This is a genomic window from Streptococcus infantis, from assembly GCF_047463315.1.
GTDB classification, from domain to species: domain Bacteria; phylum Bacillota; class Bacilli; order Lactobacillales; family Streptococcaceae; genus Streptococcus; species Streptococcus infantis_AB.
In genome coordinates, this window is record NZ_JASHEB010000001.1 from 173,015 (window position 1) to 401,396 (window position 228,382).

The following is a 228,382-nucleotide window of genomic DNA, read 5'->3' on the forward strand; positions in this document are numbered from 1 at the left end:
GACATTTTGGACAAAAGTGAGTTCCACGACCACCAAGCTGAATCTTTTCGATGATGGTTCCACAACGCGAACAAGATTGACCTGCCTTGTCATATACTTGATGCGATTCCTGCATGGTCCCATCTTCTCCAAATGCATTGGTATAAGTGCGAATGGTTGAACCACCCTTTTCAACAGCCTGCCCTAAAACATTGATCGTTTCATCATGGACTTTTCTGGCCTCTTGCGGTGTTAAACTATTAGAGGTTCTAGAAGGATGAACTTTCGCTCTCCAAAGAACTTCATCAACATAGATATTTCCCAATCCTGCAACAAGAGTCTGGTCCAGCAAATGAGATTTGATGGGCTTTTTAGATTTTTTCAAGGCTAGTTTAAAACTCCCTAAATCAAAATCCTGCTCAGTGGGTTCCGGACCAAGTTTTTTTGAAATAAAGTAAGTTTCTAAAAGCTCAGGAGCAAGCAACTCCATAGTTCCGAACTTACGGACATCCTCATAGACTAAAGTCCCGCCATCCTCAAAATGAATCAATACATGGGCGTGTTTACGTTCTGGAACTTGGTCTGGATAATAAAAATACTTGCCTTCCATTCTCAAATGAGAGATTAAAACCTTGTCGTCTAAATAGAAAAGTAGATACTTGCCACGACGTCCCATTGATTGAATGACTTGACCAGGCATTTCCTTCTGAAATTCCTGCAAATCAGTTTTAATCATCTTGGGGTAACGAATATCAATGTTTGAAATCTTCTTCCCCAGAATCAATTTTTCCAGACCTCGCCGAACTGTTTCTACCTCAGGTAACTCAGGCATAGCTCCTCCTTCTCTAAAAACAAGAAGCAGGCTACTGCCCACCTCTTCTTAATATTCTTTTTCGTTGTAACCAAAATCGGCAAGATCTAATTTCTTATCGCGCCAATTTTTCTTAACCTTGACCCATGTTTCTAGGAAGACCTTGTCTCCTAGCATGAGTTCGATATCTTTACGAGCCATGGTTCCAATTTTCTTGAGCATGGCACCGCCTTTACCGATGATAATCCCTTTTTGGCTGTCACGCTCGACCATAATGGTTGCTCGGATATGAACCTTGTCAGTCTCTTCATCTCGTTTCATAGAATCAACCACTACTGCAACTGAGTGTGGAATTTCCTCACGCGTTAAGTGTAACACTTTTTCACGAATCATCTCTGATACTAGGAAACGTTCTGGGTGATCGGTGATTTGATCTGACGGGAAATATTGGAAACCTTCTTCTAAGTTTTCGCTCAAAATATCAATCAAACGCGAAACATTATTTCCTTGTAGAGCTGAAATCGGTACAATTTCTTTGAAGTCCATCTGATTACGGAAATCATCGATTTGAGCCAAAAGTTGGTCTGGGTGCACCTTGTCAATCTTGTTTACCACGAGAATGACTGGTACGTTAGCAGCCTTAAGACGTTCGATGATCATATCGTCACCCTTCCCTCGTGGCTCATCAGCAGGAACCATAAAGAGAACGGTATCGACTTCACGAAGAGTGCTATAGGCTGACTCTACCATGAAATCTCCAAGAGCTGTCTTAGGTTTGTGAATTCCCGGCGTATCGATAAAGACAATCTGTTCCTTATCGGTCGTGTAGATTCCCATAATCTTGTTGCGCGTTGTCTGCGCCTTGTCACTCATGATGGCAATTTTTTGCCCCATGACATGATTCAAAAAAGTTGACTTCCCAACATTGGGACGTCCTAAAATGGCTACAAAGCCTGATTTAAATGTCATAGTTACCTCTATAATGTTTAAAATAGCAAATCCCAAATCCTAGGGATGAAAATGATAAGTCCAGTCACTGCAGCAAATAAAGACACAACAAGAACTGCACCTGCAGCCATGTCTTTAGCCTTCTTTGCAAGCATATCGAAGTGATAATGGCTAGCCAAATCCACTACATTTTCAATAGCAGAATTTAAAATCTCAAAAGCAATTACTAAAAAAATGCTTAATAGGAGAAAGAGCCATTCAATTCTGGAAACTTGAAAAACAATGCCTGCAAGTAGAACTAAGAGAGAAGTCACTGCATGCTTTCTCATATTACGCTCTTCTTTTATGGCAGTAAAAATACCTGTCAGGGCAAAATCTAAACTTGAGAGCAAGTCGCGATTCTTCCATTTTCGTTTATTGTCTTGTGAGTCCATAGGCTGTTAAAATTTCTTCTTGTAAACCGAACATCTCCGCTTCTTCTTCCGGAGTGTAGTGATCATAACCGTTTATGTGTAAAAAACCGTGCACAGCTAAAAAGCCCATTTCACGTTCGAAACTATGACCGTACTCTTCAGCTTGCTCATGCGCTTTATCAATTGAAATGAATAACTCGCCGATATAAGAATCAAATTCTGACATCATTTCTGCTAAGTCAGGTTCTTCTGCCAAATCCTCTTCATCAAAGGTAATCTCTAATTCAGGTTTGTACTCAAGGCTAATAACATCTGTTGGACGGTCAGTAGCACGAAACTCTAAATTGAGTTCATGACTGCGTTCATTGGTCACAAAAGTGACTGCCATCTCCTTGTCTTCTTTTCCAATTTTTTTAGCAGCAAATTCTAAAATTTCTTGAGTTTGTTGTAGAATTTCTTTAGAAACCTGACCAGTTTCATCCACCATTTCAATATACATGTGCTTCTCGATTCTCTTTACTTGGCTTTATTATACCATATTTCTATGATTTTATTCTACCTTTTTGATATAATACTATGGAATACATTCATAAGGAGAGAACCATGTCATTTGATGGATTTTTTTTACACCACATGGTTGAAGAATTGCGAGCTGAACTACTAAACGGTCGCATTCAAAAAATTAATCAACCCTTTGATCAAGAATTGGTCTTACAAATCCGTAGCAATCGCCAAAGTCATCGTCTGCTCCTTTCTGCTCATCCTGTTTTTGGGCGCATCCAGTTGACAGAAACGACCTTTGAAAACCCAGCTCAACCTTCTACCTTTATCATGGTTTTAAGGAAATATTTACAGGGTGCTGTTATCGAGTCAATCGAGCAGATTGAAAACGATCGAATCGTTGAAATCACTGTTTCTAACAAGAATGAGATTGGGGACGATATTCAAGCCACCCTCATCATTGAGATTATGGGTAAACATAGTAATATCCTCCTCGTAGATAAGTCTAGCAACAAAGTTCTTGAGGTTATCAAACACATTGGTTTCTCTCAAAATAGTTACCGTACACTCCTACCTGGTGCAACTTACATAGCCCCACCAAGTACAGAGGCCCTCAATCCTTTTACCATTAAGGATGAAAAACTTTTTGAAATCCTACAAACACAGGAATTGACAGCTAAAAACCTTCAAAGCCTCTTTCAAGGTTTAGGCCGTGATACAGCAATTGAATTAGAGAATTTATTAACTGATGATAGACTTTCCAATTTTCGTAACTTTTTTAAGCAAGAAACCAACCCATGCTTAACTGATAAGTCTTTCTCTTGTGTCCCTTTTTCAACTAAAATTGAAGGACATTTTTCAAGCTTATCTCAACTTCTTGATGTTTTTTACAAAGATAAGGCAGAACGTGATCGTGTCAAACAACAGGCTAGTGAACTCATTCGTCGTGTTGAAAATGAACTACAAAAAAATCGTCAAAAGCTTAAGAAGCAAGAAAAAGAACTTCAGGCTACTGAAAACGCTGAGGAATTCCGACAAAAAGGTGAATTACTAACGACTTTCCTTCATCAAGTTCCAAATGACCAAGACCAAGTCGTCTTAGATAACTACTACACCAATCAGCCAATTATAATCGCACTTGATAAGGCTTTAACACCAAATCAAAATGCTCAAAAATACTTCAAACGTTATCAAAAGTTAAAAGAGGCTGTTAAATATCTGACTGAATTAATCGAAGAAACAAAATCTACTATTCTTTATCTGGAAAGTGTAGAGACCGTTCTTAGCCAAGCTGGTTTAGATGAAATTGCTGAAATTCGTGAAGAATTAATTCAAACTGGTTTTATTAGAAGACGCCAACGCGAAAAAATTCAAAAGCGTAAAAAGCCAGAGAAATATCTGGCTAGTGATGGTAAAACCATTATTCTCGTTGGACGAAACAATCTTCAAAACGAGGAATTAACCTTTAAAATTGCACGCAAAGAGGAACTTTGGTTCCATGCTAAGGATATCCCAGGAAGCCACGTGGTCATCTCAGGAAACCTCAATCCTTCTGACGAAGTCAAGACGGATGCTGCAGAACTCGCAGCCTACTTTTCGAAAGGACGTCTTTCTAATCTCGTTCAAGTGGATATGATTGAGGTTAAAAAACTCAATAAACCGACTGGTGGAAAACCTGGTTTTGTTACCTATACCGGTCAAAAAACACTTCGTGTTACACCTGATTCCGAGAAAATTGAATCCATGAAGTTGTAATATCAGTCTTATTTTAAAAATATTATTACTTCACTTTTACACAAAAATAGGAGGGGAGCTCAATGCTACGGCATATTAAATCAACTATAACTATTATATTCGGAGCTGCTATCTTCGCCTTCGGACTTACTTATTTTGTTGTTCCACATCACTTATTCGAGGGCGGAGCAACAGGGATAACCTTGATTACCTATTACCTCTTTAACATCCCTATTTCGCTGATGAATATCTTGATTAATATCCCTCTCTTCCTACTAGCTTGGAAAATATTTGGACTAAGATCACTATATTCCAGTCTACTTGGAACCATTGCCGTCTCCGTCTGGTTAGCTATCTTTGAAAAAATTCCTCTTCAGTTTAACCTTGAAGGTGATTTGGTTGTGGTTGCTCTAGTAGCTGGTGTCCTCCTAGGTGTTGGACTCGGAGTTATTTTCAACGCGGGTGGAACAACTGGTGGCACTGATATCGTCGCTCGTATCCTTAATAAATACACCAATATCTCTGTTGGAAAATTGCTTTTTGGACTTGATTTTCTGATTCTAATGTTGATTTTAATCATCTTCCAAGACCTACGTCTTGTAACCTATACTCTCTTATTTGACTTCATCGTTTCAAGAGTTATTGACCTAATCGGTGAGGGTGGATATGCTGGAAAAGGATTTATGATTATCACTCAAAAACCGATGGAATTAGCCGATAAAATTAACAAAGAACTCGGTCGTGGTGTTACCTTTATCTCAGGGCAAGGTTACTATAGCCAAAAGGACTTAAAGATTATTTACTGTATTGTCGCAAGAAATGAAATTGTCAAGATGAAAGAAATGATTCATACAGTTGATCCGATGGCCTTTATCACTATCACGGAAGCTCACGAAATCCTTGGAGAAGGGTTTACTTTCCCAGCAAGAGACGAGGTTTCTTAACCTTAAAATAAAAAAAGTAACTTCAATAGTTGAAGTTACTTTTTTTATTGACATATCATCAATTATTTTTCTGCTGTAAGTGCAGCCATTGTGATGTAGTTGTATGGTTTATTGAAGTGTGGCAAGAAGAATAGGTCTGTCAATGCTAATTTATCAATTGTAACGTGTTCTTGAATTGCAAGTGAGAACATGTGAATTCCCATGCTAATTGCTGAATCACGAGATACCATTTGAGCACCAAGGATTTCACGGCTGTCTTTATCAAAGACGATCTTGATAGCTACTTCATAGTTATCATGTTTCATAAATTCTGGTTTTTGAAGGTCGTTAAATCCAGTTTCAGTTGCGTTGTAACCAGCAGCTTTTGCTTTTTCAAGTGTCAAACCAGTTGAAACCATGTGAAGACCATAGATTGAGATACCGTTTGATCCTTGAACACCGATTCCTTCAAGCTCATGTCCGCAAGCGTTATAAGCACCTACGATACCAGTACGTACCGCGTTTGATGCAAGAGCAATGTAGCTAGTGTCTTTACGAGCATTGTCATAAACAGTCGCACAGTCACCAACAGCATATACACCTGGGATAGAAGTTTCTTGTTTCTTGTCAACAAGGAAAGCACCGTTACGGAAGAGTTCGATCTTACCATCAGCAAGTGCAGTGTTTGGACGGAAACCAACTGCAAGAACAACCATATCCACATCAAATGTTTCTTTATCAGTGATCAAGCGTTCAACTTTTCCTTCGCCCTCGATAGCTTTAACTGTTTGACCAAGTGCCAAACGGATGTTGTGGTCTTCCAAGTTTTTAGCCATCATTTGTGTGAAGTCTTTGTCATAGTATCCGTTCAATACTGTGTCAACGATATCAACAAGGACAACTTCTTTTCCAAGACGTTCAAAAGCTTCTGCAAGCTCAACACCGATGTAACCACCACCTACAACAGCGATGCGCTCAAGGTGTTTGCTCTTATCAGCAAGTTTGTTGATAACTTCTTCAGCATTTTGGTACAATTTAACGAATTGTACGTTTTCAAGAGTTGCTTTGAATTCGCGGTTCCCTTTGACAATTTCAACACCTTCGATTGGTGGCAAGATTGGAGTTGAACCAGTTGCGAAGATCAATTTTTCATATGATTCTTTGTGTTCTTTACCATCTACTTCTGCAGTTACAACCTTGTTGTCGTAGTCGATTGAAAGAACTGGTGAGTTCATGTAAACTTTAGCGCCTTTAGCTTCTAATTTTTCTTTATCAGAATAGAACAAGCCTTCAGGTCCGTCAATTTGTTCACCAATCCAAAGAGCCATTCCGCATCCAAGGAATGAGATATTTGAGTTTTGGTCAAAAACAACGATTTCATTTTCGTTTCCAAAATTATCCAACATTGTGTTGATACATGCAGTTCCAGCGTGGTTAGCACCCACAACTACGATTTTACTCATAAGATAAATCCTACCTTTATTTTTTTATTTACCTTTCAAGTATACCATTATCTGTGAACGTTTTCAAGACTTTTGACTAGTTTGATGCTATTTAAGAAAGTTTTTGAAAGATATATTAATTTGTTTTCAAAGGGTCCTCATTGATTTGGAGGTGTTTTTAATTTTTTAAGCATATTTCTTGACTTTTTGTAAAAAATGATTTGTGAAAACGCTGACTTTATGATATTCTATTTATATGGAAATAAATTATAAATTCTTAATTTCTTATTCATTCAAGATTTGTAGCTATTTCCGAGTGATTTGAAGGGAGCTGATTCTTTGCCTATTAGTTCATTATCTGAGAGATTAATGGGAACTACGATTACTATTTCCTTAGTACATGAACAAGCCGATAATCTTCTCCGTCAAGCTTTTGATTTGCTCAAGGAACTTGAATTCCGCTTCAATGCTAACAGTACTGAATCCGAATTAATGGAAATTAACTATCAGGCAGGTATTGCCCCAGTTAAAGTCCACACTGATTTATTTGAACTGATTTCATTAGGTCTAGAACACAGTCTAGCACCTAAAAGTCATCTCAATATTAGTATCGGGCCTTTGGTTCAAACCTGGCGTATTGGTTTTTCCGATGCAAAGGTTGCAAGCCCTGAAGAAATCGCTTCAGTCTTACCACTAATAGACCCTCATCTTATTAAACTTGATTCAGTCAATTCTACTGTTTTCCTAGAAAAAAAGGGAATGAAAATTGACTTAGGGTGTTTAGCAAAGGGGTACAGTGCAGATAAGGTTGCAGCTTTCTTAAAAGAAAACGGCGTCACTTCTGCTCTTATCAATCTTGGAGGAAACATCCTCACAATTGGGAACAACCAATCAAAAGATGGACGTCCGTGGCAAATCGGCATTCAAAATCCAAATAATCCACGCGGTAATCACCTGATGACCTTGTCTATTACTGGAAAATCAGTGGTTACATCTGGGATTTATGAACGGCATCTTGAAATCAATGGCAAGGATTATCACCACATTTTCGATAGTGAAACAGGCTATCCTATTGAAACGGATTTAGCTAGTTTAACCATAATATCTGACCGCTCTGTTGACGGCGAGATATGGACCACACGATTATTTGGCGAACGTAGCGCATCTATTATGTGGCAAGTCGAAAATATTGATGGTATCGAAGCCATCCTCATTGACAAAGATGGACGCTTAGCTTGTTCATCTGGTATCCAACGATAAATCATTAATAATGCAAAAAGAGAAAGGAAAGCCCATGCTTAAACTTATTGCTATTGTAGGAACTAACTCAAAACGTTCCACAAACCGCCAACTGCTTCAATATATGCAGAAACACTTTGCTGATAAAGCAGAAATCGAATTGGTAGAAATTAAAGATCTACCTGTATTTAACAAACCAGCTGACAAACAAATCCCAGCTGAAGCTACGGAAATCGCTGCTAAAATCGAAGCCGCTGATGGAGTTATTATCGGTACTCCAGAATACGACCACTCAATCCCAGCTGTTCTTATGAGCGCTCTTGCTTGGATTTCATATGGTGTATTCCCGCTTTTGAACAAACCTGTCATGATTACAGGTGCTTCATATGGTACACTCGGTTCATCACGTGCTCAATTGCAACTTCGTCAAATTCTTAATGCTCCTGAAATCAAAGCAAATGTTCTCCCAGATGAATTCTTGCTTTCTCATTCTCTTCAAGCATTTGATCAAAATGGTGACTTGGTAGATCTTGATGTCATCAAGAAATTGGATGCCATCTTTGATGACTTCCGTGTCTTTGTTAAAGTTACTGAGAAATTGCGTAACGCACAAGAGCTTCTTCGCAAAGATGCTGAAGACTTTGACTGGGAAAATTTGTAAGATAGGAGATCGAAAGAATGAAATTTGTTGGACTTGTTGGATCAAACTACGATCAATCATATAACCGCAAACTCTTGGAGTTCATCCGCCGTCAGTTTAAATTTAAATTTGAACTAGAAGTTTTGGAAATCGATGAAGTTCCAATGTTTAACCAAGACGAAAAATGGGATGACAGTTTCCAGTTGCGCCTTCTTTACAACAAAATTACTCGCGCTGATGGTGTGATTATTGCTACTCCTGAGCACAACCACACTATTTCTGCTTCACTTAAGTCTGTACTTGAGTGGCTTTCATTCGAAGTTCATCCATTTGAAAACAAACCAGTCATGATTGTGGGTGCTTCATACTATGACCAAGGAACTTCACGTGCTCAAGTTCACCTTCGTAAGATTCTTGACGCACCAGGTGTTAATGCCTACACATTGCCAGGTAATGAGTTCCTTCTTGGAAAAGCTAAAGAAGCTTTTGACGCAAATGGAAACATTATTAACGAAGGAACTGTTAAATTCCTTGAGTCTTGCTTAGATAACTTTGTCAAATACGTAGGAGTCGTTTCTAAATTGAAAAAACCAAAACCAATTGAACCAGAAGATTTGGATTGTGGAAAACCAATTGCCACAACTATTACAGAGGTCGACCCTGATGATCCAGAATGGGTTGAAAAAGTAGCAGAAATTACAGGTGCTGTTTCAGGTGATACATATGTTAAACTTGACCATGGTATCTTGACAGTTAACCAGATTGATATGTTCTTGAAAGCTATGCCTTTTGAACTAACATACGCTGACGATAACAACCAATTCCTTTACTACAACAATGCTCACCAGGATCCTGACACAATGTTTGCAAAACGTGTCCCATCTCAATCTGGTAGCCGTATGTCAACAGTTCACGGATCACTTCCACCAGCACGTATGAAAAACGTTGAGTGGGTAATCGGAACTCTTCGTAACGGAAACCAAGAATACGTACGTACAATTGTTCCTGGTTCACCTGCAGGTGTTATCAATACTCACAACTACCAAGCTATGTACTATCCTGATGGATCATATGCTGGTATCAATGAAATTGTCTTTAACTTCCAACCATGGCTTGACTGGTACTTGAAAGAAACTGGTCAACGTTTGGTAGGCGGTAGCGGACCTTTTGCTCCTGCTGCTGGAGGTCACGGAGATGCCGATGCTACTTCTGGTGCATCTGACGCTGGAGGACATGGTGATGGTGGTCACGGAGCTGCTGATGCTACTTCTGGTGCAAGTAACTAATAACTAACAAAAAGGAACCCAAAATGGTTCCTTTTTTATAATAGAAATCTCGGTTCGCACACACAAACCGAGAATTTTTTATTTATGAATTCGGATCATCAAGACTACGGCCATGTAAACCTTTTTCGCGTTGTACTTGACGAAGTTTTTCAGGAGTCACATCATTACCATCTTCATCGACGATTTTGATTCCTTCAATGTGATGACGAACTGAACGACGATAGCCTTCGATGTATTCTTCACGAAGTTTGGCTTGTTCTACTTTTTCTTCCGCAGTCAAGCCTTCTGTTTTTTTCTTTTTAGCAAGTTCATTAATACGAGCGATTTTTTCTGGTGTCATATTTGGACCTCCAATCTACTTTTCAATTACTATTTTGTATTAAGAAGGTTAAAAGCAGCCACTGTTTTTGCTTTATTGACAAGTTCAGCTAGAATAGCCAAACGATTATTCTTAACATCAATATCCTCTGCCATAACCATGGTATTGTCAAAGAATGCATCAATCACTGGACTAAGAGGAAATAGTTGTGTTAATTTATCGCTTGCTGAACCTTTCAATTCAAGGCTTTCGACAGCTTGAGCTAGTTCTTTTTCCTGTTCATTTTCAAAGAGGCTAGTATCAACTTTGACTGAGCCTTCTGCTTTTTCCGCTAGGTTAAAGGCACGAGATAATGACTCAACTGATGATTTGTAATCTTCAGTTTTCGCAGCTTCTGAAAGAGCTTCTGCTGCTTCAATCATATCAGAGACAACAAAGTTTGAACTTGCGAGAACAGCTTCTTTAATATCTTTTGCAGTAGAACCCATCATCTTATCAACACGAGCTTTGATGAAGTTAAGCACTTCTTCTTGGTTATCGTAAGTTAAACTATCAAACGATAAAGCATAAAGACTAGCAATCAACTCGTCCATTGGAATATTCCATCCAAAGTCTTCTAAGATTCGAACAATCCCTTGTGTTGCACGACGAAGGGCATAAGGGTCGTTTGAACCAGATGGAATCAAACCAACAGAGAAGAAAGATAAGAGAGTATCTAATTTATCGGCTAGTGCAAGTATTGCTCCAACTTTAGATTCAGGAAGAACTCCGTCTGCTGAGTCTGGAAGGTAGTGTTCTCGAATAGCTTGCGCCACTGTAGCATTTTCACCTGCAAGAAGCGCATACTTCTCACCCATGATCCCTTGAAGCTCATCAAATTCACCAACCATACCGGTTAAGAGGTCAAATTTATAAATGGCTGCAGCACGAGCAAGATCAATAGATTCATCAACTGATAGACCAGCTTTTTCTGCTAGCAGGATAGCAATTTGTCCTGTACGAATCATGTGTTCACGAAGTGAACCAATCTTTTCATGGAAGGTTACGTGTGAAAGTTTAGCAACTAAATCTTCAATCTTGAGTTTTTGGTCTTCACGCCAGAAGAATTCTCCATCTTCCAAGCGGGCAACCAAAACTTTCTCATTTCCTCGAATGACATTTTCCAAGTGATCAGCATTTCCGTTACGAACAGAAATGAAGTTTGGTTTTAGATTTCCTTCAAGATCACGGACAACAAAATAACGTTGATGAGTTTCCATTGAAGTTACTAAAACTTCTTCTGGAACTTCTAGGTATTTAGGATCAAAATTACCCATAAAAGCGGTTGGATATTCGACCAAGTTTAAGACTTCGTTTAAAAGTCCTTCATCAATCTGTACTTGAACGCCTTGTTCTGCTTCAATTTCCTTAATTTGTTCGCGAATCATATTTTCACGTTCAATGCTATCAGCAATGACATAGACTTTGCGTAAGTCTTCTTCGTAACTATCAGCATGACGAATTTCTACTTCATGACCAAGGAAACGATGTCCTCGACTCACTCTGCCTGAATGAATATCTAAGAAATCTAGTTCAAGAGCTTCATCATCCAAAAGCACTGTCAAAGTGTGGACTGGACGGATATATTCAAAAGTATTGTTTGCCCAACGCATGCTAACAGGGAAATTTAAGCTAGCCAAGACTTCTGGAATTCCAGTCAGAACTTCTTCCGCTGGTTTTCCAGCTTCATGCTTAGTTACATAGACGTATTCTTCACCTTTGATTTCACGGAATTCAATGTCATCTACAGTCAAGCCTTTCCCACGGACAAAACCTTGTGCTGCTTTAGAGAAATTTCCTTCTGCATCCAAAGCAATTTTCTTAGAAGGTCCTTTAAAATCTTCAGTCAAATCTGTTTGTTGGTCTGCTAACCCAAGTACACGAACAGCTAAACGACGTGGAGTTGAAAATGTTTGAATTCCTTCATATGAAAGGCGGTTGTCATCCAAGAAGGCTGCCATTTTTTCGCCGAGTTGTTTTTCACTTGGTGTGACAACGTAGGCTGGTAACTCTTCGAGTCCTAGTTCTACTAATAAGTTTTTTGTCATGTTTTTTCCTTTACACAATCAATTAATTTTCTTCAACAAGACCTTTAGTAGTGGGGGACGCAAGCAAACCTTCGGTTTCATTGCTAACTGCCAAGCCTTAAGTCTCGTCAGTTCCCCAATCGGATAAGAAACTTCTTATCCGACTTTCACTACAGCGGTCTTGTTTTATTTAGCGACCTACGGTCGACTTTCAGTCATTTATTCCCGTAATTCTGTCTATTCTTCCTCTTCTGCGAGGAGTTTGGCACGGGTTGCTTCGTCGAGAAGTGGGTATCCGAGTTTCTTACGTTCTGCAACGAAAGTTTTGGCTACTACACGGGCCAAGTTACGGATGCGGGCAATGTAACCAGCACGTTCTGTAACGGATACCGCTCCACGAGCATCAAGCAAATTGAAGGTATGTGAACATTTCAAAACATAGTCATAGGCTGGGTGTACAAGACCCAATTCCAAAGCACGTCCAGCTTCTTTTTCAAATTTTTCGAAGTTTTCAAGAAGCATATCTTGGTCAGAAACTTCAAAGCTGTATTTTGAATGCTCATATTCTGGCTGAAGGAAGATTTCTCCGTATTTAACTCCTGGAGCCCATTCGATATCATAAACTGAGTCTACTTCCTGGATATAGGAAGCTAAGCGTTCCAATCCGTAGGTAACCTCAGCAGTAACAGGACCAGTTGCTAAACCACCGACTTGTTGGAAGTAAGTGAACTGAGTGATTTCCATCCCATCAAGCCACACTTCCCATCCAAGACCAGCTGAACCAGTTGATGGGTTTTCCCAGTTGTCTTCAACGAAACGAATATCGTGTTCCAATGGGTTGATGCCCAATTTTTCCAAAGACTCAAGGTAGAGTTCTTGGATATTTGATGGAGATGGTTTCATAACTACTTGGAATTGGTGGTGTTGGTAGAGACGATTTGGGTTTTCTCCGTAACGACCGTCAGCAGGACGACGAGATGGTTCTACATAAGCCGCATTCCATGGCTCAGGACCAATGGCACGAAGGAAAGTATAAGGACTCATGGTTCCCGCACCTTTTTCGTTATCATAAGCCTGCATAAGCATACAACCCTGATCATTCCAGTATTGTTGCAAAGTAAGGATAATTTCCTGGAAAGTCAATTTTTTAGACATTATTTACTCCTTTAATTTATATTATCTTTTTAGGTTTATTTATCAAGCAACCAAGAAAAAGCTGGGTCCTGAAAAATATGACGTTTAGGAACAGTTTGTAAATTCTGATCGCATTCATCTATTGTACCTAATTTCAAAGCACAGACTTCTGGTATATTTTCTTGAACAGTGAAAATTTGACTATGACAGTTCTGGCAGTAATAACGCTGTTTTCCTGGAGAAGAACTATACGTAACAAGCTTTTCTTTTCCATGCAATACTAGATTTTTACTGCTAACTTTGGCATTAACTGTATAGGCAGACGCAGTTGCTTTCCGACAGAATGAACAGTGGCAAAAAACTAATTCAGATAATTCCTCATCTAGAGTGTAAGTCACTGCTTTACATAAACAAGATCCTTTAAGCATTGTACTCCTTTCTACTTAGGCATTAGACGAATTCAAAAAGAACCGAATTTCAACACCCAAGCCTTGCGACTAGGGGCGTCAGAAACGCGGTTCCACCCTAATTTATTACTTCATTGTTTTTGAAAATACTACAGAAAGCGCCACACTTATCTCTTAACCACCTGACTCTCACTATCTCAGGCTCGCTTAGAATCTACCGATAAGATATTCTTTCTTGCGTCTATTATAACAAAATGCAATTAAAAAGTAAAATTTTTTTATAAGGAATCTCTAATAATTCATCTAAAATAGAAATACTAATCTAACGTCATTCCCTTTTTTGCCCCTTCTAGAACAAAAAGAAAAACCGCTACTCCTAAGAATAGCGGTTTAATCATGTTTTTAAGCTACAAATGTAGTCGCTCTATTATTTAAGAGTAACTGAAGCTCCAGCTTCTTCCAATTTAGCTTTGATTTCTTCAGCTTCTGCAGTTGGAACGCCTTCTTTGATGACACCTGGTGCACCATCAACAAGTTCTTTAGCTTCTTTAAGTCCAAGACCAGTGATTTCACGTACAACTTTGATAACGCCAACTTTTTTGTCACCAGCAGCTGTCAATTCAACGTCAAATGAGTCTTTAGCTGCACCAGCGTCAGCAGCACCAGCTGCAGCAACAGCTACAGGAGCAGCTGCAGTTACACCAAATTCTTCTTCGATAGCTTTTACAAGGTCGTTCAATTCAAGGATTGAAGCTTCTTTAATTTCAGCAATAATGTTTTCAATGTTCAATGCCATTGTTATTTCCTCCAAAATAAGTTTAAATTTTAATTTTTATAATTTTTTGTAGCTAGGCTACGATGCGTAGCTTATGATTAAGCTGCGACTTCTTTGTTGTCTGCAACCGCTTTGACTGCAAGAGCAACGTTGCGCACTGGCGCTTGAAGTACAGAAAGGAGCATAGAAAGAAGTCCTTCGCGGTTTGGAAGAGTTGCAAGAGCAATAATCTCTTCTTTAGATGCGACAGCGCCTTCGATTGCACCACCTTTGATTTCAAGTGCTTCAGCGTTTTTAGCAAAGTCGTTCAAGATTTTCGCTGGTGCGATAACATCTTCGTTAGAAAATGCTACTGCAGATGGTCCAACAAAAACAGATGCAAGATCTTCAAGACCAGCTTTTTCAGCTGCACGACGTAAGATTGAGTTTTTAATAACTTTATACTCAACTTCGCTTCCACGAAGCTCACGACGAAGAACTGTATCTTGTTCAACTGTCAAACCACGAGCGTCTACAACGACGATTGATGCAGCAGCTTTCATTTTCTCAGCTACTACGTCAACTAGTTCCGCTTTCTTAGCAATAATTGCTTCACTCATTAGTGTGTTCACCTCCGTAATTATTTTGCTTGGGGAATTTTTCCAAAAGAAAAACGCGCCCAAACCTAGACACGAAAGTACAATACGCTTCTTTTTACATGATACGTTTTGTCCTCGGTAGGATATTTATGAGTCTAGCTCCCCTACTGTCTTAGGCAGTTTTTTCAAACCGTTTATAAGTATATCACACTTGTTACTTCAAAGCAAGTCTTTTTGTAAAAAAAATGATTATTTTTTATCCTGCTTCTACTAATGTCTATGAGAGAAAATACTTAGATTTTATCATTGAATGGAAAAGATTGGTACCAAGGTAGTATAGATTAAGAGCGCATGAAATGCTAACATTAGGACATGAAATAAAAATGGTGTGGGTTGCGTGATTTGAATATCTTGGCCAGATTTTTGACTGTCTAAAAAAAGTGATAATGACAAGAATAGTAAGATGATTCCATAAATGATGCTAATATGAAAAAGAATCTCACCTATAACAGCAAAATAGAGAAACCCGAAAATAGGAATCGAGAAAATGAATAGTCCTAAAGCTCCAAAGGCAATTCGAATTAAAGAAATTATCAAGAAGATATAAGCTGTAAATGTTGTATATTTCGATACTTTTAATCCTGTTTTTTTCTGCTTAGATATATAATGAATGACAAAAATCGGATATACAATATCTATCATCTTACCTCTCCGCTTTCTAAGATAGTTTACTATAGTTTATCTATTTTTTTCTCAAAAATCAATTTCCCTCTTGACTTGAAAAATAATTTAGTGTACTATACAACTGTATATACACATAAAAAGGAGTTATTATGAATACACAAAAGAAAACCCAATTCATGACTTTAACCGCATTGCTGACAGCTATCGCTATTTTGATTCCTATAGTGATGCCATTTAAAATCGTTATTCCTCCCGCTTCCTACACTCTTGGAAGCCACGTGGCCATCTTCATTGCTATGTTTCTCTCTCCATGGATGGCTATTTTTGTCATTGTTGCTTCTAGTATTGGATTCTTACTAGCCGGTTATCCGATTGTTATCGTACTTCGAGCTTTCTCTCATATCTTCTTTGGAACCCTGGGAGCTTTCTACCTTCAAAAACATCCTCAAACCTTGGACAACAAGAAATCTTCCTTGATTTTTAACTTTGTACTTGGTTTAGTACATGCTATCGCGGAAGTCTTTGCTTGTATCATCTTTTATGCAAGTACAGGAACTGACCTAAAAAACATGTTCTATGTTCTCTTTGTATTAGTTGGTTTTGGAACTATTGTTCATAGTATGATAGACTATTACTTAGCATTAGCTGTTTATAAAGCACTAAAAAAACGCCATTAAGAAAGTAAATCATGACTAAAGACCGAAAAGAAGCGCTTATTCAACTCTTAAAAGAAGCTCAAAAGCCAATGAATGGCCAAAGTTTAGCAGAACATTTTCACGTAACTCGGCAGGTTATTGTTCAGGATATAGCTGTGCTTCGCGCAGATGGAGCTCCTATTCTATCTACTAATCGTGGCTATATCTATAAGGAAAACAAAGCCAATCCTTTTGTTCACAGACTCTTTAAGGTCAAACATAAAGAGGAAGATATGGAGCAGGAACTACTTGCTATCGTTGATAACGGAGGTCGGGTGCAAAATATTCTCATTGATCATCCTGTCTACGGTGAAATCGAAACCCTTCTCAAGTTGAGTTGTAGACGCGATGTCGAGCACTTTTTAAACCAGGTCAAGACGTGTGATTTCCGTCCTTTATCTGAATTGACAGATGGGATCCACTATCACTTAATTGAAGCCGAAAATAAACAAGACCTCCTCTATATTGAGAAGGCCTTGGACAAGTTAGGATATTTGGTAAAAGACTAAAATATTTCCTTTTCCCATCCGTCTTCGGTACGATGACGGTAGAAAAATTCTGACTTATCTGGAGCTTCCATCATCTCCATCAAAGGTAACATATCATAGGCCAGATCCAAATTTGGAATCTGGTCTTTTTGTACCCAGGACACTTCTCCTTCTTCAGAAGATTGGAGAGTGCCCGTAAATTCAGTCGCCTTGTAACAAAAGACAATGTAGCGCTCACCTGTATCTAGCGGCCAATTTTTTATGCCGACAAGTTGAGGATTTTGAATTGTCAGACCTGTTTCCTCGTATATCTCACGAATAACAGATTCAGCAAAAGCCTCTCCGTCTTCGACATGTCCTCCTGGAAAGGCATAGCCAGACCAGTGGTTGGTTTCAGGTGATCGATACTGCATAACCACGCGCTGATTTTCAAGGTCTTCAACCAGGCAAATATTAGTTAAAATGGTTAATTGTGCTCTAGACATAGGACTCACTTTCTAATGTTTAATTTTTTTCTACATACTTAACTTTAGATTTCATAATCAAAGGATTAATCCAGTCATGATATTCATGAATTTCATGGAGTAAGAATCCTCTGTTGATTCTGATTTCATTTTTTTCCTTAATCACATAGTAGTCTAAATTGATAGGCATAGATGAATCTGGAACCGTGGAGAAAAATAAAAATATCATAAACCAGATTATGAGAGCAACGAATCCACTGAGAGCTTGAAAAATCAGATGATGCCATTGAAAGATTCTAGATTTATAAAAGATAGTCCACGGATGGATAAATAAGGTCAAGCAAAGACCAAAGAACCAGAGATTCCACAAGACTGGTGTAAAGGCTAAACCAAAGAGGCCTAAGATAAAATGAATCAGTACAAATACCAGGCACAAAAGATAAATAAACCTAAATACAGTTAGATGTTTCATCATGATTGACTCCTTTTCTTTACAATATATTTCATTACTAGAGTTATAATAAATGCCAAACTGAAAAAGATCAGATAGGTTGCTATAGGAAACCAAATATAGCGGCGATCTAGGGATAAGAGAGATGGCAAAATTCCTTTACTATTTTTCCCACCAATCCCAATAAAGAGATGAACTATTAAACCGATACTATTAAGATAAATAAATAAATCTACAAATCTATTTATTGTCATCCTTGCCCCAGATAAGTCTAGGAACCAATAGTCAAATAACTGATATACCAGACAAAAAAGATTTATATATAGTGGAAAACTATAATTGATATCTCTGTATGGCGAAGGAATAGGAAGACTTTCAAAAATTAGATTCAAACTTAGTCCTATTGCTAGGATAAGACCGAGGATCAAGAAGAATCCTAAAAATTTATGAGAATCTAGCCAGAGCTGAAAACTTTCTCTCCTTGATAAATTCTTTTTTGTATTTGAATATCTTTTATTCTTTTTCATTTGAGTGGATTTTCCTTATTTTCTTATTTTCTTTTTTTCCTTTTTTCTTTTCAATATGCTTGGAAATTAAAATAATCAAAGCAGGCACTAAGAAGAAGGTTATATAAGTAACGATTGGAAACCAGATGTAACGGTGATCTAAGGTTAGCAAGGGAGGAATAGACTTTCTATTTCGACCCATTATTCCGAAAAATGAGTGAAACAACAAACCTACTCCATTTAGGTACAAGAATGGATTTGTAAAATCTTGGAGTCTAGTCATTCCATCGAAATTATCTCTAAAAATACCCTGATAAAGTATATTCACTAAGAATACTAGATTCATAAAAAGTGGAAAGACATAATTAAAGTTTTGATAGGGTTTTGGAAGAAGAGTTGTCCCAAGCAACAAATAGATTATCCCAAAAGCTGATAAGAAAAATATACTACTATCTAATAGAAAAGCTATTTTTGAATGCTGTAACAACCACAATTTTACTTTATCCAGCCAGCTTATTTTTTGATTCGGCTTATAGTGTTTTTTTGATTTTTTTCTCTTTTTTACTATCTTGTTTCATGATAGTTTTTTAACTTCTGCTGCGACCTTTTTGAGATGCTTTTCCCGCATACTAGCGGTATTCACATCCCGTCCAACTTCACCTAGTACGCACACGCGCTTAGTTTTAATTCCACAGTGATTCAAGACCGCATTTTTCAAAACAGAGATACCATAGCTATCTGGAATGTTGATAGGACCCGAAAAGATTTTGTACCACCAAGTGGGTGCCATGGAGGTTGCGTAAATACTGGCTGTTTTCCCTTTTAACAACTTTTTAAACTGCTTGCCTCTGAGGTAATTCCAAATAAAACTTCCCTGGTCATTGGCTGAGTATGCAATCCCTGGAGTAAAGACCCGGTCAATCCAGCCCTTCATAAGGCTCGGCATACTACTCCACCAGATGGGATAAACAAAGATGAAATGATCTGCCCATTGGATTAATTCTTGAGAACGAAGGATAAAAGAATCTTCCTCCATCCGTTTTCGATAGCCATAACGTAAAACCGGATCAAAGTCCTCTTCATTAAGGTTGATGACTTCAAGTTCATGGCGACCTGAGTCAATATTTTCTACAATGGTTTGAAAAATAGCCTGACAGTAACTTTCCGTATCAGGATGCCCATTGATGACTAAAATTTTCATTCGTATTCTCCTTCAAGTCTTTTTTTCGTCAATTTCTTTCATTCTTTATACTTGATTAATTGATAATGGCTCAAAGATTGATAGATACGTCTTTTAGGAATTTATATTTGAAGAACACATCATCCGCAATTCCTTAACAGGTTTTCCAAGTTCAAGTACTTTTTCTTGGCCATCAAAAGTAAAACCCATTTTTTGATAGAAAGCAATGGCTCGCTTATTATCTTTCAATACCCATAAATAAATTTCAGAGAAATGATTGAGAGCAACAAATGCAGCATGTATTAACTGTTCACTCACACCTTTTCCATAGTAATCTTTTAAAACATATAAGGCAATGATTTCACCAGCTTGAATGGCCTCATCACGAAAATTTCCATAGCTGATAAATCCAACGACCTGCTTTCCATCCATCGCAATCAAGGTATTTTCTGGATATTTTTGACTAAAGAATCGACATCTTTCTAATGTCATCGTCTCCTGAAATTCCGCGGGTAAAAGATCGTCATAAGCCTCTCTCCACGTTTGCCAGTGAACGAGAGATTTCCCTTCTATCTCTTCAGGAGTTTCCATTGTTTTAATGATAATCTTCATTCGCTTTATCCTATCTAATCCAACGCCTTGACTTCCAACATCATATCGCGGATTTGCGCTGCTAACTCAAAGTCAAGCACTTCGACGGCTTCTTGCATTTGTTTTTCTAGTTTCTTGACTAGTTCTTTGCGCTCCAATTTGTTGAGGCTATTGATATCAACTTCCTTGTCCTCTTCTTTAGCCACAGTTTTTGTGACAGAGATAAGGTCACGGATTTCCTTCTTAATAGTTTGTGGGACAATGCCGTGTTCTTCATTATAGGCCATCTGAATTTTACGACGACGGGCTGTTTCATCGATAGCTTTTTGCATAGATTGAGTCATAGTATCAGCATACATAATGACATGACCTTCACTATTACGGGCTGCACGACCAATGGTTTGGATCAGACCACGTTCATTTCGGAGGAAGCCTTCCTTATCCGCATCGAGAATAGCAACTAAACTTACTTCAGGTACGTCAATCCCTTCACGAAGGAGGTTAATCCCGACTAAGACATCAAAGACACCTAATCGTAAATCTCGGATAATCTCTGTCCGCTCTAAAGTCTTGATATCTGAGTGCATATACTTGACCTTGATGCCCATTTCCTTGAAGTAATCGGTCAAGTCTTCTGCCATTTTCTTGGTCAAAGTTGTAATAAAGGTACGCTCGTTCTTTTCAACACGGGCATTGAGTTCACCCAAAAGATCATCAATTTGTCCCATAGTTGGGCGCACTTCCACTTCTGGATCCAAAAGACCTGTTGGACGGATGATTTGCTCAATCACGGTGTCCGTTTGTTCCATCTCATAATCTCCAGGTGTCGCTGATACATAGACAATCTGGTGAACATGACTTTCAAACTCTTCCCGACGAAGAGGACGGTTGTCTAGGGCAGAAGGTAAACGGAAACCATAATTCACCAACATTTCCTTACGAGAACGGTCTCCATTATACATCCCCTTGATTTGTCCCATGGTCATGTGGCTCTCATCTATCATAATCAAAAAATCATCAGGGAAGAAATCAAGAAGCGTATACGGAGGCTCTCCTTCGCTTCGTCCATCCATGTGACGGGAGTAGTTTTCGACACCATTTGTATAACCCATTTCACGGAGCATCTCAATATCATACTCAGTACGCTGTTTCAAACGCTGGGCTTCAAGGAGCTTACCTTCCTTCTCAAAGAGAGCTAACTGCTCCTCCAACTCAGCCTGGATCTTAGCAATCGCTACTTCCATGTGGTCATCATTGGTCACAAAGTGAGTGGCTGGGAAAATGGCTAAATGGTCCACTTCACCAAGAACTTGCCCTGTCAAAGCTTCGACTTCACGGATACGATCAATCTCATCTCCAAAGAACTCAACACGAAAGGCATGCTCATCACGAGAGGCTGGGAAAATCTCCACCACATCTCCACGTACGCGAAATCTTCCACGCTGGAAATCAATGTCATTACGCTCAAACTGGATATCCACCAAGTCGTTCAGCAGTTTATCGCGAGAAATCTCAAGACCCGGACGCAAACTTACCACACTATCAGCATATTCCTTTGGAGAACCCAAACCATAGATACAAGAAACTGATGCCACAATGATAACATCATTACGCTCCAAGAGTGCTGATGTTGCTGAGTGACGAAGTTTATCAATCTCATCATTAACAGAGCTGTCCTTCTCAATGTAGGTATCGCTAGACGGAACATAGGCTTCTGGTTGGTAATAATCATAGTAAGATACGAAGTACTCAACAGCATTTTCAGGGAAAAATTCCTTGAACTCCCCATAGAGCTGGCCTGCTAGTGTCTTATTGTGGGCAATGACCAAGGTTGGCTTATTAACTTGCGCAATCACTTGACTCATGGTATAGGTTTTCCCTGTACCAGTCGCCCCCATTAAGATTTGGGCCTTTTCTCCACCCTCGATATTATCCACCAACTGCTCAATGGCCTGTGGTTGATCCCCTGACGGTTGGTATTTGGATACAAGTTTAAATTTGTTGTCTGTAATTCTATTTATCATAATAGCCTCATACACATTTTCTATCCTTCTATTTTACCATAAAAAGGGAAGAGTTTCTGTTTCTCAACAGAGCACTTCACTTTTTTTATGTTATATCTTATGACATGAAAATATAAAATATTTGCCGGATTCAATTTTTTTTGCTATAATTTGAAAATACCCTGAAAGGAGACATCACATGAAGAAAAAAATTCTAGCTTGTTTGCTTATTATATTTCCTATTTTTTCATTAGGACTAGTAAAAGCTGATACCGAGAAAAACAAGTATGTTATCGCCAGTGACTCATCTTTTGCGCCATTTGTTTTCCAGGATTCAAGCAATCAATACACTGGTATCGATATGGATCTAATCAAGGCAATCGCTGAAGACCAAGGTTTTGAAATCGAGATTACCAATCCAGGTTTTGATGCTGCTATCAATGCGGTTCAATCTGGACAAGCAGACGGTATCATTGCAGGTATGTCAGTTACGGATGCTCGTAAAGAAACTTTTGATTTCTCTGATTCTTACTATACAGCAAACACCATTCTCGGTGTGAAAGAATCAAGTACCATTTCTTCTTATGAGGATTTGAACGGTAAGACTGTAGGTGTGAAAAATGGTACTGCTTCACAAACCTTCCTAACAGATAATCAAAGCAAGTACGGTTACAAGATCAAAACTTTTTCTGATGCTGCATCTATGTATGATAGCTTAAACACTGGTTCAATTGATGCCGTTATGGACGACGAACCTGTTATTAAATATTCTATCAGACAAGGACAAAAGTTAAAAACACCAATCGCAGGTACACCAATTGGTGAAACTGCTTTTGCAGTAAAAAAAGGAAGCAATCCAGAATTGCTAGAGAAGTTTAACAAGGGTCTTGCAAACCTTAAGGCAAATGGAGAATTCCAAAAGATTCTTGATAAGTATTTAGCTAGCGATTCTACTACTACAAGTTCAACCGCTGATGAAACAACTATCTGGGGCTTGTTGAAAAACAACTACAAACAACTTCTCAGCGGACTTGGAATTACCCTCTCATTAGCACTTATTTCATTTGTAATTGCGATTTTCATCGGTATAATCTTTGGTATGTTTAGTGTCAGCCCTTATAAATCACTCCGTTTGATTTCAGAGATTTTCGTTGACGTTATCCGTGGTATTCCATTGATGATTCTCGCAGCCTTCATTTTCTGGGGAGTTCCTAACTTTATCGAATCCCTCACAGGTCAACAAAGTCCAATCAACGACTTTGTCGCTGGTACAATTGCCCTCTCCCTAAACTCAGCAGCTTACATCGCTGAAATCGTTCGTGGTGGTATTAAGGCCGTTCCTGTTGGACAAATGGAAGCTAGTCGAAGTCTTGGTATTTCATATGGAAAAACCATGCGTAAGATTGTCTTGCCTCAAGCAACCAAGCTCATGCTTCCAAACTTCGTCAACCAATTTGTTATCGCATTGAAAGATACAACGATCGTATCTGCAATCGGTTTGGTAGAACTCTTCCAAACTGGTAAGATTATCATTGCTCGTAACTACCAAAGTTTCAAAATGTATGCAATTCTCGCAGTCTTCTACCTTGTGATTATCACTCTTCTAACTAGATTAGCGAAACGCTTAGAAAAGAGGATTCAATAATGGCAAAATTAAAAATTGATGTCGATAATTTACATAAACAATATGGGAAAAACAAGGTTCTAAAAGGAATCTCTGTAAAATTCTACGAAGGTGATGTTGTTTGTATCATCGGTCCTTCTGGTTCAGGTAAGTCAACTTTCTTGCGTAGCTTGAATCTCCTTGAGGAAGGTACAAAAGGTCATATTACTGTTAATGGTTATGATTTGACGGATAAAGCAACCAACGTGGACCATGTTCGTGAAAATGTAGGAATGGTGTTCCAGCACTTCAATCTCTTTCCACATATGACTGTCTTGGAAAATATCACTTTTGCTCCTGTAGAACACAAGTTAATGACTAAGGCTGAAGCTGAAAAATTGGGTATGGAACTCCTCGAAAAAGTTGGGCTTGCTGACAAGGCCAATGCCAATCCTGAAAGTCTATCCGGTGGTCAAAAACAACGTGTGGCTATCGCTCGCGGTTTGGCTATGAATCCAGATATCATGCTCTTTGACGAACCAACTTCTGCCCTTGACCCTGAGATGGTCGGCGACGTTCTGAATGTTATGAAGGAATTGGCTGAACAAGGCATGACTATGATCATCGTAACCCACGAAATGGGATTTGCCCGTAAGGTTGCCAATCGAGTTATCTTTACTGCCGACGGTGAATTCCTAGAAGATGGTACACCTGATCAAATCTTTGACAACCCACAACACCCTCGTCTTAAAGAATTTTTGGACAAGGTCCTCAACGCTTAAAAAAACTACAAGGTTTGCCTTGCAGTTTTTTTCTTACTTGTATTGGATTTTTGGATTTTTTAGAAAATTATGATAAAATAAAGGGTATGAAAATGGGAATTCCTCATGCCTAGGATATCTAGGAAAGTAAATAGAAATTAGGTAGCTGGATGTCATCTAAAGTTATTGTTACAATTTTTGGTGCTAGTGGAGATTTGGCTAAACGCAAGCTCTACCCTTCACTTTTTAGACTTTATAAATCAGGTAATCTTTCTGATCATTTTGCTGTTATTGGAACTGCTCGTAGACCTTGGAGTAAGGAATATTTCGAATCTGTTGTTGTCGAATCTATTTTAGATTTGGCAGATAGCGCAGAAGAGGCTCAAGCTTTTGCTAGTCATTTTTACTATCAAAGTCACGATGTTAATGACACTGAGCACTATATCGAATTACGTAAGCTTCAGGCTGAGTTAAACGAAAAATATCAAACTGAACACAACAAGCTCTTCTTCCTCTCAATGGCACCACAATTCTTCGGTACCATCGCCAAACACCTCAAGTCTGAGCAAATCGTTGACGGTAAGGGCTTTGAACGTTTGATAGTTGAGAAACCTTTCGGTACAGATTATGAAACTGCAAGCAAACTAAACGAAGAGCTTCTAGCTACTTTTAACGAAGAGCAAATCTATCGTATCGACCACTATCTTGGTAAGGAAATGATTCAAAGCATATTTGCCATTCGTTTTGCCAATATGATCTTTGAAAATGTTTGGAATCGTGAGCACATCGATAATGTGCAAATTACCTTTGCAGAACGTCTAGGTGTTGAAGAGCGTGGTGGCTACTATGATGAGTCTGGCGCCCTTCGTGATATGGTTCAAAACCACACACTTCAGCTTCTATCACTCTTGGCTATGGACAAGCCTGCTAGCTTTACAAAGGATGACATTCGCGCAGAGAAAATCAAGGTCTTCAAGAACCTTTACCACCCTACAGATGAGGAACTTAAAGAACACTTCATCCGTGGTCAATATCGTTCTGGTAAAGTTGATGGTATGAAGTATATTTCATACCGTAGCGAACCAAATGTCAACCCAGAATCAATGACAGAAACCTTCGCTTCAGGTGCCTTCTTTGTAGATACCGATCGCTTCCGTGATGTACCTTTCTTCTTCCGTACAGGTAAACGCCTAACTGAAAAAGGAACACACGTAAACATCGTCTTCAAACAAATGGATTCAATCTTTGGAGAACCACTAGCACCGAATGTGCTTACCATCTACATCCAACCGACGGAAGGATTCTCTCTTAGCCTTAACGGTAAGAAGGTGGGCGAAGAGTTTAGTCTTGCGCCAAACTCGCTTGACTATCGAACAGATGCGACTGCAACAGGTGCTTCACCAGACCCATATGAAAAACTAATCTATGATGTTTTGAACAATAACTCAACTAACTTTAGCCACTGGGATGAAGTGAGTGCATCATGGAAATTGATTGACCGTATTGAAAAGCTTTGGGCTGAAAACGGTGCTCCACTTCATGACTACAAGGCTGGTAGCATGGGACCTCAGGCTAGTTTTGATCTCCTTGAAAAATACGGTGCCAAATGGACATGGCAACCTGATATCGCCTATCGTAACGATGGTCGTTTAGAATAATCAAAAACAATCCTGCAAGAATTCTTGCAGGATTTTCTTTTTTATAGTAGACCTTCTAAAAGACCCTTCATAAAGTTTTCAGAGTTAAACTCACCGATATCATCGATTTTTTCACCAAAACCAATTAGCTTAACAGGGATATTGAGTTCCTCACGGATAGCAAGAACAACCCCACCTCGAGCCGTTCCATCAATCTTGGTTAAGACAATCCCTGTAACAGGAGTAATTTTTGAGAATTCTTTAGCTTGTACAAGAGCGTTTTGCCCAGTTGACGCATCAAGAGCTAGGAAGGTTTCATGAGGTGCTTCTGGCACCACGCGTTTGATGATACGACCAATCTTTTCCAATTCTGCCATTAAGTTTTCTTTGTTTTGCAGACGGCCTGCTGTATCAATCATGAGAATATCAATGCCTTCTGCTACTGCTCGTTCCATCCCATCAAATACAACACTGGCTGGATCTGCCTTCTCAGGGCCAGTAATGACAGGAACATCTACACGACGCCCCCATTCTGCTAACTGAGCAACCGCACCCGCACGGAAGGTATCAGCAGCAACAAGCATAACCTTTTTACCAGCTTGTTTGTATCGATTAGCTAATTTACCGATTGATGTTGTCTTTCCGACACCATTAACACCTACAAAGAGCATGACAGTCAAACCATCTTGAAAATTAATGCTTTCGTTGTAGTTGCCATCCTTCTCATACAACTCCACCAATTTTTCGATGATAACACGACGAAGGGCTTCAGGTTTCTTAGCATTTTCTAGCTTGGCTTCATAACGCAATTCTTCCGTAAGATTCGAAGCCACCTGCACACCAACGTCACTCATGATAAGTAGCTCTTCTAGTTCCTCAAAGAAATCTTCATCTACAGAGCGGAAATTTGCAAAGAAAGCATTCAAACGGGCACCGAATCCAGTACGCGTTTTCTTAAGACTACGGTCATATTTTTCTTGTTCAGTTTCTTGGACTTGAGGAGTTTCTTCGATTGCTAGATCTTCTTCCACTTCTTCAGAAGTGTCTGCTCCCGTTTCGTCTGATTGAGGCTGAACAATTTCTTCGTCGTCACTATCATTTGAAGGAATCTCTTCAACATGAGTCGATTCCTCTTGAGGACTATCAGCCTCTTGGACTTGACTTAACTCTTCTTGAGAAACCTTCACTCCGTCAACTGATTCGACAATAGTTTCTTCGTCAACATCTGCTTCAGATAAGTCTTCATCATTTTCTTCGGCTACGATAGTCCCATCTTGCTCTTTTACTTCGATATTTTCAGATTCTAACGTCTCAGTTTGCTGGCTATCATCCGATAAATCAATGTTTTCTAGAGCTTCTTTGACAACTTCTTCAATTTTAGGTTCTTCTATTTTTCCAAATAAACGGTCAAATAATCCCATTCTTTAGTTCTCCTTCAATACATATTTTTCAATTGCCCAGGCGACAGCTTCTTCGTCATTAGTCATTGGTGTTACCACATTTGCCACAGCCTTAACTGCTGGCACAGCATTTTGCATAGCGACACCGAGACCGGCCCACTCAATCATCGAAAGGTCATTAGCCTCATCTCCGCAAGCCATGACTTGACTTCGGTCAATTCCCAGGTGTTCAATTAGTTTAGATAATCCTGTCGCCTTATGAACATTCTTTGGTGACCATTCTAGCAAGAGTTCACGTGATTTAAAAATTTCATATTTGTCGTATAATTCTGGTGAAATCTTTTGAATAGCCGCATCCAAAGGTTCCTGAGGAAAGGCAGTCACACATTTATTGTATGTTACCTGACTAGACAAATCTTCAAAAGCAGTTGGAATAAAAGTTAGAGCCGGGTTAAACTGAGCATATAAACTTTCTTGGTCAGACTGAATTTGGTAAACTATTCCTTCTGAAATTGCATCTAAGGGGATTTCTAATTTTTCAGTTTCTTCATAAATACGTGTCACATCATCAATTGAAAAGACTGTCTTATCAAGAATCTCACCTGTATTTTTCTGAACCAATCCACCGTTGAATGTGATAGTATATTCGTCATCGTGACCATCTGTTCCAAGCTCTTTAAGAAAGAAATCCATAGCCTTGAGAGGACGTCCAGTTGTTAGGACTACCTTGACCCCTTGTTCACGCGCAGCCTTTAAAGTTGCCTTGGTACGATCAGTCAATTTCTTGTCTGTCGTCAGCAAGGTTCCATCCAAGTCTAGGGCAATTAATTTAATATCTGCCATTATAACCCCTCCATATAAGCGATAACTGATTGGTCCTTATGGTGACCGATAACTGTTTCGGCAAGTTCCAAAATCTCTGGGCGAGCATTTTCAGGCGCGACTGGGTGCCCTACAACCTGCATCATGTGAAGGTCATTGAGATTGTCACCAAAGGCCATCACTTGGTCCATATCCAGATTTAACTTCTTAGCTAATTCGACAATCGCAACTCCCTTGTCCACATAATCAAGGACAATGTCGATAGATTCAAACCCTGTCGTCATTGCCTTAACACCAGGAACATGTTCATTGACCCAAGCTTCGCCAGCTTCTACTGTCTCTTCTGTAAAGTTAGTTGTGAATTTGAAAATTTCATCGGTGATATCTTCAAGTTTGGCTACTTTTTGAATATTCTCATTGTAATGATGACTAAACATGAGATAGGTTTCATCTACAGTATCTAAAACATAACAAGCTTTCTTACCAGTCAAGAGCATCTTCTTCTCATCGAAATAAGGTGAAGTCTTTAGCTTTTCAAATGTTGATAAGTAAAAATCTCTAGGCATGGTCGCTTCATAGAGGTCTTGTCCATGAAAACGAACCAGACTCCCATTTTCAGCAATGAAAATAATCTCATCTTTGACATCCGCAAAATGTTTTTCAAGCGACAAAAGACCGCGGCCAGAAGCTACAGCAAAGTAAATCCCTTTTTCTTTATAAGAATGGAGAAGCTTTTTTAAGCGCTCCATATCAAATTGGCCAGCTTCATCCAAAAAAGTCCCGTCCATATCAGTTGCGACTAGTTTAATCATAAATCTTTCTCTTCTCCAGTTATAAATCTATCTTCTATTATACCATAGAAAAAGTAAAAAAGACGTGCAGGATTGACACGTCCTTGTATTCTATAAATCTATCTATAGAGCCAGTCGTTATTAAAAATATAAGCCCCTCTCCACACTTTCCTGAATCAAATCTTCCGTTAGTTTCCATAATTCTTCTGATTCACTTTTTATAAACTTTTTCTTTTCTAATACCATGTCTGCACTGATATTATCAGGGTTATAATTTAATTGTGACACCTCTAAGTGATTTATCAGTGGTACCAATGCATCGATTACTCTTGCATATCTTGCTTCAGCACTCTGTCCTTTTTCAAATTCCAACCACAAATTTTTCATATTCAAATATTTCTCTTCTGGAAGGAGGCTCATTGTTTTTTCTATAGATTCTAACTCTCTATCATGAGAATGAATCTTTTTTTCATCATCAAAAACCCAAGTATCTCCGGCATAAATCTCACCTAAATCATGAATCAATAACATAGAAATAACTTTTTCTATTTTTAACTTTTCAGGATAATAATCTTGAAGAACTATAGCAGCTATAGCACCTTGCCAAGAATGCTCGGCACTATTTTCAAATCTTCCGTCAAGGGTTCTATTAAATCTGGTTACTGACTTTAACTTCTCTATTTCTTTAATAAAATCGACTGAATTCTTTAAATTACTCATTGTAGCTCCTATCTTATTTAAAATTTTAGATATAATACCAAAAAATATTAATTTCATCAAATATTTCCCGTATTTGCAAAAATAAAACAGCGCCTAATCCATACGAGATTAGACGCTTGATTAAACTTGTAATTTATAAAATATTTATCAATCGAGTGATTGAACTTTCCTACCATCAATCAATTCCAAGTCTTTTTATCCATATTTGGCAAAGAGAGCTTAAACTTAATAATACAGAGTCGAATCACAAAACCGACAATTGAGAGAATGATAAAAGCAGTGATTCTTGGAAAGTGAAGGACAAAGGCCAACCAGTAATAAATAACGCCAATTACAAAAGATAGAAGGGCATAGATGTCCTCTTTTAGAACACTTGGGACTTCATTAATCAAGAGATCTCGGATGATACCTCCGCCAGCACCTGTTAAACATGCCAAAATACCTGCAGACATTAAATTCAACTTACTATCTGCCAAGGCGGTAGCTCCAATCAAGGAAAAGATGATTAAGCCAATCGAATCAAAGATAAGATAAGCTTCTCTCAGCCACTTATAGAATTTTTTTTCTTGACTAGCATTGGCTTGTTTTGATGTCACAAAGGCATACATAATAATAGCTACTAGAATAGAGACATAAATCGGTCCAGGATCTGCGAGAGCGGAGGGAAAACGACTGATAATAGAATCTCTTAAAATACCCCCACCTACTGCTGTTACAATTGCCAATAAACTAATTCCAAAAATATCTAAACGTTTACCAAATCCTTTGATGGCTCCTGACGCCGCAAAGGCTATAGTCCCAATATAATTACAAATCATTAGGAATAGGTCAAAATCCATATAAGCTCCTCAATTTATTTTTGTAACCTTTCTGACTTCTTGAAGGTCATTCTCCATGCTCTAGTTTGAAATGTTATATTGAAAACAAACTAAGCATCCATATCTTCTAAATCTTTTAGTTTAACAGAGACAATCTTAGAAACACCAGATTCTTGCATGGTTACCCCATAAATAGAGTCTGCAGCTGCCATAGTTCCCTTACGGTGGGTAACAACGATAAACTGGCTATCCTTGTCAAATCGGTTAAGATAATCTCCAAAGCGTTTAACGTTAGCTTCATCGAGTGCAGCCTCTACTTCATCCAAAATAACAAATGGAATGGTCTTGACACGAATGATTGAGAAAAGCAGAGCCAAAGCTGACAAGGCTTTCTCTCCACCACTCATAAGGTTGAGAGATTGGATTTTCTTACCTGGTGGTTGCACAGAGATTTCGACACCTGCTGTCAATAAATCTCCCTCGGTAAGGATTAGGTCCGCTTGACCACCACCAAACATCTGCTTGAAGGTCACTTTGAAGGATTCACGAATAGCTTCAAAGGTTGATTTAAATCGTTCCTTCACTTCATCGTTCATCTCTGTAATGGTTTCAAGAAGAAGATTTTTGGCAGAAAGAATGTCATCACGCTGACTATTTAAGAATTCCAAGCGTTCGTGAACTTCGTCAAACTGTTCAATGGCATCCAGATTGACTGGACCAAGTGAACGGATAGATTTTTCTAAATCCTTGACCTCTTGTTCAGCGACAGCCAAATCTTCTATTAGATTGGCTTGTTCTAAAGCTTCTGTATAACTAATCTGGTATTCTTCAGTCAGTTGAACTTGAAGATAGTGAAGGCGGTCCGTAATCTTCTCTTTGGTTGCTTCTGCACGTGTTTGCTTACGAATCCATTCTTCATTTTGCTGACGAGCTTGTTCTAAATGACTAGCAATATCATCCAATTGACCTTCAATATCATCCAGTTCAAACTGCTTACGAATAAGTCCTTGTTGAATTTCTTCCTTCTGACTCTTGGCTTCTGCTTCCTGCTTGGCCAAAAGTTCTGTATCAACCTTTTCAAGATTGTCTACCTTTTCTTGGAGGAGGCGTTCGATTTCATCTTGCTCCATATCAAGGTATTCAAGCTCTTTGTTAATCCGTTCAATATCTGCAACTTCGTAACGTTTTCGCCCTATCATTTCTGTTTTGAGCAGACGTTCTTGGGAAAGTTTATCCTGCAAGTTTTGGTAGCGTTCCTGAATAGCATTTTTATTGGACTTGATTTCTTCAATCTCAGACTCCAGCTTTTGCTTTTCAGTTGCGATGATTGAGAGACGTTCTTGGCATTTTTCTTTTTCAGCTTGCCAATCTCCACCTCTGAGATTGTTTAATTCTTTTTCCTGAAGTTCTAAAAGCGTTTCGAGTTCTTCGACTTGTTGGCAAGTTTGTTGATAAGCCAGATATAAGCCCTGCTCCTCTATTCGAGCTTGCTCTCCTTGAGACTTAATAGTTTCCAAAGTTTGACTAAGTTCATTCAAGGCTACTTGAACTGACTTCAGATTTTCTTCCTCTTGACGAAGAAGCTTTTCTTCTTGAGCAATTTCTTTTTGTAACTGTTCTAATTCAGGCTTGATGAAAATACTGTTATTTTGACGATTGGCACCACCAGCATAAGAACCACCTGTTCGCAATTCTGTACCATCGAGGGTTACCATCCGAACCTGATAACGTACCTTACGAGCTGCATCACGCGCATGCTCTACCGTATCAAAGATTGCTGTGGTTGCTAGCAAGTTTTTAAATATTGATTCATGCTTGGCATCAAAAGTAACCAATTCATCTGCCATTCCAAGAAAACCTGGACTTGCAGCAATCACATCTTGATTCTGATCTGAAATGCTACGAGCCTTAATAGTTGTCAAAGGTAGGAAAGTCGCACGACCAGCTCGGTTTCGCTTAAGGAAATCAATAGCTTTGGTAGCTGCCTGTTCATCTTCAACGATGATATGTTGGCTACTTGCCCCGAGGGCAATTTCAAGAGCTGTCTGATAACGAACATCAAAGATTAAATGTTCACTGACCGCTCCGACAATACCACCCAAGCGATTTTTTTCTTGTAGAACACTCTTAACACCCACATAGAAATTACTATGATTTTTAAGAATGTTTTCCAGACTTTGCGCCTTGGCCTGTTTGTTTTTCAAACTATCTAGGCGGTCAAAAAGTTGATTTTGCTGACTTTGATAAGCCTGTTTTTGTTCTTCTTCCTGTTTAGCATTCGTCTGATAGTCGGCAAGCAAGGTCTGTACTTTTTCTTTTGCTGATTTTAGGGCAGTCTCTTGCTCTGTGGCCTTTGACTTGGCAGAAGCTAATTGTTCCTTCAAGGACTTCAATTGTTCTTCTTGCTTTTGAGTCTGTTGGCGACTATTTTCAAGATCATTTTCAATCCGTGTCAACTGGTTAGAGACATCCGCTTCTTCCTGCAAGAAAGCAACAAAGCGCTCACGCAGTTGCTCAATCATCTGATCTGGATCATCAGAAAATGCTGCTAACTCAGCTTCTAAACAATTGAGCTCCTTGGTATTGACTGCTAGATTTGCTTCTAACTGACTGAGATTTGCTTCTTTTTCTTCCTTCTCTTGAATAAGAGCATTTCTCTTTTCATCCAAACTAGCTAAACGAGCTTGAGCCTCTTGTTGATTGAGAGCAACCTGCTCTGTCTCTAGTTTAGACAAGGCCAATTTCCGTTCCAAATCACTGATTAGAGCAGTCAAATCCATCAAACTAGTTTGATCTTTAGCCATCTCTGCTTGTAAATCTTGTCTCTGCTTCTTGAGAGATTGATTTTCAAGTTCTAGTGACTCGCGCTTTTGATAATAACTAGTCAACAGTTCTTGGACTTGGTTTAATTCTTCTTCTGTTAGATCCAATTCTGCCTTATTGGCTTGAATTTGTGCAACTAAAACATCTAAGTAAATGGCTTTACGCTGACCGTCCAAGTCCATGAATTTACGAGCTGTTGCTGCTTGCTTTTCTAAGGGCTTGATTTGATTGTCTAACTCATAGATGATATCTTCCAAGCGGTCTAAATTGTCTTGAGTTTGTTGCAGTTTACTTTCCGTCTCTTTACGACGAGTTTTATATTTTAAAACTCCAGCTGCTTCTTCAAAAATAGCACGGCGTTCCTCAGGTTTAGAGTTAAAGATTTCTTCGACCTTCCCTTGGGAAATAATGGAGAAGGAGTCGCGCCCAAGTCCGGTATCTAAGAAAAGATCATGAATATCACGAAGACGGACTTTTTTCCCATCAATCTTGTATTCACTATCCCCAGTACGATAGATATGACGCTCCACCTTGATTTCCTGTCCTGCATCCTTGATGAAACCGTCCTGATTATCTAGAGTAACGACTACAGAAGCATAGTTTAATGGCTTTCTACTTTCTGTTCCTGCAAAGATAACATCAGGCATCTTGCCACCACGAAGACTTTTGACACTTGATTCCCCAAGAGCCCAGCGTAAACTTTCTGTGATGTTAGATTTTCCAGAACCATTAGGTCCTACAACTGCTGTAACTCCCTGGTCAAAAACAACCTTGGTCTTATCAGCAAAGGACTTAAACCCCTGAATCTCAATTTCTTTTAAATACATGAATCCAGTCCTTCCTCAACTGCATTTTTAGCGGCTTCTTGTTCGGCCAATTTTTTAGATCGTCCTTGACCCCTACCTAAACTTTGACCCTCTACAAGGACTTCAACCTCAAACATCTTATCATGGGCAGGTCCATTTTCCGAAATCACCTGATAACGAATATCAACATCACCATTGACTTGGAGTAATTCTTGGAGGTGAGTCTTGTAGTCTTTAATCATCTCAAAATCACCGGCCTCAACCTTTGGAATCATGACTTGGTAGATAAACTCTTTTACCGTAAGTAGTTCCTTATCTAAAAGCAGGGCACCCAAAAAGGCTTCGAAAGCATCTCCCAAGATGGTATCTCGATTACGGCCTCCAGATTTTTCCTCTCCCTTACCTAGTTTGATAAACTGGTCAAACTGGCAATCACGGGCAAAACCAGCCAAACTCTCCTCACGTACAATCATAGCACGGAGTTTAGATAGATCACCTTCTGGTTTTTTAGGATATTTCTTGTACAGATATTCTGAAATCAATAATTGCAGAACAGCGTCTCCTAAAAATTCCAAGCGTTCATTGTGTGAAATTTTTAAGAGGCGGTGCTCGTTTGCATAACTAGTGTGAGTAAAAGCTGTTTCAAGTAATTGTTTATCTGAAAAAACAAGCTCAAAACGTTGCTCTAACACGGTTTCTAATTCTTTCATAAGAACCTCTTTCTAAAACATTATAATACACTCCATTATACCAAAAAAAGGATTCATAGTCAGAAAATAACCGTTAAAAGTCCTTTTTCTGACTTGTGTTTAAAATCAATCCATTACTAGCAGTTCAGGCTATTTTTTGGTATAATAAATCTTATGGAAATTGAAAAAACCAATCGAATGAATGCTCTGTTTGAATTTTATGCAGCTCTTTTGACTGATAAGCAGATGAACTATATCGAGCTCTACTATGCAGACGACTATAGTTTAGCTGAAATTGCAGAAGAGTTCGGTGTCAGTCGTCAGGCTGTTTATGATAATATCAAACGTACAGAAAAGATACTGGAAGACTATGAGATGAAGCTTCATATGTACTCTGACTACATTGTCCGCAGTCAGATTTTTGATCAGATTTTAGAGCGCTATCCAGAAGATACTTTTCTCCAAGAGCAAATTGAGATTTTAACAAGTATTGACAATCGGGAGTAATCATGGACAGTCTAGTTATTTATCAAGGAATACCTTGCAAACTATTAGCCGCAGAGGAACCATTTCCTAGTCGACTACAGATTATCTCGCCCAATGATATCTCCAAAGCTATGCAAATAGGTTTTAGCTGTTGGGGATATTCAAATGAAATCATGAAAGAAGTCACACCCGAAGAACTAGAGTGTTTGCAACATTTCGGACGATTTCCACTGAATTGAAAAAATAGGAGAAAAACATGGCATTTGAAAATTTAACAGAACGTTTGCAGAACGTCTTTAAAAATCTACGTAAAAAAGGAAAAATCACAGAGAGTGATATCCAAGAAGCAACCAAGGAAATTCGTCTAGCTCTTTTAGAAGCCGACGTTGCTTTGCCTGTAGTTAAGGATTTTATCAAAAAAATTCGTGAACGTGCGGTCGGGCATGAAGTCATTGATACCCTCAATCCAGCCCAACAAATCATCAAGATTGTCAATGAAGAGTTGACGGAAGTTCTTGGTTCTGATACAGCTGAGATTATCAAGTCTCCAAAAATCCCAACTATTATCATGATGGTAGGTTTGCAAGGGGCTGGTAAAACAACCTTCGCAGGAAAGCTCGCTAACAAACTCAAAAAGGAAGAGGATGCTCGTCCTTTGATGATTGCAGCTGACATCTATCGTCCTGCTGCTATTGACCAGCTCAAAACATTGGGACAACAGATTGATGTTCCTGTCTTTGCACTTGGGACTGAAGTTCCTGCAGTTGAGATTGTTCGCCAAGGTTTGGAACAAGCCAAAGCCAACCACAACGACTATGTCTTGATTGATACAGCCGGTCGTTTACAAATCGATGAACTTCTCATGAATGAGCTCCGTGATGTTAAAGCTCTAGCTCAACCAAATGAGATTCTCTTGGTCATCGATGCTATGATTGGTCAGGAAGCTGCTAACGTTGCACGTGAATTTAACGCACAATTAGAAGTTACTGGTGTTATCCTTACTAAGATTGATGGGGACACTCGTGGTGGTGCTGCCCTTTCTGTTCGTCACATAACTGGTAAACCAATCAAATTCACTGGTACTGGTGAAAAGATTACTGACATTGAAACCTTCCACCCAGATCGTATGGCCAGCCGTATTCTCGGTATGGGAGATATGCTGACTCTGATTGAGAAAGCTTCCCAAGAATACGATGAGCAAAAAGCCCTTGAAATGGCTGAAAAGATGCGGGAAAATACCTTTGATTTCAATGATTTCATCGATCAGCTGGATCAGGTACAAAATATGGGGCCAATGGAAGATTTGCTCAAGATGATTCCTGGTATGGCCAATAATCCTGCCCTTCAAAATATGAAGGTGGATGAAAAACAAATCGCTCGCAAACGTGCCATCGTCTCATCTATGACTCCTGAAGAACGTGAAAATCCAGATTTGCTCACTCCAAGCCGCCGTCGTCGTATCGCAGCTGGTTCTGGCAATACCTTCATCGAAGTAAATAAATTCATCAAAGACTTTAACCAAGCCAAACAACTCATGCAAGGTGTCATGTCTGGTGACATGAACAAGATGATGAAACAAATGGGCATCAACCCTAACAACCTTCCTAAAAATATGCCTGGTGGCATGGATATGTCAGCCCTTGAAGGAATGATGGGACAAGGTGGTATGCCGGATATGTCTGCTTTTGGAGGAGCTGGTATGCCTGATATGAGCCAGATGTTTGGTGGAGGTCTCAAGGGTAAAATCGGAGAATTTGCTATGAAGCAATCCATGAAACGCATGGCCAACAAAATGAAAAAAGCTAAGAAAAAACGTAAATAAAAGGGAGAGGTAGAAATAGATGAATAAACAAAAAATAAACAAAATCGTTGGTTCGATCGGTGCCTTTATTGGTATTATCGTTTTCATTGCTTACATTCCACAAATTATTGCTAATTTACAGGGAACCAAGGCCCAACCTTTCCAACCCTTGTCAGCAGCTATATCTTGCTTGATTTGGGTCATATATGGTTGGACAAAGGAACCTAAAAAAGACTGGATTTTGATTATTCCGAATTCGGCAGGTGTCATCCTAGGTGGATTGACTTTCCTAACATCACTTTAATAGAAATCGAACAACGACTGAACTCTACTGGTTCGGTCTTTTTTTGTGTATCACTTTAAACAACCAAAAGATAATTGCGATCGGATTTTGCAAAAAAGAGAGTGGATAGAAATCGATCATTCGTTAGAATTCGATTTCGTCGTCCCACCTCCGCACAGTTGAGTAGGACTGTAAAACTGATGAAATCAGCCTAGTAGAGCCCACTCAACCACTGCGTCTTGCTCGACAATCCAAAGAAAATTGAGAGGCTAGGACTTTTGTCCCAGCCTCTTTTTTAGTTATTTCGAAGTTTCTCTAAAGTCTCTTTAAAGATAGCTGGGATATCGGAAGTAAATTCCATATTTTCACCAGTTCTTGGATGGGTAAAACCAAGTGTCTTAGCATGGAGAAATTGCCCCTGACCTTTCAAAGTTTTACGAGGACCATAGACCTCATCCCCAGCGACAGGATGACCGATGTAAGCCATGTGTACACGGATTTGGTGAGTACGTCCTGTTTCCAGTTGCAATTCCAGCAAGGTATAATCACCAAAGCGTTCCAAGACTTGAAAACGTGTTACTGCTGGTTTCCCTTTTGCAGTCACTGCTTGTTTCTTGCGGTCTTTTTCACTACGTCCGATTGGCGCTTCAATGACGCCACGGTCATTTGGAAGATTGCCATGAACGATGGCCCAATACTTACGAAGAGATTTCTTGTCCTTCAATTCTTGAGCAAGTGCGATGTGCGCTTCATCGTTTTTAGCAATCATCAAGAGACCTGAAGTATCCTTATCAATACGATGGACAATCCCTGGACGCAAGACACCATTAATGCCTGATAGGTCCTTGATGTGGTACATAAGGGCGTTAACCAAGGTACCACTCGTATGTCCAGCACTTGGATGAACAACCATGCCTTGACGTTTATTGACTACTGCTACATCCTCATCTTGATAAATGATTTCTAGAGGAATATCTTCAGCTACATACTCCAAAACTTCTGGTTCTGGAACTTGATAAGTGATAACATCCCCTTCTTGAACCGAGTACTTGGCTTTTTTTACCTGACCATTGACCAAGACCTGTCCAGACTTGATTTGTTCATTGGCGAGACTACGAGACAGTTCTGTCAAATCTGACAAAGCCTTATCTAAGCGCACCCCACCGGTTTCAATTTTAATTTCCATTCATTTCCTCTTTTAGCATTGCAAGCAATAACACAACTACTCCGACTGTCAGATAGCTATCAGCTACATTGAAAATCGCAAAATTGATAAAGTCCAAGTGGAACATATCCACAACAAATCCTTGGCTAATGCGATCAATGAAGTTTCCCAGACCACCTGCAATAATCAGAACCAATCCAAAGACTGTCCAGACGGAATCTTCTATATGCTTGTGCAAATACCAGATAGCCCCTGCCATAACTACTAGAGTAATCACCGCAAAAAACCACTGTTGATCTTGAAGCATAGAAAAAGCTGCACCCCTATTTTGCAGATAGGTTAAACTAACTAGATTTGGGATCCATGATTTAACTTCACCTAGAGCAATATTCTGAACGACATAAGCCTTTACCAATTGATCCAATACAATCAAGGCAGCTATAATTCCTGCTACTATTCCTCTTTTTTTCATGCTTTCCTCTTCTGATCAAAATACTCTTGCATGACCTCTACAAATAAAGTCCCTGCTTGACTCAAGTCTACTTCTTCACGTTTAACATAAACCATGCGATTATTGAGATTATCATTTAGTGGAATAACGGTGATTCCGTTAACGCTATCGCTATCTAAGAATCCAGAACCAGTCGCATAAGCATTAGTTCTTTCAAGAATTCCATTTAAAGTAGCACGGTCTGTTACGTTAAACATCTGAGAGCTGGCACTTGTATCCACAAAGTTTTCTGAGTAATAGAGATATTCATCCTTTTCTTGCGTGAATCGAACTGTTGGTAAATCTGCCAAATCCTCCATAACCAACTCTTTTTTCTTGGCTAAGGGGTGTCCTTCACGAAGATAGATATGCGTTTGGAAAGGAATCAACTCAATCACTTCAAGGCCTAACTTTTCAACCCGTTGCATGATACCCTTTTGGTTTTGATTGTTGAGGTAAATAATCCCAATCTCACTATGACCTTGGGCTACTTCATCCAAAATCTGAACAGTTGTAGATTCAAAAATACGGAAATTTTTATATTCAGGATATTGTTGTGAAAATGCTGTAATGGTTGGTGGCAAGAAATCATAGTGCTGGCTGGCTATTGAAAACTCATCCTTCTCCTCTTCAGGATTAGCATACTGATTTTGAAATACATCAAACCCTTTTACTAACTCTTGGGCCTTTTCATAAAATTCCATCCCACGGCGAGTAAGAAAGGTACCCGAACTAGTTCTGCGGAAAATCTTGAATCCTAGCTCTTTCTCCAGATCTCTTACAGAAATAGATAGACTGGGTTGGCTAACGTACATTTTCTCAGCCGCTTCACGAAAAGTACCACTATTTGCAATAGCAACAACGTAGCGTAATTGTTGAATATTCATGATTTCTCCTTCTTTTTCTATCTTATCATTATACCATAAATAAAGCCTATCCAACAAAGGAAAATCATGAGACAGTTACTTCTAAAAAAAGGCAAACAAAAAAACACCTTTAAAGCTAGACCCAAAATCCAACTAAAAAGGGGTGTTATCAAATGCGATTATTTAGCTGCTGCGTAAAGCTCGTCTACTTTATTCCAGTTAATCACTGAGAAGAAAGCTTTGATGTAGTCAGGACGAACGTTGCGGTATTTCACGTAGTAGGCATGTTCCCAAACGTCCAAGCCCAAGATTGGTTTTTTACCTTCTGAGATTGGTGTATCTTGGTTTGCTGTTGAAGTCACTTCAAGTTTACCTTCTTTGTTAACAACCAACCATGCCCATCCAGAACCGAAACGAGTAGTTGCTGCTGCAGTAAATGCTGCTTGGAATTCTTCGAATGAACCAAATGTTGCATCAATTGCTGCTGCAAGTTCTGCTGAAGGAGCTGTCTTTTCAGGGGTCATCAATTCCCAGAAAAGAGCATGGTTCAAGTGGCCACCACCATTATTGATAAGAGCTTGACGAATATCTGCAGGGATAGATTCAACATCTGCAAGCAATGCTTCAAGATCTTCACCGATTTCAGGGTGTTTTTCAAGAGCTGCATTTGCGTTATTTACATATGCTTGGTGATGTTTGTCATGGTGTAAATGCATTGTTTCAGCATCAATATATGGTTCCAAGGCGTCGTAAGCGTATGGAAGATCTGGTAAGATAATAGCCATCTGTAATACCTCTTTTTCTTTCTATATAAAAATGATAACGCAAACAACCTTTTTTTTCAAGTTATTTGCTCAATTTGACTGGCTCGCAATCTGCAATAAAACTTTCTCAAACAAGTACCCTTTTTCGTAAACACCAGTCTTAATTTGGTAATCTGCTTGGATGAGATAACGAATAGAATCTTGTAGGAAATTCAGGGACAATCCTCGCGTGTCACGAAGGGCAAATTTGATTTGATAGGGATTCGGATTGCGACCAAGATAGTGACCTAAACTGCTGACCATCTGAGATTCTGTCTGACCAGACTCTTGCAAAATTTTAACCTGTGTATAGAGTCTGAACTGCCCCAGCATTATGGCAATCAGTTTAATCTCATCTTCTCCCTGTAAGGTCAAGTCCTTGACTAAATCACGTGCCTGATCGATTTTCTTCCCTAAAATCAATTGGGTTAAATCAAAGATATTATCCTGCAAAGTCTTTGGTATGGCTTCAACAATGTCTTCTTCTGTAATGACACCATTATCCTTGTAGGCCTGTAGGAAGAGTAGATTTTTTTGAATTTCACTGAATTGAAAACCTGATTTGATAAGCAACTGTTCGAAGGATTTTCCAGCAAAGGTAAGTCCTAATTCCTGAGCCCACTTTTGAAAATAAGCTCGTATTTCTTGCTCTTTTGGCTCGATGGCTTCAAAAACCTTCGCATCGCGCTTGAGCAATTTGACCAAACGTCTCTTACTATCCAGCTTTCCTTCAGCAAAAATGACTAGTTTACTTGAAGGTAAAGGATTTTCCAGATAGTCTTCAAAAGACTTAAGCTCATCATCAGTTAGATAGCGTTTTTTAGCTGTCGTTATATCGACAAAATGATCTAAAATAACAATTTTTTCATCCGCAAAGAAAGGAAGACTGACCAACTCTAGCTCCAAGCTTTTGTAGTCTACTTCTTTCATGTCAAAATAAGCAAAATTCAAATCTGCAGGATCGTAGCCGATTTGCTTTAGAACCTGAGTTTTCATAATGTCGTACTGTCCTTGATCAGCCCCTGTAAACAGGGTCAAACTAGGTAAATTTGATAGGGATAGCTTTCGGCTTTCTTCTATGGCTAGCATCTATTCTCCTTTCTTTATAGTATAGCTTCAGTTTAATCAATATAATGTAATTTACCACGGAAATCCTCTAGGCTTTGATAACCTTTTTGCGCCATAATTTCTTTGAGTTCCTTGGTAATACGCTCAAAAGCACCTACTCCTTCTTTATGAAGAGTAGTTCCTACCTGCACCATGCTAGCACCACATAAGATATGTTCAAAAGCATCACGCCCTGTTAATACTCCACCAGTTCCGATGATTTGAATTTGAGGATTTAAGCGTTGATAAAAGGCATGGACATTGGCAAGTGCAGTTGGTTTAATGTATTCTCCACCAATTCCACCAAAGCCATTCTTTGGACGAATCACGACAGACTCGTCTTCTATATAAAGACCATTTCCAATAGAGTTGACACAGTTGACGAATTTGAGTGGGTATTTGTTAAAAATAGCTGCCGCTTGATCAAAATGTACAATATCAAAATAAGGTGGAAGCTTAATCCCAAGAGGTTTTGTAAAGTAGGCAAAGACTTCTGACAAGATACGGTCTGTTGTTTCAAAATCATAGGCAATCTGAGGTTTACCTGGAACATTTGGGCAGGAGAGATTGAGTTCGGTTAAACCACGAAAATCACTTTCTTGCACTTTTTTTAAGATGGTATGAGTTTCCTCTGGAGACATTCCAACTAAAGATAGGAAGAAGGTACGATTTGGTTCCTTTTCTTGCAATTCCAAAAGGTAGTTCAAGTAATAGTCTAAACCATTATTTGGCAACCCCATAGAGTTAATAGAACCAAGTGGAACATCTTGATAGCGTGGTTCAGGATTTCCCTGACGAAATTCCAAGGTTGCAGTCTTAGTGACAAAGGTTCCTGCTGCTGAATTTTTGACACCTTCCAACTCTTCTATCGTCATGCAAGCAACACCTGCCGCATTCATCAAGCAATTGTCAAACTCAAAACCAGCAATCTGCGTTTTAGTTGATACCATGATTCTATTCCTCCAGATTCCTTTATATCTCTACTATTATACCATACTTTAGCAGGAGCCTTTTAATAAAACTAACCCTATAAAAAGGTTTCTAATTCAACTAATAAAACTAGCTTTTCCAAATTGAAAGAATTTTTAGAAAATTTATGTTTTTTCCTTTACACTGAAAAATTTTTCTGCTATAATGTCTCATGTAATAAAATATGACAACAAAAAAGGAGAACGATATGACATCTGCTAAAGAATATATCCAAAGCGTGTTTGAAACTGTAAAAGCTCGTAACGGGCATGAGGCTGAATTTCTCCAGGCGGTTGAAGAATTCTTCAGCACTTTGGAGCCTGTCTTTGAAAAACACCCTGAGTATATTGAAGAAAATATCTTGGCACGTATCACTGAGCCAGAGCGCGTAATTTCTTTCCGTGTTCCTTGGGTTGATCGTGATGGAAAAGTTCAAGTTAACCGTGGTTACCGTGTTCAATTTAACTCTGCTGTTGGACCATATAAAGGCGGACTTCGTTTCCATCCAACTGTAAACCAAGGGATCTTGAAATTCCTCGGCTTCGAACAAATCTTTAAAAACGTTTTGACTGGACTTCCAATCGGTGGAGGTAAAGGTGGATCCGACTTCGATCCTAAAGGCAAAACTGATGCTGAAGTGATGCGCTTCTGCCAAAGCTTCATGACTGAATTGCAAAAATACATCGGACCTTCTCTTGACGTACCTGCTGGTGATATCGGTGTCGGTGGACGTGAGATTGGTTACCTTTACGGACAATACAAACGCCTTAACCAATTTGATGCTGGTGTCTTGACTGGTAAACCGCTTGGATTTGGTGGTAGCTTGATCCGTCCGGAAGCAACTGGTTATGGATTGGTTTACTACACTGAAGAAATGCTCAAGGCAAACGGAAACAGTTTTGCAGGTAAGAAAGTGGTTATTTCTGGTTCTGGTAACGTTGCTCAGTTTGCCCTTCAAAAAGCAACTGAACTTGGTGCTACAGTTATTTCTGTATCTGACTCAAATGGTTATGTCATTGATGAAAATGGTATCGACTTCGACCTTTTGTCAGATGTTAAAAACAACCGTCGTGCTCGTTTAACTGAGTACGCTGCAGAAAAACCTACTGCTACTTATTATGAAGGTTCTGTATGGACTTACACTGGTAACTACGATATCGCTCTTCCATGTGCGACTCAAAACGAGATCAACGGTGAAGCTGCGAAACGCTTGGTTGCTCAAGGTGTTATCTGTGTGTCTGAAGGTGCTAACATGCCTAGCGACCTTGAAGCTATCAAAGTCTACAAAGAAAATGGAATCCTTTACGGACCTGCTAAAGCTGCCAATGCTGGTGGTGTAGCTGTATCTGCGCTTGAAATGAGCCAAAACAGCCTTCGCCTTTCATGGACACGTGAAGAAGTTGACGGACGCTTGAAAGATATTATGACTAACATCTTCAACACAGCTAAAACAACTGCAGAAACATACGGTCTTGGTACTGACTACCTTGCAGGTGCAAATATTGCAGCCTTTGAAAACGTAGCAAATGCTATGATTGCCCAAGGTATCGTTTAATTCTAAAAAATGAACTCCTCACTATTCGTGGGGAGTTTTTCTGATGCAAAAAGAGAGTGGGACAGAAATCGGTAATTCGTTAGAATTCGATTTCGTCGTCCCACCTCCGCACAGTTGAGTAGGGCTGTAAAAGCTGATGAAATCAGCGTAGTAGAGCCCACTCAACCACTGCGTCTTACTCGACAATCCAAAGACAAATGAGAGGCTAGGACTTTTGTCCCAGCCTCTAAGTGATTACAATTTACCTGCTACTGCATCCAATAATTCTTGGATCTTGGCTTGGTTGCTTCCTCCTGCCATGGCCATGTCTGGTTTACCACCACCACGTCCATCAACGATAGGAGCCAATTCTTTGACCAAGTTACCTGCGTGGATGTCTTTTGTCTTGCTGGCTACAAGAAGGTTGACCTTGTCACCGATGGCTGCGACAAGAACAAGCACATCAGAGTAGTCTTTTTGCTTCCAGTTATCTGCAAAGGTACGAAGAGCACCTGCATCTGATACAGAAACTTGACTAGCAATGTAACGGTGGCCGTTTGCTTCTTGAACATTCTTGAAGACATCGCCGGCTGCAGCTGCTGCCGCTTTTTCCTTCAATTCTGCATTTTCTTTTTGCAATTGACGGAGTTGTTCTTGAAGTCCTTCAACCTTGTGAGGTACTTCTTTGAGTTGAGGAGCTTTCAAGGTTGCTGCGACTGATTTCAGAGCGTCTTCTTGTTCACGATAAGCTTCAAAGGCTTCCTTACCGGTCACTGCCAAGATACGACGAGTTCCTGATCCAATCCCTTCTTCTTTGACAATCTTGAAGAGGCCAATTTCAGAAGTGTTACCTACGTGGGTACCACCACAGAGTTCCACTGAGTAGTTCCCGATAGTGACAACACGGACTTCCTTACCATATTTCTCACCAAAGAGGGCCATAGCTCCCATTTCTTTAGCTGTATCAATATCAGTCTCAACAGTTTCCACTGCAATGGCTTCCCAAATCTTCTCGTTGACTTGTTGTTCAATAGCGCGCAATTCTTCAGGCGTTACCGCTTGGAAGTGAGTGAAGTCAAAGCGAAGGAATTCTACCTCATTCAGAGATCCCGCCTGAGTGGCGTGGTGACCAAGGATATTGTGAAGGGCTGCATGGAGCAAGTGAGTGGCTGTGTGGTTCTTCATGACACGATGACGACGATTGCTATCGATGGCCAAAGTGTATTCTTGGTTCAAAGCAAGAGGAGCAAGAACTTCAACGGTGTGCAATGCTTGTCCGTTTGGTGCTTTTTGAACGTCTGTCACTGTCGCTACGACATTTCCTGCAGCATCCATGATTTGACCGTGGTCCGCAACTTGTCCACCCATTTCAGCGTAGAAAGGTGTCTCTGCAAAGATAAGTGACGCAGTTCCTTCAGCTACACCTTCTACTTCAACATTGTTAGCTACGATAGCCACCAACTTAGAAGGCAATTGACTAGCATTGTAGTTGAAGACACTTTCTACAGTGATGTTTTGAAGGGTTTCATTTTGCATCCCCATAGATCCGCCTTTGACAGCAGATGCACGCGCACGTTCTTGTTGTTCCTTCATGGCTGCTTCAAAACCTTCACGGTCGACCGTCATGCCAGCTTCCTCAGCGATTTCTTCTGTCAATTCCACTGGGAATCCGTATGTATCATAGAGTTTGAAGACATCTTGACCAGCGATGACGCTTTGACCTTTAGCTTTCAAGTCTGCTACGATCGTTTCTGCAAAGTGTTGACCTGAGTGAAGAGTGCGGGCAAATGACTCTTCTTCGCTCTTCACGATTTTTTCGATAAAATCACGTTTTTCAAGCACTTCTGGGTAGTAGCTTTCCATGATTTTTCCAACAGTTGGAACCAGTTTGTAAAGGAAAGGCTCATTGATACCCAATTTTTGACCATGCATAGAGGCACGACGGAGCAAACGACGGAGGACATAACCACGACCTTCATTTCCAGGAAGGGCACCATCCCCAATCGCAAATGAAAGTGAACGGATGTGGTCAGCGATGACCTTGAAGCTCATGTTGTCACCATCTGGATCGTAGGTTTTCCCAGACAATTTCTCAACCTCACGGATGATTGGCATGAAGAGGTCTGTTTCAAAGTTCGTCTTCGCCCCTTGGATCACCGCTACCAAACGCTCCAAACCAGCACCCGTATCAATGTTCTTGTGTGGCAATTCTTTGTACTCGCTACGAGGAACAGCAGGGTCAGCATTAAATTGTGACAAAACAATGTTCCAGATTTCGATGTAACGGTCGTTTTCGATATCTTCTGCAAGCAAGCGAAGACCGATATTTTCAGGGTCAAAGGCTTCTCCACGGTCAAAGAAGATTTCTGTATCAGGTCCAGAAGGTCCCGCACCGATTTCCCAGAAGTTGTCTTCGATTGGGATCAAATGACTTGGATCTACTCCCACTTCAATCCAGCGATTGTATGAATCTTTGTCATCTGGATAATAAGTCATGTAAAGTTTGTCTTTAGGGAAGTCAAACCACTCAGGACTTGTCAAAAGCTCATATGCCCAAGTAATGGCTTCGTCACGGAAGTAATCCCCGATTGAGAAGTTCCCCAACATTTCAAACATAGTATGGTGACGAGCAGTCTTCCCTACGTTTTCGATATCGTTGGTACGGATGGCTTTTTGCGCATTGGTAATACGTGGGTTTTCAGGAATGATGGTTCCATCAAAGTATTTCTTAAGGGTTGCGACCCCTGAGTTGATCCACAAAAGGGTTGGGTCGTTTACTGGAACCAAGCTAACAGATGGTTCTACTGAGTGGCCTTTACTTGCCCAGAAATCAAGCCACATTTGGCGGACTTGTGCACTAGATAATTGTTTCATAATGTCTCCTTTTTACTAATTAGATTGGCTTTCTAGCATTTCCACATAGTCGATAGCAACGCAGAGGGAAATAACTAGGTCTGCATAAGATTCGTCATAGACGGTTACGGTATAGGTAGAGGTTAAATGGAAGAGTTCCTTGGCGATTTCCGCAATCACTTGATCACGGTCATCCAGAAGTTTAAAGTTTAAATCCCAGATATTCCCCTCAATGCGAAGACCTAGGTTGTCAAATTCATACTTATCTCTAAAGAAAGTCAACTTCTTTCGGATATAAAAACTATCTCCATTACTGAGTTGAATCTCAAAGCGTGGCATGAAGGTCAACATTTCTTTACTAATCTCACTAACCTGTTCACCAGAATTATCAAAAATGGTAAAGGTCTTAGGAATCTTAAAAAATGAACCTTCAACCTGATAGGCGACATTGCCAATCTCATCCTTGATATCAAAGCGTTCACCACCTAGGCGAAATTTTTGTTTGACAAGAAATCTTCTCATAAGTACCTCCAAAAATAAAAGACAAATTCATATCACGAAGGGCGAAAAACCGCGGTACCACCTTCATTCAATGAACTTGTCATTCTTGATTCTTATGCAATTGTTACAATCGAGTAGCATGATTTTCTATCTTAGATGGCTCGCAGCACCGCCATTTCTCTGGACTAAGATGGAGAGAAAATCAATTCTCAACATTCCTATTATATCGTTTTGATAGAGATTCGTCAAGGTTAATGGCAATGAATCATAAATTTAGCTTTAAATCTCTTAATTTACCTAGAGTTGCCTTGTGATGTTTGAGTAGTTTTGGGCTTATATATTGAAATTTTAATTCGTGTATTGTTCAAATCTACACCTTCACCTGGTTTTGGACTTTGGCTAACTACAGTCTCTTCAGCAGTTCCTTCTGGAGCTGTGGAGACTTCTACCACTTCAATATTAGCCTCTTTTACACCTACTATCTGAATCAAGTTATTCTTGGTAAATTCAAGGCTTGATCCAATATAACTTGGCATAGGAACTCTTGTTACCTTCTTGGCAACGGTCAAAGTAATCTCCGTCGCCTTACTAAGATCATAAGTGGTTCCTTCTGGCAGACTTTGTTTCATAACAAGACCTGCCTCTGTTTCACTTGATTCTTCTTCTACAATCTTAATAAGATTTTCAGGAACTTTTTTCTCCTTGAGCTCAGCAACCACATCTATTGATTTTCGGCCAATAAAGTTTCCAATATATACTTTTGTAGCTTGTGGTCTAGTAGTGGGAGATGTTGTTGATCTTTGTTTATCTTGAGATTTACTAGTACTAGGTGAACTTGTGGTTGTTGTACTAGTCGAGGTTTCTGAAGTAGTTGGTTGAGTTGAATGATTATTACTGTTATGAGTATAAGATGATTTAGACTTGGTCATACCTATAAAAAAAGTTCCAATTATCACTAATAAAAGTAAGCTTATAGCTATTCCGAAAAGCCACTTTATTCTACTTATTTTTTGTCTACGACGCTCTAATATTTCATTCTGTTCTATTTCTTCCTGTTGTTTTAATTGAAATTGCTCCGCAGCCAAACGTTGTCGTTCTATTTCTCTCTCTTTCTCAAGTAAATACTCATCATATTCAGCTTCTGCTTCTGCTAGAAGTATCTGTACCCTAACTCTCTCGTCTTCTGATTCAGCTTTAGCCCACAGTTTTTTTAAATCAAATATATTATCTTTATATTGTTGCTCTATACGTAATTCTAACTCTCTTTGATGACGAGATTCTTCATCCCATTGCCTCTGGCGTTCTAACTCATTTCTCTCTTTTAATGTTTCTTGTTGTTCTCGAGCAAGACGATTTTGTTCATCTAGTGCTGCCTGTTGCTTTTGGTTAGAAAACTGCTGTTCCCATCTCTGCTGTTCCAACAAGTTATTTTGTCTTTTTAGCTCTTGATTCAATTCTTCTTCTCGACGAGCTTTTTCCCAATCATTCAAATTATTCATAGCCTCTCCTAATTTGCATTATAACCATGTTCTTTAGATTTTAATACTTCTTTCCACCAGGATTCACGTTTTAAAACAAACTTATCATCTATTTTTCCGTTATAGTTTTCCAGTACAGAGTATTGAAAATTTTCTTTAACGTAATTCAATCCATGTTTTTCAACTAAAATCCTAAGTTCTTTATTACCACCATGTCCATTATCCACATAGGATTGCCAACGTTGTAAAAGCATACCATAGTTTGAAGTTGCTGAGCCTACATATAATTTACCATTCTGCTTATCCGTAATAAGATAAACAGCTTTTTGATTTTCTAAAGCGGTTATCCAATCTTTTTTTCTCAAACGTAAAATCAATTCTAATTCTTTGTAAGATAAAGAAATATTATCATATCCCGGAAATTCTTCTCCTCCAAATGAATCTGATAACAATTGCTCTATCACAAGTTTTTCCTTACAAGTTGTATACTTTAGAACTGAACCTCTAGATTCTTTTCTGTACCGAATAATTAGACGACCAAAAAGGGCTGAATATTCCTTTAGTTCAATTCCTTCATAATTTTGTCCTCCAGTAACAAAAAGTTCCTTACTCACTTCTTTTATAGTAGTTAATAACCATTTGTTATTATCAATCTTAATGAAATTTACGACAATATCTCCAACATTGAAATATCGCTTATTTGTTCTCCAAAATAAGTTGTAGTTATTAATTATTTCTTCGTCTCTCAAATAGGTCTGAATTGGATTTTCACCCGTCCAATTATTAAATTTCACCTTGAATTTTCTCTGATTTTGCTCACTTATATTCAAAATATCGTTTAACTTTATATCCATAACAAACTCTCACCCATAATATTTGCTTAACTTTACATCTCTCATATATTATTATACAGAAAGGTGTAGTTATGGTCAAACTTTAATAAGTTTGATTTATTAATTTCATCATAAAAAACGAACCAGCTTGACTGGTTCGTTTTGTTTTATATACTCCTACTTCCGATACATCTTAAACTGTAGGAAGAGGTCACTGTAGATTCCTGTCCATTTATGGTCAAATTTTTCATAAACTTCGAGGTGTTTCATAGTATCTGCATCTGGATAGAAGGACTTGTCCTCTTTTGTCTCCTCAGGGAGCATTTCCTTAGCAGCATTGTTTGGTGTTGAATAACCGACATACTCTGCATTTTTCAGAGCATTTTCAGGCTTCAACATGAAGTTGATAAAGGCATAGGCTGCATCCTGGTTCTTAACTGTCTTTGGTATCACCATATTGTCAAACCAGAGGTTACTTGCTTCTGACGGTACGACATATTTGAGGTTAGGATTCTTTTCCAACATCTGGCTGGCTTCCCCTGAGAAGGTCACACCGATAGCAGCATTGTTCTGAATCATGTAACCCTTCATCTCATCGGCTACAATTGCCTTGATATTAGGAGTCAGCTCATACAGTTTGTCAACCGTTTGTAACAGTTGTTGAGGATCTTTTGAGTTGAGGCTATAGCCTAGTGAGTTAAGACCTAAACCAAGAACTTCACGCGCCCCATCAAAGAGCATAATCGAATCCTTGTATTCTGGTTTCCAGAGGTCGTCCCAATGTTCAGGCGCTTCTTCCACCATGGTTTCATTGTATACAATTCCCAAAGTTCCCCAGAAGTATGGGATAGAGTACTGGTTATTTGGATCAAAAGACTGGTTGAGAAATTCTGGACCAATATTCTCAATTCCCTCAATTTTACTATAATCCAGTGGAACTAAAAGGTCTTCATCCTTCATTTTGTTAATCATGTACTCACTTGGGATGGCAATATCATAGGTTGTCCCACCCTGCTTGATTTTCGTGTACATGGCTTCGTTGGAGTCAAAGGTCTCATACTGAACTTGAATTCCTGTTTCTTCTGTAAATTTCTCTAGAAGTTCAGGGTCGATATAGTCTCCCCAGTTGTAGATGACCAATTTTTGACTATCACGGCTATTGATTTTACTATCAAGATGGTAAGAAATTCCCCACAAGACGAGGATAATCGCTAAAATTCCTGCTAAAAATGAATAGAGTCGTTTCATGCTTTCTCCTCCTTCTCACGTGAAATGAAGTAATATCCAACTACTAGGATAATACTAAAGAGAAAGACCAAGGCTGAAAGAGCATTGATTTCAAGCGAAATTCCCTTACGAGCCCGAGAGTAGATCTCAACTGAGAGGGTTGAAAAACCATTCCCCGTTACAAAGAAAGTCACGGCAAAGTCATCTAGGGAATAGGTGAAAGCCATAAAGTAACCTGCGATGATAGACGGCGTTAAGTAAGGAAGCATGATTTCTTTAAACATCTGGAACTGACTAGCCCCAAGGTCATAGGCTGCATGAATCATATCTCCATTCATCTCTTTCAATCGTGGCAAGACCATGAGCACTACGATTGGAATCGAGAATGCTACATGACTGGAAAGTACCGTCAGAAAGCCAAGTGAAAACTTGAGTTGGGTAAAGAGAATCAAGAAACTGGCACCAATCATAACGTCAGGAGCAACCATCAAAATGTTATTAAGTGATAGAAAGGCTTCTTGGTATTTTTTGCGTGATTGGTAAATATAGATAGCACCGAAAGTCCCAATAACAGTCGCAATCAAGGCTGATAGAAAGGCTAGTAAAAAGGTTTGAACCAAGATTAGCATGAGTCTTCCGTCACCAAACATAGTCTCAAAGTGAGACAAACTAAAGCCTGTAAAGCTATTCATATCATCCCCAGCATTGAAGGCATATCCAATCAGGTAAAAGATTGGCAAATAAAGGACGATAAAGACAAAGGCTAGGTAAAGATTTGATAATTTTTTCATCGTTCTCTCCTTTCCTTAGTCACCCACATAGTGATAAACATAGTCAGGATAAGAACAACACCGATAGTTGAACCCATACCATAGTTGTCATTGGTCAAGAAGTTCTGCTCGATGGCAGTCCCCAAGGTAATCACTCGGTTCCCCCCAATCAAACGGGTCAACATGAAGAGACTCAAACTTGGGATAAAGACAGATTGAACTCCGCTTCGCACCCCGTTCATAGACAGAGGGAAGATGACATGGCGGAAGGTTTCCCACTTGGTTGCACCAAGGTCATAACTAGCATTGATGAGATTGTTATCCATATCATCCAAGACATTGAAGATAGGTAAAATCATAAATGGAAGCTCGATATAGCTTGCGACAAAGATAAATGAGAAGTCCGTAAAGAGCAACTGCTGAGAACCAATTCCGATGAATTCTAGAAATTGATTAATAGAGCCATTTTGACCAAAAATCCCGATAAAGGCATAGGCCTTAAGGAGCAGGTTAATCCAGGTTGGCAAGATAATCAGCATGAGCCAGAGTTGACGGTGTTTGAGACGAGTCAAAAAGAGGGCTGTTGGATAACTGATAAGAAGCGTCACTAGAGTCACAATCCCTGCATAGAGAACAGAGTTGAAGCTCATTTTGAGATAGGTTAAGTTTTGCGACGCAAAATAGGATTTATAGTTTTCTAAACTAAACTGGCCTTCGATATTGAAAAATGATTGTCCAAAAATCAAGACCAAGGGTGCCAATACAAAGAGTGCAATCCAAAGCATGTAGGGCACTACAAAGAGTTTAGAGGTTGTTTTCTTCATCTCTTTCCTCCTCAATAGCGTTAATCAAACCTGCTTCTTGCTCTTCGATTTCTACGTACTCTTCGATACGAGCATCGAACTCTTCTTCTGTTTCATTGAGACGCATGATGTGGATGTCTTCTGGTTCAAAGTCCAGACCGATTTCCTCACCAACGATGGCCTTACGAGTTGAGTGAATCATCCATTCGTTACCAAGTTCATCATAAGCGATAATCTCATAGTGAACTCCACGGAAGAGCTGAGTATCGACCTTAACTTGGAGCTTTCCTTCTTCTGGCAGAGTAATGCGTAAATCCTCTGGACGAATGACGACTTCGACCGGTTCATTTGGCTTCATCCCACCATCGACCGCTTCAAAACGTTTGCCGTTAAACTCGACCAAGTAGTCCTCAATCATGGTTCCTGGCAAGATATTTGATTCACCGATGAAGGTGGCTACAAAGTGGTTAATGGGCTCATCATAGATATCAACTGGTGTACCAGACTGAACGATTTCACCGTCATTCATAACGAAAATCCAGTCACTCATAGCCAGGGCTTCTTCCTGATCGTGGGTAACAAAGACAAAGGTGATGCCCAAGCGTTGTTGTAGTTCACGCAGTTCGTACTGCATGTCTGTCCGCAACTTTAAGTCAAGTGCTGACAAAGGCTCATCCAAGAGTACCACTCGAGGTTGGTTGATAATCGCACGCGCAATAGCTACACGCTGACGTTGTCCTCCAGATAACCTACGGATAGAACGTTTTTCATATCCTTCAAGCTGTACCATCTTGAGAACTTCTAAGACACGTTTTTCGATTTCTTTTTTATCGACCTTTCGCAATCGCAATGGAAAGGCAACATTTTCAAAGACATTCATGTGCGGGAACAAGGCGTAAGATTGGAAGACTGTGTGAACATCGCGCTTATTGGTAGGGATATCATTGATTCTTACGCCATCCAATAAAATATCACCCGTCGTTGCGTCTAGCAAGCCTGCAATAATATTGAGAATAGTTGATTTTCCTGAACCAGAAGCTCCTAGCAGTGTATAAAATTTTCCTTCTTCCAACTCAAAGTTAATATCCTTGAGAACCTTAGTGTCACTATCTTCAAAAACTTTAGAAACGTTTCTGAATTCGATAATTGGTTTTTTCAATTCCTCTAAATTCCTTTTTCTTCGTAAATTAACAGATTGGGACCTTGTTAAATGCTAGCAATAACTGTAAGGAATTGACCCAAACCATATCTAGCGATAAAATCCCAATCTTTGTATAATGTTTAATAATAATGTTATTCGTGTTCACCCAAGATACGAACTTCTCGCTCAAGGGTAACACCTGAATGTTCTTTAACTTTTTCAATGACAGACTCAATTAAGTCTTCATAATCTCTTGCAGTCCCATCGGCTACATTAATCATAAAGCCTGCATGTTTTTCTGAGACTTCGACACCACCGATACGGTAGCCCTTCAAACCAGCTTCTGAAATCAATTGTCCTGCAAAATGCCCGACTGGACGCTTAAAGACAGAACCACATGATGGATATTCCAAAGGTTGTTTGAGTTCTCGAAGGTGGGTCAAACGTTCCATTTCTTGATTAATCGTCTCATAATTCCCTGGAGATAGTGCAAATTTAGCTGATAATACTACTGCTCCAGAATCCTGAATAGCTGAATGACGGTAACCAAAGGCTAAGTCCTTGGCTGATAAAGTCTCGATTTCCCCATCCTTGGTTAATACTTTGCAAGATTGCAAAATATGAGCAATCTCACCTCCATAAGCACCAGCGTTCATAAAGACAGCTCCACCGACGCTTCCTGGAATTCCACAAGCAAACTCAAATCCTGTCAAACTATGACGAAGAGCGATTCGAGTTGTCTCAATCAAGTTAGCTCCCGCTTCTGCTTCAATGGTGTAACCATCGACCGAAACATTGTTGAGCTTGTCACACATAATGACAAAGCCACGAATTCCGCCTTCTCGGACGATAATATTACTGGCATTTCCAAGAACCATCCATGGGATATTTTCTTGATTAGCGAACTTAACCACACGGGCCATCTCATAATGATTGCGAGGAAAAGCTAAGTAATCCGCCTTCCCTCCGACTTTGGTATAGGTATAAGTTTTCAATGGCTCATCGAGTCGAATATCAATTCCTTCTAGGTTTTCTTTTAATTTATCTAATACAGTCATCTTTCTTATCCTTTTATAAAATTCATTCCATTATACCATTTTTAGCGATTTTTTTCGACGATTTGAAAAGCTTTTTTATTCACACAAGTAAAAAAGAGGTCAGACCTCTTTTGCATGATTATTTTCTATACAAGATAGTTTTTGTAAAGTATACAAATAGAACAACTTCCACTGCTAACAATCCTTCAACAAGAAGCGGATTTGAAATCCAACCAACCTGAGATAGACTCGGAGCCAGATCAAAGAAGGCATGTAAACCATAGGCAGCTACTAGATAAATCCAATTCTTTTGACGGACTGCTTGATAAACCCAGAAAGAGAGACCAATTTGCATAACAAGAGCAAGCACACGCTCAACACCCAGTAAATAAACCTGCCATCCAGATAGAGATTGTACTGTTTCAAGTGTATTTTTGGGAAGGAGATTTGCCAAATCTGGATTTGAAGACTCTAATAAGGAAAAGAGGATCAAAAGACTAATCAAGCTTCCCATTCCGAGGTAGAGCAATTCTAAGCCACCATGACCAAGTCCATAGGCGAGGGCATCCGAATCTTCCAAAGCTCTCTTCTTCTCTAACCATTTAAAGAAGACAAGTCGAGCCGTTTCTTCAAAGATAGCTGCCATGGCAATTCCATATAAGACGTAAAAGAAAGGGTGCTCCTGCATGAGCAAAATGGTTCCGTCTTTTTGTGGATGAAGAACTATAAGGTGAACAATTTTCTCCAGTACTTGAGATGAGACAAAAAATGCAACTGCCCCAAGTCCTAAAACTGAAAGGTTAATCTTGTACTTCTTTTTTGAGAACCAAATGGCAGCTATGAGAATTACAAATAAAGCTATCATTGTGATTATTACATGAATTTTCATACTTTTCTCCTTTTATTCAGCCTGATCGATATCTTTTTTCATCTCATCAACATTGAACTTAGCAAAGAGGTACTGACGATCCTGGACAGGGAAACGTTGATCCAACTGATCGACAGCTCCAACCTCAACGATTCCTTCCTTGATGACAAAGTCCATAACGTGACCACCAAAGGTTAGGTCATCTGAAATAAAGTGCAAATGATAGCCTGCGACACTGACACCATGGAAAATTTCAGGTGTCCAAAAACCGACGATGGTTCCTGAAACATTTTCGCGACTATACTCTGGCTGATGAGTCGCAACCTCAGCAAACTTTGTTTCAGTTGTTGATTTTGGAATCATGCGAACATGCATGTGTTTAAAGTCACCATGAATTTTGATAGAGCGGAAGAGGTTTTCTCCATCATAATAGGACTCGATACGTTTTTCTAGTTCCTGATCAGTCATTTCAAAACGCTGGCGAAAAATGACTTCTGCCTGATGGGGTACGACTGCCGCATAAGGAATCAAGGCATCTGTTGATACTTCAACGATTTCAGGCTTCTCACCTGAACCCTTAGCTTGATAGGCTTTACCATCTAAGACAATTAACTCCCCATCAATAGAGTCCAGGGTTCCTAGCCCTAAATCTCCATGTTCAAGTAACTCACCAACTGTCATGGTCCCGCCGTAAAGTCCTGCCATCAAGGCTCCCAAAGTATTATATTGGAATAATTTAACTGGTTCTTGCACCTTTATCATCTCACTCTTCTTTGAAAATTTTACTTACTAAGTATATCATATTTCTTCTTAGAATTGAACGTTGGAAAGCCTTTTAACATTGCCAAACATCTAAAAAAAGGGTACAATGTAACAAAATCAAGAGAGGTCTGGAATGAAGCAAGAAAGTAAGTACGAACAAGTTGTTCACTATCTAAAAGAAGAGATTGAATCAGGAAAACTTCAAACAGGAAGTCGTCTACCTTCTATCCGAAAACTCAGTCAAGACTTCCACTGCAGTAAAGATACTGTGCAGCGTGCACTTTTAGAACTCCGATACGAGAAATACATTTACTCCAAACCTCAAAGTGGCTATTATGTTTTAGAACAACAAGCTAGCCACGAAGACCTCGTTATCTCGGTCAATGACGAACATGCAGCTGCCTATGATGATTTTCGTCTTTGTGTCAATGAAAGCTTGATCGGTCGAGAAAATTATCTCTACAACTACTATGAACACCAAGAGGGTTTAGAAGAATTACGAAAGTCTGTTCAGAAACTACTGTTTGACCAAGCTATCTATAGTAAACCCGATCAATTAGTCATGACAACTGGAACTCAGCAAGCACTGTTTATTCTTTCTCAAATTGACTTTCCAGGTAAGGGCCAAGAAATACTGGTCGAACAACCGACCTATCACCGAATGAATCAACTGCTACTGGCTCAAAACATCACCTTTCAAACCATTGAACGTAGAGTAGATGGTATTGACCTGAATGAACTTGAGGAACATTTTAAAAGTGGCAACATTAAATTTTTCTATACCATTCCTCGGTTTCATTATCCTCTAGGACATTCTTATTCTGAAGATGAGAAACGTGCTATCCTTGACTTAGCAGTCAAATATCAGATTTATATCGTTGAAGATGATTATCTGGGAGACCTAGACCCTAAGCTAGGACAAACCTTTCATTATTTGGACCAAAATAATTTGGTCATCTACATTAAGTCATTTTCTACAAGTATCTTCCCCGCACTTCGAATCACTGCTCTCATACTTCCAAATGCTATTAAAGATTCTTTTGTGGACTATAAAAACATTCTGGACTATGATAATAACCTCATTATGCAAAAGGCTTTATCACTCTACATTGATAGTCAGCTTTTTGAAAAAAACAGATTAGCAAGATTGGTACTGCAAGAGAAAAATCAAGATTTTATTCATAAGCTTTTAAAAGCTCATCCCATTTCCTTGCCAAACTATCCTCTCCATGATGGAGTCTTACTTGATCTTAGAGACTATCCTAAGATTGCAAGTCTCAAACACAGTCCTTTAAATCTAGACTTTTTCGAATCGTCCTACATTGAGACTTGCCCTTATCAATTTGCTAAGATTCCTTTAGAAAATCTTGAAACAACATTAAATTACTTAAAAACAGAGAGTGGGACAGAAATCGGTAATTCGTTAGAATTCGATTTCGTCGTCCCACCTCCGCACAGTTGAGTAGGACTGTAAAAGCTGATGAAATCAGCGTATTAGAGCCCACTCAACCACTGCGTCTTGCTTGATAATCCAATGACAATTGAGAGGCTAGGACTTTTGTCCCAGCCTCTGTTATTTTTTATTGCTCTACTTCTGTTAGCTTGGCAGCTTTTTCAAGATAGGTTTGATAAGTACCGTCATCTTTCAGTTTTTGAATCACCTTATCAACTACTTCTTTCAAATCTGAATTTCCTTTTTTGATAGCAACAGCATTTGCTTCGCCTTCTTTCATAGTCAAGCTTACTGTAGCAACTGCCAAGTCAGAGTTTTTACCAGCATAGCTTAGAGCAACTGGTTCATCCATATGAACAGCATCAACCTTACCTGATTGAAGTTCATTAACAGCTTCACCCATATTTGTCAATGAAGTCAACTGCGCTTTAGGAAGTTGCTCTTTGACCATAGATTCAGGAACAGTTCCTTTTTGAGCTGCAATATTTGCACTTGCTAGAGAATCTAAATCTTTGTATTTTTCAAGATCAGTTTTTCTGATTAGGAAGCTAATTTTGTTTTCATAGTAAGGAATAGAGAAATCAAAGACTTCTTTTCTTTCTTCAGTTGCACTGATTCCCGCAATGGCCAAATCTGCTTTCCCTGTTTGAAGACTGGTCAAGACATTATCAAAACTCATGCTTGAAACTTCCAATTTCACTCCAAGTTCATCAGCGATAGCTTGTGCCATATCAATATCAGCTCCTACGACTTGGTTCTTGCCATCCACAAGTGCTTGAAACTCAAATGGTGCATAGTCTGGGCTAGTTGCGACAACTAATTTACCTTTTTGTTTAATTGCCTCTACTGCAGACTGTGAGCTTGAGCTAGATGATTGGCAAGCAACTAAAAAGAAACTTGCAAGAAAACTACATAAGACAAATATCCATTTTTTAAATTTCATAAATAAACAACCTCTCTGTCAATTTTGTATAATTATAACTCAGCAAACCTCGTTTGTCAAGCATAAATTTAATATTTATTTATTTTTTCATTTTCTTAAACAAAAAAAGAAGCGTTTATTCATTATTCAGCTCCTTTTTCTGTATATTTAATCAATTTTATAATTCGACAATCTTACCTGTTTCAAAGTAAACAACCCATTCACAGATATTTTTTGCATAGTCACCGATGCGCTCCAAGTATGAAATCACTTGGAAGTAATCACGACCTGTGACGATAGCATCTGGATTCTTTCTGATTTCTTCAGTTGCCAAATCACGAATATTTTCAAAGTAATGGTTGATTTTTTCATCCATTGTTGCAACTTCATAGGCCTTATCAACTGAACCGTTTAGGTAAAGTTCGAGGGTTGTTTCCACGAAATCTTTAACATCACGTCCCATCTTTTTGATTTCTTCTTCGACTGCTGGGATGCGTTGTTCCCCCTTCATACGAATGGTTGCCTCAGCAATGGATACAGCGTGGTCACCCATACGTTCCAAGTCAGAAACAGCCTTTAGAACTGTTAGAACTGTACGTAAATCTTGTGATACTGGCTGTTGAAGGGCAATGATTTCAAATGATTTCTTTTCAAGTTTCAATTCGTATTCATTGACTTCTGCGTCTTGCTCGATGACTTCTTTAGCCAAGTCACGGTCATGAGTGACAAAAGCACGTACAGTACGATTGATTTGGGAAAGAACTTCTTGTCCCATGGCGTAGAATTGGTTATGCAATTTCTCTAAATCTTCTTCAAATTGAGATCGTAACATCTTTTTCTCCTTATCCAAATTTACCTGAAATGTAATCTTCTGTTTCCTTATGTTGTGGATAGAGGAACATTTCCTTGGTATCGTTAAATTCAATCAAATCTCCATTGAGGAAAAAGCCTGTTTTATCAGAGATTCGAGATGCTTGCTGCATGGAACGAGTAACCAATAGCATGGTGTACTTGTCCTTGAGGCTATATAGTGTTTCTTCGATTTTTCCAGCCGAGATAGGGTCTAAGGCTGAAGTCGGCTCATCCAAGAGGATAATCTTTGGACTAGTCGCCAATACACGCGCTACACAGACACGTTGCTGCTGTCCACCTGAAAGTCCAATAGCTGAATCATGCAAGCGATCCTTGACCTCATCCCAGATTGAAGCACGCTGTAAAGCTTTCTCCACAGCTTCGTCCAAGACTTGCTTGTCTTTCTCTCCATTAATTCTTAGTCCATAAACAACATTTTCGTAGATAGACATTGGGAATGGATTGGGTTGTTGGAAAACCATTCCGATTTCCTTACGTAACTCAACGGTATCAGTACGAGGGCTATAAATATTGTGACCATTGTAAACCACTGATCCAGTTGTCGTCACTTCAGGATTAAGGTCACCCATTCGGTTAATAGCCTTGAGCAGGGTTGATTTTCCTGATCCTGATGGACCTATCAGAGCTGTAATTTCCTTGGGTTGGAAAGATAAGGAAACACTATTCAAGGCCTTCTTTTTGTTGTAATAAACAGACAGGTCTTTGACCTGTAAAATCGGTTCTGTCATACTGTTTCCTTTCTAACCAAAGTGTCCAGTTACATAATCGTTTGTTGACTGTAGCTTGGCATTTTGGAAAATATTTGACGTTTTATCGTACTCAATCAAATCACCTAAGTAGAAAAATCCAGTATAATCACTCGCACGCGCAGCCTGTTGCATACTGTGGGTCACGATAATAATGGTAAAGTCCTTCTTCAACTCAAGCATGGTTTCCTCTAGCTGAGCTGTCGCAATCGGATCCAAGGCTGATGCCGGCTCATCCATCAAGAGAATGTCTGGTTTTACAGAAATAGCACGAGCGATACAGAGACGTTGCTGCTGGCCACCTGAAAGCATCAAGGCTGACTTGTGAAGGTCATCTTTGACCTGATCCCAGAGTGCTGCCTGACGAAGAGAGGTTTCTACAATTTCATCAAGAACTTTCTTGTCCTTAACTCCTGCACGTTCATGTGCAAAGGTGATGTTGCGGTAGATTGATTTAGCAAATGGATTTGGACGTTGGAAAACCATTCCGATGTGTTTACGCATTTCATAAACATTGATTTCAGGACGGTTAACGTCAATTCCTTGATAGAGAATTTGTCCTGTAACCTTAGCAATGTCAATAGTATCATTCATACGATTGAGACTGCGTAGGTAGGTTGATTTTCCAGATCCTGATGGACCGATCAAGGCAGTAATTTTATTTTTTTCGAATTGCATATCCACGCCCTTGATGGATTCATTCTTACCGTAGTAAACATGTAAATCCTTCGTAGAGAGGGCCACTTTTTCTTCTGGAAAAGTAATGATATGCCTTTCATCCCAATTATATTTTGACATGGCTTCTCCTTTAGGCTGCCGTTAATTTCTTATGTAGATAGCTTCCGAGTTTACGTGCTCCAAAGTTAAAGATCAAGATAAAGATGAGGAGCACCGCTGCAGAACCTGCTGAAACCAAAGTTCCATCAGGAATAGTTCCTTCGCTATTGACTTTCCAGATATGAACAGCTAAGGTTTCTGCTTGACGGAAGATTGAGATTGGACTACTTACGCTGAGAACATTCCAGTTAGACCAGTCAAGAGCTGGCGCAGATTGACCCGCTGTGTAGATAAGGGCTGCAGCCTCACCAAATATACGACCTGAAGCAAGCACGATTCCCGTTACAATACCAGGTAGGGCTTCAGGAATAACGACATGAAGGACTGTTTCCCAACGAGAAAGTCCCAGCGCCAAACCAGCTTCACGTTGCGTATGGTGAATGTGTTTCAAACTGTCTTCAACGTTACGAGTCATCTGTGGAAGATTAAAGACGGTCAAAGCCAAGGCACCTGAAATAATGGAAAATCCATACTCGAACTGGACTACAAAGATGAGGTAACCAAAGAGTCCCACAACTACGGATGGTAGAGAAGACAAGATTTCAATACAAGTACGAACGAAATTGGTAACACGACCTTTTTTAGCATACTCTGCTAGGAAAATTCCAGCTCCCATTGATAGAGGTACTGAGATGAATAAGGTAATCACCAAAAGGAAAAAGGAATTATAAAGCTGGATTCCAATACCACCACCTGCTTGATATGAGGATGATTTTCCTGTCAGGAAAGACCATGAAACATGAGGTAAGCCTCGAACCAAGATATAGAGAATCAAGGAAGCTAGAATGGTCACAATGATTCCTGCGATGGTGTAGAGGACAGCTGTTGCAAGTTTATCTAATTTCTTAGCGTGCATAGTTTTTCTTTCCTCTTTCTTTCGTAATCAATTTAATCACACTGTTAAAGGCCAAACTCATCAAAAGCAATACTAAGGCCAGTGACCAAAGAACGTTATTATCAACAGTTCCCATAACGGTATTACCGATTCCCATAGTCAATACAGATGTCAAAGTCGCAGCAGGTGTTGTCAATGAAGTTGGGACAACGGCTGAGTTACCGACAACCATCTGAATAGCTAGGGCTTCACCGAAAGCACGCGCCATTCCGAAGACTACTGCCGTAAAAATACCTGAACGAGCAGCCTTCAAGGTTACACGCCAGATGGTTTGCCAACGAGTCGCTCCCATGGCTAAACTTGCTTCACGGTAGTGACGAGGAACTGCACGTAGGCTATCTGTTGTCATGAAGGTTACAGTCGGCAAAATCATAACAAAGAGAACGAAAATTCCTGATAAAATACCGAAACCTGTTCCACCAAAGACAGTACGTACAAATGGTACCACGACCTGCAAACCGATAAATCCATAAACTACTGAAGGAATCCCAACTAAGAGTTCAATAGCAGGTTGCAAAATCTTTGCTCCTTTTGGAGACACCTCTGTCATAAAGACTGCTGCACCAATGGCAAATGGTGTTGCAATAAGAGCTGACAGGATGGTAACAATAAAGGAACCTAAAATCATTGGAAGGGCACCAAATTGTTTACCTGACGGATTCCAAGTTGCACCAAAAAGAAAATCAAAGATATTCACACCATTAACAAAGAAGGTCGATAAGCCTTTCTGGGCAACGAAAATCAAAATCATAGCAACAATGATAACAATCAAAGATAGGCAGGCAAAGGTTAGTCCTTTTCCTAATTTCTCAAGACGAGAGTTTTTTGAAGGAGAGAGCAATTTTTTTGATAATTCTTCTTGATTCATTATTGGCTCCCTTCTAGCGCTGTCACAGTACCTGCAGCATCTTTTTCGACCTTCATTTCCTTAACAGAAATATAGCCCATTCCTTTAACGATTCCATTCTGGGCTTCGTCTGAAAGGACAAAGTTTAGGAATTCGGCAACCAATTCATTTGGCTCACCAAGTGTATACATATGTTCATAAGACCACAAAGGCCAATTGTTAGTGGTTACATTCTCTGAGATTGGCTCATAACCGTTAAGTTTAATAGTCCCAACCGAATCATCAACATAGGCGAAAGCTAGGTATGAGATAGCTCCAGGTGTTTGGGAAACGATGGACTTCACCATACCGTTTGAATCTTGCTCTTGACTTTGTATTGCTGATTTTCCATCCATAATCACACTGTCAAAGGTAGCACGAGAACCTGAGCTTGCAGCACGGTTGATAATAGAAACAGCTAAATCCTTACCACCAACTTCTTTCCAGTTGGTAATTTCACCTGTAAAAATTTTGCGAAGTTGTTCTGTCGTAAGATTATCGACGTCTACTTCTTTATTAATAATGACAGCTAATCCAGCAACAGCAACCTTATGGTCAACTAGCGCGGACGCATCGATACCATCTTTCTCTTCAGCGAACACATCAGAGTTTCCAACATCAACTGCACCTGACTGAACTTGAGATAGTCCAGTACCAGATCCACCACCTTGAACATTGACTGTTTTACCAACGTGTGCGGACGCAAATTCATCTGCTGCCGCCTCGACTAAAGGTTGAAGGGCAGTTGAACCGACAGCCGTCATAGACTCCCCACGATCAATCCAACTTGCACATCCTACTAGCGAACCAGCAAGTAAAAGAGTTGCAAGAGAGATGGTGAGTTTTTTAAATTTTTTCACTATTTGTCTCCTTGAAAATAATGATGAATAGCTTGAATTTTTGCCCTTATTTTCTATTGTTTTCAGGGAAAATCCATACTTCCACTATAACATAGAATACAGTTTTTGACTAGTTTTTCACCTGAAACCTCAAGCCCTTGGGAAAATAATTCTTCAAGGTATTTCCGGTTACTTTTGCAAAACCTAGACCATTTCCACCAACCAAAACTTGGTACCAACCATTTGGAAGAGTTTCAGCTAATTGGACCGTTTCACCAGCCACATATCTGACAAAGTCTTCGTGATGAATTTCAATGACTTGCTTGACTTGGCTTGGTTTTAAAGCTAAGCCAAGAGCAAAACTTGGTTCAAAACGTTTTTTCTTAAAAGTTCCAAGATGAAGACCATTACGAGCTATTTTGAGTTTTCCTATATCGGGTAGGACTTCTGGCAAGAGATAAAGCTGGTCTCCAAAAACTTGTAGGACACCGGTCAGTTTTTCTTTAAGGTGTTTTTTCTCAAAATCCTGCCATAAGGAAATCTGTTCACGAGATAGGTTGGATTTAGAAGGTTTGAACTTCCCAGCCTTGTTTTGACCTTTAAACTGAAGATGGGCCACGAACTGACCTTCTCCCTTAAAGTGATGAGGGTACATTCTAGCTGTTTCAGCTAAATCAATCCCAGGTACCATTCCATTGATGTGTTGGATTGGAATCAATTCAAAATGATAGCTATCCAGTAACCATTGGACGATTTCTTCGTTTTCTTCTGGCGCCCAGGTACAGGTTGAATAGACTAGTCGACCACCATCAGCCAGCATGGTAACAGCATCTGCTAAAATCTCACGTTGTAAACTAGCGCACTGACTAGGATAATCGACACTCCAATAATCCATAGCGTCAGGTTGTTTACGAAACATCCCTTCTCCTGAGCAAGGTGCATCTAGAACAATCAGGTCAAAATATCCTTTAAAGACCTTGGCTAAACGTTCTGCAGATTCATTGGTCACAACGACATTAGTCGCACCAAAGCGTTCCATATTTTCAACTAAAATCTTTGACCGTTTGCTTGAAATCTCATTTGAAACAAGAAGACCGTCTCCTGCAAGATAGGAGGCCAGTTGAGTGGATTTCCCTCCGGGAGCCGCTGCCAAGTCTAAGACCTTCATTCCAGGTATTGGCTGGGCTACTTGAGCTACCATTTGTGCGGCAGGTTCTTGTGAATAGACCAAGCCAGTTACATGTTCTGGTGATTTCCCTGAAACCTTCCCATAGTAGCCCCAGGGTGTATTGGGAATAGCATCTGAAAAAGAAAGCTGTCTTTCTTTTAAAGGGTTTATACGAAAGGCAGAAACAGCTTCATCATCAAAAGAGGCAAGAAAAGCTCTTGCCTCATCTCCCAATATTGTTTCGTATTTTTTTACAAATCCATCTGGAAATTGCATGTAGGTTTATTTCCTTTCATAGATATAGGATTGAATCTCATCTTTCATCTCGACTGGCACCATCATAACGGCCTGTCGTGTTTGAAAATCGACTTCCTCACCAGCAATCGTAAAAACCTTATAACCCAAACTCTCACCTAGAATACTTGCAGCCGCATAATCCCAAGGTTGTAAATAAGTGATATAAGTTAAAAGTCGACCTGACAGCACCTTGGCAAAACTAATAGCGGCGCTGCCATAAACTCGTGTCCCAAGTGCAGCATTTCCCAAATCAGCTAAGCCCCATTCGTTAGTCGCTAGCATTCTAGAATTACCAGACACCAAAAATTCTCTCAAGGGTCTCTTTTTAAAGAGTGGCAAAGGTTCGTCATTGCGACAGGGGGGGAAGTCTCCTCCACCATGGTAACAATCACCTTTCATGACATCATAAATAATACCAAACTTACCAACACCTTCCTCAAAATAGGCCAGCATAACAGCAAAATCTTCACCTTGTGCTACGAAGTTGTTGGTTCCATCAATAGGATCAATAATCCATACAGAACCTTGTCCTACTGCTGCACGCATGCAGCCTTCTTCTGCACAAAATAGATCATCTGGATAGCGAGAACGGATTTTTTTAATAAGTAAGTCTTGAACTTCTTTATCTAACTTAGTTACCAAATCTGTAGGGGAAGACTTTCTCTCAACATGGAGATCTTCTTTCATATGCCGGAGAATGTATTCCCCAGCTTCCCTGACAATTTCTTTGGCAAATGTAAATTTATTTTCCAAGTGAAATCTTCCCTTCTCCTTTTTCTTTGGCCAACTGGACTGCACGGTAGAAAGAGTATCCACTAACTGATTCAAACTCACGTCCCAAGCGTTTCTCTTCACTCTTGCTTGGGACAACCGCTTTGAATCCCTTGTAGGAATCTAGTAGTTTCTTTGCTTCTACCTTTGTCTCATAGGCTGCTTCAACATCATTAAAAAAAGAAAGCACTGAAGCAAGTTCTTCAGTGCTCCACGACAAATCTAGTGGGTAACTATACTGTTTATTCATCTAATTAATACCAGCTCTTAATGTAGCTTCTTTCAATTCTTGCTTACGATAACTACGAGGAAGAAATGCACGAATCTCATCTTCATTAAAACCAATCTGCATACGTTTATCATCAATGATGATTGGACGACGCAAAAGACTAGGATATTGCTCAATTAAATTAAGCAACTCTGTCACCGAGATACTTTCCACATCGATATTTAACTTTTGGAAAATTTTTGAACGAGTTGAAATGATGTCATCGGTACCGTTTTCGGTCAAGGAAAGAATGTGTTGTAATTCTTTTCTTGATAAAGGACTGGTCATAATGTTGTGCTCTTGGAAAGGCACTTTATGATTGTCAAGCCAGGCCTTTGCCTTACGACATGATGTACAACTCGGTGATAAAAATAGTGTAATCATGCTATTCTCTACTTTGCATACTTTTCTAACTCTATTATACAAAAAAATAAAGCGCTTGACTAGTTATTTCCGTAAAAAAACCTACTTTTTAAAGAAAAATAGGTTTTTCGTAAAATTTTTAAAACATTTTTATGCATTTATTCTCTTTTCGGTAATTTTTTCCAACTTAGTAGATAAACGAATCCAAAAATGAACTCATACAAGCAGAAAAATAGGAGAAAGGCATGCAGAAAAAAATCCTCTGGTAAAATAAGAATGACTGGATCTTTAGCGGGATCAAAAAGCCAGGTATCATCACCTATAAAAAGAATTTGATGAAACAATGTAAAAAATTGTTCAAACCCAATGAATACACCAACTAAACCAAGAACCAAAGGTAAAGACAGCATAATCAAGAGACCTCTGCGATATAGAGACAGAAAACCTTTCTGAACGACTTGCTTCCAAAAAAGGTAGAAAATCGGAAGAGTTACGATTGCTATTCCTTGCGCTAGGTGAAAGAGTCCCTTTACAACCACAAAGTGGTGAATTCCAGAGGCAGACGAAGGAAAATCTGGCATTGCTAATACTTGACTCAATGGATTGGTCAAATAATCCATCAAAACATTAAAGTTATGTTGGATGGTCTGAGGTTGGACATGAACACGACTTGTCAGATTTAACCAAGAAATCTCCAGAGGGTAAACTAACCAAGACAGATAGATGGTCAATAAAATAGCTAGCGAGAGGAGAAAGAGAAGACTTCCTACAAAAGTAAATTTAGTTTTCATCGAAATTCCACTCCGCTAGACTTGAGAGGACATGGGTTGGTGCGATTGGTAAATCCGCTACTTCTTCAGGTTTTGTAAATCCTGTCGTCACCAAAAGACTTGGAATGCCATTGTCAATACCAGCTCGAATATCAGTAAGATAATTATCCCCCACCATGACAATTTCTTGGCGTTCAAGTCCTAGGTATTCAACAGCCTTATCCATAATAATCGCGTTTGGTTTTCCAATATAAACTGGTTTTACGCGAGTTGCTGCTTCAAGAAGAGTAATCAGAGAACCAGCACCAGGTAAAAGTCCACGTTCTGTTGGAATATTTAAATCTGGATTGGTGCCGATAAAATGAGCACCTTTATGGATAGCTAGGGTTGCAGTAGCAAATTTTTCGTAGTCAACTTGCCAGTCCAAACCAACTACCACATAGGCTGGATTTTCTTTATCTTCAACATAACCAGCTGCTTGAATGGCTTCCTTGAGCCCTGCTTCTCCAATCACATAAACGGTCTTTTTAAGTCCCAGGTCATTCATGTAATCAATGGTCGCTAAGGTTGCAGTATAGATTGTCGATACAGGCGTGTCAATATTAAACTGATTTGCCAACATCTCTTGGACACTTTCAGGTGTTCGTGTCGTATTGTTTGTGACAAAGAGGTAGGGAATATTTCGCTTTTGCAACTCATGGACAAAAGCTTCACCCGCTGGGATTCTATCTTTTCCCTTATAAATTGTTCCGTCTAAATCAATTAAATAGCCTTTATAAGTCATATATTACTTTCTAATCTGTGTTAATTTCTTGCCAAATTATCTTTGCCTGAGCATTGATATCGCCATCACTTGTGACTTGGTGGTTGCTTTCTAGTTGATTCAATTCGTAACTAGAAGTAATCATACCACCTGGTCGAACTTCCTTGACATACTTGAGGTTGATTTTTTTAGGAATATGATTGGTTAGGAAATCTGCCCCCATGACCTCAAAAACCCAGTCTAGATATTTGCTGTTATTGACGTGGCCATTCATATCCAAGTCGTAAAAACGAACATGATAGTCCTTGCTAATCGCTTCTTCCAGCTCTGCGTATTTTGGCCCGCGAAGGAGTTTCTTAGAAAACTCAGATTGATAAGGGGCGACTATTTCAGGTTCTACAGGATGAACCTTCCGACTCTCACGATCCATAAGGACAAAGGTAGCTACCATGTGAATGATTTCTTGACCATCTTCATCATAAATAGTAAAACGGCGGTAGCAAAATAGACGATTGTAAGTCAAGGCTTCCGTTTCAATTGTGATTTCCTCAGCAAATTGAGGTAAACGTACAACATCGATATCATAATCAGTGATAATCCAGACTAGATTATACTGTTCTAAAACATCCTTGTCACTCACTCCTAGATTAATTGATTGCATTCCTGATACTTGCAGGGACAACAAGATAACATCTGGTAGCTTGATATGGCCATTCATATCAGCCATATCAAAAGGAATTTTCATCTTCATTTGATAAGTTAAGCCCATAATTCTACTCCAATATAAATCGTTCTGCTACTGTATCTCCTAAAAAGAGACCTTTTTTTGTCATTCGTATTTGTTGACCTTCTACTTGTAAAAGACCTTGATGACATAAATCTCTTACAACTTGACCATATAAATTTTCAAAAGATGTGCTAAATTTTTCTTCGAATCTTGCTTTTGAAACTCCTGTCTTCTTGCGAAGTCCAAGAAACATCTCTTCTTCCATTTGTTCCCTTAGACTCAGATGTTCTTCATGGATGCGAGCATTTCCCTCTTCTACTGCCTTCAAATAATGGCGGATAGGACCATGATTTTTATAGCGAACACCATTGACGTAACCAGAAGCACCAGCACCAATACCATAATACTCAGCATTATCCCAATACATGAGGTTATGACGACTTTCAAAACCTGGTTTTGAAAAATTTGAAATTTCATAATGCTCAAAACCAGCTCTCTCTAATTCAGCAATGATATATTCGAACATTTCAGCTTCTACTTCTTCTTTAGGAAGTGGTAACTTCCCACGACGCATACGATTCATAAAGACCGTATGGTTTTCCAAAATCAAGCTATAAAGACTCATGTGGGGAATGTCCAAAGCGATGGCCTTGGCAACATTGTCCTTGACCTGGTCCATAGTCTGACCAGGAAGAGCGTAGATCAAGTCAATGGAAATATTATCAAACCCTGCTAACTTGAGACGATCAATATTTTCATAGATATCTTTCTCCAAATGACTACGACCAATTTTTTTCAGCATTTTGTCATCAAAGGTTTGGACACCCAACGAAACACGGTTGACCGCTGAATTTTTCAAAACTGCAATCTTGTCCTCATCCAAATCACCAGGATTAGCCTCAATGGTTAATTCTTCTAAGACTGACAAATCTAAGTTTTTAGTCAATCCATCCAGAAGCACCTCTAACTGTGGCGCAGACAAGGCTGTCGGTGTTCCTCCCCCAATATAGAGAGTACGTAACTTCTGAATGTCATAAGAATGAAATTCTTGCAGTAGACGTTCTAGATAGCTGTCTACTGGTTGATTTTTAATAAAGACCTTAGAAAAGTCACAATAATAACAGATTTGTGTACAAAATGGAATGTGCACATAAGCTGATGTTGGTTTCTTCTGCATAGTATTTATTATACCACAAAGACTTCCCTCAAGAAAAAAATCACCATCTCCGACTCTAAGGGAATCAAAAATGGTGATTTCTATTTTAATCTTCTTTGATTTCGATGATGATTTCTTGACCGTCTTCTGGGTCTTCAACAACTACTTTTTCTTCCAATTGTTCCTTGAGATTGTTCAAGGTCTCTTTTGAAGCTTCAGTAGCTTGTTGAGCTAAAGATTTAGATTTCTCAAGAACTGAATCCAAGGTAATTTCGCCTGATTCTACTTGTTCTTTTGTCTTTAGAACAAAATCTCTGGTTTGTTCTTTGACTTCTGTCAATTTTTCGATTGCTTGTTCCTTAGCATATTCTGGATCTTCTCTCAGATCTTCAATAAAGTCTTGTGCCTGACTAGTAACGCGTTTTCCTTTTTCACTTGTTAGAAACAAGGCAACAGCCACACCTGAAACAGTTCCTAAAAGGATTGATGATAATTTACCCATGAGTTATCTCCTTTTTATTTTTTAAAAAATTTACTTGCAATACGAACGGCAGATAAGCCTGCACTAGTCTTTAATGTTTTTGAACCTGCAGATGATGCTTTTTTACTCAAGACACGAGCCTGCTCATTTAAGTCAGAGACAGAAACAGAAAGGTCTGCAACTGCTGTAAAGAGTGGATCAATGGTTGCAACTTTGATATTGATATCATCAGCAAGAACATTAACCTTGGCAAGAAGTTCGTTTGTGTGATGTAGAGTAACATTTACATCTGAAGTTAGCGTTTTAACAGTATTTTCTGTTTCATCAATTACACGTCCAACTTTTTGAAGGGTAATAATCAAATAAACAATAAATACAATCAAGGCAACAGCCACAAAAATATAAGCAACTTCTAACATTTTAATTCTCCTTTTTTACATTATAAAATGGTGCTTTTTTCCGATTTTGATAAACGATAATATAAATACCAAGTCCAATTAATAGAACAGACAACCACTGAGATACTCGAAGTCCAAAGAACATGAGACTATCTGTACGCATGCCCTCAATAATCATACGTCCAAAACCATACCAAATTAAGTAAAAGGCTGTGATATGACCACGACGAATGCCATTTAATCGGTGTCTAAAAATAATAATTAAAGCAAAACCAATCAAGTTCCAGATAGATTCGTACAGGAAGGTTGGTTGTCGATATGAGCCATCAATATACATCTGATTTTTAATGAAACTAGGCAAGTAGTCAAGACTCTCCACAACTGCGCCATAAGCTTCTTGGTTAAAGAAGTTCCCCCAACGTCCTAGACTCTGAGCAATCATTACACTCGGAGCTGCAATATCTAAGAAATCCCAGGTATTGATTAATTTACGGTCTGCGAAAATATAGAGTACAATCGCTCCAGTAATTAAACCACCATAAATCGCAAGACCACCATTCCAGACGGCAAATATCTCTCCTAAATGTTGGCTATAATAGTCAAATTTAAAAATAACATAATAAAGTCTCGCGCCGATGATTGACAAAGGGAAAGCCACTAAGATAAAATCCAGAATATCTTCTGATAAGATTTTCTTTTTAGGAGCTTCTTTACTTGCCAAATATACCGCTAAGATAAGGCCGGAAACGATACAAAGTGCATACCATCTAATGGCAAATGGACCTATTTGAAAAGCAACTGGATCAATCATTTTGCACCTCGTTCTTTTCAATTAATTTCGTCAATCTTTCTTCAAAGAGACGTGTCGCATCAAAGCCCATTTCCTTAGAACGATAGTTCATGGCAGCAGCTTCGATAACTACAGAAATATTGCGCCCTGTTTTTACAGGAATTCGAATACGCGGAATAGAGACACCTGAAATTTCCAACTCTTCAGCATTGTTCCCCAAGCGGTCAAAGACCTTATTTGTATCGTAATTTTCTAGATAGACAGCCAACTGAACCTGTGAAGAATCCTTAACAGCACTAGCTCCATAAAGACTCATGACATCAATGATACCAACTCCACGAATTTCTAACAAATGCTTCAAAATTTCAGCAGGTTCTCCCCAAAGTGTCATCTCATCTTTAGCATAAATATCCACACGGTCATCTGCAACTAAACGGTGACCACGTTTGACAAGTTCAAGTCCAGTTTCACTCTTACCAATACCACTATCGCCTTGAATCAGAACACCCATACCATAGATATCCATTAGAACACCATGCACGCTTGCACGTTCAGCTAAGCGGGAGTCCAGATAACTAGACAATTCCCCAGATAGACGACTGGTTGCAGTACGACTTGTTAAAATAGCGATTTTACATTCTCTAGCAGCCTTTAACATTTCTTCTGGAACTACTAAACCACGCGCAACAATAACTGCAGGTGTTTCTGGTTGAAATAATTTCTTCAAAACCTGGTAGCGGTTGTGAGAAGACATGCTAATGAGATAAGACCACTCCTTCATTCCCAACAGTTGGATACGTTCTGGAGTATAGTAATCAAAATAGCCCGTCATTTCGAGACCTGGTCGACAAATATCGCCCGTATTGATTTCTTTTTCAAGTAATTCTGGCTCCCCATAGACAATGTCTAGTCTGAGTTTATCAATTACTTCTTTGACTAAAACCGACATATATTTCTCCTTAAATCGAGTTCTCTTACTATTATATCAGATTGTAGGAAGAAGTTTGTATTTTTTACCGTATTTACACTATTAATTTATCTGATAATATTTGAACAATACAAAAAAGGATTAAACAACAAATTGTTGTCTAATCCTTCTGACTATTATTTCATAATAGATAGTACACTTTAGTTATCTTGTTTCTTTAAGCCCAACACTCCAAGACCAGCTACCAAGAGTGCTACTCCTGTTGCAAACAATGATTCCTTAGAACCTGTATTTGGTAATTCCTTTTTAGGTTCAGATGTTGTAGACGTAGTTTCAGGTCTTGTTTCTTCAGTTGTTTTACCTGAAGGAGTTTCTTCACTTGATTTACCTGGAGTTGTCTCAACTGTTGTAGTAGTGGTAGTTGATTTTTCTGTAGTTGTTGTTGGCTCTTCTGTCGTTGTGGTTGTTGAAGTAGTCCTTGGCTCTTCTGTCGTTGTGGTTGTTGAAGTAGTCGTTGGCTCTACTGTTGTTGTCGTGGTAGTTGTAGTACTAGTTGTTGTTGTCGTAGTTTGTTCAACTTTTTTATACCAGTGGATACGATTTCCTTCACGATCTTTTTCTGTTTTTACAAATTCATATCCATCAATGGTAGCTGGATCCTTCCACCCCTTATCTTGTGGCTTAAGAGTTTCTTTTGTATCGATATCTTTGTAGTCTGTGACAAGCGTATCAAGAACTAATTGTGCACCTGCAGAGTCATTAATGATACGGTAAATATAGATACCCTTTGAATCTTTCCCATCAATAGTTGCCGTAGCTACTTTCGAAACATCATATTGCATTTTTTCAAGATCAATCTTAGATTTATCGATGATATTAATACGGTTTTGACCAACACCGAAGAATACTCCTAATTCTTTTGGAACATCTCCTGAAATCATTTCAAGTGTGATTTTCTTAGCTGAAACTGAAGTTACTTTAAACTTAGGTGCTACACCTGTTGGGAATACATATGCTCCATATTCGTTCACTTCATATGAACTGTATACAGGTAAGATAAAGTAAGCTTGGTGTGTGTCGCCCACTTTAATTGCATCATCTCCACTTGTTTTCCACTCGATACCTGAAGCATCATTGAATTCTAACTCAACAGTTGAACCAACTTTCATACCTTCACTTCCACGAACTTGGAATTGTGTAGTCGTTTCATATGATCCATCAGCCTTGAATTTAATCGTATTTCCAGAAGGTGTGAAGTTGATTGAATTTGTCTCAGTAGCAAATTGTTCTACTTTCGGAATATCTACTGTACTTGTCACAGAAGAAGATCCCACTTTAATCACTTGGTTTAAAGTGTAGTCTTTATTTGCGATTACAGCTCCATTATAAGCGTTATCTGATGTAATTTGGAACTTGACTTGTTTCAATACATCTGGTTTTTCAGCTTCAATAGCTTTCGTAAATGTAATTTTTAATGTCGCGCGTGTTGATTCCAATTCAGCTTGTTCCATTTGAGCTTTGTCGTTTGAACCTTGACGTGCTTTATTGACGTTTTCAAACGAAACAATTGAAATTTTACCAATTGTCTTACCTTCGTAAGTGACATCCTTGCCATTTAGTTGATTTAAGACAGCGACGTTTTCTAATGTAACTGTAACATAGTCGCCTTCTTTCACATCATCATCTGTAATTGAAAAAGAAAGGTCTACATCTGTGTAGTATTCATAATATTTAATATCATGGTTTTTAATAGTACCAGTCACTTCTGCAGCTACTTCTCTTGCTTCACGTGCAGGAGTTTCTGTAGTTGTTATAGCTTCAGCAGTAGTTGTTGCTTCAGCACTTGTTGTAGAAATTTGCTCAGCTGTCGTTGTTTCTTCAGCAGTGATAATTTCTTGACTTTGAAGCGTAGCCAAAAGCACTCCAGTAGACAACAAAGTGATCAATAATTTTCCAAACCTTTTCTGGTTTTTCATCCCTATTTACCTCCGTGTAAAATTACACTATTTTAACATGATTTTACTATATTTTTCAATTAATATCAACTAAAACGAATGATTGTTTTAAATATCAAATGAAAGTAAATAGATTTATAATATTCAGTTATTACACCCTTAAGTTTGATTTTTATCCAATTCCTAAATAATCATTGAAACATGTAAAATTATTCGGGTCTTAAGAATACAAAAAAGACTAGACAAGTCTAGCCTTTCGCTTCAATTAGAATTTTTTACGTTTACGAGCTGCTTCTGATTTACGTTTACGTTTTACAGAAGGTTTTTCATAGAATTCACGTTTGCGTGTTTCTTGAAGAGTACCAGCTTTAGTAACCGCACGTTTGAAACGACGAAGTGCATCGTCAAGAGATTCATTCTTACGTACTACTGTTTTAGACATTTTTTTCACTCCCTTCAAGTTCAAGATCTATTCTATTTTACATGGAATGATATGAATTGTCAAGGGGAAGCATACATTTATTCCTATTTTCCAGTTTATTAATTACTTTCTTACCTATACTTTATCAAATCATACAACTTTGTTACTGCTTGTTCAAAAGGTTCAATATATTCCCAATATTCATCAGGAAGATTTGAAATCTTACTCAAGTCATTGCTATCAAAATGATATACCAGATGACGAAGAATTTGATTTTCAATAAAATGCAAATCCCTCAGCTGATCTATACTAATAGAATCGATCTTTTCTACGTAGTGACATAAATCAGCCAGCGACTGCCTATCAAATACTTTTTCCTCGTGTAAATAATAGAGAAAGCTTTCGTTTTCAGCCTTTTTATTATCTTCTATCAAATTCCTATTCTTCATATTCATTCTGATTCCTCCTGTAAAAGATTTTAAAAAAGCTACTTTTTAACAAATCCTTTACGAATTTTATAAAGGATCCACGATCCCTTTCTTTGACTAGTTACGAGCTCAAAGCCTACTGATAACAAGAATCGTCTAAATGCTTCTTCGCTTTGAACCTCTGGTAAAAAGTAAGATAACTTGTTATATTCACAAGCCAGTAAGAGCATCCCGTCTGATTTGAGTATTCTTCGAATTTCCATAAAAGAAGCCTCTAGATTCTGCCAATGAAAATGAGTTTGAAAGGCTGTGATTAAATCAACACTTTCATCAGAAAAACCTGTCTCCCTAACGTCTCTTCGTTCAAAATTTAGATTAGTCATCTCCCTCTGTTTGGCTTGAGCTATTGCGGTATCTGAAATATCGATTCCAGTTATAGTACTTTGCGGAAAAGTTTCTTTCAGTAGGATGGTTGAACGGCCGTTCCCAACTCCTACATCTAAGATTGCAGGGTAAAATGTCCTATCCAGATGACGAATTGCCCATACAAACATGGGGAGATAGGCTCGATTCCACAATTTCATCATTCGTTTTCCTAGAATACCTGAAGGGTTCTTTGATTGCTGAATGAGACGATAAAACAGTAACATTAAAAGTAAAAAACAAATAAAACCGATTATATAAATCAAAGTTCGAACCTCCTTTATATAGCTATATTATACCACCTTAGCAGGATAGTGAACATTTGAAGTAAAAAACCACTCACTACAAAGAGCAAGTGGTTCGTGAATTTTTTATTTTTCAAGCAGGCTAAGTGCTCCAGCATCCGCAATAATAGTTACATCTGGATGGTTCTGCAAACTACTTGCTGGAAGACTTTCAGTAACTGGACCTTCAACAGTTCCAGCGATGGCTTCTGCCTTAGATTCACCATAAGCAAAGAGAAGAATAGATTTTGCATCTAGAATATTTTTGATTCCCATTGAGATAGCTTGTGTTGGTACATCTTCAATCTTATCAAAGAAGCGAGCATTTGCTTCAATAGTAGACTGATCAAGATCTACAAGGTGGGTTTGACTATCAAACGGAGTTCCTGGTTCATTAAATCCAATATGTCCATTTCGACCAATTCCCAAAATTTGCAAATCGACTGGATGATCAGCAAGAATTTGATTATAGCGTTCTACTTCTTCTTCTGCATTGTCTTTGACACCACGCGGTAAAAAGCTTTCTTTGAATGGCTTTTTGTTGAAAAGATTTTCTTGCATAAAGTAACGATAAGATTGAGGATTATCTCCATCAAGACCTACATATTCGTCCAAGTTAACACTTGTAAGATTTGAAAAATCAAGGTCACTCTTAACGATTTCTCCATAAAACTCAAGTGGACTGCTACCTGTCGCAAGTCCTAATGTTTGAGCACCGTTTGCTAACTTTTCTTTTAAAATTTCAAAAGCTACTTTTCCACCTTCTTCAGGATTTTTTACTTGAATAACTTTCATAATAGTTCCTCCATATTTCTTTATTTCATTATATGGTATAGACCAATTTTTGTCAAGTGAAAACGGTTTAATATTTTAAATTTTATAGGAGAATGTTAAAAAAAAGAGAAGACTAAACTAGTCTTCTCTTTTTAAATTGTCAGAATGAATTAGTCTTCTTTTTTCTTTCTTGACAAAGCATAACCGGCAGTAGCTAAACCAATAAGTGCTGAATAAGTCATGAATGATTGTTCAACTGAACCAGTATTTGGCAATGATTTCTTAGATGATTCTGGTTTTGGCTCTGGTTTTGGCTCTGGTTTTGGTTCTGGCTTAGGCTCTGGTTTTGGCTCTGGCTTAGGCTCTGGTTTTGGCTCTGGTTTTGGCTCTGGCTTAGGCTCTGGTTTTGGTTCTGGTTTTGGCTCTGGCTTAGGCTCTGGTTTTGGTTCTGGTTTTGGCTCTGGCTTAGGCTCTGGTTTTGGCTCTGGCTTAGGCTCTGGTTTTGGTTCTGGCTTAGGCTCTGGTTTTGGTTCTGGCTTAGGCTCTGGTTTTGGTTCTGGCTTAGGCTCTGGTTTTGGTTCTGGCTTAGGTTGTGGTTTTTCATTTTCCTTGATAAGCACAACATTTTTATTCCATTCAACAACTGGTTTTTCTGTTTCTTTCTTAACAGGATCCTTCACCAACTCAGGTGCTTCTGGTTTAACCGGTTCACTTGGTAAGACAGGTACAGTTTTATATTCTGGTTCTGTCGGTGGAACTGGTTTTTCTTTAACAGTTGGTACTTCTGTCAATTCTGGTTTTTCAGGTTTAACTGGAGGTGTTGGTTCTGTTGGTTTAACTGGCTCTTCACCTGGATCTTTAGGGAAGCCAACGTTTGAGTTGATAGAGAACCAATAGAGAGTTGCTTCGCCTGTTGCGTTAGCACCTTTTGCTGTAAATTCAAGATGACCATCTTTCAAAATAACAGCACCACCACCATAGTAAAGGTAAGGGCTCGTAGGATCATCCCAACCCTTAGTTTGACTTGAAGAGTCTGCATTAAATGTAGCACCTTGAGCCATGTATTGGTTTTGTTCTTTAGCAGATACTTCTTTTGTAGATGAATCTTGGTCTACACTTGAATTTGGAAGTTTAATAAACTCTTTGTCACCAATGTTTACAGACTCAACGTGAGGAGTATCTTGGTTTTTCATTTTTGGTGTGTATCTCAAAACACCTGATGTAGCGTCTACAGTGTAAGAACCGATAACATCTGATTTATCACCAAATGTGTAATCTTCAGTACCAACTGAGTGACCATTTCCGCCACCAGATGCGTTCACTGTTGTAGCATCAACTGTTGTTTCTTCAGTTACTTTGAAAGCATCATTATCCCATGTTGCTTTTTGAGCAACAATTTTCAAAGGATTATCAGCATTGATATCAACTTCTGCACTACCGAAGTCAGCTTTACCGCTTTTCACAACAACGTCTGCACCATCAAGTTTTGGTTCACTTCCATCTGAATATGGATCCCAAGTTCCACGAACTGTATTGCCTTCGCTATCTTTAGCTTCAACAACTAGAGGACGAGGTTTGTCATTTTCAACATAAGATGCACCATTCCAGTGGTTAAGTGAGTTAAGGGCAAGGATTGCATTGTGTTGTGACAAATCAATTAATTGGTCATTTTCATCGTAAAACTCAATGTCAACACCAACAGTTACTGGGTTTTCAGTATCTGTTGAGCTACCAATTGTCATTGTAACTGCTGGATCGTTATAAATTTGAACGATTCCTTTTCCATCTGATGATGGAAGGCTCTTCACTTCGTATTTATAAACAACTTTTGCAATACGTTTTTCTTCGCTACCTTTTACAATTTTAGCTTGAGTAAGTCCTGTGTATGTCACATCAAATTTGTCTCCGACTTTTACAACTCCCCACTCAATTTCATTGTTGGCATATGGATTTGTAGTTGTCAAATCAGAATCTTGAAGATTCTTTGTTTCATACATCTTAGTAGCTTTACCATCACCGTACATACGAGCTTGACCTTCTTTTGTCAAGTAAGTTGTTAATCCAGTTGTTTGGTGTGTGATTTTAGTTGTTTCGCCATCAGCAAGTTCTTCAGAGAGGAATGTCAAATCTTGTTTGTATTTCTCAGGATTTCCACCACGCTCTGCAACCATCTTATTGAAGGCATCTTTAGCATCATCGTATTGTGCTTTTTTCTTGTTGTAAATTTCGAGCTCAATCAAGTAAGCAGCTTGTGCTTCATCATAAGCAGCTTTTTTAGTCTTGTAGTCAGCTAATTTAGCTTCATATTCTGCTTGAGCTAATTTATTACTTTCAGTAGCTTCTTGATTTGCTGTTACAGATGCATTGTATGCTGCAAGTGCTGTGTTATATTCTTCAAGAGCTTTTTCATAAGCAACACGTGCTTCTTCATTACTCTGTTCTACTGCTGTTTTTTCTGCTGATTTTTCAGTCAATTCTTTTTTATAAGCAGTAAGTTTTTCGTTGTAAGCTTCAAGCTCTTTATCGTAGTTTGCTTGTGCAGCAGCATTTTTAGCATCAACTTCAGCTTTTTCTTTTTCGTAAGCTTCTTGATTTGCTGCTACTTCAGCTTTATAATCAGCTACAGTTTTATTAATATCTGTAACTTGTTTTTCGTAATCTTTAGCAGCAGCTTCCTCTGAATCTTGCTTTTTAGTCTCAGTTTCTTTAACTTCAAGACCTTCATTTGTGGCAGCAGTTTTAGCTTCTTCCAACTTCTCTGGAACCGCAACTTCTTTTGTTTCTTCCCCAGCTACTGTTGTAGTTGAAGTAACAGGTGTAGTTGCTGATGAAGTTTCATCGGCAGATACAGTCGCAATACCTGCAACAGCAATCACTGTTGCAACTGCAACAGAACCAAAGGCAACTGAGGTTTTTCTCAAGGCATATTTAATCGTTTTATTATTCTTTAACGATGACATGACAAACTCCTTTTTAAATGTTTTTTTATGCTTCTCAAGCAAAAAGAATTTTTGTTCTTCGAAGTCAGAAAAATCATAACAAAAATAATTTAAAAAGTCAATTATTTTTATATATTTTTTCAAACTTTCTTTACTTTATTTTTAGGGGTTCTTCATTTTGATTTCAAAAAATTTACGTTTTTGTTGACATTTTCCTATGAACTGTCGTATAATTTCAACTAACAAAATTTAATGATTGGGGGATATAATGAAATCTTCAAATAACTTTTCTCAAGAAAAAGGTCACGGCTATTTCCGTAAGCGAAATAAAGTACTTGTATCTATGATTACGGTCTTTGGTTCTTTAATGTTAAGTTCTGTTGCTATGGCAGATGAAGTTGCTTCAACTACAACTTTATCTACAAACGTAACTACATCAAGTCAACCAGCCACTAGTACTGAGACCACTAGTGAGCAACCTACTACAACAACTAGTGAGGAGACCACTAGTGAGCAACCTACTACAACAACTAGTGAGGAAACCCCAAAGACTTCTTCAAGTGAAGAGACATCGTCTTTACCTCAAACTGCAAGTGCAACTGAACCAACAACTCGTAGTACTTCAGTGGCAACAAGCACTTATAACACACCAAAAATCCAAAACGATGTAACATTTAACAAAGCCACATATAAAAGTGGGGAGGATGTTAGCATCTCAATCAATAATCCTGACGTAACTTCGTCTGATTTGACAGTGTCTCATTTAGACAAAGTTATTTATGAGTTGAAAAATGCTCCAGGAAATTCACTTGTCATTCCAAACTCTGTTTTCTCTCCAAATTCTGGTTATCTCATTGACATTATTGGAAAGAATGCTGATGGAAAACAAGAATTTCACAAAGTAGCTGGTCTATCAGTCGAAGATGATTGGACAGTATATCCACGTTATGGTGTTGTAGCAGGTTCAAAAGACAATCACAATTCAATCACAAAAGATCAAGTAGAAGGATATAAAAATAGTATTGACCAATTGGCCAATATGCACATCAATAACTACTTCTTTTACGATGTTTACAAAACTCCTGCCAACCCATTCCCAGCAAATGTTGAACGATTCACTCAAGATTGGGCTACATTCTTAATCCCGAAAGATGAAACAGATCCCGAAAAACGTAAAACATACTTACCAGTTATTGACACAGAAGCTGTAAAAGAGTTGGTTTCTCATGTCCATTCAACTGGTGCTAAAGCTATGCTTTATAACATGATTTACGCTGTGTCTCTAGATGAAAAAATCCCAGACCAAGTAAAGAGTGCCATCGTACGCAACTTGCAAGATCATTTCAACTTTGGAAAGACTGGTGATGTTACTGCGACTGACATCCAACAATTTCTAGACCCAGGAGATCCAAACTGGCAAAACTTTATCATCAATGTGATGTTAAAAGCCATGAAAGAAGGCGGCTTCGATGGTTGGCAAGGGGACACTATGGGGACTAACTTGGTTGAAAAAGTTAATGAACCTGGAAAAGCTTTCTCTTTAAGTGACAACTATCCAAAACTAGCCGCAGCTGCAACGGAGGCGCTTAAAAAAGAAGGCTATGACTTTATGATCAACGATATCTCTACTGGAGATGCTGATCGATTAGGAAAAACAAATGTCTCTGCACCATATGCGGAAGTTTGGGGAGATAGCATTGCCCATGATTCTACCTACCAAGCCTTAACACGCTTGACTGAGCGTATGCGAGATTTATACAACGGAAAATCTCCAATTATTGCTGCTTATACACATCGTGAAAAAAATGCAGCAAAACTCAGTAAAGATAATGAATTGCTAACAGATGCAATTATTGCAGCAAGTGGTGGTTATCATATGACAACTGCTGCTCTCAATACATCTCAAGATGAAAAAGGTTTTGGTGTTATTCAGGCTGAATGGTACCTCAATCAAAACTTACCAGTCAATGCTGATTTTGCGAATGCAGAATTCAACTACCAAGAATTTATCGTTGCCTACCAAGAACTCCTTCGTGGACGCGAAACTTTAGCACATGATACTCGCCGTATTGGAGACAATACAAATGTTCTTGTAAATGGTAACTTTATCGGTTCTAATCTTGATAATTCAGACGGTGTTCAACCAGGTACCGTTTATACCATCACAAAAGAAACTAAAACTGGTGACCGAATTGCTCATTTAATTAATCTTGTTGGAATTACTGAAAACAAATGGAATAGTGCTGTTAATTCCACTACCAAACTGACTAACATCCAAGCTTTTGTGCCACTTGGTAAAATTTCAAAAGATCAGGCCGAACATGCGAATATCTACTGGGCTACCCCAGATGCAGTAGATGGAAAGTATAATATTAAACTTCGCGAGACTACTGCTAATGTATATTATGATAGCGGGGCTGGTCAATGGATGGCTGCAATTGATGTTCCTAGCCTGGATGTATGGGATATGCTCTATGTCAAACTTAATGAAGTTGCCCGTGTTATTTATCAAGATGAAAATGGCAAGGAACTTGAACGTTCAAGCGACTTTGTTGGACATACTGGTGAAAAGATTGACTACTCAACAAAAGATACGATTGCTAAATATCTGAAGCAAGGTTATAAACTGGTTGAGAATGAATTCGAAAAAAATGGACAAGCAAAATTTGACCGAGATGCTTCAAACATTAATGGTGATGGCGTACAAGAATTCATTGTTCGCTTTGCTCCAAAAATCGTAGATTTTTCTGAGACACAGCCAATTCAAGTTGGTCAAGTTGTTCCAGGAGATACTGATGGCAGCCTTTATCCAACTCCTAAAGCTCCAAATGGAAAATCTATTAGTGATCTCAATCATTTATCTGAAACAGTGACTCGTACCATCACATATGTGATTGAAGATAAGAATGGACACAATCGTCAAGAAGCTGGCATCACTTCAAAAACAGATAGTTTAAGCTTTAGCCGCAAAGGGACTATCAATTTGGTAAGTGGAGAAACTACACTTGAAGATTGGGAACCTAAAGACGGCACTACTTTCGCAGATTATGAAAATCCAGTCAAAAATGGATATGTTGTCGTATCTGAGGAATCAAATGTATCAATTTCTCCTGATCTCAAGAAATCTGGAACTCACACTGGAATCCTAGCTGAATCAGATGACATTTCTGATATTGTTATCTACCGACCAGTTGGTGTTTATACAATTAGTTATGCTTCCGGAAAAGAACCAGCAAATGCTATTAAGGAGATTCCTTATCTCAATGATCCTTCTAATCCAACTGCTATTTCAGCGCCAACTGCAACTCTACCATATATTGAAGGGTTAGAACCAAAAGATGCAACTGGAAAAATCTTAACCTTTGTAGATCCACTTGATGAAACAAAGGGATACCTTCTTCCAACTGCAACTTCTGCTACTAATGATACATCAATTACTTATACAATTTCTCAAGGATCAGTGACGGTACAATTCCTCATTATAGGCAGTGATACCGAATTACAAGACTTTCAAACAGTTTCTGAAAACGCAGACTTTGGTACGAACTATACTACAGATGCACCAAAAGTAATTACAAAAGACGGTCTAGTCTATAATTTAGTTGGTCATCGTGAGGGTTCTGCTGATGTTTCAGGAACAGTATCTAAGGGAAATAAAACAGTAATTTATGACTACAAACTTGCTTCAGGAAATGTAATAGCACGATTTGTCCTTCAAAACACCACAACTGAATTGCAACCAGCTATCGTTGTTGCTTCAAATGCAGATAACGGTTCTGCCTACATTGCTGTTGCACCGGACGAAATTTCTTATAATGGTCAAACATACGAACGTATTAGCAGTGCACAACAATCAGGCCAAGTCGGAGTAGGAACTACAAATCTGATTTTTGAATACAAAGTCAAAGAATTACCAACTCCTCAACCTCAACCTCAACCTCAACCTCAACCTCAACCTCAACCTCAACCTCAACCTCAACCTCAACCTCAACCTCAACCTCAACCTCAGCCTCAGCCTCAGCCTCAACCTCAACCTCAACCTCAACCTCAACCTCAACCTCAACCTCAACCTCAACCTCAACCTCAACCTCAACCTCAACCTCAACCTCAACCTCAACCTCAACCTCAACCTCAACCTCAACCTCAAGTTCAACCTCAAACTCAAGTTCAACCTCAAACTCAAGTTCAAGGTTCTGAACGTCAAAAAGAGTCAATACAATCAGAAAGAACTTTGATTAAACCTGGTAGTCAGCTACCTGCAACAGGAGAGCAAAATTCCCAATTAGCATATCTTGGATTTGCTTTTCTCACTGGATTTGCAGGTCTTGTCGGTTATAAAAAGAAACAAGATTAAACTACTATAATTTTAAAAACCCAAGGAATAAGTCCTCGGGTTTTTTTAAGAAAATAACAAAGAGGCCTTGCTCTTACGAGCAAAGCCTCTTCATTTTTGAGCTAAAATTGCTATTTCAATACCAAAATATTGATGTTATCTCAATCTTAGTCTTCACGTCTTTTTAGTTTTGCAATTAAACCAAGACCTACTAGACCAAGTGCTGCACCTAGGGCCACTATCCCAACTTTAGATTGCTCACCAGTATTTGGCAACTCACGACCTTTAGGTTTTTCTGGAGTTGGTGGTGTTACCGGCGTTGGTGGTGTTACCGGTGTTGGTGGTGTTACCGGCGTTGGCGGTGTTGGCGGTGTTGGTGGTGTTGGCGGCGTTGGCGGTGTTGGCGGTGTTGGCGGTGTTGGCGGTGTTGGCGGTGTTGGCGGTGTTGGCGGTGTTGGCGGTGTTGGCGGTGTTGGTGGTGTTGGTGGTGTTGGTGGTGTTGGCGGTGTTGGTGGTGTTGGTGGTGTTGGCGGTGTTGGTGGTGTTGGTGGTGTTGGCGGTGTTGGCGGTGTTACCTTGTTGTTAAACTCAGTATCTTCAGGCATTTGTGAAGTAAGAGTCAACACTTTACCATTCTTAGTTACAGTAACTCCAACAGTCGCTACCATCTTATCGTAATCAACTCCAGCCTCTGTACCTTTCACTTCTTCTACATGATAAATATAAGTACCTTCTTGACCACGTTTGAATTCAAGAGCTGAGAACTTGATCTTACCTTCAGCATCATTGCTTACGGTTTCAATCACGTTACCATCTTTGTCTTTCAATACGAAGCTGAATTCACCAGCTTTCAACGCACGACCTTCCAATTTCTTAGTGAAGTTGAATTCGACTTTAACCGGAATATTAACAACACGTTTTTCAGTTGATTTTTCTGGTTTTTCAACTGATTTCTTAGTTGGATCGTATTGGTGAACAATTTGAGAAGCTGTATTTTCAATATCTACACCTTCCTTAGCAGTATCCTTGATTTGTGCAAGAATATCAAACTTGTAGTAGCGACCAAAGGCAAGCTTAGTAGTGTCAATTACTTGTGTATCGTCTGCGTCTCCAAGTGACTTAGTCAATTCAGCCTTAGATGTAGCAGTAATGACACCATCCACAATTGAGATATCAAACTTAGCGGTTACATCTTCACCAGTTACTGAATCGTAAGCTTTAATATCAGCTACATTAACATCCAAGTTTTCACTGTCATATTTATCTGTAATTCCAACAGATTGAATATTGTGAGCTTCTGTAAATTTAGTTGTATCCAACCATACTTGGTAAACTACCTTATCACCTTTATGGAGTGTTTGAGTATTGATATTTTGCGCTTCATTATTATCAACTTTGTCCGCATATGGATCTTTGTTGGTATCAGCTACTTTATCAGTCAACTCTTTATCATCATCCAGAAGTTTAGTTCCAGTAATGTCAAATTTCTCTTCGTTAAGAATATATTTTTCTGGGTTAAACTCAGGAGTTTCTGGTGGAGTCACAGTGTTATTGAACTCTTTATCTGGAGCGTCAGTTAGTGTCTTCACAAGTGCTTTAGCTGTACCATCGTATTTAACTTCTACTGTGATTTCAGCCTTCATAGAGTCGTAAGTGACTGTCGCATCAGATCCTTTAACTTCTTCTACAGTGTACTTATGAGTTCCAACTTGGGCTTTAGTGAATTCAAGTTTAGCGAATTTCACCTTACCATCTTTATCGTTCTGAACTGTTTCGATTTCAGTACCTTTAGAGTCTTTCAATACGAAGCTGAACTCACCAGCTTTCAACTCACGGCCTTCGAGTTTCTTAGTGAAGTTGAATTCGACTTCAATTGGAACTGAGTTGACACGTTTTTCAGTTGGTTTTTCTGGTTTCTCAACTTTCTTCGTAGATGGGTTGTAGTAGTTTACAATTTGCGCTGCTGTATTTTCGATGTCTACTCCACCTTTAACGTCTGTTTTAACAGTGGCTGGGATATCGAATTTATAGTAGCGACCAAACTCGAATTTAGTTGTGTCGATGATTTGTGTATCGTCTGCGTCTCCAAGTGACTTAGTGAAGCCGGCTTTAAGAGTTGCGGTCATAACACCATTTTCAACCTTAATGTCGAACTTGTCAGTCACATCCGCACCAGTTACTGAATCGTAAGCCTTGATAGCTGAAGCGTCTACATCAACCTTAGTTTCGTCGAAGTCATCAGAGATACTTACTGTTTGGATGTAATCCTTGTTGTCTGCGTCGAACTTAGTTGTGTCAAGCCATACTTGGTAAACCAATTTAGCGCCACGTTTAACAGTCTTAGTATTCAAGTTTTCTGCTTCGTTGTTTGAAGTTCCATCTACATATGGATTTGTATTTGTTTCACCATATTTATCAGTCAACTCAGAATCATCATCAAGAAGCTTGTCGCCTGTGATGTCGTATTTCTCTTTAGTTACAACGTATTTCTCTGGTTGGAACTTAGGTTCTTCTGGAGGAGTCACAGTGTTGTTAAACTCTTTATCGGCAATATCTCCGACCTTAGCAACTAAAGCTTTAGCCGTACCATCATGAGAAACAGTGACTGTTACAACAGCTTTCATATTGTCATATGTAACGGTTGAGTCTGTACCAGCAACTTCTACTACTTTGTAACGGTAAACACCGATATCATTGTTTGTGTACTTAAGGCTAGTGAATTTAACCTTACCATCCTTATCATTGGTTGCTGTTTCAAGAACATTGAATTCATCATCGTCTAACAATTGGAAAGTAAACTCGTTGGCTTTCAATTGACGGCCTGCAAGAGCTTTCTTGAAGTCAAGTTCAATTTGAATTGGTACGTTGTTTACACGTTTTTCAGTTGGTTTTTCAGGTTTTTTAACTTTCTTAGTTGTTGGGTTGTAGTAGTTGACTACTTGAGCCGCAGTATTTTCGATATCTACTCCGCCAGGAACATCAGCTTTCACTGTTGTTGGGATGTCGAACTTGTAGTAACGTCCGAAGGCGAACTTAGTTGTATCGATCACTTGAGTTTTTTCTGCATCGCCAAGTGACTTCGTGAAGCCAGCTTTAAGTGTCGCAGTAATCACACCGTTGTTCACAGTTATATCGAATTTATCAGTTACTTCTGCGCCTGTTACTGAGTCATAAGCTTTGATCTTAGTAGAATCAAGTTCTAACTTAGTTTCATCGTAGTCATCTGAGATTCCTACTGATTGGATGTTGTCCTTGTTAGCTGCGTCAAACTTAGTAGTATCCAACCATACTTGGTAAACCAATTTATCGCCACGTTCAACTGTCTTAGTATTCAAGTTTTCCACATCATTATTGACGGTATTGTCCGCATATGGGTTCACATTGGTATCCGCGTACTTATCTGCTAACTCTTTGTCATCATCAAGAAGCTTGTCGCCTGTGATATCGTATTTCTCTTTAGAAACAACGTATTTCTCTGGTTGGAACTTAGGTTCTTCCGGTGGAGTTACAGTATTATTGAACTCTTTATCTGGAGCGTCAGTAACAGTTGCTACAATTGCCTTAGCAGTACCATCATGGGCTACCTTCACTGTAACTGTTGCAACCATGTCGTCGTAAGTTACTGTTGTATCAGTACCTGCAACTTCTGAAACAGTATAAGTGTAGGTCTTGCCAAGATCATCTTTACCAAACTTAAGTTTCTTAAAGGTAATCTTACCATCTTTATCATTCTTAACAGTTTCAACTGCAACATTGTCTTTCTTAAGAACAAAGCTAAATTCACCAGCTGCTAGAGTACGGCCTTCCAACTTCTTAGTGAACTTGAGATCAACTGTAACTGGTACAGAGTTGACACGTTTCTGAGTTGGTTTTTCAGGTGTTTCTACTGATTTGCTTACTGGGTTGTAGACATGAACGATTTGGTTGGCCTTATTTTCAATATCAGCCCCTGCCTTAACTGTGTCTTTAACAGTGGCTGGGATATCGAATTTATAGTAGCGACCAAATTCAAATTTAGTTGTGTCTATAACTTGAGTATTATCCACATCACCTAAAGACTTGTTCATAGAAGCCTTAGAAGTTGCTGTAATAACGCCATTTTCAACTTTAATATCAAACTTAGCAGTTACATCTTGGCCAGTTACACTGTCATATGCTTTAATATCAGCAGCATTAACTGTTACTTTTTCAGCATCATAAGTATCAGAGATTCCAACAGATTGGATATTGTTCTTATCTGAGAAGTTTTTAGTATCCAACCATACTTGGTAAACTAATTTATCGCCACGTTCAACTGTCTTAGTATTGATATTTTCTGCTTCGTTATTATTAGTTTTATCAGCGTACGGATTAGCATTGGTTTCTGTATACTCATTAGTCAATTCGTTGTCATCATCGACTAATTTAGTACCAGTGATGTCATACTTTTCTTTGTTCAGTACAAATTTCTCTGGTTGGAATACAGGTGTCTCTGGAGGAGTTATTTTATTGTTAAACTCTTTATCTTCCGTTCCATCTGTTGATTCTCCATTTTCATTCACACCATCTGCTGAGCTGACATTTGTTACTGTTGTTAGGGTATGTCCATTTTTTGAAACTTCCACAGTAAGCGTTGCTTTCATGGTGTCATAAGTCATTCCTAATTCTTTAGTAGCCGGGATAACCTCTTCTACTGTATAAGTATGGGTACCAACTTTTGTATTATCGAATGATAATTCTGAGAACGTAACAGTTCCGTCTTCTTTATTCTTAACAGTTTCAACTTCTTCACCTGCTGCATTCTTAAGGACGAAGCTAAATTCACCTGCCTTAAGTTTACGACCTGCGAGTTTCTTCGTAAAATCAAACTTAGTAACTACTGGTGCTACAACATAGTTGTTGAAGATTTTATCATCATCACTTGATTTGAATCCACCTTCAGCACTATATTTAACTGACGCTTGTAAATCACCTTGCTCATTCTCAGTTACAGTAACTGTCATGGTAACAGTCATTGCATCGTAGTCTACGTTTGCATCTGATCCTGGTGTTTCAGTGATTGTGTAAGTATATACACCTGCCTTTTTAAATGTTAATTTACTAAATGTAGCTTTACCATCAGCTTTGTTAGTGACAGTTTCTTCATATGCAGCAATTGACTTGTTTGGTTGTACTTCTTTTAGCTTGAACGTAAACTCACCATTTGCTAAGTTACGTCCTTCCAATTGTTTTTCAACTTCCGGAGTTACTTCAACCGGATTTTGTTTGACATAGTAATAAATTGGTTGTTTATACGGTGTCAAAGAGTTAAGCAAGTCAACGTTTGTACCAATACCGAAATTTCCTCTTTCCAACTGTACATTTGGAGAAAGGTGTCCAATATTGTCCCCTAAGAATGGTACAAATACCGTTTTCTTAGGGGTATAATTTGCAGCTGTTTGGAAGCCAAACTCAATTTCTTTACCGTTTGGATAGTTTACACCTTTGCTATCTGTGAAAGGAATAGTATAAAGTGGAGACTTCTTAACTACCAAATCTTCGGTATTTGCTTTTCCTGGTTTAATCGGTTTGGTTTCTGCAAGCAACATGTAACCGTCAGTACTTAGTGAACCATCTGAACGTTTGCTTTGTTGTTTTGGATCAAGAAGATAAACACGAACAACTACAGATCCGTCTTCACCTACGATTTCCTTAATACGCTTAATTCCTGCACGCTCAGCGTCCATGAATTTAGTACCAACTTTGTAAGGACGACTTACATAGCCTGATTTATCGTTTGCATCAGCTGTTTGATACAACTTGTAGCCATCAAATTGACGTTCGCCAGACGCAGTAAATTTCTGTCCTTCCATGGCTTTAAGAGTATATCTAGCTAAATCTACTTCATTACCATTTTCTTTATAATCTTGAACAGTTTTATCAGTTTTATTTGCGTTAAATGTTGGGTTGTTTTTATCAACTACTTTATAGTAAGTTGTTTTATTAATTGCTTCTGGGATTTTTGCATTTGAATCGGTAATTGTACGACCGTTATAGGCTGGTTCTACAACGTTTAAAATATCTGTTGTAGTACGAGCGTTATAAACCGCAGTATAAAGAGCTTGCTCAGCTGGTGTAAGGTTATGACCTGCTGCCACTAAGTCTGTGATACTCTTTCCAACTTCATAACCATTTTGAATAAATGGCTGAGTTGTTTTACCTTTTTCAGCAGTACCAGCTTGATAATCTACTTGGAACGTTAATTGACTATTAGACGCTGTTGTGGTAGTTGTGAACTTTTGAACACCACTTGTAGCTGTAACTGTTTTTGTTTCTACTACATTACCAGTCGTTTTGTCAATCAATTCAACAGTTGTATCCGTCGATTCATCAAATCTCTTATAAGCACGTGCATAGTATTTTGTACCATAACGATTATTAAATTCAGTTAAATCCCAAACCGCATAAGTATAGAAATCTCCTTCTTTAGCAGAATACCCAGATGGCACTGTTTGAGAGCTAACAGTTGCACCATTTGCATCTTTGATTGTTGGAGTTACTTTTTCCCCATCTTTTAAATATGTGCTTACCTCTACTGGGTTAGAATTATGGTCTCCAGATACAGCTTCATTCGTGGTCGCACGACGGCTACGAACTTTAGGTTTATTTGACTCATCTGTAGCTGGTTTTGATTCAGTTGCTGCTGGTTTTGATTCTTCAGTATTTTCTGCTTTATTAGCTTCTCCTTCAGCAACTTCTGGTTTAGCAGACTCTTCTGGTTTAGCAGACTCTTCCACTTTGGCAGTTTCTTCTGTAGCTGGTTTTGATTCAGTTACTGCTGGTGTAGTTTCTTCTGCTTTGTTTCCTTCAGCAAGCTCAGCTGTTGCAACATTCTGTTCCTTTTTAGAGGAATCCTTGCTATCATCCTTTTTCACCAACTCTGTTTTTTCTTCAGAATTTGGTTGTGTAGGAAGTTCAGAAGCTTTTACTGCACCTCCATTTGCTAACATAAAGCTAAGGGTTGTTCCTAAAAATACGGATGCAACACCTACCTTATATTTCCTCAAAGAAAAACGTTGTTGTTCCTTTCTTATCATTTTGATAAGTTCTCCTTTTATATTTTCTTACTATCAGTAGAGAAATTATATCGTATTTGAACCTAGAATACAATATTTTTCTCCTACTTCAGCACTTCTATCATACCATAAATCTAACATAACTTCAAATAATTATGTACTCCCGAAATCGTTTACTTTATTATATTTTAGGCCTTTTAAACATCCTTTGATTTGTTATATATACTTATATGTAAATGTATACCGTCCAATATTATGTCTATCTTTTAAAATCAATTAATTTTAAATTATACTATTTTTATATATTTACTTAGGTCCAGGTTTTGCATTTAATTATTTGTAAAAAATGATAGCAACGCTTTCATAAAAAAAGATTCTCAAATGAGAATCTTTTTATTAAATCGCTTCTGTGACAAAACTTCTGCTTTCTAATACTTTTAGCATGGCATCTGCTGTGTCTAGAGCTGTAAAGAGAGGAACTCCATGTTCAATTGCTGAACGTCTGATTTGTTCACCATCTTCATCAGCTGTCCGTTTGGTACCAACTGTGTTGATGATAGCTTGAATTTTTCCTTTGCGGACGTAGCTTGGAATATCGTGTTCATCATCACCAATCTTTCCAACGAGTTGAGCCTGCAATCCATGACTTGCAAAGAACTCTGCAGTTCCTTCAGTAGCAAGGATTCCGTAGCCAATATTTTGGAAACGACGAGCTAAATCCAAAGCTTCTTCTTTTGCATCATCCGCGATGGTGAAGACAACATTACCAAAGGTTGGTAAGTGAAGATAAGAAGCTTCAAAGGCCTTGTAGAGAGCTTTTTCAAGAGTGGTATCAGAACCCATGACTTCCCCTGTTGACTTCATTTCAGGGCCAAGAAGGCTGTCTACCTTAGCTAGCTTGGTAAAGGAGAATACTGGCGCCTTGATATGAACGCGAGTGCTTTCTGGGTAAAGCCCATCTTGGTAACCAAGCTCTTCAAGACTTTGACCGAGAATTAGCTTAGTCGCTACCTGTGCCATAGGGATATTGGTTACTTTTGAAAGGAACGGAACGGTACGACTGGCACGAGGGTTTACTTCAATGACGTATACTTTCTCATCCTTTATAACAAACTGAATGTTCATCATACCAAGACAGTTGAGGCCAATTGCAAGACGTTTGGTGTAGTCTGCAATCGTTTCTTGCACTTTTTGCGACAAGGTTTGAGGAGGATAAACCGCCATGGAGTCACCTGAGTGGACACCAGCGCGTTCGATATGCTCCATGATACCAGGAATGAGGACATTTTGTCCGTCTGAAATGGCATCGACTTCACACTCTTGTCCGACGATATAAGAGTCAACAAGAACAGGGTGGTCTGGACTTGCCTTAACCGCAGTACGCATGTAAGAACGGAGATCATCTTCATTCTCAACGATTTCCATAGCACGTCCACCCAAAACATATGAAGGGCGAACGAGAACTGGGAAACCAATTTTACGTGCAGCAAGTACTGCTTCTTCTTCATTGGTTGCTGTTTGTCCAGGAGGTTGTGGAATATCCAAGTCTTTGAGGGCTTGTTCGAAGAGATCACGGTCTTCCGCACGGTCCAAGTCAGCAACTTGAGTACCAAGGATAGTCACACCAGCTTTTGCTAATGGCTCCGCAAGGTTGATAGCTGTTTGACCACCAAATTGAACGATAACACCTTTTGGTTGCTCTAAGTCGATGACATTCATCACATCTTCAAAAGTCAATGGTTCAAAGTAGAGTTTATCAGATACAGAGAAGTCTGTTGAAACTGTCTCTGGGTTTGAGTTCATAATGATGGCTTCGTAGCCAGCAGCTTGGATTGCTTTAACAGAGTGAACTGTCGCATAGTCAAACTCTACCCCTTGACCGATACGGATTGGACCAGAACCTAGGACAAGTACAGATTCCTTATCAGACTTGATAGACTCATTTTCCCATCCATATGTTGAGTAGAAGTACGGAGTTTCTGATTCAAATTCTGCGGCACAAGTATCTACCATCTTGTAAACTGGGACGATCTTGTTTTCTAAACGAAGTTGGCGAACTTGATCAGCTGTAGTTCCCCAAAGTTCCGCGATTTTACGATCTGAGAAACCATTGATTTTTGCTGTTTTCAAGACATCGACATCCTGAGGATGTGCGCCCAATTCTTGCTCAATCTCAAAGATATGTAAGAGTTTATCAAGGTAGAAAATATCAATCTTAGTCAAGTCAGCAATCTCTTCTGGTGTATAACCACGACGAATAGCTTCTGATACGTAGAAGAGACGGTCATCTTGAGCCTTGACAACTTTTTCAATCAAGGCATCATCTGAAACATTTGCAAGCTCAGGCATTTCATTGTGATGGACACCAATTTCTAGAGAGCGACAAGCTTTAAGGAGAGATTCCTCGATGTTTCGACCGATGGCCATGACTTCTCCAGTCGCCTTCATCTGGGTACCAAGACGACGTTCCCCTTTTTCAAACTTGTCAAATGGGAAACGTGGAATCTTAGCCACCACATAGTCAAGTGCTGGTTCAAACATAGCATAGGTTGAACCTGTAACTGGGTTAATAACTTCATCCAAGGTCAACCCTACAGCAATCTTAGCAGCCAATTTAGCAATTGGATAACCTGTTGCCTTAGAGGCAAGAGCTGAAGAACGAGATACACGAGGATTTACTTCGATGACATAGTACTTAAAGCTGTGTGGATCAAGAGCAAGCTGAACGTTACATCCGCCTTCAATCTTGAGAGCGCGGATAATGCTTAAGCTAGCATCACGAAGCATTTGGTTTTCATAGTCGGACATGGTTTGCGCAGGGGCAAATACGATGGAATCCCCTGTATGAATCCCGACTGGGTCAAAGTTTTCCATGTTACATACAACAAGGGCATTGTCAGCCGAGTCACGCATGACTTCGTATTCGATTTCCTTAAAACCAGCAATCGAACGCTCAATCAAACATTGGGTAACAGGTGACAACTTCAAACCATTTTCAGCGATTTCACGCAATTCTTCCTCGTTGGCACACATACCACCACCAGTACCACCTAGGGTAAAGGCTGGACGGACGATCACTGGGTAGCCAATAGTTGTTGCAAAGGCAACTGCTCCCTCAACTGTGTTTACAATTTCTGATTCTGGAATTGGTTGCTTGAGTTCTTCCATCAATTGTTTAAAGAGATCTCGGTCCTCCGCTTGGTCGATGGCTGACAGTTTAGTCCCGAGAAGTTCTACTCCGAGCTCATCTAAGATACCATTTTTAGACAATTCCATGGCCATATTAAGCCCTGTTTGACCTCCAAGAGTTGGAAGCAAAGCATCTGGACGTTCCTTACGGAGAATACGAGTCACAAACTCAAGTGTAATCGGTTCGATGTAAACCTTGTCTGCAATCTCTTTATCTGTCATGATGGTTGCAGGATTTGAGTTAACCAAGACAACCTCATACCCCTCTTCTTTCAAAGACAAGCAGGCCTGGGTTCCAGCATAGTCAAACTCAGCAGCCTGACCTATAATAATCGGACCAGAACCAATCACCATAATTTTTTGAATATCAGTACGTTTAGGCATAGTTTATGATACAAAGCCCGTCAAGAACACAGTGAAAATAGGAAACTTGGTGCAGACGCCTTCAGCGTCAAATCAATGTTTATCTTTTTCACACAGTTCTTAGGGCGTGTTCACTTCCGCGAACAATGTATCTTCTCCTTTCTATTCGGCAACTCTCTGATTGCCATTAAATAAATTCTCTGACGATTTCTCAATCATCTTTAGTTTGCTTGTTTAAAACCTTCCATCATCTCGATGAACTCATCAAATAGATAACTTGCATCATGTGGCCCAGGAGCTGCGTCTGGGTGAAATTGCACAGAGAAACCTGGTAGATATCTGTGACGTACGCCTTCAACTGACTTGTCATTGATTTCTTCGTGGGTGATGATTAAGTGCTCTGGTAAATCCTCACGGCTAACTGCATAACCATGATTTTGACTTGTGAAGTCCACGCGCCCAGTTGCAATTTCACGTACTGCGTGGTTGAAGCCACGGTGACCAAACTTCATTTTATAGGTCTTAGCACCATTTGCCATCGCAAAGAGCTGGTGACCCATACAGATACCAAAGATTGGAATTTTCCCGAGAATACCACGGATCATCTCAAGAGCTTCTGGTACATCTTCTGGATTTCCAGGACCATTTGACAACATAACTCCGTCAGGGTTTAAATGCAAGATTTCCTCAGCCGTAGTTGTGTATGGAACTACAGTCACGTTACAATCACGTTTAGATAGCTCTCGTAAAATAGAGTGTTTAAGACCGAAGTCTACTAAAACAACGCTCAAGCCAACTCCTGGAGCTGGATAAGCAGTCTTTGTAGAAACTTGTCTGATATTATCAGTCGGTAAGACAGTTGCTTGAAGTTGATCTGCAATGTGATCCATACTATCGCCAGCATGTGTTAGAGTCGCTCTCATGGTACCATGTTTACGAATAATCTTTGTAAGAGCTCGAGTGTCAATGCCTGAAATTCCAGGAATTTTCTTAGCCTTCAAGAATTCGTCCAGCGTCATTTGGTTACGCCAGTTGCTGGCTCTGCGAGCCTCTTCAAAAACCACAACTCCCTTACAAGTAGGACTGATAGACTCGTAGTCGTCACGGTTAACTCCATAATTCCCTACTAGTGGATATGTGAAGGTCAAGATTTGTCCATTATAAGATTGGTCTGTAATGGATTCTTGATAACCTGTCATTCCAGTGTTAAAGACTATTTCCCCTGTTACATCAATATCTGCACCGAAGGCCTTACCTTCAAAAACTGTGCCATCTTCTAAAACTAGAAGTCGTTTTGTCATATTTTCACCTCTCGTGGACGCTCACTGGCGTCTTTTAACGTCTTGTGTCTTATTTGGCTTTTCTGCTTGCCAATACGGATTCTAAGATTGCCATTCGAACAAAGACTCCATTGGTCATTTGTTGAACAATACATGATTTTGGAGCTTCAACCAAGTGGTCAGCAATTTCTACATCCCGATTTACTGGAGCAGGATGCATAATGATTGCTTCTTCTTTTAAGCGATTGTAGCGTTCTTGGTTCAAGCCATGTTGAGCATGATAGCCTTCTTTTGAAAAGACGGCTCCACTTTCGTGGCGTTCATGTTGAACTCGAAGCAACATCAAAACATCCACCTGGTCAACAATCTCATCAATGGTAACAAACTGTCCATAGTCCGCAAATTCTTGACTTCTCCATTCCTCAGGTCCTGCAAAGTAAAGTTCAGCTCCCAAGCGTTTCAAAATCTGCATATTGGATTTGGCAACACGTGAATGGTCCAAGTCTCCAGCAATCGCAACCTTGAGTCCTTCAAAATGTCCAAATTCTTCGTAAATTGTCATTAAATCAAGCAGACTCTGACTAGGATGTTGCCCTGAACCGTCACCACCGTTGATAATCGAAGTCGTGATTGTCGGACTCGCAATCAATTCTCTGTAGTAATCAACCTCAGGGTGACGAATAACGCAGACATCTACCCCCAGTGCGGATAAGGTTAGGATGGTATCATAGAGTGTCTCACCCTTGTTGACTGAACTTGTCTTTACATCAAAGTCAAGTCGTTCCAATCCTAGTTTGATCTCCGCAACTTCAAACGATTTATGCGTTCTTGTCGAATTTTCAAAGAAAAGATTGGAAACAATGGGATGGTCTTCGTAAGGCAACTGAGCTCCATTCTTAAACTCAATCCCTCGTTTAATCAATTTCATAACCTGATCCACAGTGAGATCTTCCATGGACACCACATGGTTGAGTGCTTGTTGATTTTCTGACATGGCTACTCCTTTAGCTATTAAGCTTCTTCAGTAATCAAAACTCTATCTTGGCCATCAAGTTCTGTCATCTCAACGATGATTTCTTCAGAACGACTGGTTGGAATATTTTTCCCAACGTAATCTGGACGAATTGGCAATTCTCTGTGTCCACGGTCAACTAACACCGCAAGACTCACGCGCGCTGGGCGACCATGTCCGACAATGTTATCGATAGCAGCTCGAATTGTACGGCCTGTATAGAGCACATCATCCACCAAAATGACTTCGCGGTCTGTCACATCGACAGAAATCAATGAAGTATCCTCACCACTTTTAACATCGTCACGGAAAGGTTTAGTATCTAATTCTACAACAGGAACAGAGATATTTTCCAATTGTTCCAAACGTTCTTGGATACGGTGAGCAATAAAGACACCACGTGTTTTGATACCCGCTAAAATGATTTTATTCAAATCTTTATTGCGTTCGATGATTTCATAAGTGATACGCGTAATTGCTCGCTTGACGGTTAATTCGTCTACAACTTCTTTTGTCTTCATGACAAACCTCCAAAAAGAAAAGTCTCCTTTTTCAAGGAGACTTGAGAATGTATAACTAAGCGAGCCTTACTGTAAACAGTATAGACTTACCCTTCTACTTTATCGAGCTCCTTGCCTGCCTCACGGGACAGGTTTAAAGGAATATTTTATTGTCCTTACTATATCACAAAGCCTAGACCAAAGCAAGTAAAAACATTCAATACTCGACCTTATAAAGAACTAAAATCGTATAACTGTGGATAGTGTTCGCATTCTGGATTTTTGGGATGACAGATAGCACGACCAAAGTAAATCATGGCCTGATGCGCCGCCAACCACTTTTCTGGTGGCAAGACATCCATGACACGTTTTTCAACTTCTAATGGTGTAGCTGATTTTTTAACAATATCATGGTGTTTGCAAATGCGCTCCACATGAGTATCTACCGCAAAAGCTGGAATTCCAAAGCCCACACTCATGACTACATTAGCTGTTTTACGCCCAACTCCTGCTAGACTTTCTAATTCTTCTCTAGTCTGAGGAACTTGACCATCAAAATCTTCTAATAACTGTTGCGCACATTTTTTAAGAAATTTTGCTTTATTTCGATACAGACCTAAACGAGAAATATGTTTTGCAATTTCACTCTCACTTGCGTCTGCCATAGCTTGAGGTGTGGGGAATGCTTCAAAAAGAGCTGGAGTTGCTTTATTTACCGCAGCATCTGTCGTTTGAGCAGATAGCATAACGGCAACCAAAAGTTCAAAATGATTGCGAAAATCTAGACTAGGTTTTGCATCTGGAAAAAGAGCTATAATTTCCTCAATGACATGACGGGCACGTTTCTTGGATAAAACCATCTATTCATCTCCATCAAACAGTCCTTGTAAACCTGCAAAAGGACTACTTTCTTCTTTTTTGACTGCTTGTTGAGCTTGATATTCTTCCTCAGTCATGATTTGCCAGTCATTTCCAGAAACAAATCCCTGACCTGCTTCTTCCTCTGCCGTTAAGACCTTGATTGGAATATTGAGCAAAATATTATCTGAAACACTCTCAGCCAGGTCTATTTCACCATTTTCGATAGGTAAAACTAAGTCATCATCAAGAACTTCTTGGTCCAGTTGATTGGTAGCACCTTCCATAAAGACTTCTGTCACTGGATAAGACTCTTTCAATTCTACTGGTTCCATGCTACGACTAGAAGCTAAAACGATTGTATAAGACAATTGATAGTCTAAGAAAAACATACGGTCTTCGTACTGAACTTTTCCAATAGCGACAATATCTTTTACGTTTAAAATTTCTTGGTTACGCTCACGTAAGTCAGCTGACAAGTCTAGAGTTTGCTCGAAATACAAACCCTCAGGCTGCTTACGAACTTCTTGAATATTTAATTTCATACTTCCTCCATAAAGATTTACTCACTTGATTATACCATGAAAGGAGGTCAAGTAAAGCCTCTAAACTTTTAAAACATCTTTCTGTATTTTTTTGATATATTTATTATGATAAATTTATTTTTTGTGCTATACTATAGGCATCAATAGATGAGCAAAGGAGGACGCTCATATGGAAGACAAAGCTCTTTTAACAGAAGCCTATCAACTCGTTTCAGAATTAAACCAAACAATACAAAGTTGTAAACAGGGATTGCCAGATGACCTACTCTTACAACAAAATATAGACGAAATTCTCAGAGCACTTAAAAAAACTGACAAACTAGACAACGCCATCTTAATTGAACTGGAATCTTTTTACCAACGGACTAGTCTTTTGATTGGACTTGGTAGTCTAAAACTAAACGACCAGGCTCGCACTGCTTGGCGAAACTATGACAAGTTCCACTACGATCACGTTAAACATACGTTGACACTTTATGGACCTGTTTTTGGGTTTTAAAAATAGAGGATTTTCTGGATTAATCTTGACAAATTTTCTCAAAAAGAGTATGATGATTGCAACAATATTCGGAGGTAAGGGAGACATGAACAACTAAGTCTATCAAATAAAGAACCTTTATTTAGTAGATCTTGTTTCTGTCTCTTTTTTGTGTGCTCTTTTTTCTGCTTGATTTTCAGCCCTTTTAAAAGAGTTTTTTTGACATGGACGTTTGGCTCTACTAGGTAAAGTAGAGCTTTTTGTTATGCAATATGGACATTCTAGAAAGGGAAATAATATGATAAAAATCAATCATCTGACCATCACACAAAACAAAGATTTAAGAGACCTTGTTTCCGATTTAAACATTACCATCCAAGACGGAGAAAAGGTCGCTATTATAGGCGAAGAAGGAAATGGAAAATCAACCTTACTTCGAACTTTAATGGGAGAAAAATTAGCTGATTTCTCTATCAGGGGAGAAATCCAGTCTGACCTTCAGTCCCTGGCCTACATTCCCCAACATCTCCCTGAAGAACTGAAGAAAAAATCTCTACAGGACTACTTCTTTTTGGATTCTGCTGATTTAGACTACAGTATTCTTTATCGTTTGGCGGAGGAGTTGCACTTTGATAGCGACCGTTTTGCAAGCGACCAAGAAATTGGTAGTCTCTCGGGTGGTGAAGCTTTGAAAATTCAGCTCATCCATGAATTTGCCAAACCCTTTGAGATTCTATTTTTAGATGAACCTTCAAATGACCTGGATCTTGAGACAGTTGATTGGCTAAAAAAACAGATTCAAAAGATGAGGCAAACCGTTATTTTCATTTCTCATGATGAAGACTTTCTTTCTCAAACAGCAGACACCATTGTCCACTTGCGACTGGTCAAGCACCGTAAAGAAGCAGAAACGCTAGTAGAACATTTAGACTATAAACGCTATAGTGATCAGAGAAAGGCTAGTTTTGCCAGACAAAGCCAGCAAGCTGCCAATGACCAACGAGTCTATGACAAAACCATGGAAAAACATCGCCGAGTTAAGCAAAATGTAGAAACTGCACTTCGAGCTACCAAAGACAGTACTGCTGGTCGCCTATTAGCTAAAAAGATGAAAAATGTTCTTTCTCAAGAAAAACGCTACGAAAAAGCAGCTCAGTCCATGACCCAAAAGCCACTTGAAGAGGAACAAATCCAACTTTTCTTTTCAGATATAGAGCCATTAGCGGCTTCAAAAGTCATAGTTCGACTAGAAAACGAGACTTTATCCATTGGCCAACGAATTCTGTCTCAAGGGCTACAATTAACTATCCGAGGTCAAGAAAAAATCGGCATTATCGGTCCCAATGGCGTTGGCAAATCCACTCTTTTAGTAAAGTTACATCGACTACTAAGCGGCAAAAGAGAGATTTCGCTTGGATTTATGCCACAAGATTACCAAGAAACATTGCAATTGAATCTATCGCCAGTAGAATTTCTCAGCCAAACTGGACACAAGGAGGAAATACAGAAAATCCAATCTTACTTAGCCAGTCTTAATTTCAGCTATCCAGAGATGCACCACCAAATCCACTCTTTATCTGGAGGTCAACAAGGTAAACTCCTTCTTTTGAATTTAGTTATGCGAAAACCAAACTTTCTCCTTCTGGATGAACCCACACGAAATTTTTCTCCAACTTCTCAACCAGAAATAAGAAAACTCTTTGCCAATTATTCTGGTGGTCTTGTCACTGTTTCGCATGATCGACGTTTCTTAAAAGAAGTTTGTACGAGTATCTATAGTTTGACAGAGCATGGTTTAGAAGTAGTTGATTTACAAGACCTTTAACTTTTGGAAATAAAACATCCAGAGAAAACCTCTGGATGTTTTTTACATATGTTTCAAACGCTCAATCCGTTCTGAAATAGGTGGATGCGTATAAAATAGTTTTTTTAAAAAACCTGGTTTTTGAGGATCATTGATATAAAGCGCACTACTAGCATCATCCACATGATGAGTCATTGGTTGACTATTTTCTAATTTTTGTAAAGCATTGATCATCCCTTGCGGATTACGAGTTAATTCTACGCTTGAAGCATCTGCTAGAAATTCTCGTTGACGAGAAATGGCTAACTGTACCAAAGTTGCTGCAAGAGGTGCCAGAACTATGGCTAAGAGAGAAATGACTAACATAATCACTTCAAGCCCTCCACTGTCACGGTCACTATTTCTTCTACTACGTGATGCTCCACCCCACCACATCATACGACCAGCCATACTCGATAAAAGGGTAATGGCACTGGCAAGAGCAACAGCAATGGTAGAGATTCGAATATCCAAGTTACGTATGTGACTAACTTCATGCCCAATTACAGCTTCTAACTCCTCACGATTCATGATGTCTAGAAGTCCTGACGTAGCAGCAACAGCAGCATTTTGAGGATTCGAACCCGTAGCAAAAGCATTTAAGCCAGCATCATCAATGACATAAACACGTGGCATAGGAATTTGCGCCACCATAGCCATATCCTCAACAACATGATAGAGAACAGGTTCTTCATTCCTATCAACTTCACGCGCACCATTCATACTCATGACAATCTCTGTAGATTGAAAAATCATGGTCAAGGCATAGATGAAACCGATAATGATGGCTACGGTCACGCCCCAGATACCTGAGTTCATGAAAAGATATCCAACCGCATATCCGACTATGGCTAACAAAAGAAAGAAAACAATTAATAAAACCCAAGTTTTACGTTTATTACTAGCGATTTGTTTGTACAGCATCTTAGTCACCTAAACCACTAAAATCAACTCTAGGAACAGCCTTTTCTTCTTCTGGAGTCTGAAGGAAATCCGCTGCCTTGAAGCCAAAGATAGCCGCAACCAGATTACTTGGGAAAGTTTCTAATTTAACATTGTAGTTGCTAACGACACTGTTATAAAGTTGGCGAGAATATGATATTTTGTTTTCTGTGTTAGTCAGTTCTTCTTGTAAGTGAGCAAAGTTGCCACTAGCCTTCAAGTCAGGATAGTTCTCTGCAACCGCAAAGATACCAGATATCTGACGTGTCAGTGCATCACTGGCCTTCATGGCTTCTGCAGGTGTTGTTGCTGTAGCTACTTGTCTACGGAGTTCAGTCACCTTTTCAAGAGTAGAACTTTCGTATTTAGCGTAACCTTTAACTGTTTCAATTAAGTTTGGCAAGAGATCATTTCGACGCTTCAACTGAACATCAATCTGACTCCATGCTTCCTTAGTTTGCATACGATTTTTAACTAAACCATTATAAGTAACAATAACAAATAAAGTAATGAGAGTTAAAACTCCAAAAATAATCCAATTCATTTGATATTTCCTTTCATTTTTTAGATTAGTACAAGTATATCAAATTTCCATGTTTTTGTGGTACAATAAGATAATATACAAGAAGGATATAACTATGAAACCAGAAACTTTTTACTTACTACTTGCTGAACAGAATATTAATCTTACTGACCAGCAAAAAGCTCAATTTGAGCGCTATTTCGAACTCTTAGTCGAGTGGAACCAAAAAATCAACCTGACTGCCATTACTGAAAAGGAAGAGGTTTACCTTAAACACTTTTATGATTCCATCGCTCCTATCCTACAAGAGTTGATAGAAAACCAAGAAATTAAGTTACTTGATATTGGCGCTGGTGCAGGATTCCCAAGTCTCCCTATGAAGATTCTCTACCCTCAGCTAGATGTGACCATCATTGATTCACTCAATAAGCGCATTAACTTCCTTCAGCTTCTGGCTGAGGAGCTTGATTTAGAAGGGATTCATTTCTACCATGGACGCGCCGAAGACTTTGCCCAAGAAAAGAACTTCCGTGCCCAATTCGACATTGTGACAGCTCGTGCAGTTGCACGCATGCAAGTTCTCTCAGAGTTAACCATTCCCTACCTTAAAGTTGGTGGAAAACTTTTGGCACTTAAAGCCAGTAATGCCCCTGAGGAATTGACAGAAGCCAAAAATGCTCTCAACCTTCTCTTTAGCAAGGTTGAGGACAACCTTAGCTACACACTTCCTAATGGAGACCCTCGCTACATCACCATTGTAGAAAAGAAAAAGGAAACTCCAAACAAATATCCACGTAAGGCTGGTATGCCAAATAAACGCCCGCTTTAGGATATTTTAAATAGATACTCACAAGATTATACCTCGCGTCTTTATTTCCTTGCTCGGGAAAAAATGATTTACAAAATCATGCTTCACTCTCTTGTTTCAAGGCTCGGGAAAAAATGATTTACAAAATCATTTTTTTCTGCTATACTATCACAAGCAAAGGTTTTTAATGTCATCCCGTGAGGTGACGAAGACGCAGATATATATGAAAATTTTTAAATATTGGGATAACCATGTTTTAAAGATGTCTTACTCTGAGAGCCTATTGCTGTAAAATAATGGGCTCTTTTTTGATGCCCAAAAAGTGAGGTATTTATGAAACAAGAATCAACTGTTGATTTGTTACTCGACGTTGACCAACGTCCTTCTTTTGGTAAGGGAATTCTACTCAGCTTCCAGCACGTGTTTGCCATGTTTGGTGCTACCATCTTGGTGCCACTGATTTTGGGAATGCCTGTATCTGTTGCCCTGTTTGCATCAGGTGTCGGAACACTGATTTACATGGTATCTACTGGCTTTAAAGTTCCGGTCTATCTCGGTTCTTCTTTTGCCTTCATCACTGCAATGTCTCTTGCTATGAAGGAAATGGGTGGCGATGTTTCTGCTGCTCAAACAGGGGTTATCTTAACTGGTTTAATCTACGTTCTTGTTTCAACTAGCATCCGCTTTGCTGGTACAAAATGGATTGATAAACTTTTACCACCAATTGTTATCGGACCAATGATTATCGTTATCGGTCTTGGTCTTGCAGGTTCAGCTGTAACAAATGCTGGTCTTGTTGCTGATGGCAACTGGAAAAATGCTCTTGTAGCTGTGGTTACCTTCCTCATCGCTGCCTTTATCAATACAAAAGGAAAAGGATTCCTTCGTATCATTCCTTTCTTGTTTGCCATTATCGGTGGATATATCTTTGCAGTCTTTCTTGGTCTAGTAGACTTCACACCTGTTCTTCAAGCTAACTGGTTCGAAATTCCAGGCTTCTACCTACCATTTAGCACAGGTGGTGCCTTCAAAGAATACAACCTTTACTTCGGTCCAGAGACAATCGCAATCTTACCAATCGCGATCGTAACAATCTCAGAACATATTGGAGACCACACGGTCTTGAGCCAAATCTGTGGCCGTCAATTCTTGAAAGAACCAGGTCTTCATCGTACCCTTCTTGGTGACGGTATCGCAACATCTGTATCTGCCTTCCTTGGTGGTCCTGCTAATACTACTTACGGTGAAAATACAGGGGTGATCGGTATGACCCGTATCGCTTCTGTCTCAGTTATCCGTAACGCAGCCTTTATCGCAATTGCCCTAAGTTTCCTTGGAAAATTCACTGCTTTGATTTCTACAATCCCTAACGCCGTACTTGGTGGTATGTCAATCCTTCTTTATGGGGTTATCGCCAGCAACGGTTTGAAGGTTTTGATCAAGGAACGTGTAGACTTTGGTCAAATGCGTAATCTTATCATCGCAAGTGCAATGCTTGTGCTTGGACTTGGTGGAGCAATCCTTAAACTTGGTCCAGTTACACTTTCAGGTACTGCCCTATCAGCAATGACAGGTATCCTTTTGAACTTGATCTTGCCATACGAAAATAAAGACTAAAAGCATTCATAAAAAAATCCACTCAAATGAGTGGATTTTTTTGCTTAAGTTCCCCAAGTAATCAAGAGGTACAAGAGACTTGAACCAAACATATCTGCAAGAGCGTGCATGAGAAAGAATGGCAGTAAATTCTTGACTACATACTTGTACAAGAAATAATAGAATAGTCCATATACAAGCCCAATAACTAATGCCCAGAGTAATCCTTGGTAGGTATGGAAAGAAATTCGTATGATTACCGAGTATACTAGAACCAGCCACTGATGATTTTCTTTTACTGAGGTCAGTAATCCCAAGAAGAAAAATTCTTCGTAAAAACCATTTAGAAGCGCATAACCAATGGCCATTGGCGTTAAGGCCATGAATTTTCTAATGATTTCCATGGGATCTATAAAATGAATCAACTGAGGATTAAAGTAATTGTACTCACCACTAAGGGTTGTTACAATATCACAAAAAATACCAACAATAGCAAAGATAAGGGGAACCCAGATGAAAACAGACCAGGAAAAACGTATAGGAAGTTGTTTAAAATCATAATTTCGAATCAAGAGATAAAGGAAAGTAATCCCTAACATCATCAATTGAAAAGTAAAATTACTAGAATAAGCTGCCCCATCACTTGCTACATTTGTTGTAGTTTCCGCAACACTAGCAAGAGTTGAAGGTGATAGACTCTCCATAAATTGTTGAGTAGAACGGATGATAAACTCTCCAAACATTAAAACAGTGATGATTAAGATGTCGAACCATTTTAAGTATCTTAAAGGTTTAGCAGGATGAATACTTTGTATAAAATTCATATTTCCTCCGTTTAGCTTATTTTTGTAACTTTATTATAAACTTTTAATCTTAAAATTAATTAAATTGATACTAGAGCATAAAAAAAAACAACCTCTTTATAAGGTTGTTCTGTTCTTAAATGGACTTGTGTTTCTTTTCTAGCATTAAATCCTTTAAAGAAATAATAGTCACAGCCAATAAAATCATTGCCATGCCAAGAAAATCTACAGGATAAAAGATATCTCCCATAATCATGAAGGCAAAAAATACCGCAGATATTGGCTCAATAGAGGCCAAGAGACTAGATTTGACTGGTCCAACCATACTTGCCCCCTTAAGAAAGGCCGTGTAAGCAAATACAGTCCCGATGAGAATAATTCCAGCAAATGCTAAGAAAACATCAAAAGACATAGGTAGACTAGCACCGATAATCCCTGTAAATGGCACTGCTACAAACCCAGAGATGGTCATACCGACACCAATAACCAGAATGCTACCCCATTTTTGAATGAGTTTAATGGGTAAAATGATATAAAGAGCATAGGTTAAAGCAGAGAACAAGCCCAAAAAGAGACCTGCTGGTGTCATAGAGAGCTGATCCAACTGACCATGAGTCGCAATTAAAAAGGTTCCACCTATTGCTAAAATCATAGAAAGTATTTCGGCTATAGTAGGTGCTACCTTATCCTTTATACATGTGTAAGCCAAGATTCCAACAGGACAGACATACTGAAGCACCGTCGCTGTACCTGCATTTGTCTCGTGAATAGCCGTTAAATAAGCCAATTGATTCAGAAAGAGACCGAATAAAGAAAATAGTAAGAGAGAAAACAGACTTGATTTATCTTTTAGAAAAGCCAAAAATTGTTCCTTAGACTTTATATAGGACAAGAGAACTAAGAGCAAACCTGCAACAATTAAACGGATATTGGTTAGGACTAGAGCCGATATCCCATGAACCATTAGGTACTGACCACTGGTCCCAGACAAGCCCCAAGCAATACCAGCAATCACTGTAAAAAGAGTTCCTTTAAGAGCTTTTGACATACTTCCTCCCTAGTCTGCTTCACGAATTAGGTCCATGACCTGATTACGGTCTATGATCCACTTCGCACGCTCGTCTTTTTCGTAGGTTCTATTGGACAAGAAAATCGCAGCTTCCTGCTTCTTACGATTCCACATGATAAAGGTTCCAGTATAGCCTGTATGGTCTAGCCAATCACCTTCAAGATTCCAGGCCAAGGAGCGTTCCTTATCACTCAAATCTGAAAAATTCTGGCTCAAATCTTCAGCAAAATCATCCTGTAAATAATGCTCAAGGAAGATTTTTAAATCTTTTACGGTTGAAAACAAGCCTGCACTTCCAGCATGTTTACCTAGTAAACGTGCCTTAGGATCATGCATCACTCCTGCCTTCTGTCCCCGAACAGTTGGAACAGCACTGCTAACTGGTCCAAACTGAGTTTCTTTCATCTTCCATGGATCGAAAACTTGCTCTTGTAAAATCTGGTCTAAGTTTTTCTCAAAGTAATTCTCTAGGAGAAAACCGAGCAAGAGAAAGTGCACATCTGAGTAGAGAAAGGCTCTCTTCTCTCGGCGATTCAAATGAAACATAGCTTCTCTCAATTCTTCTGCATTCAACTGGTCTCTATTGATAATAAACGGGTCCAAGTCCGTAGAATGTGTGAGGAGTTGACAAATGGTGATATCTGGATAATCCGCCTCTGGAAGATAGGTCTTTATGGATTGATCGAGCTCAATCTTGCCTTGCTTCCACAAGAAGGTTAAGACAGTTCCAACTCCGACGACTTTGCTCACACTTGCCAAATCATAGACTAAACCTTGACAAGTCTGCTCTCCAATTTCTGGATTTGCTTCTCCGAGGTAGCAATCAGACCATTCACCATCCCGATAATATGCAAAAGAGGCACCAGGATAAATCCCTGCCTCAATTTGTTGCTTTATTTTTTGAATGATTTCTTGTTTCATACTTCTTCAAACCACAATTCGATATTGTTGGTATCCTTGGTTAGGAAAAACTTCTCTGACTTAGGAATAAAGTAACCTGCAGTTTCAAAACGTTGACGGAGACTAGCCAATTCAAGTTCTTTTACTTGGAATTTCAACATAGACAAATCCCAAGTAACATTATTTTCAACGAGCAAATCACTACCTTGAGCTTGTTTAAAAGCTAGGCTAGTTTCGATTTCCTCTTTTTCAAGCAGGCTCGTCGTTTCATCAGGCAAGTTAATCTCTACTGAAATATCAAATGCTGTCAAATACTGCATCTTCTCATCTTTTGAGAAAGTAACAGTTTCATCAAACTTTCTCAAATCTTTGATGTCATCTTCCGCATGGATTAGGACAAGGTCCCCTTCCGGAGAAAGAGCTTCAAAAGCAAATCCCTTATTTCCTTTATAGAGTTGAGGAAGTTTTTCCATTCTAGCTAGTAAGGCTTCAATCTCGGATGGATTCGCTACTTTTACAATCAATCTAGCTAATTTTTTGATCCCTTCAACCTTACGGCTTCTCATACTTGGTGATTCTTCTAAAACCAATTTTTCAATGCCTGACTGGTCTCCTAGCGATAAGAAAGCCGACTCTTCAAGCAAGGGTTTCATACCCAAGGTTTGGATATAAAACAATTCATTTAATCTTCTATTATTTATCTTTAGCGTCGGGATCATACGCACAATTTGATTTACATTCATAAATTCCTCCAACACTTTTTATTTTAAAGGATTTTATTTCATTTTACAAGTTATTCAACTAAAAACTTTAACTATATTAACCCCTTGAGTAGTTAACCCCCTTCGCATATCCGAAGGGGGTCTTGTTTTATTTTAGTAAAATTATTTGTTAGTTCTTCCAAGAAAGTTCTGCTTGAAGACCATAGTGATCACTGACCTGTGGACTTTGTTTTCCATCAAAGACAACATGTAATGTTTCTACCTGTATATCCTTTGTCGTAAAGACATAATCAATTCGAAGTGGTTCTGTATTTCCCTTCCAACCATCAATTTCAGGCGGAACAGTGTAACTACCACTTCTTTCTTTTGCAACTTCAAATGCATCTTGTAAGTTTAGTGGACTAGCTAAAATAGCTTGGTAACCCTCTTGGCCTGCAGGATTATTAAAATCACCTGCTAGCAAGAGTGGCTTCTTCAATTCTTTCAGAACTGCTTCAAAGCGCGCCCATTCCTCTTGGAAGCCTTTATCCCACCAAGAGAGATGGACACTCGCAACTGCAAGTTCTTTACCTTCTACTACTGTTTCTACTAGTGCAACTCGACGAGTGTGATAATCAGTTGGATCATCTACATCTGAAACCAAAATCTCACGCGCCTCAATCGGTGTTTTAGATAGAATTGAAACACCCTCATGATAACGGTCATAGCCGATATGATTATAAGCCCATGTCCAATAATAGTCCAGTCCTTTTTCAGCCAACTTCTCAACCAAAAGACGAACATAGTGGTCTTGATGAATCGGCTCAGCAGATGGTAATGGCTGATAAAGTGCACCAGCTTCTACTTGCGCTGAAGTAATTTCTTGATTGATTTCTTGAAAACAAATCAAATCATAACTGTTTTCAAGTATATCTTGCAACAAGAGCTGAAATTTTTCTTCAGGATTTTTTTCCATCCAACTATGAGTATTGAGTGTTAAAAACTTCATGCTTTTCTCCTATAAACAAGAGGTTGGAAAACAGCTTCCAACCCCTTAGTGTATTACAATTCTACTTTTGCAACTGCTGTTTTAGCTGCAAGAGAACCTGTTTGTTCTAATTTAACTGATTTGATCGCGTCACCATTTGTGAAGACAACTACAGTTGTAGTTTCACGACCAGCTTCACGGATAGCACCCAAGTCAGCTTTGACCAAGAGATCACCAGCAGAGACTGTTTGACCTTCTGAAACCATAACTTCAAATGGTTTTCCTTCAAGACTTACAGTATCAAGACCAATGTGAACAAGAACTTCAAGACCTGCTTCAGTTACAAGACCAAGAGCATGTTTAGTTGGGAAGACGCTTGATACAGTACCAGAAACTGGAGATACAATGTTACCGTTCGATGGTTCTACTGCAAATCCATCACCCATCATTTTTTGTGAAAAGACTGGGTCTTTAACTTGTTCCAATTCAATGACTTGACCGTCAGCAACTGAGTAAACTTCTTCAGTCACACCTTTGTAGACAACAGCGTCTTTTTGAGAAGCTGCCATTTGACTTGGAAGAGTTTCAGGAATCACTTCACCTGAGTCAAGAATATCTTGGATATCTGATTTCAAAACGTCAGCTTTAGGTCCGTAGATAGCTTGGACACCTTGTCCTTTCATGACAAGACCCATAGCTCCTTCAGACTTCCATTGTTCTTCTGTTCCGACTTTTTCAGCGTCTTTTACAGTAACACGAAGACGAGTCATACATGCGTCCACATCAACGATATTAGCACGTCCACCAAGAAGATTAATGATATTTACAGCTTGAGAAGCTTCTGCAACTTTAGTTTCACCAGCAGCTGAAGATTCAGATGTACCATCTGCATTTTCGTAGTTACCGTTACGTCCTGGAGTTGCATAGTTGAATTTCTTAATCATGAAGTTAGCGATGAAGTACATGATAAATCCAAAGAGTACTGTAACCCAGATAAAGTTAATGATATCCATACCAAGACCAGCGTTGATAGCTAGCGGAGTACGAGTCAAGAATTCGATTGAACCGAATGAGTGAACACGAAGGTTCACAATATCAGCCATTGCAAAGGCAGCACCTTGAACAAGAGCGTAAACAAGGTAAAGAGGTGTTGCGATGAACATGAACATGTACTCAATTGGTTCAGTTACCCCTGTCAAGAATGTTGCAAGAGCAGTTGCGATCATCATACCTTTGTATTGGTGTTTCTTATCTGGATCAACGTTACGGTAAATCGCAACAATGATACCCATCAAGATACCGAATGAACCGATCATTTGTCCAACTTTGAAACGAGCTGGATGTACTGTATCTAACAAGTGTTGGTATTGAGCCGCGTCAGTACCTTTAAGGTTGACAAGGTCTGTTACCCATGCAAGCCAAAGTGGATCTTGACCAAATACTTGAGTTCCTTTTGCTGCACCAGTTAAGACATCATAAGTACCACCAAGAGCTGTGTAGTTCATTGGGATAGTCAACATATGGTGAAGTCCAAATGGCAAGAGCAAACGTTCCAAAGTACCATACAAGAACGGTGCTAGAACTGGAGCTGTTTCTTGAGAGTTAGCAATCCAGATACCGAAGTTGTTGATACCTGTTTGAACAACTGGCCAGAAAGCTGAAAGAAGAATTGCAGCGATTGCTGAGCGAAGAATAACTACAAATGGTACAAAACGTTTCCCGTTAAAGAATGAAAGGGCATCAGGAAGTTTACGGAAATTATAGTATTTGTTAAATGCAGTCGCTCCAACAAAACCTGAGATAATCCCTACAAATACCCCCATGTTAAGGGCTGGTGCCTCAAGTACACTAATGAAGTAATCAGCAACCTTGATAGATCCACCAAAGATTGTTGAAACCATAGCGTTAGGATCTTTCAACATATCCCCTGATACACCGAAGATTGTACCAGTGATACGGTTAATAAGGATAAATGCAAGACCTGCCGCAAAAGCACCACCAGCACGTTCTTTAGCCCAGCTTCCTCCAATAGCGAGGGCAAACAAAATATGAAGGTTACCGATAACTCCCCAACCAATTTGCTCTAGTACGCCACCAGTAATAACTAGGGGAGCAAGGTTTGGGTCAATCATTGCAAGTGACTTACCGATTGAGATCATCAATCCAGCCGCTGGCATAACAGCGATAACCACCATTAGAGCCTTACCGAATTTCTGCCAAAATTCGAAAGACAAGACATTTTTGAATGTATCTTTCATCATTCAAATCTCCTTTTATATTTATTAGGCAAACGTTTTACGAAAACGTTTGCACTTGTTTGTGACTTAATTATACCACTTTTTATTTTTTTGTAAAGGCTTTTTTTAAAATTTTTTTCTGTCCAATCATTTCAATATCTCTCACTTATTTGCTGACTTTGAGTTTGCGAGTCTTTTCTGATATAATATTAGCTATGAAATCCTATAATACCTTGAATGATTATTATCGAAATTTATTCGGAGAAAAAACTTTCAAAGTTCCTATCGATGCTGGATTTGATTGTCCCAATCGTGATGGTACAGTAGCTCATGGAGGTTGTACTTTCTGTACGGTTTCTGGTTCTGGAGATGCTATCGTTGCGCCTGACGCTCCTATTCGTGAGCAATTTTATAAGGAAATTGACTTTATGCACCGTAAATGGCCAGATGTAAAAAAATATCTAGTCTATTTCCAAAACTTTACTAATACTCATGAAAAGCTCGAAGTGATTCGTGAACGCTATGAACAGGCTATTAATGAACCTGGTGTTGTTGGAATCAATATCGGTACACGACCAGATTGCCTGCCTGATGAGACTATCGAATACTTGGCAGATCTGTCAGAACGAATGCATGTTACTGTAGAGTTAGGTTTACAAACAACCTATGAGGAAACTTCTGAATTGATTAACCGTGCCCACTCCTATAAACTCTACGTGGAAACGGTTAATCGCTTGAGAAAATATCCCAAGATTGAAATTGTAGCTCATTTGATTAATGGTTTACCAGGTGAAACTCATGACATGATGGTGGAAAATGTTCGTCGTTGTGTGACTGATAATGATATCCAAGGGATTAAACTTCACCTACTTCACCTTATGACGAATACTCGGATGCAGCGAGATTATCACGAAGGTCGTTTGCAGCTCATGAGTCAGGATGAATATGTCAAGGTCATCTGCGACCAGCTAGAAATTATTCCCAAACATATTGTTATCCATCGCATAACAGGAGATGCACCTAGAGATATGCTGATAGGTCCTATGTGGAGTCTCAATAAATGGGAAGTTCTAAATAGCATTGAAGCCGAAATGAGACGTCGAGGAAGTGTACAAGGTTGCAAGGCTGTAAAACAGGAGTTTATGAATGAAAAGACCACTTGAAATAGCGCATGATTTTCTTGCCCAAGTCATTACCCCAGAGGATATTGTTGTGGATGCGACCATGGGAAATGGCCACGATACACTTTTTCTTGCCAAGTTGGCTAAACAAGTCTATGCTTTTGACATCCAAGAACAAGCTCTGGAAAAAACAAGTCAACGTATCCAAGAAGCAGGTTTGACCAATGTAGACTTAATCCTGCAGGGCCACGAAACTGTGGATCAATATGTGACAGAAGTCAAGGCGGCTATCTTCAATCTAGGTTATCTTCCTTCAGCTGATAAAAGCATTATTACCCAGCCACAAACAACCATTGAAGCACTGGATAAGCTTTGCCAAATGCTGGTTAAGGGAGGACGTATAGCCATTATGATTTACTACGGGCATGAAGGCGGAGATATCGAACGGGATGCAGTTATGGATTTTGTCAGTCAATTACCACAACAAGAATACACTGCCACTATCTATCGCACCCTCAACCAAATTAACAATCCTCCTTTTTTAGTTATGATTGAAAAGTTAGAAAGGTATCGACATGGATAAACAATACCTAAAAGACAAAATTGAAACTCTCCGGCACAACTTCGTCGAATCAACCCAACATGAACGTGCAGTTGGTATGTTAGATGAAGCCCATATGAGCAAGAAAATGTTGAAAATCAAGAAAAAAATGATTTCACTTGAAATGGAGCGTTGTCAGAAGAAAATCGAGCATAAGGACTGCTCGAAGATTGATCAAAAAATCCAAGAACAAAAGGAACTTTTTGAAGCTTGTCGCAAATAAAAATAAGGAGGTAGAAGATGAATTTACTTTTTTATCTCTTAGTATTTTTGCTAGTTCTTATTGTTTCTAGCACGACCAATAAACTTCTGCCCTTTTTACCCATGCCCCTGATTCAAATATTGTTAGGGATTGGAATTGGGCTTTGCTTACCCAACAACCAATATCACTTAGATACGGAGTTGTTTCTAGCTTTAGTCATTGGTCCACTACTCTTTCGTGAAGCTCAAGAAGCAGATGTAACCTCTATCTTAAAGCACTGGAGAATCGTTCTCTACTTGATTTTCCCAGTTATCTTTATATCAGCTCTGAGCATGGGTGGACTCGCTCATGTCCTTTGGGCTAGCCTACCATTAGCAGCCTGTGTAGCAGTTGGTGCTGCCTTAGGGCCTACAGACCTAGTTGCCTTCGCTTCCCTTTCTCAACGTTTTTCCTTTCCAAAACGGGTTTCTAATATCTTAAAAGGGGAAGGTCTTCTTAATGATGCTTCTGGTCTAGTAGCCTTTCGTGTGGCTCTCATCGCTTGGACAACAGGAACATTTTCGCTCACCCAAGCCGGAACTTCATTAGCTATTTCCATTGTTGGAGGTTTTGCAGTCGGCTTTATAACAGCCCTAATCAATCGCTTCCTCCATACCTTTTTACTTAGTGTCCGCGCAACAGATATCGCAAGTGAGCTCTTGCTAGAACTCAGTTTGCCCCTCTTGACATTTTTCATAGCTGAAGAGATTCATGTCTCAGGTATTATCGCCGTTGTAGTCGCTGGGATTTTGAAAGCCAGTCGTTTCAAAAAAATCAACTTGCTTGAAGCCCAGGTTGATACTGTTACCGAGACTGTCTAGCACACTGTAACCTTCATGCTCAATGGTTCTGTCTTTGTCATTCTTGGGATGGAACTGGAAATGATTGCTGAACCAATTCTTAAGAGTGCATTTTACAACAAAGTGCTTCTCTTAGTCAGCGTTTTTCTCTTGACCTTCCTACTCTTTGCCATCCGCTTTGTGATGATCTACGGCTTTTACGCTTTTCGGATTAAGAAACTTCATAAAAGCTTAGATAAGTATGTCAAAGATATGCTTCTCCTTACCTTTTCTGGCGTCAAGGGAACTGTATCCATTGCCACTATCCTTTTGATACCGTCTAATCTAGAACAAGAATATCCTCTTCTTCTCTTCCTCGTAGCTGGTGTAACACTTGTCAGTTTCCTTACGGGATTACTGGTACTTCCACACCTTTCCGAAGAGAAAGAACCATCTAAGGATCAGCTCATGCACATCGCTATCTTAAATGATGTCGCCATGGAGTTAGAGAAGGATTTAGAGAACACAAAAAACAAGGTTCCACTCTATGCGGCTATTGACAATTATCATGGACGTATTGAAAATCTCATCCTCAGTCAGGAGAACAAGGAAATCCAGGAAGACTGGGAAGCTCTCAAACTACTGATTCTCAGTATCGAGAGCGATGGTTTGGAGCAAGCCTATGAAGAAGGCAAAATCGGCGAAAGAGGATATCGTGTCTACCAACGTTATCTGAAAAGCATGGAGAAAAATATTAAACGAAACTTCGCTTCTCGAATAACCTACTACTTCCTTGTTTCTATTCGGATTATACGTTTTCTCCTACACGAGTTGCTTACATTTGGCAAAACCCTTCGTTCCTTGAAGAACAAAGAAACCCAAAGACTTCTGGCCATTGACTATGACCAGATTGCTGAACTCTACCTAGCCAACACTGAAATCATCATCGAAAGTTTGGAAAACCTTAAAGGGATTTATAAAAGTTCTCTGATCAGCTTCATGCAGGAATCTCGTCTCCGTGAAACCAGTCATATTACGAGTGGCGCCTTTGTGGAACGGGTTATCAATCGTATCAAACCCAATAACATCGCTGAAATGCTTAGAGGTTACTACCTTGAACGTAAGTGTATCTTTGAATACGAAGCTCAAAAACTCATCTCAGCTCAGTATGCCAAAAAGCTACGCCAAAATGTCAATAATTTAGAAACCTATTCCTTAAAAGAATCTGCTAATACCTTACCTTACGATATGATGGAATTAGTTCGAAGAAATTAAAGTCTATACAAAACAAGAAAAACTGGAGGTTTGTGAAATGAAAAAGTTGTGGAAACAGCTGAACGATAGACCATTATTAAAAGCTTTTTTACACTACTATCAAGCCTCTGATAGCGAGCTAACCAGCGTTGCTGTTGCCTACTATTGGTTGATTTCAATCTTCCCTTTACTCATGATAGTGGTCAATATCTTACCCTACTTTCAAATTCCCATCTCAAACTTTCTATTAACCATCAAGGAATTTTTACCAGATACAATCTATGAAGTTGTTGCAAAGATTGTCAGAGAAGTTCTGACTCAACCATCGACAGGTTTACTGAGTTTTGCTATCTTATCAGCTCTTTGGACTTTCTCCAAATCCATGAATTTTCTTCAAAAGGCTTTTAATAAAGCCTATGGAATCGCAAAAAATAGAGGAATTATCTCACATCAGATGATGAGCCTCTTAGTTAGCTTTGGACTTCAAATTCTCTTTGCGCTTGCATTATTCCTTAGTATGTTTGGCCATATGTTATTGGACCTGCTTAAAAACTACTGGAAATCCGAGAGTGCTCTGTTTTCTTATCTACAAGATTTTACAGGACCGCTGATCTATGCCTTTCTTTTTGCTACCGTGATTATGCTCTATTATTTCCTACCAAATGTTAAAGTAAGTAAGATTCGCTACGTCATACCTGGAAGTCTCTTTGTACTAGTTACGACGATTGCTTTATTAAACATCTTTGCAGCTTATTTCAACAATTATGTCAATTATCTCGTTGACGTCAGATTTTTCAGTTCAATCGTCGTTGTTGTTATGATGTTCTGGTTCATTATCATTGCCAAGATATTAATCATCGGTGCCGTCATCAATGCCAGTGTTCAAAGTCTAAAAGACCCGGACTTTAAAGCAAATCAATAAGATTTCACCGATTACACAAATCGATCCCCCAGTCATTTAATACTGGGGGATTTTTGAATTTCCTGCTTTATTGTCCACTAGTCAGGGCTTGCAATTCTGTTTTTAGATACTGAGCCAAGTGTTGGTGGGCAAAAATAGTGGCATTTTTTTCTGCGGTAGGATTGTAGTTGGTGTTGGTATTTACATCATAGACATAAATGTCTCCACTCTCTGATTGAACCCATTCAATCGCCGCAACTTCAATCTGAGCATTTTTCAAGAAACTTTCATAAGCTTCTCTCCGGTCATCTGGTAGAGGTTCTGTAATCTGGAATTTTTCAGACGTTTCTAGTTGCTCTGGTCTCTTGCCGATTTGGCAACCATCTGCTGGACAAAGTTGGAAACCATCTGAAGAATCGATCGAAACAGTATAGAGGAATTTTTGATTGATAAACTCTGAACGACGGATACGTCCATCACTTGGCTTGATGTAGGCTTGTAACAAGGTAATCCCGTCCACTGATGGTTCAAAGAGAGGGCTATTGACATAAGTTGCCAGTTCCTCTTCATTTTGGAAGAGTTGAACGCCTAATCCCTTACCTGCACGATTGTGCTTGGTAATCAAAGGATAAATGTTTAATTTTCTTGCCGCTTCAATAATGTTTTCTTGACCCAAAACTGCAACTGTTGCAGGAGTCTCGATACCAGACTCGTTTAACTTCAAATATTGTTTGATTTTACTAATTTCAAGGTTGATAGCACCGGTACCATTCACAACTTTGCGTCCGTGTGCTTCTAACCAAGTAATCACTTGCTCTGTAAATTCTGGCGCATAACGATGTCCTCTTGTGTGTGAAGAGGCAGACATACGATTGTAAAAGATACCTTGCGGCGGTGGGCTTTGCAAATCTAAAATCCCACTAGACAAATCCCATAGTTCATAAGGGACTTCTAATTCTTCCAACCATTTCACTAAATGTTGAGTCCATTCTAGATTCTCATGAATCACATAAACTTTTGCTTCACTCATTATTTATATCTCCTTAAGAAAAGCTGACTGATAATTGGCTTTCCTTTTCTTCTTCTAAAATATATCCTTCTGTTTTTTCGATAACGCTGACTGTTAAGATTTGACCTAAAACATTGATCATGGTACGGCCTGCATTGACAAAGAAATCAACTGCAAAAATCAAGGCCACTCCTTCAACTGGCAAGCCCAATTGAGGTGCTGCAGCTAATAGAACTACGATAGCTCCTGATGGCACAGTTGCTGCAGTTTTTCCAATCAAAGTCAACAATAAAACAGTAAACAAGAGACTTGATAAAGAGAATTGAATACCATAGGCGTGGGCGATAAAAATTGTCGCTACTGAGAAATAAACCGCTGCTCCTTCTAAGTTAAAAGTATATCCTAAAGGAACAACTAAATCAATTGTATGCTCGTCATGCCCCTGTTTTTTCAAATCTTTAAGAAGTGATGGCAAGACCACACTCGAACTACCCGTAACAAAGGCCAGAGTCAAGAGACTCCAATTTTCACGAAAGGCTGATAAATACGGTACTTTAAAGAAGAAAGCAATCAAAGGGAAAATAAGGAGAACCAAAACAGCATAAGCCAGATAAGTTCCAATTACAAACTGACCAAGCCCAATCAACTTGTCGACACCCGTAGTTGCAACATCTTTAGCGATAAATCCAAAAATACCAATCGGTGATAGTTTGATAATTACTGCAACAATCTTGTAAATGGCTTCAATCCAGATTTGGAAACCTTCGATAATCTTCTGAGATTTATCAGACTTAAGATTCCCAATTCCGTAACCAAGAAAGATTGCAAAAACGATAATTGGCAATAGAGCGCCATCTGAAAGAGATTTAACGATATTTGAAGGAATGAAACCAAGCAAAAATTCGCTGAACTTGACATTGTTAGCAATCCCATCAAGGTTTCCACCAGTTTGACCGATATTCACTCCTTGACCAAATCCTAAATAGTAACTAGCAAATACAAACAAAAGAGTAATGGCAGTTGTTACGGCAAAAAAGTAAACCAAACTCTTGGTCAAGATTTTTCCGAAAGATTTTTTTCCGATAACTCCAGCTACTGCAACAACGATGGTTGGGAAGATTAGCGGAATGATAACCATATTGATCAATTTAATAAAGGCTTGTCCTAAAAATTGATAAAAGCCTGCAAATTGTGGCCAGATAAGGGCAGCGATAACACCCAAGACCAAAGCCACCAATAATTGAATGCCCAGTGAGAGTTTTGACCATAAAGTAACTAATTTCATAAGAAACTCCTTTGTTTTATTTGCTACTCATTCTACTACTATTCTTCTCTCCTGGCTAATATATATTTTTTATTGTCACCATAAAAAAGATTTATCATGAAGGTTCAAACTACTCTCGTTTTGCAGTGCGAATCTCATTGATGCTCAACTTAGTATAAAAAATCAATTTCTAAACAAGAATTTTTAGAAAAACACTGTTAAATCAAGGAATATGCTTTTCTTTTATTCAAATTTTATGATACAATATTGTTATGATTTTAATGAAACTCGCTTCTGTCTTGCTTTTGGTACTAACCTTGGCTTTGGCTATTATCTTTAGTAGATTTTTAAAGTTAAAGAAAAAGGGGATTAACTTTGCAGATTTGGCTTTTCCTTTTCTGATTTTTGAATACTATTTAATCAGTGCAAAGGTTTTTACCCATAATCAACTTCCCATTTTGGGGGCAGCCCTATCTTTGCTAGCCATCATTCTAGCCTTTTTCTTTTTAAGCAAAAAACGTAGTTTTTATTATCCAAAATTCCTTAAATTCTTTTGGAGAGCTGGATTTTTACTAACACTGCTCATCTATATCATCATGATTGTTCAAATTTTCATGATGAAATAGTCAACTATTACAATATAGCTCACCAGCACCTCGATCTTGGTCACTAAATGTTCCGTCTGAGGCGCTTTTCTAATGAGATTTTTAAAAAAGATTATAAAAAATGTATAGGAGATAAATCAAGTGAAAAAAACGCTCTTGGCAAGTGCCATTACGCTTACTTTTCTAGGATTTACAACAAATCCAGCTTTAGCTGAAGAAAATAACCTACAAACTACTACAGCAGCAACGACTCAAGAGACTACAACTGCAAATAAAGTAGAGAATAACAAACCTTCAACCAAGGAAACTCTTCCTTCAACAGAGGCAAGTTCAAGCCTGCCTACAACATCTACTACAACTCCAAGTACAAGTTCAGACAAAAAAGAAGAGACAAAAGCGCCAGAAGTCAAAAAAAATGGTTGGGTATTTGAAGAAAATATCTGGCGCTTCTATGAGGCCAACAAGGCTGCTGTCAATTGGAAAAAAATTCAAGGAAAATGGTACTACTTCGATAAGGACGGTATCATGCTCAGTGATACGATTTATGATGGATACATCCTGACTAGTAGCGGGGGTATGGTCGATAGTGGCTGGGCTAAAATTAAAGATAAATGGTATTATGCTAATCCATCTGGAAAAATCGTTAAACAAGACTGGAAAAAGATTGGTGGAGTTTGGTACTACTTTGATAAAGACGGAATCATACTCAGCAACACTATTTTTGACGATTATATCTTTACCAATAGTGGGGCTATGGCCGAGAGCGCTTGGGTCAAACAAGATGGTAAATGGTACTATGCCCAAGCTTCTGGCAAATTAAGTAAAAATAAGTGGGATAAAATTGGTGGTACTTGGTACTACTTTAATAAAGATGCCACTATGGCAAGTAATCAATGGCAAGGGAGCTACTACCTAAAAGCTAGCGGTGCCATGGCTGAGAAAGAATGGATTTTCGATAAAGGCTATAATAGTTGGTTCTACTTAAAATCAGGTGGTACTTATGCAGCACGTGAATGGATTGGTTCATACTACCTCAAGTCAGGTGGTTACATGGCTAAGAGTGAATGGATCGATGACAGCTATTACAATGCCCGTTACTATCTAGATGAAAATGGTGTCTATGTCACAGGAACTCGTAAAATCGATGGAAAAGCACATCAGTTCCAAAGTAATGGAAAATGGATTGGTGAAGTTCCAGTAAGTCGTGGATTTGAAAAAGGAAAATACACATATACCGTTTTCTTAGACCCAGGACACGGCGGAAAAGATCCAGGTGCTGTTTATTATAACACGAATGAAAAAGACCTCACCATGCAAGTTTATCAAAAACTACGCAAAGAGCTAGAAGGTCTTGGTTATACCGTTCTTTCTTCTAGAGATAGTGATGTCTATGTAGACTTTGTCACTGAACGTTCAAAAATGGTCAACAATACAAACTCAGATATCTTCATTAGCATCCACTTCAATGCTAGCGGAAGCCCTGCTTCTAACCGTTCTGGTATTCAGACCTATTCTTACGAAGAAGCTGCTGGCTATCCTTCTCGGATTAATTCATACTGGCATAACCACCCTGATCGTATTAGTGAAAGCAATCGCCTTGCTGCTGATATCCACTCTTCTCTTCTAGCTGAAACAGGTGCTAAGGATGCAGGCCTCCTCCAAAGTAGCTTTGCTGTCCTTCGAGAAACGGATAAACCAGCTGTTCTATTGGAGCTTGGTTACATTGACAATTTCAACGAAAACCAACAAATTCGTAGCGATGCTTACCAAAATAGATTGGTGGCAGGTATTGTCAAAGGTATTCAAAAATATTACGCAGGCAAATAAAGAAAAAACCTCGAGAAATCTCGAGGCTTTTTTTGTATTATGCTTCTTTCTTATTAGCGTCAGGAAAGAGAAATCCAATTCCCACACAAGCTAGCACACCAGCACCGATTACTAAACCACTTGAAAGTGGCAAGATATCAAGAATGGCATTGGCGATGATAAAGGCAATAATCAAGCTCATGAGACTGGCCTTATAATCTTTCTTGACTAGATTTTCAAGAGTGAAAAATAGAAATAGACCTACTGGAAAGAGTGCCCAGATGTTAACATCCAAACTTGGCCATCCAACTAAACCAAAAAATAAGACTGCTGCTGCAACGACTAAAAATCCGATACCTAATACTTTTTTCATGATATTACCTCATTTTCTATTTTGTTAGGAAGCTTTATCTCCCCTTGACAGTTACTACTATAACAGAAATAAAAATCGCATACAATAGCTTTTGCCTATGTGGTAGTCATGATAGACTATGTGGTCAAAATCTTATTAAAAGAAAAAAAGAAGTCCAAGAGGACTTCTTTCACACTGCCGATTGCAGGGATCGAACCTGTGACCTACGCGTTACGAGTGCGTTGCTCTACCAACTGAGCTAAATCGGCGATTACCCTTATAGTATAGCACTATAAGGAAGGATGTCAAGGAATTCTTAACCCATCTTTTTAATCAAAATCTGACAAGGATTTTGAGACCCCCAAAGTTGTGGAAAAATCTCTAATTTTTTAAAGCCAAGACTGCGATAAAAGACATTTGTTCGGTCATAATCTTTATTAGAGCCTTCTGCTACTGTTTTCACTTGTAAATAATCAACGTTTTTGCGTGCTTCACTTTCAAAAGCAGCAAGCAATTGACTCCCAATTCCTCTACCTTGATAAGCTTTTTTTTACACCGATACAATCAATCTCTGCACAATCTTCACTAGAATAGGACAAGCTTACAAAGCCAAGCAAATTACTCTCCTGAAAGGCGGCCCACACCTGCAAGTCCTTGGCTCCTTCGATGTAGGCTTGCGTGCTTTCTGGTATTCCAAACCATTCTGGCAAATCCTTTAAAACCTCAGCGACAACTGCCATTTTTTTCTCTTCATCCTTAACTTCTTTAATAACAAGCATCATAAGTTCCTTTCTTGATTTTACTCTTACTTTAGCTCTTACGAACCTGCACTTTCGTAAGCGTCTAATCCCCTATCCCAGAGTTTCAGAGAGATGCAAAAAAAGATAAGAGAAATCAGAATCAAACCACCAATATTAAAGAAGACATCCTTGCCCTGCAAGAAATAGCTGGCAGGATAGTAGGCCGTAAAGGCGAAAGGTACAATAAAGCTAATTAACCAACGAAGGAGCGAATTGTAAATGGAAATCGGGTACTTGGCAAAATCATTAAACATATAGAAAATGTAAATCATGGCACCTGACTGCTTGGTCCAAAAAGCGATGCTGGCTGTTGCAATTTTCAAGGAAGTATAAATCAAGGTCGCAAAAGGAATACAAACTAGAAAAATCAGGAATTTGGGAAGAGTCCAAGCAATGCTAGTCGCCGTTGTCGCTAGTAAAATTCCACCGACCAAAAGTTCACCCAAGGCATCAATCTGAAAGGTCTCAACGAGGATGTGAAAGAGAGGATTGATAGGACGAGTCAGATACTTGTCAAACTCCCCTTTTCGAACTAGTCGTTGACCTAAAGCCCAGAGATTGTCAAAAAAGAGATGATCTAATCCCTTTGGAATTGAGGAAAATCCATAGATAAAGGCAATCTCTTGAAAGGTCCAACCTTCTAGCGAGGGGATGTGTTGAAAGATGACATTGAGAAACAAGAGGTTCAGGCCTTGAGTCAGAAAGACTCCCAACACACCAACCACAAAATCTACCTTGTATTCCATGATTTGCTTGATGTACTGTCTGATAAAAATCAGATGCATACGTTGATATTTTTTCATCCTAACCTCCCTGAATGGTGATAAATGACTGGACTCGTTTCCAAATCAATTGAGACAAGCCCACCATCACTATAAGCCAGAAAAGCTGAAGCAAAAGTGCTTGAAGAATCTGACTGGTATCGTATTTCCCAACAATGATCATGACTGGAGTGTAAATTAAGGATGAAAATGGCAAGAAGGAGAGAATATCTGAAATGACCTTTGGAAAAAAAGCCAAAGGAATCAAACTTCCTGACATAAAGGATACTAGTGAAGCCTTAAATACTTGAGAACCCCATAAATTTTTAAACACAAATGCTGAAAAACCAAAACAGATATTAAAGAAAAAGTTAATCAGATAAGCCAGCGTTAAGCTAAAGAGATAAAGAATCGTTAATCCCAGTACTTCTACAATACCTTGCCCAGATAAGATTTTCATCAAAACAATGACACTTAAAAATGGCAGTCCAACAGAGATAAAAATCAACCACTTGGAACCAAGCTCGGTGAAAAGATAAGAGGCCGCAAAATGGACTGGTCTTAATAAGCGCATGATAATAGAGCCATCTTTTACCTCATCACCGATCATAAAGGAGCTATCTGACTCAGTTAATAAATTAGTCACAAAACTCATGATGATATAGAGGGTGATATCCGCCATACTGAAGCCCTGAATCAAAGGCTCTTGCGAGGAATCAAAGACAGCCTTCCAGAGATAAAATTCCACAAAAGCCCCCATGACATCGCCAATCCGATAAAGAAGAAAGTTTACTCGATAGGTAATCAACTCCTGAATCCCCGCATTGATAAAGGGTTTATAACGTCTCCACAATTTGACCATCTTAGAGCTCCTTTCGATAGAAGCGACGGATAATATCTTCAATATCCGTATCTACCATCTTCAAATCACGGACTTCAAAATCAGATAAGGTTTGCTTGATAATATCAGCTGATTGGTAGCGGGAACTATCGAATTCAATATTGAGAGTATTTCCTTGTCTATCAATGGACATATCAGGCAAGCCCTCATAATGAGAGACGAGATGACTTTGACCTGGCACCAGTTCAAAGGAAAGAGTCTTCATCTTGCCAAAGGTCTCCTTGAGCTGGCTCACCGTCCCATCAAAAATCTCCTGCCCCTTGTCAATCATAAAAATCCGATCACAGAGTTGCTCAATATCGCTCAGGTCGTGAGTGGTCAAAAGAATAGTTGTCTCTTCCTCCTGATTAATCTGGGTGATAGCACGTCGAATGTTATCCTTGACCGACACATCCAAACCAATAGTCGGCTCATCTAAAAAGAGAACTTTGGGATTGTGAAGCAAGGAAGCCGCAATATCCGCCCGCATCCGTTGACCCAATGAAAGAGTCCGCACAGGATCCTTGATAAATTCCTTCAAATCCAAAACTTCATTCAAAAAGTCCATACGCTTATGGAAAAGCGAGTCTGGCACATCGTAAATCTCCTTCAAAACCGTGTAGGTCTCTTGCAGTGCCAAATCCCACCATAGCTGGGTGCGTTGTCCGAAAACGACTCCAATATCCTTGACATAATCTTGGCGATTGTCCTGGGGAATCTTGCCGTTAATCCGACAATGACCAGATGTGGGCTTCAAAATTCCCGTCAGCATTTTGATAGTTGTCGACTTCCCAGCACCATTTGCCCCGATAAAGCCTAAAATCTGCCCCTTGGGTACTTCAAAAGTCAAATCCTTGACCGCTTCAAAGGTCTGCTTTTCAGGATGAATAAAGGAACGCAAGGCTCCCTTTAACCCCGGCTCCTTAACTGTCTTCACAAAATTTTTCTGAAGATGTTCCACTTCTATCATTGCCATATCTATCTCCCTATCGTAAGAAGCAACATTGTATTTTTGACTACAAATATTCTAAATCCTTACTTTCTACACTTTTTCAATATTATTACAGAAGGCTTTATACCAACCTATTATAATCTAATAAAAATAGGAATGCAAGCGTTTGCTTATTGATTATGAAATTAGAGATTTCTATCTTAAAATGATGCTTTTAATCAAAAATTATGTTTATTAGTTTCCTTAAAACACCCAAAAAAACTGCCTTCTTTTTCAACATAAGAAAAGATAAAAAGGTGATGCTGCATCACCTCCCTCTACCAAGTTAAGTCTTCAATCATGCTTCTTACTTGTGAATCAAGAGTCTTATTCTTCTTCAGTTCTCCAACCAAAGCCTGAATCTGCCGGACTAGATTTGGATCATTGTCATTATAGCATCGATGAAGCATCCAGATGTTATGCACAGTTGGACTTTTTAGAACTGACTCCATCAATAATTCCTCATAGCCTTGATGATAAAATCGCTCCACAAAGTGAACCAACTCACCTGGAGCTCCAAAATCTACTTCTGGATGTTTGGAAATAAAGTCTAAGACGGGGTCAACCAAATCAAAGGGTTGAGGGTAAGCCTCCATGGCATCTACAATCTCGTCAGCTAACTCAAATTCTTGGTCTTCAGTAATTGAATCATGCAAAGCAACTAACATATCATCTTTAGTAAGCATCTGATTCTCCTTTTCAACTGTTCAATATCATTATTCGTTTTCGAACTTCTTCTTCACTCATCAAACCTTGTTCGTAAGTAGTTTTCAAACTCCTTTTGGGATAAATCACTAGGAAGTTCAAACACATACTCATAGCCTTCATCACAAAAGCAAACTTTCTCTTCAGGTGGAAACCATTTCCGAAGCCAGATGATATAGGAGGCATAATCTTGTAACCTGTTCGTTGAATCAAAGTAATCAATCACAAAAACATTTTTCTTGCTACTCAAAGAACTTTCCAAGGTAAGCTGAGGACTTTGATAATCCCAAGAAAGCGAGTAAGCTTTTTCAGGATTCGTCCTTTCTCTGATCAAAATACCTGGGAATTTTTCTCTCAAAGAAGTACGAAAGGCTTGTAAATCTAGGAATATGGGGTCTTTACTCTCAATAAAGACAAAATCAGCAGTACTCATCAGTCTCTCTCCTTCTTTTTAAAACTGAAAACAGACCTTAACCATCAATGGCAAAATTCTCCAGACTCTCAAATGCCTGCCCCTGATAGTCAAAAGAAAAGATATGAATATCATCAAAAGTTTGATCGCAGAAAGTAACGGTTTGTCTTTCTGGCTCGATGATGGGTCTACCCAATTTTTCAGTAGCTTCTTCATCTGTGAAATACCCATAAAATTCTTGTAAATGAGGCAGTATAAAAGCAAGAATACGAGATCTATTTTTATGGTAATTGGCTGCAAGCAACTGAGCTTCCATCTCAAAGTTTCCACTTGGTTTTTCTTCCCAAGCTACAAGAACATTATCTACTTCATGAACGTAGGCTTGCAAGGACTGATCGAATATCATGGCTATTTTCCCTTCTATTCTATTTACAATAACAGAAAATAAAAATCACATAGAGTGAGCTAAATGATTACCTAAAAGTATCTGGCATAATTCTTTTCACACTCTCATCTTTGTCCACTAGAAAGCAATCTGGAAAGGTCATCTGTTCCCATTTTTTATAATCAAAACTTGAATCAAAATGATTGATTAAGATTCCTAGCAAATTTCCATGAGAACTCAGTAAAATGGTTTTATCTGAATACCTTTCTTCCAAGTCCGCAAATAAATCTAAAATTCTATTTAATGCTTCTCGATTGGACTCGCCTCCAATGAGAGATTTATCTGGATTTTGCCATAAATATTGAATTGTTTCTTCAAACTCAGAATCTTCAATAAATTTTGAGGATAATTTTCTTTCACGTAGACGATTATCAAGCACTATCTTATCAAATCGAATGGGAGAACTATTAACGGTCTCAAAAGCTCGCTTATAAGGGCTTGAAATAAAGTAATCTATTTTACAAGCATTTAAAAACTCCAACTGTTCAAGAGAAGAAAATCCTTTTTCCGACAATGTTCTATTAAAATCATCACTCGAGAATCTTGAATGAGCATGTCTAAGTACAATATAAGTGTTCTTCATAAAATGTCACCTCTCAATTATTGGCATCCGTTCAAAATAACTTTCTAAATCACAGTTACTCTGTTAAAAATTCTTCAATTCGAGAAACAAGTTCATTATTTTGATAATGATAGAGGTCGTGAGGCGCATCCATATAGATGACTTGAACATTAGACTGACCACTAGCAAATCTCTCTGCATAATGCTGCCATTCTGATTGGCTAAAGCTAGTACCATCACCGTTAGAAACCAGTAATAAGGTTGGAATTTTCGGATTAATGCTAGATGGAACTTTCTTGGCATTTTCCTTTACCAAACGTGATTCATGAAGCATGGCTTGTGACATCAACTGCTTATATGCTAGTAATTTATATTGTTGTCGTTCAGTTTCAGTCAGAGTTGGATTTTTTATATAAAAGGACTCTGGGAAATAGCGTAATAAGCCAATCTTACTGCTCCAATAAGCCACAGTAAGCAAGGCCTGATTATCCTTTAAATCCTCATAACTTGCTGGTAATGCCCAATCCAGACCAACCAAGGCTTTCACTTCATCAGGATACTTCTCCTGCCAAGCCAGACTTTCAAGACTAGCCATTGAATGAGACAGAATGATAAAAGGTCCTGATATATTTGCCTGTGATAGAGCTTGACGTGTCTCAGACAAAACTTCCATCACGTCTCTGGATTGATTACTATCCTCGCTATAACCATAGCCAGCTCTCTCGACTATGACAATTTTATATTTTTTTGATAGGGAATCTGTTAGATTTTTAAAGTCTAATATAGGTGAAGCAATTCCAGCACCTGATAGAACTACTATTGTCTCTGGACCATCCCCTTCAACGTAAACATTCATTTGATGTCCATTGACGAGAACTGTTTGCCCTATAGGTGTCAATGAAGATTCTTCATTTTCCAAACTGATACGATGAAAGATAAATGTCCCTACTAAAAACAAGATAAGGAAACTAAGAAGGACAAGGGCTGATTTTTTCAGTATTTTCATAGCATTATTGTACAAAAATTAGACTCTTTTAGCAACTTAAGTTTAAGAATTTTCCTGTATAATCTGTATATATCCAGAAACAAAAAACCCACCTTCACAGGCGGGTTTCATTTTGTATTGTTCAGCTAGATTAAGCTTTACCTTCTGAACCGAATACGTCGATACGTTCTTCAACTGATGCTTGGATAGCTTTTACACCGTCAGCCAAGAATTTACGTGGGTCGAAGAGTTTCTTCTTATCGTATTCTGCTTCGTTTGCTTCGTAGTCACGAGCAAATTTACGAGTTGCGTTAGCGAATGCGATTTGGCATTCAGTGTTAACGTTAACTTTAGCAACACCAAGTTTGATAGCTGCTTGGATTTGGTCGTCAGGAATACCTGATCCACCGTGCAATACGATTGGGAATCCTGGTACAGCTTCAGTCAATTTTTGCAAGTGGTCAAGGTGAAGACCTTTCCAGTTTGCAGGGTAAGGACCGTGGATGTTACCGATACCTGCAGCCAAGAAGTCGATTCCTGTAGCAACCATTGCTTTAGCGTCTTCGATTGGTGCCAATTCACCGTCACCGATGATACCGTCTTCTTCACCACCGATAGTTCCAACTTCAGCTTCTACTGATACACCATTTGCGTGAGCAAATTCTACAACTTTACGAGCTTTTTCAAGGTTTTCTTCAACTGGAAGGTGTGAACCATCAAACATAACTGAAGTATAACCAACTTGAATACACTCAAGTGCATCTTCGTAGTGACCGTGGTCAAGGTGGATAGCTACTGGTACAGTGATACCCATTGATTCTACAAGGTTAGCGATCAAGTTGCGAGCAACTTTGTAACCACCCATGTATTTAGCAGCACCCATTGAAGTTTGGATCAAAACTGGAGCTTTTTTAGCTTCTGCTGCACGCAAGATAGCTTGAGTCCACTCAAGGTTGTTTGTGTTAAATCCACCAACTGCATAACCATTGTCACGAGCTGCTTGGACAAATTTTTCTGCTGAAACGATTGCCATTTTATCAGGCCTCCTGTATATTTTTATGGGATATCCCATTTACATTGTTCATTTTATCACTTTTTGACAAAAAAAGCTAGTTTTTCCTGTAGTTTAGATTGAATTTCTTCTATCTAAAAATATGTAACCCTCCTCAAAGTCCTAATCTTACAGGTCTTTAGGTAGGTTCATATAAAAGGCTAAGTGGTCTTCATAGCGTTCAAATCGATAGTCAATTTCTTCGTTTTCCAATAAACTTTTAACTACGAATAGTCCCAAGCCAGCTCCCTTACTTTGTCGACTAGAAACCGTAAAGGATTGTTCAAACTTATCTTGCTCCTCAGGTGTACAGGCGTTCTCAATGAAAACCCAGCCATCTTCTGTCCCAATTTTTAGATAACCACCCTGAACAGAGTGTTTCACAGCATTACTGATAAGATTGGAAAGAATCAGCTTGAGTACCGAAGGATTTAGATAAGTTTGTTGGTCTGTGAGTTGATTCACAACTGAGATTTCCCTCTCTTTGGCTAATAAATCATAATCCTTTAAGAGAAAACCTGTCATTTCAAGAAGGTTGATTTTTTCCTTTTTATCTCGCAATTCTTGCACTGAAGAAAGGGATAAGATTTGCTGGATATGGTGACTCAAATCATCCACGATACCCAAAGAAACTCCTAGATAATGGTCTCGATCTTTATAGCGTCCAATATTGGCTTTCATATTCTCCAGAAGAATCTTCAGACTAGCTAGAGGTGTTTTCAGTTCATGGGAGGCACCTCGTAAAAATTCGACCTTCATCTTTTCTAACTGGAGGATGGCCTCATTTTTCTCATGTAGATCGGCAATAACAGTCAAGAGGTGTTGATAGAGGCTATTGATTTGTTCTTTAAGATCGCCAATTTCATCCTTAGAATCCACGCGCAACCTCACTTCTGCATCCAAATCCATCATCCGTCGAGTCACTCGTTTGATTTCCAAAATAGGAGCAACAATGGTTCTAGCATAGATAAAGGCGATGAGGAGCGAAATGATGAAAGACGCTAATAAAGTATAAGGCAGAAATTGAAGACTGATATCTTCTGCTTCTTTCTGCAAATCCATAGAAGCTAAAAACTGCAAGGTCATCGTCTGACCATCCTTAGTTTGAACTTCTCTTTCCTCAATAACCAAGGAGGCCGTTTGTCGTTGTTTATCAATGGGAAGATTATCATTGACTTCCAACTTATCCTGAGTCATCTCCCCCTTAACAGCTCCCTTAATATCACTGCTTTTAGAATAAAGTTCAAGGACTTCCTGAATAGCTTGACTATCTTTGCCTTGGAGAGACTGGGCAATTTCTGTAGCCTTTTGCCCGATGCTTTCCTGACGGTGACTGAGATAGGTCGGAGGAAAGAGAAAATAGATGGCCAAATGCAAACAAATGACCAAGGTAGAAAATACCGAGAAGGTATAGAGAAAAATTTTTTTAAATAAACCTGAACGTCTCATTTTCTCTCCAATTTATAACCAACATTGCGTACGGTAAGAATACAGTCTAAATCCAATTTTTTCCGTAGTTCCTTGATATAGACATCGATCACTCTGTCAAAAGGAACTTCATCTGTCATCTTCCATACAGCATCGATAATCTGCGACCGTGTTAAGGCTCGACCTTCATTTCTAACCAGATAGTCTAAAATTTCCAGTTCTTTTGCATTCACTGCAACTTCTTGACCAGCTACTTTAGCGCTATAGCTGTCAAAGTCTACCTCGGTGTCCCTATAGGTAAAAATACGACCGGTATCATAATAACGTTTAAAGATAGCATCCACTCGTACTTTTAACAAAGATAGAGAAAAAGGCTTTTCCAAATAACCATCTGCTAATGCAGCAAAGGCACTCATCTTATACTCCTCATCCTGAAAGGCAGTTAACATCAAGACCGGAACTTGGCTGCTTTTACGGATTTCTGACAAAACCTCTAAACCATTGAGTTTCGGCATTTGGATATCTAAGAGAACCAAGGCAACTTGGTGATTGGAAAATTGTTCTAAGGCCTCAAGGCCATCTGCTGCCTGAATGGTTTCATAGCCACAATCCGTCAAATAGTCACCAATTCCCTCGCGAATCATATCTTCATCTTCTACAATTAGAATTTTCATATAAATCCTTTTCTATCAAAAATGCTACCTATATTATATCTCATTTGAGTGAGAATAGGTAGCAGGTTTTTTATTCACTATCTATCAAAAGTTCTTTTGGTTGTTTAAAGAGAAGATTACTTGAAGCAAGTGCCATAACTAGTACTACTAGAACCAAGCCAAGTACAAAGATGATAGCAAAGTCTGTGGGTTGAATGGAAATATCCAGACTTGAAAGTGTCTTACTAAAGCCATCAACTTCTGCACCACCACCAAGATTAGAGGCTTGGGCTGCCTTACTAGCCTGCTTAGCCACATCTGATGTGACATTGGCAAGAACAGTATTTCCAATGGCACGAGCAGTATAGTTAGCTAAGAAGTAAGCTGAAATTAGTGCTGGAATTGCAATCATAACTGCTTCTGTGATAAATTGTCCTAGAATACTTGCTTGTTTTAGACCAATTGAAAGGAGAATTCCAACCTCTTTACGACGGGCGTTAATCCATAGTGTCAGTAAGAGAGCCAGTAGAAGAACAGAGAAGCTCAAGCTACCCCAGAAGAGAAGATTAGCCATCTTGTACATGCCTGAGATAGATTGTTCAAGGGCAGGATAGTTAGATGAACTCTTAATCAAGCTATACATCTTCCAGTTGATGCCATTGATAGACCCTAGTTCTTTCATGACAGTATCTAGGTTCTTATCTCCAGCCACAAAGAAGGTAGCATCTCCATAAATAGCTGTATCTTCTGTATAACCATAGAGTTGGGCAGCTGTGTGAATATCTGTGATAGCTGTATTCTCATAGAGTTCTTGTGAGTAGGTTACAGCAGATTTGTTATGTCCATCAAAAAGTCCTTTGATCGTTACTTCTACTGTTTCCTTGGCTCCTTTTTCATTATCTGCATCGTAGATATTGGAATTCAGTTTGACCTTATCTCCTACCTTCCAGCCATGTTTAGCAGCTAAGTCTTTGTGCATGAGAATCTGGTATTTGTCATCGTTTGTTAAATGCTCACCTTCGACTAGTTTGTATGAGCCTGACACAAACTTGTCTTCTTTAGAAGAGTCATTGACTCCTGTTATCATCAAGCTACTTCCAAAACGTTGAGCTCGATCTCCAGTTAAATTTTTCTTGGTTTCAGGCGTTTCAATCAGTTCATAGCCTGTCAAATCACCGATAGCATTAATCCGTTTGATGTAGGATTCAATGGCCTTGTTCTCCGTAATTTTTTTGATATCTTCACCCTTGATATTCCCCGCACCACGTGGAGTACCTTGATTGACCCTGCGGTTGATTTGCATGGAGAAACTATTGGTGATATTTTTAAAGGTTTCTTGAGAAGCCTTGGCTGTCGCACCCTTGATAGATAAGCCGACCAAACTCAAACTAGCCATCAAGAGAATGATAAGAAAGATCACAAGCGACTTAAAAAATTTTCTTGTGACATAGGCAAATGCGTTGTGTAACATAAGATTCCTTTCTAGATTTACTTCCGTTTTTAGTATGTTTAAAAGTTTTAGTTGCTATTTTTTCTTGTTTCAGTCAGTTTCTTATCCTTCAATTCAAGTGTAATATCTGATGCTTGTGCTACTTCCTTGCTGTGGGTCACAACGATCACACACTTGCCTGTTTTCTCAGCGAGAGATTTGAGCAAATAGATGATATCCCCAGCAGTCTTAGGATCCAAGTTTCCTGTTGGTTCATCTGCTAAAATCACTGGTGCTTCCGATACAAGGCTACGAGCAATGGCAACCCGTTGCTGCTGCCCTCCTGATAATTGGAGAACGTTCCGCTTGATTTGACTTTCATCTAAACCAAGTTCAAGAAGGGTATCCTTGCTAGCTTTTTTATTAACCAAGCGGATATTTTCCAATGGAGAAAGATAATCAATCAAGTTATAGTTTTGGAAAACTAGCGAGATATGGTGCATGCGATGATAAGAATAACCTTGTTCACGAATATCCTTGCCTTCGAATAAGATAGCTCCTTCGACTGGGCTATCAAGTCCTGCTAATAGAGATAAGAGTGTGGATTTCCCAGCTCCTGATTCTCCGATAATACTATAAAACTTACCAGGTTCAAAATCGTAATTGATTTTATATAATACTGCTTCTGCAGTGTTTTTATAACGATAAGTAAGATCTTGTAATTGTAGTAAAGTCATGATTTCTCCTTTATTAACTGATGGATGATAAAATTTCTTTCGGTGATTTTCTAAATAAAAATAGGAAACAAAGTGCAACTGACAAGCAGCTAATTATAAGTAGGAAAATATAAGATTCTCCAAATGATAGAAGACTTGTTGAAAGATTCGTTGCTTTTGATAGAGTGTCTTGTAGTGCAACTTGGTCGCCACTTGCTAGTACAGTCTTCAAGAGATAGGAAGTAATGGCATTCCCAGCCACAAATGCAGGCAGAATAGATGCCAATGAAACTAGGATGACTTCCAGACAGAATTGGCTAAAGATTGCTCCTTTTCCCTTACCTAGTGCCAATAGAATACCAACCTCGTAGACTCGCTCTCGTAACCAAAGTGACAAGACCAAGATCAGCGCTCCTACACCAGCAATCATAATGCCATAGAGGAAAATCTGTAGGAAGGTTTGAAAGGTCGAAACTGAATCCTTGATTTGTTCAAAAGCCTTATTTTCCTTTTCAACTTGATAACCTTTCGTTTCCAGAGATAACTTTTCAACCTCTTGAATGATACTATCCATATCTTTTGGATTTTCTAGATAGAAACGAGCGGCGCTAACTTGAGCTTCCTTATTTCCAAGAAGAGTTTGGCTACTTTCGTAGTCTGTATAGACCGTATTTTCACTAAAATCTGAACTAAGACCGGTAAATTTCTCTTGCTTCTGACCTGAGAAAATACCCACGATTTCATAGTCTTGATTTTGTCCAGAACTAGCTTCTACTTGTCCAGGACTTAAGTTGATCTTATCTCCTAGCTTTAGATTGTTTTTCTTGGCTAAATCTTCGTGGATTAAGATTTTTTTACGATCCCCTTTTTCGATATGTCTTCCTTCTTTAAGGGTAAAGGCGGAACTTGTAAAAGAAACATCCTTGGAAGAATCTTCCAAAGCAATTAAACTGATGAGATTTTTTTCAGCCTCTGTCAAATCATCCCTTTGGATACTTTGTTCTCCAGTAACCACTTCTTTGTCAGTCAATTTAGCTATTGTCTCAAGCTCTGGGGAAATCTCCTCAAGACCTTTTATCTGTTTAAGCTCGTTTAGTTGAGACAGTTGAAAAGTCTGATCTACTTCTATTCTTTTAATAGAAAAAGACGTATTCAATGAGCGATAGAGATTATTTTCTACTGTTTTGTTGGACTTCATGAGCGTCAAACAAGCCGATATTCCAGCCAATAAGACAAATAAAATCAAGAATAATATGAGACTTCTCAGTCGTTTTCTGCTGACGTAAGCCCAAGCTCTTTGAGTGGGATTCATATAGCACCTCCATATTTGTAAAACTATTATAATATTCAAATATGAAATGTTTATGAAATAAGAAAAATTTCTGAAATAAAATAAGCCAGTATTTCTACTGACTTTATATTTATAAATCACCCAGATTAAAACAGAGAAAATGCAGCAACTAAACCAGACAGGATGTTAGCTAGTGCATGTATGATCCAACTTGTTAAAATGGACCCTCCAGCTTTCTTTTCATTAACAAAACCAAGATAAGCTGCTATTGCTCCAGTAAAAAATATAATGAAAAAAGTGACTTCTAAACTTACTACTGAAGCAAATAATACTCCATGAAGCAATCCAAAAGCGATAGCCTGTATCGTATTTGCAAAGACAAACGGCATGTGATTTGCCATTCGTTTCAGTAGAAATCCTCTAAATAGCAGTTCCTCTGGCAAAGATGTTTGCAAAATACTGTAAATTAGAATACTTGGTAAAGTCTTATAACCCATACCAGAAAAATCCGAAGTAGCCGTTTCTATACTACGTGTTAGAGGAAAGACAAACATATAAAAAATAGTAAACAAGAGAAATCCACCAATTATCCATGAGATCAGATCAGAATCTTTAACCCTTTTAATAGATTTTAAACCAATCCATTCCATAAATGGGATTTTCCCCCTCACAGTCACAAACCACCAGATTGAAGGTAGTAAAATAATAAAGAGAATTTGAATAAAGGCACTTATGATTCGTTGAAGTTCATTAACCATCGTAATCCTCCTTTACATTTTTGAAATACCTATTTTAAATCAGGAAATACAAGTCTTTAACTATGAAAGCATTCCCAATAATAACCATTATAAACTAGGATAGATTAAACTTTTCTACACTACTCTCTCTATTTTTTTAATACTGAACTATTTGCCATCTTTTCTATCTATATTATAGCACTTTTTAAAAGAAAACAAAAAACATACAAAAAAACTAGCTTGTATGTTTTTCACTATACCTATTTCAAAAAATAAAAAGCTAGCCAAAGCTAGCTCACTACTATGCGGAGAGAGGGACTTGAACCCTCACGACCTAAAGCGGTCACAGGATCCTTAGTCCTGCGCGTCTGCCAATTCCGCCATCCCCGCGTCGATTACTTTACTAGTATATCAACTTTGAAAAAAAATGTCAATACTTTCTTCAGATTTTTTCATCTTGAAATGTATTATTCTGTAATTTCAAGCAAATTTTCATCAACCAATTTCGCACCAAGTGTATTCTTGAAATGTCCAAGTGCAAAGGCATGATTTTCAGGCCAAATGGATGCTACTGCTGGTTTCACAACTTCTATCTGATAACCAAGATTATAGGCATCAATCGCCGTATGCAAGACACAGATATCTGTAAGAACTCCTGTCAAAATGACTGTATCTACCCTACGCTCTCTGAGACGGATATCCAAATCTGTTCCAGAAAAGGCCGAATAGTGACGTTTGTCCATCCAGAAAACACGACTATCATCAGCATATTCCTGATAGAACTCGGCTAGTTTGCCATACAAGTTTCGTCCACTAGTCCCAATAATATTATGTGGCGGGAATAGTTTACTTTCAGGATGAAAAACATCATTTTCTTCATGGGCATCGATGGTAAAAAAGATATAATCTCCACGTTCAAAAGCCTTTTGGGTCACCCCATATATATCATCAGATATTGCTTGAGCAGGAGCGCCCGCAGTCAGTTTCCCATGATCTGCTACAAAATCTTCTGTATAGTCAATAGAAATTAGTGCCTTAGCCATTAATAGTCCCTCTTTTTCACTTCTTCAAAAATATCTGGAATGAGAACTTTGAGATAGGTTCCTTTCATACCAAGAGAACGACTCTCAATAATCCCTGCCGATTCGAGTTTACGAAGGGCATTAACAATTACAGAACGAGTGATACCGATACGGTCTGCAATGACTGAAGCTGTTAATTGACCTTCATTACCATTTAATTCAGCTAGAATAGCCGATACTGCTCTAAGTTCAGAGTAAGAAAGTGTATTGACCGCCATAGTTACAGCCGTACGACGACGAATGTTTTTCTCATCTTCTTCACGTTGGAAGTTTAAGAGTTGAATTCCTACTACTGTACTGGCAATCTCAACCAGAATCAAATCATCTTCTTCAAACTTCTTATCATTACGCCAAATAATCAATGAACCCAAGCGAATACCAGAGACATGGATTGGAGCAATCGTTGTCAAACCATCTGGGAAATCAGAACGACTCTCAGTTGGGAAAATTGTCAAATCATGCTCTACTGGAAGATTGGCCTCCGTATCGTAGATCATGTTCGCACCTTGCACATAATCTTCTGGGAAAGTCTTTGATTGGAAGAATTGCTCTACTCGGTCATTATTAGTTTTGTAGCGCATAAAGTAGCCCAACAAACGACCCTTGCTATTCACAATACAAGCGTTACAGTCAATAATATCTGCTAGTTGACGTGTAATGGCATTATAAGGAAGCTCATCTTGTAATTGCTCCTCCGAACGCTTTAAAATTGATGTGATTTTTCTTGTTTTTTCTAATAAATGTGCCATTTTTTACCTCGCATATAATCGCTTTCATTATATCATAAAATTCTGACTACTTCAACAATTATCTGAAAATTGTTTATTGAATTGCAATTCAAGTGTATTCGAAAATTTTTCCTATTTTTTATAATTTTCTTATTGACAGCTTCCTGATTTTTTGATAGAATAATATTACAAGATAACAAATTTATAAATACAAACTTCTCGTATTACTTTTCATATGACTCTCGGTCTCCTTATATATAAAAGCGATCCACCTCAGTGAACCGCTTTTTTTGTTATTTATCTCCTTTGTTACGAATAACAAATCCTGTTTTCTTTTCGCTTGAAGTATTGCGTGGTTTTTTAGTGTCCTTGCGGTAACGCTTTTCTTTATCAAAGCGATCCTTTGAACGTCCACCTTTACGATAGTCATCACGACGTCCATTGCCACGTTGATCACGGTCTCGACGGTCATCCCCACGACGGCCTCCTCGACCACCCTTGCCTTTGCCACCGAAGCCACCACCAGATGGTTTAAATGGTAAAGGTTTTTCACGTGCAATCTCAACCTCAGGAAGACTGTCTGGGTCTTGAACAGTTAGACTGAGAATATACATGGCCAATTCTTCAGGACTGAATTCTGAGGCTAATTGACGAGCATCCTTGCCAAACTTCTCAAAGTTGCTACGAATCTCCTCATTCGCAAAATCACGTTCAATTTTCTTCAGTGCAACTTGCTTCTTAGCTTGGAAGGCTTCTTCTGCACTTGCAGGTTTGAGACCTTTCATGCGTTTCTTAGTTAAGTTTTCGATGATTTGTAGATAACCCATTTCATTAGGTGAAACGAAGGTTATAGACTGACCTGACTTACCTGCACGTCCTGTACGACCAATACGGTGAACATAACTCTCAGGGTCTTGTGGGATATCATAGTTGTAGACATGAGTCACACCTGAAATATCCAAACCACGAGCAGCAACGTCTGTTGCAACGAGGACATCAAGATTGCCATTCTTAAAATCACGAAGGACACGAAGACGTTTGTTTTGGTCCAAATCCCCATGGATTCCTTCTGCACGGAAACCACGGATTTTAAGCCCACGAGTTAACTCGTCTACACGACGTTTGGTACGACCGAAGACAATAGACAACTCAGGTTGATCAACATCCATGAGACGAGTCATGGTGTCGAATTTTTCTTGTTCTTTAACACGGATATAGTACTGGTCTACTAATTCTGTAGTTAATTCTTTGGCAGCAATCTTCACATGCTCAGGTTCTTTCATGAACTGAACACCAATACGTTTGATAGCATCTGGCATAGTCGCTGAAAAGAGCAAGGTTTGACGATTTTCCGGTACACGAGAGATGATATCTTCAATATCTTCAAGGAATCCCATGTTCAGCATTTCATCTGCTTCATCTAAAATCAAGGTTTCAATATCATGTAATTTCAAAGCCTTGCGTTTAATCAAATCAAGTAAACGTCCCGGTGTTCCTACAACGATGTGAGCACCTGATTTAAGAGCCTTGATTTGTTTTTCAATACTTGAACCACCGTAGACTGAACGAACTTTTACACCTTTACTACGGCCAAAGCGGAAGAGTTCTTCCTGACTTTGAACAGCCAGTTCACGAGTTGGGGCAATCACCAAAGCTTGGATAGTTGCTTCTTCTGTACGAATTTTTTCAAGGGTTGGCAAGCCAAAGGCTGCAGTTTTCCCTGTACCAGTCTGTGCTTGACCGATAACATCTTTTCCTTCAAGAGCCAAAGGAATAGTTTGCTCTTGGATAGGACTTGCTTCTACAAATCCTGCTTTTTCAATTTCTGCTAACAAATCAGCAGAAAGATTAAATTCATTAAATTTCACGTTATTCTTCTTTCTAAAGATGGTGCGAAGCCATCCTATAGCGCTTAGTTTATACTTTTCTTTTCATGACGGTTTTTCATATCTTTATATGAAAGATCGTGTTGCTTCTTTTCCACTAAAGAAAAGTACTGCTTTCTTTGCAACTTATCTAGTATAACACAAGAGAGGGCCAAAAGATAGTCTAACCACTTGATTAAATCATGTAAACGATTTTTCTATTTTTTGAACTTGATTCTCAAAAGCTTTCGTGAGACTAAATTAGTCCAATTTTTTTCCCGTAGCAGAATTGTGAAAAAATTTTTTTCTTGTGCTAGAATGAAATCAAACAGGAGGATTTAAAAATGTTAACATACGATTTAATTGTCATTGGATTTGGTAAGGCAGGTAAGACGCTTGCTGGGAAACTAGCTTCAGCTGGTAAAAAAGTTGCCCTTATCGAACGCAACAAAGCAATGTACGGTGGTACTTGTATCAACATCGGTTGTATTCCAACTAAAACCTTGTTAGTTGCTGCAGAAAAGGACTTGTCATTTGACGAGGTTATGGCTACTAAAAACACTGTTACTACACGCCTCAATGGTAAAAACTATGCTACTATCGCTGGTACTGGAGTTGATATCATTGATGCCGAAGCTCACTTTGTTTCAAACAAAGTAATTGAAATTCAAGCTGGGGATGAAAAACAAGAACTAACTGCTGAAACTATCGTCATCAACACTGGTGCTGTTTCAAATGTTCTACCTATACCAGGCCTAGCTACTAGCAAGAATGTCTTCGATTCAACTGGTATCCAAAACTTGGAACAATTACCAGAAAAACTCGGAATCCTTGGTGGTGGAAATATCGGTCTTGAATTTGCAGGTCTCTACAACAAACTTGGAAGCAAGGTAACAGTCTTGGATGCTCTAGATACTTTCCTACCTCGCGCAGAACCTTCCATTGCTGCTCTTGCTAAACAATACATGGAAGAAGACGGCATTGAACTCCTTCAAAACATCCATACTACTGAAATCAAAAACGATGGTGAACAAGTTCTTGTCGTGACAGAGAATGAAACCTACCGTTTTGACGCCCTGCTCTACGCAACAGGACGTAAACCAAATGTAGAGCCACTTCATCTTGAAAATACGGATATTGAACTAACTGAACGTGGTGCTATCAAGGTGGACAAACACTGTCAAACAAACGTTCCTGGTGTCTTTGCAGTTGGAGATGTCAACGGTGGACTTCAATTTACCTACATTTCACTAGATGACTTCCGTGTTGTTTACAGCTACCTTGCTGGTGATGGCAGCTACACACTTGAAGACCGTCTCAATGTGCCAAACACTATGTTTATCACACCTGCCCTTTCACAAGTTGGTTTGACTGAAAGCCAAGCAGCTGATTTGAAACTTCCATACGCTGTTAAGGAAATCCCTGTTGCTGCTATGCCTCGTGGTCATGTAAATGGTGACCTTCGTGGAGCCTTCAAAGCTGTTGTCAACACTGAAACTAAAGAAATTCTAGGTGCAACTATCTTTTCAGAAGGATCACAAGAAATCATCAACATCATTACTGTTGCAATGGACAACAATATCCCATACACTTACTTCACAAAACAAATCTTCACTCACCCAACCTTGGCTGAGAACTTGAATGACTTGTTTGCGATTTAACCTAAGATACACTTATGAAAAAACAACCTCCTTAGGGTTGTTTTTTTATCCAAAATCTCAAATCTATCTTTTCTGGCTTTTATGATATAATAGAAACATGAAATTAAAAACTACTTTGGGCCTTCTTACTGGGCGTTCTTCTCATTTTATTTTGAGTCGTCTTGGACGTGGAAGTACGCTCCCTGGAAAACTTGCCCTTCAATTCGATAAAGATATTTTACAACATTTAGCGAAAAACTACGAAATTGTTGTGGTAACTGGTACCAATGGAAAAACCTTGACGACCGCTCTCACTGTCGGTATCCTAAAGGAAATTTATGGTCAAGTTTTAACTAATCCTAGTGGTGCCAACATGATCACAGGGATTACAACTACTTTCTTGACTGCAAAATCTTCAAAAACTGGAAAAAATATTGCAGTACTTGAAATCGACGAAGCTAGTCTCTCTCATATCTGTGACTACATCCAGCCTAGTCTTTTCGTCATCACCAATATATTCCGTGATCAGATGGACCGCTACGGGGAAATCTATACAACCTATAACATGATTTTGGATGCTATTCGAAAAGTTCCTACTGCTACTGTTCTACTGAACGGCGATAGTCCGCTTTTCTACAAGCCCGCAATTTCAAATCCTGTTCAGTATTTTGGTTTTGATCTAGAAAAAGGTCCAGCGCAACTTGCTCACTACAATACTGAAGGTATTCTCTGCCCTGACTGTCAAAGTATTTTGAAATATGAACTCAATACTTATGCTAATTTGGGAGCTTATATCTGTGAAAATTGTGGATGTAAACGACCTGACTTGGACTACCGTTTGACAGAATTGGTTGAGTTGACTAACAATCGTTCTCGTTTTGTTATTGACGGTCAGGAATATGGTATTCAAATAGGTGGTCTCTACAACATCTACAATGCTCTGGCTGCAGTTGCTATCGCCCGTTACCTAGGCGCTGATTCTCAACTGATTAAACAAGGATTTGACAAGAGTCGTGCTGTCTTTGGACGACAAGAAACCTTCCATATCGGTGACAAGGAATGCACACTGGTTCTTATTAAAAATCCTGTTGGTGCTACCCAGGCCATCGAAATGATCAAACTAGCTCCTTACCCATTTAGTCTATCTGTTCTTCTCAATGCCAACTATGCGGACGGGATTGATACCAGCTGGATTTGGGATGCTGACTTTGAGCAAATTACTGATATGGACATTCCTGAAATCAATGCGGGTGGAGTTCGTCATTCTGAAATTGCTCGTCGTCTACGTGTTACTGGCTATCCAGCTGACAAAATCACTGAAATAAGTAGCCTGGAACAAGTTCTCAAAACGATTGAAGCTCAAGACTGCAAGCATGCCTATATCCTTGCGACTTATACGGCTATGCTAGAATTCCGAGAATTACTAGCCAATCGTCAGCTTGTTAGAAAGGAGATGAACTAATGGTTTATACTTCACTTTCCTCAAAAGACGGCAATTATCCTTACCAACTAAATATCGCCCACCTCTATGGGAATCTCATGAACACCTACGGAGATAATGGGAATATCCTCATGCTCAAGTACGTCGCTGAAAAGCTGGGTGCACATGTAACAGTTGATATTGTTTCGCTTCATGATAATTTCGATGAACAACACTACGATATTGCCTTTTTCGGCGGTGGCCAAGACTTTGAACAAAGTATCATTGCTGGTGATTTGCCTGCTAAAAAAGAAAGTATCGACAACTTTATCCAAAATGATGGTGTCGTTCTTGCTATTTGTGGTGGCTTCCAACTATTAGGCCAATACTATATTGAAGCTTCCGGAAGACGCATAGAAGGTCTAGGTGTCATGGGACATTACACACTCAACCAAACCAATAACCGATTCATTGGTGACATTAAAATTCATAACGAAGAATTCGATGAAACCTACTATGGTTTTGAAAACCACCAAGGCCGCACCTTCCTCTCAGATGACCAAAAACCACTGGGGCAGGTTGTCTACGGAAATGGCAACAACGAAGAAAAGGTCGGTGAAGGTGTTCACTATAAAAATGTTTTCGGTTCTTATTTCCACGGGCCTATCTTATCTCGTAACGCCAACCTAGCCTATCGCTTGGTCACTACTGCTCTTAAGAAAAAATATGGTCAGGACATCGACCTTCCAGCTTATGAGGATATCCTTAGCCAAGAAGTTGCTGAAGAATACAGCGATGTTAAAAGCAAGGCCGACTTCAATTAATATTTAGATTCCAACATGCTATTAGCTGTTGGAATTTTTTTTGGTTCTTTTCCCCTTCTCCCTTGCATTTTCTACTATTTTTTGCAAAAATAGAGGGGTAGAAAGAAGGTAGCATATGTCTAAATTACAACAAATCCTAACATATCTCGAATCAGAAAAGCTAGACGTCGCTGTCGTATCTGACCCCGTCACAATTAATTACCTCACTGGCTTTTACAGTGATCCACACGAACGTCAAATGTTCCTTTTTGTCCTTGCAGATCAGGAACCGCTTCTCTTTGTTCCAGCACTTGAGGTTGAGCGTGCAACTAGCACTGTTTCTTTCCCAGTCGTTGGTTATATGGACTCTGAAGACCCTTGGAAAAAAATCCAAAATGCCTTGCCACAATTTGATTTCAAACGTGTAGCAGTTGAGTTTGATAACCTCATCTTGACCAAATATCACGGTTTGAAAACTGTCTTTGAAAGTGCTGAGTTTGATAACTTGACTCCATTGATCCAACGCATGCGCCTCATCAAATCAGCAGATGAAGTGCAAAAGATGATGGTTGCAGGTGTCTATGCAGACAAGTCTGTCAAAGTTGGTTTTGACAATATCTCTCTTGATAATACGGAAACTGATATCATTGCGCAAATCGATTTTGCTATGAAACGTGAAGGCTATGAAATGAGCTTTGATACCATGGTCTTGACTGGTGATAATGCTGCGAATCCGCATGGTATCCCTGGAGCTAACAAGGTTGAAAATAATGCTCTTCTCCTCTTTGACCTCGGTGTGATGGTCAATGGTTATGCATCAGATATGACTCGTACAGTCGCTGTTGGTAAACCCGACCAGTTCAAGAAGGATATTTACAACTTGACTCTTGAAGCCCAACAAGCTGCCCTTGACTTTATCAAACCTGGTGTGACAGCTCATGAAGTAGACCGCGCGGCTCGTGAAGTGATCGAAAAAGCTGGCTACGGTGAATACTTCAATCATCGTCTCGGCCATGGTATCGGTATGGATGTCCACGAATTCCCTTCAATCATGGAAGGAAACGACATGGTTATCGAAGAAGGTATGTGTTTCTCAGTTGAACCTGGTATCTACATCCCTGGTAAAGTCGGTGTCCGTATCGAAGACTGCGGTGTTGTTACCAAAGATGGTTTCAATCTGTTTACAAGCACCAGCAAAGATTTGCTTTATTTTGATTAAAAAGTATATTATAAAAAATAAGATGGAAAAGATTAACTTTCCATCTTATTTTTTGATTTGATAATAAATTTTATCAGCGATATAACCTTTTCGTTCAACCGCATTTGGAATCGTCTTCCAAAAAGTCATACCCACCTTTTCCATCACACGACCAGATGCTGGGTTTAAACTTGCATAGCAAGCATCAACCTCTTCAAATCCAATCTCATCTAGACAGTATGATAAAACTGCCTTCAAGGCTTCTGTCATGAGTCCTCGTCCCCAGTAGTCCATCCCTAAGATATATCCAATCTCACAGCTAGAGTTTTCTTCATCCACACTGACCAGACTAATATCTCCAATGACAAAATTTGGATTTTCTTTGAGACAAATGGCCCATTTGTAATAGTTAGGATTGTCGTAGGATGCTACCCAATTGCCAATAGAGTTTCGAGTCTGTTCGACATTCAGGTGTGGATTCCAAGTCACATAAGTCAGATTTTCTGAGCGTGAAGCCCAATTATCAAACATGGCTTCAGCATCACCTTCCACAAATCTCCTCAAGATCAATCGTTCAGTTTCTATAGTTTGTGTACCTAGTGGTTTCATAATCGTAACTCGCTTTCTATTTTATGGATGGGTTCAAACTTACATTAACCTATCTCAGTCTCCTATTTAAAGTTATAAAGTGAAAAAGGTCCCCCGGACCTTCTTAGCTTTCTTATTTCTAGGTGAGAGGGGAAAAACACTTTACTCATAAACATTGAGAAAACAACAGTTTCCTCTAATTTCATGACGCAGTAGCTGTCTGGCTTGAAATACGCTTTATCAAGCTTTTTCAAGCCTAGTCAGCCTTGCGGGGGTGAGACTACGAAATCGAACTCTTCGAGTTACCGATTTCTGTCTCACTCCCAAAACGTATCAAAGACAGTGATTGGTAAGTGGCGTTTGTGTTGGCCTTTGTGCCACCATTTTTCAATGGTTGCTTGGGCTTCTTGGCTGATTTGTTTACCTTCCAGGTAGTCATCAATTTCATTGTAAGTGACTCCCAAGGCTACTTCATCTGCAATACCTGGTTTTTCTTCTTCTAGATCGGCAATCGGTACTTTTTCATAGAGAGCAGGATCAGCTCCAAGTTCCTTCAAGAGTTGTTTCCCTTGGCGTTTATTGAGGCGATAAAGTGGAAGAATATCTGCACCACCGTCACCAAACTTGGTAAAGAAACCTGTGACATTTTCTGCAGCATGGTCAGTACCAATAACTGCTCCACTATGAGCTCCTGCGAGTGCATATTGGGCAATCATCCGGCTTCTAGCCTTGATATTCCCTTTATTAAAGTCTGACATTGGACTACCAGTAGCCTCTACTGCCGCTGCCATTGCATCTACAGAATCCTTGATATTGACCACCAAACTCACATCTGGCTGGATAAAAGCTAGGGCTTTTTGGGCATCATCCTCATCTGCTTGAATTCCATAAGGCAGGCGAACTGCTATAAATTTATAAGAATCATCACCGGTTTCAGCTCGCATTTCTTCTATAGCTAGTTGGGCAAGGCGACCAGCTAAAGTCGAATCTTGACCACCAGAAATTCCTAATACAAAACTTTTAAGAAAAGGATGTTTTTTAAGGTATTTTTTCAAAAAGTCAATGGAACGACGGATTTCTTCTCGGGCATCAATGACTGGTTTAACGCCTAGTTGTTGGATAATGGTCTCTTGCAAACTCATTCTTCTTCTCCTTCGCCTAGGGCTTCTTTACGCATCTTATCAATCAAGTCCATCTTATCTTGCCAAATATCATGCGCTAAGTCTACTGGATAATGTTGTGGGTTAAGAACACGTTTGTATTCGTCCCAAAGCTTATCAAATTCCTTACGAGCATAGGCCTGAATTTCAGGAAGACTTGGTAAATCATAGACTAGCTTACCTTCCTTAAAAATGTCTACCAAGAGAGGAACTGCATCAAAATTGCGGACAGTTTTCTTGATGTAAGTATAGGTTGGGTGGAACATCTTGAGTTCAGTCATACTTGACACATCAACGCCGTCATAGGTAATATAATCACCTTCAGATTTTCCTTTTTCACGACTGGTAATGCGCCAAACTTGTTTCTTACCTGGAGTTGAAACTTTTTCAGCATTGCTAGAGAGTTTGATAGTATTGCGCATCTGACCATTTTCATCTTCAATGGCAACAACCTTATAAACTGCTCCTAGAGCTGGTTGGTCATAGGCTGTAATGAGCTTAGTCCCGACACCCCAAACATCAATCTTAGCTTTTTGCATCTTGAGGTTAAGGATGGTATTTTCATCAAGGTCATTGGATGCATAAATCTTAGCATCAGTAAATCCTGCCTCGTCCAGTTGTTGACGAACTTTTTTAGAAATATAGGCAATATCTCCAGAGTCAATACGAACACCAAGGAAATTAATCTTGTCACCAAGTTCACGCGCAACCTGAATTGCTGCTGGAACACCGATGCGAAGAGTATCGTAGGTATCCACTAGGAAGACACAGTTTTTGTGAGTTGAGGCATATGCCTTGAAAGCTTGGTAATCATTGCCATAAACTTGAACTAAAGCATGAGCATGAGTCCCTAAAACTGGAATCCCAAAGAGTTTACCAGCACGCACATTACTGGTTCCATTAGCACCACCAATGACAGCGGCACGAGTTCCCCAGATAGCTGCATCCATCTCTTGCGCACGACGTGTACCGAACTCCATCAAAGGCTCATCTTCAATGACCGAGCGAATACGAGCAGCCTTGGTCGCAATCAAGGTTTGAAAATTAACAATATTTAAAAGAGCTGTTTCAACCAATTGACACTGCGCCAAAGGCCCCTCCACTTGAACAATCGGTTCATTGGCAAATACCAAGTCCCCTTCTTGAGCAGACCGTACAGTCAATTCCAACTTGAGATTACGGAGATATTCCAAGAAGGCGCCATGATAACCAAGTGATTCCAAATAAGTAATATCGCTATCTGAGAAACGCAAGTTTTCAAGATATTTCACAATTCGTTCCAAACCCGCAAATACAGCATAACCGTTTTTAAAAGGTTGTTGGCGGAAATAAACTTCAAAAACTGCTTTCTTGTTATGAATGCCTTGGTCGAAGTAAACTTGCATCATGTTAATTTGATACAAATCAGTGTGCAAAGTTAAACTATCATCTGGGTACATATACTGTCCTTCTTCCCTATTTGTAAAAAGATGAAAATGTTTCTTCTTTTCTCATAAATTAGTACTATTATAACACATTTTCTCGATATTGATAAAAAGCTAACAAGCTATTCCATGCTCTCGAGCTCATCCATATCTTTTTCATACTTCTTCTGAACCCATTCACCATAACTTTTCAGACCTAAGTTACCAATAAAGACCCAAGGAAGATAAAAGATATAGGTAAATACCCAAGCAAAAATGTATTTAAGATGTAAAGGGTTATGCTGATATATTTCGATATTGAACTGGTAGTTCTGTAGCATCAAGGTAGCTGTAATCACTAGAGTTAATAACAGACATCCTAAAATTGTAAAATGAAAACGACTATAGTAAGTCACACCTAGACTTCTAGCACGATTGATAAAGTAAAAAGTCCCTATGATAATAATAACGAGAAGCATACTTGGATTAAAAAGGCTTGGTGCTAACACTGCTATGAAATAAGTTAGAAACAATAATCCGATAGAAATATAAAAACTCTCTGCACTAGCTTTATTCATCAGTTGTTCTTCTCTTTCGTCTAATAATTGATAATAATAAAATTTATTTTTCATCTTCTTCCTCCCAAAATAATTGGTCTAAAGTTTTCCCTAAGCATCTGCAAATAGACTGGCAAAGCGAAAGCGAGGGATTGTACTTTCCAGCTTCTATCAAGCCGATAGTCTGGCGCGTAACCCCGACAGCTTCTGCCAAGTCACCTTGTGTCATATCAAGCTCTACTCGAGCTAGTTTTAATTTTAAATTCTTAGCCACTTGTAACCTCCTCCTTAATTTTAAAAGTCGCGCTTCTTTTTTTAACTTTATTATATCATATACTTTACATTATGCAATATATATCTGTCATTTTGTGAAATTTTTTTTTACAAAAAAAAACTCTACCACTTACATGATAGAGAGTTTTCTGTTTATTCAAATCTTTGTAAAATATCTACAACATCGCTCCTTTGTTTTACTTGATAGGCTTTGATGCCTAAACTTTCTGCCATCTTGGTATTCTCTTTTACATCATCCAGAAAAATACAGTTTGCAGGATCCATTTGGAGAATTTCTTCAAACATTTTTGGATCCGGTTTGATGGCCTTAATATCACAAGAAAGGACGAAACCATTTAAAATCTCTGCTAGAGGTGATAGTTGGTCTTTCAATAATTCGTAAAAAACTGGTGAGGTATTGGACAAGACAAAAATACGATGACCTTTTCTCTTTAAAACTGCAAGAAGAGGAAAGACCTCGCTGTAAATATCGATGTAGGCTGGCCAATTCCAAATGACTTCTTCGACCTCATCCTGATAACAATCCCCTAATATAGAAAGAACCTTATCAACCAATTCTTCTCGAGTCAAAGTACCTAAGTCCAATCTTTCCCATAAACCCGACTGGAAAATCGCCTTGTCTAAAATTAGATAATCTTTTTCTGTTTTAACCACAGCTTTCAAAATCTTATCCTTGTTCCATTCCAATAGAACATTCCCCATATCTAGTATGATATCCATAGGCCTACCTCCATAATAATGGGCCAATCTCTTCGATCCTTCATTTTCCATTTACAGTTCTTTTTGATAATAGTGTCTTTGTCCATCGTAGGGATAATCCTTCAATGTAAAGACTTCCTTGTAGCCCTGCTTTTGATAAAAGGCTGGCGCTTGAAACTGATAGGTATTCACAAAAGCAAAGCGACAGTTTCTCTTTTTAGCTTCACTTTCTGCTTGGTGCAATAGTTGGGAGCCGATTCCTTGTCCTCGCAAGTCCTCCTTCACAAACAAATACTCAACTTCTAACCAATTCCCGAAAGTCTCTGCTACTAAACCAGCCATGATCTCACCATGTTCATCTTCGACATAAAGGTTTAGTGGTTCACTTTCAGCAACTTCTCTTTTGGAACGATTATAGGAGCGAATCAAGTCTCCTATTATTTGCGATTTCTGAGACTCTGTATTTTCCAATCTTACCTGCATACAAACCTCCTAAAGACACTTATAGCTTGATTATAGTCTTATTACCAAGAGCTGTCAAACTAGAAAACTCATCAACCTGAGTTGATGAGCTTATAACTTATTTTCTAAATTTCCATTGGCTATAAATACCAAAAGCAACAATCCAGATAGCTGAACCTTTTGCTCCCATTACAGTTGATTCTTGTAAAAAGAGAGTTCCGAATACAAAGATGAAGAAGAGCATAGTCAGAGGATTTAGCAAGCGATATTGGGGCATGAGATAGCCATCTGCCATAAAGTCTTTTGACTTGCGATACTTAAGATGGGCCACCATGATTAAGATGTAGATGGCGATATAAACACCTGATGAAGAAGCCGTAATCAAAGCAAAGGCATCTGATACGCCAGGAAGTACATTGATGAAGGCTGCAAAACCAATCAATACCGCAGAAGCAATGATAGCATTCTGAGGAACATTGTGGCGTGAAAGTGTATCTGCCTTAATAGCTTTCAAGAAACGATTTGGTGAATCATGGGCAATTTGGTACAAGTGACGACCTGTTGAGTAAAGAGTTGAATTCAAGGCTGACGCAGCGGAAGTCAAGACAACAAAGTTAATCAAGGCCGCCGCCCACTTAAGACCAACAAGTTCAAATACCGTTACAAATGGTGAATCTGTCGCAGAAAGCTCACGCCAAGGAATAATAGACATGATTGCAAGCAAAGCCCCACCGTAGAAGAAGATAATTCGCAAAGGAATTTCCTTAACCGCCTTGGGCAATACTTTCCGAGGATCCTTAGTTTCAGATGTGGTTACACCGATAAATTCAATCATCAAGTAAGCAAAGAAAACCATTTGAAAGGCCATGACAAAGTTCATTCCTCCATTTGGGAAAAGGGAGAATTGCTCACTAATATTGGTGAGACTTGCTGATCCATAAGGAGTTTCAAAGCCAGTCAAGACCATAAAAATACCCGTCGCAATCATGGCAAGAATAGCAACGATTTTAATCATAGCAAACCAAAATTCCACTTCACCAAATATTTTAACTGCAATCAGATTGACCAATCCTAAAATTGTTAAAAAGACAACCTGAATCAACCAAGATGGCCAAGACGGAAACCAAAATTGAACATAGTGAGCGATTGCAGTAATTTCAGCCATACCGATAAAGACCACTGATAACCAGTAGGACCAAACCGAGAAATATCCCCAGCCCTTTCCAAGATAGCGAGTAATAAAATTGATAAAGGTGTGTTGCTCTGGGTCCTGGTACAACATTTCACCGATAGCACGCATCATGAGATACATGAAGCCACCCGTAATCATATATACCAAGACAATCGAAGGTCCAGTTAAACTGATAGACCGACCTGCCCCGAGAAATAATCCTGTCCCGATTGTACCTGCAATAGCCATAACCTGAACATGGCGATTGGTTAGGCCACGCTCCATTTTACTTTTCTTTTTGTGCTTTTTTTCTGAATTCATCTAGTCTCCTTAAGTTTTTAAAAAATAAGAAAAGGAGTGATAGAAAACGCTTTCCCTGAATCCCACTCCTTCTTTTTATCCTATTAAGCGGTTTTTTCAACCTTTAAGATCTTAACATCATAGCTTCCAGCAGGTGTTTCGATTGTAACAACATCACCTTTTTTCTTACCAATCAATGCTTGACCAATTGGGCTTTCATTTGACACTTTACCCGCAAAGGCATCTGCTCCAGCTGAACCAACGATAATGTATACTTCCTTTTCGTCTTCTCCAACTTCTTGGATTGTTACAGTTTTTCCGATAGCAACTTCATTTTTTGCAACGGCATCGCTGTTAACGATTTCTGCGTAACGAATCTTAGTCTCTAGACTTGAGATTTGTCCCTCAACGAAAGCTTGCTCGTCTTTCGCTGCTTCATACTCACTGTTCTCTGACAAATCACCATATGAACGAGCAATCTTGATACGTTCTACAACTTCTGGACGACGTACTAGTTTCAATTCTTCTAATTCTTTTTCGAGTTTTTCTTTTTCTTCCAAGGTCATTGGATATGTTTTTTCTACCATTTTTCTCAACTTTCTTTTGATTGAATTAATAAATATATGCTTTAAAGCAAAATTATGTGGAAAACCACATAATTTTAGTTTGTGCTATTTGATTGGTTTAGTTTACTATTAATATGTTCTTGAACATTTCGATCATGTTCTTCCAGTGTTGTTGAATAGTAAACCTTACCATCTTGAACATTGGCCACAAAGTAGAGATAGTCACTCTTTGTTTGATTGATACTTGATTCGATAGCATCCAAGCTAGGGCTGTCAACTGGTCCAGGCATTAGACCTACTTTTGTATAGACATTGTATGGTGAATCAATTGAAGTATCAATAGCTACATCATCAGAAAGACTGATGTTTTGACCAAGTTTCCCTTCTGCGTAAAGGATAGCGATATTACTTTGAAGTGGCATACCCAGGTTCAAACGATTATAAAATACACCAGCAATCAGCTTGCGATCCTCTGTTTTTGCTCCTTCTTTCTCAACAAGAGAGGCAATTGTTAAGAGCTCATTTACTGTTAAGTTCTTTTCTTTGATTGTAGCATAGTGACTAGATAGATTTTTATCCATAGCAGCTAGCATTTCATCAATTAAATTTTCAACAGTTGTATTTTCTTTAATCGTATAAGTCGCAGGGAAAAGATAACCTTCTAAACGGTAACGAACACCACTATCTTTTGCTGGCAAGCTTTCAAGCAAGTTTGGATATTTGGCAACCTCTTGAGCAATAAAGGTCTCATCTTGAACCTTAGCCAAGAATGCTTCCGCTGTCAAAGGTTCCTTAAAGTCCCCTTGAAGTTGGCCAACAGTCTGAGCAATTTGCTCTAAAGTATATCCCTCTGGAATAGTCAAGTTTGCAAGTGTAACCTCTTGAGGTTCAGGTGTGCCACCTTTTTGCAACTCTTTAATGACATCTTCAACACTCATGCTCTTTTGTAGGTTATAATAGCCAGATTTTAATTCATTATAGTTTTTATATTTGACATAAAGTGTAAAGACCAAACCGTTTTTAATGACACCAGATTTTTCCAAAGTTGAACCAATTTCTTGAGCATTAGATCCATCTGGAATCTGAACAGTCATATATTGTTTAGAACTTGGATCCACTGGTTGCAAGGCTGATTCAGCATAGCGAAGTCCAAAGAAACCACCAGCACCTAATAGAATCAGTAAAATTAATACTGTGACTAAAAATCCTTTCAAGTGGGATTTTTTCTTTTTCTTTGCTGGTTTCGTAGACTCTCTACGACTTCTTTTAGGAAGTTCATCTGCCTCAGTATTCTCCGGATGAGCATTTCCAGATGTTAATTCTTCTTGGTTAGTGGCAAAACTTACAGTTCCTTTATCTTCAAGTGATTTTTCATGAGTACGGTAGGAAACTGAAACCTTAGTTGGTATCGAATTAATTTCATCGTTATCTGAGATTGATTGAGGTGACTCAACGGATACTTCTTTCGCAGCTTCTTCTGCAACTTCCTCTTTAAGGTCTGGACGAGGAGGAACCACAGGTGCATTCTCAATCAATTGTTCAACATTTGAAACAGAATTAGCAATCAGTTCTTCTTCAGGAGTTATTACTCGTTCTTCCGTTTCTGCATCAGAAGAGTTCATCAAATTTGATAAGAGGTCATCTGTTTGTTCTGTTAAATTTTCCTCATTCTTTAATCGTTCTAAGTCTCGCAAGATCTGCTCTTTAAAACTCAACTTTTCTTCATTTGAATTTTCGCTCAAAGGTATTTACCTCCTTGTTAATAATCCTTAATATTATATCTTAAAAACCAGAGAAAAGCAACCTTGGAAGCCTTTCTACTCGCTAATTCCTATTTTCCCAGACCATATCATACCATTCTTCTCCCGCAAATTGGGACTTAGACTTTCCTTCATTGACAAAACCATGCTTCTCATAGTATTCAATAAGGTAGTCATGACAGGTCAGATTGATCCCCTCTCGTTCATGCCTAAGAGCCACTTCTTTAAGAGCGGTCAGTAGTTTTTTCCCCAGCCCTAGAGATTGAGCTTTTTTGGCTATAGAAAGACAAGTCACAGATATATATCCGCCTTTTTGATGACTATGGTCTTTTATTTCTTCAGTGAAAGACTGGTCTTGTAAATAACGATGAGGGACTACTGGTCCTTCGATATAACCGAGTATCTCTCCATCTTTTTCAGCCACAAGGAAACTAGTTTTAATCTCTTTTAAGTGAGCTTCAAAAACAGACCTAGGTATGGCTTCTTCAATTGAGAAATTCTCTAATTCAATCTCTAAAATACGGTCTAAATCATTAAGTCTAGCTTGTCGAATAATCATAGTTCCTCCTGATAAAAGGGATTCTTCCAACACATGAGAAAATTAACTTCATTTCCGACTCCTAAATCTACTATTCCTTGCTCTATAAATTCATTCATCTCAAAATAAGACAGCAATTCATCTTTACAGACCAGATAAATAGCTGGACTATTTTTCTGAAGAGCAACTTGTTTCATGGCTGCAAGCAACAAGGTTCCAAATCCTTGCCCCTGATAATTCGGATGAACAGATAAAGCATCAATCACAAGATTTCCATTACTAATAGCTTCTCTATCTGCCATCTCTACTATCCATCTACTTACTGAGGATGTAGCAAAATCTGTCGCTGAAATATAAGCAATCACCTGATTATCCAAACTAGCTAAGAGAAACGTATCCGCAAAATTACGGATACGTTCTTCTATTATTTCTCTATTAACTGTTTCTTGGAAGTTTTGAGTACTCTCCTGTATCAAGCAAACCTGATCAATATCAGATTGCTGAACTTCCCTTATTTTAATTGGAAATTCCATGGTGTTCCTTACTGAACATTACTTGTCAAATTAGACAAGAGACGTTCGAATGAGTATTCATATGACTGAATATCACCTGCTCCCATAAAGACATAAACAGCATTGTTGTGGTCTAAGAGAGGGGACACATTTTCAACAGTGATAACTTGATGTTTTTTATCAATCTTGGCTGCTAAATCTTCAACCTTAACATCACCATGGTCAACTTCACGAGCTGATCCATAGATTTGTGCGAGGTAAACTGCATCTGCCTGATTCAAGGCTTGTGCAAAATCATCCAACAAAGCAATTGTCCGAGTAAAGGTATGCGGTTGGAAGATAGCGACGATTTCCTTGCTTGGATATTTCTGACGTGCAGCATCTAAAGTTGCGATGATTTCTGTTGGATGGTGAGCAAAATCATCGATGATAACAGTATCATTGACAATCTTTTCTGTAAAGCGACGTTTCACCCCACCAAAAGTCTTCAAGTGTTCACGCACTAAATCCAAGTCAAAGCCAGCAGTATAAAGCAAACCAATTACTGCTGTTGCATTCATGATGTTGTGGCGACCAAAAGTTGGAATATGGAATTGACCCAATTCTTGACCACGGAAGTGAACTGTAAAGGTTGAACCAGTTGTTGAACGAAGCAAATCGCTAACTACAAAGTCATTGTTGTCTGCTTCAAAACCGTAATAATAGATTGGGGCATTTGCCGTAATCTTACGCAACTCAGCATCTTCACCGTAGACAAACAAACCTTTGGTGATTTGTTTGGCATAATCATTAAAGGCGTTGAAGACATCCTCTAAACTTGTGAAGTAGTCTGGGTGGTCAAAATCTATATTAGTAATGATAGAGTATTCTGGATGATATGGCATGAAATGACGTTCGTACTCGTCTGATTCGAAGACAAAATACTTGGCATTTTCAGAACCACGACCTGTACCATCTCCAATTAGATAGCTAGTATCAGTGATGTGGGACAAAACGTGAGAAAGCATACCTGTTGTTGAAGTCTTACCGTGTGCTCCGGCAACACCCATGCTGATAAAGTCACGCATAAAGCTACCAAGAAACTCATGATAACGTTTATAGCTTAGTCCGTTCTTATCTGCATAGGCAATTTCAACATTGTTGTCTGGACGAAAGGCATTCCCAGCGATGATTTCTAAATCCCCTTGGAGATTCTTCTCATCAAAAGGCAAGATTTTGATACCTGCTTGCTCCAGTCCACGTTGTGTAAAGTAGTATTTCTCCACATCAGACCCTTGGACCTTATGCCCCATTTGGTGCAACATCAAGGCCAAGGCACTCATACCTGATCCTTTGATTCCGATAAAATGATAGGTTTTTGCCATCTTTTTCCCCTTTACTCTGTCATATTTGTCAAGTTCAACTCTTGAGCAATTTTACGTTCTTTTTCTGATTGATTTTCTTTTTTGTTATAAATTTGGCTTTTCTTTAAAAAATCATAATTATTTTTCTTTGGTCCAAGATGCTCTTCTTTGGTTGTCTGTTGCATCTGTGGAGCCATTTCAGCCAAAATATAATGGTTCTGAGTTAGTTTGTCACTAAATTTTGCTAGCTCCCCAGGATTTTCCTTTTGGAATGGAGCTGTTGGCTGATTTGCCTGTCTTACTACATTATTTGAAGGTTTATAACGTTTCGTAAAACTAACATCTTGAGTCAAATATTTTGCTGAACGTTTCCGTTTTAGATCGGCTCTTGCTTCTTCACGAGCAAGTTCAGCATAGGATTTTTCCTTCTTTTCAGGTAGCTTATCTGATGCTTGAACCAGTGGCTTTTTTTCGGTAGTAATTGGTGACCATTCCAAGTAGTTTTTGTCCTGGTAATCTCCCTTGATATTACTAATGAAATCCGACTCATCATATAAATCCATAAATGGCATCTCTGTCAGCATAATCTCATCATCTGACACTATTGGAAATCGTACTTGTTTCATTTTTATTCCCTTTCAATACTCCATTATAACGTAAAGTCTTGATTTTTCAAGTCTTGGCTTCAGAAATTCCTAATATTTCTTGAATTTCAGTAAGTGTGAGACTTCCACGAGACTCTGTTCCATCCAATACTTCTGAGACCAGATTCTTTTTCTGTTCCTGCAACTCTTGAATCTTCTCCTCGATTGTACCTCTAGTTACCAGACGATAAACCTCAACTGCTTGGTCTTGTCCCATACGGTGGGCCCGGCCAATAGCCTGCGATTCAACTGCCGGATTCCACCATAAGTCTACCAGAATAACTGTATCCGCACCAGTAAGATTGAGACCAACTCCACCAGCTTTTAGAGAAATCAAAAACACATCGCGCTCACCTTGGTTAAAAGCCTTGGTCATTTCTTGACGCTCCTGTGATGGTGTAGATCCAGTAATCTTAAAGGAAGTTAAGCCAAGCTGAGGCAACTCCTTTTCGATGCGATCAAGCATTCCCCTAAACTGAGAGAAGATGAGTACACGATGATTTCCCTCAGCAATTTGACTTAGCAGATCTCGTAAACTATCAAGCTTCCCGCTATCTCCCTTATAATCCTCCATAAATAGAGCTGGAGTATCACAAATCTGTCGAAGACGCATGAGTCCTGTTAAAATTTCAACTCGATTTCGTTGAAATTCTGCATCGGTCACTTGTCCCAAACGCTCTTGCATCTGTTGAAGTTGAGCTAAATAGATGGCTTTTTGCTGGTCCTCCAGTTCATTTTTATAAACGACTTCTATCAGATCAGGTAACTCTGTAAGAACATCCTCTTTTTTTCGACGCATGACAAATGGTTTGATAAACTGTGCCACTCTCTCAGCAGGCAATTTCATAAAGTCTTTTTTTGCTGGCAAAAGTCCTGGCAATACAATTTGAAAAATAGACCACAATTCGCCGAGGTTATTTTCAATCGGTGTTCCAGAAAGAGCAAAGACTGATGGAACCACAAACTTTCTCAAAATCTTAGCAATTTTGGTTTGGGCATTTTTCATCACTTGGGCTTCATCTAGAAATAGAAAATCAAAAGATAAATTTCGATAGATTTCACTATCCTGACGGAAAGTGGCATAACTGGTCACATAGACCTGATGTTTTCCTGCTAAAATAGTCTCGCGATAAGGTTTCAATCCATGTACGACAGCCACATCCAAATTCGGTGCAAATTTTTTAAATTCATCAGCCCAATTATAGATGAGACCAGATGGAGCAAGAATCAAGACACGGCTATTCTCCTGAAGTTGGCTACTTAAAAAGGCGATGGCTTGTAAGGTTTTTCCAAGTCCCATATCATCAGCTAAAATTCCACCAAATCCATAATGGTCTAACATCTGAAGCCATTGAATCCCTTTTTTCTGATAATCCCTGAGTTGGGCTCGAATATCTAGGGACTTCATCGGAAAATCCTCAGGATGCGTTAAATGATGCGCCAAATGACGAAATTCATCAGTAAAAGTAACTTGATCCTGGTCCTTAAACAGATGAGATAAGGTATAAGCCAAAGACTTGCGAGCCTGGAAAGTAGCACTCTCTATCTCATCAATTCCTAATTCCTCTAAATCTTGTCGAATACGTTTTGTCTGTTCATCAAAATAATAGACCTGATCAGACGAGCTAATATAATAGTCCTGCTTGGCAACAAGAGCTTTCATTGCTCGATTGATTTCTTCTTGATCAATATCCTGGAAATCAAATTGAATTTCTAAAAGACTTCCCTTGGATGATATCTGAATTTGAGGTTTCTGAACCTGATAAAGATCTTGCAAGCTCTCAGAAATCTTTAATTCTCCTAGCGCCGCAAAGGCTGGTAATACTTCCTGAAAGAAAGCATGGACTGCTTCAGCTTTCAAACTTTGACGCCACGAACGAAAATCCGCTTCAAACCCAGCAGATAAGGCCAACTGAAAAATCTGTTTTTCCAATTGAATGTCACTAGCAAAAGGGAGTTTCTCTAATTCATTACGGTTCCTTACTAGGCAAGTTTCATATTGAAATTGCATATCTAATCGAATAGAACCATCCTCTTCTAGTTCCATATAAAAAGACGGACGGAAGGATTGGATTTGTAGTGAATCAGGAGCCTCAACTTTTCCGAGCCCTTTAAACTGGGATAAGGTCGAAGCTAAAAAATCTCGATTACTAGTATCAAACTGTAAGATCTTTCTGCCACTATTATCTAAAGGAACTTTTCTAAGAGCATCTAACAAACTAGCCTGTTTTTTCGTCATCAGGAAAAAATTCCCCTTCGAGAATAATACTTGCCCTCTATAAAAGAAATTGACTCCTGTCTGTTCGAAAATTTCCATTTCAAAATAGTTGGATTTTTCTTCAATTCTAAATGAAAACAAACTTGCTTGGCCATCAAAGTCTTGGAAAAGAAGATGATGATAACTCGAAAGTTGGTGGTCAAACTGAAAGGCATCTAATCCCATCAGTAGACTAGCCCCCTGTTCAAAAAAGGTTTTAGGGAAATAGAGATGTCGTCCTTGATTTGGGAAAAAAATATTGTAGTCAAGCTTCTCTTCAATCAAACCTAATAAAAAATTCAAGACGTCTTGACTGGCTTTATCAAACTGTTCAAGTCTTAATGAAGACTCGTAATATTTTCCTATCATGTAGGGTTTGGCAAACTCTATGATTTTTAAGAAAAGAGGGATATCCCTAATCACATAAAACTTGTCTTGCTGAGAAAGACCAATTCTTAAAGTCCAGATAATGCGATTGGTTCCTGCTTCCACCTGCCCTTGAGCAGAAAGCCGATAGATGTTGGATTGACGCGGAACTTGGATAGACTTCAAGAATTCTCCTCCGAAAGTCACCTGTGTCTCAACAGTCTCCTTCTCTTCCTGATTAGCCTCCAGATTGAGTAAGATTTCCTGTCCTAGCTGGTCATTTTTCAAGTAATATTCTAGAGCTGCTAAATGAACACAGTAACCTCTTTTTTTGAAAAAATCACATGCACAAAAAATCAAGTCATCGTCTAAACTATAACGAATTTCTTCTTCCGCTACACGCGCATAGATACGATGGTCTTGTTTTTTAATGATTTCAATCTGACCAGTTTCGTAGAGTTCCACTCCCTCCATTCGAAGCTTTCCTGGAATCAATTTAGCCATAATTTCCCCTTTACTTTATCTCTTAATTATACCATATTTTCGCCTATGAAAATAGCCTTCTAGGAAGACTTTTCTCCTAAAAGGCTAGTTTTTAAAGATTTGAAAAAGTGGCAATGATTCGTTGGCAGACTTCTTCCAAAATAGATGTTGGCATGGCTACATTGAGACGAGCGTGGAGGGCTCCTTCTTCACCAAAGTCCAAGCCCCTATTCAGGATAACTTTGGCTTGGTCTCTTAAGAGTTTTCTTAGTTCTTCATCGCTAATATCATAGGCTGAAAAATCAAGCCAAATGAGATAGGTCCCTTGAGGTTTCATGACCTTGATTTTAGTTTCTTTGCCAAATACATCCACTACATAATTGATGTGTTCCTCAATCAGTTCTTTGAGTTCTGTCAACCAATCTTCACCATATCGATAGGCAGCTTCTGTTGCCAAATATCCCAAACCTGAGATTTCATGTTGATTATTAGCCAGCTGGCTCTTTTGGAAAGCAAGTCTCAAATTAGGATTTTCGATAATAGCGTAGGAATTCTTTGTTCCCGCAATGTTAAAGGTTTTGGTAGCGCTACTTAAAATCAGTGAGAATTCTTTAAAATCTTCATTTACCGTGTTGAATGACTGGTGCTTGTTTCCAAATAAGGCTAAATCTTGGTGAATCTCATCAGATACCAGCAAGACTCCATGTTTTTGACAAAGTTGTCCAATCTTCTCCAAAACCTCTTTCTCCCAAACACGTCCACCAGGATTATGAGGATTGCAGAGAACGTAGAGTTTTACATCCTCTTCGACAAAATTTTTCTCCAATTGATCAAAGTCAATCTCAAAAAGTCCGTCTTTTTCTACTAGAGAGTTGGTAATTAGTCTACGATTATTGAGCTTAATGCTGCGAGCAAAAGGAGGATAAACGGGTGTATTAATGAGTACTGCTTGACCTTCTTTGGTAAAGGCTTGAATGGCTGTTGAAATAGCAGGTACTACTCCTTCGATAAAGACTAGGGCATCCTTTTCAAAGCGATAACTATGGTGTTTAGCCTCCCAGTTTTGAACGGCTTTAATCAAGCCATCACTAGCATAGGTATAGCCATAGACTAATTGCTCAGCATAGTCATGGACAGCCTGACGAATCTCAGGTAAGACTTCAAAGTCCATATCAGCAATCCAGGCCGGTAAGACTTGATGGTCAGTCTCTGCTTCTTTCCATTTGTAGGTATGATGTCCAAAACGATTGGGCAAAGTCGTAAAATCATATTTTCCCATAGTCTTATCCTTCCAAAGCTTGACGCAAATCTTCAATCAAATCCCTAGCATCCTCAATACCAATAGACAAGCGTAAAAGGTCATCTGTTAATCCATAAGAATGACGAACCTCTGCAGGAATGTCTGCATGGGTTTGAGTGGTTGGGTAGGTAATCAAACTTTCAACACCACCCAGGCTTTCAGCAAAAGAGAATACTTTTAAGGTATTCAAGATATGAGGGATTCGTTTTTCATCTGCTACTTTAAAGGAAATCATCCCTCCACGACCTGTATACAAGACTTCTTTGACTGCAGGTGATTGTTCCAAAAAGGCTACGATTTCTTTAGCATTAGCTGTTGAGCGCTCCATACGAAGTGACAATGTTTTAAGACCACGAATCAATTGATAACTATCAAATGGTGACAAAACAGCCCCTGTCGTGTTGAGATTGTAAAAGAGTTTTTCGTACAAATCAGCATTATCTGTCACAACTACACCAGCTAGAACATCATTATGGCCTGCAAGGTATTTTGTCGCTGAATGAAGGACAATATCTGCTCCATCTTCAATTGGACGTTGGTAAATCGGGCTATAGAAGGTATTATCGACGACAACTTTAGCACCCTTAGCATGAGCTAATGTTGACAATTTTTCAATATCAAATTCCAACATCAAAGGGTTGGTTGGTGTTTCGATATAAAGTACATCCACATCCTTTTCTAGCTCGGCAATTAGCTCTTCTTCTGTGTTGGCATAGGTAAAGTGGAAACGTCCTTCCTGCTCCACTTGATTGAACCAGCGGAAAGAGCCACCGTAAAGGTCACGGACAGCCAAAACCTTGCTTCCTACTGGAAAAACGCTAAAGGCTAACACAATCGCAGACATACCTGAACTAGTCGCCAAAGCATACTTGGCTGATTCAATAGCTGCCAAAACTTCCTCTGCCTTGCTACGAGTTGGGTTTTTGGTGCGGGTATAGTCAAATCCAGTTGATTGACCAAATTCTGGGTGCTGATAAGTCGTTGAAAAGTGAATAGGTGTAACCAAGGCCCCTGTTGCTTGGTCAGACTTAATACCTGCTTGGGCTAAAATTGTGTTGATGTGAAATGATTTGCTCATACTTTACCTCCAAATCTATAGTAACTATTGTACCACTTATTTTGGATCCTTCGTTTTCTTGTTTTCAAGAGCTAGTTATAGTTTCAAACTATATAAAAACGATAGCTTCCTGTGAAACTATCGTTTTTCCTGTTGAATAGACTGATTATTTAACGTGTTTTGCTAATTCTTCTTGGGCTTTTTTATTAGATTCTTCTTTTTCTTTCAACCATTTTTGTCTAGCTTCTTCATACTCAGCCGTTGTGACAACCTTATCTTGCAGTTTAACGTATTTGTACGATTCAACACCCTTGTTACCAGCTTGAGAGAAGGCGGCAGAGAATGGAACTGTTTTTCTCAATGTAGGTGTTCCACCTAGAGATACGTTTGGAATTGCTAGAGAGCTATCCACCAACCAAGCTTGTGCTTCAGCGTATTTATCATAACGTTTGTTCAAATCTTGTTCAGCATTGGCTTCTGCTAACATCTTAGTGTAGACATCCAAACCAACAGCTGTTGCTTTGGCATTGGTTTCTCCTGGTTCCAAACCGAGGTTTTGTAGTGAGCCACCACTTGTTAAGCTAAGAGTATCGAGGTAGGTTGATGGATCTTGATAGTCAGGTCCCCAACCACCGTTATAGAGGTCATAGTCTTTTTGCGATGCCGTATTTGCTAGATAACCAATACTATCCATTTCTTCTGTAGTCAACATTTGAATATCAATGACCACATTTTCTGCACCTAGGACAGATTCAATAGACTGTTTGAAAGAACTTGCCTCTAACACACCCTTCTTATAGGTTTGATCAACTGGTAAATCCAGATGGATAGGGAATTGAACACCTTTGGCTTCCAATTCTTTCTTGGCTTGAGCAAAGACTTCTTTGGCCTTATCGGCATTGTAGTATGCATCTTGAGCATCAGCGAAGTTCATATTTTGCCATACTTGACCGTAATTGACCATCTTAGAAGCTACGACATCACCAAAATCTTTCCCTTCAAGAGTAACGAATGTCGGTGGGACAAGCAAGTTTCTGACGATCTTAGTTGCTCCATCTTCCCCTTGAGATTGAGCACCATAAGCAGTACGGTCATAGGCAAAGTTAATGGCTTGACGGAAAGATTTATTCAAGACTGCTTCCTGTTGAGCGGTCTTTTCAGCATCACTTGTTTTTGAAGTATGGTTATATGATTTTCTATCTAGGTTAAAGTTGAAGTAGAAAGAAGTCGCATTTTGCATGCTGTAAATAATATTATCTTTGTTCTTTTCCTTAATCCCTTCAAAGCTCGAACTATTCGGATAGAGACGGGCGTAGCTGTAAACTCCTTCCATGAAGTTACGCGCCAAGGCATCTTGATCACTTCCATCATAGTAGGTCAACTTCACTTCATCTACGAATACATTTTTTGCATCCCAATAGTTTGTATTTTTCTTGTATTCAAGAACGGATTTAGATGTGAATGATTTGAGAATAAATGGACCGTTGTACAAAAGATTTGCTGGATCCACTTTACCAAAATCATCCCCTTTGGAATTCAAGAAGTCAGCATTAACTGGGAATAGAATGGTTGCAGTCGTTTTTGAATTCCAGTAAGGTTCTGGTTGTTTCAAAGTATACTGCACTGTTTGATCATCAATAGCCTTAACTCCAACTGTTGAAAAGTCTGTTGTTTTTCCGTTGATATAATCATCTAAACCAGCAACAGAATCTTGAACTAGATAGAGAGCTTCAGATTTTTTATCCGCAGCATATTTCAAACCAGTTACAAAATCTTGTGCTGTCACTGGTGCATACTCTTCACCATCTGCTGTATACCATTTGGCGTCCTTACGAAGTTTGTAAGTATAAGTCAAACCATCTTTGGATACTGTCCAATCCTCAGCTAATGAAGGAATGTAGTTCCCGTATTGGTCATTTTCCATCAAACCATCCACTAAGTTTGTAGCAACATCACCAGTAGTTGCACGGTTTTCTAAGAGATAGTTCAAACTAGAAGGATCGCTTGCGTATACATAGTTGTATACTTTAGAAGAGCTAGTCGAATTACCACAAGCTCCCAGAAGCAAACCAGCACTTAAGACGACGCCTGCTAACGTCAGGTATTTTGCCTTAGACTTTTTCATAAACAGAACCTCCAAATTTAAATATTTGTATCATTATACAGCTATTGTTTTTTTTAGTCAAGTGATTGTGTTCTAAAAATTTATTTTTTTCTACATTTTTTATATTTTTTTGTATTTTCTCAAGAAAAAAAGAACAATTTAGACTTTTTTACGCAAAAAGTTCAAATTGTTCGTTTTATTTATAAACTATTATGATAATTTTAATCGTGCTCGTAACTGATTTGCTTTTTCCTGTCCAATAACCTTATCCAAGAGACGAGTATAGAGACACATAACTCCGTAAAGCCCGCCACCGATTGTACCAATTAAAGCGACATATAGGAAACTCCAGAAACGTCCAGTTGGTTGGAAGACAAATCCAATAATCCATTGCAGGAGTCCTACTAGAATAAACATAACCAGAGTCAAAATAGTAACTAAGATTGTTCTCTTTAGAATAATCTTTCGACGCGCGCCTGTAACCTGACAGATATCACGATACATCAAGACATTCGGGATGATAAGACCGATAGTCGTTGAAATGAGAGGACCATAACTATGGAAAATAGCTATCGATGGCAATTGTAGAACAATCTTAGCAATTGAGCCATAAACAAAATACAAGACTGCCTTACGGTTACGGAACATAGCCTGAAGCATTGGTGACAAGACCATGTACAAGCCTAGAATTGTTGATTGCAAGACTGCAAAGATAAATAAGCCCATAGCCAAGCCATCTGGCTTACCGTAAAAGACTGTATAGAGTGGTTCACCTACCATGACTACTCCAACCGTTGCAGGTAGTAGGAATAAGAAGAGCATGGTAATACTATCTTGCACCAACCGAGAAGCTGCTGGTAAATCACCCTTGACATAGTTCTCGGTCAAGAGGGGCAAACCAACGCTACCGATTGATACTCCTACGGAAATCAAAATCATGGTGATTTTATTAGGATTGGCAGAGAAATAAGAAAACATGACAACCAAATCTTCATTACTATAGTTGGTAAACCACTTCATGCTATTGATAAAGGTCATTTGGTCCAAGATTTGGAAAAGTTGAATAGCTGAACCTGTTATGATAAATGGAATTGCTTCCTTAATCGTATCAACCAAAAGACTCTTACTATCAATCTTATCTCGCGTTTCAAAAACTTTTTGAAGCAACCCTTCCTTGTAAAGGAAATAAAGTAAGACAGCGAAGCTAGCTACCATTCCCACAAAGGCTGCAAAGGTAGATTGGGTAACTGCTGATAGATAATCTTTTGAACCAAGCTTCATGATGATAAAGGTCGCTAAGAGCATCCAAATAACACGGATAACCTGCTCAGCGATTTGACTCATGGCATAAGGTTTAAGATTATTCATCCCTTGGAAAAATCCACGGATAACACTCATAGATGGGAAAATCAAGACCGCCCAAGCTAAACTTTGCATAATGGGAATCAAGTCCTTCCCTACACCTGAAAGATCTGCCAACCAAGGCGCAAAGAGATATAAAACCAAAGCAAATGCAAGGCCCAATACAGTCATAAAGCCCAAGAAGCTCCGAATCAGGGCAAAACTATGCTCTTCCTCATGCATGGTATTGTACTTAGCGACTTGCTTTGCAACTGCAACAGGAATACCTGCTGTCGAAATCAACAAGAACCAGGCGTAGATATTATAGCCCATGGTAAAGAGACCGTTAGCCGTTGCAGCATAAGTCCCCATCCAAATATACCAGGGAATAATGTAAATAGCCCCGAGGAGGCGACTGATAAAGTTACTTGCTGTTAGCCAGGCAGTCCCTCGTAACATCTGGGCCTGCTGATGATTATTTTCGTTAGACATAACTTCCTCATTCAATTTTAATAACTAGGAAATGTTCCTTATCTTCCATTATAAACTTTTCCTTGTTACTTGTAAAATTCAGACTTTCAGTTTACAATAGAAAGTATGATAAAGATTGAAACCGTATTAGATATTTTGAAGAAAGATGGTCTCTTCCGCGAGATTATCGATCAAAAACATTACCATTATTATTACAGTGATGTCATTTTTGATAGCATCTGCTATGATAGCCGAAAAGCAAAAGAAAAGAGCCTCTTTTTTGTTAAAGGAGCTGCTTTCAAGAAGGAATTTCTTCTTTCAGCAATCGCACAAGGTCTTGGTTGGTATGTAGCAGAACAAGACTATGAAGTCGGTATTCCCGTTATCGTCGTTAGCGATATTAAGAAAGCCATGAGTTTGATTGCCATGGAGTTTTATGGCAATCCTCAGGAAAAACTAAAACTCCTTGCTTTCACTGGTACTAAAGGAAAAACAACTGCGGCTTACTTTGCCTACAATATCTTAAATCAAAAACATCGTCCAGCTATGTTGTCAACCATGAACACTACTTTGGACGGTCAGACTTTCTTTAAGTCTGCTCTGACAACACCTGAAAGTATTGATCTCTTTGAGATGATGGCCCGGGCAGTTGATAATGGAAGAACTCATCTTATTATGGAAGTATCCAGCCAAGCCTACTTGGTGAAACGGGTTTACGGCCTCACCTTTGATGTCGGTGTCTTCCTCAACATTAGTCCTGACCATATTGGTCCTATTGAGCATCCGACCTTTGAAGATTATTTCTATCACAAACGTCTCTTGATGAAAAATAGCCGAGCAGTTGTCATTAATAGCGATATGGATCACTTCTCTGTTCTGAAAGAACAAGTTGAGAACCAAGACCATGACTTCTACGGTAGCCAATCAAGTAACCAAATTGAAAACTCTAAAGCCTTTAGCTTCTCAGCTACTGGTAAATTAGCTGGAGACTATGATATTCAGTTGATTGGGCACTTCAACCAAGAAAATGCAGTCGCTGCTGGACTTGCTTGTCTTCGTCTTGGTGCTAGTCTTGAAGACATCAAAAAAGGGATTGCGACTACTCGTGTACCTGGTCGTATGGAAGTTCTCACTCAGAAGAATGGTGCAAAAGTTTTCATCGACTACGCCCACAATGGTGACAGTCTTAAAAAACTTATCTCTGTTGTTGAAACTCATCAAACTGGAAAAATTGCTTTAGTACTTGGTTCAACTGGAAACAAGGGAGAAAGCCGTCGTAAGGACTTTGGACTTCTCCTCGATCAACATCCTGAAATTCAAGTCTTTCTAACAGCTGATGATCCAAACTATGAAGATCCGATGGCCATTGCAGATGAAATCAGTAGCTATATCCATCATCCTGTTGAAAAGATTGTCGATCGCGAGCAAGCTATCAAGGCTGCTATGTCTGTTACAAGTCAAGAACTGGACGCTGTGATTATCGCTGGTAAAGGAGCTGATTGCTATCAAATCGTCCAAGGCAAGAAGGAAGACTACCCTGGAGATGCAACTATCGCAGAACGTTATCTATAAGAACTTAAAGAAGGCTAGAAAATTTCCTAGCCTTTTTCTATTTTTTTATAAAAATTAATCTTTCTTTATCAAATTCTACAGCTAACTCATATTTCCCATCTTCATTTTGAAGGATATAACCTAATAAGACTAAACTATCAACAAAGATATCACGACGTTTCTGCATGAGCTGGTCTTTTTTGAGGAATTTAAGCAAAAATGTTGTCATATATTTGAGAGCATACTCAGGGTTGACATCACCCAAAACAACATAGAGTTTCTGTTGATCTTCTGTCAGCGGATACTGATGTTTTATCTTGTAAAAATAATTAGACAAGGTCATCTTTTCCCTAGCAAAATCCGTATACTCTTCTAGGATTGCTGCATTGGTTTGATTGCGCAATTCTGTCTGAAATTCTTTCTCAAGGATTTCTTGATAGATTGGACTATCATCTCTCACAAAGACTTCCTGGTCTAGTTCAAGAGAATTTGTAGATTCTAGAAATGGGAGATTGAGAGAATAGCGTTTGTTTTCACGAAGGATGAAACCAGCTTTAATATATTCCTCCAAATACTTATCAACTGGTATCCCTGGAAACTGAGCCTTGATTTCACGGAGAATAACATCATCATGCTGATCAAGATAGTCAACCAAATTTCTAAAGAATGGTTGTCGTGTCAAACGAGATGGATTAAAAATTTGAATCATGAAGATTCCTTTCTTTACAAATTAAAAGTGGTGATGTTGCTAATTGACTCGGGTTAGTACCAGGCTGATTCAAAGGTACAGCTAGCCCTAGTTCTCTATAATATTCACTCCAGAAATCACTGATTTCCTGTGTATCATCCCCAAACTTCATGGGAATGGTCTCAAAAGTAGGGAGTAGTTCAGCGATGAACTGGGAACAGTAGAAACCATCTCCGTCGGGATAAAAAGAGAAATTGTAGGGAGTCCCTAAAAGGCTCTCTGCCAGTTTTTTAACCTCTGTACAATCAATCTCCGCATAGCGATAAAGGTCATAGATTTTCCCATCTTCAAAGAAATCTTCAGGGGATTGGACAATGACACCACCTTCCGTAGTTGCATGATAGATGAAACCGTCTAAAAAAATGGCCACATGGCTATAGTTGCCAGTAGATTCCTGGATGGCTTGCCCTATATCCGAACTATCTTTCACTAAGATTAAATCACCATTTTCTAACATACTTCTCTCCTAGCAAAAAAGGAGTCGAAACTCCTTTTAACGATGGGTTTCCCCACCTATCATTATGCATTAAAGCTTTCAGTCAATTGTGGTACCACTTGTTTCTTACGTGAAACGGCACCTGGAAGGAAAGCGTGGTTGTTTTCAAGTTTGAAGTTGAAAGCTGCTTCAACTTTGTCCATGTTGGCACCAAGAGCCAAAATTTCTGAGTTTGAGTTGACGATGTCTGTAATCATCAAAACAAAGTCAGAGTATCCGTTAGCTGCATTTGTGGCTTGGATAGCTGCTTCGATTTCAGCTTGGCGTTCCAAAACTTCCGCAATATCAACTGTGTTCACTTGAGCCACACGAACGTTGTTTCCGTTCAATTCAAAAGTCTTGGCATCGATGTCAATTAATTCTTCTGCTGATTTGCTTGCTAAGTTTGTACCAGCCTTGAGCATTGCAAGACCGTATTCTTCCAAGTTAACACCAGCCAATTCAGCCAATTCAGGTGCAATCACTTTATCAGATGGGTGGGTAGTTGGAGATTTCAAAAGAAGGGTATCTGAAATCAAACCTGAAAGCATCAAACCTGCGATTTCTTTTGGCACTGTTACACCATGTTCTTTGAACATGCGGTATACGATAGAAGATGCTGATCCAACTGGCTCCAAGCGCATATAAAGTGGGCTCGCCGTTTCAAAGTTAGCCACACGGTGGTGGTCCACAACACCATAAACTTCTACTTCAGCGATATCTGATACTGATTGTTGGAATTCATTGTGGTCCGTTAAGATGACTTGCTCTGCACCTTCTGCTTTAACTGATGTAATCACGCGTGGTGCTTCCACACCAAAATAGTTCAATACGAAAGCTGTTTCTTCATTTGGAGTTCCAAGAGCCACCGCTTCTGTATCCAAACCATAAGCTTCTTTTGCAAGATAAGCAAAGGCTACTGATGAACCGATAGCATCTGAATCTGGATTTTGGTGACCAAATACTAGAATCTTAGACATGATAATACCTCGTTTCTTTATTCTCTTTATTGTAGCATTTTTTTCAATTTTTGACAAAAGTAAGAGGAGTCAAAGAACTCCTCATTACAAGTCAAAAGAATCGACTAAATTTCTATTTTGTTTCTCTTTGAAATAATTTTCTTTTTGCATACGTGTCTTGCGCTTGAAAAGAGCTTCAGCAGACATGGCCTCTTCCTTACTATCAAAACCTTCTGCAAATATGAGTTTTACTGGCAAGCGAGCTCGTGTATACTTGGCACCTTTGCCACTATTGTGGACAGCAACTCGTTTCTTCACATCTGTTGTATAGCCTGTATAGTAAGAACCATCACGACACTCAACTACATACATATAAGCCTTATGATCCATAATAAATCTCTTGAATTTCTGGTGTATAGGAGCCATCACTATTATGAACAATGAGTGGTGGTAAGACCTTAAAGCCACTAGTAGAACCATCTTTAATAGCCTCAATCAAAAGCATATTGGCCTCCTTCTCACGTTTAGGATAGACAAATTGCAGCCGCTTTGGAGCTAGATTATGCTGTTGGAGTGTAGCTAAGATATCTAATAATCTATCTGGGCGATGAACCATGGCTAGACGCCCGTTAGATTTGAGTATACTTTGGGCACTACGACAAATTTCTTTTAGATTAGTCGTAATTTCGTGCCGAGCTAACAAGTAGTGTTCGCTTTCGTTCAAATTAGAATTTGCATCCACCTTAAAATAGGGAGGGTTGCACAAAATCAAATCGACCTTGCTCCCCTGAATGTAGCTAGGCATATTTTTCAAATCATCACAAATAACCTGCATCTGCTCTTCTAAGCCATTTAAACGAACCGACCGTTCAGCCATATCAGCTAGACGTTCCTGAATTTCTACAGATAGAATTTTAGCCTTGGTACGACTACTGGCAAATAGTCCAACAGCTCCATTACCTGCACAAAAATCCACAATTAACCCATTTTTAGGAAAGCGAGGAAAACGTGACAAAAGTACACTATCCACCGAATAGCTGAAAACCTCTCTATTTTGAATAATCTTGATATCTGTAGAGAAGAGTTGGTTAATCCGCTCTCCTGATTTTAATAATTGTTCTTCGTTCATACTTCTATTGCCACAAATTTAATAACATCAAAGATGGTTAGAAATTTATCAATTACTGTTTTTCTTTAAATGCTCCAAGGCTTCTCGAGTCCAAACAGGCATCATGCGACCAAGCGGTGCAAAACCATGTTTGATGCGATCATTCGAAAAACGTCTTCGTCTAGGAAGTTGATGTTTTTCTTCTTCCAAGGTACGAATAGAAAGGCTAGCCTTTCCAGTATATTCATCAAAATCTACTACCTGTACCTGGACTTCATCACCGATTTTTAAAACTTCATAGATATTTTCGATAAATCCTGTCCGAATCTCTGAGATATGAATCAGTCCAGTCACTCCTGTCTCTAGCTCAACAAAAGCACCATAGGTCTGAATCCCAGTAATACGGCCATTTAGCTTATCACCGATTTTCATTCTAGTCCTCAATTTCAATAGTTTCAATGACTACATCTTCAACTGGCTTGTCCATTGCACCTGTTTCAACACCTGCAATTGCGTCCAGAACTTTATAAGAAGCTTCATCCGCAAGTTGGCCAAATACTGTGTGACGACGGTCTAGGTGAGGAGTTCCACCTTGTTCAGCATAAATTTCCGCAATTGGTTCTGGCCAGCCACCACGAGCAATTTCTTTCTTAGAATATGGCAAGTGTTGGTTCTGTACGATAAAGAACTGGCTACCATTTGTATTTGGTCCAGCATTTGCCATAGAAAGAGCTCCGCGAACATTGTAAAGCTCTTCTGAAAATTCATCTTCAAATGACTCACCATAGATAGATTCGCCCCCCATACCAGTACCAGTTGGGTCTCCACCTTGAATCATAAAGTCTTTAATAATACGGTGGAAAATGACACCGTCATAGTAACCATCTTTTGATAGAGCAATAAAGTTGGCTACTGTTTTTGGTGCATGCTCAGGGAAAAGCTTGATGCGCATATCTCCATGATTTGTCTTAATAGTCGCAATTGGACCATCTACTGCTTCAATGTCTACTTGTGGAAAATGTAATTCTTTTTCTACCATACCAAATCCTTCTAAGGCATCAAAAATGCCATCTTCTTCTAATGTTTTTGTAACATAATCTGCTTTTTCTTTGATTATGTCATGAGAAATTCCCATAGCAACACTAATGCCTGCATAATCAAAGAGTTCTAAATCGTTAAGACCGTCCCCAAAAACCATAACGTTTTCAGGTTTTAAACCTAATTGGTCCACAACTTTTGCAACCCCAGCTGCCTTTGAACCGGAAATCGGCACAACATCTGATGAATGTTCATGCCAGCGTACCATACGCAAAGTCGATGCTAAACTGTCAGGCAACGTCAAGTCATCTCCCTGCTCCTCAAAGGTCCACATCTGATAAATATCTTCATTTTGATAAAAATCACGGTCCACCTCTAAATTAGGATAAATCGGGTCAATTGCCTGGCTAATCATCTCTGTTCGCCTTGATAGTTTAGCAGCATGACTACCGACCAAACCGTAGTCAATTCCTACTTCCTTAGTCCAAGCAATATACTCTTCAACCTTATCTCTAGCAATTTTGTTACTATAAATGACATTGCCCTTTTTATCCTCAATATAGGCACCATTCAAGGTTACAAAGAAATCAGGATTGAGGGCTTTAATCTCTGGTACCACACCAAAAATGCCTCTACCAGTCGCAATTCCTGTCAAGATTCCTTTTTCACGTAATTGTTTAAAAACCCTTGGAATAGTACTTGGAACAAAACCTGTCTTTGAATTTCGTAAAGTATCATCTATATCAAAAAAGATAATCTTAATCTTCTTAGCCTTGTATCTTAACTTGGCATCCATTATAATACCTCCTTCAATTCACTCTTTCCATTATACCATAAAGTAGAGAATTCCCCTATCTTCAAAGAAATTTGCTACCTCTTATTCGAATTCCTTAGATAAGTACAAAACTAAATCATCATTGTTTTGACTAGTAGCGTTCATTTCCAAGGGTTGATTTCTATACCAAACACCCGTCCCATCTGGAATATAACCTCGTCTGATGTACAATCTCTGAGCAGGTCCATAACCTGAGTGGAGTCCAACACCAAGCGTCACCTTATCCGATACGAGTTTAACTCGTTTTTCCGCTTCTTCTAGCAGTTGACTCCCAACTCCTTGATTTCGAAAAGGCTCAAATACATTAAAATCTGATAATTCTGGATAGACTTCTGCAAAAGGACCATGTTTAGCAGAGGGCAAAATGGTAACGTAGCCCGCTACAGCACCATCAATCTCTGCAACTAAGACTTCTCTCTCCCCACTTTCCTGTTCCAGAAAATATCTAGCCAAAATTTCCTCTCTACCTGGCCAACCTTGTCTGATAAATCCTCGAGATAGATATTTTATGTCAGATTCTTGCATTTTTCTAATTGAACATGTCGTCTTCATAAGCTTCTCCTTTATAGCTTTCTCCTACCATTATAGCACGATAATAAAGATTAAAAGAAAAACCTAGTAAGACAAAAGAATCTTACTAGGTCAACAGGGAGTCCTGTAAAAGTCTGATAAAAGACACGCCTGAACAAAAAAAAGAGGTCCACTGGACCTCAACTCGCTCTCACATTTTAATGCTCGTGAAAAAAAGACCCGTAAGGGTCTTTTCTTTAATCTTCGTTTACGAAAGGCATCAAAGCCATTACGCGAGCGCGTTTGATAGCTGTTGTTACTTTACGTTGGTTTTTAGCTGAAGTTCCAGTTACACGACGTGGAAGGATTTTCCCACGTTCTGAAACGAAACGGCTAAGAAGCTCAGTATCTTTGTAATCAACATATTCAATTTTGTTTGCTGCGATGTAATCAACTTTTTTACGGCGTTTGAATCCGCCACGACGTTGTTGAGCCATGTTTTTTCTCCTTTATAGTATTAATTGTCCATTAGAATGGTAAATCATCATCTGAAATATCCAAAGGATTGGTTGATCCAAATGGATTTTCATCACGTGAAAAGTCTGGTACTGAATTTGTAGCTGCTGCATGATTCGCAGTTGGTGCAGAATAAGCTCCACCACTTTGTCCTTCACGAGCACTACGGCTTTCCAACATTTGGAAATTCTCAGCTACGACTTCTGTCACGTAGACACGTTGTCCTTGCTGGTTATCGTAACTACGAGTCTGAATACGACCTGTAATCCCGACAAGAGAGCCTTTTTTAGCCCAGTTAGCAAGATTTTCAGCCTGTTGGCGCCACATAACGACATTGATAAAATCAGCCTCACGTTCGCCATTTTGACTCTTGAATGTACGGTTTACTGCAAGAGTAAAAGTCGCAACTGCTACATTTGATGGGGTATAACGTAACTCAGCGTCACGTGTCATACGCCCTACAAGTACAACATTGTTAATCATAATCTACCTTCTTACGCGTCAAGTTTGACGATCATGTGACGAAGAATGTCAGCGTTGATTTTTGAAAGACGGTCAAACTCTTTAAGAGCTGCGTCATCGTTTGCTTCAACGTTAACGATGTGGTAAAGTCCTTCACGGAAATCTTGGATTTCGTATGCAAGACGACGTTTTTCCCAATCTTTTGATTCAACAACAGTTGCACCGTTGTCAGTCAAGATAGAGTCAAAACGTGCTACCAAAGCGTTTTTCGCTTCTTCTTCAATGTTTGGACGAATGATATAAAGAATTTCGTATTTAGCCATTGATATGTTCCTCCTTTTGGTCTAATGACCCCAAGCCTTTGCAAGGGGTAAGTGAGGTTTGCTCACAATAAACTATTATACTAGAAAAAAGTTTTTTTCGCAAGCTTAAAGTAAGTTATATTTTTCTTTTTAGAGTTTTTTTGCAGAAGTTTTTGTAATTTCATCTACGAGAATGTTTTCATCCTCGAATTTCTTTTTCAATGATGAAAGATCAATGCTTCCCTCAATTTGTACTTCAATAACGATCTTACCATCCTTACGTGGAATATTAACGGTATGAGAGATATTAAGATTTTCCTCAACGATTAAAGAAACAATCTTACCTAAAACTCCAACTTCATTTTCTGTGATAAAACGAACACGGATTCCCTCTTCACCATAACCAGCGATTTCAAGAAAGGCACTGAATACATCACGATCTGTAATGACTCCATACAATTGTCCATTGTCAACAACTGGCAAAATGCCAATCTTATTTTTAAGCATGAGATAAGTTGCATCTTCTAAACTTGCATAGCCTGAGACAGTTACAACATCTCGAATCATGACGTCTTTTACTTTTGTCTTATTAAGCAAATAATTCATCTCGAAGATTGAAAGACTAGTCGCTTTTGAAGGACTAGCTTCAGCGATTGTTCCTTCTGTTACCAAGCCTACTAATTTATCATTCTCAATAACAGGGAGACGGTGCAAGCCTTGTTCGCGCATCAAATCTGCTGCGTGTGCAACAGTTGTATCAGGACTGATATAAACGACCTTGCGTGTCATAAAATCTTTAACTGCCATAGGAAATCTCCTTTATGTTTATAGTTTTATTATACACTTTTTACGGAAAGCTATCAAACGCTTTCATTTCTTTTTCAAGATTCAGAAAAATCTGAAGGACTTTACGAAAAAGAGCTCAACTTAGAGCCCTTAATCTTATACTTATGTAGATTGTATGATTGCTTTGCAATCTTTATCCGCCGACTAAAACAATCCACTGGATTGGATGATTACTTACGTAATCCTTATCTTCCGACTAAAAAGGTCCCCCGGACTATAGAGGGATTGCGTGCGCAATCTCCATCCACAACCTAAACTAGTCTCCCAGACTAGTTTAGCCACCTAGATATGCTTTTCGGACTTCGTCTGATGCTGCGAGTTCTTTTCCTGTTCCTGATAGGACAATCTTTCCTGTTTCAAGAACATATCCTCGGTCAGCGATGGCAAGTGCTTTATTAGCATTTTGCTCAATTAAGAGAACGGTTGTTCCTTGTTTTTGAATATCTTGGATGATATCAAAAATTTCTTGGATAAAGATTGGCGCAAGCCCCATTGATGGTTCATCTAATAAAAGAAGTTTAGGCGTTGACATGAGTGCACGTCCCATGGCAAGCATCTGCTGTTCACCACCAGATAGAGTAGCCGCATCTTGATTTTTACGTTCTTCCAAACGAGGGAAACGAGAGAAGACTTTCTTCAAATTTGCTTGATTTTCTTCACGATTTTTCTTAAGGAAGGCGCCCATCTCCAAGTTTTCCATAACTGTCAAGCCAGGAAAAACGTGACGACCTTCTGGTACTTGAGAAAGTCCTGATGCTACAATCTTTTGTGCAGGCATCTTTTGGATTTCTTGTCCCAAAAATTCAATTCGACCAGAACTTGGACGCACAAGACCTGATAGGGTACGAAGGATGGTTGTCTTACCAGCACCGTTAGCACCGATAAGAGAAACAACTTCTCCTTCATTAACTTCAAAGCTCACATCACGTACAGCTTGAATCATACCGTAGTGAACTGAGAGGTTTTCAACTTTTAACATAGACATTAGGCTTCACCTCCTAGATAAGCTTCGATAACACGTTTATTGTTCTTGATTTCATCTGGTGTCCCATGAGCAATCAAACGACCGTACTCAAGTACGTAGATACGTTCAGTGACTTCCATGACCAAGTTCATATCATGTTCAATCAGCATGATGGTGATCTTGAATTCATCCTTGATGCGACGGATCAACTCAGTCAATTCTGCAGTTTCTTGTGGGTTCATACCTGCTGCAGGCTCATCCAAGAAGAGGATTTTAGGTTCTGTAGCAAGGGCACGAACAATTTCCAAACGACGTTGTTGGCCATAGGCTAAGTTTTTAGCTAAGGTTTCAGCATCACCATCTAAATCAAAGATTTTTAGTAATTCTAAGGCTTTGGCTTTTAATTCTTTTTCATTCTTATAAAAAGCTGGTAAACGCAAGAAACTTGCAAAAACATGTTGTTTGTGATGGTTACTAAATGCAATCAAAACGTTATCCAAAACTGTCAAGTCTTTAAAGAGGCGGATGTTTTGGAAGGTACGCCCTAAACCAAGAGCAGCAATTTTATAGGGTTGCTTGCCATTTAACAAGTGACCATCCAAAGTTACTGTTCCTTCACTAGGTTCATAAACTCCTGTCAGCAAGTTGAAGAGAGTTGTTTTCCCAGCACCGTTCGGTCCAATCAAGCCAACAAGTTCACCTTCGTTCAATTCTAGAGTTACATCTCCAACAGCAGTCAGACCACCAAAATGCTTGGTTAACTGTTTTACTTCAAGTAATGCCATTAGTTTTGTCCCTCCTTCTTACCTTTTTTAAAGAGTTTTGATAGGCTCAATTCCCATGTTCCTAGAAGGCCTCCTGGTCTGAAGATCATAACAAGTACCAAGGCCAAAGCATAGATAATCATACGAACGCTAGCTACGTCTTGAAGGAACATATTCAAAATACCAAGAACAATCGCAGCGACAATTGCTCCTGTAATTGATCCCAAGCCACCAAATACAACGATAATTAAAACGTTGATAGAGTTGATAAAGCTATAATCTTTTGGCACAACAGAACCGATAAATCCTGCTTGAAGGGAACCTGCAATACTTGCAGTCATAGCTCCAAAGACAAATGCGATAATTTTGATTTTTGTTGTATTTACCCCGACAGATTCAGCTGCAATTTCATCTTCACGAACAGACAAGGTTAAACGACCGATTGGACTACGAAGGAAATTCAGCGTTGCAATTGTCGTAATCACGGCAAAAATGTATACCATTTGCCAATTAGTAAAGTTTGGAATACCAAGGATACCAGCAGCTCCGTTTGTTAAATCACCACCATTGACGATTAGGATACGGATAATTTCAGCAACCCCAAGTGTCGCAACTGCAAGGTAGTCCCCCTTCAAACGAAGGGTAGGAATTCCAACGACCAAAGCAACCAAACCAGCAATAATAGCACCAAGTAACATAGCTCCAAAAAAGGCACCATAAGTTGGAGATTTAGAACCAATAATGGCTGCTGCATAGGCACCGATAGCCATGAACCCAGCATGTCCAAGAGAAAATTGACCAGAGAAACCAACGATAAGGTTAAGTCCTACTGCAAGAATAATATTGATACCAATTTGTTCTAGAATCTGAATATGGAAAAGGTTTAAAATACCAAACGAAACTAATAAGCTAATCACACCATATCCAAGCAACAAAAGGAGCAACCAGAGAATATTAACTTTTAAATTTTCTTTCATTGTTTACACCTTCTCTTTCACATTCTTACCAAGGATACCAGCTGGACGAACAATCAAGATCAATAGCAAGATTCCGTACACGATAGCATCACGGAAATCTGACATTCCGAAGGCTGTTGCAAAAGTTTCCAATAGTCCAATTACAAAACCTCCAAGAGCTGCACCAGGAATAATACCGATACCACCTAAAACGGCAGCCACGAATGATTTAATACCCGGAGTCATTCCCATCAATGGTTCAAGAGAGTTGTAGTAAAGGGCAATCAAGACACCTGCTGCACCAGCCAGAGCTGAACCTAAGGCAAAGGTGAAACTGATTGTACGGTTTACGTTGATCCCCATCAATTGAGCTGCATCACTATCTACAGATACGGCACGCATGGCTTTCCCCATTTTTGTTTTTTGCACGATGAGTTGCAAAAGAATCATCAAAACAATCGAAACTGTCAAAATCAATAATTGAATATTTGTTAGACTAATTGGACCCAAGTCATAACGAACTGTTTGGATTGCTTGAGGGAAGGCACGTGTATTGGCACCTACTAGATAGACCATTCCATACTCAAGCAAGAAGGATACCCCGATAGCAGTAATCAATACAGAGATACGAGTTGAATGTCGGAGTGGACGGTAGGCTAAAAACTCGATGATAACACCGAGAATAGCTGAACCAATCATGGACAAAATTAAGGCTAAAAAGAAATTTAAATGGAGGGCATTAATCAAGAAATAACCCATGAAAGCACCCATCATATAGATATCACCATGGGCAAAGTTAATAAGCTTGATAATTCCATAAACCATAGTATAACCCAGGGCTAGCAAGGCATAGACACTACCCAAGATTAAACCATTGACAAGTTGTTGAAGCATATGGTTCACTCTTTCTAAGTTTTATTTTTAGGATTTTATAAAAAAATAATCCCTTTATAAACACCGAAACAGGGAGTGAGTAAAAGCTCATTCCCCATTTACGATATCTATAAAATTAAGGTTTTACGACTTCTGCCGCATCTACTTTACCATTATTCATGGTCATCATGAAGGCTGTTTTCACAGTGTTATGATCTGCATCAAAGCTTGTTTGACCTGTAACACCTTCGAAGTTTTGTGTTTTAGCAAGATTGTTCTTGATATCAACTGAAGTTTTTGCACCTTTTGCAGCATTAGCTACAAGGTAAACTGAGTCATAAGCAAGAGCTGCAAATGTTGAAGGATCTTCGTTATATTTTGCACGGTAAGCTTCAAGGAAGGCTTTTGCTTTATCTGAAACATCAACAGTAGTTGAGAATCCTGAGATGAAGTAGATATTTGATGCGCGTTCAGCAGTTGCTTGTTGAACAAATTCTGCACCGTTAAATCCGTCACCACCGATGATTGGCTTATCAATTCCCATACCACGAGCTTGGTTTACAATCTTACCAGCTTCTGTATAGTAACCTGGCAATACGATTGCATCAAAGTCTTTATCTTTAATTTTTGTCAAAGCTGCTTGGAAGTCTGTATCACCTGATACAAATGTTTCGTCTGCTACGATTTCACCTTTGAATGAATCACGGAAAGATTTTGCAATACCTTTAGCGTAGTCACTTGAGTTATCTGTATACAAGACCACTTTCTTAGCGTTCAATTTGTTTGAAACGTAGTTTGAGATGATTTTTCCTTGGAAACTATCTTGGAATGTTCCGATGAAGAGGAAATCTTGACCTTTTGTCAAACCATCTTGAGTAGCACTTGGAGAAATCAATGGAACTCCAGCTTGTGTAGCATTTGCTACTGCTGCTGCAGTCGCACCTGAAGTCGCAGGTCCTACGATAGCTGCTACCTTAGATTGAGTCACAAGGTTTGTTGAAACAGAAGCAGCTTCAGCAGTTTCAGATTTGTTATCTTTGTCGACTACTTCGATTTGTTTTCCATCGATACCACCTGCTGCGTTGATTTCATCAACTGCAAGTTGAGCACCCTTTTGCTCAGAAGTTCCGTAAGATGCTACAGCACCAGTTTCTTCGAAGTTGAAACCAATTTTTACAACTTTTTCATCGATTGGGTTACCAGTTGTGTTTGAAGCTCCTGATTTCACTTCCCCACAAGCTGCTAAAAGAGCTGTACTTGCAAGTGCAACAATCGATAATGCGAATTTTTTCTTCATGTTTATCTCCTTTTAATGTTCAATTTAAATTACATGTTAAGAATATACCGAATTATCAGAAAATTGTCAACACTTTTTTGTATTTTTTATATGATAACGTTTTCTTCATCACGATAGAGATTGCCAACGAAAGGATTTTCCAATTCTTGAATATGACAAACTCTCACTTTCTTGATAAATTTCTCTTTTCCTAAACGATTTACCAGCTCTTCTACTTCCTCTGTTGGGACATAAAGTTGTAGGTAACGATGTTTTTTTGAGTGGTAACAAATATCACCATAATTTGCGAGTTTTTTAGCATCGCGATTATAGTATAAATAGATAATCAGACCAGACCGATTCTCTCTTTGAAACATAATTCAACTTCCTTCTTACAATCTTCCTTCTATTATATCAAAAAAAACAAGCTCAGTCGAGCTTGCTTTAGTAGTTTAATTCAAAGAATTATTAGCCATAATTTCGTCAATAAAACCGTAGTCAAGAGTTTCTTGAGCGCTCATCCAGTAATCACGTTCAGCATCTTTATGGATTTGCTCAACAGATTTGCCAGAATTATCTGCTAGGATTTGCTCCAAAGTCTTACGAGTTTTAAGCAAGTGTTCAGCAGCGATGGCCATATCAGTCTGCTGAGTACCACCACCTGTACCACCCATTGGTTGGTGAATCATGTATTCTGCATTTGGAAGCATGAAACGTTTGCCCTTTGCTCCACTTGAAGCAATAATTGTACCCATTGAGGCTGCCATCCCCATAACGATAGTTTGGACATCTGCCTTGATAAAGTTCATAGTATCAACGATTGCCAAACCAGCTGATACAGAACCTCCAGGAGTGTTTACATAAAGGTAAATATCTTTTGTACTATCTTGGGCATCCAAGAAAAGCAATTGGGCGATAACTGAGTTTGCCATATTGTCTTCGACTGGTCCAGTCAACATGATAATGCGGTCCTTAAGAAGACGTGAGTAGATGTCATACGAGCGTTCTCCACGACTTGTTTGTTCAATAACTACAGGAATCATTCATTTCTCCTTTTGATTTCTAATTTCTTTGTTAATAGGATTATTATATATCTTTGGTCAAAAAAGGTCAAATTTTTGCTCTATCCTAATAACAGATACAAAAATTTAACCTCCTTTCAAAACTAAGACTAGGCTATAGTCTCAATATCACTTTAGAATCTTATTTTGTTCCGAACAAGCGGTCTCCAGCGTCTCCAAGACCTGGAACGATGTAACCATGTTCGTTCAAGCGTTCATCCAAAGCTGCTGTAAAGATTTCTACATCAGGGTGTGCTGCTTGAAGTGCCTTCACACCTTCTGGAGCTGATACAAGGCAGACAAACTTGATGTTTGAAGCACCACGTTTTTTGAGGGAGTCAACAGCCAAAATCGCTGATCCACCTGTTGCAAGCATAGGATCAACTACAAAAATTTGACGTTGGTCAATATCTTCAGGTAATTTTACCAAGTATTCTACTGGTTGAAGAGTTTCTTCGTCACGGTACATACCAATGTGACCAACTTTTGCTGCTGGAACCAAACTCAATAGTCCATCAACCATACCAATACCTGCACGCAAGATTGGGACAATTGCCAATTTTTTACCAGCCAACTGTTTTTGAACTGTTTTTGTAATCGGTGTTTCGATTTCTACATCTTCAAGTGGAAGATCACGAAGCACTTCATATCCCATCAACATTGCAATCTCGTCTACTAGTTCACGAAAAGCTTTTGTAGAAGTGTCAGTGCGACGCAAGATTGATAATTTGTGTTGAATCAGTGGATGATTAATAACTTCAAGTTTTCCCATTTTCTGAATTCCTTCTTTCAATTTATTCTTCTTATTATACCAAAAAATGGTTTAAAAATCTTTCTAAACCATTTATTTTTTTATAACTCTAGATCAAATCTGCTGCTTGAAGAGCTGCTTGAACTGTCTCAAGTGGCAAATGTGTTAATTCTGTCCCTTTTTCTTGATAAAGGTATTGGGCATAATCGTCCATGCGGTATTGATTGATATAAACTACACGCTCACATCCTACTTGTAGTAACTGCTTGGTACAGTTAAGGCATGGAAAATGAGTAACGTAGGCTGTAAAACCCTTTGGAACGCCACGCTCTGCCCCTTGTAAAATAGCATTTACCTCTGCATGAAGAGTGCGGACACAGTGGCCTTCAATCACCAGACAGTCATGATCTATACAATGCTCTGTTCCTGATACAGAACCATTATAGCCTGTTGAAATAACCTTGTTATCCTTGACTAAAACAGCCCCTACCTTGGCACGTTTACAGGTTGAGCGATTGGCAATCAATAGGGCTTGAGCAGCAAAATACTCATCCCAAGCCAGTCTTTTTTCTGTCATAGCATTTCTCCTCATGTTTTATTTTTTGAAAAATGGTAGGCGTAAATCTGCGATTTTTTCAGCAGGAACCTTCATTCCATCCTTGATCCATTTAAGCAAAACCGATACGATGGCCGAACTCCAAAATGAATGTAGGTAAGAACTGACACCTTTTGATTTCCCATAGTATTTTTCTAGAAATTCTTGCATGGCTTGCACAAAGATTTTTTCTAAGTGATAGTCTAGGGCAAGCTGAATAACCTTAGCTTCTTTCTTGGCTTCTCTAAAGAGGTGAACCCATACGAGATAAAGGTCTGTTTTAACATCGTAATGACTTAGTTGCTCCATGATATTATGGACGCTACGTTTAAAGACACTTTCTAAAATCTCTTCTTTTGAATCATAGTTTCGATAAAAGGCTGCACGAGAAACGCCAGCACGCTTGACTAACTCAGAAATACTAATCTTAGCCAATTCTTTTTTCTCCAAGAGTTGCAAAAGAGCTGTTTCAATCGCTTCTCTGGTTAGCAAATTAGATTCTTGATTTGATTTTCTAAGATTTTCAAGCGATTTTTCAGATATTTTACGTTCAGACATAACAATTTCTTTCTACTTGTGACAACAGAGAGGTACTACTTTTGTTTCAAGGGCTTTCATGATATAATTGTAAAAAAAGACAGAACCTTTGTCAATGTATAAGTGATAAAGATGGAGAATTTCTATGACTTGGAAGATTGTAGCTGACTCTGGTTGTGATTATCGTCAACTGGCAAACCCCGCTTTTGATACTGAATTTGTCAGTGTTCCCTTAAAGATTCAGGTAGCAGATCAAGTCTTTGTCGATGATGCCAATCTAGATATCAATAAGATGATGGAAACTATGTATGCGACTTCTGAAGCTTCAAAATCAGCCTGCCCTAGTCCTGATGATTACTTACGAGCATTCGAAGGTGCCAAACATATTTTTGTAGTGACTATCACTGGAACTCTCTCTGGTAGCCACAATAGTGCTCAATTAGCTAAGAATATCTATCTCGAAGAACACCCTGATACTCAGATTCATGTCATCGATAGCTTATCAGCTGGTGGGGAAGTTGACCTAATCGTCGAAAAGATCAATGATTTGATCAACCAAGGACTTTCTTTTGAAGAAGTCGTTGAAGTGATTACTACTTATCAAGAAAAAACGAAGTTGTTGTTCGTTCTTGCTAAGGTTGATAACCTGGTTAAGAACGGTCGCTTGAGTAAGCTGATCGGTACAGTTGTTGGACTTCTCAATATTCGTATGGTCGGTGAAGCAAGCGAAACCGGAACCTTAGAACTCCTCCAAAAAGCTCGTGGTCCTAAAAAGTCCCTTCAGGCTGCTTATGAAGAGTTAATCAAAGCTGGCTACGCTGGTGGGCGTATCGTCATGGCTCATCGTAGCAATGACAAATTCTGCCAACAGCTTTCAGAGCTCTTACGAGAAAAATACCCACAAGCTGATATTAAAATCATCCCAACTTCTGGACTCTGCAGTTTCTATGCGGAAGAAGGTGGGCTCCTCATGGGATACGAAATCAACTAATAAATCTGACAAGAGATGTCTAATCATCTCTTGTTTTTTTATGGTACAATACTCTTATGAAACATTTTGATACTATTGTCATCGGAGGTGGCCCTGCTGGTATGATGGCTACGATTTCCAGTAGCTTTTACGGGCAGAAAACCCTTCTCATCGAAAAAAATCGGAAACTTGGAAAAAAATTAGCTGGAACTGGCGGTGGTCGCTGTAACGTGACTAACAACGGAACTCTAGACGATCTACTCGCTGGCATCCCTGGAAATGGGCGATTTCTATACAGTGTCTTCTCACAGTTTGATAACCATGATATCATTAATTTTTTCACGGAAAATGGTGTTAAACTCAAGGTTGAAGACCACGGACGTGTCTTCCCAGCCAGCGACAAATCTCGTACCATAATCGAAGCCTTGGAAAAGAAAATCATTGAACTTGGTGGACAAATTGCTACTCAAACAGAGATTGTTTCTGTTAAAAAGATAGACGACCAGTTTGTCCTTAAGTCCGCAGACCAGACCTTTACTTGTGATAAACTCATTGTCACAACAGGTGGTAAGTCTTATCCTTCTACTGGTTCGACTGGTTTTGGTCACGAGATTGCCCGTCATTTCAAACACACCATTACCGAACTTGAGGCTGCTGAAAGTCCCTTATTGACAGATTTTCCGCACAAGGCTTTGCAGGGGATTTCCCTAGATGATGTGACCCTCAGTTATGGCAAGCACGTCATTACTCATGATCTGCTCTTTACCCACTTTGGTTTATCTGGTCCCGCTGCTCTTCGTATGTCAAGCTTTGTCAAGGGTGGCGAAATCCTATCTTTAGATGTCTTGCCACAACTTTCTGAAGGCGACTTAGTAAATTTTCTAGAAGAAAACCGTGAAAAATCCTTAAAAAATGCCTTGAAATCTTTGTTGCCAGAACGCTTGGCAGAATTCTTGGTGCAAGGCTACCCAGAAAAGGTCAAACAACTAACAGAAAAAGAACGCGACCAACTTATCCAGTCTATCAAGTCCCTCAAAATCCCTGTGACTGGTAAGATGTCCTTGGCTAAATCCTTTGTGACCAAAGGGGGTGTTAGTCTCAAGGAAATCAATCCTAAAACACTGGAAAGTAAATTGGTTCCTGGACTCCACTTTGCTGGCGAGGTACTAGATATCAATGCCCACACAGGTGGCTTTAACATCACTTCTGCCCTCTGCACCGGATGGGTGGCAGGAAGTCTACATTATGATTAAACTTTAAAGTAAGAAATCGGCAGAGGTTACTCCGCCGATTTTTATTTTGTCTGAGTTCGGACATAGTGGGCAATGACATCTGATGTGTACTGTGCTGTTCCTGGCCCAAATTTGTCAATATTTTCCTTAAACTCTGGATTATAGACATATCCTTTTCCGATATGACCGAAGACTTCCATAGAGCAGTCAAATCCATAAGTACGAATAGCTTGTAAGAGCTTGGCTGCTTCCTCTTGATTTTCAGATGCTGTTGCAGGTAGACCATCTTTGAGATTTTGAGCCAAGGCTTGAAAGATTTGATTAAAGACTGTTGTAGCTTCATCCTCTCGTCCTTTTTGACGATCAAGGGCTTGATCCATGACTTCTTGGCCATACTTGTCTACCGCCTCTTGGTGGTATTTTTGATTGTCTTGGTAGCTAAATCCAGTGAATTTTTCTTGAATGGTCATTTTTATTTCTCCTTTTTGTTCTTGAATGGTTTTTTGCAAGGTAGAAATCAAGGTATCTAGATGTTGCCTTTCTCGAGTTAGGTAATCCAACTGTCTTGCCAAATGTGGTAACAAGTCCGTCTTTTCTTCCTTCAATAGCTCTGCTATTTTTTCTAAAGAAAAGCCTAGATACTTGTAATAGAGGATAACCTGAAGTCGTTCTAAATCCTCTTGACTATAGGTTCGATAGCCGTTTTCCGACTTTAAGGGGACCAAGAGTCCTATCTTATCGTAGTGGTGCAGGGTCTTGACAGAGACACCTGAAAGCTGCGCAGCTTCTTTTATATGGTACATGATTTCCTCCTTACAAGGATAGTATAACCCCTCCCCTTAGGGGAGAGTCAAGATTTTTTTATAAAAGTTTAACTATTTTTAAATTTGGGGAAGATAATCGGTCTAAGCCATTGTCAAACTTTGACCTATTGTCCTCAGATTCGGAGAATTCCAAGTTAAAAAAAGACTTGAGAATATCTCTCAAGTCTTTTCTTTTTATGGATGGCTAACAATCAATTCTAGACCTTGCCCTTCCAAGGTCCAAGCTTCAACATCACTTGGTAAGATAAAGTGACTACCTTTTTGAATTGGATAATCTTTTCCGTCTACAGTCAGTTTCCCTTGACCGGCCAAGACACTGAACAAGCTATAGTCAGCTGTCTTTTCAAAGTCAACTTTTCCTGCGATTTCCCACTTGTAAACTGCAAAGAAATCATTAGAGACAAGTAAAGTCGAACGCAAATCATCTGCTTTGACAGTCACAGGACGGCTATTTGCAGGCTCACCGATATTTAAAACATCGATGGATTTTTCAAGATGAAGCTCACGCAAGTTGCCATTATCATCCCTACGGTCAAAGTCATAAACACGGTAGGTTGTATCACTAGACTGTTGCGTTTCAAGGATTAAGATACCTGCACCGATAGCATGCATGGTTCCGCTTGGTACATAGAAGAAGTCTCCTGCCTTAACAGGTACTTTTGTAAGCAAGGCATCCCAGTTTTTATCTTCAATTTGCTGACGGAGTTCTTCTTTAGACTTAGCATTGTGACCGTAAATAATCTCTGAACCTTCATCTGCGGCGATGATATACCAGCACTCTGTTTTTCCGAGTTCGCCTTCGTGCTCTAGTCCATAAGCATCGTCTGGGTGAACTTGAACACTGAGCCAGTCATTGGCATCAAGGATTTTGGTCAAGAGCGGAAATACAGGCTCAGGACGGTTGCCAAACAACTCACGGTGTTCCGCATACAAAGTAGCTAGGTCTGTTCCTTCATAGCGGCCATTGGCTACCTTAGACACTCCATTTGGATGAGCTGAGATTGCCCAATATTCTCCGATTTTTTCACTAGGAATGTCGTAACCAAACTCATCACGTAGTTTAGTCCCACCCCAGATTTTTTCTTGCATTACAGAATTTAAAAATAACGGTTCTGACATCTTGATCTCCTGTCTGATTTTTCTCCCTTCATTATAGCAAAAAAAGAGTTCCAGTTGAACTCTTTTTCATATCTTATAAAGTAGGGAGAAGATTTTATAAAATTAGTAACGATATGGACTTCTTATTCTATCGAGAAACTCAATTAACAAGATTTGGAAGAATAAACACCGTAAAGAAAGCCATGGCAATCATCATAAATACAAACAGGTAGACAGAATATTTGAACAACCATGTAAAACGACCTGGTTTTAAAGGTCTTTCTACGTAGGAATATTTTGGTTTTTTAGGGTCATAATAAACAGCAACCTTACTACCTACTGGGAAATACTCTTCTAAAGGTGATTTGGTTAAAGAGATGAAACTGTTCCTATAAATTTTATATCTTAAAACCTGAGGAATTTCCCCATCTTCAAAATTGTCCATTTTGACATCAGATACGATTGAACCTAAGGGAGTACTGATTGTATTTGAAATAGCAGATCGAAATTTTGGCCCGACGACCTTATATCGGTTCCCATCAACAGTGTACTCAACCACTGGAAGGCTAATTCCGTTATAAAGAGCATAGGAATATCGGATAATAACTCCTTCCGTTTTTTCGGTGCATCTCTTGGCATTTCTATAATTACTTAAGATAAAATAGTCAAACATAAAATAGGTAAAGACAGCAAAGCCTAAATCCATTAAACCAAATAATAAAAAGAAACTTGTTGGCATATTTTTCTCCTTCAAACATGATGATGACTCTATTTTAACAGAAAAGATGGGAGAAAAAAAGACCGGATTGCTCCGATCTTTTAAGATTCTCTCTAAGAAAATCAATGCATAAAATCTACAATGTTTACTTTTGATTTTCGACGAGAGGAATTATTTAATTGCGCGTGATTGCAACCCTTCTTCTTCCAAGAAGAGGCGGAATGGTACAAGCTCTTCTGCTTCGTATTTTTCCTTGAAGGCTTTAATAGCTTCTTCTGAGTGTTGTTTTGGATCCAACTCAAGTACTTCTACTGGAAGTGGACGATGTGGAGTGATGTGAGCATCGATAACAACAGTTTTACCTTCTTTGTTCAATTTAACAGCTTCAGCAACGACTGCATCGATATCTTCGATACGGTCAACTGTAAATCCAATAGCTCCTTGCGCTTCAGCGATTTTCGCATAGTCAGCATTAGGGAAGTCACAACCAAACAAGTGTTTGTTTGTGTCTTCGTATTTGTCCTTGATGAAGGCATATTTACCATTTGAGAAGACAACGTTGATAACTGGAAGGTCGTATTGAACGTTTGTGATAACGTCTGGGTAGCACATGTTGAATGCACCGTCACCCATGATGTTCCATACTTGGCGATCTGGATTGTCTTTCTTAGCAGCGATACCACCAGGAAGGGCAATACCCATTGTCGCAAAGAGTGGAGATGTACGCCACATGTTCTTAGGTGTCATGTGAAGGTGACGAGTAGATGTTTGAGTAGTGTCACCTACGTCGATTGAGTAGATAGCGTCTTGATCAGCATGTTTGTTAATTGCATTGTAAACTTGATACAATTGCAATTCACCCTCAGTTTTACCTTCGAGTTTGTTCATGTAATCACGCCAGTTTTGGTTGTTCTTAATGTTTGCACGCCACCATGGAGTAGATTCAACTGGGTTTACTTTATCAAGGATAGCTTTAGCTGCTTGACCTGCATCACCAAGGATTGAAGCGTCAAGGGCATGACGTTTACCAAGTTTGTAAGGGTCAATATCCACTTGGATGAATTTTTCAGTGTTCTTGAATGCTTCGTAAACTTCAGCAAATGGGAAGTTTGAACCAAGGAAAAGAACTGTGTCTGCTTCAAAGACCACTTCGTTGGCTGGTTTCCAACCAACACGGTAAGCAGAACCTGTCAAACCTTCGTAGTTCCATTCGAAAGCTTCGAAGTTTTTACCAGTTGTGATGATTGGTGCTTTGATTTTACGTGACAATTCAGTAATCACTTCACCAGCTTTAACACCACCGTAACCAGCGTAGATCACTGGGCGTTCAGCATTGTTCAAGATTTCAACAGCTTTGTCGATTTCAACTTCGTTCAAAGCAGGAGCGATGAATGAACGCTCGTATGAACCTGAACCGTAGTATGAGTTTTCGTCGATTTCTTGGAAACCAAAGTTTACTGGAATTTCAACGACAGCTGGACCTTTTTTAGAAACGGCAGCACGGCAAGCTTCGTCAATCACTTTTGGCAATTGCTCTGCGTAAGCTACACGTTTGTTGTAAACAGCGATACCGTTGTACATTGGATTTTGGTTAAGCTCTTGGAAGGCATCCATGTTCAATTCGTTAACTGGACGTGATCCAAGGATAGCAAGGAATGGAGTGTTATCCATAGCTGCATCGTAAACACCGTTAATCAAGTGAGTCGCACCTGGACCACCTGAACCAACTGCAACACCAATAGATCCGCCAAATTTAGCCTGCATAACCGCTGCAAGAGCACCTGTTTCTTCGTGGCGAACTTGCAAGAAACGGATATCTTTGTCTTCAGCCAAAGCGTCCATAAGTGAGCTAAGTGTTCCTGATGGGATACCGTAGATTGTGTCTACGCCCCATGTTTTCAATACGTTAAGCATTGCTGCAGATGCAGTAATTTTCCCTTGAGTCATAATGATAACTCTCCTTAAAGTTAATTTGATAAAAGATAAAAGCGCTTTTATATGTTTTTTGAAAACGATTCAGTAAATTTACAATCCTAATTTATCACATTTGATTTCAGATTCATAAGAATGTGCTCAGAAAACTTCATTCTCTATTACAGTACAGTTTGAAAACGTTTCGAAAATCTGTTTTAGAATAGCAAAAAAGCGGTTAAAACCGCCTTTTTATACTCAATGAAAATCAAAGAGCAAACTAGGAAGCAAGCCGCAGGCTGTACTTGAGTACGGCAAGGTGAAGCTGACGTGGTTTGAATTTGATTTTCGAAGAGTATTAATCGACTTTAGTAAAATTAAGCATAAGAGAGCTGATTAAAACAGAGACTGAACTAAAGGCCATGGCCAATCCTGCAAGTTCTGGATTGAGCACCAAACCAAGACTTGAAAAGACTCCTGCTGCAATCGGAATACCAATGAGGTTATAGATAGAAGCCCAGAAAAGATTGAGTAGGATACGATTAAAGGTCTTCTTACTCATATCAAAAGCACGTGCCAATCCTAGTAAATTGTTGGTTGTAAGGACAAGATCTGCTGATTCAATGGCAATATCTGTACCAGATCCCATGGCAATTCCGACATCCGCTACACTGAGGGCCGGCGCATCATTGATACCATCTCCAACAAAGGCCAATTTGCCATTCTTTTGAAGCTTGTGAATTTCATGTGCCTTTTCCTCTGGCAAGACATTTGCGATTACTTCTTCGATTCCAATTTGCTCTGCAATCGCATGGGCTACTCCAGCATTATCTCCAGTAAGCATGACCGTTCTAAGACCACGTTTTTTCAATTTAGCAATGGCTTCTCGAGCATTTTCCTTAGGGATATCTTGCAAGGCAAGTAAGCCTTTTAACTCACCATCAACGGATAAGAAGACAACTGTTTTTGCTTCTTTCTCAAGCAAATCAAATCGTTCTTGATAATCATGTGGAATAGCAAGATCATCTAAGAGTTTGGCATTCCCCAGCAAGACTTGTTTACCATTAATATCCCCAGTCACACCTTTTCCATGTAAGGCTTGGAAGTTTTCAACAGGGTAAAGGCTAATTCCTAGTTCAGATGCACGATTTACAACTGCTTGAGCTAGCGGGTGTTGAGATACATCTTCCAGTGAAGCAGCCAAACTTAGCACTTCTCCTTCATCTCCGACAACATCTGTTACCACTGGCTTCCCTTCGGTCAAGGTTCCTGTCTTATCAAAAACAACTGTTTGGACTTTTTGGATTTCCTGTAAAACTGTACCATTTTTGAGAAGAATCCCCATCTTGGCACTTCGTCCTGTTCCAACCATGAGTGCTGTCGGTGTCGCGAGTCCTAGTGCACAAGGACAGGCAATTATCAAAACTGCTACTCCATAGAGGAGCGACGTCACAAAGCTTTCTCCTAAGAAAACAAACCAGATCCAAAAAGTAAGAAGTCCTAAAATGACAACTGCTGGTACAAAAATCCCAGAAATCTTGTCTGTCAAATCTTGAATAGGAGCACGACTCGTTTGCGCTTTTTTCACAAAGTCCACAATCTGAGCCAACATGGTTTCAGAACCTACTTTTTCAGCTCTAAAAATAATCGTACCACTATTATTGATGGTTGAACCAATGACAGCATCTCCAACTGATTTATCGACTGGAATACTTTCCCCAGTCACCATTGATTCATCGATGCTGGTTTCACCTTCTAACACAGTCCCATCAACGGCAATTTTTTCACCTGGTCGAACGCGAATGAGATCCCCAACTTTGACTTGTTCTAGAGGGATTTGAACATAAACATCATCACGCAAAACCTCTGCTGTTTTTGCTTGTAGGTCTAATAATTTTTCGACTGCCTGCGAAGTATTTTTTCGCATTTTTTCCTCAAAAACTGCTCCCAAAAGAATGAAGAAGAGGATAAATGCAGCACTTTCAAAGTAAACGGGCAGCCCAGTGAAGAGGGCAACTAAGCTATAGAAATAGGCCACTAGGGTTCCCAGAGCAACCAAGGTATCCATGTTGGAATTGTGCTTTTTAAAACTAGCCCAGGCGCTTCTGATATATGGAACTCCAGCTACCAGCATAATGGGTGTTGTGGCTAAAAAGGTGCCCCAACGCATGACTTGGTGACTAATTCCTCCTGTAGACATCCCAATCATGAGAATCACAAGAGGCACAGTAAAGATACTAGTAATCCAAAAACGTTGTAAAAGACTGAGAGACTTTTTAGTTTTTTCAACAACGGTGTAGGTCCCCTTTTGCATCTTCATGCCGCATGAAAATTCATGCTCGCCCAAGTCTTGAGGAGTAAAGCGAATGACTTTTTCCTCGTCTTGAGCGATTGGTTCTAGAATCCCTTCTTCTTCGAAGAGAATCTCCTTATAGCAGTTTGATGGTGTCACACGATGAAAGGTAATCTCAGCAGGAATCCCTTTTTGTAGTTGAATATGGGCTGGATGATAGCCTTTTTCTGCCGTGATACGGATTTTTTGAACACCATTTTCAAGGCTTGCTTTCATAATTTCTGTCATATTGTTCTCCTATTCTACAATCATCTTACCGTGCATCATATTCATGCCACAAGAGAAACCATACTCACCTGCTTCTTCAGGAGTGATTTCAACCACATATTGGTCTCCCATAGGCAGATCTGCATGCACTCCAAAGTCTGGAAAAACGATTTGGTCCAAGCAAGGTGAAGGATCTTTTCGATCGAAAATAATGCGAGCAGGTTGCGATTTTTTGAGGATAATAGTTCCTGGAGTATATCCCCCCATGACTTCCACTCGAATTTCTTGATAGCCATTCTTTTGTTGAGCTCTCTTACCGTCTTCTTGAGGTTTTTTGAAAAACCAAAAGAGGATAAAAGCAATAAATCCTAAAACAATAATAGATACAAATAGATTTAACATATCGTCTCCTTTACATACAATTACATTTTACTTCTGTTACAGCACTTGCTTTTTTCTTAGAAATGACTTCTTCCAAGCCTTTCAAGTCAGCTAGGGTAAAGTCACATTCTTCTACCAAATCAGCTACTAAATGCTTTATTCTGCGAGAACAAAGCTTATCTTTGATATCCTGGACAAGTAACTTCCTACTATCTTCCTGCGTCAACAACGCTGAATAGATAAAGGACTTGCCCTGCTTTTCTCGAGTCAAACATTCTTTCTCCACCAAACGTGCCAAGAGTGTCTGGATCGTGGATTTGGACCAGCTAAACCTTTTCTCTAATACTTTTATGAGATCAGTACTAGTCTGTTCTCCCTGCATCCAGATAATCTTCATGACCTGCCATTCTGCATCCGAAATCTGCATCAGCACACCTCCAAAATCTACATTTGTCAATTACAACTATCAGTATACTATTAAAATCTACATTTGTCAACTAAATTTCCTAAAAATTTTAAAATTTCCCTTTCCAATAGATTTTGTCTTTCATTGTGATAGAAAATACATATTATCCAAAAGAGATTTTTAAAGCTACAATTTTTTATCATTTAGCATCATTTTTCACCTGTATTATACATGATGTGTAATACAACGAAATAAAAAAAACCTCGTACAATCTATACGAGATGCTTTCATTCTTCCCCTACTCTCTATATCTCTTTCAATTTTTCGAGATAGGCGGTTAATTCTGCTTGGGCTTCTGGTGTTGTGCCCACTAGCTGGCTGCGCATGTGTGCGAGTCTGCCTTCTACTAAAACATGCAAAATCCCTTGCAAGCTATACTTACAAGGGATTTGTGTATTATTCTTGTACTTCTTTCTGGGCGGCCTTGCCTTGGTCTAGAAGGGCTTGGACGATTTTCTCATCGCGTAGTTTAACAGAATCGTTGATCATTTCTGCGGACTTGACGATGGTTGTTTCTAGTTGGGCACGTTTCTGGCGTCCCAACTCAATAGCAGCGACGATACCTTGGTTTTGAGCGACCAGACTTTCAGCCAGCTTAGTAACCGATTCGACAGCGACTGTCGGACTTTGGGCAATTTGTTCCATCTGTGGAATCACTTCCTTGCTAGTTTCAGCTAGCATCTGGAGGGCAGCATTATTAGCGTTGACAATAGCATCTGCCACGACACCTGATTTCATTGATTGTTGCAAAATGCCAAGTTGGGCAATGGAAAGCTTCATTGTCGGAATCGTATTGCGACGAAGCATGCCCAATTTTTGGCGCATATCAGATGACACCTTCACAAGATTGCGCATCTGAGGTGTTGTTGCCCAGGCAACATAGAGACGGCTGACATACTCGGTGTGCTGTTGTTCAAGGGTATTGACCACTTCTGCCATGCGGGCCAATTCTTGAGACTTGGTCTGGTATTCTACTGTACTTGTATCAAGTTGGTCAGCTTGGGCCTTCAGTTCAGCAGCGCGATTGCCAGCTTCTGTCTGGCTGGCTTCTATAAAGGAAATCACTCCCACTAGGTTTTCAATGGATTTGGTATTATCCTCAATCAACATCTCAGCTGAGACGATATTTCGAGCTAGCACATCTTCTTGATTGACCACTGCGGCAGCCATGCCATCTAGCTTTTGCTCCACTGTTTTTGAGTCAAAGTAAAATTCCTGGAGGGTATTCTTGCTCTTGCTAAACAATCGTTGCAAAAAGTTTGGTTTTTCTTCTAATTCAGCAATTTCAGCGTTCTTGTATTTAACGACAAAGCCTTGCAACTCACGGTTGGTATTCTTGAGTAGATCATCCACTTGGGGAATCTGCAGTTTCTTTTGTTCTGACAAGATACGATTGACCGTATTGTTCACACCTTCTACAGCAGATTGTCCAAAATCTAAGAGCGCATTTTGATTGGTGACAAACTGGTCTACTAACTGGGGCACACGCGCCTTAATTCCTTCTTGCTGCTCAGGGCTCAACTTTTCAAGGAAGGTCAAGGTCTTGTCTGAGCCAGTATTGGTCTCGATGATTTGGGTTGTCTTATCCACCTTAGATACCGTATTGTTGGCAATCTGGTCAATATCAAAATTAAATTCTGTCATGGTTACTCCTTTATTTATATCCTATTCTTTTCGATCTTTTTCGAGGATACGCAGACTGATATCAAAATCACGCATATCTGTTTCATTGAGTTCTCTCAAAACTTGATCCAGCTCAAGGTCAAATTGTTCGATGGCTGCTTTAGCTTGCTCTAAGCGTTCTTCTGCCCGATTATAGTTTTTAGGATTGGCCTTAATCTTTAAATAGCCTTCTAAAATCGTTTGGAATTTCTCCATTTTCAAACTATGAATAGCAGTCAGTTCTTCCTTATCACCCTCAGCAGAGGTAGCAATCTTGTCTAAAATGGCCTGATGGTCAATGGCAATATTGGCCAAAGTTTGGGACAGTTCTGGAGCTGATTCCTCTGGCTCTACATTTTCAAGTTCTACCTGACTTTCTCTTTTTAAACGCTCGAACTGAACATCGATGTTTGCTCGAACTGTACGAACCTTTTTATCAATGCGGTTATAGACATCATCACCGATATAGAACTTGAGGCGATCCGCTTCCTGATGGATTTCCCGCAACTCAATCAATACTTGATTAGCCAGACTCTTATAAGATTCTGAACCTCTTTCAGCCAAGATTCCCTCTAGTTGCTGAATATCTTTGTCCGCTTGACGAATCCGAGCTTTTAAAAGCTCAATCTGATCGTCGAGAGAACGATCCTTCAATAGAGGATAACGCCAACGTCTGTAAAGCAGATAGCCACCATAACCTAGCAAGACACAAATTGCAAGAGGCAGCGCATACTGAAGCAGAAGCCCCAGCAATAACAAAACTACCCAAAAATAGAGGCAGCCTTTCCAAAAACCATTACCCGATTTCATAAACATTCCTTATTTTCAATTTATAAGTCTATTTTAGCACAAAAGACAAAAATGAGGGCGGAAAATCCCCTAGAAAAAAGTTGTTTTATTTATTGTCTAATGGAACTCAGTAGCTCATGTTATTATTTAAGTTGTATAGACTTAAATTACAAGTTTCAGCAATCCAGGTTTACCCAGTTAGTTCTACACGAAAAGTGAAATAAAGGCTTGAAATATAGAGGTTATATACTAGAATGAAAGCATAAAGGGAAAATAATGCTTCTAGCTTATATAACTCCTTCCTTTCTTAAACTGAGAGGCTAAAATATTATACCAGATTTATATCATCAACATTACTTAATTCAAGGAAGAGGCTATATACGATTATCCCTTAGTTATGGAAAAGCTATAGAGCCTATTCTAGGTGCAATTTCGCTGATTTATAGTAACCGTGAATCAGCGTATACACACGAGAATACTAGATAGTCACCACTGCTCTTTGTATAGAGCTAGTATATGTATTAATAATGCTCCGATTAAACGCCTCTTTGACTACTTTAAAACAGAGAGTGATGATATTAAGAAGCAAGACATTTTTGAAGAAGTTGTCACTGGTACTGATAACTACATCTACTTTTATAATAACAAACATTTTCAAGTTAGCTAAAAGGGCCTTGCCCCTCTTGAAATGAGGAACAAGGCCCTTGCTTAATCTTTTATTATTTCATTGCCCACTTGACAGTTAGCAGTTCCTAGTGACTACCTGTTTTTATATACCTTAAACATTTTGCCAATTTTCTTGGTCTTCTTTAAAGCGTTTTAGGAGAGCAAGTCCTTCTGGTGTAATGTAGCCTTCTTCTTGGGCTAGGTGGATGAGCTCGCTGTAGTTTGAAAGAGTCACTAGTTTGACACCAGCATCTGCAAAATTCTTATCTGCTTTTGGTAATTGATAGCTGAAAATAGCAACAACACCAAGAACATCTGCACCTTCACGTTTAGCAGCTGCTACAGCCTCAAGAACCGAACCACCAGTTGAAATCAAATCTTCCACAACGACCATCTTTTGACCTTGTGCTACACGACCTTCGATTTGGTTTCCAGCACCATGATCTTTAGGTTTGCTACGGATATAAGCAAATGGCAGATTCATCTTGTCAGCGATGATGGCACCGTGTGGGATACCTGCAGTCGCTGTTCCTGCAATCACTTCTACCTCTGGGAATTCTGACTTGATGGCTTCTACAAAACCATTCTCAATCAAGGTACGGGTATCTGGATAAGTAAGCGTCACACGGTTGTCTGTATAAATCGGCGACTTGATACCTGATGCCCAAGTGAAGGGCTCTTCTGGTTTAAGGTAAACGGCTTGAATTTTCAATAGATGGCTAGCGATATCTTTAGCAAGTGTCATGGTTTTCTCCTTTTGTTTTTATAGTCTATTTCTTTAATTTCAGTCTTGGTTCCACTCATCCTTGATAGCATGATAAGCTGCAACTGGATCAGTGGCTTGAGTAATCGGGCGACCGACAACGATGTAGTCACTACCAATTTGATACGCATCTGCTGGCGTCATGACTCGTTTTTGATCTCCAACTGCAGCTCCTAATGGACGAATGCCGGGTGTCAGACAGATAAAGTCTGGACTGGTAGCTTCTTTGATGAGCTTGACTTCCTGAGCTGAACAAACCACACCATCTAATCCCGCTTCAGCAGTTTTCTTGGCATAGTGAATAACCGATTCTTGAAGACTGGTTTGAATATTTTGAAAGTCTCTCATCTGTTCTTCAGAAGTTGAAGTCAACTGGGTAACAGCAATTAATTTGGCTTCTTTCCCAAGACCTTCACGCGCAGCCTTCATCATCTCTACACCACCTGCGGCATGAACATTGGTCATGTCAACACCCAGATGAGACAAAACCTTCATGGCTGACTTAACCGTATTGGGAATATCATGGAGTTTAAGATCCAGAAAGACACTATGTCCCAAACCTTTCAGATAAGAAACAATCTCAGGTCCTGTAGCATAATAGAGTTCCATACCTACCTTTAGATAGAGGCTCTCTCCTGCTGGAAAAAGAGCTAAAAATTGCTTGACTGCCTCAAAACTTGGAAAATCAAGAGCAATGACTGGACGAGCTTCGCGCATACTTTTCTCCTTTTACCTTTGTCAGCGAGAGAGCATGAAAAAAGGAACCTGCCTACAGCAAGGTTCCACGAAAAATGGGTAGTCTTCACCCTTTCACCGTCTAACCTTAGCTGCCTCTCTGGACTGCTTTAAAGGTTTTTTACTATTCTATTATTTAAAGTGGTACTTGTCAAGTAAAAACAAGTAACTGAACGAATCATTTGAAACTTAGCGACTCTGTGTTGTTTGAGTCGTCTGTGTTGTTTGATCTTGATTTCCTTGCTCAGCTTGTTTTTTCTTCTCTTCTTCCTGCTTCTTCTTTTCCTCTTCTTTGGCTTTGACTCTTTCGTCATCCAGAGCCTTATCCACTAGACTATAGCTATAGATACCGACTTCCATGTCAATACCACTAGGAACTGTCAACTGTGGTTTTATCTTACTATAGTAAGGTAATTTCTTCCCTAGTTCTGATAATGGCACCAAAATCTCGTCTGTATCATACATGGTAATCTTTAGAAGGTCACTTGTTACCTTACTTGGTGCCAGTTCAATCTTCTCAATCTCTTGCTTAATTTCTGGACTAACTTCATTTAGCTGAGAAATCAATGTTTTTATCTGTTCCTCATCGTTAAATAAAACAGATATGTATTTCTCAGGTAAGTTGTCAGAACTAAGGGCAGTTGATTCAATACTTCCGCTTGATAAGATTGGATAATAACTATCACCAGAAACAGAGTAGGCTACAATCCCAAATTCCTTCACTTCAATGGTGAAGTGAACTGGGAATTGATAAACTATCTTTGCCGATTCGATCCAGTGATTTGATTTAACCATTTCCGCATGCTTATCTTTATTTAAGAGCAAGCTAAGCGTATAGTCACTGTCACGAATGCCAGATGCTTCTCTAACTTGGTCTGCACTTGTCTGAACAGTACCCGTAACCTCAATATGTTTCATTGTAGCTAGAGGGCTTAGAAGATAAATAGACAAGAATAAGATTAGAAAACTAGGGACGAGGATCGTAACTGCTCGCCAGATATGTATAGAAGGAATGGCCGGTTTTGGAGGTTTATTCTTGGTTTTTACCTTTTTCTCTTTCTTAACCTTTTCGTCAGCTTTTTCTTTCTCTACTTGATCCTGACTCTTAGAGTCTTCTTGAGGAGTTTCCTCTGAATCTTTCTCTTCATTTGAAGTCTCATCGCTAGTATCCGAATCCTTCTCTTCAGATTTTTCGGATTCTTGGTCCACTTCTTCAGAACTCGTAGATTTTTCTTCCTTTTTTTTACTCAAATACTCGTGGTGTTGTTTTTGCCATTCTGACACTTCTTGAGTACTATCAGATGACTCTGATACTTGTTCTTCTTTTTCACGAGCTTCTTCTTCGGCACGTTTCGCCTCTTCTTCAGCTTTTTTTTGAAGATATTCTTGATTTCGTTTTTGCCACTCTGACAATTCCTTGCCTTGAGTGTCCTGATTCTTTTTATCCTTTGACATCAATTTTCCTTATGATAAATCTTTTTTTAGTAGCTCATAAAAATCTGCCACAGATTTTAATTCCTGAGAATTCTTCATCTTGTTTTGGTAAATCTCTTTGTTGGTCAAGAGTTGATTTACTTTTTCTTCTAAAGTTGACAAAGTCAAATCGCTCTCTTGCAACTCCTCAGCATAGCCTTTCTTCACAAAATAGGCTGCATTTTCAATCTGATCTCCACGGCTAGCTTCACGACCTAGTGGCACAATGACGTGCAATTTAGCCATAGCAAGAAGTTCAAAAATAGTATTGGCACCACCACGAGTGATGACCACATCAGCCAGATTCATGAGTGGTTGATAGAGTTCCGTCGCATAGTCAACACGGTAGAGGTTTGAACTTAGTTCATTTAAACTAGCATCTCCTGTCAGGTTGATGATATTATAGCGACTAGTCAGTTCTTCCTTGTGGTCTGTAACTAGTTGGTTAAAGACTCTCGCCCCAGCAGAACCACCGACGAAAAGAAGAGTTGGTAGCTTGTCGTTGAAAGAAGTTCGGATATCCACCATTTCTTCAGGTTCTTCCATAACTGGGCCAGAAACCTTGGTCACAGCTCCTACGTGCTCTACCTTAGTGAGACTAGATGCTTGCTCAAAAGTAGAGTACATCTTAGTCGCAAAATTATAGGCAATTTTATTGGCCAAGCCCATGGTGAGGTCAGACTCGTGGATGAAGACTGGTACTCTGCATACTCGCGCTGCGATAACAGGCGGAACAGATACAAATCCACCCTTAGAAAAGAGGGCTTGTGGACGAACTCGAAGCATGATAAAGAGCGATTGAAGAATTCCAAAAGCAACCTTAAAGACGTCAACCATATTTTGCCATGAGAAATATCGACGTAATTTCCCCGTTGCAATCGAATGGAAGGTGACATCTAAACCCGACTTGAGGATTTCATGATGCTCAATCCCGTTTTTATCACCAATATAGTGGACTTCCCAGCCATCTTCGATGAACTTAGGCATTAACAAAAGGTTGAGGGTAACGTGTCCAACCGTTCCCCCACCTGTAAATACTATTTTTTTCATATTATCCCTTTAACTCCGCTACAGTGTCGATGAAAAGATCTCCACGTACTTCAAAGTTAGCATACATATCCCAGCTTGCATTAGCAGGACTGAGGAGAACCACATCTCCTTCTTCTGCAAGTTCATAAGCCTTGCGGGTTGCATCTGCAATATCAGTCGCGTCGACATAAGCCACACCAGCTTTATCCGCTGCACGTTTGACACGTTCTGCAGACTGGCCGAGGATGACCATTTTCTTAAGTCCAGTAATATCAGGAACCAATTCGTCAAACTCATTGCCACGGTCCAACCCACCAGCAATCAAGATAACCTTGCTATTGTCAAATCCTGACAAGGCTTTTTGAGTTGCTAAGATATTGGTTGACTTACTATCGTTATAAAATTTAACGCCATTAATTTGGTCTACAAATTGGAGACGGTGTTTAACTCCACCAAAGGCTGACAAGGTTTCCTTGATGGTTTCATTATCAACGCTACGCAGTTTAGCAACAGCAATGGTTGCAAGAGCATTTTCCACATTGTGGCTACCTGGAACACCAATTTCATCAGCTGCCATGACTTTTTCACCACGGAAGTAAAGAAGACCATCTTCAAGATAAGCACCGTCAACCTTTTCAAGTGTTGAGAATGGTACTACAGTCGCGTTTGTCTTTGTCGCAAGTTCTTTAGCTAATTCCTGGTTGAAGTTCAATACTAGGTAATCAGCTACTGTCATATTGCTTTGGATATTCCACTTGGCTTCGACATAGGCTTCAAAAGAACCGTGATAGTCAATATGCGTTGGCATCAGGTTGGTGATAACAGCAATTTCAGGATGGAATTCCTGGATTCCCATTAATTGGAAAGAAGAAAGTTCCATGACAAGGGTGTCCTTATCTGTCGCAGTTTGAGCAACCTGACTAGCAGGATAACCGATGTTACCTGATAAGAGTCCATTTTGTCCTGCAGCAGTCAGAACTTCACCAATCATGGTTGTGGTCGTTGTCTTACCATTTGAACCCGTAATCCCTACAATTGGTGCCTCTGAAATCAAGTAAGCCAACTCAACCTCAGTCAAAACTGGAATGCCTTTTTCTAGAGCTTTTTCAATCATAGGATTGCTATAAGGAATACCAGGGTTTTTCACCATGAGGGCAAAATCTTCATCCAACAATTCCAAGGGATGCCCCCCTGTTACAACCTTGATACCATCTTCCAAAAGGCTTTGAGCAGCTGGATTTTCCTCAAAAGGCTTGCCATCATTAACCGTTACAATGGCACCCAACTTGTCCAAGAGACGAGCTGCAGACTCACCTGATTTGGCTAAACCTAGGACTAATACTTTCTTATTTTCAAATTGATCAATTCGTTTCATATCTAGAACTCCATTTCTACTCTTACTATTTTACCATTTTTATGAAAATAAAAAAGCCACAAAGGGCTTTCTTATTTGTTTTTTGTTATAAAAAACCTATTCTACCGACTTGAGGGCTTCTAGCATATCGACCTTTCGGAGATAGTGATTGACAAAAAAACCGAGTATGGTCAAGATGATACCAACAGCTAAAACTGGGATTAGATACACTTCCCAACCGACCTGTGGTTGAAAACGGAAGGTGCCCGGTGCAATCATCTGAATTAGAAATTGATGGAGATAAAAGCCTGAGACCAAACCTACAATCATTCCAACCAGTGACAGTATGATGGTCTCCCGATAGATATAAAGGGTCACTTCTTTATTGTGAAAACCAAGGACCTTTATGGTTGAGAGTTCCCGAATCCGTTCAGCAACGTTGATATTTGTCAGATTATAGAGAATCACAATAGCTAGTAGCACCGATACCAGCACCAAAATCGCCATGGTATGATTCAGAGAATTAGCAAAACTTTCAAATAGCTGAATGGTGGAAGCGTTTTGAACGAGGCCACTGACAGCTACCTGGTCCATAAATTCTCCTGCGACTCTTTCAGTATTCCCTTCACTTTTATCCTTAAGTTGGACCAGATAGGTGTTCATCTTGGGAGCTTGACCATATATCTCCTCATAGGTCGCCTGATTCATATAAACAAAGTGACCTACATAGTGCTCAGTAATAGCACCTACTTTAAAGGTTTTCCCATCTATTGTAAAGTTGTCACCAACAGAAACTCCAGCCAACTGAGCTAATTTATCTGTTAGGATGACTCCACCTGATAAGCTCAGTTTTTCTCCATTTTTTTCTAAATGGACAAAAGGTTCCAGGTCATCCTTATCCGTTACCATGATGGTCACTGTCTGAACTCCAGCCTTGCCTGCATACTTTTCCTCAACCTGTTTGAAAGAAATTAAACGATAGTTTTCAACTTCATCACTCTGCAATTTTTCTTCTAGCTTGGCCTTATCAGAATCTGAATCTCGAGAATTGACAGAGAGAATCATCTGATATTGTTGCAGATCCTTAAACTGCCTATCAGCAACTCCTACCACAGAGGATTGAATGCCAAGTCCTGCAAAGAGGAGGGCTACTGAACCTGCAACCCCAAAAATGGTCATCAGCATGCGTTGTTTGTAACGGAAAATATTGCGGGCAGTTACCTTTTGGGTAAAGCTCAAATGAGACCAGATAAAGGTTATCCGCTCCAAGAGAATCTTTGAGCCCTTGACTGGTGGCTTGGGTAGTAATAATTGTGCTGCTTCTTCATGCAATTCTCTGCGAGATACAAGGTAGGCAGGTAAAACGCTAGCTATTAAACTTAGTCCCAGAGCTAAACAACTATAGGTCCAGTAGAAATGCTGCTGACTCTCACCAACGATCATTCGTTCAGTGATGATATGCGAGATTGTGGGTGCTAAGACATAATGACCAATCAGAATTCCTAGAAGGGTGCCAAGAGTACCAGCAACCAGACCATAAATTACAAACTTAGCAATGATATCCTTGCTATGGTAGCCTAAAGCCTTAAAGATACCAGCATTGGTCCTTTCCTCGTCTACAAATCGTGTCATGGTGGTAAAGGTAACCATGGCTGCGACGGCATAGAGAACAACTGGAAAAATATTCCCTACGGCACGAATACTCATGGCTGAGTTACTATACATGAGATAACCTTGACCAGTAGGAGAGCTTTTTCGATTGTAAACATGATAGGTTGGCTCTGTCAGAGCATTGACTTCATCCTGACTGGTCTGCCATTTAGCCTTCTCACTAGCAAAATCTGACTCAGCATGACTTAGTTTTTCCTTTTCTTGTTTCAATTGTTCTTTAGCTTCTTCTATCTGGCTCGAAACTTGGCTCTTTTGCGGTTCTGGAAGTTGGCTCACTTGATTTTCTTGAGCTTGTAAACGCGTTTCGATTTCTTGCAGGCGTTTCTTGCCAGCTGTCAAGTTGCTCTCTGCCTCGTCTAGTTGTTTCTTGCCCTCATCAAGGGACTCTTGGGCATCCTTCTTCATTTTCTCTAGCCGCGCTTGTCCATTATCAGCAACTAGTTCCTTTAAAGTCTCCTCTTCTTCCTCTAGCTTCTTTTCGTAATCACTAGAGAAAGGATTGACATCTGTTAGGCTAGCAAAACGCAGGCGGGCAATCGTGTAAACAGAGCTCTTAAAATTTTCTTCAGTTACAACACCATATGCTACTAAGTTCCCATTACCACTGGCTGAACTCCCCATATCTGATTTTGAAAAGATATCTGGTGAGTGGACAAAGCCTGTGATGGTATAACTATCTCGCTTCAACTGAGAATCGCTGCCCTTCTTTTGACTCAAATGAATAATTTGCCCAATCTGATAGCGATCTTTCCAAAAGTCCGCCAAGGCCAATTCATCTTCTTTTTCAGGCAAACGACCTTCCGTTACTTGAAATTTTGAAATCTTATCAGTATTTGAAAAGATTCGTATGGCATCTTCACTATTTGCCAGAGTCAAATCTGTCATATAACCAAACTCGACATCTGCTCCTGATAGAGTTTGCAATTCTGCCTGGTCTGCCTGATCAAGCCCATAATCTCCTATGGCGGTCACATCTGCCGCATTGGTATTTTTCAGAAAAGTCCAAGCTGTTCGCTCCATATTGGGACTGGCCACTTTGAGACCGACTAGGGCCAAAGAACCTAACATCATCAAAGTTAGAATGGATAAAAATCGCCCTTTTGAACCTGTGAAAGACTGGAGCAGGTCTTTCCAATATATCTTCCTTTTCATATCAGTACTCCAAATCATCAATATCCTGTGGTTGAGGATTGATAACAACGCTCTTAACACTGGCATCATGCATCTGAATCACCCGATCAGCTATAGGAGCTAGGGAAGCATTGTGGGTCACGATGACAACGGTAGCGCCCTTCTTACATGACATTTCTTGAAGAATCTTTAAAACCTGCTTACCAGTCTGGTAGTCCAAAGCTCCCGTTGGCTCATCACAGAGGAGAATTTTGGGATTTTTAGCCACAGCTCGAGCTATTGCTACCCGTTGTTGTTCTCCACCTGATAGCTGAGCTGGAAAATTATTGAGACGATGGCCTAGACCTACATCCTTTAGAACTTGCTCAGGATCTAAGGCATCTAAGACAATTTCTGATGCCAACTCGACATTTTCTTTAGCAGTCAAGTTAGCAACCAAGTTATAAAACTGAAAGACAAAACCAACGTCATTTCTACGATAGTTGGTTCTCTGATGAGAAGTGAAATCCGAGATATTGATTCCGTCAATCCAAACTTGTCCTTCATCATTGGTATCCATTCCACCTAGAATATTTAAAACGGTTGACTTTCCTGCTCCAGACGAACCAAGGATAATGACTAGTTCTCCCTTTTCAATCTCGAAACTCACATCTCGATTGGCTATGATTTCTGTATCTCCAGTATGATACCTCTTATAGCTATGTTTCATTTCAATATAGGACATCTTATCTCCTCCTTTCCTACCCCTTATTTCACCCTTATTATAACTCTTTTAATAATAGAAAGAAAGTTAAGCCCTAAATATAAAACATAAAAAAGCGGACAAGATCTAGTTCTGTTTCTTGAAACTAGTTTGTCCACTTTTTATAGTTGAGATTGTTTTCTTGTCCAATCTCTATAATCTAAATACTGTCAGATTATTTTATTCTTCGTCTTTCTTCTTTCCCATTGCAAAGAGTCCAAGAAGCGCTCCCACAACACCTGCTGTTGCAAGGGTTGCATTTTCCTTAGTACCTGTTTCAGGGAGAATATGTTGACGGCTTGCAGGTGCTTGATAAGTCTTATCTTGTGACATAGCAAGGGCTACAATCGACTGCTCATCTTTGTACTCTGGTACTTCATTGACCGCTGCTTCGGCTGCGTTCACGCCATCAGTATATTCTGGTACTTCGTTCACCGCTGCTTCGACTGCATTGGCACCACCTTTGTACTCTGGCACATCGTTAACCGCTGCTTCAGCTGCGTTCACGCCACCAGTATATTCTGGAACTTCGTTCACCGCTGCAAAGACTGCATTGGCACCACCTTTGTATTCTGGCACATCGTTAACCGCTGCTTCGACTGCATTCACACCACCAGTGTATTCTGGTACTTCGTGAACTGCTGGTTCGACTACATTCGCTCCTAAAGTATGTTCTGGTACTTCGTGAACTGCTGCTTCAACTCCATTCACGCCTCCAGTGTATTCTGGTACTTCGTGAACTGCTGCTTCAACTCCATTCACGCCTCCAGTGTATTCTGGAATTTCGTGAACTGCTGGTTCTTCCCCATTCACACCGCCTGTGAACTCTGGAACTTCATGTATAGCCGGTTCTTCTCCATTCACGCCTCCAGTGTATTCTGGTACTTCGTGTACAGCTGGTTCTGTCTTAGCGCTTTCAGCATCTGCCTTAGTCAATTGAATGCGATATTCCTTAATATGTTTACCACTTTCTGAAACAAGATGAATCAAGACTGGAAGTTTATCATCTCCACTATCAACAATAGTTGCTGCTACGTTTTCGCCAGCTTCAACTGTTACTTGAGGACGATTTCCACTGTAGGTTACTTGGTAATCCACACGATCTTCAGAGAAGTCAGCAATCTCTTTTCCATCCACAAGAAGTTTTGCAACTGTACTATCCTTAGGTTCCTCACTTGGAGCAATGAAGGCCATTTCTGTAATAGCTACACCCTTGGTATCAGCTTTTCTATCCATGCGCCATCTCATAGCCTTAGCTTTAACTGGGGCAAAGGTTACATGGATATCAGTACCTGCTTGAATCTCTTGATCCGCACGGTATTCAACCTTCTCCCAGTTAGAAGGAGTGTTGAATGGATGTTCTGGATCGTATGGTTGGTAGTTAGAGTAGTATTCTGGTGAGTCAAATTCTGGTCCCACATAGCGCTCTAAGACTAGTTTAGAAGGTGCATCTGTACCACCATCTGAGAAGAATCGAATGCTTCCTTCAGCGACTGTACGTTCAACAATCTTGCCAGCTTCTCTAAAGATAACCCCTACTGAAACCTCTGAATTATCAGATGGAGTTGGAGACCAGTTGGTCCAACGACGGGTTTCATCATCAGAACCATCGTTAACATAGTCCACACGGTCATGAGAGTTTGGATCAATATCGTTAGTTGCAGAAGCAAATGAGCGGTTGCTATCATCATCGAAATCAGGGTTATCTGATAGGTTTTCACCGAGTTTATCAGTCACACGTACTGCTACTTCAGCAGTTAAATCAGTACCTAAAACGCGACCACGAACTGTAAATTCACCTGCATTCGCTAGATTTTCAGCTGGAACTTCATCCCATTCAACTGCCAAGTCTTTGACTTCATAGCCATCTTTACCTGTGAAGTAAACAGCGACTTTCGCAGGTAACTCAAGAGTATGGCCCTTAGCAACCAAGCGTGATGATTTCACAGCAACAACAGGTTTACTTGCTAGCAAGTCTTTATCATTTGTAAAGTGGAGACGGTATTCACCTAGAATATCTCCGTTTTCAGCCTTAACGACAACACGAACTGGATCCCCTTCACGCACGCTTGGAATCACTGTAGCAATACCATTATCTGATACACTTGCTGTTACAGTTGGTGCTTGGTCTTCTTTAGCTTCTAGATAATAGTCAGTCAAGCCAGGGTTAAAGTTTGGCAAATCTTTTCCATCTACTTGGATTTGAGCTTGAGCTTTCTTAGCTGCAGCTACTTGTTTAGAGAAGATTTGAATTTCTGTAATGGAAGTACCCCATTTACCATCTGGTCTAACCATACGGATACGAACCGCATAGGTATTGACTTTATCAAAACTAAAGTGAGTCATTTCTCCAGCTCTCACTTGATCTGGAGCTTTAAGATTTGTCACTTGTTTCCAATTATTGTCATCGTTAAAGACGTGGTCTTCACTGGCTACAAAGCTTGGATTTTTAGGAACTGTTGGAACATCTTTTCCTACATAGTATTCGATGACATAAGACTTAGGTGCACCAACACCGTGGTCTTCGTGGAAGGCAACATTGAGATTGTCAACCGAACGTTTAGACAGGATACCAGAATCACCAAATAGGATTCCGACCGATGCTTCACTTGTACGTTTCCAGTTTGTCCAGCGGTTTGCCGGTTGATCATTAAATGAGATAAGTTTGTCATTGACATTGGCTACTGAGTCACTTGGATTTGAGTCTGATGCAAAGGCAAGTGGCAACTCTGAACCTGTCCACTGATCAGAAATATTTGCACCAGTTTCTGTCTGAGCAGATACACGAACATGAAGTTTTGTTGGTAACTGAGTACCTTCCACATGTCCTGTCACTGTAAAGCTACCTTCTTGTGCATACTGGCTTGGATCAATAGCATCCCAAGTCACTTTAGCTGATGATACTTGTCCATTTGAATGGTAAGTACGAACACTTTCTGGTAATTGAGGAGCTTCTGAAACTGGAGTTGTTGTAGTCACTTCTTCGACTGCAATGATACCCTCTACAGAAACTTTAGCATGAGCTTTGTTTTCAATTCCTTCTACTTTACCTAGAACATCAAAGCTGTGGTATTTAGCAAGGTCTTCCTTAGCAACTGCTTGCCAAGTCACCTTGTGAACTTTTGGAAATCCTTTGTCGTACTCTACCGTTACTGTATCAGGTAGACTTGGTTCTTGGTTCAAACCTGTCACGACACTTACTGGACGAATAGCCTGGACAACTTTATTTTCAGTATTTGCCTGAATGTTCAAGTCAATCTGACCTTCAGCTCCTTCAAATTGAGCTTTCAAAGTTACTTGACCAGGTTTATGCAATTCAAGCATACCTTTACGAACAGCTACGTCTCCTTCACCTGATGTTGAGAAGGTTACCTTGTCAGCTTTTAATACGGCCTGAGTTCCATCTTGATAATGAGCCAATACCTTGATACCAACTGTTTGGTCTTCTTTCAGTGCAGCTGCATTTTCTACTTCTAGGCTCAAACGTTCGATCTGCGGAGCTTCCTGCAAGAACTGGATAGCGTAAGTTTGCAATGCTCCACCATCATTTGGTTGAACATAAATACTTGCACGCATACCATTTGCTTCGTTAGCTTGAATAACAGTCACTTGCGCATTTTCAGCCAAAGCTTTGACTTCAGGTAAAGCAGTTCCATAAGCAAGTTTATGGTATAGAACTGGTTGATCCGTTGAGAGCCCTTCTACAGGCTGGTCTGCTACAGTTACAGTCGGTACTACTGGAGCAGCTGCTTGACCTTCTGCGACTACAAAGGTCGCATCGATTTGGTCATCACCTGAAATTCCTTTAGCTTGGATACGAGAGCCTGGGATAGCTAATTTAGCTTGATCTTCTGCTGCAACTTCCCACTTATCAACATCATAACTTCCTACAGTACCATCTGACAATACATAGCTAACAGATGGGTCAACCGTACTTAGATCTGTAGTTGGTGCAATTCTCTTAACTACCGGTAATTCTGTTTCGAGGGCCAAGACTTCAACACGCGCTTCTACATCTCTTCCTTCTGCCACACCTTTAACAGTAAAAATACCAGGTTGGTTGACATCAACTGCAGACCATTCTACTGGAAGTTTTGCACGGCTACCATCACTGTAGATAAATCCTACTTTTGAAGGCATTTTCGCTGCTTGACCGATTACTGTACGAACTTTAGGAACCTCTGTACCTAAAACAGTTTTTTCCTCTTGGTCTCTCTTACCTGTGAAGATAGTTGTTTGACCAGATTTCAAGAAATCAGAGTGAGCAGTCAAGGTGAATTTACCTGCTTGCTCAGTTGATTTAACAATCACAACACCCTTACCATTAAAGGCTTTGCGAATCCATGAACCATCTGCTTGTTCTTTGTAACGTTCACGGCTGGCTTGTTCCCCGTTATCCACACCGACAATCTGACCTTGTCCATGCAACTGGAAGCGAACAAGATTATTGGCTGTAGGAACTACGTTACCTTTACTGTCAACAATTTCGTAATAGATATAAGTGAGGTCTTTTCCGTCAGCTGCGATAGCATTTTCTTCTTTGACCAAACGAACCCCTGCAGGTTCTCCAGCGGTCACAATCTTATCACGAGCAACGATGTTACCAGCTTCGTCACGAGCTACTGCTTCTAAAGTACCTGCTTCAAAAGCAACCTTCCATTCAAGGTAAAGTTCATTCGGTTTAGCACCCTCTTGGTAAGTACGTCCATCACTTGTTTGTTTTTTAGTAAATGTCTTCTTGCCTAGAGTATTACCATTCAAGAATAGTTCTACACTTGCCGCATTAGAATAGGCACGGACTGGAATATTACCATCTGCATCCGCTACATTCTCTTTTAGGGTAGGATTTTCCCAGTTCCAGTGAGGAAGCAAGTGAACCATTGGTTTCTTCTCAGCAGAAACCCATTGGCTTTGGTACAAGTAGTAATCATTCTTTGGAATACCAGCTGTATCTACGATACCAAAGTAAGAACTCTTAACTGGAGTTTGGTTTTGGTTGTGCCATGGAGTAGGCTCACCGATATAGTCGGTACCTGTCCAGATAAACTGACCAGCATAACCAGCATTATCACGGTCAAAAGTCCAAGATGCTGTAGCTGTTTTACCCCAACCAACACGGTCATTACCATAGTCTGATTGCTCATAATGACGGTAAGCCTGATTGCTGTGGACCAATTCACGTTCTGGACGGAAATAACTTCCACGTGTACGAGTAGCTGAGGAAGTTTCAGAACCGTAAATCAACCAATTTGGATGTTTCGCACGAAGTTTCTTGTAGTTGTCTTCTGAATAGTTAAATCCAACGGCATCAAGTTCATTGGCAATCTTTTCATGGTCACCACTACCATCACCAAAACGGAACTTATCTGCTCCCATAGTGACATAGCGTGTCTTATCAACAGCCTTAATAACTTGAACCAAGCGTTTAACCGTTGCTAGAGAACGAGGTTTCCCATCTGCTTCACCGATTTCATTACCGATAGACCACATGACGATAGCAGGGTTATTCTTTCCTCGTTCAACCATGGTACGAAGGTCAAAATCAGACCATTTTTCACCTTTCTTAGCGTCTGGGTGAGTAGCATCTTTGTCAAAGAAGCGACCGTAGTCATACTGTTTCTTACCACCATACCAAGTATCGAAGGCTTCTTCTTGGACCAACAAACCAAGCTCAGCAGCAATCTGTAAAGTCTGCTCACTAGCTGGGTTGTGGGTTGTACGGATAGAGTTCACACCCATATCTTTCATTTGTTTCAAACGACGGTATTCTGCCTTATAGTTTTCTTCAGCTCCAAGAGCTCCATGGTCATGGTGAAGAGAAACCCCATGGAATTTAATGCGTTCACCATTCAAAGAGAAGCCTTCATTTGGTGTCCAGTTGTAGTAACGGTAACCAAACAAGTCCTTCTTAGCATCGACCAATTGACCATCACGATAGACACGAGTCACCAATTCGTAAAGAGCTGGTTGGTCGCTATGAACTGTCCAAAGTTTTGGTTTATCAACTTGTAAAATAGCATTTAAGCTAGCTGATTGATGAGCTTTCAACACTTGACTAGCTGTACGAACTAGATCAGTTACAGCTTGACCATTACGTTCGATGATTTGGTATTCAGCAAGAATTTCATGATCTTTATCATCAGTATTGACAATCTTACTTGTTACATGAGTATCAACCTTGCCATTCTGTTGTTTTTCAAGGTCTGGTGTTAAGATAGTTGTTCCATTTTTCTCAGTATGGACCTTATCTGTGACTTGAAGAGTAACATCACGGTAAATCCCACTTCCTGAGTACCAACGGCTACTTGGTTGTTTATTAATGGCATGCACTGCTACGACATTTTCGCGACCGTCTTTATGGAGATAGTCAGTGATGTCATATGAGAATTGGTTGTAACCATTTGGATAGTGACCAACTAGCTGTCCATTTACATAAACCTGAGAATCCATGTAAACCCCATCAAATGTGATACGAACATTCTTATTGAGATCTTCTTCATCGAGTTTAAAGGTCTTACGGTACCAAGCATCACCACCATTGAGTTGCCCACCTTCGTTTTGGGCAGGTGAGTCATGGTCAAAGTCATTGTAGATACTCCAGTCATGAGGAAGGTCTAATTTCTTCCAACTAGAAACATCGGCATCTGGCTTGACCGCATCTTTAGCATTGGCATTGAGCTTGAAATGCCAGTTTTGATTGAATTCTACTTTTCTATCCTCAATCAACTGTTTTACCTCATCATTAGTTGCAGGTTTGAGCTCTGGTTTTTCTGTTTGAGCAGATTGATCCTGAGTCACAGCTGGAGCTTGCTTTTCTACATCAGAGATTTCTTTTTTCTCAGGAGTAGTCTCAGTAGTTGGGGCTTCCTCTTTTTTATCTACTTCATGATTGGTTTCTACTGCTTCACTGGTAACAGTTTCTGTTGTTACAGGTTGTTCAGAAGCTTTTGAATCTACAGCCTCCTCTTTAGGAGTTTCTTTCTCCACTTTTTCTGTAGCAACTGCAATTGGAGTTTCATCAGCAGAAACTGGGGTTGCACTAGCTACACTTGCTCCAAATAAGACTGAGCATGTCCCGATAAGCACTGAGCATGTCCCGACCGTGAATTTACGAATGCTATAGACACTTTTACGATTCCAATGATCTTTTCCCATAGGGTTCTCCTTATTAAGTAACCGCTTCCATTTTTGTCGAAAGCGCTTTACTTTTGTTGTATTTATTACTTCTATTCTATAAAATAATATAGGAAACATCAATAGAATCCCTATAAAAATTATACTTTTGATTGTTTTTTCTATATTTTGTAGAAAATAATAAAAATCTGAATGTACATTTAGAAAAATACGTCAAAACAGCTGTTTCACTTATAGAAACAGCTGTTACTGAAAAACTATTCTGAATTTACCTTCGATTACTGACTATCCTTCTTTTAACATGTTTATCATTTCATTTTTACGTTCTTCTAGCTCTGCAATTTGCTGGAGTAAAAGTCCTGAAAAATCACAATTAAGCTCTTCCGTTTCTCCACTGTTATACCAATCCAAAGCTACTATGTGATTGTCCTTATCAAAGCAGAAAATTACATCTCCATCCCCGATGACAGACAGAAATGGAATATAATCCTCAAAGCCCAGAGCGTGTAATTCCTTGGTTTTAAGACGAATGTCTAAGAAATCTGGGATGCCATTTGCAATTCCAAAAACCTTAATACCTCGGCAGAAGGTCCAAAATGGTGCTACATCGTAAGCCTTGGCTCTTGGCCATAGCTCTTCCCTGACTTCCATAAAGAGACCTCCAAGAGCTGACATGGTGAATTCTCTGAAATCTTCTGGCAGACGAATGCCATATTGAGTTTCAAAATCCCGAATATCTTCTTCCGATGGTTCATTGCCCATGCAGGCGACAACTTGGTAAGTGTCCTTATCATAGTGACGAAAATAATCATAAACTTCCTTGAGTGCCATTATTTTAATCCTTTTTTACTAAGAAATATAGACCACAAATCCATCTGGTAAGATGATTTGTTGTCCCTCCTTAACTTGACAATGACTTGCTAAGTCAACTGAATCTCTATCCAAGGCAAAATTTTCCTTAGACTGATTAAAGATAGCCTGAACTTCTTTTCCTTCGTAGCTCCACTTCAAGGAAAGAATATCTGGTTTCACTTCTTCTAGCTTATTGATTCCATATTGAATAATGCTTGAAATTTCCTTACGAACCTTGATTAATTTCTTCATGAAAATCAGCATGTCATTGTCTTCAGACACACGGTCCCAAGGCATGACACGACGGCAATCGGGATCTGGTCCACCTTTAAGTGCCAGCTCTGTTCCATAATAGATACAAGGAGCCCCTTTTTGAAGATAGAGGAAGGCGAGAGCAGCCTTGACATGCTGGATATTTCCTTTAGCGGTCGTGAGGATACGCTCTGTATCGTGAGAGTCTAAAAGGTTAAACATCACTTCAGCAATTTGTTGCTTGTAGTACATAGACTGGCTGTTGATTTCTGAAATAAACTGCTCTGTCTTTTTATGCTGACGCAAGAAATAGTCTTTGATACTTTCAGAAAGAGGGTAGTTCATAACTGCATGAAACTCATCCCCTTTTAGCCAAGGCTGAGACGTGTGCCAGATTTCACCTAAAATATACAAACCAGGCTTTTTAGCAAGAACTGCCTTTCTGAAATCTCTCCAGAATTGGTGGTCAATTTCATTGGCAACATCCAAACGCCAAGCATCAATATCAAAATTCTCAATCCAATAGGTCGCAACACTTAAAAGAAATTCTTTAACTTCCGGGTTGGCTGTATTTAACTTAGGCATATAGCTAGCAAAGGCAAAGGTATGATACGGTAGTTCTTTTGGCTTCTTCAGTTTATCCTCAGTAATTGGAAATTCTTGAATATGGAACCAATCTTTATAAGGGGAATTTTCTCCATTCTTCAGAACATCTTGCCACTGAGCCGACTGATAACCGATATGATTAAACACCGCATCAAGCATGATCTTAATGCCCTGTTTATGAGCTTCATCGACTAGATTCCGAAAGACTTCCTTGTCTCCAAAGTGACGGTCAATCTCAAAATAATCCGTCGTATCATATTTGTGATTAGTCGTAGCTTCAAAAATAGGACAGAGATAGAGCCCAGTGATTCCTAGGTCTTTGAGATAGTCTAGATGGTCGATAATTCCTTGCAAATCTCCACCAAAAAAGTCATCTCTACCAGGGGAAATCTCTGCATCCCACTCTCTAGCTCTATCTGGAGTTAGGTTAGGATTTCCATTGGCAAAGCGTTCAGGAAAAATCTGATACCACACAGTTTCTGAAACCCAACTAGGAACCTGGCAACCATCTATTTCATGAATGTAAGGAAGTTTAAAGCCATTTCCATCAGCATCCAAGTTTTCTTGAGTATATTCTACACAACCCTTATCACCATAGTAGACACCCTGACCTTCCTTATCAAGGAGTTCAAAGAGATACTGAATCCGTGCAAAATGAACCGAGACTGTAACCTGCCAATAATCAAACAAGGCATCTGAGGTTACTTTGGTCATTTCCTTCTTGGCTTCATACTTATCTTCAATGAAAATAAAGGGATCACCATAATGCAAAATGACCTTTTGAATATCATCTTTCTTTGTTCTAATTCGGATATGTAGCTGACCTTCTTTGTAAAGATAAGCATATTCTGATTCTGGTCTATGATAAATGGCTGTCAATTCCATAGTTTGTCTCCTATAATTAACAAAAACGCAAACGTTTTCATAATTGCTAGTTCTAGTATACTATTTTAAGATTCGATTTGCAATACTTGGTCAAATTTCACAAGAAAACAGCTCAAATTAGATACTGTAGACTAATCAAGAAATTTCAGCACCTATCAATAAAAAGCTCCCAAACTCAGCCTCACAGCCTAGTCAATCTGACAAAGAGCAAGTTCTTTTAATCCTCTGTCGTACAGGAAGGTTAAACAAAAGTTGTCTGTTATATTTTGAACCTTGTGTTTACTCATTCCTCTAGGCAAGGCTATATCGCACAATTCTCTTGTTGCCAGAGAAAATAGCTTTTGCTTGCCCTTCCATTCATCATTTTTAAATAGGGGGCTCAGGATAAGATAAGGCGAATCCGTAAAAATTCCATTGACACCAGCTTTTTTACCTAAAGCCTTTAAATGTTCAGATTCTAATAACTTTTCGATAATACGACCATCACTAGAGATTTTAACTAGGGCATAATAGTCCATGCCCCATTTATTGACGGAGGTTTGACTTTCTCCAGAGGTAAAGGCATAGAGCTCTCGCTGCCAATATTTCAGACTATCGATTTTAGGACAAGCATCAGAGTTCGTGTCGTGGTAGTTTAAAGCTTTTTTATCAATATGCGAATAAGTGGTCCACTTCGCCTGCTTTTTCTCTCTATCAAATTCTAAAAGGGCAAAGTTTCTTGCCTGATTTGTATAAACTTGCTCTTCAAAACACACAGGTATCTGGTCGCTATCTGATACTATTTGAAAATATCTCTCTTGTGCCTTTTTAGGAAGTATACTTTGCGAATCCTTTATGGCAATGATTTCTGGATGAGAAAAATCACCAGTATAATAGATTATTTCCTTGCCAGCCTTGATGATGCCAATATTTTGTCCATCTGTAAAGAGTAGAGGCTCTTCCTCCCAAACATGGTCACAAGCCCAAGCATCTATCTCCTTGACTCCCAAAGGAGTCACTTCTAGCAGACAGTAGCGATTAAAAGCTTCCTTCTCACTGGTCAATACAAAGGCTCTACCATCATGTAACATGACAGAATTGAAAACACTATTGTAGTCCTTGTCTAGTTCCCATTTGTTCAATAGGCTTAACTTTAACTTCCCCATTTTCTTCCTCCTAATACTCAATGAAAATCAAAGAGCAAACTAGGAAGCTAGCCAAAGGCTGTACTCGAGTACGGCAAGGCGAAGCTGACGTGGTTTGAATTTGATTTTTGAAGAGTATAAACAATCACCATTCATTGATGGCAAATAGAATGGCTAATCGAATATTTCTGAGCAACTGATCCGAAAGGTCATCGTATTGTTGACCAAGTCCCTTATCTTGTGCCAGCCATCCAGGTTCATCATTCCAGGAGCCCATTGCTCCAAAAACATCCGCTGCACTTGCAGCTCTAAATATGCTTAGATGTTGCGGTGGAATTTGAGGTTCTGCCAGTCCTTTACCAGATTCTGGGTCTAGCAAAAAGTTTCTAGCAGAGTGAAAGACTTTGGCAAAGTTGTCACATTCAATTTTAATTGCTAGATCTTCTATACGAGCCAATATGCCCTTAAATTCTTCGATATTATCTTCATAGTGGGGAATGTCTTGAGAAGACCTTTCCCATTCATACTCAGTGTAGGTCACATCCCAGCCCCTACCTGCGGAAGCAGATTCCCAATTTGGTAGGAAATAACTTGCCTTCCCATCTTTATAAAAACAGAGAATTGAACTCTGTGTCGTATTGGAAAAGCCTAAAATCCCTCTGTCTTCAACTGAAATAGGACAAAATAATTGTAAGTCCTTTAGACCTTTTTTCTTAAGGTTTTCAAACCAATCAGATACAGAAAGTTCTGTAGCTTCCCCATTTTCTGACGGCAAAATTTGAAAGCTCAACTTATTTGTATATTTTTCGGGGTTATAACATATTTCTTTACCACTTTTTAAAGCCTTCCTAGCTGCTGCCACGATACAGGCTATCTGATACATTTGTCCATTCATATGATTTCTTCCATTATCCCTTCAATCAGTTTTGTAAGACTTTCTACTACATAGATAATTTCATCAGGGTCATGGATGTAGCAAATAACCTGTCCTTCTTGACCCTCCTGGTCTGGATCAAAATCCAGCATAAGATAACAAGAGTCACAATACTGGGCAAAAGGAAGCCATTTTTTATTAAAAAGATAAGGCTTAATCCTGCTATCACGCATATTTTCCAGGTCTTGACTAGAAAAATAGTCGGGAAATTCGGTTAACAGAGCATCTCTATTTTGAAAGTACTTTTTACAAGTCTCAATTTCCTGTAGACTCATGAGAGAAAAAGTCAGATCTCTCTGGTCAATCACACAAGGTAAAATAGAGAGGTATTTACTCCCATTCTTATAGCTATAAAGCTCTTTGAAGTCACTAGGTAGACGAATACCAAATCTTTCCTCAAAGCCTTGAAGCTCTTCCTCGGAAGCACCAGAAATATCCTGATAATCTTCCAGATATCCTTCCTCTACAGGATCATCCAAATCCCAATCTTCAAAACACTCACAAATATAAGTTTCTATTTTTTTAACTTGGTCAATTAGTTGCATAAGAGCCCCCCTTTTTGATTTCTCTTAATCTTCAAGAATTTCTTGTAAGTGTCTAGACATATTGCAGATAAATTCTTTAAAGCTACAAATATCACTTATAGTTTCGTGTTCCTCATCGTAAAAAGCTACTTTATTTGTCTTTGGATGCCAAATGATATAGATATGAGTATAATCTCCGGTTAACCGTGAAATACGGAGAAATTTTTTACGACCTTTTTTTAAGGGAATTGTTTGCATAAGAGGGAAAAACTCTATCCACTTAAAATCACAGTTAGTAAGTTCAAAATATAAGTCTTGACTCATGAGAAAATCGGTAAGTTCCCGAGGCAGTTTAAATGGTTTTAGTTCATCCAATTTATTGCGTAAATTATGAAATTCTACTGGCTCTAGTTTTTGAAAGTATTCTGCCATCTCTTGATCCCCCTTTTCGATAGCGATACTATAAGGTCTCATACCATCTTTTTCAGTGAGAGTCACGTCCGCCCCGTGCTCTACAAGGTATTTACACATATCTAGGTCAACATATCTTGCAGCTACACAGAGAGGCGTTGGCTTAAAGGGATAAACCGAGTCGGAGGCATTATAGTTTATATCAACTCCATTTTTAATAAAAAAATCTAGCACCTGATAATTTCTATCTGCAACGGCTCTCCTAAATGCTTTTCCACCATATTTTTCGACACTATGTCCTAATGCATGGATAATAGCTAGATTATCAAACTTATTTCCAAATAAGGCTTCTTGAAAGGCTTCCGACTTTACAGCATTTACACTATGAATCTTTGCTCCATGTTTCATAAGATACTTGATGAACGTACCATCACAATACCTGACAGCCAACAAAAATGAAGGGTTATTTTTTACATTTAAATGAGCCCCCTTTTCCACTAGCCATTTTAGGGAGTCAAAATTTCCTGTAATCAAGGATAAATCAATTGGGCTTAGAGAGGTATACTTGCTGATTTCTATTTCTTGGTCAATATCCCAACCACTTGCAAGATATTGGTCTAAGGCCAAGGTGTCTCCCTCTATGATGCCCTTAACAAGTTGTGGAACCGATTTAAATTCTCCAATATTTTTTAATGTAATCATTGTCAAACTCTTATTCTTTTTACCGATTATAACTTGGTTCTTTTAAGTCAATTGGTTTAGGATTTTGCTTTATCCAAGCAATAGCTAACTGACACAGGCGGTCTAGGCGAGGCTCGTCATCAAAATCTTTCCCATGAACTTGAGCAATAAGCTCTTTAGTCTCTTCCAATTCTTGATCTGAAAGAGGGATTCCTAGAGACAAGTATTGAGGCATAGCCTGAAGCATTTTTCTATAGTCCCTGTCCCAGTTGACCCCACCATTGCGATCCAGCTCATCTCGGACTCGACCTGGTATACGGATAACTTCTCCCTGAACAGTTTTGGCTGCTCCACTCGAAGGGATCAAGAAAGACCATAGTTCCTCATATTGCTCCTCCCAGCTACCTTCTTTTACGAGAATCGGAGAAACTCCATCGTGGGTTATTCGTTTGGCTACAGGCTTGACATCAAAGAGCTCATATAGTTTTGTTAATCCTTTATCTGCAGCCTCTACGTAGTCAGGATGGATACTTTCTCGATGAAATTCAAAATCCTTGCCGATTTGCTCAACTCTTTCCTTCATTTTAGAGGTTTTCTTAGCACCTGCTTCTAGTAACATAGAGGCAATTTCAGCAGTTTGGGCAATATAGATCCCCCGACAAACCATCAAGACTGAAGCTAGTGGAGTTCTTCCCATATCATTCTCTACATTGACATTTGCTCCCTTGTCAATTAAAAGTTTGACAGTCTTAGGATGGAAAAACTCAGCTGCCATATGTAGAGGGGTATCGCCATAGGTATTGGGCTTTTCAATGTCTGCCCCCAATTCACACAAGAGTTTTACTGTATCTCTCCCCAAGATTGCTTGACGGTATAAAGGAGTCGCTCCATAATAATCTGGGACATTTATATCTAGGCCCTTTTCTACCAGCCAGATTACCAATTCATCTGGTACTCCTCCCATATGCAGAGGTGTACATAAGCTAAATCTTCCATCATGAGCGGTTAATTCACAGCGATCATAGACTGCTTTCAGGGCTTCAATATTTCCTTCATCCATTAAATCCTTAAACTCTTTTGGTAATGTAACTCTTTTCTTTGCCATCTTTAGTTCCTTTCTTGTGATTCGGTATCTAGGACAAACCAATGAAGTTTGTCAACCGTTTTCAAAGTCATGACTTGTCCATCATAATCATTTTTCAACTCAAGACCGTTTTGCTCAATAGATATATGATTGTACCAGTGGTCTAGGCTGGCGTATTTCCCCATATGAATGTTGATGAGCATACTGGTTATCGGATCCCACGTTCCTTTCTTAACAGTTTCGGCTAAAAGGTAGTAAGCGTCTAAGAATATGAGATTTCTCCCATAGATCCAAAAAGGCAGTTCAAGCTCTAACAAGGGCAACTTGGCAGAAAAAATCTCATCCCCGTGCGGTGGCACGGTTTCATAATGAAATTCTATCTCACAGCCATAATAGGCAATCAAGGCTCCCTGACATCCAATATTTTGAGGAATTCCCTCCTCAGCTACTATAAATTCCATGACCTGCTCCTTCTATTTTCAATCATAAAATCCGACCACACTCTGCCAGAATATCAAACTGGACGCATGACATTTTCTAGTCATCAAGTGGATGAAGTCACTTTCACAACCCGTCCAAACTGCAGATTGAGCCGTTCCCATGGCTCTAACAAATGCTAGAAAATCTGGTGCCAGCCATATTTTTTCATCATAGGTCATCTCTGCATCAACAGCATAGACCGCCCCAGATTGACAATCCAGCAAAACAGTGTAGGGATCTCCATTTGCAATGATGATCAAGCTGCTTTCTTGTAGAGTTGAATAATCATGGTATTCCAAATTGCGATTGATTAGCCAAGTAAGACTAGTGCTGTCCCCATATCCAAATTGGTAACTTAAAAAACCTATCTGCCCCCAGTTATAGGCCAGAATATACTTCCTAAAAATCGGATCCAAATCTTGGATTTGAAGTTGGCTTTTCAAACGATCCAGTTCAGACACTGGCAAATCTGTTTTATTCAGGACAATCCCTTCTCTTATCTCAGGGTCCAGTCCTTGTGTTTCTTCTTGGGTAAGGGAAATGATTTGGTCAATTGTCAATAATTCCATTGTCGACCTCCGACTATACATAGAGCATTATCTAGGGTAAGCTAGCTGGTTTGGGACTTCATTTATCTAATGACCTTTCTTATCTCAATTATACTCCAAAACTATCAAATAAGGGAAAACTACCAGTATTTTCAGGGATTATTTTTGATGAATAGTCGCCCAAAGTTATAGAAAAAAACCATTCCTCAAGGGAACAGCTTCATCACTTATAATTAAAGGTCTCTCCAGCCAACTTATCCGCTAACTTGGGAAAGAGAGTATAAAACTTATAGGCTAGATTTAGCAAGACTGGGAGATTGAGTTCTCGTTTATTTTTTCCTATGGTCTTAACAATTTTTTTAGCTACTGCATCTGGCTCGAGTAGGAAACGGTCAACTGATTTTAGATAACTGCCGTCTGGGTCAGCCTGGTCGAAAAACCCTGTACGGATAGGACCGGGATTAACCGTCGTCACATAGACACCATAGGGCATGAGCTCAAGGCGAAGAGAATTTGAAAAACCGATGGCCGCAAACTTGGTCGCAGAGTATAGACTAGACTTGCCAGTTGCTATCAAACCTGCCATGCTGACGATATTGATGATATGGCCTTTTCGGATTTCCTTCATACGAGAAGCAACCAAACGAGACAGATTCATCAAAGCAAAGGTGTTAACCTCAAACATCTGATGAATATCTTGATTAGAAATCTTATCGAAATCCTCAAAAATCCCATATCCTGCGTTATTCATCAAAACATCAATCTTTCCATAGCGCTGGTAGAGTTCAGCTACTAGGTCTTCTAGGGCTTGAGCATCGGTAATGTCCATCTCGACCAATTCTGCATGTGGATGATTCCCGTATAGCTGAACTAGTTTTTCCTTAATTCTGCCGAGTAAGATGAGTTGGTCATCTGGTAAGAGTTTGACCATTTCTTGGGCTAGACCTCCGCTAGCTCCTGTTATGAGAACAGTACGCATACTTTTCCTTTCTCAATCTTCTAGATTTCCACTTCTTCCAAATCTTTAACTACATGGACATTTTCAAAAATTGTTGCCGCATCTTTCTTAAGCTGGCTAATGTCTTTTGAGAGGAAGCGTGCACTGATATGGTTGAGCAAGAGTCGTTTGGCTCCTGCTTCTGTTGCAACCTGCGCAGCTTGCATATTTGTTGAGTGACCGTGATTGCGGGCAATCTTCTCATCACCCTTGCCATAAGTTGATTCATGGACAAGGACATCGGCATTAACAGCCAGACGTACACTGGCATCCGTTTTTCGAGTGTCACCCAAGATAGTGATAATCTTACCAGGGCGAGGATCTGAAATATAGTCAGTAGCCTTAATCTCAGTGCCGTCCTCTAATACGACATCCTGACCGTTTTTAATTTTTCCAAAAAGCGGTCCAAATGGCACACCAGCAGCCTTGAGTTTCTCAGCATCCAAGGTCCCTTCAAGGTCCTTTTGCATGACACGATAACCGACACAGAAAATAGTGTGATCCAACTCTTCTGCATAAACGGTAAACTTATCCGTTTCAAGGATTTTCCCTAGGGAATCCTGGTCAAACTCATGAAAATGAATCTTATACGGCAGGCGTGAACCTGACACTCGTAGACTGGTCAAGACAAAAGATTTGATGCCTTTGGGACCATAGATTTCTAAATCTGTCTGCTCTTCATTGGCTTGAAAGGCACGACTAGAAAGAAATCCTGGCAAACCAAAGATATGGTCTCCATGTAAGTGGGTAATAAAGATTTTGCTGACCTTTCGTGGTCGAATCGTCGTTTCTAGAATGCGATTTTGCGTTCCTTCTCCACAGTCAAAGAGCCAGACTTCGTTAATCTCGTCCAAGAGTTTCAGGGCGAGACTTGAAACGTTGCGGGCTTTAGAGGGCTGACCAGCCCCCGTTCCTAAAAATTGAATATCCATTTGATACTTTCTAATTAATCAATATATAACATAGCAGTTCTGTTTTCAGAGCGATAATACAGCTTGCCAGAAAAAGCTCTAGCTTCTTGTAGTAAATCCTCTTGGTTGTATCCTTTGAGACGCTTGCGACCATCTGCCAAATTTTCCAAATCTGTCAAGGCTGTGAGATTTTCCACGCTAACAACTTCTTCGTCTCCGATAGCCTTCATATAGATGTTGCCAGACTCCTCAAAAACGAGCTGATGAGGGAAAATTTGCGCAATCTCAAAGAGTAATTCATCCGTAATGACTTCCTCAGCTTCTGAAAAAATGCGACCAAGACCTTCTTTTTCGTAGCAAAATCCAAAGGATTTACCAGATAGATTGAGGCGAATAAAGGGCTTGTTTTCTAGAGTGAAACTTGGATCAACATTGTAAAGATTTAGTTCTTGGCTGACTTCCGCAAAATAATCGGTCGCAGCTTGAGGACTTTTTTTCTGGTAGAGCTCGGCAAAGTAGGCATTAACCACGCTTGGTGGAGGTGTAATGAGGGCTAGTTGCTCCTGCTCAGATCTACCAGCTAAAAGTTGATCTAGGTAAACCTTATCTAGACTTGTATAGCCACCATACTTGAGTGCTAAAGTTTTGATATCAGTCATAAAATTCTTCTAATCTCCATTTATTTTTCTCAGAAATGTATCCTCTAATGACTTCGCCGTCATCTTGATAGTCCCGTTCTTCAAGAATCGCGACACTTTCTAAGTCGTGAATCTTGTAGGACTTAGAAAAAGGCACGCGCAAAGTAAAGGGTTCAAAAATTTCCTTGATCTTATCCAGCAATAAAGCCTGCAACTGTTCGCGACTATCCTTAGACTTTGCCGAAATCAATGCATACGGCGTTTGAGTAGGCGTAAAGTCCTCCACCAAATCCGCTTTATTATAAAGGGTCAAGCGAGGAATATCCTCCATGTCCAAGTCTTTCATGATGGAAAGAACTGTTTTTTCATGTTCCTCATGGTAAGGATTGCTGGCATCGATAACATGAACCAGAAGGTCTACATGCTTGCTTTCTTCCAAAGTCGACTTGAAACTTGACACCAATTCGGTTGGTAAGTCTTGAATAAATCCAACGGTATCTGTCAAGGTTACCTGTAGATTGCCACCAAGATGGATGCTTTTAGTTGTTGCATCTAGAGTTGCAAAAAGCTCATCTGCTTCATACTGGGTCTTGCTGGTCAAAGTATTCATAATAGTTGACTTCCCAGCATTGGTGTAACCAATCAAACCAATCTTAAAGGTACTTGACTCCAAACGTTTTTCTCGAACTGTCGCTCGGTTTTTCTCAACTACCTTGAGTTGACGTTCGATATCTGTAATCTGGTTGCGAACACTACGACGGTTAAGCTCCAGCTGACTTTCACCTGGACCACGGGAACCAATTCCCCCTGCCTGACGGCTGAGCATAATCCCCTGGCCAACCAAACGAGGCAAGAGATATTTGAGCTGAGCTAGATGCACTTGTAGCTTACCTTCATGGCTTCGAGCTCGCATGGCAAAGATATCTAAAATCAACTGCATACGGTCAATCACCTTAACACCTAAGACTTCCTCTAAATTGACATTTTGTCGAGGTGTCAGACGGTTATTGACAATGACTGTCGTGATTTCTTCTGCGTCCACCATTTGAGCAATTTCTTCCAACTTACCAGAACCAACAAAGGTCTTAGAGTCGTATTTTTCTCGTTTTTGTCTGTAGCTATCGACTACAACTGCACCAGCCGTCTTAGCCAGACTAGCCAGCTCTTCCATGGAGAGGTCAAAATTATCCATACCCTGGAGTTCAACACCAATGAGCAGGACTCGCTCCTCTTTTTTCTCCGTTTCAATCATTTAAAAACTCCTCAATCTGGCTTAAAATACGCTCTTTAACACCAGATTCTCCTATCTGATAAAAGGTCACCTGCATGCGATTGCGGAACCAGGTTAGCTGGCGCTTGGCAAATCGACGAGTCGCCTGCTTGAGACTATCGCTAACCTCCTCCAAACTCTGCTCTCCTCGAAAATAGGGAAAGAGTTCCTTGTAGCCAATCCCTTTAGCAGCCTGCACATCTGGATAATGGTCAAACAACCACTTGGCTTCGTCTAGAAGTCCAGCTTCAAACATCAGGTCCACTCTGTGATTGATACGCTCATAAAGCTGGCTACGCTCATCATCCAAGCAAATAATCAGCGGATCATATAAACTTTCTTGATTTTCCAAATCTTGAGAAAAATGAGCAATCTCCAAGGCACGCATAGCACGACGACGATTAAATTGGGGAATTTCAAGACCTGCTTTCCCAACGAGATGAACTAACTCCTCATCTGAAACAGATTCTAAGCTAGCTCGGTAGGCTAAAATATCCTCGTGTGGTGTCTCTCCACCGAGATGATATCCCTCTAGTAGACTCTGAATATAAAGTCCTGTCCCACCAGCGATAATAGCAAGTTTACCACGATTTTGAATATCCTCGATGGCTGCCTTTGCTTCTGAAACAAAATCAAAAGCCGAGTAAGACTCGGTTACATCTCTCACATCAATCAAATGATGAGGGACAGTTGCCTGCTCCTCCGGACTTGCCTTGGCCGTTCCAATATCCAGTCCTCGGTAGACTTGTTGGCTATCTCCACTAACTACTTCTCCATTAAATCGCTGAGCAACTTCAATGGCCAGGGCAGTCTTTCCAACTGCAGTTGGACCAACAATCACAATTATTTTGCTTTTCATCGTTTTTCCTTGAAAAATTCCCATTTTTTCGTTACTATTATTATATCACAAAATAGACAGGCAGAAAAATGCTATATCTTAAGCTATTTCCGTCTGATTTATAAATAAAAGGAGGAAGACTCATGGCTAAAGGATTTGCTAAAGGTCTCGTAACAGGTGTTGCAGGAACTGTTGCTGCTGTTGCAGGTGCAGTATACGCATTCAAAAAGAAAGTGATTGAACCAGAAGAACAAAAAGCAGCTTTCATCGAAGAAAACCGTAAAAAAGCAGCTCGCCGTCGCGTATCACGTTAATAAACAAAAAAGAAGTTGGTTTTTCCAACTTCTTTTTATGTTCTTAAATAGCTAGGTCAAACTTCAACTGAGGTTTCACTGGATCATAATCAACCAACTCAAAATCTTCTGCTTTAATATCAAAAAAGTTAGTCTTATCTGGTACATTCAAGACCAAGCGTGGTTGGCAGTTTGAAGGCTCACGACGGAGCAGTTCCTCTGCTTGTTCAAATTGATTATCGTAGATATGAAGGTTATTGATAAAGTAGAAGAATTTTCCTACCTTCCAACCAAAGTGTTTGGCAATCATCATTTGAAGAGCCACATACTGCATGGCATTGATGTGGTGAGCTACCAGCATATCATTAGAACGCTGGGTCAAGGTCGCATCTAGATAGATGTCCCCATCTACTCGACGGACATCAAACATGGTCTGAAAGGCGCATGGTAGAAGGCCATCTGTTTCCTCAAAAGCTTGATAATCCCAAAGTGAGATGATATTACGACGGTTCCAAGGATTAGCTTCCAACTGTTTGAGGATTTTATTGATGATGTCGTGCTTCTTAACCACAGCCCCATAACGCTCACCAATAGTACCTGTGTCTCCCACTTCCCAATCATTCCAGTAGTGAACATTGTACTTATCATTGAGAACTTCTAAGCTATTTGTCTGGTCTTGATAAATCCAGAGCACTTCTTTGATAGCTGATTTGATAGCAATGGGACGCAAGGTCGTGATTGGAAATTCACCCTTAGACAAATCATACTCTGCAAAAGCTCCAGTTACATACTTAGAGTTGGCAACTGTTCCATCCTTATACTTGGGACGAGCTTGTTCTGAAAAGACCCCTTCATTGAGAATTCGCTCAATATTTTCTTTAAAAATCTTATCTGCTTTTGTCATTTACCCTTACCTCAACTTTTATTCTTAACTAGTATAGCATAAAAAAAGAAAGGAGGAAAATCACTCGCTTCAAGATAGTGATTTTCTCCTTTTAATACTTATTAATTATTATTGCAAGACAAGAGATGCTGCTCCAATAACTCCAGCGTCATTACCTAGAGTTGCAAGAGCCAATTTAGTTGTTGTACGAACTTGTGGGAAGGTATTTTCATCATAAACCTTTTGCACACCTTGAAGGAGGAAGTCTCCTGCAGCTGATACCCCTCCACCGATAACGATAGTTGATGGGTTTAGGATAGAACCGATGTTGGCACATGCAATACCTAAGTAACGTGAGAAGTTACGGTAAACGATCAAGGCAAGATCATCCCCTTCTTTTGCCAAGTCAAAGACAGTTTTAGCAGTTACTTCTTCACCGTCGTCAATCAAGCGTTTCAACTCTGCATCACCTTCATACTCATCTGCATAACGACGAGTCAAGTTGACAATACCTGTTGCTGAAGCTACTGTCTCAAGACAGCCTTTTTTACCACAAGTACATGCGATTGGTTGGTCAAAGTCAACTGTGATGTGTCCAAGTTCACCTGCAGCACCTGCGACACCGTGCAGCAATTTACCTTCTGCCACGATACCGCCACCAACACCTGTACCAAGTGTCATAAAGACAACGTCTGGTTGGTTTTCACCAGCACCCATCCAACGTTCACCAAGAGCAGCTACATTGGCATCGTTGTCGATAAAGAATGGAATCCCCAAGGCTTTTTCCATTTTTTCTTTGATTGGTTGAAGAGTTTTCCAGTTGAGGTTGTAGGCACCGATAACAGTTCCTTTTTCACGGTCAACCACACCAGGTGAACCCATACCAATTCCACGAAAATCTTCAGCAGACAATCCAAGTAAGCCCAAACGGTGTTGAATAGATTCAATCATATCGTCTACGATATGGCTTCCTTCATCCAAAATGTTAGTCTTAATAGACCATTTTTCTTGGATTTCTCCTTCTAGCGTTAAAATAGCAAACTTGATAGATGTCCCACCAAGGTCAATCCCAATAATCTTTTGACTCATCTTTTTCTCCTTTATATTTATTAATGGAAATGCTTACAGACATAGTATAACAAAATCGTTAGATTTGTGCAAAGCTTTGCATTACCTTTCCAGATTATTTCTACTCTATGGTTTCCACAAACCAGAAGCATCTACATAATAGCGTCCACCATCCACTCGCTCATTCTTAGCCATTTTACCATCCGATTTCAAATAGTAATTTCCTTGCCATGCATTGCGAGCATAAGATCCATCTGATTTCAAGTAATACCAAGCTTGGTAAGAAGAATCATAGACCCACTCACTCTGAGCCAT

At 39.3% G+C, this 228,382-nt stretch carries 212 protein-coding genes, 2 tRNA genes, 4 pseudogenes and 1 other annotated feature (1 of these 219 only partly in view); of the genes and pseudogenes, 36 read left to right on the forward strand and 182 right to left on the reverse strand.

What is annotated here, in order from left to right:
* The 4 genes in view from mutM to ybeY are tightly spaced (at most 48 nt apart) and all read right to left on the reverse strand, a layout consistent with a single transcriptional unit that may run on beyond the window.
* On the reverse strand, nucleotides 1-811 hold the 5' portion of the coding sequence (mutM, locus tag QM857_RS00915) for a DNA-formamidopyrimidine glycosylase (RefSeq protein WP_414274753.1). 14 nt of this gene lie to the left of the window's left edge; the window shows 811 of its 825 coding nt (coding positions 1-811); it begins with the start codon at nucleotides 809-811; its stop codon lies beyond the left edge, outside the window.
* A 48-nt stretch (nucleotides 812-859) separates the two neighbouring features.
* The gene (gene era / locus QM857_RS00920; protein WP_414274754.1) at nucleotides 860-1,759 is read right to left on the reverse strand and encodes a GTPase Era; all 900 of its coding nucleotides are present in this window, start codon (nucleotides 1,757-1,759) and stop codon (nucleotides 860-862) included.
* 17 nt (nucleotides 1,760-1,776) lie between these two features.
* The gene (locus tag QM857_RS00925; RefSeq protein WP_004252647.1) at nucleotides 1,777-2,172 is read right to left on the reverse strand and encodes a diacylglycerol kinase family protein; all 396 of its coding nucleotides are present in this window, start codon (nucleotides 2,170-2,172) and stop codon (nucleotides 1,777-1,779) included.
* On the reverse strand, nucleotides 2,153-2,650 hold the full coding sequence (gene ybeY / locus QM857_RS00930; RefSeq protein ID WP_414274755.1) for an rRNA maturation RNase YbeY: 498 nt from the start codon (nucleotides 2,648-2,650) through the stop codon (nucleotides 2,153-2,155). Before ybeY ends, QM857_RS00925 begins: the two co-directional genes overlap by 20 nt.
* A gap of 104 nt (nucleotides 2,651-2,754) precedes the next feature.
* On the opposite strand from ybeY, the gene QM857_RS00935 reads away from it, so the two are divergent.
* Complete coding sequence (locus QM857_RS00935) at nucleotides 2,755-4,407, forward strand: NFACT family protein (RefSeq protein ID WP_414274756.1); 1,653 nt, start codon at nucleotides 2,755-2,757, stop codon at nucleotides 4,405-4,407.
* Nucleotides 4,408-4,469: 62 nt separating this feature from the next.
* Nucleotides 4,470-5,330 carry a YitT family protein gene (locus tag QM857_RS00940; RefSeq protein ID WP_036754697.1) on the forward strand — a complete coding sequence of 287 codons (861 nt, stop codon included), beginning with the start codon at nucleotides 4,470-4,472 and terminating at the stop codon, nucleotides 5,328-5,330.
* 62 nt (nucleotides 5,331-5,392) lie between these two features.
* On the opposite strand, the gene nox is transcribed toward QM857_RS00940, so the two are convergent.
* Nucleotides 5,393-6,772, reverse strand: coding sequence for a H2O-forming NADH oxidase (gene nox / locus QM857_RS00945; protein WP_414274757.1), 1,380 nt, complete (start codon nucleotides 6,770-6,772; stop codon nucleotides 5,393-5,395).
* A 348-nt stretch (nucleotides 6,773-7,120) separates the two neighbouring features.
* Between nox and QM857_RS00950 the strand changes: the two genes are divergently transcribed.
* Genes QM857_RS00950 through QM857_RS00960 form a run of 3 tightly spaced genes read left to right on the forward strand, consistent with a single transcriptional unit; the run spans nucleotide 7,121 to nucleotide 9,916 of the window.
* Complete coding sequence (locus tag QM857_RS00950) at nucleotides 7,121-8,011, forward strand: FAD:protein FMN transferase (RefSeq protein WP_414274758.1); 891 nt, start codon at nucleotides 7,121-7,123, stop codon at nucleotides 8,009-8,011.
* Nucleotides 8,012-8,045: 34 nt separating this feature from the next.
* Nucleotides 8,046-8,651 (forward strand): NADPH-dependent FMN reductase, encoded by a 606-nt coding sequence (locus QM857_RS00955; RefSeq protein ID WP_049495091.1) that lies wholly within the window; start codon nucleotides 8,046-8,048, stop codon nucleotides 8,649-8,651.
* Nucleotides 8,652-8,668: 17 nt separating this feature from the next.
* On the forward strand, nucleotides 8,669-9,916 hold the full coding sequence (locus QM857_RS00960; RefSeq protein ID WP_414274759.1) for an NAD(P)H-dependent oxidoreductase: 1,248 nt from the start codon (nucleotides 8,669-8,671) through the stop codon (nucleotides 9,914-9,916).
* A gap of 82 nt (nucleotides 9,917-9,998) precedes the next feature.
* Here QM857_RS00960 and QM857_RS00965 read toward each other — a convergent pair whose 3' ends face one another.
* The 7 genes from QM857_RS00965 to QM857_RS00995 all read right to left on the reverse strand — a co-directional run bounded on the left by QM857_RS00965 (nucleotide 9,999) and on the right by QM857_RS00995 (nucleotide 15,897).
* Complete coding sequence (locus tag QM857_RS00965) at nucleotides 9,999-10,256, reverse strand: DUF896 family protein (protein WP_000187071.1); 258 nt, start codon at nucleotides 10,254-10,256, stop codon at nucleotides 9,999-10,001.
* Between the two features lie 29 nt (nucleotides 10,257-10,285).
* Nucleotides 10,286-12,322 carry a glycine--tRNA ligase subunit beta gene (glyS, locus tag QM857_RS00970; protein WP_414274760.1) on the reverse strand — a complete coding sequence of 679 codons (2,037 nt, stop codon included), beginning with the start codon at nucleotides 12,320-12,322 and terminating at the stop codon, nucleotides 10,286-10,288.
* A gap of 216 nt (nucleotides 12,323-12,538) precedes the next feature.
* Nucleotides 12,539-13,456: a glycine--tRNA ligase subunit alpha gene (gene glyQ / locus QM857_RS00975; RefSeq protein ID WP_000038760.1), complete on the reverse strand. Its 918-nt coding sequence runs from the start codon at nucleotides 13,454-13,456 to the stop codon at nucleotides 12,539-12,541.
* Nucleotides 13,457-13,491: 35 nt separating this feature from the next.
* Nucleotides 13,492-13,863: a GFA family protein gene (locus tag QM857_RS00980; RefSeq protein WP_003097717.1), complete on the reverse strand. Its 372-nt coding sequence runs from the start codon at nucleotides 13,861-13,863 to the stop codon at nucleotides 13,492-13,494.
* A gap of 406 nt (nucleotides 13,864-14,269) precedes the next feature.
* Nucleotides 14,270-14,638 (reverse strand): 50S ribosomal protein L7/L12, encoded by a 369-nt coding sequence (gene rplL / locus QM857_RS00985; RefSeq protein WP_001196964.1) that lies wholly within the window; start codon nucleotides 14,636-14,638, stop codon nucleotides 14,270-14,272.
* Between the two features lie 77 nt (nucleotides 14,639-14,715).
* Nucleotides 14,716-15,216, reverse strand: coding sequence for a 50S ribosomal protein L10 (gene rplJ, locus QM857_RS00990; protein ID WP_414274761.1), 501 nt, complete (start codon nucleotides 15,214-15,216; stop codon nucleotides 14,716-14,718).
* Nucleotides 15,217-15,254: 38 nt separating this feature from the next.
* Nucleotides 15,255-15,390: a sequence feature (ribosomal protein L10 leader region), on the reverse strand.
* Between the two features lie 108 nt (nucleotides 15,391-15,498).
* Nucleotides 15,499-15,897, reverse strand: a complete 399-nt coding sequence (locus QM857_RS00995) for a hypothetical protein (protein WP_414274762.1) — start codon at nucleotides 15,895-15,897, stop codon at nucleotides 15,499-15,501.
* 131 nt (nucleotides 15,898-16,028) lie between these two features.
* Here QM857_RS00995 and QM857_RS01000 point away from each other — a divergent pair, with 131 nt between their 5' ends.
* Complete coding sequence (locus QM857_RS01000; protein ID WP_254804329.1) at nucleotides 16,029-16,556, forward strand: ECF transporter S component; 528 nt, start codon at nucleotides 16,029-16,031, stop codon at nucleotides 16,554-16,556.
* Nucleotides 16,557-16,567: 11 nt separating this feature from the next.
* Nucleotides 16,568-17,083: a transcription repressor NadR gene (locus QM857_RS01005; protein ID WP_414274763.1), complete on the forward strand. Its 516-nt coding sequence runs from the start codon at nucleotides 16,568-16,570 to the stop codon at nucleotides 17,081-17,083.
* On the opposite strand, the gene QM857_RS01010 is transcribed toward QM857_RS01005, so the two are convergent.
* The 7 genes from QM857_RS01010 to uvrB all read right to left on the reverse strand — a co-directional run bounded on the left by QM857_RS01010 (nucleotide 17,080) and on the right by uvrB (nucleotide 22,278).
* The gene (locus QM857_RS01010; protein ID WP_414274764.1) at nucleotides 17,080-17,547 is read right to left on the reverse strand and encodes an 8-oxo-dGTP diphosphatase; all 468 of its coding nucleotides are present in this window, start codon (nucleotides 17,545-17,547) and stop codon (nucleotides 17,080-17,082) included. The two genes, QM857_RS01005 and QM857_RS01010, sit on opposite strands and share 4 nt — an antisense overlap.
* A 19-nt stretch (nucleotides 17,548-17,566) precedes the next feature.
* Nucleotides 17,567-18,001: a hypothetical protein gene (locus QM857_RS01015; protein WP_414274765.1), complete on the reverse strand. Its 435-nt coding sequence runs from the start codon at nucleotides 17,999-18,001 to the stop codon at nucleotides 17,567-17,569.
* Nucleotides 17,998-18,504, reverse strand: a complete 507-nt coding sequence (locus QM857_RS01020; RefSeq protein ID WP_414274766.1) for a hypothetical protein — start codon at nucleotides 18,502-18,504, stop codon at nucleotides 17,998-18,000. The genes QM857_RS01015 and QM857_RS01020 overlap by 4 nt, the downstream gene beginning before the upstream one ends.
* Entirely contained in the window at nucleotides 18,491-18,970 is a 480-nt protein-coding gene (locus QM857_RS01025) for a hypothetical protein (RefSeq protein ID WP_414274767.1), read from the reverse strand. The genes QM857_RS01020 and QM857_RS01025 overlap by 14 nt, the downstream gene beginning before the upstream one ends.
* A gap of 87 nt (nucleotides 18,971-19,057) precedes the next feature.
* Nucleotides 19,058-19,684, reverse strand: a complete 627-nt coding sequence (locus QM857_RS01030) for an NAD(P)H-dependent oxidoreductase (RefSeq protein ID WP_414274768.1) — start codon at nucleotides 19,682-19,684, stop codon at nucleotides 19,058-19,060.
* Nucleotides 19,685-19,777: 93 nt separating this feature from the next.
* A complete protein-coding gene (locus tag QM857_RS01035; RefSeq protein WP_414274769.1) occupies nucleotides 19,778-20,275 on the reverse strand; it encodes an N-acetyltransferase family protein in 498 nt (165 codons plus the stop codon).
* A 14-nt stretch (nucleotides 20,276-20,289) separates the two neighbouring features.
* Entirely contained in the window at nucleotides 20,290-22,278 is a 1,989-nt protein-coding gene (gene uvrB, locus QM857_RS01040; protein ID WP_414274770.1) for an excinuclease ABC subunit UvrB, read from the reverse strand.
* A 178-nt stretch (nucleotides 22,279-22,456) separates the two neighbouring features.
* Here uvrB and QM857_RS01045 point away from each other — a divergent pair, with 178 nt between their 5' ends.
* The 3 genes from QM857_RS01045 (at nucleotide 22,457) to zwf (ending at nucleotide 26,279) form a co-directional block, all read left to right on the forward strand.
* Complete coding sequence (locus QM857_RS01045) at nucleotides 22,457-23,902, forward strand: amino acid ABC transporter substrate-binding protein/permease (RefSeq protein ID WP_414274771.1); 1,446 nt, start codon at nucleotides 22,457-22,459, stop codon at nucleotides 23,900-23,902.
* Nucleotides 23,902-24,642, forward strand: coding sequence for an amino acid ABC transporter ATP-binding protein (locus QM857_RS01050; RefSeq protein ID WP_414272419.1), 741 nt, complete (start codon nucleotides 23,902-23,904; stop codon nucleotides 24,640-24,642). The genes QM857_RS01045 and QM857_RS01050 overlap by 1 nt, the downstream gene beginning before the upstream one ends.
* A 149-nt stretch (nucleotides 24,643-24,791) precedes the next feature.
* Nucleotides 24,792-26,279, forward strand: a complete 1,488-nt coding sequence (gene zwf, locus QM857_RS01055) for a glucose-6-phosphate dehydrogenase (RefSeq protein ID WP_414274772.1) — start codon at nucleotides 24,792-24,794, stop codon at nucleotides 26,277-26,279.
* A 41-nt stretch (nucleotides 26,280-26,320) separates the two neighbouring features.
* Here the strand turns inward: zwf and ftsY are convergent, their stop codons facing one another.
* The 7 genes from ftsY to rnc all read right to left on the reverse strand — a co-directional run bounded on the left by ftsY (nucleotide 26,321) and on the right by rnc (nucleotide 35,148).
* Entirely contained in the window at nucleotides 26,321-27,679 is a 1,359-nt protein-coding gene (gene ftsY, locus QM857_RS01060) for a signal recognition particle-docking protein FtsY (protein WP_414274773.1), read from the reverse strand.
* A gap of 3 nt (nucleotides 27,680-27,682) precedes the next feature.
* Nucleotides 27,683-28,501: a Cof-type HAD-IIB family hydrolase gene (locus QM857_RS01065; RefSeq protein WP_414274774.1), complete on the reverse strand. Its 819-nt coding sequence runs from the start codon at nucleotides 28,499-28,501 to the stop codon at nucleotides 27,683-27,685.
* Nucleotides 28,501-29,292 carry a Cof-type HAD-IIB family hydrolase gene (locus tag QM857_RS01070; RefSeq protein ID WP_414274775.1) on the reverse strand — a complete coding sequence of 264 codons (792 nt, stop codon included), beginning with the start codon at nucleotides 29,290-29,292 and terminating at the stop codon, nucleotides 28,501-28,503. The genes QM857_RS01065 and QM857_RS01070 overlap by 1 nt, the downstream gene beginning before the upstream one ends.
* Nucleotides 29,293-29,412: 120 nt before the next feature.
* Nucleotides 29,413-29,991 (reverse strand): HD domain-containing protein, encoded by a 579-nt coding sequence (locus QM857_RS01075; protein ID WP_195184229.1) that lies wholly within the window; start codon nucleotides 29,989-29,991, stop codon nucleotides 29,413-29,415.
* 179 nt (nucleotides 29,992-30,170) lie between these two features.
* Nucleotides 30,171-30,830 (reverse strand): trimeric intracellular cation channel family protein, encoded by a 660-nt coding sequence (locus tag QM857_RS01080; RefSeq protein WP_303405094.1) that lies wholly within the window; start codon nucleotides 30,828-30,830, stop codon nucleotides 30,171-30,173.
* Nucleotides 30,831-30,919: 89 nt separating this feature from the next.
* Nucleotides 30,920-34,459 (reverse strand): chromosome segregation protein SMC, encoded by a 3,540-nt coding sequence (smc, locus tag QM857_RS01085; RefSeq protein ID WP_414274776.1) that lies wholly within the window; start codon nucleotides 34,457-34,459, stop codon nucleotides 30,920-30,922.
* The gene (rnc, locus tag QM857_RS01090; RefSeq protein ID WP_414274777.1) at nucleotides 34,450-35,148 is read right to left on the reverse strand and encodes a ribonuclease III; all 699 of its coding nucleotides are present in this window, start codon (nucleotides 35,146-35,148) and stop codon (nucleotides 34,450-34,452) included. Before rnc ends, smc begins: the two co-directional genes overlap by 10 nt.
* A 153-nt stretch (nucleotides 35,149-35,301) precedes the next feature.
* Between rnc and QM857_RS01095 the strand changes: the two genes are divergently transcribed.
* The 4 genes from QM857_RS01095 to QM857_RS01110 are packed head-to-tail and all read left to right on the forward strand — an operon-like array spanning nucleotide 35,302 to nucleotide 37,718.
* On the forward strand, nucleotides 35,302-35,634 hold the full coding sequence (locus QM857_RS01095; protein WP_000402065.1) for a putative DNA-binding protein: 333 nt from the start codon (nucleotides 35,302-35,304) through the stop codon (nucleotides 35,632-35,634).
* A 2-nt stretch (nucleotides 35,635-35,636) separates the two neighbouring features.
* Entirely contained in the window at nucleotides 35,637-35,852 is a 216-nt protein-coding gene (locus tag QM857_RS01100) for a 2-oxoglutarate:acceptor oxidoreductase (protein WP_414274778.1), read from the forward strand.
* 17 nt (nucleotides 35,853-35,869) lie between these two features.
* Nucleotides 35,870-37,435, forward strand: coding sequence for a signal recognition particle protein (gene ffh, locus QM857_RS01105; protein ID WP_414274779.1), 1,566 nt, complete (start codon nucleotides 35,870-35,872; stop codon nucleotides 37,433-37,435).
* Nucleotides 37,436-37,454: 19 nt separating this feature from the next.
* Entirely contained in the window at nucleotides 37,455-37,718 is a 264-nt protein-coding gene (locus QM857_RS01110; RefSeq protein WP_414274780.1) for a SemiSWEET family transporter, read from the forward strand.
* A 274-nt stretch (nucleotides 37,719-37,992) separates the two neighbouring features.
* On the opposite strand, the gene QM857_RS01115 is transcribed toward QM857_RS01110, so the two are convergent.
* The 6 genes from QM857_RS01115 to QM857_RS01140 all read right to left on the reverse strand — a co-directional run bounded on the left by QM857_RS01115 (nucleotide 37,993) and on the right by QM857_RS01140 (nucleotide 43,078).
* Nucleotides 37,993-38,883: an RluA family pseudouridine synthase gene (locus tag QM857_RS01115; protein ID WP_414274781.1), complete on the reverse strand. Its 891-nt coding sequence runs from the start codon at nucleotides 38,881-38,883 to the stop codon at nucleotides 37,993-37,995.
* On the reverse strand, nucleotides 38,873-39,334 hold the full coding sequence (gene lspA / locus QM857_RS01120; protein ID WP_070459565.1) for a signal peptidase II: 462 nt from the start codon (nucleotides 39,332-39,334) through the stop codon (nucleotides 38,873-38,875). The genes QM857_RS01115 and lspA overlap by 11 nt, the downstream gene beginning before the upstream one ends.
* Nucleotides 39,331-40,239 carry a LysR family transcriptional regulator gene (locus QM857_RS01125; RefSeq protein WP_070459568.1) on the reverse strand — a complete coding sequence of 303 codons (909 nt, stop codon included), beginning with the start codon at nucleotides 40,237-40,239 and terminating at the stop codon, nucleotides 39,331-39,333. The genes lspA and QM857_RS01125 overlap by 4 nt, the downstream gene beginning before the upstream one ends.
* 158 nt (nucleotides 40,240-40,397) lie before the next feature.
* Nucleotides 40,398-41,003: a superoxide dismutase SodA gene (sodA, locus tag QM857_RS01130; RefSeq protein ID WP_000974725.1), complete on the reverse strand. Its 606-nt coding sequence runs from the start codon at nucleotides 41,001-41,003 to the stop codon at nucleotides 40,398-40,400.
* Nucleotides 41,004-41,072: 69 nt separating this feature from the next.
* Nucleotides 41,073-42,110 carry a DNA polymerase III subunit delta gene (gene holA / locus QM857_RS01135; protein ID WP_414274782.1) on the reverse strand — a complete coding sequence of 346 codons (1,038 nt, stop codon included), beginning with the start codon at nucleotides 42,108-42,110 and terminating at the stop codon, nucleotides 41,073-41,075.
* A gap of 32 nt (nucleotides 42,111-42,142) precedes the next feature.
* Nucleotides 42,143-43,078, reverse strand: a complete 936-nt coding sequence (locus QM857_RS01140; protein ID WP_414274783.1) for a dihydroorotate oxidase — start codon at nucleotides 43,076-43,078, stop codon at nucleotides 42,143-42,145.
* Between the two features lie 227 nt (nucleotides 43,079-43,305).
* On the opposite strand from QM857_RS01140, the gene gdhA reads away from it, so the two are divergent.
* Nucleotides 43,306-44,652 carry an NADP-specific glutamate dehydrogenase gene (gene gdhA, locus QM857_RS01145; protein ID WP_036754601.1) on the forward strand — a complete coding sequence of 449 codons (1,347 nt, stop codon included), beginning with the start codon at nucleotides 43,306-43,308 and terminating at the stop codon, nucleotides 44,650-44,652.
* Between the two features lie 234 nt (nucleotides 44,653-44,886).
* Here gdhA and alaS read toward each other — a convergent pair whose 3' ends face one another.
* The 11 genes and pseudogenes from alaS to budA form a co-directional block, all read right to left on the reverse strand.
* On the reverse strand, nucleotides 44,887-47,505 hold the full coding sequence (alaS, locus tag QM857_RS01150) for an alanine--tRNA ligase (protein ID WP_414274784.1): 2,619 nt from the start codon (nucleotides 47,503-47,505) through the stop codon (nucleotides 44,887-44,889).
* Nucleotides 47,506-47,520: 15 nt separating this feature from the next.
* Nucleotides 47,521-48,006, reverse strand: a complete 486-nt coding sequence (locus QM857_RS01155; protein WP_414274785.1) for an LURP-one-related/scramblase family protein — start codon at nucleotides 48,004-48,006, stop codon at nucleotides 47,521-47,523.
* 272 nt (nucleotides 48,007-48,278) lie between these two features.
* Nucleotides 48,279-48,734: pseudogene (locus QM857_RS01160) on the reverse strand (PASTA domain-containing protein); the annotation flags it as partial.
* 758 nt (nucleotides 48,735-49,492) lie between these two features.
* Nucleotides 49,493-50,317 (reverse strand): GIY-YIG nuclease family protein, encoded by an 825-nt coding sequence (locus QM857_RS01165; protein ID WP_195184222.1) that lies wholly within the window; start codon nucleotides 50,315-50,317, stop codon nucleotides 49,493-49,495.
* 156 nt (nucleotides 50,318-50,473) lie between these two features.
* Nucleotides 50,474-51,544 carry an ABC transporter substrate-binding protein gene (locus tag QM857_RS01170; protein WP_195184223.1) on the reverse strand — a complete coding sequence of 357 codons (1,071 nt, stop codon included), beginning with the start codon at nucleotides 51,542-51,544 and terminating at the stop codon, nucleotides 50,474-50,476.
* Nucleotides 51,541-52,314 (reverse strand): ABC transporter permease, encoded by a 774-nt coding sequence (locus tag QM857_RS01175; RefSeq protein ID WP_006150756.1) that lies wholly within the window; start codon nucleotides 52,312-52,314, stop codon nucleotides 51,541-51,543. The genes QM857_RS01170 and QM857_RS01175 overlap by 4 nt, the downstream gene beginning before the upstream one ends.
* On the reverse strand, nucleotides 52,311-53,117 hold the full coding sequence (locus tag QM857_RS01180) for an ABC transporter permease (protein WP_000754116.1): 807 nt from the start codon (nucleotides 53,115-53,117) through the stop codon (nucleotides 52,311-52,313). Before QM857_RS01180 ends, QM857_RS01175 begins: the two co-directional genes overlap by 4 nt.
* On the reverse strand, nucleotides 53,098-54,255 hold the full coding sequence (locus QM857_RS01185; RefSeq protein ID WP_368909656.1) for an ABC transporter ATP-binding protein: 1,158 nt from the start codon (nucleotides 54,253-54,255) through the stop codon (nucleotides 53,098-53,100). Before QM857_RS01185 ends, QM857_RS01180 begins: the two co-directional genes overlap by 20 nt.
* 134 nt (nucleotides 54,256-54,389) lie before the next feature.
* Nucleotides 54,390-55,295: a UDP-N-acetylmuramate dehydrogenase gene (murB, locus tag QM857_RS01190; RefSeq protein WP_414274786.1), complete on the reverse strand. Its 906-nt coding sequence runs from the start codon at nucleotides 55,293-55,295 to the stop codon at nucleotides 54,390-54,392.
* Between the two features lie 118 nt (nucleotides 55,296-55,413).
* On the reverse strand, nucleotides 55,414-56,163 hold the full coding sequence (locus QM857_RS01195; RefSeq protein ID WP_414274787.1) for a YhfC family intramembrane metalloprotease: 750 nt from the start codon (nucleotides 56,161-56,163) through the stop codon (nucleotides 55,414-55,416).
* Nucleotides 56,164-56,175: 12 nt separating this feature from the next.
* Nucleotides 56,176-56,904: an acetolactate decarboxylase gene (gene budA, locus QM857_RS01200; protein WP_414274788.1), complete on the reverse strand. Its 729-nt coding sequence runs from the start codon at nucleotides 56,902-56,904 to the stop codon at nucleotides 56,176-56,178.
* A 133-nt stretch (nucleotides 56,905-57,037) separates the two neighbouring features.
* Here budA and QM857_RS01205 point away from each other — a divergent pair, with 133 nt between their 5' ends.
* Nucleotides 57,038-58,366 (forward strand): PLP-dependent aminotransferase family protein, encoded by a 1,329-nt coding sequence (locus QM857_RS01205; protein WP_414274789.1) that lies wholly within the window; start codon nucleotides 57,038-57,040, stop codon nucleotides 58,364-58,366.
* A gap of 118 nt (nucleotides 58,367-58,484) precedes the next feature.
* Here the strand turns inward: QM857_RS01205 and QM857_RS01210 are convergent, their stop codons facing one another.
* The 25 genes from QM857_RS01210 to QM857_RS01330 form a co-directional block, all read right to left on the reverse strand.
* Nucleotides 58,485-59,300: an ABC transporter substrate-binding protein gene (locus QM857_RS01210; RefSeq protein ID WP_414259293.1), complete on the reverse strand. Its 816-nt coding sequence runs from the start codon at nucleotides 59,298-59,300 to the stop codon at nucleotides 58,485-58,487.
* A gap of 157 nt (nucleotides 59,301-59,457) precedes the next feature.
* Nucleotides 59,458-60,111 (reverse strand): phosphate signaling complex protein PhoU, encoded by a 654-nt coding sequence (phoU, locus tag QM857_RS01215; protein ID WP_004252561.1) that lies wholly within the window; start codon nucleotides 60,109-60,111, stop codon nucleotides 59,458-59,460.
* Nucleotides 60,112-60,121: 10 nt separating this feature from the next.
* Complete coding sequence (gene pstB / locus QM857_RS01220; RefSeq protein ID WP_006148225.1) at nucleotides 60,122-60,880, reverse strand: phosphate ABC transporter ATP-binding protein PstB; 759 nt, start codon at nucleotides 60,878-60,880, stop codon at nucleotides 60,122-60,124.
* A gap of 12 nt (nucleotides 60,881-60,892) precedes the next feature.
* The gene (gene pstB, locus QM857_RS01225; protein ID WP_004252558.1) at nucleotides 60,893-61,696 is read right to left on the reverse strand and encodes a phosphate ABC transporter ATP-binding protein PstB; all 804 of its coding nucleotides are present in this window, start codon (nucleotides 61,694-61,696) and stop codon (nucleotides 60,893-60,895) included.
* Between the two features lie 10 nt (nucleotides 61,697-61,706).
* Nucleotides 61,707-62,591 (reverse strand): phosphate ABC transporter permease PstA, encoded by an 885-nt coding sequence (gene pstA / locus QM857_RS01230; RefSeq protein ID WP_414274790.1) that lies wholly within the window; start codon nucleotides 62,589-62,591, stop codon nucleotides 61,707-61,709.
* Complete coding sequence (pstC, locus tag QM857_RS01235) at nucleotides 62,581-63,498, reverse strand: phosphate ABC transporter permease subunit PstC (protein ID WP_006148223.1); 918 nt, start codon at nucleotides 63,496-63,498, stop codon at nucleotides 62,581-62,583. The genes pstA and pstC overlap by 11 nt, the downstream gene beginning before the upstream one ends.
* A complete protein-coding gene (locus tag QM857_RS01240) occupies nucleotides 63,498-64,376 on the reverse strand; it encodes a phosphate ABC transporter substrate-binding protein PstS (protein ID WP_414274791.1) in 879 nt (292 codons plus the stop codon). The genes pstC and QM857_RS01240 overlap by 1 nt, the downstream gene beginning before the upstream one ends.
* A 109-nt stretch (nucleotides 64,377-64,485) precedes the next feature.
* The gene (locus QM857_RS01245) at nucleotides 64,486-65,799 is read right to left on the reverse strand and encodes an RsmF rRNA methyltransferase first C-terminal domain-containing protein (protein WP_414274792.1); all 1,314 of its coding nucleotides are present in this window, start codon (nucleotides 65,797-65,799) and stop codon (nucleotides 64,486-64,488) included.
* A gap of 6 nt (nucleotides 65,800-65,805) precedes the next feature.
* Nucleotides 65,806-66,573 (reverse strand): inositol monophosphatase family protein, encoded by a 768-nt coding sequence (locus QM857_RS01250; RefSeq protein WP_414274793.1) that lies wholly within the window; start codon nucleotides 66,571-66,573, stop codon nucleotides 65,806-65,808.
* On the reverse strand, nucleotides 66,563-66,841 hold the full coding sequence (locus tag QM857_RS01255; RefSeq protein WP_414274794.1) for a UPF0223 family protein: 279 nt from the start codon (nucleotides 66,839-66,841) through the stop codon (nucleotides 66,563-66,565). Before QM857_RS01255 ends, QM857_RS01250 begins: the two co-directional genes overlap by 11 nt.
* A complete protein-coding gene (locus QM857_RS01260) occupies nucleotides 66,842-67,243 on the reverse strand; it encodes a Spx/MgsR family RNA polymerase-binding regulatory protein (RefSeq protein ID WP_006148218.1) in 402 nt (133 codons plus the stop codon).
* Between the two features lie 137 nt (nucleotides 67,244-67,380).
* Nucleotides 67,381-68,013, reverse strand: coding sequence for a TIGR01906 family membrane protein (locus QM857_RS01265; protein ID WP_049495505.1), 633 nt, complete (start codon nucleotides 68,011-68,013; stop codon nucleotides 67,381-67,383).
* Entirely contained in the window at nucleotides 68,003-68,776 is a 774-nt protein-coding gene (locus QM857_RS01270; protein ID WP_414274795.1) for a TIGR01457 family HAD-type hydrolase, read from the reverse strand. The genes QM857_RS01265 and QM857_RS01270 overlap by 11 nt, the downstream gene beginning before the upstream one ends.
* A gap of 10 nt (nucleotides 68,777-68,786) precedes the next feature.
* A complete protein-coding gene (locus tag QM857_RS01275; protein ID WP_049495509.1) occupies nucleotides 68,787-69,524 on the reverse strand; it encodes an acyl-ACP thioesterase domain-containing protein in 738 nt (245 codons plus the stop codon).
* A gap of 4 nt (nucleotides 69,525-69,528) precedes the next feature.
* Nucleotides 69,529-70,659: a radical SAM family heme chaperone HemW gene (gene hemW, locus QM857_RS01280; RefSeq protein ID WP_414274796.1), complete on the reverse strand. Its 1,131-nt coding sequence runs from the start codon at nucleotides 70,657-70,659 to the stop codon at nucleotides 69,529-69,531.
* 85 nt (nucleotides 70,660-70,744) lie between these two features.
* The gene (locus QM857_RS01285) at nucleotides 70,745-71,140 is read right to left on the reverse strand and encodes a YtxH domain-containing protein (RefSeq protein ID WP_036753840.1); all 396 of its coding nucleotides are present in this window, start codon (nucleotides 71,138-71,140) and stop codon (nucleotides 70,745-70,747) included.
* A gap of 14 nt (nucleotides 71,141-71,154) precedes the next feature.
* Entirely contained in the window at nucleotides 71,155-71,538 is a 384-nt protein-coding gene (locus QM857_RS01290; RefSeq protein WP_414274797.1) for a DUF948 domain-containing protein, read from the reverse strand.
* A gap of 1 nt (nucleotide 71,539) precedes the next feature.
* A complete protein-coding gene (gene lgt / locus QM857_RS01295; RefSeq protein WP_414274798.1) occupies nucleotides 71,540-72,328 on the reverse strand; it encodes a prolipoprotein diacylglyceryl transferase in 789 nt (262 codons plus the stop codon).
* A complete protein-coding gene (hprK, locus tag QM857_RS01300; RefSeq protein WP_414274799.1) occupies nucleotides 72,321-73,256 on the reverse strand; it encodes an HPr(Ser) kinase/phosphatase in 936 nt (311 codons plus the stop codon). The genes lgt and hprK overlap by 8 nt, the downstream gene beginning before the upstream one ends.
* 179 nt (nucleotides 73,257-73,435) lie before the next feature.
* The gene (locus QM857_RS01305; protein WP_414274800.1) at nucleotides 73,436-75,211 is read right to left on the reverse strand and encodes an LPXTG cell wall anchor domain-containing protein; all 1,776 of its coding nucleotides are present in this window, start codon (nucleotides 75,209-75,211) and stop codon (nucleotides 73,436-73,438) included.
* A 244-nt stretch (nucleotides 75,212-75,455) separates the two neighbouring features.
* The gene (rpsU, locus tag QM857_RS01310; RefSeq protein WP_000048054.1) at nucleotides 75,456-75,632 is read right to left on the reverse strand and encodes a 30S ribosomal protein S21; all 177 of its coding nucleotides are present in this window, start codon (nucleotides 75,630-75,632) and stop codon (nucleotides 75,456-75,458) included.
* Between the two features lie 110 nt (nucleotides 75,633-75,742).
* Complete coding sequence (locus QM857_RS01315) at nucleotides 75,743-76,066, reverse strand: hypothetical protein (protein WP_414253488.1); 324 nt, start codon at nucleotides 76,064-76,066, stop codon at nucleotides 75,743-75,745.
* 32 nt (nucleotides 76,067-76,098) lie between these two features.
* Nucleotides 76,099-76,728 (reverse strand): class I SAM-dependent methyltransferase, encoded by a 630-nt coding sequence (locus QM857_RS01320; RefSeq protein ID WP_414274801.1) that lies wholly within the window; start codon nucleotides 76,726-76,728, stop codon nucleotides 76,099-76,101.
* A 105-nt stretch (nucleotides 76,729-76,833) separates the two neighbouring features.
* Entirely contained in the window at nucleotides 76,834-77,541 is a 708-nt protein-coding gene (locus tag QM857_RS01325) for a glucosamine-6-phosphate deaminase (protein WP_049495524.1), read from the reverse strand.
* Between the two features lie 149 nt (nucleotides 77,542-77,690).
* The gene (locus QM857_RS01330; RefSeq protein WP_414274802.1) at nucleotides 77,691-80,480 is read right to left on the reverse strand and encodes a GbpC/Spa domain-containing protein; all 2,790 of its coding nucleotides are present in this window, start codon (nucleotides 80,478-80,480) and stop codon (nucleotides 77,691-77,693) included.
* 247 nt (nucleotides 80,481-80,727) lie between these two features.
* Between QM857_RS01330 and QM857_RS01335 the strand changes: the two genes are divergently transcribed.
* Nucleotides 80,728-84,813: a glycoside hydrolase family 66 protein gene (locus QM857_RS01335; RefSeq protein WP_414274803.1), complete on the forward strand. Its 4,086-nt coding sequence runs from the start codon at nucleotides 80,728-80,730 to the stop codon at nucleotides 84,811-84,813.
* A 146-nt stretch (nucleotides 84,814-84,959) separates the two neighbouring features.
* Here QM857_RS01335 and QM857_RS01340 read toward each other — a convergent pair whose 3' ends face one another.
* From QM857_RS01340 to QM857_RS01370, 7 genes are all read right to left on the reverse strand, one after another.
* Nucleotides 84,960-91,847 carry a Spy0128 family protein gene (locus QM857_RS01340; RefSeq protein WP_414274804.1) on the reverse strand — a complete coding sequence of 2,296 codons (6,888 nt, stop codon included), beginning with the start codon at nucleotides 91,845-91,847 and terminating at the stop codon, nucleotides 84,960-84,962.
* Nucleotides 91,848-92,222: 375 nt separating this feature from the next.
* Nucleotides 92,223-95,399, reverse strand: a complete 3,177-nt coding sequence (carB, locus tag QM857_RS01345) for a carbamoyl-phosphate synthase large subunit (RefSeq protein ID WP_414274805.1) — start codon at nucleotides 95,397-95,399, stop codon at nucleotides 92,223-92,225.
* 200 nt (nucleotides 95,400-95,599) lie between these two features.
* The gene (locus tag QM857_RS01350) at nucleotides 95,600-96,679 is read right to left on the reverse strand and encodes a carbamoyl phosphate synthase small subunit (protein WP_414274806.1); all 1,080 of its coding nucleotides are present in this window, start codon (nucleotides 96,677-96,679) and stop codon (nucleotides 95,600-95,602) included.
* 49 nt (nucleotides 96,680-96,728) lie between these two features.
* Nucleotides 96,729-97,652, reverse strand: coding sequence for an aspartate carbamoyltransferase catalytic subunit (locus tag QM857_RS01355; RefSeq protein WP_414274807.1), 924 nt, complete (start codon nucleotides 97,650-97,652; stop codon nucleotides 96,729-96,731).
* 17 nt (nucleotides 97,653-97,669) lie between these two features.
* Nucleotides 97,670-98,191: a bifunctional pyr operon transcriptional regulator/uracil phosphoribosyltransferase PyrR gene (gene pyrR, locus QM857_RS01360; RefSeq protein ID WP_000850019.1), complete on the reverse strand. Its 522-nt coding sequence runs from the start codon at nucleotides 98,189-98,191 to the stop codon at nucleotides 97,670-97,672.
* Between the two features lie 209 nt (nucleotides 98,192-98,400).
* Complete coding sequence (nth, locus tag QM857_RS01365) at nucleotides 98,401-99,030, reverse strand: endonuclease III (RefSeq protein ID WP_254724336.1); 630 nt, start codon at nucleotides 99,028-99,030, stop codon at nucleotides 98,401-98,403.
* Entirely contained in the window at nucleotides 99,031-99,573 is a 543-nt protein-coding gene (locus QM857_RS01370) for a YceD family protein (RefSeq protein WP_414274808.1), read from the reverse strand.
* A gap of 169 nt (nucleotides 99,574-99,742) precedes the next feature.
* Here QM857_RS01370 and QM857_RS01375 point away from each other — a divergent pair, with 169 nt between their 5' ends.
* Nucleotides 99,743-100,072, forward strand: coding sequence for a helicase BlpT (locus QM857_RS01375; RefSeq protein WP_414274809.1), 330 nt, complete (start codon nucleotides 99,743-99,745; stop codon nucleotides 100,070-100,072).
* Between the two features lie 244 nt (nucleotides 100,073-100,316).
* The gene (locus tag QM857_RS01380) at nucleotides 100,317-101,876 is read left to right on the forward strand and encodes an ATP-binding cassette domain-containing protein (RefSeq protein WP_414274810.1); all 1,560 of its coding nucleotides are present in this window, start codon (nucleotides 100,317-100,319) and stop codon (nucleotides 101,874-101,876) included.
* A 42-nt stretch (nucleotides 101,877-101,918) separates the two neighbouring features.
* Here the strand turns inward: QM857_RS01380 and htpX are convergent, their stop codons facing one another.
* Both htpX and QM857_RS01390 read right to left on the reverse strand, forming a co-directional pair.
* Entirely contained in the window at nucleotides 101,919-102,818 is a 900-nt protein-coding gene (gene htpX, locus QM857_RS01385) for a zinc metalloprotease HtpX (protein WP_414274811.1), read from the reverse strand.
* 1 nt (nucleotide 102,819) lies between these two features.
* Nucleotides 102,820-103,380 carry a LemA family protein gene (locus tag QM857_RS01390; protein WP_247921670.1) on the reverse strand — a complete coding sequence of 187 codons (561 nt, stop codon included), beginning with the start codon at nucleotides 103,378-103,380 and terminating at the stop codon, nucleotides 102,820-102,822.
* A gap of 94 nt (nucleotides 103,381-103,474) precedes the next feature.
* On the opposite strand from QM857_RS01390, the gene rsmG reads away from it, so the two are divergent.
* Nucleotides 103,475-104,188 carry a 16S rRNA (guanine(527)-N(7))-methyltransferase RsmG gene (gene rsmG, locus QM857_RS01395; RefSeq protein WP_414274812.1) on the forward strand — a complete coding sequence of 238 codons (714 nt, stop codon included), beginning with the start codon at nucleotides 103,475-103,477 and terminating at the stop codon, nucleotides 104,186-104,188.
* A gap of 312 nt (nucleotides 104,189-104,500) precedes the next feature.
* Nucleotides 104,501-105,784, forward strand: coding sequence for a uracil-xanthine permease family protein (locus QM857_RS01400; RefSeq protein WP_247921672.1), 1,284 nt, complete (start codon nucleotides 104,501-104,503; stop codon nucleotides 105,782-105,784).
* 44 nt (nucleotides 105,785-105,828) lie between these two features.
* Here QM857_RS01400 and QM857_RS01405 read toward each other — a convergent pair whose 3' ends face one another.
* From QM857_RS01405 to QM857_RS01430, 6 genes are all read right to left on the reverse strand, one after another.
* Nucleotides 105,829-106,587, reverse strand: a complete 759-nt coding sequence (locus QM857_RS01405) for a CPBP family intramembrane glutamic endopeptidase (protein WP_414274813.1) — start codon at nucleotides 106,585-106,587, stop codon at nucleotides 105,829-105,831.
* A 115-nt stretch (nucleotides 106,588-106,702) separates the two neighbouring features.
* Nucleotides 106,703-107,614: a DMT family transporter gene (locus QM857_RS01410; RefSeq protein WP_247921674.1), complete on the reverse strand. Its 912-nt coding sequence runs from the start codon at nucleotides 107,612-107,614 to the stop codon at nucleotides 106,703-106,705.
* A gap of 9 nt (nucleotides 107,615-107,623) precedes the next feature.
* A complete protein-coding gene (locus QM857_RS01415) occupies nucleotides 107,624-108,556 on the reverse strand; it encodes a serine hydrolase domain-containing protein (protein WP_414274814.1) in 933 nt (310 codons plus the stop codon).
* A complete protein-coding gene (locus QM857_RS01420) occupies nucleotides 108,553-109,278 on the reverse strand; it encodes a CppA N-terminal domain-containing protein (RefSeq protein WP_414274815.1) in 726 nt (241 codons plus the stop codon). The genes QM857_RS01415 and QM857_RS01420 overlap by 4 nt, the downstream gene beginning before the upstream one ends.
* A gap of 148 nt (nucleotides 109,279-109,426) precedes the next feature.
* Nucleotides 109,427-110,245 (reverse strand): endonuclease/exonuclease/phosphatase family protein, encoded by an 819-nt coding sequence (locus QM857_RS01425; protein ID WP_414274816.1) that lies wholly within the window; start codon nucleotides 110,243-110,245, stop codon nucleotides 109,427-109,429.
* Between the two features lie 53 nt (nucleotides 110,246-110,298).
* Nucleotides 110,299-112,485, reverse strand: coding sequence for a PTS transporter subunit IIBC (locus QM857_RS01430; protein WP_414274817.1), 2,187 nt, complete (start codon nucleotides 112,483-112,485; stop codon nucleotides 110,299-110,301).
* A gap of 191 nt (nucleotides 112,486-112,676) precedes the next feature.
* Between QM857_RS01430 and QM857_RS01435 the strand changes: the two genes are divergently transcribed.
* From QM857_RS01435 to QM857_RS01455, 5 genes and pseudogenes are all read left to right on the forward strand, one after another.
* Nucleotides 112,677-113,624, forward strand: coding sequence for a TIGR01212 family radical SAM protein (locus QM857_RS01435; protein WP_414274818.1), 948 nt, complete (start codon nucleotides 112,677-112,679; stop codon nucleotides 113,622-113,624).
* Entirely contained in the window at nucleotides 113,608-114,165 is a 558-nt protein-coding gene (locus QM857_RS01440; RefSeq protein WP_414274819.1) for a class I SAM-dependent methyltransferase, read from the forward strand. Before QM857_RS01435 ends, QM857_RS01440 begins: the two co-directional genes overlap by 17 nt.
* On the forward strand, nucleotides 114,158-114,406 hold the full coding sequence (locus QM857_RS01445) for a hypothetical protein (RefSeq protein ID WP_414274820.1): 249 nt from the start codon (nucleotides 114,158-114,160) through the stop codon (nucleotides 114,404-114,406). Before QM857_RS01440 ends, QM857_RS01445 begins: the two co-directional genes overlap by 8 nt.
* A gap of 17 nt (nucleotides 114,407-114,423) precedes the next feature.
* Nucleotides 114,424-116,478, forward strand: a pseudogene (locus QM857_RS01450) (cation:proton antiporter).
* Nucleotides 116,479-116,515: 37 nt separating this feature from the next.
* Complete coding sequence (locus QM857_RS01455; RefSeq protein ID WP_178895192.1) at nucleotides 116,516-117,379, forward strand: YihY/virulence factor BrkB family protein; 864 nt, start codon at nucleotides 116,516-116,518, stop codon at nucleotides 117,377-117,379.
* A 67-nt stretch (nucleotides 117,380-117,446) separates the two neighbouring features.
* On the opposite strand, the gene QM857_RS01460 is transcribed toward QM857_RS01455, so the two are convergent.
* Together QM857_RS01460 and QM857_RS01465 are read right to left on the reverse strand one after the other, a co-directional pair.
* Nucleotides 117,447-118,388, reverse strand: a complete 942-nt coding sequence (locus QM857_RS01460; protein WP_049495570.1) for an ATP-grasp domain-containing protein — start codon at nucleotides 118,386-118,388, stop codon at nucleotides 117,447-117,449.
* A gap of 13 nt (nucleotides 118,389-118,401) precedes the next feature.
* Nucleotides 118,402-119,652, reverse strand: coding sequence for a dicarboxylate/amino acid:cation symporter (locus QM857_RS01465; RefSeq protein ID WP_225750514.1), 1,251 nt, complete (start codon nucleotides 119,650-119,652; stop codon nucleotides 118,402-118,404).
* Nucleotides 119,653-119,897: 245 nt separating this feature from the next.
* On the opposite strand from QM857_RS01465, the gene QM857_RS01470 reads away from it, so the two are divergent.
* Together QM857_RS01470 and QM857_RS01475 are read left to right on the forward strand one after the other, a co-directional pair.
* The gene (locus QM857_RS01470; RefSeq protein WP_414274894.1) at nucleotides 119,898-120,257 is read left to right on the forward strand and encodes a DUF3397 domain-containing protein; all 360 of its coding nucleotides are present in this window, start codon (nucleotides 119,898-119,900) and stop codon (nucleotides 120,255-120,257) included.
* 120 nt (nucleotides 120,258-120,377) lie between these two features.
* A complete protein-coding gene (locus QM857_RS01475; protein ID WP_414274821.1) occupies nucleotides 120,378-122,063 on the forward strand; it encodes an N-acetylmuramoyl-L-alanine amidase in 1,686 nt (561 codons plus the stop codon).
* A 37-nt stretch (nucleotides 122,064-122,100) separates the two neighbouring features.
* On the opposite strand, the gene QM857_RS01480 is transcribed toward QM857_RS01475, so the two are convergent.
* From QM857_RS01480 to QM857_RS01585, 22 genes and pseudogenes are all read right to left on the reverse strand, one after another.
* A complete protein-coding gene (locus tag QM857_RS01480) occupies nucleotides 122,101-122,415 on the reverse strand; it encodes a hypothetical protein (RefSeq protein ID WP_414253461.1) in 315 nt (104 codons plus the stop codon).
* Between the two features lie 175 nt (nucleotides 122,416-122,590).
* Nucleotides 122,591-122,663 (reverse strand) — tRNA-Thr (locus tag QM857_RS01485).
* Nucleotides 122,664-122,710: 47 nt separating this feature from the next.
* A pseudogene (locus QM857_RS01490) lies at nucleotides 122,711-123,173 on the reverse strand (GNAT family N-acetyltransferase).
* Nucleotides 123,174-123,211: 38 nt separating this feature from the next.
* Complete coding sequence (locus QM857_RS01495; RefSeq protein ID WP_414274822.1) at nucleotides 123,212-123,997, reverse strand: ABC transporter permease; 786 nt, start codon at nucleotides 123,995-123,997, stop codon at nucleotides 123,212-123,214.
* 1 nt (nucleotide 123,998) lies between these two features.
* Complete coding sequence (locus QM857_RS01500) at nucleotides 123,999-124,817, reverse strand: ABC transporter permease (RefSeq protein WP_303942392.1); 819 nt, start codon at nucleotides 124,815-124,817, stop codon at nucleotides 123,999-124,001.
* A 1-nt stretch (nucleotide 124,818) separates the two neighbouring features.
* The gene (locus tag QM857_RS01505; protein ID WP_414274823.1) at nucleotides 124,819-125,811 is read right to left on the reverse strand and encodes an ABC transporter ATP-binding protein; all 993 of its coding nucleotides are present in this window, start codon (nucleotides 125,809-125,811) and stop codon (nucleotides 124,819-124,821) included.
* Nucleotides 125,812-126,104: 293 nt separating this feature from the next.
* Nucleotides 126,105-126,512 (reverse strand): hypothetical protein, encoded by a 408-nt coding sequence (locus tag QM857_RS01510; protein ID WP_178895197.1) that lies wholly within the window; start codon nucleotides 126,510-126,512, stop codon nucleotides 126,105-126,107.
* Between the two features lie 53 nt (nucleotides 126,513-126,565).
* Complete coding sequence (locus QM857_RS01515; protein ID WP_178895198.1) at nucleotides 126,566-126,964, reverse strand: hypothetical protein; 399 nt, start codon at nucleotides 126,962-126,964, stop codon at nucleotides 126,566-126,568.
* A gap of 37 nt (nucleotides 126,965-127,001) precedes the next feature.
* Nucleotides 127,002-127,349, reverse strand: a complete 348-nt coding sequence (locus tag QM857_RS01520) for a hypothetical protein (RefSeq protein WP_414274824.1) — start codon at nucleotides 127,347-127,349, stop codon at nucleotides 127,002-127,004.
* A gap of 67 nt (nucleotides 127,350-127,416) precedes the next feature.
* Nucleotides 127,417-127,971, reverse strand: a complete 555-nt coding sequence (locus QM857_RS01525) for a histidine phosphatase family protein (RefSeq protein WP_178895200.1) — start codon at nucleotides 127,969-127,971, stop codon at nucleotides 127,417-127,419.
* 55 nt (nucleotides 127,972-128,026) lie between these two features.
* Nucleotides 128,027-128,956, reverse strand: coding sequence for an alpha/beta fold hydrolase (locus QM857_RS01530; protein ID WP_414274895.1), 930 nt, complete (start codon nucleotides 128,954-128,956; stop codon nucleotides 128,027-128,029).
* A gap of 130 nt (nucleotides 128,957-129,086) precedes the next feature.
* A complete protein-coding gene (locus QM857_RS01535; RefSeq protein ID WP_001019005.1) occupies nucleotides 129,087-129,968 on the reverse strand; it encodes a class II fructose-bisphosphate aldolase in 882 nt (293 codons plus the stop codon).
* Nucleotides 129,969-130,115: 147 nt separating this feature from the next.
* On the reverse strand, nucleotides 130,116-131,435 hold the full coding sequence (vncS, locus tag QM857_RS01540; protein WP_414274825.1) for a sensor histidine kinase VncS: 1,320 nt from the start codon (nucleotides 131,433-131,435) through the stop codon (nucleotides 130,116-130,118).
* On the reverse strand, nucleotides 131,432-132,088 hold the full coding sequence (gene vncR / locus QM857_RS01545; protein WP_414274826.1) for a response regulator transcription factor VncR: 657 nt from the start codon (nucleotides 132,086-132,088) through the stop codon (nucleotides 131,432-131,434). Before vncR ends, vncS begins: the two co-directional genes overlap by 4 nt.
* Nucleotides 132,089-132,158: 70 nt before the next feature.
* A complete protein-coding gene (vex3, locus tag QM857_RS01550; RefSeq protein WP_414274827.1) occupies nucleotides 132,159-133,538 on the reverse strand; it encodes an ABC transporter permease subunit Vex3 in 1,380 nt (459 codons plus the stop codon).
* Nucleotides 133,539-133,585: 47 nt separating this feature from the next.
* On the reverse strand, nucleotides 133,586-134,233 hold the full coding sequence (gene vex2, locus QM857_RS01555; RefSeq protein WP_414274828.1) for an ABC transporter ATP-binding subunit Vex2: 648 nt from the start codon (nucleotides 134,231-134,233) through the stop codon (nucleotides 133,586-133,588).
* Nucleotides 134,234-134,246: 13 nt separating this feature from the next.
* On the reverse strand, nucleotides 134,247-135,524 hold the full coding sequence (locus tag QM857_RS01560; RefSeq protein ID WP_414274829.1) for an ABC transporter permease: 1,278 nt from the start codon (nucleotides 135,522-135,524) through the stop codon (nucleotides 134,247-134,249).
* A gap of 125 nt (nucleotides 135,525-135,649) precedes the next feature.
* A complete protein-coding gene (locus QM857_RS01565; RefSeq protein ID WP_414274830.1) occupies nucleotides 135,650-136,261 on the reverse strand; it encodes a CPBP family intramembrane glutamic endopeptidase in 612 nt (203 codons plus the stop codon).
* A 283-nt stretch (nucleotides 136,262-136,544) separates the two neighbouring features.
* A tRNA-Leu gene (locus QM857_RS01570) sits at nucleotides 136,545-136,630 on the reverse strand.
* A 77-nt stretch (nucleotides 136,631-136,707) separates the two neighbouring features.
* On the reverse strand, nucleotides 136,708-137,283 hold the full coding sequence (locus tag QM857_RS01575) for a cysteine hydrolase family protein (RefSeq protein ID WP_247921705.1): 576 nt from the start codon (nucleotides 137,281-137,283) through the stop codon (nucleotides 136,708-136,710).
* Nucleotides 137,283-138,071 carry a GTP-sensing pleiotropic transcriptional regulator CodY gene (codY, locus tag QM857_RS01580; protein WP_016466100.1) on the reverse strand — a complete coding sequence of 263 codons (789 nt, stop codon included), beginning with the start codon at nucleotides 138,069-138,071 and terminating at the stop codon, nucleotides 137,283-137,285. Before codY ends, QM857_RS01575 begins: the two co-directional genes overlap by 1 nt.
* 272 nt (nucleotides 138,072-138,343) lie before the next feature.
* Nucleotides 138,344-139,918 (reverse strand): DEAD/DEAH box helicase, encoded by a 1,575-nt coding sequence (locus QM857_RS01585; protein ID WP_414274831.1) that lies wholly within the window; start codon nucleotides 139,916-139,918, stop codon nucleotides 138,344-138,346.
* A gap of 341 nt (nucleotides 139,919-140,259) precedes the next feature.
* Here QM857_RS01585 and QM857_RS01590 point away from each other — a divergent pair, with 341 nt between their 5' ends.
* The 4 genes from QM857_RS01590 (at nucleotide 140,260) to QM857_RS01605 (ending at nucleotide 144,997) form a co-directional block, all read left to right on the forward strand.
* Nucleotides 140,260-141,576 (forward strand): FAD-containing oxidoreductase, encoded by a 1,317-nt coding sequence (locus QM857_RS01590; protein ID WP_414274832.1) that lies wholly within the window; start codon nucleotides 140,260-140,262, stop codon nucleotides 141,574-141,576.
* Between the two features lie 97 nt (nucleotides 141,577-141,673).
* A complete protein-coding gene (murT, locus tag QM857_RS01595) occupies nucleotides 141,674-143,017 on the forward strand; it encodes a lipid II isoglutaminyl synthase subunit MurT (RefSeq protein ID WP_414274833.1) in 1,344 nt (447 codons plus the stop codon).
* Entirely contained in the window at nucleotides 143,017-143,799 is a 783-nt protein-coding gene (gene gatD / locus QM857_RS01600; protein ID WP_414274834.1) for a lipid II isoglutaminyl synthase subunit GatD, read from the forward strand. The genes murT and gatD overlap by 1 nt, the downstream gene beginning before the upstream one ends.
* A 115-nt stretch (nucleotides 143,800-143,914) precedes the next feature.
* Entirely contained in the window at nucleotides 143,915-144,997 is a 1,083-nt protein-coding gene (locus QM857_RS01605; RefSeq protein ID WP_414274835.1) for a M24 family metallopeptidase, read from the forward strand.
* 45 nt (nucleotides 144,998-145,042) lie between these two features.
* On the opposite strand, the gene QM857_RS01610 is transcribed toward QM857_RS01605, so the two are convergent.
* From QM857_RS01610 to QM857_RS01700, 19 genes are all read right to left on the reverse strand, one after another.
* Nucleotides 145,043-145,585 (reverse strand): GNAT family N-acetyltransferase, encoded by a 543-nt coding sequence (locus tag QM857_RS01610; protein WP_225750533.1) that lies wholly within the window; start codon nucleotides 145,583-145,585, stop codon nucleotides 145,043-145,045.
* A 296-nt stretch (nucleotides 145,586-145,881) separates the two neighbouring features.
* Complete coding sequence (gene nadE, locus QM857_RS01615; protein WP_414274836.1) at nucleotides 145,882-146,706, reverse strand: ammonia-dependent NAD(+) synthetase; 825 nt, start codon at nucleotides 146,704-146,706, stop codon at nucleotides 145,882-145,884.
* Nucleotides 146,703-148,163, reverse strand: a complete 1,461-nt coding sequence (locus QM857_RS01620) for a nicotinate phosphoribosyltransferase (RefSeq protein ID WP_414274837.1) — start codon at nucleotides 148,161-148,163, stop codon at nucleotides 146,703-146,705. Before QM857_RS01620 ends, nadE begins: the two co-directional genes overlap by 4 nt.
* Nucleotides 148,164-148,270: 107 nt before the next feature.
* Nucleotides 148,271-148,759, reverse strand: a complete 489-nt coding sequence (locus tag QM857_RS01625) for a DUF6773 family protein (protein WP_414274838.1) — start codon at nucleotides 148,757-148,759, stop codon at nucleotides 148,271-148,273.
* Entirely contained in the window at nucleotides 148,749-148,958 is a 210-nt protein-coding gene (locus QM857_RS01630; protein ID WP_001107501.1) for a helix-turn-helix transcriptional regulator, read from the reverse strand. Before QM857_RS01630 ends, QM857_RS01625 begins: the two co-directional genes overlap by 11 nt.
* Nucleotides 148,959-149,110: 152 nt before the next feature.
* A complete protein-coding gene (locus QM857_RS01635; protein WP_414274839.1) occupies nucleotides 149,111-149,698 on the reverse strand; it encodes an HAD family hydrolase in 588 nt (195 codons plus the stop codon).
* 51 nt (nucleotides 149,699-149,749) lie between these two features.
* Nucleotides 149,750-150,160, reverse strand: coding sequence for a GNAT family N-acetyltransferase (locus tag QM857_RS01640; RefSeq protein ID WP_414274840.1), 411 nt, complete (start codon nucleotides 150,158-150,160; stop codon nucleotides 149,750-149,752).
* Between the two features lie 97 nt (nucleotides 150,161-150,257).
* The gene (locus QM857_RS01645) at nucleotides 150,258-151,631 is read right to left on the reverse strand and encodes an amino acid permease (protein WP_414274841.1); all 1,374 of its coding nucleotides are present in this window, start codon (nucleotides 151,629-151,631) and stop codon (nucleotides 150,258-150,260) included.
* Between the two features lie 83 nt (nucleotides 151,632-151,714).
* The gene (gene greA, locus QM857_RS01650; protein WP_006148148.1) at nucleotides 151,715-152,197 is read right to left on the reverse strand and encodes a transcription elongation factor GreA; all 483 of its coding nucleotides are present in this window, start codon (nucleotides 152,195-152,197) and stop codon (nucleotides 151,715-151,717) included.
* 74 nt (nucleotides 152,198-152,271) lie between these two features.
* On the reverse strand, nucleotides 152,272-153,918 hold the full coding sequence (gene mltG, locus QM857_RS01655) for an endolytic transglycosylase MltG (RefSeq protein ID WP_414274842.1): 1,647 nt from the start codon (nucleotides 153,916-153,918) through the stop codon (nucleotides 152,272-152,274).
* Nucleotides 153,919-154,000: 82 nt separating this feature from the next.
* Nucleotides 154,001-154,495 carry a GNAT family N-acetyltransferase gene (locus tag QM857_RS01660; RefSeq protein ID WP_414274843.1) on the reverse strand — a complete coding sequence of 165 codons (495 nt, stop codon included), beginning with the start codon at nucleotides 154,493-154,495 and terminating at the stop codon, nucleotides 154,001-154,003.
* Nucleotides 154,492-155,007, reverse strand: a complete 516-nt coding sequence (locus tag QM857_RS01665) for a GNAT family N-acetyltransferase (protein ID WP_247921721.1) — start codon at nucleotides 155,005-155,007, stop codon at nucleotides 154,492-154,494. Before QM857_RS01665 ends, QM857_RS01660 begins: the two co-directional genes overlap by 4 nt.
* A gap of 8 nt (nucleotides 155,008-155,015) precedes the next feature.
* The gene (gene murC / locus QM857_RS01670) at nucleotides 155,016-156,350 is read right to left on the reverse strand and encodes a UDP-N-acetylmuramate--L-alanine ligase (RefSeq protein ID WP_414274844.1); all 1,335 of its coding nucleotides are present in this window, start codon (nucleotides 156,348-156,350) and stop codon (nucleotides 155,016-155,018) included.
* A gap of 11 nt (nucleotides 156,351-156,361) precedes the next feature.
* Complete coding sequence (locus tag QM857_RS01675; RefSeq protein WP_414274845.1) at nucleotides 156,362-156,955, reverse strand: cystathionine gamma-synthase; 594 nt, start codon at nucleotides 156,953-156,955, stop codon at nucleotides 156,362-156,364.
* A 46-nt stretch (nucleotides 156,956-157,001) separates the two neighbouring features.
* Nucleotides 157,002-160,100 (reverse strand): DEAD/DEAH box helicase, encoded by a 3,099-nt coding sequence (locus QM857_RS01680; RefSeq protein WP_414274846.1) that lies wholly within the window; start codon nucleotides 160,098-160,100, stop codon nucleotides 157,002-157,004.
* A 91-nt stretch (nucleotides 160,101-160,191) separates the two neighbouring features.
* Complete coding sequence (locus QM857_RS01685; protein ID WP_414274847.1) at nucleotides 160,192-161,358, reverse strand: MalY/PatB family protein; 1,167 nt, start codon at nucleotides 161,356-161,358, stop codon at nucleotides 160,192-160,194.
* Between the two features lie 4 nt (nucleotides 161,359-161,362).
* Complete coding sequence (locus tag QM857_RS01690) at nucleotides 161,363-162,457, reverse strand: cystathionine gamma-synthase (RefSeq protein WP_414274848.1); 1,095 nt, start codon at nucleotides 162,455-162,457, stop codon at nucleotides 161,363-161,365.
* A 145-nt stretch (nucleotides 162,458-162,602) separates the two neighbouring features.
* Nucleotides 162,603-164,561 carry a peptide ABC transporter substrate-binding protein gene (locus QM857_RS01695; RefSeq protein ID WP_414274849.1) on the reverse strand — a complete coding sequence of 653 codons (1,959 nt, stop codon included), beginning with the start codon at nucleotides 164,559-164,561 and terminating at the stop codon, nucleotides 162,603-162,605.
* A gap of 189 nt (nucleotides 164,562-164,750) precedes the next feature.
* Nucleotides 164,751-166,373, reverse strand: coding sequence for a putative polysaccharide biosynthesis protein (locus QM857_RS01700; protein ID WP_414274850.1), 1,623 nt, complete (start codon nucleotides 166,371-166,373; stop codon nucleotides 164,751-164,753).
* 105 nt (nucleotides 166,374-166,478) lie between these two features.
* Here QM857_RS01700 and QM857_RS01705 point away from each other — a divergent pair, with 105 nt between their 5' ends.
* Entirely contained in the window at nucleotides 166,479-167,924 is a 1,446-nt protein-coding gene (locus QM857_RS01705; protein WP_414274851.1) for a UDP-N-acetylmuramoyl-L-alanyl-D-glutamate--L-lysine ligase, read from the forward strand.
* Nucleotides 167,925-167,961: 37 nt separating this feature from the next.
* Here the strand turns inward: QM857_RS01705 and QM857_RS01710 are convergent, their stop codons facing one another.
* The 22 genes from QM857_RS01710 to QM857_RS01815 all read right to left on the reverse strand — a co-directional run bounded on the left by QM857_RS01710 (nucleotide 167,962) and on the right by QM857_RS01815 (nucleotide 183,500).
* A complete protein-coding gene (locus QM857_RS01710) occupies nucleotides 167,962-168,612 on the reverse strand; it encodes a DUF1803 domain-containing protein (protein WP_414274852.1) in 651 nt (216 codons plus the stop codon).
* Nucleotides 168,596-169,108 carry a YiiX/YebB-like N1pC/P60 family cysteine hydrolase gene (locus QM857_RS01715; RefSeq protein ID WP_414274853.1) on the reverse strand — a complete coding sequence of 171 codons (513 nt, stop codon included), beginning with the start codon at nucleotides 169,106-169,108 and terminating at the stop codon, nucleotides 168,596-168,598. Before QM857_RS01715 ends, QM857_RS01710 begins: the two co-directional genes overlap by 17 nt.
* Before the next feature lie 62 nt (nucleotides 169,109-169,170).
* Nucleotides 169,171-170,106: a manganese-dependent inorganic pyrophosphatase gene (locus QM857_RS01720; RefSeq protein ID WP_414274854.1), complete on the reverse strand. Its 936-nt coding sequence runs from the start codon at nucleotides 170,104-170,106 to the stop codon at nucleotides 169,171-169,173.
* Between the two features lie 84 nt (nucleotides 170,107-170,190).
* Nucleotides 170,191-170,475: a GIY-YIG nuclease family protein gene (locus tag QM857_RS01725; protein ID WP_414274855.1), complete on the reverse strand. Its 285-nt coding sequence runs from the start codon at nucleotides 170,473-170,475 to the stop codon at nucleotides 170,191-170,193.
* Nucleotides 170,465-171,214: a tRNA1(Val) (adenine(37)-N6)-methyltransferase gene (locus QM857_RS01730; protein ID WP_414274856.1), complete on the reverse strand. Its 750-nt coding sequence runs from the start codon at nucleotides 171,212-171,214 to the stop codon at nucleotides 170,465-170,467. Before QM857_RS01730 ends, QM857_RS01725 begins: the two co-directional genes overlap by 11 nt.
* A gap of 48 nt (nucleotides 171,215-171,262) precedes the next feature.
* Nucleotides 171,263-171,625: a S1 RNA-binding domain-containing protein gene (locus QM857_RS01735; protein ID WP_414274857.1), complete on the reverse strand. Its 363-nt coding sequence runs from the start codon at nucleotides 171,623-171,625 to the stop codon at nucleotides 171,263-171,265.
* A 1-nt stretch (nucleotide 171,626) separates the two neighbouring features.
* Nucleotides 171,627-173,027, reverse strand: coding sequence for a bifunctional Cof-type HAD-IIB family hydrolase/peptidylprolyl isomerase (locus QM857_RS01740; RefSeq protein ID WP_414274858.1), 1,401 nt, complete (start codon nucleotides 173,025-173,027; stop codon nucleotides 171,627-171,629).
* Between the two features lie 81 nt (nucleotides 173,028-173,108).
* Nucleotides 173,109-173,618: a GNAT family N-acetyltransferase gene (locus QM857_RS01745; protein WP_414274859.1), complete on the reverse strand. Its 510-nt coding sequence runs from the start codon at nucleotides 173,616-173,618 to the stop codon at nucleotides 173,109-173,111.
* 215 nt (nucleotides 173,619-173,833) lie between these two features.
* Nucleotides 173,834-174,073: a 30S ribosomal protein S18 gene (gene rpsR / locus QM857_RS01750; RefSeq protein ID WP_000068664.1), complete on the reverse strand. Its 240-nt coding sequence runs from the start codon at nucleotides 174,071-174,073 to the stop codon at nucleotides 173,834-173,836.
* A gap of 31 nt (nucleotides 174,074-174,104) precedes the next feature.
* Nucleotides 174,105-174,575 carry a single-stranded DNA-binding protein gene (locus tag QM857_RS01755; RefSeq protein WP_006148128.1) on the reverse strand — a complete coding sequence of 157 codons (471 nt, stop codon included), beginning with the start codon at nucleotides 174,573-174,575 and terminating at the stop codon, nucleotides 174,105-174,107.
* Between the two features lie 11 nt (nucleotides 174,576-174,586).
* Nucleotides 174,587-174,877 (reverse strand): 30S ribosomal protein S6, encoded by a 291-nt coding sequence (gene rpsF, locus QM857_RS01760; protein ID WP_002896497.1) that lies wholly within the window; start codon nucleotides 174,875-174,877, stop codon nucleotides 174,587-174,589.
* 129 nt (nucleotides 174,878-175,006) lie between these two features.
* A complete protein-coding gene (locus tag QM857_RS01765; protein ID WP_006148127.1) occupies nucleotides 175,007-175,663 on the reverse strand; it encodes a CBS domain-containing protein in 657 nt (218 codons plus the stop codon).
* 313 nt (nucleotides 175,664-175,976) lie between these two features.
* The gene (locus QM857_RS01770; protein ID WP_000062228.1) at nucleotides 175,977-176,687 is read right to left on the reverse strand and encodes an ABC transporter ATP-binding protein; all 711 of its coding nucleotides are present in this window, start codon (nucleotides 176,685-176,687) and stop codon (nucleotides 175,977-175,979) included.
* Nucleotides 176,687-177,451, reverse strand: coding sequence for an ABC transporter ATP-binding protein (locus QM857_RS01775; RefSeq protein WP_006151788.1), 765 nt, complete (start codon nucleotides 177,449-177,451; stop codon nucleotides 176,687-176,689). The genes QM857_RS01770 and QM857_RS01775 overlap by 1 nt, the downstream gene beginning before the upstream one ends.
* A complete protein-coding gene (locus tag QM857_RS01780) occupies nucleotides 177,451-178,407 on the reverse strand; it encodes a branched-chain amino acid ABC transporter permease (protein WP_006151638.1) in 957 nt (318 codons plus the stop codon). The genes QM857_RS01775 and QM857_RS01780 overlap by 1 nt, the downstream gene beginning before the upstream one ends.
* A gap of 3 nt (nucleotides 178,408-178,410) precedes the next feature.
* On the reverse strand, nucleotides 178,411-179,280 hold the full coding sequence (locus tag QM857_RS01785; protein WP_004252371.1) for a branched-chain amino acid ABC transporter permease: 870 nt from the start codon (nucleotides 179,278-179,280) through the stop codon (nucleotides 178,411-178,413).
* Between the two features lie 115 nt (nucleotides 179,281-179,395).
* Nucleotides 179,396-180,556, reverse strand: a complete 1,161-nt coding sequence (locus tag QM857_RS01790; protein WP_414274860.1) for an ABC transporter substrate-binding protein — start codon at nucleotides 180,554-180,556, stop codon at nucleotides 179,396-179,398.
* A gap of 86 nt (nucleotides 180,557-180,642) precedes the next feature.
* Nucleotides 180,643-180,912 (reverse strand): YlbG family protein, encoded by a 270-nt coding sequence (locus QM857_RS01795; protein ID WP_414274861.1) that lies wholly within the window; start codon nucleotides 180,910-180,912, stop codon nucleotides 180,643-180,645.
* A gap of 75 nt (nucleotides 180,913-180,987) precedes the next feature.
* Nucleotides 180,988-181,578, reverse strand: coding sequence for an ATP-dependent Clp protease proteolytic subunit ClpP (clpP, locus tag QM857_RS01800; RefSeq protein ID WP_006148124.1), 591 nt, complete (start codon nucleotides 181,576-181,578; stop codon nucleotides 180,988-180,990).
* A gap of 160 nt (nucleotides 181,579-181,738) precedes the next feature.
* Nucleotides 181,739-182,368: a uracil phosphoribosyltransferase gene (gene upp, locus QM857_RS01805; protein WP_004252365.1), complete on the reverse strand. Its 630-nt coding sequence runs from the start codon at nucleotides 182,366-182,368 to the stop codon at nucleotides 181,739-181,741.
* Between the two features lie 88 nt (nucleotides 182,369-182,456).
* The gene (locus tag QM857_RS01810) at nucleotides 182,457-182,924 is read right to left on the reverse strand and encodes a deoxycytidylate deaminase (RefSeq protein ID WP_414274862.1); all 468 of its coding nucleotides are present in this window, start codon (nucleotides 182,922-182,924) and stop codon (nucleotides 182,457-182,459) included.
* Nucleotides 182,925-182,942: 18 nt separating this feature from the next.
* Entirely contained in the window at nucleotides 182,943-183,500 is a 558-nt protein-coding gene (locus tag QM857_RS01815) for a TetR/AcrR family transcriptional regulator (RefSeq protein ID WP_004252362.1), read from the reverse strand.
* A 124-nt stretch (nucleotides 183,501-183,624) separates the two neighbouring features.
* Between QM857_RS01815 and QM857_RS01820 the strand changes: the two genes are divergently transcribed.
* Complete coding sequence (locus tag QM857_RS01820; protein WP_414274863.1) at nucleotides 183,625-184,470, forward strand: DegV family protein; 846 nt, start codon at nucleotides 183,625-183,627, stop codon at nucleotides 184,468-184,470.
* A gap of 56 nt (nucleotides 184,471-184,526) precedes the next feature.
* The gene (locus QM857_RS01825; protein ID WP_074324639.1) at nucleotides 184,527-185,702 is read left to right on the forward strand and encodes an aminoacetone oxidase family FAD-binding enzyme; all 1,176 of its coding nucleotides are present in this window, start codon (nucleotides 184,527-184,529) and stop codon (nucleotides 185,700-185,702) included.
* A 41-nt stretch (nucleotides 185,703-185,743) separates the two neighbouring features.
* Here the strand turns inward: QM857_RS01825 and QM857_RS01830 are convergent, their stop codons facing one another.
* The 31 genes from QM857_RS01830 to miaA form a co-directional block, all read right to left on the reverse strand.
* Nucleotides 185,744-186,484: a MerR family transcriptional regulator gene (locus QM857_RS01830; RefSeq protein ID WP_414274864.1), complete on the reverse strand. Its 741-nt coding sequence runs from the start codon at nucleotides 186,482-186,484 to the stop codon at nucleotides 185,744-185,746.
* Between the two features lie 195 nt (nucleotides 186,485-186,679).
* Nucleotides 186,680-187,624, reverse strand: coding sequence for a mannose-6-phosphate isomerase, class I (gene manA / locus QM857_RS01835; protein ID WP_414274865.1), 945 nt, complete (start codon nucleotides 187,622-187,624; stop codon nucleotides 186,680-186,682).
* A gap of 139 nt (nucleotides 187,625-187,763) precedes the next feature.
* Nucleotides 187,764-188,342, reverse strand: coding sequence for a DUF3592 domain-containing protein (locus tag QM857_RS01840; RefSeq protein WP_414274866.1), 579 nt, complete (start codon nucleotides 188,340-188,342; stop codon nucleotides 187,764-187,766).
* Between the two features lie 150 nt (nucleotides 188,343-188,492).
* Nucleotides 188,493-190,268 (reverse strand): pyruvate oxidase, encoded by a 1,776-nt coding sequence (gene spxB / locus QM857_RS01845; protein WP_414274867.1) that lies wholly within the window; start codon nucleotides 190,266-190,268, stop codon nucleotides 188,493-188,495.
* Between the two features lie 322 nt (nucleotides 190,269-190,590).
* Complete coding sequence (locus tag QM857_RS01850; RefSeq protein WP_414274868.1) at nucleotides 190,591-192,813, reverse strand: heavy metal translocating P-type ATPase; 2,223 nt, start codon at nucleotides 192,811-192,813, stop codon at nucleotides 190,591-190,593.
* A 9-nt stretch (nucleotides 192,814-192,822) separates the two neighbouring features.
* Nucleotides 192,823-193,194, reverse strand: coding sequence for a cupredoxin domain-containing protein (locus QM857_RS01855; RefSeq protein ID WP_414274869.1), 372 nt, complete (start codon nucleotides 193,192-193,194; stop codon nucleotides 192,823-192,825).
* Between the two features lie 10 nt (nucleotides 193,195-193,204).
* Nucleotides 193,205-193,600 (reverse strand): CopY/TcrY family copper transport repressor, encoded by a 396-nt coding sequence (locus QM857_RS01860; protein ID WP_414274870.1) that lies wholly within the window; start codon nucleotides 193,598-193,600, stop codon nucleotides 193,205-193,207.
* Between the two features lie 435 nt (nucleotides 193,601-194,035).
* Nucleotides 194,036-195,283 (reverse strand): toxic anion resistance protein, encoded by a 1,248-nt coding sequence (locus QM857_RS01865; RefSeq protein ID WP_414274871.1) that lies wholly within the window; start codon nucleotides 195,281-195,283, stop codon nucleotides 194,036-194,038.
* Nucleotides 195,284-195,304: 21 nt separating this feature from the next.
* Nucleotides 195,305-196,111 carry a hypothetical protein gene (locus QM857_RS01870; RefSeq protein ID WP_414274872.1) on the reverse strand — a complete coding sequence of 269 codons (807 nt, stop codon included), beginning with the start codon at nucleotides 196,109-196,111 and terminating at the stop codon, nucleotides 195,305-195,307.
* Between the two features lie 757 nt (nucleotides 196,112-196,868).
* Nucleotides 196,869-197,501, reverse strand: a complete 633-nt coding sequence (gene pyrE, locus QM857_RS01875) for an orotate phosphoribosyltransferase (RefSeq protein ID WP_414274873.1) — start codon at nucleotides 197,499-197,501, stop codon at nucleotides 196,869-196,871.
* 39 nt (nucleotides 197,502-197,540) lie between these two features.
* Nucleotides 197,541-198,236 (reverse strand): orotidine-5'-phosphate decarboxylase, encoded by a 696-nt coding sequence (pyrF, locus tag QM857_RS01880; RefSeq protein WP_414274874.1) that lies wholly within the window; start codon nucleotides 198,234-198,236, stop codon nucleotides 197,541-197,543.
* A 207-nt stretch (nucleotides 198,237-198,443) separates the two neighbouring features.
* Nucleotides 198,444-199,709, reverse strand: a complete 1,266-nt coding sequence (locus tag QM857_RS01885; protein ID WP_414274875.1) for a cell division protein FtsQ/DivIB — start codon at nucleotides 199,707-199,709, stop codon at nucleotides 198,444-198,446.
* 9 nt (nucleotides 199,710-199,718) lie between these two features.
* Nucleotides 199,719-200,777, reverse strand: a complete 1,059-nt coding sequence (locus tag QM857_RS01890; RefSeq protein WP_414274876.1) for a UDP-N-acetylglucosamine--N-acetylmuramyl-(pentapeptide) pyrophosphoryl-undecaprenol N-acetylglucosamine transferase — start codon at nucleotides 200,775-200,777, stop codon at nucleotides 199,719-199,721.
* Nucleotide 200,778: 1 nt separating this feature from the next.
* Complete coding sequence (murD, locus tag QM857_RS01895; protein ID WP_414274877.1) at nucleotides 200,779-202,131, reverse strand: UDP-N-acetylmuramoyl-L-alanine--D-glutamate ligase; 1,353 nt, start codon at nucleotides 202,129-202,131, stop codon at nucleotides 200,779-200,781.
* Between the two features lie 96 nt (nucleotides 202,132-202,227).
* Nucleotides 202,228-204,933, reverse strand: coding sequence for an FtsX-like permease family protein (locus QM857_RS01900; RefSeq protein WP_414274878.1), 2,706 nt, complete (start codon nucleotides 204,931-204,933; stop codon nucleotides 202,228-202,230).
* A 1-nt stretch (nucleotide 204,934) separates the two neighbouring features.
* Nucleotides 204,935-205,636 carry an ABC transporter ATP-binding protein gene (locus QM857_RS01905; protein WP_070677996.1) on the reverse strand — a complete coding sequence of 234 codons (702 nt, stop codon included), beginning with the start codon at nucleotides 205,634-205,636 and terminating at the stop codon, nucleotides 204,935-204,937.
* Nucleotides 205,637-205,834: 198 nt separating this feature from the next.
* On the reverse strand, nucleotides 205,835-212,809 hold the full coding sequence (locus tag QM857_RS01910) for an SIALI-17 repeat-containing surface protein (RefSeq protein WP_414274879.1): 6,975 nt from the start codon (nucleotides 212,807-212,809) through the stop codon (nucleotides 205,835-205,837).
* Nucleotides 212,810-213,073: 264 nt separating this feature from the next.
* Entirely contained in the window at nucleotides 213,074-213,619 is a 546-nt protein-coding gene (locus QM857_RS01915; protein ID WP_414274880.1) for an SMI1/KNR4 family protein, read from the reverse strand.
* A gap of 18 nt (nucleotides 213,620-213,637) precedes the next feature.
* Nucleotides 213,638-215,383, reverse strand: coding sequence for a glycoside hydrolase family 13 protein (locus QM857_RS01920; RefSeq protein WP_414274881.1), 1,746 nt, complete (start codon nucleotides 215,381-215,383; stop codon nucleotides 213,638-213,640).
* Nucleotides 215,384-215,571: 188 nt separating this feature from the next.
* Nucleotides 215,572-216,528, reverse strand: coding sequence for a hypothetical protein (locus QM857_RS01925; RefSeq protein ID WP_414274882.1), 957 nt, complete (start codon nucleotides 216,526-216,528; stop codon nucleotides 215,572-215,574).
* Between the two features lie 124 nt (nucleotides 216,529-216,652).
* Nucleotides 216,653-217,402 (reverse strand): hypothetical protein, encoded by a 750-nt coding sequence (locus QM857_RS01930; RefSeq protein WP_414272546.1) that lies wholly within the window; start codon nucleotides 217,400-217,402, stop codon nucleotides 216,653-216,655.
* Nucleotides 217,399-217,986, reverse strand: coding sequence for an SMI1/KNR4 family protein (locus tag QM857_RS01935; protein WP_414274883.1), 588 nt, complete (start codon nucleotides 217,984-217,986; stop codon nucleotides 217,399-217,401). The genes QM857_RS01930 and QM857_RS01935 overlap by 4 nt, the downstream gene beginning before the upstream one ends.
* Before the next feature lie 24 nt (nucleotides 217,987-218,010).
* Nucleotides 218,011-219,078: an ankyrin repeat domain-containing protein gene (locus QM857_RS01940; RefSeq protein ID WP_414259424.1), complete on the reverse strand. Its 1,068-nt coding sequence runs from the start codon at nucleotides 219,076-219,078 to the stop codon at nucleotides 218,011-218,013.
* Nucleotides 219,079-219,097: 19 nt separating this feature from the next.
* Nucleotides 219,098-220,162: an ankyrin repeat domain-containing protein gene (locus QM857_RS01945; protein ID WP_414274884.1), complete on the reverse strand. Its 1,065-nt coding sequence runs from the start codon at nucleotides 220,160-220,162 to the stop codon at nucleotides 219,098-219,100.
* Between the two features lie 2 nt (nucleotides 220,163-220,164).
* Nucleotides 220,165-220,602 carry a hypothetical protein gene (locus tag QM857_RS01950; protein WP_414274885.1) on the reverse strand — a complete coding sequence of 146 codons (438 nt, stop codon included), beginning with the start codon at nucleotides 220,600-220,602 and terminating at the stop codon, nucleotides 220,165-220,167.
* Between the two features lie 18 nt (nucleotides 220,603-220,620).
* Nucleotides 220,621-221,190 carry an SMI1/KNR4 family protein gene (locus QM857_RS01955; RefSeq protein ID WP_414274886.1) on the reverse strand — a complete coding sequence of 190 codons (570 nt, stop codon included), beginning with the start codon at nucleotides 221,188-221,190 and terminating at the stop codon, nucleotides 220,621-220,623.
* 202 nt (nucleotides 221,191-221,392) lie between these two features.
* Nucleotides 221,393-222,148, reverse strand: a complete 756-nt coding sequence (locus QM857_RS01960) for an SDR family NAD(P)-dependent oxidoreductase (protein ID WP_414274887.1) — start codon at nucleotides 222,146-222,148, stop codon at nucleotides 221,393-221,395.
* 20 nt (nucleotides 222,149-222,168) lie between these two features.
* Nucleotides 222,169-223,098, reverse strand: coding sequence for a ribonuclease Z (rnz, locus tag QM857_RS01965; protein ID WP_414274888.1), 930 nt, complete (start codon nucleotides 223,096-223,098; stop codon nucleotides 222,169-222,171).
* Between the two features lie 14 nt (nucleotides 223,099-223,112).
* Entirely contained in the window at nucleotides 223,113-223,736 is a 624-nt protein-coding gene (locus QM857_RS01970; RefSeq protein WP_414274889.1) for a cystathionine beta-lyase, read from the reverse strand.
* Complete coding sequence (hflX, locus tag QM857_RS01975; RefSeq protein WP_049508580.1) at nucleotides 223,729-224,967, reverse strand: GTPase HflX; 1,239 nt, start codon at nucleotides 224,965-224,967, stop codon at nucleotides 223,729-223,731. The genes QM857_RS01970 and hflX overlap by 8 nt, the downstream gene beginning before the upstream one ends.
* Nucleotides 224,960-225,844, reverse strand: a complete 885-nt coding sequence (gene miaA, locus QM857_RS01980) for a tRNA (adenosine(37)-N6)-dimethylallyltransferase MiaA (protein WP_414274890.1) — start codon at nucleotides 225,842-225,844, stop codon at nucleotides 224,960-224,962. The genes hflX and miaA overlap by 8 nt, the downstream gene beginning before the upstream one ends.
* A 122-nt stretch (nucleotides 225,845-225,966) precedes the next feature.
* On the opposite strand from miaA, the gene QM857_RS01985 reads away from it, so the two are divergent.
* Nucleotides 225,967-226,137, forward strand: a complete 171-nt coding sequence (locus QM857_RS01985) for a DUF3042 family protein (RefSeq protein WP_001051780.1) — start codon at nucleotides 225,967-225,969, stop codon at nucleotides 226,135-226,137.
* 43 nt (nucleotides 226,138-226,180) lie between these two features.
* Here the strand turns inward: QM857_RS01985 and QM857_RS01990 are convergent, their stop codons facing one another.
* The 3 genes and pseudogenes from QM857_RS01990 to QM857_RS02000 all read right to left on the reverse strand — a co-directional run.
* Complete coding sequence (locus QM857_RS01990) at nucleotides 226,181-227,020, reverse strand: thymidylate synthase (RefSeq protein ID WP_414274891.1); 840 nt, start codon at nucleotides 227,018-227,020, stop codon at nucleotides 226,181-226,183.
* Between the two features lie 108 nt (nucleotides 227,021-227,128).
* On the reverse strand, nucleotides 227,129-228,088 hold the full coding sequence (locus QM857_RS01995; protein ID WP_414274892.1) for an ROK family glucokinase: 960 nt from the start codon (nucleotides 228,086-228,088) through the stop codon (nucleotides 227,129-227,131).
* Nucleotides 228,089-228,193: 105 nt separating this feature from the next.
* Nucleotides 228,194-228,382: pseudogene (locus QM857_RS02000) on the reverse strand (N-acetylmuramoyl-L-alanine amidase family protein); the annotation flags it as partial.

Excerpts from the sequence above, each read along its gene's own strand:
- era (WP_414274754.1), bottom strand. The coding sequence starts at position 1,759 with ATGACATTTAAATCAGGCTTTGTAGCCATTTTAGGACGTCCCAATGTT.
- QM857_RS00925 (WP_004252647.1), bottom strand. The coding sequence starts at position 2,172 with ATGGACTCACAAGACAATAAACGAAAATGGAAGAATCGCGACTTGCTC.
- ybeY (WP_414274755.1), bottom strand. The coding sequence starts at position 2,650 with ATGTATATTGAAATGGTGGATGAAACTGGTCAGGTTTCTAAAGAAATT.
- QM857_RS00935 (WP_414274756.1), top strand. The coding sequence starts at position 2,755 with ATGTCATTTGATGGATTTTTTTTACACCACATGGTTGAAGAATTGCGA.
- QM857_RS00940 (WP_036754697.1), top strand. The coding sequence starts at position 4,470 with ATGCTACGGCATATTAAATCAACTATAACTATTATATTCGGAGCTGCT.
- nox (WP_414274757.1), bottom strand. The coding sequence starts at position 6,772 with ATGAGTAAAATCGTAGTTGTGGGTGCTAACCACGCTGGAACTGCATGT.
- QM857_RS00950 (WP_414274758.1), top strand. The coding sequence starts at position 7,121 with ATGGGAACTACGATTACTATTTCCTTAGTACATGAACAAGCCGATAAT.
- QM857_RS00955 (WP_049495091.1), top strand. The coding sequence starts at position 8,046 with ATGCTTAAACTTATTGCTATTGTAGGAACTAACTCAAAACGTTCCACA.
- QM857_RS00960 (WP_414274759.1), top strand. The coding sequence starts at position 8,669 with ATGAAATTTGTTGGACTTGTTGGATCAAACTACGATCAATCATATAAC.
- QM857_RS00965 (WP_000187071.1), bottom strand. The coding sequence starts at position 10,256 with ATGACACCAGAAAAAATCGCTCGTATTAATGAACTTGCTAAAAAGAAA.
- glyS (WP_414274760.1), bottom strand. The coding sequence starts at position 12,322 with ATGACAAAAAACTTATTAGTAGAACTAGGACTCGAAGAGTTACCAGCC.
- glyQ (WP_000038760.1), bottom strand. The coding sequence starts at position 13,456 with ATGTCTAAAAAATTGACTTTCCAGGAAATTATCCTTACTTTGCAACAA.
- QM857_RS00980 (WP_003097717.1), bottom strand. The coding sequence starts at position 13,863 with ATGCTTAAAGGATCTTGTTTATGTAAAGCAGTGACTTACACTCTAGAT.
- rplL (WP_001196964.1), bottom strand. The coding sequence starts at position 14,638 with ATGGCATTGAACATTGAAAACATTATTGCTGAAATTAAAGAAGCTTCA.
- rplJ (WP_414274761.1), bottom strand. The coding sequence starts at position 15,216 with ATGAGTGAAGCAATTATTGCTAAGAAAGCGGAACTAGTTGACGTAGTA.
- QM857_RS00995 (WP_414274762.1), bottom strand. The coding sequence starts at position 15,897 with ATGATAGATATTGTATATCCGATTTTTGTCATTCATTATATATCTAAG.
- QM857_RS01000 (WP_254804329.1), top strand. The coding sequence starts at position 16,029 with ATGAATACACAAAAGAAAACCCAATTCATGACTTTAACCGCATTGCTG.
- QM857_RS01005 (WP_414274763.1), top strand. The coding sequence starts at position 16,568 with ATGACTAAAGACCGAAAAGAAGCGCTTATTCAACTCTTAAAAGAAGCT.
- QM857_RS01010 (WP_414274764.1), bottom strand. The coding sequence starts at position 17,547 with ATGTCTAGAGCACAATTAACCATTTTAACTAATATTTGCCTGGTTGAA.
- QM857_RS01015 (WP_414274765.1), bottom strand. The coding sequence starts at position 18,001 with ATGATGAAACATCTAACTGTATTTAGGTTTATTTATCTTTTGTGCCTG.
- QM857_RS01020 (WP_414274766.1), bottom strand. The coding sequence starts at position 18,504 with ATGAAAAAGAATAAAAGATATTCAAATACAAAAAAGAATTTATCAAGG.
- QM857_RS01030 (WP_414274768.1), bottom strand. The coding sequence starts at position 19,684 with ATGAAAATTTTAGTCATCAATGGGCATCCTGATACGGAAAGTTACTGT.
- QM857_RS01035 (WP_414274769.1), bottom strand. The coding sequence starts at position 20,275 with ATGAAGATTATCATTAAAACAATGGAAACTCCTGAAGAGATAGAAGGG.
- uvrB (WP_414274770.1), bottom strand. The coding sequence starts at position 22,278 with ATGATAAATAGAATTACAGACAACAAATTTAAACTTGTATCCAAATAC.
- QM857_RS01045 (WP_414274771.1), top strand. The coding sequence starts at position 22,457 with ATGAAGAAAAAAATTCTAGCTTGTTTGCTTATTATATTTCCTATTTTT.
- QM857_RS01050 (WP_414272419.1), top strand. The coding sequence starts at position 23,902 with ATGGCAAAATTAAAAATTGATGTCGATAATTTACATAAACAATATGGG.
- zwf (WP_414274772.1), top strand. The coding sequence starts at position 24,792 with ATGTCATCTAAAGTTATTGTTACAATTTTTGGTGCTAGTGGAGATTTG.
- ftsY (WP_414274773.1), bottom strand. The coding sequence starts at position 27,679 with ATGGGATTATTTGACCGTTTATTTGGAAAAATAGAAGAACCTAAAATT.
- QM857_RS01065 (WP_414274774.1), bottom strand. The coding sequence starts at position 28,501 with ATGGCAGATATTAAATTAATTGCCCTAGACTTGGATGGAACCTTGCTG.
- QM857_RS01070 (WP_414274775.1), bottom strand. The coding sequence starts at position 29,292 with ATGATTAAACTAGTCGCAACTGATATGGACGGGACTTTTTTGGATGAA.
- QM857_RS01075 (WP_195184229.1), bottom strand. The coding sequence starts at position 29,991 with ATGAGTAATTTAAAGAATTCAGTCGATTTTATTAAAGAAATAGAGAAG.
- QM857_RS01080 (WP_303405094.1), bottom strand. The coding sequence starts at position 30,830 with ATGGATTTTGACCTATTCCTAATGATTTGTAATTATATTGGGACTATA.
- smc (WP_414274776.1), bottom strand. The coding sequence starts at position 34,459 with ATGTATTTAAAAGAAATTGAGATTCAGGGGTTTAAGTCCTTTGCTGAT.
- rnc (WP_414274777.1), bottom strand. The coding sequence starts at position 35,148 with ATGAAAGAATTAGAAACCGTGTTAGAGCAACGTTTTGAGCTTGTTTTT.
- QM857_RS01095 (WP_000402065.1), top strand. The coding sequence starts at position 35,302 with ATGGAAATTGAAAAAACCAATCGAATGAATGCTCTGTTTGAATTTTAT.
- QM857_RS01100 (WP_414274778.1), top strand. The coding sequence starts at position 35,637 with ATGGACAGTCTAGTTATTTATCAAGGAATACCTTGCAAACTATTAGCC.
- ffh (WP_414274779.1), top strand. The coding sequence starts at position 35,870 with ATGGCATTTGAAAATTTAACAGAACGTTTGCAGAACGTCTTTAAAAAT.
- QM857_RS01110 (WP_414274780.1), top strand. The coding sequence starts at position 37,455 with ATGAATAAACAAAAAATAAACAAAATCGTTGGTTCGATCGGTGCCTTT.
- QM857_RS01115 (WP_414274781.1), bottom strand. The coding sequence starts at position 38,883 with ATGGAAATTAAAATTGAAACCGGTGGGGTGCGCTTAGATAAGGCTTTG.
- lspA (WP_070459565.1), bottom strand. The coding sequence starts at position 39,334 with ATGAAAAAAAGAGGAATAGTAGCAGGAATTATAGCTGCCTTGATTGTA.
- QM857_RS01125 (WP_070459568.1), bottom strand. The coding sequence starts at position 40,239 with ATGAATATTCAACAATTACGCTACGTTGTTGCTATTGCAAATAGTGGT.
- sodA (WP_000974725.1), bottom strand. The coding sequence starts at position 41,003 with ATGGCTATTATCTTACCAGATCTTCCATACGCTTACGACGCCTTGGAA.
- holA (WP_414274782.1), bottom strand. The coding sequence starts at position 42,110 with ATGCTAGCCATAGAAGAAAGCCGAAAGCTATCCCTATCAAATTTACCT.
- QM857_RS01140 (WP_414274783.1), bottom strand. The coding sequence starts at position 43,078 with ATGGTATCAACTAAAACGCAGATTGCTGGTTTTGAGTTTGACAATTGC.
- gdhA (WP_036754601.1), top strand. The coding sequence starts at position 43,306 with ATGACATCTGCTAAAGAATATATCCAAAGCGTGTTTGAAACTGTAAAA.
- alaS (WP_414274784.1), bottom strand. The coding sequence starts at position 47,505 with ATGAAACAATTATCTAGTGCACAAGTCCGCCAAATGTGGCTTGATTTC.
- QM857_RS01155 (WP_414274785.1), bottom strand. The coding sequence starts at position 48,006 with ATGAGAAGATTTCTTGTCAAACAAAAATTTCGCCTAGGTGGTGAACGC.
- QM857_RS01165 (WP_195184222.1), bottom strand. The coding sequence starts at position 50,317 with ATGGATATAAAGTTAAACGATATTTTGAATATAAGTGAGCAAAATCAG.
- QM857_RS01170 (WP_195184223.1), bottom strand. The coding sequence starts at position 51,544 with ATGAAACGACTCTATTCATTTTTAGCAGGAATTTTAGCGATTATCCTC.
- QM857_RS01175 (WP_006150756.1), bottom strand. The coding sequence starts at position 52,314 with ATGAAAAAATTATCAAATCTTTACCTAGCCTTTGTCTTTATCGTCCTT.
- QM857_RS01180 (WP_000754116.1), bottom strand. The coding sequence starts at position 53,117 with ATGAAGAAAACAACCTCTAAACTCTTTGTAGTGCCCTACATGCTTTGG.
- murB (WP_414274786.1), bottom strand. The coding sequence starts at position 55,295 with ATGACTGTATTAGATAAATTAAAAGAAAACCTAGAAGGAATTGATATT.
- QM857_RS01195 (WP_414274787.1), bottom strand. The coding sequence starts at position 56,163 with ATGAAAATTCATGTAATAATCACAATGATAGCTTTATTTGTAATTCTC.
- budA (WP_414274788.1), bottom strand. The coding sequence starts at position 56,904 with ATGATAAAGGTGCAAGAACCAGTTAAATTATTCCAATATAATACTTTG.
- QM857_RS01205 (WP_414274789.1), top strand. The coding sequence starts at position 57,038 with ATGAAGCAAGAAAGTAAGTACGAACAAGTTGTTCACTATCTAAAAGAA.
- QM857_RS01210 (WP_414259293.1), bottom strand. The coding sequence starts at position 59,300 with ATGAAATTTAAAAAATGGATATTTGTCTTATGTAGTTTTCTTGCAAGT.
- phoU (WP_004252561.1), bottom strand. The coding sequence starts at position 60,111 with ATGTTACGATCTCAATTTGAAGAAGATTTAGAGAAATTGCATAACCAA.
- pstB (WP_006148225.1), bottom strand. The coding sequence starts at position 60,880 with ATGACAGAACCGATTTTACAGGTCAAAGACCTGTCTGTTTATTACAAC.
- pstB (WP_004252558.1), bottom strand. The coding sequence starts at position 61,696 with ATGTCAAAATATAATTGGGATGAAAGGCATATCATTACTTTTCCAGAA.
- pstA (WP_414274790.1), bottom strand. The coding sequence starts at position 62,591 with ATGCACGCTAAGAAATTAGATAAACTTGCAACAGCTGTCCTCTACACC.
- pstC (WP_006148223.1), bottom strand. The coding sequence starts at position 63,498 with ATGAATCAAGAAGAATTATCAAAAAAATTGCTCTCTCCTTCAAAAAAC.
- QM857_RS01245 (WP_414274792.1), bottom strand. The coding sequence starts at position 65,799 with ATGCAATTTCCAGATGGATTTGTAAAAAAATACGAAACAATATTGGGA.
- QM857_RS01255 (WP_414274794.1), bottom strand. The coding sequence starts at position 66,841 with ATGAATAAACAGTATAGTTACCCACTAGATTTGTCGTGGAGCACTGAA.
- QM857_RS01260 (WP_006148218.1), bottom strand. The coding sequence starts at position 67,243 with ATGATTACACTATTTTTATCACCGAGTTGTACATCATGTCGTAAGGCA.
- QM857_RS01265 (WP_049495505.1), bottom strand. The coding sequence starts at position 68,013 with ATGAAAACTAAATTTACTTTTGTAGGAAGTCTTCTCTTTCTCCTCTCG.
- QM857_RS01270 (WP_414274795.1), bottom strand. The coding sequence starts at position 68,776 with ATGACTTATAAAGGCTATTTAATTGATTTAGACGGAACAATTTATAAG.
- QM857_RS01275 (WP_049495509.1), bottom strand. The coding sequence starts at position 69,524 with ATGGGCTTAACTTATCAAATGAAGATGAAAATTCCTTTTGATATGGCT.
- hemW (WP_414274796.1), bottom strand. The coding sequence starts at position 70,659 with ATGCAGAAGAAACCAACATCAGCTTATGTGCACATTCCATTTTGTACA.
- QM857_RS01285 (WP_036753840.1), bottom strand. The coding sequence starts at position 71,140 with ATGGGTAAATTATCATCAATCCTTTTAGGAACTGTTTCAGGTGTGGCT.
- QM857_RS01290 (WP_414274797.1), bottom strand. The coding sequence starts at position 71,538 with ATGTTAGAAGTTGCTTATATTTTTGTGGCTGTTGCCTTGATTGTATTT.
- lgt (WP_414274798.1), bottom strand. The coding sequence starts at position 72,328 with ATGATTGATCCAGTTGCTTTTCAAATAGGTCCATTTGCCATTAGATGG.
- hprK (WP_414274799.1), bottom strand. The coding sequence starts at position 73,256 with ATGTCGGTTTTAGTCAAAGAAGTAATTGATAAACTCAGACTAGACATT.
- QM857_RS01305 (WP_414274800.1), bottom strand. The coding sequence starts at position 75,211 with ATGAAAAACCAGAAAAGGTTTGGAAAATTATTGATCACTTTGTTGTCT.
- rpsU (WP_000048054.1), bottom strand. The coding sequence starts at position 75,632 with ATGTCTAAAACAGTAGTACGTAAGAATGAATCTCTTGACGATGCACTT.
- QM857_RS01315 (WP_414253488.1), bottom strand. The coding sequence starts at position 76,066 with ATGAATATGAAGAATAGGAATTTGATAGAAGATAATAAAAAGGCTGAA.
- QM857_RS01325 (WP_049495524.1), bottom strand. The coding sequence starts at position 77,541 with ATGAAAGTTATTCAAGTAAAAAATCCTGAAGAAGGTGGAAAAGTAGCT.
- QM857_RS01330 (WP_414274802.1), bottom strand. The coding sequence starts at position 80,480 with ATGTCATCGTTAAAGAATAATAAAACGATTAAATATGCCTTGAGAAAA.
- QM857_RS01335 (WP_414274803.1), top strand. The coding sequence starts at position 80,728 with ATGAAATCTTCAAATAACTTTTCTCAAGAAAAAGGTCACGGCTATTTC.
- QM857_RS01340 (WP_414274804.1), bottom strand. The coding sequence starts at position 91,847 with ATGATAAGAAAGGAACAACAACGTTTTTCTTTGAGGAAATATAAGGTA.
- carB (WP_414274805.1), bottom strand. The coding sequence starts at position 95,399 with ATGCCTAAACGTACTGATATTCAAAAAATTATGGTGATTGGTTCTGGT.
- QM857_RS01350 (WP_414274806.1), bottom strand. The coding sequence starts at position 96,679 with ATGACAAAACGACTTCTAGTTTTAGAAGATGGCACAGTTTTTGAAGGT.
- QM857_RS01355 (WP_414274807.1), bottom strand. The coding sequence starts at position 97,652 with ATGTCAGAAAATCAACAAGCACTCAACCATGTGGTGTCCATGGAAGAT.
- pyrR (WP_000850019.1), bottom strand. The coding sequence starts at position 98,191 with ATGAAGACAAAAGAAGTTGTAGACGAATTAACCGTCAAGCGAGCAATT.
- nth (WP_254724336.1), bottom strand. The coding sequence starts at position 99,030 with ATGGTTTTATCCAAGAAACGTGCCCGTCATGTCATTGAGGAAATTATA.
- QM857_RS01370 (WP_414274808.1), bottom strand. The coding sequence starts at position 99,573 with ATGAAATTAAATATTCAAGAAGTTCGTAAGCAGCCTGAGGGTTTGTAT.
- QM857_RS01375 (WP_414274809.1), top strand. The coding sequence starts at position 99,743 with ATGGAAGACAAAGCTCTTTTAACAGAAGCCTATCAACTCGTTTCAGAA.
- QM857_RS01380 (WP_414274810.1), top strand. The coding sequence starts at position 100,317 with ATGCAATATGGACATTCTAGAAAGGGAAATAATATGATAAAAATCAAT.
- htpX (WP_414274811.1), bottom strand. The coding sequence starts at position 102,818 with ATGCTGTACAAACAAATCGCTAGTAATAAACGTAAAACTTGGGTTTTA.
- QM857_RS01390 (WP_247921670.1), bottom strand. The coding sequence starts at position 103,380 with ATGAATTGGATTATTTTTGGAGTTTTAACTCTCATTACTTTATTTGTT.
- rsmG (WP_414274812.1), top strand. The coding sequence starts at position 103,475 with ATGAAACCAGAAACTTTTTACTTACTACTTGCTGAACAGAATATTAAT.
- QM857_RS01400 (WP_247921672.1), top strand. The coding sequence starts at position 104,501 with ATGAAACAAGAATCAACTGTTGATTTGTTACTCGACGTTGACCAACGT.
- QM857_RS01405 (WP_414274813.1), bottom strand. The coding sequence starts at position 106,587 with ATGAATTTTATACAAAGTATTCATCCTGCTAAACCTTTAAGATACTTA.
- QM857_RS01410 (WP_247921674.1), bottom strand. The coding sequence starts at position 107,614 with ATGTCAAAAGCTCTTAAAGGAACTCTTTTTACAGTGATTGCTGGTATT.
- QM857_RS01415 (WP_414274814.1), bottom strand. The coding sequence starts at position 108,556 with ATGAAACAAGAAATCATTCAAAAAATAAAGCAACAAATTGAGGCAGGG.
- QM857_RS01420 (WP_414274815.1), bottom strand. The coding sequence starts at position 109,278 with ATGAATGTAAATCAAATTGTGCGTATGATCCCGACGCTAAAGATAAAT.
- QM857_RS01425 (WP_414274816.1), bottom strand. The coding sequence starts at position 110,245 with ATGAAGTTTTTAACACTCAATACTCATAGTTGGATGGAAAAAAATCCT.
- QM857_RS01430 (WP_414274817.1), bottom strand. The coding sequence starts at position 112,485 with ATGATGAAAGATACATTCAAAAATGTCTTGTCTTTCGAATTTTGGCAG.
- QM857_RS01435 (WP_414274818.1), top strand. The coding sequence starts at position 112,677 with ATGAAATCCTATAATACCTTGAATGATTATTATCGAAATTTATTCGGA.
- QM857_RS01440 (WP_414274819.1), top strand. The coding sequence starts at position 113,608 with ATGAAAAGACCACTTGAAATAGCGCATGATTTTCTTGCCCAAGTCATT.
- QM857_RS01445 (WP_414274820.1), top strand. The coding sequence starts at position 114,158 with ATGGATAAACAATACCTAAAAGACAAAATTGAAACTCTCCGGCACAAC.
- QM857_RS01455 (WP_178895192.1), top strand. The coding sequence starts at position 116,516 with ATGAAAAAGTTGTGGAAACAGCTGAACGATAGACCATTATTAAAAGCT.
- QM857_RS01460 (WP_049495570.1), bottom strand. The coding sequence starts at position 118,388 with ATGAGTGAAGCAAAAGTTTATGTGATTCATGAGAATCTAGAATGGACT.
- QM857_RS01465 (WP_225750514.1), bottom strand. The coding sequence starts at position 119,652 with ATGAAATTAGTTACTTTATGGTCAAAACTCTCACTGGGCATTCAATTA.
- QM857_RS01480 (WP_414253461.1), bottom strand. The coding sequence starts at position 122,415 with ATGAAAAAAGTATTAGGTATCGGATTTTTAGTCGTTGCAGCAGCAGTC.
- QM857_RS01495 (WP_414274822.1), bottom strand. The coding sequence starts at position 123,997 with ATGAAAAAATATCAACGTATGCATCTGATTTTTATCAGACAGTACATC.
- QM857_RS01500 (WP_303942392.1), bottom strand. The coding sequence starts at position 124,817 with ATGGTCAAATTGTGGAGACGTTATAAACCCTTTATCAATGCGGGGATT.
- QM857_RS01505 (WP_414274823.1), bottom strand. The coding sequence starts at position 125,811 with ATGGCAATGATAGAAGTGGAACATCTTCAGAAAAATTTTGTGAAGACA.
- QM857_RS01510 (WP_178895197.1), bottom strand. The coding sequence starts at position 126,512 with ATGCTTACTAAAGATGATATGTTAGTTGCTTTGCATGATTCAATTACT.
- QM857_RS01515 (WP_178895198.1), bottom strand. The coding sequence starts at position 126,964 with ATGAGTACTGCTGATTTTGTCTTTATTGAGAGTAAAGACCCCATATTC.
- QM857_RS01520 (WP_414274824.1), bottom strand. The coding sequence starts at position 127,349 with ATGATATTCGATCAGTCCTTGCAAGCCTACGTTCATGAAGTAGATAAT.
- QM857_RS01525 (WP_178895200.1), bottom strand. The coding sequence starts at position 127,971 with ATGAAGAACACTTATATTGTACTTAGACATGCTCATTCAAGATTCTCG.
- QM857_RS01530 (WP_414274895.1), bottom strand. The coding sequence starts at position 128,956 with ATGAAAATACTGAAAAAATCAGCCCTTGTCCTTCTTAGTTTCCTTATC.
- QM857_RS01535 (WP_001019005.1), bottom strand. The coding sequence starts at position 129,968 with ATGGCAATCGTTTCAGCAGAAAAATTTGTCCAAGCAGCTCGTGACAAT.
- vncS (WP_414274825.1), bottom strand. The coding sequence starts at position 131,435 with ATGAGACGTTCAGGTTTATTTAAAAAAATTTTTCTCTATACCTTCTCG.
- vncR (WP_414274826.1), bottom strand. The coding sequence starts at position 132,088 with ATGAAAATTCTAATTGTAGAAGATGAAGATATGATTCGCGAGGGAATT.
- vex3 (WP_414274827.1), bottom strand. The coding sequence starts at position 133,538 with ATGTTACACAACGCATTTGCCTATGTCACAAGAAAATTTTTTAAGTCG.
- vex2 (WP_414274828.1), bottom strand. The coding sequence starts at position 134,233 with ATGACTTTACTACAATTACAAGATCTTACTTATCGTTATAAAAACACT.
- QM857_RS01560 (WP_414274829.1), bottom strand. The coding sequence starts at position 135,524 with ATGAATCCCACTCAAAGAGCTTGGGCTTACGTCAGCAGAAAACGACTG.
- QM857_RS01565 (WP_414274830.1), bottom strand. The coding sequence starts at position 136,261 with ATGGTTAATGAACTTCAACGAATCATAAGTGCCTTTATTCAAATTCTC.
- QM857_RS01575 (WP_247921705.1), bottom strand. The coding sequence starts at position 137,283 with ATGGCTAAGGCACTAATTTCTATTGACTATACAGAAGATTTTGTAGCA.
- codY (WP_016466100.1), bottom strand. The coding sequence starts at position 138,071 with ATGGCACATTTATTAGAAAAAACAAGAAAAATCACATCAATTTTAAAG.
- QM857_RS01590 (WP_414274832.1), top strand. The coding sequence starts at position 140,260 with ATGTTAACATACGATTTAATTGTCATTGGATTTGGTAAGGCAGGTAAG.
- murT (WP_414274833.1), top strand. The coding sequence starts at position 141,674 with ATGAAATTAAAAACTACTTTGGGCCTTCTTACTGGGCGTTCTTCTCAT.
- gatD (WP_414274834.1), top strand. The coding sequence starts at position 143,017 with ATGGTTTATACTTCACTTTCCTCAAAAGACGGCAATTATCCTTACCAA.
- QM857_RS01605 (WP_414274835.1), top strand. The coding sequence starts at position 143,915 with ATGTCTAAATTACAACAAATCCTAACATATCTCGAATCAGAAAAGCTA.
- QM857_RS01610 (WP_225750533.1), bottom strand. The coding sequence starts at position 145,585 with ATGAAACCACTAGGTACACAAACTATAGAAACTGAACGATTGATCTTG.
- nadE (WP_414274836.1), bottom strand. The coding sequence starts at position 146,706 with ATGAGTTTGCAAGAGACCATTATCCAACAACTAGGCGTTAAACCAGTC.
- QM857_RS01620 (WP_414274837.1), bottom strand. The coding sequence starts at position 148,163 with ATGTACCCAGATGATAGTTTAACTTTGCACACTGATTTGTATCAAATT.
- QM857_RS01625 (WP_414274838.1), bottom strand. The coding sequence starts at position 148,759 with ATGAAAAATAAATTTTATTATTATCAATTATTAGACGAAAGAGAAGAA.
- QM857_RS01635 (WP_414274839.1), bottom strand. The coding sequence starts at position 149,698 with ATGGATATCATACTAGATATGGGGAATGTTCTATTGGAATGGAACAAG.
- QM857_RS01640 (WP_414274840.1), bottom strand. The coding sequence starts at position 150,160 with ATGCAGGTAAGATTGGAAAATACAGAGTCTCAGAAATCGCAAATAATA.
- QM857_RS01645 (WP_414274841.1), bottom strand. The coding sequence starts at position 151,631 with ATGAATTCAGAAAAAAAGCACAAAAAGAAAAGTAAAATGGAGCGTGGC.
- greA (WP_006148148.1), bottom strand. The coding sequence starts at position 152,197 with ATGGTAGAAAAAACATATCCAATGACCTTGGAAGAAAAAGAAAAACTC.
- QM857_RS01660 (WP_414274843.1), bottom strand. The coding sequence starts at position 154,495 with ATGATTATTCGACAAGCTAGACTTAATGATTTAGACCGTATTTTAGAG.
- QM857_RS01665 (WP_247921721.1), bottom strand. The coding sequence starts at position 155,007 with ATGGAATTTCCAATTAAAATAAGGGAAGTTCAGCAATCTGATATTGAT.
- murC (WP_414274844.1), bottom strand. The coding sequence starts at position 156,350 with ATGGCAAAAACCTATCATTTTATCGGAATCAAAGGATCAGGTATGAGT.
- QM857_RS01675 (WP_414274845.1), bottom strand. The coding sequence starts at position 156,955 with ATGAAACAAGTACGATTTCCAATAGTGTCAGATGATGAGATTATGCTG.
- QM857_RS01680 (WP_414274846.1), bottom strand. The coding sequence starts at position 160,100 with ATGGCTAAATTGATTCCAGGAAAGCTTCGAATGGAGGGAGTGGAACTC.
- QM857_RS01685 (WP_414274847.1), bottom strand. The coding sequence starts at position 161,358 with ATGGGAAAATATGATTTTACGACTTTGCCCAATCGTTTTGGACATCAT.
- QM857_RS01690 (WP_414274848.1), bottom strand. The coding sequence starts at position 162,457 with ATGAGCAAATCATTTCACATCAACACAATTTTAGCCCAAGCAGGTATT.
- QM857_RS01695 (WP_414274849.1), bottom strand. The coding sequence starts at position 164,561 with ATGAAAAAGTCTAAGGCAAAATACCTGACGTTAGCAGGCGTCGTCTTA.
- QM857_RS01700 (WP_414274850.1), bottom strand. The coding sequence starts at position 166,373 with ATGTCTAACGAAAATAATCATCAGCAGGCCCAGATGTTACGAGGGACT.
- QM857_RS01705 (WP_414274851.1), top strand. The coding sequence starts at position 166,479 with ATGATAAAGATTGAAACCGTATTAGATATTTTGAAGAAAGATGGTCTC.
- QM857_RS01710 (WP_414274852.1), bottom strand. The coding sequence starts at position 168,612 with ATGATTCAAATTTTTAATCCATCTCGTTTGACACGACAACCATTCTTT.
- QM857_RS01715 (WP_414274853.1), bottom strand. The coding sequence starts at position 169,108 with ATGTTAGAAAATGGTGATTTAATCTTAGTGAAAGATAGTTCGGATATA.
- QM857_RS01720 (WP_414274854.1), bottom strand. The coding sequence starts at position 170,106 with ATGTCTAAGATTCTAGTATTTGGTCACCAAAATCCAGATTCAGATGCT.
- QM857_RS01725 (WP_414274855.1), bottom strand. The coding sequence starts at position 170,475 with ATGGATCATAAGGCTTATATGTATGTAGTTGAGTGTCGTGATGGTTCT.
- QM857_RS01730 (WP_414274856.1), bottom strand. The coding sequence starts at position 171,214 with ATGAACGAAGAACAATTATTAAAATCAGGAGAGCGGATTAACCAACTC.
- QM857_RS01735 (WP_414274857.1), bottom strand. The coding sequence starts at position 171,625 with ATGAAAATCGGTGATAAGCTAAATGGCCGTATTACTGGGATTCAGACC.
- QM857_RS01740 (WP_414274858.1), bottom strand. The coding sequence starts at position 173,027 with ATGGATGCCAAGTTAAGATACAAGGCTAAGAAGATTAAGATTATCTTT.
- QM857_RS01745 (WP_414274859.1), bottom strand. The coding sequence starts at position 173,618 with ATGAAGACGACATGTTCAATTAGAAAAATGCAAGAATCTGACATAAAA.
- rpsR (WP_000068664.1), bottom strand. The coding sequence starts at position 174,073 with ATGGCTCAACAACGTCGTGGCGGATTCAAACGCCGTAAAAAAGTTGAT.
- QM857_RS01755 (WP_006148128.1), bottom strand. The coding sequence starts at position 174,575 with ATGATTAACAATGTTGTACTTGTAGGGCGTATGACACGTGACGCTGAG.
- rpsF (WP_002896497.1), bottom strand. The coding sequence starts at position 174,877 with ATGGCTAAATACGAAATTCTTTATATCATTCGTCCAAACATTGAAGAA.
- QM857_RS01765 (WP_006148127.1), bottom strand. The coding sequence starts at position 175,663 with ATGGCAGTTAAAGATTTTATGACACGCAAGGTCGTTTATATCAGTCCT.
- QM857_RS01770 (WP_000062228.1), bottom strand. The coding sequence starts at position 176,687 with ATGTCTATGTTAAAAGTTGAAAACCTCTCAGTTCACTACGGTATGATT.
- QM857_RS01775 (WP_006151788.1), bottom strand. The coding sequence starts at position 177,451 with ATGGCATTACTTGAAGTAAAACAGTTAACCAAGCATTTTGGTGGTCTG.
- QM857_RS01780 (WP_006151638.1), bottom strand. The coding sequence starts at position 178,407 with ATGAAAGAAAATTTAAAAGTTAATATTCTCTGGTTGCTCCTTTTGTTG.
- QM857_RS01785 (WP_004252371.1), bottom strand. The coding sequence starts at position 179,280 with ATGCTTCAACAACTTGTCAATGGTTTAATCTTGGGTAGTGTCTATGCC.
- QM857_RS01790 (WP_414274860.1), bottom strand. The coding sequence starts at position 180,556 with ATGAAGAAAAAATTCGCATTATCGATTGTTGCACTTGCAAGTACAGCT.
- QM857_RS01795 (WP_414274861.1), bottom strand. The coding sequence starts at position 180,912 with ATGTTTCAAAGAGAGAATCGGTCTGGTCTGATTATCTATTTATACTAT.
- clpP (WP_006148124.1), bottom strand. The coding sequence starts at position 181,578 with ATGATTCCTGTAGTTATTGAACAAACAAGTCGTGGAGAACGCTCGTAT.
- upp (WP_004252365.1), bottom strand. The coding sequence starts at position 182,368 with ATGGGAAAACTTGAAGTTATTAATCATCCACTGATTCAACACAAATTA.
- QM857_RS01810 (WP_414274862.1), bottom strand. The coding sequence starts at position 182,924 with ATGACAGAAAAAAGACTGGCTTGGGATGAGTATTTTGCTGCTCAAGCC.
- QM857_RS01815 (WP_004252362.1), bottom strand. The coding sequence starts at position 183,500 with ATGTCTGAACGTAAAATATCTGAAAAATCGCTTGAAAATCTTAGAAAA.
- QM857_RS01820 (WP_414274863.1), top strand. The coding sequence starts at position 183,625 with ATGACTTGGAAGATTGTAGCTGACTCTGGTTGTGATTATCGTCAACTG.
- QM857_RS01825 (WP_074324639.1), top strand. The coding sequence starts at position 184,527 with ATGAAACATTTTGATACTATTGTCATCGGAGGTGGCCCTGCTGGTATG.
- QM857_RS01830 (WP_414274864.1), bottom strand. The coding sequence starts at position 186,484 with ATGTACCATATAAAAGAAGCTGCGCAGCTTTCAGGTGTCTCTGTCAAG.
- manA (WP_414274865.1), bottom strand. The coding sequence starts at position 187,624 with ATGTCAGAACCGTTATTTTTAAATTCTGTAATGCAAGAAAAAATCTGG.
- QM857_RS01840 (WP_414274866.1), bottom strand. The coding sequence starts at position 188,342 with ATGCCAACAAGTTTCTTTTTATTATTTGGTTTAATGGATTTAGGCTTT.
- spxB (WP_414274867.1), bottom strand. The coding sequence starts at position 190,268 with ATGACTCAAGGGAAAATTACTGCATCTGCAGCAATGCTTAACGTATTG.
- QM857_RS01850 (WP_414274868.1), bottom strand. The coding sequence starts at position 192,813 with ATGACAGAAATTATGAAAGCAAGCCTTGAAAATGGTGTTCAAAAAATC.
- QM857_RS01855 (WP_414274869.1), bottom strand. The coding sequence starts at position 193,194 with ATGTTAAATCTATTTGTATCTATTATTGTTTTAGGATTTATTGCTTTT.
- QM857_RS01860 (WP_414274870.1), bottom strand. The coding sequence starts at position 193,600 with ATGCAGATTTCGGATGCAGAATGGCAGGTCATGAAGATTATCTGGATG.
- QM857_RS01865 (WP_414274871.1), bottom strand. The coding sequence starts at position 195,283 with ATGACAGAATTTAATTTTGATATTGACCAGATTGCCAACAATACGGTA.
- QM857_RS01870 (WP_414274872.1), bottom strand. The coding sequence starts at position 196,111 with ATGAAATCGGGTAATGGTTTTTGGAAAGGCTGCCTCTATTTTTGGGTA.
- pyrE (WP_414274873.1), bottom strand. The coding sequence starts at position 197,501 with ATGACACTTGCTAAAGATATCGCTAGCCATCTATTGAAAATTCAAGCC.
- pyrF (WP_414274874.1), bottom strand. The coding sequence starts at position 198,236 with ATGCGCGAAGCTCGTCCAGTCATTGCTCTTGATTTTCCAAGTTTTGAG.
- QM857_RS01885 (WP_414274875.1), bottom strand. The coding sequence starts at position 199,709 with ATGTCAAAGGATAAAAAGAATCAGGACACTCAAGGCAAGGAATTGTCA.
- QM857_RS01890 (WP_414274876.1), bottom strand. The coding sequence starts at position 200,777 with ATGAAAAAAATAGTATTTACAGGTGGGGGAACGGTTGGACACGTTACC.
- murD (WP_414274877.1), bottom strand. The coding sequence starts at position 202,131 with ATGAAACGAATTGATCAATTTGAAAATAAGAAAGTATTAGTCCTAGGT.
- QM857_RS01900 (WP_414274878.1), bottom strand. The coding sequence starts at position 204,933 with ATGAAAAGGAAGATATATTGGAAAGACCTGCTCCAGTCTTTCACAGGT.
- QM857_RS01905 (WP_070677996.1), bottom strand. The coding sequence starts at position 205,636 with ATGTCCTATATTGAAATGAAACATAGCTATAAGAGGTATCATACTGGA.
- QM857_RS01910 (WP_414274879.1), bottom strand. The coding sequence starts at position 212,809 with ATGGGAAAAGATCATTGGAATCGTAAAAGTGTCTATAGCATTCGTAAA.
- QM857_RS01915 (WP_414274880.1), bottom strand. The coding sequence starts at position 213,619 with ATGGCACTCAAGGAAGTTTATGATTATTTTCGTCACTATGATAAGGAC.
- QM857_RS01920 (WP_414274881.1), bottom strand. The coding sequence starts at position 215,383 with ATGGAATTGACAGCCATTTATCATAGACCAGAATCAGAATATGCTTAT.
- QM857_RS01925 (WP_414274882.1), bottom strand. The coding sequence starts at position 216,528 with ATGGGGAAGTTAAAGTTAAGCCTATTGAACAAATGGGAACTAGACAAG.
- QM857_RS01930 (WP_414272546.1), bottom strand. The coding sequence starts at position 217,402 with ATGAATGGACAAATGTATCAGATAGCCTGTATCGTGGCAGCAGCTAGG.
- QM857_RS01935 (WP_414274883.1), bottom strand. The coding sequence starts at position 217,986 with ATGCAACTAATTGACCAAGTTAAAAAAATAGAAACTTATATTTGTGAG.
- QM857_RS01940 (WP_414259424.1), bottom strand. The coding sequence starts at position 219,078 with ATGATTACATTAAAAAATATTGGAGAATTTAAATCGGTTCCACAACTT.
- QM857_RS01945 (WP_414274884.1), bottom strand. The coding sequence starts at position 220,162 with ATGGCAAAGAAAAGAGTTACATTACCAAAAGAGTTTAAGGATTTAATG.
- QM857_RS01950 (WP_414274885.1), bottom strand. The coding sequence starts at position 220,602 with ATGGAATTTATAGTAGCTGAGGAGGGAATTCCTCAAAATATTGGATGT.
- QM857_RS01955 (WP_414274886.1), bottom strand. The coding sequence starts at position 221,190 with ATGGAATTATTGACAATTGACCAAATCATTTCCCTTACCCAAGAAGAA.
- QM857_RS01960 (WP_414274887.1), bottom strand. The coding sequence starts at position 222,148 with ATGCGTACTGTTCTCATAACAGGAGCTAGCGGAGGTCTAGCCCAAGAA.
- rnz (WP_414274888.1), bottom strand. The coding sequence starts at position 223,098 with ATGGATATTCAATTTTTAGGAACGGGGGCTGGTCAGCCCTCTAAAGCC.
- QM857_RS01970 (WP_414274889.1), bottom strand. The coding sequence starts at position 223,736 with ATGACTGATATCAAAACTTTAGCACTCAAGTATGGTGGCTATACAAGT.
- hflX (WP_049508580.1), bottom strand. The coding sequence starts at position 224,967 with ATGATTGAAACGGAGAAAAAAGAGGAGCGAGTCCTGCTCATTGGTGTT.
- miaA (WP_414274890.1), bottom strand. The coding sequence starts at position 225,844 with ATGAAAAGCAAAATAATTGTGATTGTTGGTCCAACTGCAGTTGGAAAG.
- QM857_RS01985 (WP_001051780.1), top strand. The coding sequence starts at position 225,967 with ATGGCTAAAGGATTTGCTAAAGGTCTCGTAACAGGTGTTGCAGGAACT.
- QM857_RS01990 (WP_414274891.1), bottom strand. The coding sequence starts at position 227,020 with ATGACAAAAGCAGATAAGATTTTTAAAGAAAATATTGAGCGAATTCTC.
- QM857_RS01995 (WP_414274892.1), bottom strand. The coding sequence starts at position 228,088 with ATGAGTCAAAAGATTATTGGGATTGACCTTGGTGGGACATCTATCAAG.